203 protein-coding genes and 1 pseudogene (2 of these 204 running past the window's edge) are annotated in these 230,686 nt (G+C 60.5%); 105 read left to right on the plus strand and 99 right to left on the minus strand.

Going from position 1 to position 230,686, the window contains the following annotated elements:
* The 4 genes from IF199_RS23570 to secA form a co-directional block, all read right to left on the minus strand.
* Positions 1-112: the beginning of a Nudix family hydrolase gene (locus IF199_RS23570; protein WP_192558840.1), read on the minus strand. 833 nt of this gene lie to the left of the window's left edge; only the first 112 of its 945 coding nucleotides appear in the window; the start codon lies at positions 110-112; its stop codon lies off the left edge, out of view.
* Entirely contained in the window at positions 109-741 is a 633-nt protein-coding gene (locus IF199_RS23575) for a glutathione S-transferase family protein (RefSeq protein WP_192558841.1), read from the minus strand. The genes IF199_RS23570 and IF199_RS23575 overlap by 4 nt, the downstream gene beginning before the upstream one ends.
* Before the next feature lie 62 nt (positions 742-803).
* Positions 804-2,021 (minus strand): bifunctional glutamate N-acetyltransferase/amino-acid acetyltransferase ArgJ, encoded by a 1,218-nt coding sequence (argJ, locus tag IF199_RS23580; protein WP_096818319.1) that lies wholly within the window; start codon positions 2,019-2,021, stop codon positions 804-806.
* 122 nt (positions 2,022-2,143) lie between these two features.
* Positions 2,144-4,882: a preprotein translocase subunit SecA gene (gene secA, locus IF199_RS23585; RefSeq protein WP_096818321.1), complete on the minus strand. Its 2,739-nt coding sequence runs from the start codon at positions 4,880-4,882 to the stop codon at positions 2,144-2,146.
* Positions 4,883-5,189: 307 nt separating this feature from the next.
* On the opposite strand from secA, the gene IF199_RS23590 reads away from it, so the two are divergent.
* A complete protein-coding gene (locus IF199_RS23590; protein ID WP_192558842.1) occupies positions 5,190-5,645 on the plus strand; it encodes a DUF721 domain-containing protein in 456 nt (151 codons plus the stop codon).
* A gap of 33 nt (positions 5,646-5,678) precedes the next feature.
* On the opposite strand, the gene IF199_RS23595 is transcribed toward IF199_RS23590, so the two are convergent.
* A complete protein-coding gene (locus IF199_RS23595) occupies positions 5,679-7,166 on the minus strand; it encodes a helicase HerA-like domain-containing protein (RefSeq protein ID WP_192558843.1) in 1,488 nt (495 codons plus the stop codon).
* A gap of 188 nt (positions 7,167-7,354) precedes the next feature.
* Here IF199_RS23595 and IF199_RS30680 point away from each other — a divergent pair.
* The 3 genes and pseudogenes from IF199_RS30680 to gpgF all read left to right on the plus strand — a co-directional run.
* Positions 7,355-8,386 (plus strand): annotated as a pseudogene (locus IF199_RS30680) (HAMP domain-containing protein); the annotation flags it as partial.
* A gap of 93 nt (positions 8,387-8,479) precedes the next feature.
* The gene (locus IF199_RS30685) at positions 8,480-9,244 is read left to right on the plus strand and encodes a methyl-accepting chemotaxis protein (RefSeq protein ID WP_425220393.1); all 765 of its coding nucleotides are present in this window, start codon (positions 8,480-8,482) and stop codon (positions 9,242-9,244) included.
* 196 nt (positions 9,245-9,440) lie between these two features.
* Complete coding sequence (gene gpgF, locus IF199_RS23605; RefSeq protein ID WP_192558845.1) at positions 9,441-10,436, plus strand: glucosaminyl phosphatidylglycerol flippase; 996 nt, start codon at positions 9,441-9,443, stop codon at positions 10,434-10,436.
* Here gpgF and IF199_RS23610 read toward each other — a convergent pair.
* Positions 10,405-10,599, minus strand: coding sequence for a hypothetical protein (locus IF199_RS23610; protein WP_192558846.1), 195 nt, complete (start codon positions 10,597-10,599; stop codon positions 10,405-10,407). The two genes, gpgF and IF199_RS23610, sit on opposite strands and share 32 nt — an antisense overlap.
* Positions 10,600-10,692: 93 nt before the next feature.
* Positions 10,693-11,541, minus strand: coding sequence for a formyltetrahydrofolate deformylase (purU, locus tag IF199_RS23615; RefSeq protein WP_007912774.1), 849 nt, complete (start codon positions 11,539-11,541; stop codon positions 10,693-10,695).
* Between the two features lie 337 nt (positions 11,542-11,878).
* On the opposite strand from purU, the gene mvaT reads away from it, so the two are divergent.
* Complete coding sequence (gene mvaT, locus IF199_RS23620) at positions 11,879-12,256, plus strand: histone-like nucleoid-structuring protein MvaT (RefSeq protein WP_007933316.1); 378 nt, start codon at positions 11,879-11,881, stop codon at positions 12,254-12,256.
* Positions 12,257-12,358: 102 nt separating this feature from the next.
* On the opposite strand, the gene sbcB is transcribed toward mvaT, so the two are convergent.
* A complete protein-coding gene (gene sbcB, locus IF199_RS23625) occupies positions 12,359-13,789 on the minus strand; it encodes an exodeoxyribonuclease I (protein WP_192558847.1) in 1,431 nt (476 codons plus the stop codon).
* A 180-nt stretch (positions 13,790-13,969) separates the two neighbouring features.
* Here sbcB and IF199_RS23630 point away from each other — a divergent pair, with 180 nt between their 5' ends.
* The 8 genes from IF199_RS23630 (at position 13,970) to IF199_RS23665 (ending at position 22,075) form a co-directional block, all read left to right on the plus strand.
* Positions 13,970-14,695 carry an RDD family protein gene (locus IF199_RS23630; RefSeq protein WP_192558848.1) on the plus strand — a complete coding sequence of 242 codons (726 nt, stop codon included), beginning with the start codon at positions 13,970-13,972 and terminating at the stop codon, positions 14,693-14,695.
* Entirely contained in the window at positions 14,692-15,669 is a 978-nt protein-coding gene (locus IF199_RS23635) for a stage II sporulation protein M (RefSeq protein WP_102621264.1), read from the plus strand. The genes IF199_RS23630 and IF199_RS23635 overlap by 4 nt, the downstream gene beginning before the upstream one ends.
* Positions 15,656-17,200 (plus strand): DUF4129 domain-containing protein, encoded by a 1,545-nt coding sequence (locus tag IF199_RS23640; RefSeq protein WP_192558849.1) that lies wholly within the window; start codon positions 15,656-15,658, stop codon positions 17,198-17,200. The genes IF199_RS23635 and IF199_RS23640 overlap by 14 nt, the downstream gene beginning before the upstream one ends.
* Entirely contained in the window at positions 17,197-18,360 is a 1,164-nt protein-coding gene (locus IF199_RS23645; protein ID WP_192558850.1) for a DUF4350 domain-containing protein, read from the plus strand. Before IF199_RS23640 ends, IF199_RS23645 begins: the two co-directional genes overlap by 4 nt.
* Positions 18,357-19,358, plus strand: coding sequence for an AAA family ATPase (locus tag IF199_RS23650; protein ID WP_096818339.1), 1,002 nt, complete (start codon positions 18,357-18,359; stop codon positions 19,356-19,358). Before IF199_RS23645 ends, IF199_RS23650 begins: the two co-directional genes overlap by 4 nt.
* Positions 19,355-20,686, plus strand: a complete 1,332-nt coding sequence (locus IF199_RS23655) for a DUF58 domain-containing protein (RefSeq protein ID WP_192558851.1) — start codon at positions 19,355-19,357, stop codon at positions 20,684-20,686. Before IF199_RS23650 ends, IF199_RS23655 begins: the two co-directional genes overlap by 4 nt.
* 225 nt (positions 20,687-20,911) lie before the next feature.
* Entirely contained in the window at positions 20,912-21,127 is a 216-nt protein-coding gene (locus IF199_RS23660; protein WP_102621260.1) for a hypothetical protein, read from the plus strand.
* A 543-nt stretch (positions 21,128-21,670) separates the two neighbouring features.
* Complete coding sequence (locus tag IF199_RS23665; protein WP_102621259.1) at positions 21,671-22,075, plus strand: DUF6124 family protein; 405 nt, start codon at positions 21,671-21,673, stop codon at positions 22,073-22,075.
* 46 nt (positions 22,076-22,121) lie between these two features.
* On the opposite strand, the gene IF199_RS23670 is transcribed toward IF199_RS23665, so the two are convergent.
* The gene (locus IF199_RS23670) at positions 22,122-22,481 is read right to left on the minus strand and encodes a PilZ domain-containing protein (RefSeq protein ID WP_096818351.1); all 360 of its coding nucleotides are present in this window, start codon (positions 22,479-22,481) and stop codon (positions 22,122-22,124) included.
* 216 nt (positions 22,482-22,697) lie between these two features.
* Complete coding sequence (locus IF199_RS23675; RefSeq protein ID WP_007951249.1) at positions 22,698-23,084, minus strand: tetratricopeptide repeat protein; 387 nt, start codon at positions 23,082-23,084, stop codon at positions 22,698-22,700.
* A 172-nt stretch (positions 23,085-23,256) separates the two neighbouring features.
* On the opposite strand from IF199_RS23675, the gene pyk reads away from it, so the two are divergent.
* Complete coding sequence (gene pyk, locus IF199_RS23680) at positions 23,257-24,708, plus strand: pyruvate kinase (protein ID WP_096818355.1); 1,452 nt, start codon at positions 23,257-23,259, stop codon at positions 24,706-24,708.
* 216 nt (positions 24,709-24,924) lie between these two features.
* On the opposite strand, the gene IF199_RS23685 is transcribed toward pyk, so the two are convergent.
* The 3 genes from IF199_RS23685 to IF199_RS23695 are packed head-to-tail and all read right to left on the minus strand — an operon-like array spanning position 24,925 to position 27,738.
* The gene (locus IF199_RS23685; RefSeq protein ID WP_192558852.1) at positions 24,925-25,674 is read right to left on the minus strand and encodes an enoyl-CoA hydratase-related protein; all 750 of its coding nucleotides are present in this window, start codon (positions 25,672-25,674) and stop codon (positions 24,925-24,927) included.
* 29 nt (positions 25,675-25,703) lie between these two features.
* Positions 25,704-26,639, minus strand: a complete 936-nt coding sequence (locus tag IF199_RS23690) for an iron-sulfur-binding ferredoxin reductase (RefSeq protein WP_192558853.1) — start codon at positions 26,637-26,639, stop codon at positions 25,704-25,706.
* Entirely contained in the window at positions 26,632-27,738 is a 1,107-nt protein-coding gene (locus tag IF199_RS23695) for a GGDEF domain-containing protein (protein WP_096818361.1), read from the minus strand. The genes IF199_RS23690 and IF199_RS23695 overlap by 8 nt, the downstream gene beginning before the upstream one ends.
* A 441-nt stretch (positions 27,739-28,179) precedes the next feature.
* On the opposite strand from IF199_RS23695, the gene IF199_RS23700 reads away from it, so the two are divergent.
* The 4 genes from IF199_RS23700 (at position 28,180) to IF199_RS23715 (ending at position 34,511) form a co-directional block, all read left to right on the plus strand.
* Positions 28,180-29,703, plus strand: a complete 1,524-nt coding sequence (locus IF199_RS23700; protein ID WP_003205127.1) for a fumarate hydratase — start codon at positions 28,180-28,182, stop codon at positions 29,701-29,703.
* A 234-nt stretch (positions 29,704-29,937) separates the two neighbouring features.
* Positions 29,938-31,698 carry a sensor histidine kinase gene (locus IF199_RS23705; RefSeq protein WP_096818368.1) on the plus strand — a complete coding sequence of 587 codons (1,761 nt, stop codon included), beginning with the start codon at positions 29,938-29,940 and terminating at the stop codon, positions 31,696-31,698.
* On the plus strand, positions 31,698-33,026 hold the full coding sequence (locus IF199_RS23710; protein WP_192558854.1) for a sigma-54-dependent transcriptional regulator: 1,329 nt from the start codon (positions 31,698-31,700) through the stop codon (positions 33,024-33,026). Before IF199_RS23705 ends, IF199_RS23710 begins: the two co-directional genes overlap by 1 nt.
* Before the next feature lie 165 nt (positions 33,027-33,191).
* Positions 33,192-34,511, plus strand: a complete 1,320-nt coding sequence (locus IF199_RS23715) for an MFS transporter (protein WP_096818372.1) — start codon at positions 33,192-33,194, stop codon at positions 34,509-34,511.
* A 63-nt stretch (positions 34,512-34,574) separates the two neighbouring features.
* On the opposite strand, the gene IF199_RS23720 is transcribed toward IF199_RS23715, so the two are convergent.
* The gene (locus IF199_RS23720; RefSeq protein ID WP_192558855.1) at positions 34,575-35,333 is read right to left on the minus strand and encodes a COG4705 family protein; all 759 of its coding nucleotides are present in this window, start codon (positions 35,331-35,333) and stop codon (positions 34,575-34,577) included.
* Positions 35,334-35,681: 348 nt separating this feature from the next.
* Between IF199_RS23720 and IF199_RS23725 the strand changes: the two genes are divergently transcribed.
* Entirely contained in the window at positions 35,682-35,999 is a 318-nt protein-coding gene (locus IF199_RS23725) for a hypothetical protein (RefSeq protein WP_085730226.1), read from the plus strand.
* Positions 36,000-36,127: 128 nt separating this feature from the next.
* Complete coding sequence (locus IF199_RS23730) at positions 36,128-36,757, plus strand: flavin reductase family protein (RefSeq protein WP_085709577.1); 630 nt, start codon at positions 36,128-36,130, stop codon at positions 36,755-36,757.
* Between the two features lie 6 nt (positions 36,758-36,763).
* Here IF199_RS23730 and IF199_RS23735 read toward each other — a convergent pair whose 3' ends face one another.
* Both IF199_RS23735 and IF199_RS23740 read right to left on the minus strand, forming a co-directional pair.
* On the minus strand, positions 36,764-37,006 hold the full coding sequence (locus IF199_RS23735; protein ID WP_096818378.1) for a hypothetical protein: 243 nt from the start codon (positions 37,004-37,006) through the stop codon (positions 36,764-36,766).
* A 43-nt stretch (positions 37,007-37,049) separates the two neighbouring features.
* Positions 37,050-37,403 carry a putative quinol monooxygenase gene (locus IF199_RS23740; protein WP_085709576.1) on the minus strand — a complete coding sequence of 118 codons (354 nt, stop codon included), beginning with the start codon at positions 37,401-37,403 and terminating at the stop codon, positions 37,050-37,052.
* A gap of 335 nt (positions 37,404-37,738) precedes the next feature.
* Between IF199_RS23740 and IF199_RS23745 the strand changes: the two genes are divergently transcribed.
* Positions 37,739-38,668, plus strand: coding sequence for an AraC family transcriptional regulator (locus IF199_RS23745; RefSeq protein WP_192558856.1), 930 nt, complete (start codon positions 37,739-37,741; stop codon positions 38,666-38,668).
* Here IF199_RS23745 and IF199_RS23750 read toward each other — a convergent pair whose 3' ends face one another.
* The 6 genes from IF199_RS23750 to IF199_RS23775 form a co-directional block, all read right to left on the minus strand.
* A complete protein-coding gene (locus IF199_RS23750) occupies positions 38,669-39,724 on the minus strand; it encodes an ABC transporter ATP-binding protein (RefSeq protein WP_192558857.1) in 1,056 nt (351 codons plus the stop codon).
* A 14-nt stretch (positions 39,725-39,738) separates the two neighbouring features.
* The gene (locus tag IF199_RS23755; protein WP_192558858.1) at positions 39,739-40,587 is read right to left on the minus strand and encodes an ABC transporter permease; all 849 of its coding nucleotides are present in this window, start codon (positions 40,585-40,587) and stop codon (positions 39,739-39,741) included.
* Entirely contained in the window at positions 40,584-41,492 is a 909-nt protein-coding gene (locus IF199_RS23760) for an ABC transporter permease (RefSeq protein WP_192558859.1), read from the minus strand. Before IF199_RS23760 ends, IF199_RS23755 begins: the two co-directional genes overlap by 4 nt.
* 71 nt (positions 41,493-41,563) lie before the next feature.
* Positions 41,564-42,667, minus strand: a complete 1,104-nt coding sequence (locus IF199_RS23765) for an ABC transporter substrate-binding protein (RefSeq protein WP_011335694.1) — start codon at positions 42,665-42,667, stop codon at positions 41,564-41,566.
* 215 nt (positions 42,668-42,882) lie between these two features.
* Entirely contained in the window at positions 42,883-44,331 is a 1,449-nt protein-coding gene (locus IF199_RS23770) for an aldehyde dehydrogenase family protein (RefSeq protein WP_192560998.1), read from the minus strand.
* Positions 44,331-45,968, minus strand: coding sequence for a 5-guanidino-2-oxopentanoate decarboxylase (locus tag IF199_RS23775; protein ID WP_192558860.1), 1,638 nt, complete (start codon positions 45,966-45,968; stop codon positions 44,331-44,333). The genes IF199_RS23770 and IF199_RS23775 overlap by 1 nt, the downstream gene beginning before the upstream one ends.
* Before the next feature lie 139 nt (positions 45,969-46,107).
* Here IF199_RS23775 and IF199_RS23780 point away from each other — a divergent pair, with 139 nt between their 5' ends.
* Complete coding sequence (locus tag IF199_RS23780) at positions 46,108-46,986, plus strand: LysR substrate-binding domain-containing protein (protein WP_192558861.1); 879 nt, start codon at positions 46,108-46,110, stop codon at positions 46,984-46,986.
* A 53-nt stretch (positions 46,987-47,039) separates the two neighbouring features.
* Here the strand turns inward: IF199_RS23780 and IF199_RS23785 are convergent, their stop codons facing one another.
* Both IF199_RS23785 and IF199_RS23790 read right to left on the minus strand, forming a co-directional pair.
* Complete coding sequence (locus IF199_RS23785) at positions 47,040-47,654, minus strand: NAD(P)-dependent oxidoreductase (protein WP_096818388.1); 615 nt, start codon at positions 47,652-47,654, stop codon at positions 47,040-47,042.
* 46 nt (positions 47,655-47,700) lie between these two features.
* Entirely contained in the window at positions 47,701-48,579 is an 879-nt protein-coding gene (locus IF199_RS23790; RefSeq protein WP_096818389.1) for an MBL fold metallo-hydrolase, read from the minus strand.
* A gap of 114 nt (positions 48,580-48,693) precedes the next feature.
* Between IF199_RS23790 and IF199_RS23795 the strand changes: the two genes are divergently transcribed.
* Together IF199_RS23795 and IF199_RS23800 are read left to right on the plus strand one after the other, a co-directional pair.
* Positions 48,694-49,599: a LysR family transcriptional regulator gene (locus IF199_RS23795; RefSeq protein ID WP_208491898.1), complete on the plus strand. Its 906-nt coding sequence runs from the start codon at positions 48,694-48,696 to the stop codon at positions 49,597-49,599.
* 41 nt (positions 49,600-49,640) lie between these two features.
* Positions 49,641-49,868, plus strand: a complete 228-nt coding sequence (locus tag IF199_RS23800; protein ID WP_085730216.1) for a hypothetical protein — start codon at positions 49,641-49,643, stop codon at positions 49,866-49,868.
* A gap of 9 nt (positions 49,869-49,877) precedes the next feature.
* Here IF199_RS23800 and IF199_RS23805 read toward each other — a convergent pair whose 3' ends face one another.
* Complete coding sequence (locus IF199_RS23805) at positions 49,878-50,774, minus strand: helix-turn-helix domain-containing protein (protein ID WP_192558862.1); 897 nt, start codon at positions 50,772-50,774, stop codon at positions 49,878-49,880.
* A 187-nt stretch (positions 50,775-50,961) separates the two neighbouring features.
* Between IF199_RS23805 and pobA the strand changes: the two genes are divergently transcribed.
* Both pobA and IF199_RS23815 read left to right on the plus strand, forming a co-directional pair.
* Positions 50,962-52,146, plus strand: a complete 1,185-nt coding sequence (pobA, locus tag IF199_RS23810; RefSeq protein WP_425220394.1) for a 4-hydroxybenzoate 3-monooxygenase — start codon at positions 50,962-50,964, stop codon at positions 52,144-52,146.
* A 79-nt stretch (positions 52,147-52,225) separates the two neighbouring features.
* The gene (locus IF199_RS23815; protein ID WP_096818397.1) at positions 52,226-53,743 is read left to right on the plus strand and encodes an MDR family MFS transporter; all 1,518 of its coding nucleotides are present in this window, start codon (positions 52,226-52,228) and stop codon (positions 53,741-53,743) included.
* A 43-nt stretch (positions 53,744-53,786) separates the two neighbouring features.
* Here IF199_RS23815 and IF199_RS23820 read toward each other — a convergent pair whose 3' ends face one another.
* The 4 genes from IF199_RS23820 to IF199_RS23835 all read right to left on the minus strand — a co-directional run bounded on the left by IF199_RS23820 (position 53,787) and on the right by IF199_RS23835 (position 57,689).
* Positions 53,787-54,632 (minus strand): cache domain-containing protein, encoded by an 846-nt coding sequence (locus IF199_RS23820; protein WP_192558864.1) that lies wholly within the window; start codon positions 54,630-54,632, stop codon positions 53,787-53,789.
* A 132-nt stretch (positions 54,633-54,764) separates the two neighbouring features.
* Positions 54,765-55,643 carry an ATPase gene (locus IF199_RS23825; protein ID WP_096818401.1) on the minus strand — a complete coding sequence of 293 codons (879 nt, stop codon included), beginning with the start codon at positions 55,641-55,643 and terminating at the stop codon, positions 54,765-54,767.
* Between the two features lie 105 nt (positions 55,644-55,748).
* The gene (locus IF199_RS23830; protein ID WP_096818402.1) at positions 55,749-56,741 is read right to left on the minus strand and encodes an NAD-dependent epimerase/dehydratase family protein; all 993 of its coding nucleotides are present in this window, start codon (positions 56,739-56,741) and stop codon (positions 55,749-55,751) included.
* Between the two features lie 54 nt (positions 56,742-56,795).
* Positions 56,796-57,689, minus strand: a complete 894-nt coding sequence (locus IF199_RS23835) for a LysR family transcriptional regulator ArgP (protein WP_096818404.1) — start codon at positions 57,687-57,689, stop codon at positions 56,796-56,798.
* Between the two features lie 96 nt (positions 57,690-57,785).
* On the opposite strand from IF199_RS23835, the gene IF199_RS23840 reads away from it, so the two are divergent.
* The 10 genes from IF199_RS23840 (at position 57,786) to IF199_RS23885 (ending at position 71,636) form a co-directional block, all read left to right on the plus strand.
* Positions 57,786-58,187 carry an ACT domain-containing protein gene (locus IF199_RS23840; protein WP_192558865.1) on the plus strand — a complete coding sequence of 134 codons (402 nt, stop codon included), beginning with the start codon at positions 57,786-57,788 and terminating at the stop codon, positions 58,185-58,187.
* A 5-nt stretch (positions 58,188-58,192) separates the two neighbouring features.
* The gene (locus IF199_RS23845) at positions 58,193-58,795 is read left to right on the plus strand and encodes a LysE/ArgO family amino acid transporter (protein ID WP_085709557.1); all 603 of its coding nucleotides are present in this window, start codon (positions 58,193-58,195) and stop codon (positions 58,793-58,795) included.
* Between the two features lie 175 nt (positions 58,796-58,970).
* Complete coding sequence (locus IF199_RS23850) at positions 58,971-59,567, plus strand: superoxide dismutase (protein ID WP_003227660.1); 597 nt, start codon at positions 58,971-58,973, stop codon at positions 59,565-59,567.
* Between the two features lie 356 nt (positions 59,568-59,923).
* Complete coding sequence (locus IF199_RS23855) at positions 59,924-61,975, plus strand: putative bifunctional diguanylate cyclase/phosphodiesterase (protein WP_102620744.1); 2,052 nt, start codon at positions 59,924-59,926, stop codon at positions 61,973-61,975.
* 184 nt (positions 61,976-62,159) lie between these two features.
* Positions 62,160-63,503: an imelysin family protein gene (locus IF199_RS23860; protein ID WP_096818411.1), complete on the plus strand. Its 1,344-nt coding sequence runs from the start codon at positions 62,160-62,162 to the stop codon at positions 63,501-63,503.
* A 155-nt stretch (positions 63,504-63,658) separates the two neighbouring features.
* A complete protein-coding gene (locus IF199_RS23865; RefSeq protein ID WP_192558866.1) occupies positions 63,659-65,086 on the plus strand; it encodes a di-heme oxidoreductase family protein in 1,428 nt (475 codons plus the stop codon).
* Positions 65,087-65,112: 26 nt separating this feature from the next.
* Positions 65,113-66,177: an imelysin family protein gene (locus IF199_RS23870; RefSeq protein WP_192558867.1), complete on the plus strand. Its 1,065-nt coding sequence runs from the start codon at positions 65,113-65,115 to the stop codon at positions 66,175-66,177.
* Positions 66,178-66,191: 14 nt separating this feature from the next.
* Entirely contained in the window at positions 66,192-67,292 is a 1,101-nt protein-coding gene (locus tag IF199_RS23875; RefSeq protein ID WP_192558868.1) for a DUF1513 domain-containing protein, read from the plus strand.
* A 146-nt stretch (positions 67,293-67,438) separates the two neighbouring features.
* A complete protein-coding gene (locus IF199_RS23880; protein WP_096818418.1) occupies positions 67,439-68,587 on the plus strand; it encodes an efflux RND transporter periplasmic adaptor subunit in 1,149 nt (382 codons plus the stop codon).
* 13 nt (positions 68,588-68,600) lie between these two features.
* On the plus strand, positions 68,601-71,636 hold the full coding sequence (locus tag IF199_RS23885; protein WP_102620747.1) for a multidrug efflux RND transporter permease subunit: 3,036 nt from the start codon (positions 68,601-68,603) through the stop codon (positions 71,634-71,636).
* Positions 71,637-71,703: 67 nt separating this feature from the next.
* Here the strand turns inward: IF199_RS23885 and IF199_RS23890 are convergent, their stop codons facing one another.
* The 5 genes from IF199_RS23890 to colR all read right to left on the minus strand — a co-directional run bounded on the left by IF199_RS23890 (position 71,704) and on the right by colR (position 75,427).
* Positions 71,704-71,931 carry a hypothetical protein gene (locus IF199_RS23890; RefSeq protein WP_102620748.1) on the minus strand — a complete coding sequence of 76 codons (228 nt, stop codon included), beginning with the start codon at positions 71,929-71,931 and terminating at the stop codon, positions 71,704-71,706.
* 2 nt (positions 71,932-71,933) lie between these two features.
* Positions 71,934-72,647, minus strand: coding sequence for a lipopolysaccharide kinase InaA family protein (locus tag IF199_RS23895; RefSeq protein WP_096818422.1), 714 nt, complete (start codon positions 72,645-72,647; stop codon positions 71,934-71,936).
* Positions 72,648-72,651: 4 nt separating this feature from the next.
* Positions 72,652-73,320 carry a class I SAM-dependent methyltransferase gene (locus IF199_RS23900; RefSeq protein WP_096818423.1) on the minus strand — a complete coding sequence of 223 codons (669 nt, stop codon included), beginning with the start codon at positions 73,318-73,320 and terminating at the stop codon, positions 72,652-72,654.
* A gap of 123 nt (positions 73,321-73,443) precedes the next feature.
* Positions 73,444-74,754 carry a sensor histidine kinase gene (locus tag IF199_RS23905; protein ID WP_096818425.1) on the minus strand — a complete coding sequence of 437 codons (1,311 nt, stop codon included), beginning with the start codon at positions 74,752-74,754 and terminating at the stop codon, positions 73,444-73,446.
* On the minus strand, positions 74,744-75,427 hold the full coding sequence (colR, locus tag IF199_RS23910; RefSeq protein WP_065258608.1) for a two-component system response regulator ColR: 684 nt from the start codon (positions 75,425-75,427) through the stop codon (positions 74,744-74,746). The genes IF199_RS23905 and colR overlap by 11 nt, the downstream gene beginning before the upstream one ends.
* A 203-nt stretch (positions 75,428-75,630) precedes the next feature.
* On the opposite strand from colR, the gene IF199_RS23915 reads away from it, so the two are divergent.
* A complete protein-coding gene (locus IF199_RS23915; protein WP_192558869.1) occupies positions 75,631-77,580 on the plus strand; it encodes an LTA synthase family protein in 1,950 nt (649 codons plus the stop codon).
* Between the two features lie 52 nt (positions 77,581-77,632).
* A complete protein-coding gene (locus IF199_RS23920) occupies positions 77,633-78,376 on the plus strand; it encodes a phosphatase PAP2 family protein (protein ID WP_192558870.1) in 744 nt (247 codons plus the stop codon).
* Between the two features lie 90 nt (positions 78,377-78,466).
* On the opposite strand, the gene groL is transcribed toward IF199_RS23920, so the two are convergent.
* The 4 genes from groL to IF199_RS23940 all read right to left on the minus strand — a co-directional run bounded on the left by groL (position 78,467) and on the right by IF199_RS23940 (position 81,991).
* Positions 78,467-80,113 carry a chaperonin GroEL gene (gene groL, locus IF199_RS23925; RefSeq protein ID WP_192558871.1) on the minus strand — a complete coding sequence of 549 codons (1,647 nt, stop codon included), beginning with the start codon at positions 80,111-80,113 and terminating at the stop codon, positions 78,467-78,469.
* A 51-nt stretch (positions 80,114-80,164) separates the two neighbouring features.
* The gene (locus IF199_RS23930; protein ID WP_007916610.1) at positions 80,165-80,458 is read right to left on the minus strand and encodes a co-chaperone GroES; all 294 of its coding nucleotides are present in this window, start codon (positions 80,456-80,458) and stop codon (positions 80,165-80,167) included.
* Between the two features lie 259 nt (positions 80,459-80,717).
* Positions 80,718-81,194, minus strand: a complete 477-nt coding sequence (locus IF199_RS23935; protein ID WP_096818434.1) for an FxsA family protein — start codon at positions 81,192-81,194, stop codon at positions 80,718-80,720.
* A gap of 65 nt (positions 81,195-81,259) precedes the next feature.
* Positions 81,260-81,991, minus strand: coding sequence for a HugZ family pyridoxamine 5'-phosphate oxidase (locus tag IF199_RS23940; RefSeq protein WP_096818435.1), 732 nt, complete (start codon positions 81,989-81,991; stop codon positions 81,260-81,262).
* A 162-nt stretch (positions 81,992-82,153) separates the two neighbouring features.
* Here IF199_RS23940 and IF199_RS23945 point away from each other — a divergent pair, with 162 nt between their 5' ends.
* A complete protein-coding gene (locus tag IF199_RS23945) occupies positions 82,154-82,912 on the plus strand; it encodes an SDR family oxidoreductase (protein WP_011335726.1) in 759 nt (252 codons plus the stop codon).
* A 68-nt stretch (positions 82,913-82,980) separates the two neighbouring features.
* Here the strand turns inward: IF199_RS23945 and apbC are convergent, their stop codons facing one another.
* Positions 82,981-84,075, minus strand: coding sequence for an iron-sulfur cluster carrier protein ApbC (gene apbC / locus IF199_RS23950; protein ID WP_096818437.1), 1,095 nt, complete (start codon positions 84,073-84,075; stop codon positions 82,981-82,983).
* 155 nt (positions 84,076-84,230) lie between these two features.
* On the opposite strand from apbC, the gene metG reads away from it, so the two are divergent.
* The 8 genes from metG to IF199_RS23990 all read left to right on the plus strand — a co-directional run bounded on the left by metG (position 84,231) and on the right by IF199_RS23990 (position 91,260).
* Positions 84,231-86,282, plus strand: a complete 2,052-nt coding sequence (gene metG, locus IF199_RS23955) for a methionine--tRNA ligase (RefSeq protein WP_192558872.1) — start codon at positions 84,231-84,233, stop codon at positions 86,280-86,282.
* 131 nt (positions 86,283-86,413) lie between these two features.
* Positions 86,414-86,983 carry an electron transport complex protein RnfA gene (locus IF199_RS23960; RefSeq protein WP_192558873.1) on the plus strand — a complete coding sequence of 190 codons (570 nt, stop codon included), beginning with the start codon at positions 86,414-86,416 and terminating at the stop codon, positions 86,981-86,983.
* Positions 86,980-88,194 carry an electron transport complex subunit RsxB gene (gene rsxB, locus IF199_RS23965; protein WP_192558874.1) on the plus strand — a complete coding sequence of 405 codons (1,215 nt, stop codon included), beginning with the start codon at positions 86,980-86,982 and terminating at the stop codon, positions 88,192-88,194. Before IF199_RS23960 ends, rsxB begins: the two co-directional genes overlap by 4 nt.
* On the plus strand, positions 88,181-89,164 hold the full coding sequence (locus IF199_RS23970; RefSeq protein ID WP_192558875.1) for an RnfABCDGE type electron transport complex subunit D: 984 nt from the start codon (positions 88,181-88,183) through the stop codon (positions 89,162-89,164). Before rsxB ends, IF199_RS23970 begins: the two co-directional genes overlap by 14 nt.
* On the plus strand, positions 89,161-89,766 hold the full coding sequence (locus IF199_RS23975; protein ID WP_192558876.1) for an RnfABCDGE type electron transport complex subunit G: 606 nt from the start codon (positions 89,161-89,163) through the stop codon (positions 89,764-89,766). The genes IF199_RS23970 and IF199_RS23975 overlap by 4 nt, the downstream gene beginning before the upstream one ends.
* Positions 89,763-90,344, plus strand: coding sequence for an Rnf-Nqr domain containing protein (locus tag IF199_RS23980; protein WP_192558877.1), 582 nt, complete (start codon positions 89,763-89,765; stop codon positions 90,342-90,344). The genes IF199_RS23975 and IF199_RS23980 overlap by 4 nt, the downstream gene beginning before the upstream one ends.
* Positions 90,341-90,979: an endonuclease III gene (gene nth, locus IF199_RS23985; RefSeq protein ID WP_192558878.1), complete on the plus strand. Its 639-nt coding sequence runs from the start codon at positions 90,341-90,343 to the stop codon at positions 90,977-90,979. The genes IF199_RS23980 and nth overlap by 4 nt, the downstream gene beginning before the upstream one ends.
* A 107-nt stretch (positions 90,980-91,086) precedes the next feature.
* Positions 91,087-91,260: a PA3496 family putative envelope integrity protein gene (locus tag IF199_RS23990; protein ID WP_096818454.1), complete on the plus strand. Its 174-nt coding sequence runs from the start codon at positions 91,087-91,089 to the stop codon at positions 91,258-91,260.
* Positions 91,261-91,348: 88 nt separating this feature from the next.
* Here IF199_RS23990 and IF199_RS23995 read toward each other — a convergent pair whose 3' ends face one another.
* The gene (locus IF199_RS23995) at positions 91,349-91,975 is read right to left on the minus strand and encodes a response regulator transcription factor (RefSeq protein WP_085730184.1); all 627 of its coding nucleotides are present in this window, start codon (positions 91,973-91,975) and stop codon (positions 91,349-91,351) included.
* 395 nt (positions 91,976-92,370) lie between these two features.
* On the opposite strand from IF199_RS23995, the gene IF199_RS24000 reads away from it, so the two are divergent.
* Complete coding sequence (locus IF199_RS24000; RefSeq protein WP_192558879.1) at positions 92,371-92,955, plus strand: hypothetical protein; 585 nt, start codon at positions 92,371-92,373, stop codon at positions 92,953-92,955.
* Positions 92,956-93,116: 161 nt separating this feature from the next.
* Here the strand turns inward: IF199_RS24000 and IF199_RS24005 are convergent, their stop codons facing one another.
* Together IF199_RS24005 and IF199_RS24010 are read right to left on the minus strand one after the other, a co-directional pair.
* Positions 93,117-94,334 carry an argininosuccinate synthase gene (locus IF199_RS24005; protein WP_096818458.1) on the minus strand — a complete coding sequence of 406 codons (1,218 nt, stop codon included), beginning with the start codon at positions 94,332-94,334 and terminating at the stop codon, positions 93,117-93,119.
* Between the two features lie 129 nt (positions 94,335-94,463).
* Positions 94,464-95,372, minus strand: a complete 909-nt coding sequence (locus tag IF199_RS24010) for a flagellar protein MotY (RefSeq protein WP_096818459.1) — start codon at positions 95,370-95,372, stop codon at positions 94,464-94,466.
* Between the two features lie 159 nt (positions 95,373-95,531).
* Here IF199_RS24010 and pyrC point away from each other — a divergent pair, with 159 nt between their 5' ends.
* Together pyrC and rnt are read left to right on the plus strand one after the other, a co-directional pair.
* Entirely contained in the window at positions 95,532-96,578 is a 1,047-nt protein-coding gene (gene pyrC / locus IF199_RS24015) for a dihydroorotase (protein WP_095190451.1), read from the plus strand.
* Positions 96,575-97,249: a ribonuclease T gene (rnt, locus tag IF199_RS24020; protein WP_085709496.1), complete on the plus strand. Its 675-nt coding sequence runs from the start codon at positions 96,575-96,577 to the stop codon at positions 97,247-97,249. The genes pyrC and rnt overlap by 4 nt, the downstream gene beginning before the upstream one ends.
* A 74-nt stretch (positions 97,250-97,323) precedes the next feature.
* On the opposite strand, the gene IF199_RS24025 is transcribed toward rnt, so the two are convergent.
* A complete protein-coding gene (locus IF199_RS24025) occupies positions 97,324-97,926 on the minus strand; it encodes a peroxiredoxin (protein WP_003227723.1) in 603 nt (200 codons plus the stop codon).
* A 291-nt stretch (positions 97,927-98,217) separates the two neighbouring features.
* On the opposite strand from IF199_RS24025, the gene IF199_RS24030 reads away from it, so the two are divergent.
* Both IF199_RS24030 and bfr read left to right on the plus strand, forming a co-directional pair.
* Positions 98,218-98,436, plus strand: a complete 219-nt coding sequence (locus tag IF199_RS24030; RefSeq protein WP_003227725.1) for a bacterioferritin-associated ferredoxin — start codon at positions 98,218-98,220, stop codon at positions 98,434-98,436.
* 199 nt (positions 98,437-98,635) lie between these two features.
* Entirely contained in the window at positions 98,636-99,112 is a 477-nt protein-coding gene (gene bfr / locus IF199_RS24035; RefSeq protein ID WP_096818460.1) for a bacterioferritin, read from the plus strand.
* Between the two features lie 106 nt (positions 99,113-99,218).
* On the opposite strand, the gene grxD is transcribed toward bfr, so the two are convergent.
* The 3 genes from grxD to IF199_RS24050 form a co-directional block, all read right to left on the minus strand.
* Positions 99,219-99,560, minus strand: a complete 342-nt coding sequence (gene grxD, locus IF199_RS24040) for a Grx4 family monothiol glutaredoxin (RefSeq protein WP_003227729.1) — start codon at positions 99,558-99,560, stop codon at positions 99,219-99,221.
* Between the two features lie 97 nt (positions 99,561-99,657).
* Entirely contained in the window at positions 99,658-101,763 is a 2,106-nt protein-coding gene (locus IF199_RS24045) for a molybdopterin oxidoreductase family protein (protein ID WP_192558880.1), read from the minus strand.
* Between the two features lie 134 nt (positions 101,764-101,897).
* On the minus strand, positions 101,898-102,188 hold the full coding sequence (locus IF199_RS24050; protein ID WP_085730176.1) for a hypothetical protein: 291 nt from the start codon (positions 102,186-102,188) through the stop codon (positions 101,898-101,900).
* Between the two features lie 393 nt (positions 102,189-102,581).
* Here IF199_RS24050 and argF point away from each other — a divergent pair, with 393 nt between their 5' ends.
* On the plus strand, positions 102,582-103,502 hold the full coding sequence (gene argF, locus IF199_RS24055; RefSeq protein ID WP_096818463.1) for an ornithine carbamoyltransferase: 921 nt from the start codon (positions 102,582-102,584) through the stop codon (positions 103,500-103,502).
* Entirely contained in the window at positions 103,499-104,608 is a 1,110-nt protein-coding gene (locus IF199_RS24060) for an ABC transporter ATP-binding protein (RefSeq protein ID WP_192558881.1), read from the plus strand. The genes argF and IF199_RS24060 overlap by 4 nt, the downstream gene beginning before the upstream one ends.
* A gap of 50 nt (positions 104,609-104,658) precedes the next feature.
* Here IF199_RS24060 and IF199_RS24065 read toward each other — a convergent pair whose 3' ends face one another.
* Positions 104,659-105,441, minus strand: a complete 783-nt coding sequence (locus tag IF199_RS24065) for a PhzF family phenazine biosynthesis protein (protein ID WP_192558882.1) — start codon at positions 105,439-105,441, stop codon at positions 104,659-104,661.
* A gap of 89 nt (positions 105,442-105,530) precedes the next feature.
* Positions 105,531-106,001 carry a Cys-tRNA(Pro) deacylase gene (gene ybaK / locus IF199_RS24070; protein WP_096818466.1) on the minus strand — a complete coding sequence of 157 codons (471 nt, stop codon included), beginning with the start codon at positions 105,999-106,001 and terminating at the stop codon, positions 105,531-105,533.
* Between the two features lie 361 nt (positions 106,002-106,362).
* On the opposite strand from ybaK, the gene IF199_RS24075 reads away from it, so the two are divergent.
* The 14 genes from IF199_RS24075 (at position 106,363) to IF199_RS24140 (ending at position 120,450) form a co-directional block, all read left to right on the plus strand.
* The gene (locus IF199_RS24075; protein WP_085730171.1) at positions 106,363-107,214 is read left to right on the plus strand and encodes an MIP/aquaporin family protein; all 852 of its coding nucleotides are present in this window, start codon (positions 106,363-106,365) and stop codon (positions 107,212-107,214) included.
* Positions 107,215-107,291: 77 nt separating this feature from the next.
* Entirely contained in the window at positions 107,292-108,794 is a 1,503-nt protein-coding gene (gene glpK, locus IF199_RS24080; RefSeq protein WP_096818468.1) for a glycerol kinase GlpK, read from the plus strand.
* Positions 108,795-108,889: 95 nt separating this feature from the next.
* Complete coding sequence (locus IF199_RS24085; protein ID WP_007953179.1) at positions 108,890-109,645, plus strand: DeoR/GlpR family transcriptional regulator; 756 nt, start codon at positions 108,890-108,892, stop codon at positions 109,643-109,645.
* Positions 109,646-109,842: 197 nt separating this feature from the next.
* A complete protein-coding gene (gene glpD / locus IF199_RS24090) occupies positions 109,843-111,378 on the plus strand; it encodes a glycerol-3-phosphate dehydrogenase (protein WP_192558883.1) in 1,536 nt (511 codons plus the stop codon).
* 342 nt (positions 111,379-111,720) lie between these two features.
* A complete protein-coding gene (locus IF199_RS24095; protein WP_192558884.1) occupies positions 111,721-112,635 on the plus strand; it encodes a glutamate/aspartate ABC transporter substrate-binding protein in 915 nt (304 codons plus the stop codon).
* Between the two features lie 194 nt (positions 112,636-112,829).
* A complete protein-coding gene (locus IF199_RS24100) occupies positions 112,830-113,576 on the plus strand; it encodes an amino acid ABC transporter permease (RefSeq protein ID WP_192558885.1) in 747 nt (248 codons plus the stop codon).
* Entirely contained in the window at positions 113,576-114,247 is a 672-nt protein-coding gene (locus IF199_RS24105; protein WP_096818476.1) for an amino acid ABC transporter permease, read from the plus strand. Before IF199_RS24100 ends, IF199_RS24105 begins: the two co-directional genes overlap by 1 nt.
* Entirely contained in the window at positions 114,244-114,978 is a 735-nt protein-coding gene (locus IF199_RS24110) for an amino acid ABC transporter ATP-binding protein (protein ID WP_102620770.1), read from the plus strand. The genes IF199_RS24105 and IF199_RS24110 overlap by 4 nt, the downstream gene beginning before the upstream one ends.
* A 65-nt stretch (positions 114,979-115,043) precedes the next feature.
* Positions 115,044-116,945, plus strand: a complete 1,902-nt coding sequence (gene aauS, locus IF199_RS24115; protein WP_096818478.1) for a two-component sensor histidine kinase AauS — start codon at positions 115,044-115,046, stop codon at positions 116,943-116,945.
* Positions 116,942-118,270: a two-component response regulator AauR gene (gene aauR, locus IF199_RS24120; protein ID WP_096818480.1), complete on the plus strand. Its 1,329-nt coding sequence runs from the start codon at positions 116,942-116,944 to the stop codon at positions 118,268-118,270. Before aauS ends, aauR begins: the two co-directional genes overlap by 4 nt.
* 20 nt (positions 118,271-118,290) lie before the next feature.
* Positions 118,291-118,620 carry a GlpM family protein gene (locus IF199_RS24125; protein ID WP_173861349.1) on the plus strand — a complete coding sequence of 110 codons (330 nt, stop codon included), beginning with the start codon at positions 118,291-118,293 and terminating at the stop codon, positions 118,618-118,620.
* Positions 118,621-118,743: 123 nt separating this feature from the next.
* The gene (locus IF199_RS24130; protein WP_192558886.1) at positions 118,744-119,664 is read left to right on the plus strand and encodes an arginase family protein; all 921 of its coding nucleotides are present in this window, start codon (positions 118,744-118,746) and stop codon (positions 119,662-119,664) included.
* A complete protein-coding gene (locus tag IF199_RS24135) occupies positions 119,661-120,035 on the plus strand; it encodes a DMT family transporter (RefSeq protein WP_085730163.1) in 375 nt (124 codons plus the stop codon). The genes IF199_RS24130 and IF199_RS24135 overlap by 4 nt, the downstream gene beginning before the upstream one ends.
* 31 nt (positions 120,036-120,066) lie before the next feature.
* Positions 120,067-120,450, plus strand: a complete 384-nt coding sequence (locus IF199_RS24140; RefSeq protein WP_373874115.1) for a DMT family transporter — start codon at positions 120,067-120,069, stop codon at positions 120,448-120,450.
* Between the two features lie 45 nt (positions 120,451-120,495).
* Here IF199_RS24140 and IF199_RS24145 read toward each other — a convergent pair whose 3' ends face one another.
* Together IF199_RS24145 and IF199_RS24150 are read right to left on the minus strand one after the other, a co-directional pair.
* Positions 120,496-121,362, minus strand: a complete 867-nt coding sequence (locus tag IF199_RS24145; protein ID WP_192558887.1) for a fatty acid desaturase family protein — start codon at positions 121,360-121,362, stop codon at positions 120,496-120,498.
* Positions 121,363-121,429: 67 nt separating this feature from the next.
* Positions 121,430-122,191, minus strand: a complete 762-nt coding sequence (locus IF199_RS24150; RefSeq protein WP_192558888.1) for a MipA/OmpV family protein — start codon at positions 122,189-122,191, stop codon at positions 121,430-121,432.
* 218 nt (positions 122,192-122,409) lie between these two features.
* On the opposite strand from IF199_RS24150, the gene IF199_RS24155 reads away from it, so the two are divergent.
* Genes IF199_RS24155 through IF199_RS24180 form a run of 6 tightly spaced genes read left to right on the plus strand, consistent with a single transcriptional unit; the run spans position 122,410 to position 129,734 of the window.
* A complete protein-coding gene (locus IF199_RS24155) occupies positions 122,410-123,138 on the plus strand; it encodes an HAD-IB family phosphatase (protein WP_096818663.1) in 729 nt (242 codons plus the stop codon).
* Complete coding sequence (locus tag IF199_RS24160; protein WP_096818493.1) at positions 123,131-124,525, plus strand: aspartate aminotransferase family protein; 1,395 nt, start codon at positions 123,131-123,133, stop codon at positions 124,523-124,525. Before IF199_RS24155 ends, IF199_RS24160 begins: the two co-directional genes overlap by 8 nt.
* Positions 124,522-125,403 carry an alpha/beta hydrolase gene (locus tag IF199_RS24165; protein ID WP_096818495.1) on the plus strand — a complete coding sequence of 294 codons (882 nt, stop codon included), beginning with the start codon at positions 124,522-124,524 and terminating at the stop codon, positions 125,401-125,403. The genes IF199_RS24160 and IF199_RS24165 overlap by 4 nt, the downstream gene beginning before the upstream one ends.
* Positions 125,404-125,446: 43 nt before the next feature.
* The gene (locus tag IF199_RS24170; protein WP_192558889.1) at positions 125,447-126,574 is read left to right on the plus strand and encodes a GNAT family N-acetyltransferase; all 1,128 of its coding nucleotides are present in this window, start codon (positions 125,447-125,449) and stop codon (positions 126,572-126,574) included.
* 9 nt (positions 126,575-126,583) lie between these two features.
* Positions 126,584-128,356 carry a sensor histidine kinase gene (locus tag IF199_RS24175; protein WP_192561000.1) on the plus strand — a complete coding sequence of 591 codons (1,773 nt, stop codon included), beginning with the start codon at positions 126,584-126,586 and terminating at the stop codon, positions 128,354-128,356.
* Positions 128,346-129,734 carry a sigma-54-dependent transcriptional regulator gene (locus IF199_RS24180; protein ID WP_192558890.1) on the plus strand — a complete coding sequence of 463 codons (1,389 nt, stop codon included), beginning with the start codon at positions 128,346-128,348 and terminating at the stop codon, positions 129,732-129,734. The genes IF199_RS24175 and IF199_RS24180 overlap by 11 nt, the downstream gene beginning before the upstream one ends.
* Positions 129,735-129,772: 38 nt before the next feature.
* Here IF199_RS24180 and IF199_RS24185 read toward each other — a convergent pair whose 3' ends face one another.
* Together IF199_RS24185 and IF199_RS24190 are read right to left on the minus strand one after the other, a co-directional pair.
* Positions 129,773-130,438: a DsbA family oxidoreductase gene (locus tag IF199_RS24185; protein ID WP_192558891.1), complete on the minus strand. Its 666-nt coding sequence runs from the start codon at positions 130,436-130,438 to the stop codon at positions 129,773-129,775.
* A gap of 50 nt (positions 130,439-130,488) precedes the next feature.
* Positions 130,489-131,523: an alpha/beta fold hydrolase gene (locus tag IF199_RS24190; RefSeq protein WP_096818505.1), complete on the minus strand. Its 1,035-nt coding sequence runs from the start codon at positions 131,521-131,523 to the stop codon at positions 130,489-130,491.
* A gap of 212 nt (positions 131,524-131,735) precedes the next feature.
* On the opposite strand from IF199_RS24190, the gene IF199_RS24195 reads away from it, so the two are divergent.
* On the plus strand, positions 131,736-137,288 hold the full coding sequence (locus IF199_RS24195; RefSeq protein ID WP_192558892.1) for a dermonecrotic toxin domain-containing protein: 5,553 nt from the start codon (positions 131,736-131,738) through the stop codon (positions 137,286-137,288).
* A 39-nt stretch (positions 137,289-137,327) separates the two neighbouring features.
* Here the strand turns inward: IF199_RS24195 and metE are convergent, their stop codons facing one another.
* Entirely contained in the window at positions 137,328-139,640 is a 2,313-nt protein-coding gene (gene metE / locus IF199_RS24200; protein WP_192558893.1) for a 5-methyltetrahydropteroyltriglutamate--homocysteine S-methyltransferase, read from the minus strand.
* 111 nt (positions 139,641-139,751) lie between these two features.
* On the opposite strand from metE, the gene metR reads away from it, so the two are divergent.
* The gene (gene metR / locus IF199_RS24205) at positions 139,752-140,669 is read left to right on the plus strand and encodes a transcriptional regulator MetR (RefSeq protein ID WP_096818509.1); all 918 of its coding nucleotides are present in this window, start codon (positions 139,752-139,754) and stop codon (positions 140,667-140,669) included.
* Here the strand turns inward: metR and IF199_RS24210 are convergent.
* The 4 genes from IF199_RS24210 to nosR all read right to left on the minus strand — a co-directional run bounded on the left by IF199_RS24210 (position 140,653) and on the right by nosR (position 143,710).
* Positions 140,653-141,183, minus strand: a complete 531-nt coding sequence (locus IF199_RS24210) for a GNAT family N-acetyltransferase (RefSeq protein ID WP_192558894.1) — start codon at positions 141,181-141,183, stop codon at positions 140,653-140,655. The two genes, metR and IF199_RS24210, sit on opposite strands and share 17 nt — an antisense overlap.
* A gap of 2 nt (positions 141,184-141,185) precedes the next feature.
* Complete coding sequence (locus IF199_RS24215; protein WP_192558895.1) at positions 141,186-141,824, minus strand: LysE family translocator; 639 nt, start codon at positions 141,822-141,824, stop codon at positions 141,186-141,188.
* Between the two features lie 23 nt (positions 141,825-141,847).
* Positions 141,848-142,282 (minus strand): NUDIX hydrolase, encoded by a 435-nt coding sequence (locus IF199_RS24220; RefSeq protein WP_102620783.1) that lies wholly within the window; start codon positions 142,280-142,282, stop codon positions 141,848-141,850.
* A gap of 72 nt (positions 142,283-142,354) precedes the next feature.
* Positions 142,355-143,710: a response regulator c-di-GMP phosphodiesterase, NosR family gene (gene nosR / locus IF199_RS24225; RefSeq protein WP_096818516.1), complete on the minus strand. Its 1,356-nt coding sequence runs from the start codon at positions 143,708-143,710 to the stop codon at positions 142,355-142,357.
* Positions 143,711-143,958: 248 nt separating this feature from the next.
* On the opposite strand from nosR, the gene IF199_RS24230 reads away from it, so the two are divergent.
* Genes IF199_RS24230 through IF199_RS24250 form a run of 5 tightly spaced genes read left to right on the plus strand, consistent with a single transcriptional unit; the run spans position 143,959 to position 152,279 of the window.
* Positions 143,959-146,232 (plus strand): GGDEF/EAL domain-containing response regulator, encoded by a 2,274-nt coding sequence (locus IF199_RS24230; protein WP_192558896.1) that lies wholly within the window; start codon positions 143,959-143,961, stop codon positions 146,230-146,232.
* On the plus strand, positions 146,229-148,103 hold the full coding sequence (locus IF199_RS24235; protein WP_192558897.1) for a putative bifunctional diguanylate cyclase/phosphodiesterase: 1,875 nt from the start codon (positions 146,229-146,231) through the stop codon (positions 148,101-148,103). Before IF199_RS24230 ends, IF199_RS24235 begins: the two co-directional genes overlap by 4 nt.
* Entirely contained in the window at positions 148,100-149,068 is a 969-nt protein-coding gene (locus tag IF199_RS24240) for a cytochrome-c peroxidase (protein WP_192558898.1), read from the plus strand. The genes IF199_RS24235 and IF199_RS24240 overlap by 4 nt, the downstream gene beginning before the upstream one ends.
* Positions 149,065-150,879 (plus strand): DAHL domain-containing protein, encoded by a 1,815-nt coding sequence (locus tag IF199_RS24245; protein ID WP_102620787.1) that lies wholly within the window; start codon positions 149,065-149,067, stop codon positions 150,877-150,879. The genes IF199_RS24240 and IF199_RS24245 overlap by 4 nt, the downstream gene beginning before the upstream one ends.
* Positions 150,876-152,279 carry an ATP-binding protein gene (locus IF199_RS24250; protein WP_096818524.1) on the plus strand — a complete coding sequence of 468 codons (1,404 nt, stop codon included), beginning with the start codon at positions 150,876-150,878 and terminating at the stop codon, positions 152,277-152,279. Before IF199_RS24245 ends, IF199_RS24250 begins: the two co-directional genes overlap by 4 nt.
* 12 nt (positions 152,280-152,291) lie before the next feature.
* Here IF199_RS24250 and IF199_RS24255 read toward each other — a convergent pair whose 3' ends face one another.
* Both IF199_RS24255 and IF199_RS24260 read right to left on the minus strand, forming a co-directional pair.
* Positions 152,292-153,617, minus strand: a complete 1,326-nt coding sequence (locus IF199_RS24255; protein WP_192558899.1) for an APC family permease — start codon at positions 153,615-153,617, stop codon at positions 152,292-152,294.
* 222 nt (positions 153,618-153,839) lie between these two features.
* Positions 153,840-154,661: a carbon-nitrogen hydrolase family protein gene (locus IF199_RS24260; RefSeq protein ID WP_192558900.1), complete on the minus strand. Its 822-nt coding sequence runs from the start codon at positions 154,659-154,661 to the stop codon at positions 153,840-153,842.
* A gap of 125 nt (positions 154,662-154,786) precedes the next feature.
* Here IF199_RS24260 and IF199_RS24265 point away from each other — a divergent pair, with 125 nt between their 5' ends.
* Both IF199_RS24265 and IF199_RS24270 read left to right on the plus strand, forming a co-directional pair.
* Positions 154,787-155,587, plus strand: coding sequence for a helix-turn-helix transcriptional regulator (locus tag IF199_RS24265; RefSeq protein WP_102620791.1), 801 nt, complete (start codon positions 154,787-154,789; stop codon positions 155,585-155,587).
* A gap of 36 nt (positions 155,588-155,623) precedes the next feature.
* On the plus strand, positions 155,624-157,243 hold the full coding sequence (locus IF199_RS24270) for an FMN-binding glutamate synthase family protein (protein ID WP_192558901.1): 1,620 nt from the start codon (positions 155,624-155,626) through the stop codon (positions 157,241-157,243).
* Between the two features lie 32 nt (positions 157,244-157,275).
* On the opposite strand, the gene IF199_RS24275 is transcribed toward IF199_RS24270, so the two are convergent.
* A complete protein-coding gene (locus tag IF199_RS24275; protein WP_192558902.1) occupies positions 157,276-158,781 on the minus strand; it encodes a glucosyltransferase domain-containing protein in 1,506 nt (501 codons plus the stop codon).
* A 170-nt stretch (positions 158,782-158,951) separates the two neighbouring features.
* Positions 158,952-160,373 carry an amino acid permease gene (locus tag IF199_RS24280; RefSeq protein ID WP_102620793.1) on the minus strand — a complete coding sequence of 474 codons (1,422 nt, stop codon included), beginning with the start codon at positions 160,371-160,373 and terminating at the stop codon, positions 158,952-158,954.
* A gap of 497 nt (positions 160,374-160,870) precedes the next feature.
* Between IF199_RS24280 and IF199_RS24285 the strand changes: the two genes are divergently transcribed.
* Entirely contained in the window at positions 160,871-164,014 is a 3,144-nt protein-coding gene (locus IF199_RS24285) for a transglycosylase domain-containing protein (protein WP_192558903.1), read from the plus strand.
* A gap of 150 nt (positions 164,015-164,164) precedes the next feature.
* On the plus strand, positions 164,165-169,186 hold the full coding sequence (locus IF199_RS24290; RefSeq protein WP_192558904.1) for an NEL-type E3 ubiquitin ligase domain-containing protein: 5,022 nt from the start codon (positions 164,165-164,167) through the stop codon (positions 169,184-169,186).
* Between the two features lie 52 nt (positions 169,187-169,238).
* Here IF199_RS24290 and IF199_RS24295 read toward each other — a convergent pair whose 3' ends face one another.
* The 7 genes from IF199_RS24295 to IF199_RS24325 form a co-directional block, all read right to left on the minus strand.
* Positions 169,239-170,489, minus strand: a complete 1,251-nt coding sequence (locus tag IF199_RS24295; RefSeq protein WP_192558905.1) for a hypothetical protein — start codon at positions 170,487-170,489, stop codon at positions 169,239-169,241.
* A gap of 51 nt (positions 170,490-170,540) precedes the next feature.
* The gene (locus IF199_RS24300) at positions 170,541-171,044 is read right to left on the minus strand and encodes a CS1 type fimbrial major subunit (protein ID WP_192558906.1); all 504 of its coding nucleotides are present in this window, start codon (positions 171,042-171,044) and stop codon (positions 170,541-170,543) included.
* A 90-nt stretch (positions 171,045-171,134) separates the two neighbouring features.
* Positions 171,135-171,629: a CS1 type fimbrial major subunit gene (locus tag IF199_RS24305; RefSeq protein WP_341807642.1), complete on the minus strand. Its 495-nt coding sequence runs from the start codon at positions 171,627-171,629 to the stop codon at positions 171,135-171,137.
* 5 nt (positions 171,630-171,634) lie between these two features.
* The gene (locus tag IF199_RS24310) at positions 171,635-172,378 is read right to left on the minus strand and encodes a molecular chaperone (protein WP_192561001.1); all 744 of its coding nucleotides are present in this window, start codon (positions 172,376-172,378) and stop codon (positions 171,635-171,637) included.
* Positions 172,379-172,420: 42 nt separating this feature from the next.
* Positions 172,421-173,644 (minus strand): hypothetical protein, encoded by a 1,224-nt coding sequence (locus tag IF199_RS24315; RefSeq protein ID WP_192558908.1) that lies wholly within the window; start codon positions 173,642-173,644, stop codon positions 172,421-172,423.
* A 4-nt stretch (positions 173,645-173,648) separates the two neighbouring features.
* Entirely contained in the window at positions 173,649-176,171 is a 2,523-nt protein-coding gene (locus IF199_RS24320; protein ID WP_192558909.1) for a CS1-pili formation C-terminal domain-containing protein, read from the minus strand.
* Between the two features lie 102 nt (positions 176,172-176,273).
* Positions 176,274-176,765 carry a CS1 type fimbrial major subunit gene (locus IF199_RS24325; protein ID WP_192558910.1) on the minus strand — a complete coding sequence of 164 codons (492 nt, stop codon included), beginning with the start codon at positions 176,763-176,765 and terminating at the stop codon, positions 176,274-176,276.
* Positions 176,766-177,268: 503 nt separating this feature from the next.
* Here IF199_RS24325 and IF199_RS24330 point away from each other — a divergent pair.
* Both IF199_RS24330 and IF199_RS24335 read left to right on the plus strand, forming a co-directional pair.
* Complete coding sequence (locus IF199_RS24330) at positions 177,269-177,844, plus strand: PadR family transcriptional regulator (protein WP_102620803.1); 576 nt, start codon at positions 177,269-177,271, stop codon at positions 177,842-177,844.
* Complete coding sequence (locus IF199_RS24335) at positions 177,841-178,626, plus strand: siderophore-interacting protein (protein WP_192558911.1); 786 nt, start codon at positions 177,841-177,843, stop codon at positions 178,624-178,626. Before IF199_RS24330 ends, IF199_RS24335 begins: the two co-directional genes overlap by 4 nt.
* A gap of 18 nt (positions 178,627-178,644) precedes the next feature.
* On the opposite strand, the gene IF199_RS24340 is transcribed toward IF199_RS24335, so the two are convergent.
* Both IF199_RS24340 and IF199_RS24345 read right to left on the minus strand, forming a co-directional pair.
* Positions 178,645-179,283, minus strand: coding sequence for a Pr6Pr family membrane protein (locus IF199_RS24340; RefSeq protein WP_192558912.1), 639 nt, complete (start codon positions 179,281-179,283; stop codon positions 178,645-178,647).
* Position 179,284: 1 nt separating this feature from the next.
* Positions 179,285-179,515: a VF530 family protein gene (locus tag IF199_RS24345; RefSeq protein WP_007956650.1), complete on the minus strand. Its 231-nt coding sequence runs from the start codon at positions 179,513-179,515 to the stop codon at positions 179,285-179,287.
* A 301-nt stretch (positions 179,516-179,816) separates the two neighbouring features.
* On the opposite strand from IF199_RS24345, the gene IF199_RS24350 reads away from it, so the two are divergent.
* From IF199_RS24350 to cmoB, 9 genes are all read left to right on the plus strand, one after another.
* Complete coding sequence (locus IF199_RS24350; RefSeq protein ID WP_192558913.1) at positions 179,817-181,178, plus strand: carbohydrate porin; 1,362 nt, start codon at positions 179,817-179,819, stop codon at positions 181,176-181,178.
* A gap of 120 nt (positions 181,179-181,298) precedes the next feature.
* Entirely contained in the window at positions 181,299-183,710 is a 2,412-nt protein-coding gene (locus IF199_RS24355) for a glucose/quinate/shikimate family membrane-bound PQQ-dependent dehydrogenase (protein WP_192558914.1), read from the plus strand.
* Positions 183,711-184,085: 375 nt separating this feature from the next.
* A complete protein-coding gene (locus IF199_RS24360; RefSeq protein ID WP_192558915.1) occupies positions 184,086-184,460 on the plus strand; it encodes a DUF6124 family protein in 375 nt (124 codons plus the stop codon).
* Between the two features lie 601 nt (positions 184,461-185,061).
* Positions 185,062-187,485 (plus strand): endopeptidase La, encoded by a 2,424-nt coding sequence (gene lon / locus IF199_RS24365; RefSeq protein WP_244142412.1) that lies wholly within the window; start codon positions 185,062-185,064, stop codon positions 187,483-187,485.
* 133 nt (positions 187,486-187,618) lie between these two features.
* A complete protein-coding gene (locus tag IF199_RS24370) occupies positions 187,619-188,011 on the plus strand; it encodes a protease inhibitor I42 family protein (protein WP_096818566.1) in 393 nt (130 codons plus the stop codon).
* 2 nt (positions 188,012-188,013) lie between these two features.
* Positions 188,014-188,661 carry a lysoplasmalogenase gene (locus IF199_RS24375; protein WP_192558916.1) on the plus strand — a complete coding sequence of 216 codons (648 nt, stop codon included), beginning with the start codon at positions 188,014-188,016 and terminating at the stop codon, positions 188,659-188,661.
* A gap of 131 nt (positions 188,662-188,792) precedes the next feature.
* Positions 188,793-189,200 (plus strand): hypothetical protein, encoded by a 408-nt coding sequence (locus IF199_RS24380; protein ID WP_192558917.1) that lies wholly within the window; start codon positions 188,793-188,795, stop codon positions 189,198-189,200.
* A gap of 129 nt (positions 189,201-189,329) precedes the next feature.
* Positions 189,330-190,037, plus strand: a complete 708-nt coding sequence (cmoA, locus tag IF199_RS24385) for a carboxy-S-adenosyl-L-methionine synthase CmoA (RefSeq protein ID WP_219737186.1) — start codon at positions 189,330-189,332, stop codon at positions 190,035-190,037.
* Positions 190,034-190,990 carry a tRNA 5-methoxyuridine(34)/uridine 5-oxyacetic acid(34) synthase CmoB gene (gene cmoB, locus IF199_RS24390; protein WP_102688181.1) on the plus strand — a complete coding sequence of 319 codons (957 nt, stop codon included), beginning with the start codon at positions 190,034-190,036 and terminating at the stop codon, positions 190,988-190,990. The genes cmoA and cmoB overlap by 4 nt, the downstream gene beginning before the upstream one ends.
* 58 nt (positions 190,991-191,048) lie before the next feature.
* Here cmoB and tadA read toward each other — a convergent pair whose 3' ends face one another.
* A complete protein-coding gene (gene tadA / locus IF199_RS24395) occupies positions 191,049-191,546 on the minus strand; it encodes a tRNA adenosine(34) deaminase TadA (protein WP_096818572.1) in 498 nt (165 codons plus the stop codon).
* Positions 191,546-192,922, minus strand: a complete 1,377-nt coding sequence (locus tag IF199_RS24400) for a multicopper oxidase family protein (protein WP_192558918.1) — start codon at positions 192,920-192,922, stop codon at positions 191,546-191,548. The genes tadA and IF199_RS24400 overlap by 1 nt, the downstream gene beginning before the upstream one ends.
* Before the next feature lie 229 nt (positions 192,923-193,151).
* On the opposite strand from IF199_RS24400, the gene IF199_RS24405 reads away from it, so the two are divergent.
* The 4 genes from IF199_RS24405 (at position 193,152) to IF199_RS24420 (ending at position 199,730) form a co-directional block, all read left to right on the plus strand.
* The gene (locus tag IF199_RS24405) at positions 193,152-193,955 is read left to right on the plus strand and encodes a small ribosomal subunit Rsm22 family protein (protein ID WP_192558919.1); all 804 of its coding nucleotides are present in this window, start codon (positions 193,152-193,154) and stop codon (positions 193,953-193,955) included.
* A gap of 20 nt (positions 193,956-193,975) precedes the next feature.
* On the plus strand, positions 193,976-195,070 hold the full coding sequence (locus IF199_RS24410; RefSeq protein WP_192558920.1) for an AAA family ATPase: 1,095 nt from the start codon (positions 193,976-193,978) through the stop codon (positions 195,068-195,070).
* Between the two features lie 155 nt (positions 195,071-195,225).
* Positions 195,226-197,244: an alpha-ketoglutarate-dependent dioxygenase AlkB gene (locus tag IF199_RS24415; protein WP_192558921.1), complete on the plus strand. Its 2,019-nt coding sequence runs from the start codon at positions 195,226-195,228 to the stop codon at positions 197,242-197,244.
* A gap of 413 nt (positions 197,245-197,657) precedes the next feature.
* Positions 197,658-199,730 carry a TerD family protein gene (locus IF199_RS24420; RefSeq protein WP_192558922.1) on the plus strand — a complete coding sequence of 691 codons (2,073 nt, stop codon included), beginning with the start codon at positions 197,658-197,660 and terminating at the stop codon, positions 199,728-199,730.
* Between the two features lie 156 nt (positions 199,731-199,886).
* On the opposite strand, the gene guaA is transcribed toward IF199_RS24420, so the two are convergent.
* The 4 genes from guaA to IF199_RS24440 form a co-directional block, all read right to left on the minus strand.
* Complete coding sequence (gene guaA, locus IF199_RS24425) at positions 199,887-201,464, minus strand: glutamine-hydrolyzing GMP synthase (RefSeq protein WP_096818575.1); 1,578 nt, start codon at positions 201,462-201,464, stop codon at positions 199,887-199,889.
* Positions 201,465-201,563: 99 nt separating this feature from the next.
* The gene (guaB, locus tag IF199_RS24430; protein ID WP_085709413.1) at positions 201,564-203,033 is read right to left on the minus strand and encodes an IMP dehydrogenase; all 1,470 of its coding nucleotides are present in this window, start codon (positions 203,031-203,033) and stop codon (positions 201,564-201,566) included.
* A 115-nt stretch (positions 203,034-203,148) separates the two neighbouring features.
* Positions 203,149-203,697, minus strand: a complete 549-nt coding sequence (locus tag IF199_RS24435; RefSeq protein ID WP_192558923.1) for a sugar ABC transporter ATPase — start codon at positions 203,695-203,697, stop codon at positions 203,149-203,151.
* A 73-nt stretch (positions 203,698-203,770) separates the two neighbouring features.
* On the minus strand, positions 203,771-204,538 hold the full coding sequence (locus tag IF199_RS24440; RefSeq protein ID WP_096818578.1) for a sulfite exporter TauE/SafE family protein: 768 nt from the start codon (positions 204,536-204,538) through the stop codon (positions 203,771-203,773).
* Positions 204,539-204,638: 100 nt separating this feature from the next.
* Between IF199_RS24440 and IF199_RS24445 the strand changes: the two genes are divergently transcribed.
* The 4 genes from IF199_RS24445 (at position 204,639) to leuA (ending at position 209,764) form a co-directional block, all read left to right on the plus strand.
* Positions 204,639-205,526 (plus strand): LysR family transcriptional regulator, encoded by an 888-nt coding sequence (locus tag IF199_RS24445; RefSeq protein ID WP_096818579.1) that lies wholly within the window; start codon positions 204,639-204,641, stop codon positions 205,524-205,526.
* A gap of 10 nt (positions 205,527-205,536) precedes the next feature.
* Complete coding sequence (xseA, locus tag IF199_RS24450) at positions 205,537-206,916, plus strand: exodeoxyribonuclease VII large subunit (protein ID WP_096818581.1); 1,380 nt, start codon at positions 205,537-205,539, stop codon at positions 206,914-206,916.
* Between the two features lie 3 nt (positions 206,917-206,919).
* Positions 206,920-207,741 (plus strand): peptidoglycan DD-metalloendopeptidase family protein, encoded by an 822-nt coding sequence (locus IF199_RS24455; protein ID WP_192558924.1) that lies wholly within the window; start codon positions 206,920-206,922, stop codon positions 207,739-207,741.
* A 343-nt stretch (positions 207,742-208,084) separates the two neighbouring features.
* Positions 208,085-209,764 carry a 2-isopropylmalate synthase gene (gene leuA / locus IF199_RS24460; RefSeq protein WP_096818584.1) on the plus strand — a complete coding sequence of 560 codons (1,680 nt, stop codon included), beginning with the start codon at positions 208,085-208,087 and terminating at the stop codon, positions 209,762-209,764.
* A 68-nt stretch (positions 209,765-209,832) separates the two neighbouring features.
* Here the strand turns inward: leuA and IF199_RS24465 are convergent, their stop codons facing one another.
* The 21 genes from IF199_RS24465 to trmJ all read right to left on the minus strand — a co-directional run bounded on the left by IF199_RS24465 (position 209,833) and on the right by trmJ (position 228,731).
* Entirely contained in the window at positions 209,833-210,624 is a 792-nt protein-coding gene (locus tag IF199_RS24465) for an amidohydrolase (protein ID WP_102620820.1), read from the minus strand.
* A complete protein-coding gene (locus IF199_RS24470) occupies positions 210,612-211,760 on the minus strand; it encodes a pyridoxal phosphate-dependent aminotransferase (RefSeq protein WP_192558925.1) in 1,149 nt (382 codons plus the stop codon). The genes IF199_RS24465 and IF199_RS24470 overlap by 13 nt, the downstream gene beginning before the upstream one ends.
* A 155-nt stretch (positions 211,761-211,915) precedes the next feature.
* Positions 211,916-213,388, minus strand: coding sequence for a ribosome biogenesis GTPase Der (gene der / locus IF199_RS24475; protein WP_096818590.1), 1,473 nt, complete (start codon positions 213,386-213,388; stop codon positions 211,916-211,918).
* 260 nt (positions 213,389-213,648) lie between these two features.
* Positions 213,649-214,800, minus strand: a complete 1,152-nt coding sequence (gene bamB, locus IF199_RS24480; protein ID WP_096818592.1) for an outer membrane protein assembly factor BamB — start codon at positions 214,798-214,800, stop codon at positions 213,649-213,651.
* Positions 214,793-215,434, minus strand: coding sequence for a tetratricopeptide repeat protein (locus tag IF199_RS24485; RefSeq protein ID WP_192558926.1), 642 nt, complete (start codon positions 215,432-215,434; stop codon positions 214,793-214,795). The genes bamB and IF199_RS24485 overlap by 8 nt, the downstream gene beginning before the upstream one ends.
* A 41-nt stretch (positions 215,435-215,475) precedes the next feature.
* On the minus strand, positions 215,476-216,765 hold the full coding sequence (gene hisS / locus IF199_RS24490) for a histidine--tRNA ligase (protein WP_192558927.1): 1,290 nt from the start codon (positions 216,763-216,765) through the stop codon (positions 215,476-215,478).
* 22 nt (positions 216,766-216,787) lie between these two features.
* Positions 216,788-217,897 carry a flavodoxin-dependent (E)-4-hydroxy-3-methylbut-2-enyl-diphosphate synthase gene (gene ispG, locus IF199_RS24495; RefSeq protein ID WP_020795607.1) on the minus strand — a complete coding sequence of 370 codons (1,110 nt, stop codon included), beginning with the start codon at positions 217,895-217,897 and terminating at the stop codon, positions 216,788-216,790.
* Between the two features lie 3 nt (positions 217,898-217,900).
* A complete protein-coding gene (locus tag IF199_RS24500; RefSeq protein WP_192558928.1) occupies positions 217,901-218,950 on the minus strand; it encodes a RodZ domain-containing protein in 1,050 nt (349 codons plus the stop codon).
* A complete protein-coding gene (gene pilW, locus IF199_RS24505) occupies positions 218,950-219,708 on the minus strand; it encodes a type IV pilus biogenesis/stability protein PilW (protein ID WP_096818600.1) in 759 nt (252 codons plus the stop codon). The genes IF199_RS24500 and pilW overlap by 1 nt, the downstream gene beginning before the upstream one ends.
* Positions 219,709-219,720: 12 nt before the next feature.
* Complete coding sequence (rlmN, locus tag IF199_RS24510; protein ID WP_096818602.1) at positions 219,721-220,869, minus strand: dual-specificity RNA methyltransferase RlmN; 1,149 nt, start codon at positions 220,867-220,869, stop codon at positions 219,721-219,723.
* 29 nt (positions 220,870-220,898) lie between these two features.
* On the minus strand, positions 220,899-221,324 hold the full coding sequence (ndk, locus tag IF199_RS24515; protein ID WP_007916882.1) for a nucleoside-diphosphate kinase: 426 nt from the start codon (positions 221,322-221,324) through the stop codon (positions 220,899-220,901).
* An 88-nt stretch (positions 221,325-221,412) separates the two neighbouring features.
* Positions 221,413-221,613 carry a Fe-S cluster assembly protein IscX gene (gene iscX / locus IF199_RS24520; RefSeq protein ID WP_027619659.1) on the minus strand — a complete coding sequence of 67 codons (201 nt, stop codon included), beginning with the start codon at positions 221,611-221,613 and terminating at the stop codon, positions 221,413-221,415.
* Positions 221,614-221,627: 14 nt separating this feature from the next.
* The gene (gene fdx / locus IF199_RS24525) at positions 221,628-221,969 is read right to left on the minus strand and encodes an ISC system 2Fe-2S type ferredoxin (RefSeq protein ID WP_003227897.1); all 342 of its coding nucleotides are present in this window, start codon (positions 221,967-221,969) and stop codon (positions 221,628-221,630) included.
* Entirely contained in the window at positions 221,969-223,834 is a 1,866-nt protein-coding gene (gene hscA / locus IF199_RS24530) for a Fe-S protein assembly chaperone HscA (RefSeq protein WP_192558929.1), read from the minus strand. The genes fdx and hscA overlap by 1 nt, the downstream gene beginning before the upstream one ends.
* Positions 223,835-223,885: 51 nt before the next feature.
* Complete coding sequence (gene hscB, locus IF199_RS24535) at positions 223,886-224,407, minus strand: co-chaperone HscB (RefSeq protein ID WP_102620823.1); 522 nt, start codon at positions 224,405-224,407, stop codon at positions 223,886-223,888.
* Between the two features lie 8 nt (positions 224,408-224,415).
* Positions 224,416-224,739: an iron-sulfur cluster assembly protein IscA gene (iscA, locus tag IF199_RS24540; protein WP_003227904.1), complete on the minus strand. Its 324-nt coding sequence runs from the start codon at positions 224,737-224,739 to the stop codon at positions 224,416-224,418.
* A 28-nt stretch (positions 224,740-224,767) separates the two neighbouring features.
* Complete coding sequence (gene iscU / locus IF199_RS24545) at positions 224,768-225,154, minus strand: Fe-S cluster assembly scaffold IscU (protein ID WP_003227907.1); 387 nt, start codon at positions 225,152-225,154, stop codon at positions 224,768-224,770.
* Positions 225,155-225,255: 101 nt separating this feature from the next.
* Positions 225,256-226,470, minus strand: coding sequence for an IscS subfamily cysteine desulfurase (locus IF199_RS24550; protein WP_192558930.1), 1,215 nt, complete (start codon positions 226,468-226,470; stop codon positions 225,256-225,258).
* A gap of 50 nt (positions 226,471-226,520) precedes the next feature.
* Positions 226,521-227,012: a Fe-S cluster assembly transcriptional regulator IscR gene (gene iscR / locus IF199_RS24555; RefSeq protein ID WP_007956690.1), complete on the minus strand. Its 492-nt coding sequence runs from the start codon at positions 227,010-227,012 to the stop codon at positions 226,521-226,523.
* Positions 227,013-227,181: 169 nt separating this feature from the next.
* Complete coding sequence (gene cysE / locus IF199_RS24560; protein ID WP_007956691.1) at positions 227,182-227,958, minus strand: serine O-acetyltransferase; 777 nt, start codon at positions 227,956-227,958, stop codon at positions 227,182-227,184.
* 2 nt (positions 227,959-227,960) lie between these two features.
* Positions 227,961-228,731 carry a tRNA (cytosine(32)/uridine(32)-2'-O)-methyltransferase TrmJ gene (gene trmJ, locus IF199_RS24565; RefSeq protein ID WP_007956692.1) on the minus strand — a complete coding sequence of 257 codons (771 nt, stop codon included), beginning with the start codon at positions 228,729-228,731 and terminating at the stop codon, positions 227,961-227,963.
* Positions 228,732-228,876: 145 nt separating this feature from the next.
* Between trmJ and suhB the strand changes: the two genes are divergently transcribed.
* The gene (suhB, locus tag IF199_RS24570) at positions 228,877-229,695 is read left to right on the plus strand and encodes a type III secretion system regulator SuhB (RefSeq protein ID WP_085709393.1); all 819 of its coding nucleotides are present in this window, start codon (positions 228,877-228,879) and stop codon (positions 229,693-229,695) included.
* A 137-nt stretch (positions 229,696-229,832) separates the two neighbouring features.
* On the opposite strand, the gene IF199_RS24575 is transcribed toward suhB, so the two are convergent.
* Both IF199_RS24575 and secF read right to left on the minus strand, forming a co-directional pair.
* Complete coding sequence (locus IF199_RS24575; protein ID WP_085709392.1) at positions 229,833-230,381, minus strand: glycine zipper 2TM domain-containing protein; 549 nt, start codon at positions 230,379-230,381, stop codon at positions 229,833-229,835.
* Positions 230,382-230,512: 131 nt separating this feature from the next.
* A protein-coding gene (secF, locus tag IF199_RS24580; protein WP_096818609.1) for a protein translocase subunit SecF crosses the window boundary here: on the minus strand, positions 230,513-230,686 show its end. The gene runs 741 nt beyond the window's last position; 174 of the gene's 915 nt are visible here — the last part of the coding sequence; its start codon lies beyond the right edge, outside the window; its stop codon occupies positions 230,513-230,515.

A 230,686-nucleotide genomic window follows, 5' to 3' on the forward strand; every position in this document is an offset into this window, starting at 1 on the left:
CACCGGGAAATTCCCACAGACCGCCCTGGTGCTGGGTATCGGCCCGGCGGGCGATGAGGATTTTGCCGCTGTCGTCACGGATGACGGCAGCAGCGACGTGTACACGTTTCACGACTGCAACTCCTCCAGTCCTGCCTTTTGCCAGGCCTTGAAGGCCGGCCACTGATAAACGGTTTCAACATAGGCTTCGTCTTCGGCCGGCAGCCGCACCTGATAGGTACGCAGGCGCACGGCAATCGGCGCGAAGAACGCATCCGCCAACGACACGCGACCAAACAGGAACGGCCCCGGCTCGGTAGCCACGGCACGGCATTCGGCCCACAGCGCGAGCATGCGCTCGACATCGACCTTCACTTCCGGCGGTACCGGGTTGAGCGGCGCGTCGTGGCTCAGGTTGAACGGCATGTGATTGCGCATGGCGAAGAAGCCGCTGTGCATCTGCGCGCAGGCAGAACGCGCCTGAGCGCGGGCCGCGATATCAGTCGGCCAGAGCTGCTCGGAAGGAAACTGTTCGGCCAGGTATTCGGCAATCGCCAGAGAGTCGGCGATGGTGCCCCGTGCGGTGGTCAGCAGCGGTACCTTGCCGGTGGGCGAATGCTTGAGCAGGCGCTCGCGGGTATCGGGCTTGCCGAGCTTGATCAGCTCTTCGGTGTAGGGCGCGCCGGTCAGTTCAAGCGCCAGTGCCGCGCGCAGGGACCAGGAGGAAAGCAGTTTGTCGCCGATGATCAGGTGAAGGCTCATGTTCGGGTCCTTTCATGGGACAGAAGAAAAGGAGGCCCGCAGACCTCCCTCTTCGGCAGGGATCAGGTGCGGTATTCGGCGTTGATCTTCACGTACTCGTGGGACAGGTCGGTGGTCCAGATGGTTTCGCTGCAATCGCCGCGACCCAGTTCGATACGGATGGTGATTTCTTCCTGCTGCATCACTGCCGAGCCCTGGGCTTCAGTGTAGGTAGCAGCACGGGCGCCACGACTGGCGATGCACACTTCACCGAGGAACACGTCAATCTTGCTCACGTCCAGATCCGGCACGCCGGCACGGCCGACAGCGGCGAGGATACGGCCCCAGTTCGGGTCGGAAGCGAACAGTGCAGTCTTGATCAGCGGCGAGTGGGCCACGGTGTAGCCGACGTCCAGGCATTCCTGGTGATTGCCGCCGCCGTTGACTTCAACGGTCACGAACTTGGTCGCGCCTTCGCCGTCACGCACGATGGCCTGAGCCACGTCCATGCACACTTCGAACACGGCCTGTTTCAGCTTGGCGAACAGCTCGCCTTCGGCACGGGTGATTTCCGGCAGCGCTGCCTTACCGGTGGCGATCAGCATGCAGCAGTCGTTGGTCGAGGTGTCGCCGTCGATGGTGATGCGGTTGAACGACTTGTTGGCGCCGTCCAGCATCAGGTTGTGCAACACGTCGCGGGAGACTTTGGCGTCGGTGGCGATGTAGCCGAGCATGGTCGCCATGTTCGGACGGATCATGCCCGCGCCCTTGCTGATGCCGGTGACAGTGATGGTCACGCCGTCATGCTGGAACTGGCGGCTGGCGCCTTTTGGCAGCGTGTCGGTGGTCATGATGCCGGTGGCGGCCGCTTCCCAGTTGTTTTCCGACAGATCGTCCAGCGCAGCCTGCAAGGCGCCTTCGATCTTCTCGACCGGCAGCGGCTCGCCGATCACGCCAGTGGAGTACGGCAGGATCTGGCTGGCATCCACGCCGGTCAGTTCAGCCAGTTTCGCGGTCGTGCGCTCAGCGGCGGCCAGGCCCGGCTCGCCGGTGCCAGCGTTGGCATTGCCGGTGTTGGTCAACAGGTAGCGCACAGCGTTCTGCACGCGTTTCTTGGCCAGGATCACCGGCGCGGCGCAGAAAGCGTTCAACGTGAACACGCCCGCCACGGTGGAACCTTCGGCACAGCGCATCACGACGACATCCTTGCGCCCAGGGCGCTTGATGCCGGCCGAAGCGATACCGAGTTCAAAACCGGCAACCGGGTGCAACGTTGGCAAAGGACCAAGACCAACAGCCATGAATGCGCTCCTTACTCAATGATGTCAGCACCGCCAAGCGTAGTGACGGTGGTGTAAATGGCAAAACGCCGCGACGGCTGGTGCCGGTCGCGGCGCGGGTATATCAGCGATTGAAACGGGTTTTACTGGATCTGCCCGTGGCAATGCTTGAATTTCTTGCCCGAACCGCAGTAGCACAATTCGTTGCGGCCCAGCTTCTGCTCGTTGCGAACCGGCGCGGTGGCCAGGGCCACATCGACCTCTTCACCGACCAGTGCTTCCGGCTGCTCCAGACCTGGCGCCTCGGCGTGTTCGAACTGCATGCGCGCGGCCAGCGCTTCGGCTTCCTGACGCAGACGCGCCTCTTCCTCGGCCGGATCTTCGCGGCGAACCTGAACGTGCGACAGCACACGGATCGAGTCGCGCTTGATCGAATCCAGCAGCTCGGAGAACAGCGTGAAGGACTCGCGCTTGTATTCCTGCTTCGGGTTCTTCTGGGCGTAGCCACGCAGGTGGATGCCGTGACGCAGGTGATCCATGGTCGACAGGTGGTCTTTCCACAGGTCGTCCAGAACGCGCAGCACGATCTGCTTCTCGAAGGAGCGCAGTGCATCGGCACCGGCCTGGTCTTCTTTCTCGTTGTACGCGGCGATCAGCTCGTTCATCAGCTTCTCGCGCAGGGTTTCTTCGTACAGGTGATCGTCTTCGTCGAGCCATTGCTGGATCGGCAGTTTCACACCGAAGTCGCTGGCGATCGACGCTTCCAGACCGGCCACATCCCACTGCTCTGGCAGCGATTGCGGCGGAATGTGAGCACTGACGGTGGCGTTCAGTACGTCCTGACGGAAGTCGGCAATGGTCTCGCCGATGTTGTCCGCGGCCAGCAACGTGTTACGCATGTGATAGATCACTTTACGCTGTTCGTTGTTGACGTCGTCGAACTCGAGCAATTGCTTGCGAATGTCGAAGTTGCGGCCTTCAACCTTGCGCTGTGCCTTCTCGATGGCGTTGGTCACCATGCGGTGCTCGATCGCTTCACCGGACTGCATGCCCAGGGCTTTCATGAAGTTCTTCACCCGGTCAGAGGCGAAGATGCGCATCAGGCTGTCTTCCAGCGACAGGTAGAAGCGGCTCGAACCGGCGTCACCCTGACGGCCGGCACGGCCACGCAGCTGGTTGTCGATACGACGGGATTCGTGACGCTCGGACGCGATCACCTGCAAGCCGCCGGACTCCAGCACTTGCTGGTGACGCTTCTGCCAGTCGGCCTTGATCTGGGCGATCTGCTCAGGGGTCGGGTTTTCCAGCGACGCGACTTCAACTTCCCAGTTGCCGCCCAACAGGATGTCGGTACCACGACCGGCCATGTTGGTAGCGATGGTCAGGGCGCCCGGACGACCGGCCTGCGCGATGATCTCGGCTTCTTTTTCGTGGAACTTGGCGTTCAGAACCTTGTGTTCGATGCCTTCCTTCACGAGCAATGCGGACATGTGCTCGGAAGTTTCGATGGTGGCAGTACCCACCAGCACCGGACGACCGGCAGCCATGCTTTCCTTGATGTCATTGACGATCGCCGCGTATTTCTCTTCGGCGGTCAGGAACACCAGGTCGTTGTAGTCCTTACGGGCCAACGGCTTGTTGGTCGGGATCACGATGACCGGCAGACCATAGATCTGGTGGAATTCGAACGCTTCGGTATCGGCCGTACCGGTCATGCCGGACAGCTTGTCGTACAGACGGAAGTAGTTCTGGAACGTGGTCGATGCCAGGGTCTGGCTCTCGGCCTGGATGTTCAGGTTTTCCTTGGCTTCGATGGCCTGGTGCAGGCCTTCGGACAGACGACGGCCCGGCATGGTACGGCCGGTGTGTTCGTCGACCAGTACGACCTGACCGTCCTGCACGATGTATTCAACGTTGCGGTTGAACAGCTTGTGCGCACGCAGACCGGCGTAAACGTGAGTCAGCAGGCTCAGGTTATGCGCCGAGTACAGGCTCTCGCCTTCGGCCAGCAGACCGATGCTGGTCAGCTGGTCTTCGATGAACTGGTGACCGGCTTCGTTGAGTTCGACCTGACGGGTCTTCTCGTCAACGGTGAAATGGCCTTCCTGGGTGACGACGCCTTCGACTTCTTCGACGTGCAGCTTGAGTTTCGGGATCAGTTTGTTGATCTCGATGTACAGCTTGGAGCTGTCCTCGGCCTGACCGGAAATGATCAGCGGGGTACGCGCTTCGTCGATGAGGATGGAGTCGACTTCGTCGATCACGGCAAAGTTGAGTTCGCGCTGGAATTTCTCTTCCATGCTGAACGCCATGTTGTCGCGCAGGTAGTCGAACCCGAATTCGTTGTTGGTGCCGTAGGTAATGTCGGCGGCGTAGGCCAGACGTTTCTCTTCCGGCGGCTGGAACGGCGTCACGATGCCGACGGTCAGGCCGAGGAATTCATACAGCGGACGCATCCAGTTGGCGTCACGGCGGGCCAGGTAGTCGTTCACGGTCACAACGTGCACGCCCTTGCCGGACAGCGCGTTGAGGTAAACGCCCAGGGTACCCACCAGGGTCTTGCCTTCACCGGTACGCATTTCGGCAATCCGGCCTTCATGCAGGGTCATGCCGCCGATCAGCTGGACGTCGAAGTGACGCATGCCCATGACGCGCTTGCCGGCTTCGCGGGCGACCGCAAAAGCTTCCGGCAACAGCTTGTCGAGGGTTTCCCCTTTGGCGATGCGGTCCTTGAACTCTGCGGTCTTGGCGCGCAGTTGATCGTCCGAGAGGGCGACCATCTTCTCTTCGAAGGCATTGACGAGCTGCACCGTCTTGAGCATGCGTTTGACTTCACGCTCGTTCTTGCTTCCAAAAAGTTTCTTTAACAAAGGCGCAAACATATCGGCAGGATCTTCCACACTAAAGGGATGGAGGGCGGCCCCGTGAGTCGCCCGTGCAGCCCTCATGGCCGCATGCGAACGAGCATTCTACCCGGAAACGGTGGTGAGGAAAGTGGCGATATTCCACGATGCTGGCACTGCGCTTTGACGGGGCTCACTTAAAATAGGGGCGTTTTGCTCAACTTCAAGCCGTTGGAGGCAGAAGTTAGTCGTTGATTTAATGGGCAAAGCAGGGACAAAAGCAATGGGCGAGTGAAATGGGTGCTATCTGCTACCATGGCGCCTCTGTTACTTCAGGTGTTAGATCATGGCATTTCGCCCTCTTACAGCCAGAGCGCCCGCCGTTCTGCTTCGCGAAGCCAAGCCGCTGAAAGCCATCCTCGGCCATGCCCAACGTCTGGGCCGTCTGCAACGCCTGCTCGAAAGCCAACTGCAACCCGCCGCCCGCGAGCATTGTCATGTCGCGTCGTGGCGTGAAGGCAATCTGTTGCTGATTGTCACCGATGGCCATTGGGCCACACGCCTGCGCTACCAGCAAAAACGCCTGCAACGGCAACTGCAGATGTTCGATGAGTTCGCCAACCTGACGCGGATTCAGTTCAAGGTCCAGCCGGCAACGGTGCAGCGCGGTGCAGCCGGGCACACGATGGACTTGTCGACGGATGCGGCGGCGACCATTCAGTCGACCGCCGACGGGATCAGTGATCCGAACCTGCGTGCGGCGCTGGAGCGTCTGGCGGCGCACGCTAAAGCCAAATCCTGACCAAAAACCTGTGGGAGCACGCTCCCACGGGTGTTATCGACGTTTACTGCCACCGAGCAGAGAACCCATCAGGCCGCGCACCAACTGTTTACCCAGCGAATTCGCTGCCTGGCGCATCGCCGACTTGAGCGCCTGCCCCGCTGCCGTCCCGAGGAACTCCCCGGCCTTGTCCGCCAGGCTTGGCTCCGCGACTGCCGGTTTGCCGGGTGCCGCTTCACCTTCCGGCGCCAGCCCCTTGCGCCCCATCAGGATTTCATAGGCCGACTCTCGATCGATTGGCTTGTCATAGCGACCCTTGAACGGCGAACCGGCAATCAGCACGGTGCGTTCGGTCTCGGTCAACGGCCCGATCCGCGATTGCGGCGGCGCCACCAGCACCCGCTGGACCATTTCCGGCGTGCCTTTTTCCTGCAAGGTGCCGACCAGCGCCTCGCCAATCCCGAGTTCAGTCAACACCGACAACGTATCGAACGCCGGATTCGGCCGGAAGCCATCCGCCACCGCCCGCAGGGATTTCTGCTCCTTGGCGGTGAATGCCCGCAGACCGTGCTGGACCCGCAGGCCCAGTTGCGCCAGCACATCGTCCGGCAAATCGCCCGGCGACTGGGTGACGAAATACACACCGACGCCCTTGGAACGGATCAGTCGCACCACCTGCTCCAGACGTTCCTGCAAGGCCTTGGGCGTATCGCCGAACAACAAGTGCGCTTCGTCAAAGAACAGCGCCAGCAACGGTTTGTCGGCATCGCCTCGTTCCGGCAATTGCTCGAACAGCTCGGCGAGCAACCAGAGCAGGAACGTCGCGTAGACCTTCGGCGCTTCATGCACCAGACGACTGGCATCCAGCAAATGAATCCGCCCGCGACCGTCGGCAGCCGGTTGCAGAATGTCTTCCAGTTGCAGCGCCGGCTCGCCGAACAACGCTTCGGCGCCCTGCTGCTCAAGGATCGCCAGACGCCGCAACAGTGCCTGACTGGAACCGGTGGTAAACAGCGCCGAATCCTCTCCTAGCAGCTGCGGGTTGTCCTTGAGGTGATTGAGCAGCGCTTTCAAGTCTTTCAGGTCCAGCAACAACAGGCCTTCACGATCCGCGACCTTGAACGCCGCGTAGAGCGCCGACTGTTGGCTGTCGGTCAGTTCCAGCAAGGCACCGATCAACAATGGCCCCATTTCGCTCAGCGTGGTGCGCAGCGGATGACCGGACTCACCGTGAATGTCCCACAAGGTCACGGGATAAGCCTGAGGCTTGTAGTTGAGCCACGGCATGCCGGCGATGCGCTCGGCGACCTTGCCCTGGGGATTGCCGGCGGCGCCGAGGCCGCACAGGTCACCCTTGATGTCGGCGGCGAACACCGCGACCCCGGCGTCACTGAACGCTTCAGCCAGCCGTTGCAGGGTGACGGTCTTGCCAGTGCCGGTCGCGCCGGCCACCAGTCCATGACGGTTGGCCAGGCGCATCGCCTGGGCGATCGGTTGCCCGGCGAGATCGGCGCCGATAACGAGTTGCGAGGAGTCAGGCATTTGGTCACCCAATAGTTAATCTTTGTCGAGCATGGCCGATAGAGAGAAGTGAGAGACTGGATCAAAAGTCCGGTCCGTGATTTCCCTAAGGAGAGACGGAAATATCACTCAGCTTTCACACCTGCCCATTTTGCGCGCCTTTATAAAAGCACGCCCTGGACATTAAGACCTTAGCGGAACCCCAAGCCATGAACAAAAATCTACGCTTCAGCCATAAAATTTTGCTTGCCGCCGCCCTCATCGTCATTGCCGCCTTCGCCTCGTTCACGCTGTACAACGACTGGCTGCAGCGCAATGCAATCCGCGATGACCTGAACAATTACCTCAACGAGATGGGCGAGGTCACTGCCGACAACATCCAGACCTGGCTCAGCGGGCGCATCCTGCTGATCGAGAACGCGGCACAGAACATCGCCATCAATCCCGAGCCTGCCGCCGTTGCCAGCCTGCTGGAACAGAAAGCCCTGACCTCGACGTTCATGGCTTCCTACCTCGGCGATGCCACCGGTCACTTCACCATCCGTCCGGATGCGAAGATGCCGGACGGTTTCGATCCACGGGTTCGCCCCTGGTATAAAGGTGCCGAAAGCAGCAGCACTTCGACCCTGACCGAACCGTACATCGACGCGGCGACCGGCCAGACCATCATTTCCATCGCCACTGCCGCGAAAAAGGCCGGTCAGAGCGTCGGCGTGGTGGGCGGCGACCTGAGCCTGCAAACCCTGATCAACACCCTCAGCGCCCGGGACTTCTCTGGCATGGGCTACGCGTTCCTGGTCAGCGCCGACGGCAAGATCCTGGTGCACCCGGACAAGGCCCTGGTGATGAAATCGCTCAAGGAAGCCTACCCGCAGGACACGCCGCGCATCAGCAGCGACTTCAGTGAAATCACCGTCGACGGCAAGACCCGTATCGTCACCTTCACCCCGATCAAGGGCCTGCCGTCGGTGAACTGGTACATCGGCCTGTCGGTGGATAAGGACAAAGCCTTTTCGATGCTCAGCCAGTTCCGCACCTCGGCCGTGATTGCGACCGTGATTGCGGTGGCGATCATCATCGCCCTGCTCGGCATGCTGATCCGCATCCTGATCCAGCCGCTGCACGTCATGACCCGCGCCATGGAAGACATCGCCGACGGCGAAGGCGACCTGACCAAGCGCCTGACCATCCAGAACCAGGACGAATTCGGCGTACTCGGCACTGCCTTCAACCGCTTCGTCGAGCGGGTTCACGGTTCGATTCGCGAAGTGTCGTCGGCCACCGGGCAAGTCAACGAAGTCGCCCTGCGGGTCGTCGCCGCTTCGAACTCGTCGATGTACAACTCCGACCAGCAAGCCTCGCGCACCAACAGCGTGGCCGCCGCGATCAACCAGCTCGGTGCCGCCGCTCAGGAAATCGCCCGCAACGCCGCGCAAGCCTCGACCCAGGCCAGCGACGCCCGTGGCCTGGCCGAAGACGGCCAGCAAGTGGTGGATCGCAGCATCAAGGCAATGAATCAACTGTCGAGCATGCTCAGCGCGTCGAGCAGCAACATCGAATCGCTGAACAGCAAAACCGTGAACATCGGCCAGATTCTCGAAGTGATCACCAGCATTTCCCAGCAGACCAACCTGCTCGCGCTCAACGCCGCCATCGAAGCAGCGCGGGCCGGTGAAGCCGGGCGCGGGTTTGCGGTGGTGGCGGACGAAGTGCGCAACCTTGCCCACCGCACTCAGGAATCGGCGCAACAGGTGCAGGCCATGATCGAGGAGCTGCAAGTCGGCGCCCGCGAATCCGTCAGCACCATGAGCGACAGCCAGCGCCACAGCCAGGAGAGCGTGGACATCGCCAACCTCGCCGGCGAGCGCCTGAACAGCGTGACCCAGCGGATCGGCGAGATCGACGGCATGAACCAGTCGGTGGCCACCGCCACCGAGGAACAGACCGCCGTGGTCGAGTCGATCAACGTCGACATCACCGAGATCAATACGCTGAACCAGGAAGGCGTGGAGAACCTGCAGGCGACATTGCGCGCCTGCTCGGATCTGGAGCAACAGGCTTCGCGCCTGAAACAACTGGTCGGCAGCTTCCGCATTTAAGCTGCTCCCCCCGGATGTCTTCGCGGTTCAGTCCGCGAAGACATCTTCACCTCCCGCAAAACCTCCCCCACCCCGCCGCACATCCCGACCGAACATCTATTCTGGAGAAAGGTCAACACGGGACATCAACACACGGAGGGGCACTCACTGTGCATATCGCTGAAACCACGCTGGCGCGCCAACACGGACTTCACGCATGAGTCGCGGCATTCTGTTGCTGATCGGTCTGCTGGCGGCGGTGCTGATCCCTTCTTTACTGGGCGGCGGTGAAACCTGGACCCGGCTGCAAGCCTTTCCTCTGCACTGGCTGTCGATCCTGCTGGCCATGATTCTGCTCTGTTGGGGCATCAATACCTTGCGCCTGAGATTGCTGCTCGGCGATCAGCGTGAACGGGTCACACCGCTGAAAAGCCTCGGCGTGGTCATGGCCGCCGAATTCGCCTGGTGCGCCACACCCGGCGGCACTGGCGGGCCGCTGACGATCATGGCGCTGCTGGCCCGCAGCGGCGTGCGCCCGGCCCGGGGCAGCGCGGTGTTTGCGATGGATCAGTTGAGCGACTTGCTGTTCTTCCTGTGTGCGCTGGGCGGGATTCTGATTTATGCGCTGTTCCAGCATCTGAGCGACCGGATGGAATGGCTGCTGACTGTCAGCGCCATATCGCTGTTCGGCGGGCTGTTCAGTTGTGTGCTGGTGGCGCGTTATCACCGCACGCTGATTCGCTTGAGTGGCCGGCTGCTGGCGCGCATGAACGTGCAACCCGCTACGAGGTGGCGCTGGGCGCGCAAGCTGCTGCATTTTCTCGCGGCGTTCACCGATGCCCTGAAACTGCCGCGACAGACACTGTTCAAGGTGTTTGCCTTGACCTGCGTGCATTGGTCGCTGCGTTACAGCGTGCTGTATCTGGCGCTGCGCGGGCTGGGGGCGGACGTGCAGTGGGCCTGGACGTTCCTGATTCAGATGCTTTCGCTGGGAGCGGGACAATTCAGCCTGTTGCCGGGAGGTGCCGGGGCGGCGGAGCTGACCTCGGCGGCACTGCTGGCGCCCATGGTCGGGGCTTCGACCGCTGCGGCGGCGATTCTGATCTGGCGGGCGATGACGTTTTACTTCTACCTGCTGGTCGGCGGGCCGATTTTTATGCTGATGCTCGGGCGTCCGCTGCTCAGGAAGCTGATGAAGGTGCGGCAGGCTTAGCGTCGTCCGGTTTCTCTTCATTGAGCTGTTCCCACAACGCGGCGGCGTCGGGGAAGTCCGTGCCATCCTCCGGGCCCAGGTCATCCGGGTCATAGCGGCTCAGGCAGCCTTCACCCAAGGTGGCGGGCGCTTTGGAGGTAGCTTTGTCCAGTGGATCGCTCATGGGCATGTCCTCAAGGGCTGAAACAGGGCGAAAAAAAGGGCCTGAAGCGATTGAACGCCCAGGCCCTTTGTTTTTCAACCGTAAAGGGTTCGATCAGAACACGACGGTCTTGTTGCCGTGCACCAGCACGCGGTCTTCAAGGTGATAACGCAGGCCACGGGCCAACACCATCTTCTCGACGTCACGGCCGAAACGCACCATGTCTTCGATGCTGTCGCTGTGGCTGACACGCACCACGTCCTGCTCGATGATCGGGCCGGCGTCCAGCTCTTCGGTCACGTAGTGGCAGGTCGCACCGATCAGCTTCACGCCGCGCAGCGACGCCTGGTGATACGGCTTGGCGCCGACGAACGACGGCAGGAAGCTGTGGTGAATGTTGATGACCTTGTGCGCATATTCGCGGCACATGTCCGGCGGCAGGATCTGCATGTAGCGCGCCAGCACCACCACTTCGGCATCGTGCTGCTTGACCAGGCGCGACACTTCGTCGAAGGCCGGTTGCTTGTCCTGCGGATTGACCGGGACGTGGTAATAAGGAATGCCGTGCCACTCGACCATGCTGCGCAGGTCATCGTGGTTGGAAATCACGCAGGAGATCTCGCAATCGAGTTCATCGCTGTGCCAGCGGTGCAGCAGGTCGGCCAGGCAGTGGGACTCACGGCTGGCCATCAGCACCACGCGTTTTTTCTGCTCGGTGTCGGTGATGCGCCAGTCCATCGAGAACTCTTCGGCGATCGGTGCAAACTTCTCGCGCAACACCTCGATACCGAAAGGCAGGGAATCGGCACGGATTTCGTGACGCATGAAGAACCAGCCGACCTGATTGTCCGAGTGGTGGCTCGCTTCGGTGATCCAGCCATTGTGGGCCGCCAGAAAGTTACTGACTTTGGCAACGATGCCAACGCGGTCCGGGCAAGAAATCACCAGCCGAAAAGTGCGCATGAGGGGGAAACTCCAGAACTTCGCAAAGGCGGACATTCTAGCGACTACGCCGCAAAACTGCAGTATTGATGAGCCTTGAGCCCCGGCAGGCCTCGCTGCAGTTTTTTTGACGCGGACAACCGTCAGGATGATGGCGCAGTAATAGCCATGCACCAACGGATCTCTGTGAATATCTGTGAAGACTGCATCACATTATTTAACTGAATATTCAATTCAGGGCTTTTCAACGCAACTAATTCAAATAAAAAGCCCGGTTAAATGTTTACTTGATGAAACAGCCTGACTATTATTGCCGCACTGTCCCCTGCCATCGTGCACTCCCAATAAGGTAGTAATCATGTCCTTGATCAACGAATATCGTGCCACCGAAGAAGCAATCAAAGAGCTGCAAGCCCGTTTGAAGAACCTGTCGCAAGACGACAAACTGCAAACCGAGCTGGAATTCGAAGGCAAACTGCGCACCCTGATGGGCGAATACTCCAAATCCCTGCGTGACATCATCGCGCTGTTGGATCCAGAGTCCAAAACCAAGGCCCCACGTGGCGGCGCAGTAAAAACTACCGGCACCAAGCGTGCTCGCAAAGTTAAACAATACAAAAACCCGCACAACGGTGAAGTCATCGAAACCAAAGGTGGCAACCACAAGACTCTGAAAGAGTGGAAAGCCAAGTGGGGCGGTGACGTGGTTGAAGGCTGGGCTACCCTGCTGGGCTAAGCCGCAACCCTTGTCGCAGACCCGTCTGCGACACCAAAAGAAACGCCAGCATCCGCTGGCGTTTTTTTATGCCCGTCGTTCAAGCGACGGGCATGTTCGATTTCAAAGATTCAAACGTTTGCGCAATGCCTGGACATAATTCTGCCATTCAACCAGCACCTCGCGCTGTAATGGCGTGGCACTAAGCAGCCATTGCTCTGCGGCCTCTGTAAAAGATTGCAAGGTATTAGGAGCCCCCCATTCAGGCTCGGACAAGCGCTGCCGACAAAAGATTTGCCACCGTTCTTGCTCTTCGAAATTCAACGTATCCGGAAAGTTACGCGCTCGATATCGAAACAACAATTCAGGCAAACGTTCGTCATCGAACGGCCATTGCTCTCGCGCTAATTGAGCAGGATCTGCCGTCCTCACTTGCTCACATAGTCGCCGGTCACGATCACCGATAAATCCGTCGTACAACTGTTGTTCGGGATCTTCACTCGGGGTGAAATCTTCGCTGGCATAAATCGCCGCGACTTTATCTTTCCAAACTTGTTGTGCGTCACTTAGTCGCAATGCACGCGTCTGATACAGCGCCATGTCCAGACCCAGACGCTGCTGATCTTCAGCTCTCAGCACCGACAACGGCGCCACCACCGGGCACTTGTTGATGTGAATAAGCTTGAGCGGCACCGGCAACTCGCCTTCGGCCAGATCATCACGACGGGTATACAGGCGTTGACGCAATGTCTGCGCATCCAGATCCAGCAGGCCCTGCGGGTCCAGGTGCAGATCACAGACAATCAACGCGTTCTTGTTGCGCGGATGCCAGGCCAGTGGCAGCACCACACCGACATAACTGCGCGCCGCCGAGAAGCGTCCGGAAATGTGCACCATCGGCTGCAACAGGCGAATCTGGTCCATGACCTTCTGCTTGCTGCGCAACTGGAACAGCCAGTCATACAGTTTCGGCTGTTTCTCGCGGATCAACCGGGCCAGGGCGATGGTGGCGCGCACGTCCGACAACGCCTCGTGGGCATTGCCGTGATCGATGTTGTTGGCGGCGGTCAGGCGCTCGAGCTTGAGCGTGACCTTGCCTTCATCATCGGTCGGCCAGACCAGACCATCGGGGCGCAACGCATAAGCAGCGCGCACCACATCGATCAGATCCCAGCGACTGTTGCCGCCCTGCCATTCACGGGCATACGGATCGAAAAAGTTGCGATACAGGCTGTAGCGGGTCATCTCGTCGTCGAAGCGCAAGGTGTTGTACCCCGCACCGCAAGTGCCGGGAGCCGCTAGCTGGGCGTGAACCCGGGTCATGAAATCAGCTTCGCTCAAGCCGTGCTCGGCGAGACGGCTCGGGGTGATACCGGTGATTGCGCACGCCGCCGGGTGCGGCAGGATGTCTTCGCTGGGCTGGCAGTAAAGATTGACCGGCGCGTCGATTTCGTTGAGTTCGTGGTCGGTGCGGATCCCGGCCACCTGCAACGGACGGTCACATCGGGGATTGATGCCGGTGGTTTCGTAGTCGTACCAGAAGATGGAAGTCACGGGTGGTTCCTGAACTGAAGTTCGGCAAAGTCTAGGCGTTCGACGGCGGTCGCGGCCAGCGCGGCATCATTCAGGCACATTTGGTTGAACGATGTGTATGACATAGTTATGTCGTTTTCCCCCGAGAGACTGCTAGCATCGGACTCACTTGCATCCCGATCCGGCAACATCAGGTAGCCCATGCTCGAGACCACAGCACCGCCAAGGAAAGCAACGCTGGCCCCGCCACTGGACACGCGGTATCAGGTCGAAACGCCGGAAGGCATCGACCTGCCGCTGCGTCCCGCCGGCCTGATGGTGCGTGCCGTGGCGTTCACCATCGATCTGGGTTTGCGCGGGTTGATCATGGGGCTGCTGTTCATGCTGCTGGCGTTGCTCGGCAAACTCGGTATCGGACTGGGGTCACTGCTGCTGTTCGCGGTGAGCTGGTGGTACATGGTGTTGTTCGAAGTGCTGCGTCAGGGCCGTTCGCCGGGCAAGCAATGGATGGGCCTGCGGGTGGTGCACGACGATGGCACGCCAGTGGGCTGGTCGGCCTCCTTGTTGCGCAACCTGCTGCGTTTTGTCGACCTGATGCCGTTCGGCTATTTCCTCGGCGCCATCAGTTGCCTGCAACACCCGACCTTCAAACGCCTCGGCGACATCGCTGCCGGCACGCTGGTGATCTACAGCGAACGCCCGCTCAAGCGTCCGCAGTTGCCTGATGCTGAGCCCCGTCGCTCACCGATCCCGCTGACCCTGACTGAACAACGCGCCCTGCTCGCTTTCGCCGAGCGTCAGGGCGAACTGTCGACGGCGCGGGTCAATGAACTCGCGGCGTTGCTCGCTCAGCCACTGCACATCAGCGCACCGAAAGCCGTCGGTGAACTCAACGGCATCGCCCGCGGCCTGTTGGGTCCGACATGAAGCAAAGCCTTTTCGAAACCCGCCACAAGGCCGAATGGGAGCGCTTTACGCTCGCCCTCGAACGTCTGGAACGAGGCAAGGACACTTCGCAGGTGGCCGAATTTCCCAAGGCCTATCGCCGACTCTGCCAACATCTGGCGCTAGCGCAGGAACGTGGCTACAGCAGTTTTCTCGTCGATTCGTTGCAGCAGCTCGTGCTGCGCGGTCATCAACAACTTTACCGTCACCGCAGCCAGCTCGGCGCCAACCTGCTGGGCTTCATCCTGGCCGGATTTCCACGGTTGGTACGCGCCGAATGGCGATTCGTCCTCGCCGCCGGGTTGCTGTTCTTCGGCAGCCTGACCGGTTTCGGTTTGCTGGTGTACCTGTTCCCGGAGCTGGTCTACAACCTGATCCCCGCCGATCAAGTGCGCGAGATGCAGAGCATGTACGACCCCGCCGCCGGCCACCTCGGGCGCTCGGCCGAACGTGCGGCCAGCGAAGACTGGGTGATGTTCGGCTACTACATCATGCACAACATCGGCATCGCCTTTCAGACCTTCGCCAGCGGTTTGCTGCTGGGAGTAGGCAGTGCGTTTTTCCTGTTCTACAACGGTTTGATCATCGGCACCGTGGCCGGGCACCTGAGTGAAATCGGCTTCGGCCAGACTTTCTGGTCCTTCGTGATCGGGCACGGAGCGTTCGAACTCACGGCTATTGCATTGGCCGGGGCGGCGGGACTGAAACTGGGGTGGGCGTTGATCGCGCCGGGACGCCTGACACGCGGCGAGGCCTTGAGACACGCGGCGCGCCAGAGCGTATTGCTGATCTGCGGCGTGATGCTGTTCCTGTTGATCGCCGCGTTTATCGAGGCTTATTGGTCGTCACGCACCGGGGTCACGCCGCAGACCAAATACCTGGTCGGTGCCGGACTCTGGCTCTGCGTGGCAACCTATCTGCTGTTCGCCGGAAGGACCCGCCATGCGCCTGAGTGACGCCACCGTGGTGATCCGCCCGCGTACCACCTGGGAAGCCATGGACCTGGGCGTGCTCATGAGCCAGCAACATCGGCGCTTGCTGATGACCAGTTGGGCCATTGTCACCCTGCCGCTGTTCGTGGTGCTCAGCCTGCTTCTGTGGGATTCGCCGTCGCTGGCGGTGTTCATCTTCTGGTGGCTGAAACCGGCATATGAACGCTTGCCGTTGTACATCCTGTCCAAAGCCCTGTTCGGCGAAACGCCCACGCTGAAGCAGGCATTGCGCCAATGGCCAAAACTGCTCAAACCGCAGTTGCTGGCGAGCCTGACCTGGCGACGCCTGAGCTTCAGTCGCAGTTTCCTGATGCCGGTGGTGCAACTCGAGGGTCTGAGCGGCATCGCACGCCAGCAGCGTTTACGGGTGCTGCTGCAACGCAATGCCGGCGCGGCCCAGTGGCTGACGATCATCGGCGTCCATCTGGAAACGGCGCTGTGGATCGGCCTGATGGTGTTGTTCTATTTACTCCTGCCGCAACAGGTCGAAACCGATTGGGACTGGCAAAGCCTGATCTTCGCCGCGGATCACCAATGGCGTTGGCTGGAGCACCTGACCAATGCCTTCTATGCACTGATACTGGTGATCTGGGAACCGATCTACGTCGCCTGCGGCTTCAGCCTTTACCTGAACCGGCGCACCGCGCTCGAAGCCTGGGACATCGAACTGGTGTTCCGCCGCTTGCGCCAACGCCTGAACAGCAGCGCACTCGGTTTGCTGCTGGTGGTCTGTCTGCTGCTGCCTGGAGTCCCCTCGGCATGGGCTGCCGACCCTGCCACCGCCCCGGATGCGCCCCGACTCCTGAATCAGCCACTGACCAGTCAGGCATCCCGCGACAGCATCAAGGCCTTGCTGGAACAACCGCCGTTCAAGAACAAGGAAACCGTCACCCGTTATCGCTTTGGCGAAGACCCCGCCACCACCGAAAAACCCAAGGACGGCAAGGCGCCGCAATGGCTGAAAACCTTGCTGGGCTGGCTCAACGGCCAGCATCTGAACGGGCTGGCCAAGGCCATTGAAGTGTTGTTGTGGGCTGCCGTGATTGGGGCAGTCGGCTGGTTGATCTGGCGCTATCGCGAATTTCTGCAAACGTTCGTCAGCCGTCGCCCGCGACTGCCCGAGCGAATAAAACGCCCCGTGCCACAGCAAGCCTTCGGCCTCGACCTGAACCGGGAAACCCTGCCCGACGACATCGCCGCCAGCGCCGAGCAACTCTGGCAAACCCAACCCCGTGCGGCGCTCGGCCTGCTGTATCGGGCGTTGCTCAGTCATCTGCTGCACGATTTCAACCTGACCCTGAAACCGGCCGACACCGAAAGCGAAGTGCTGGCGCGGATCGAACATTTGCAGCGTCCGGACCTGCTCGCTTACAGCCGCAGTCTGACCGGCCACTGGCAGAACATGGCCTACGGACACCGCGTACCGGCGGCGCATCTGCAACGGGAGTTGTGTGATGGCTGGCGGTCCCTGTTCGGCCATGGAGTCGCCCGTTGAACCGGCGCGCACTCTGGCTGGTCGGCGCGCTGATCGTCGCCCTGTTGGGCGCATTGGGCGTTTATCTGTACCCCAAGGCCACGCCTTACCAGGCCGTGGTCGATCACGGCCCTTCCCCCGCCGCACAAGCCAATCCTTATCTGGCGGCGGAGATGTTTCTACGCGGTCGCGGGATAGCCGTCAGTCATGCCGAGAGTCTCGCCGTGTTACCCGAGATCGACCCTCGCCGCCACACGCTGCTGCTGTTCAACGACCGCTCGACCATGACCCCGCGTCAGGTCGACCAAGTCTTGAACTGGGCCCGGGCCGGCGGACGGCTGGTGTTCGTCGCCGAATCGATCTGGGATGAAAAGACCGGCCAGAGCAATGACCTGCTGCTCGACCGCGTGCAACTGCATCAGTCCCTAAGCAAGGATCTGAAAGACCCGCCGCCGGATGCCGACGACGATCCCTACCCCAACCTGACCAAGCTCTATCTGGAAGACGAAGACGCTCCCGCCTACGCCGGGTTCGACACCGAGTTCCACCTCGACGATCCGAAAAACCTTGCGCAAGCCTGGGCCAACAGCGCCCGCGCCACGCACATGATGCAACTGCCCTACGGCCTCGGCACGATCACCGTGGTCACCGATGCCGATCTGTGGAAAACCCCGGCGATTGCGCAGCACGACAATGCCTGGCTGCTCTGGTACCTGAGCGCCGATACCGCCGTGACCTTGCTGTACAACACCGAACATGACGGTCTGCTGACCCTGCTCTGGCGCTATTTCCCACAAGCCATCGTTGCCCTGCTGGCGTTGATCGGTCTGTGGTTGTGGCATGTCGGCGTGCGTCACGGGCCGGTGCAGGCTCCTGCCCCGAGCGGTCGTCGTCAGTTGATGGAACACCTGCGCGCCAGTGCCGATTTCATCCTGCGTCACAACGGTCAACAGACCTTGCTGCAAGCCTTGCAGCAGGACGTCCTGCGCCGCGCCCGCCATCGTCACCCCGGTTTCGACCAATTGAACGTCGCCGAACAATGGCTGGCCCTGTCACGCCTGACCCGCCAGCCGACCCGTGCCATCAGCCAGGCCCTGAGCCCGGCACCGAAGCGGCGCCTGTCCAGCGCCGAATTCTGCCGTCAGGTCGCCCACCTGCAAGCCTTGAGGAACTCGCTATGACCGAACACATCGAACCCGGCTCGCCCAGCCACGCGGCCCAGCAACGTCACCGCGCCAGTCAGTTGGCCCAAGCGGTACGAGGTGAATTGCAGAAGGCGCTGATCGGCCAGAACCCGGTGATCGACGATGTACTGACCGCGCTGATCGCCGGCGGCCACGTGTTGCTCGAAGGCGTTCCCGGCCTTGGCAAAACCCTGCTGGTACGCGCCCTGGCCAAATGCTTCGGCGGCGAGTTCGCGCGCATCCAGTTCACCCCGGACCTGATGCCCAGCGACGTCACTGGCCACGCGGTCTACGACCTGCAAACCGAACAGTTCAAACTGCGCAAAGGCCCGTTGTTCACCAACCTGCTGCTGGCGGACGAGATCAACCGCGCCCCGGCCAAAACGCAGGCCGCCCTGCTCGAAGCGATGCAGGAACGTCAGGTCACCCTCGAAGGCCGGGCCCTGCCGATTGCCCAACCGTTCATGGTGCTCGCCACGCAGAACCCGATCGAACAGGAAGGCACTTACCCGTTGCCCGAGGCCGAGCTTGATCGCTTCATGCTCAAGGTACGCATGGATTACCCCGACGCCGATCAGGAGCTGGACATGGTGCGTCAGGTCACCCGCTCGACCCGCGCCGACATGCTCGACGTGCAGCCGCTACGCACCGTGTTGCAGGCCAAGGACGTGCAAGCCCTGCAACGCATCGCCAGCGATTTGCCGCTGGACGATCAGGTGCTCGATTACGCCGTACGATTGGCGCGCAGCACCCGCACCTGGCCGGGGCTGAGCCTCGGTGCCGGCCCCCGCGCTTCCATCGCACTGGTACGCTGCGCCCGCGCCCGAGCCTTGTTGCGCGGTGGCGAGTTCGTGATTCCCGACGACATCAAGGGCTGCGCACTGGCGGTGTTGCGCCACCGCGTGCGCCTCGCACCGGAGCTGGACATCGAAGGGCTGCAAGTCGATCAAGTCCTTCAGCAACTGCTCGATCAAGTACCGGCGCCGCGCCTGTGAAACCCTCGCGCCTGCTGTTGATCTGGCTGGCGATCCTGCTGGCCATCGGCATTGTGCTGGGCGCGTTGCAGGCGCTGAACGTCGAGGTGCCTTCGAGCCTGCTGTCGATCAACTGGGGATTGTTGCTGGCGTTGTTTGCACTAAGTCTGCTGGATGCCCTGCGCCTGAAGCGCATACCCTCGCCCCGCGTGCAACGACAGATGCCCGGCAGCCTGGCACTCGGTCGCTGGAGCGAAGTGCGGCTGGAGATCGAACACGATTTCGACCAGCCACTGGCCATTCAAATTTTCGACCACGTACCCGACGGCTTGAGCTTTGAACACCTGCCGCTCAACACCGAGCTACAACCCGGCCAACGCAACCTGATCGGCTATCGCCTGCGCCCGCTCAAGCGCGGCCACTTCACCTTTGAAACCTGCGAACTCAACCTGCCGAGCCCCTTCGGCCTGTGGTCCGGCAAACGCCTGCTGAACCTCACCGACCACACCCGCGTCTACCCCGACTTCGCCCGCCTCTACGGCGGCCAGTTGCTGGCGGTCGACAACTGGCTCAGCCAACTCGGCGTACGCCAGCGTCAACGCCGTGGCCAAGGGATGGAATTTCATCAATTGCGGGAGTTTCGCGAAGGCGACAGCCTGCGCCAGATCGACTGGAAAGCCACCGCCCGCCACCGCACACCGATTGCCCGGGAGTACGAAGACGAGCGGGATCAGCAGATCATTTTCATGCTCGATTGCGGGCGGCAGATGCGCAGTCAGGATGGGGAGCTGTCGCATTTCGATCATGCGTTGAATGCGTGTTTGCTGTTGAGTTATGTGGCGTTGCGCCAGGGGGATGCGGTGGGGTTGTCTACCTTCGCCAGTGATCAGCCTCGGTTCATTACACCGATCAAAGGTACGGGGCAGCTCAAGGTGTTGCTCAACAGTGTTTACGATCTGGATAGCACGCGACGTTCTGCGGATTATCCGGCAGCGGTGAATCAGTTGCTGACCAGACAGAAGCGCCGGGCTTTGGTGGTATTAGTGACCAATGTGCGGGATGAGGCTGATGAGGAGTTGCTGAATGCCGTCAGACGCCTGAGTCAGCAGCATCGGGTACTTGTGGCCAACCTCCGCGAGAGCACGCTTGAAAATGCACGGCATTCGCGGGTGCAAACAATAGAGCAGGCCCATGAGTACTGCGCAACAGTGGACTATCTGAATGCCCGAGCGATACTCCATGAACGGTTGAGTGCTCAAGGAGTGCAAGTGATGGATATCCCCCCCAGCGAATTGAGCACGGACGTAATATCACGATATCTAAGCTGGAAGAAATCTGGAGCGCTCTGACCCCTCTCAATCTCACACTCGAGGGGATCAAATAAAATCACAATAATCAAGAGAACCTCAACGAAGTAAAAAACCTTAAGGCGCAGGCATTGATAAAACGGTGCTGCTCATCCAAGGAGTATCAAAACCTCCTCACGATCCAACTAATTTGAGTAGACATCTCTAGTCAACTCACATTTGCAAACACCGCTGCTATCCTTGGAGCTTCTCTAACGGAGTCTCAGAATGCCTGCTAAATACTCTCTATCGGACGTGCTGGAAAGGATGTATCAGAACCAACTCGGCCTGGAAGCCGCCCTGATGGAGTTGGTACTCCAGGTCGAAGCTCAGGGAATGGTGGAAACCGGAAAAAACGTCCGTGAAGCACTTTTTACAATTGGAGAAAACGCCGGTTTCATCAAACAAGGCTTGGCCAAGCTGAAAGGAGAACACCACGGCTAAATTCCGGCTTTTCAGACATATGTCCCAGAGATGTTCGATGTCTTTCGCCTATAAGTCGTGCCTTCCAAAACGAATCGTTGATTGGAAAGACTCTTACAACTTGGTTCTCAAAATCTCCTCGCTGACCACGGCTACTGTAGTCCTGTCCTGCCCGTAAAGTTTCTCTAGCTTAGGATTGAAACCGTTGCCCTTTCAGCACTTGAGGACGATTGCAAGGCGGGGGAATTGAGGCTACAGCAACTGACGCTTTTACCTACACATATGAGCGAATCCGCTGGCTTGTGCACCTTGACGTTGACCCGTAACTTGATCCCCGTCGCTACCAATCAGCGGCCGGGTTTAGTCGCCCGAGGTAAGATAGGTTTGCAAACGCGTCATCCAGTCGGGTATTCCCTATCCCTGCACTAGATGGTGGCTGTGAGCAGGGTGCCCCCGGGCACGCCGGAAAAAAGCCTTACTTCCCCGGTCGACTAACCTGCTTACAGCTGCCACCCCTCGTTTAGTCGCGAAGCGGTAACAGCCCAACTTATTAGGAAGTTAGGTATGTTCAAAGCAACACCAAATCCTCCGTCGGATATCGATCCAACGGACACGACTGATCAAACTGACCCGGTCTCCCCCTACGCTTCAATCGACTCAAAAAAACTCCACGACGCCGCCCACCGGGCCCTCGATTTCTACCTCAATCCCTCTCCCGAGAAACCGCGCAACTCCGTGGATCGCGGCATGCAGATGTTCAAGGTCGATCCCGACATTAACCCCGAAGCCATCGCCATCCAGACCTACGAAACCTTTTCGTCAGTCAGCATCCTGCTGCTCGACCTGGCGGACAGCCTGGACGACAAGCCGCGGCATCTAGCGATGGCGATCTATCAACTGAGCGAGTTAGGGTTGTTGCTGGTGGAGAAGACGCTGGATAACGAGCGGGCGATTGCGATAACCGCGTAAGAAAAAAGGGCCACAACCTGCGGCAGGTTGTGGCCCTTTTTTGTTTTCAGGCCGAAGCCGGCAACGGCTGAAAACTGAAGTACTGCTTCAACGCCTCGACCAGTTGCCCATATTCGGGCGGTGTCCGGTACAGGCTGAAGCCGGCGTCGTAGTGTTGGGGGGTCGCGTCTTCGTGGCACCACAGGCAGCAGGCCGTCAGGTCGATCACCTGCTGGCAGCCCTCGCCCAGGGGGATCTTCAGGCGCAGTTTGAATTCGGCACCGATCATCATCGGCAACTGGCTGATCAGCATCAAACCGTCTTCAGAGACGTTGCCCAGAAAGCCGATGGGTTTGTCGGTGACGCTGTTGAACACTCGCAGAAAATACGGCAACTGGTGCCGTTCGATTCGACGGTCGGTAAACATGAGCGTATCGCCATGCATGGCCCGGTAAACGGGCCGCACTGTGCTTCGGAACGAACCTGCCCTACAGGTCCGCTCTCCCCGCTTCCGGTGTGGCGCTTGCCACGTCTATCTCATGCCAGTCGCAGGTGTTGCGCCGGTACAGAGTTCATCTGCACCGGTGTCTGAGGACTATAGCTCACCTTGTACAGCCAGCCAGCTTTTGTATGACAACCGCCATCAAAAGCGAGTTGGACGCACCACGGCTGCTGCGCTACGGGTCGGGTAATGACCCAGGCTCTGCAGGGTTTCCAGACGCGCGCGGGCGCGATAGGCGTATTCGCTGTTGGGGTACGAGGCAATGATGAACTGATAGGTCTGCGCCGCATCGACAAACATTTTCTGCCGTTCCAGGCACTGGCCGCGCATCATCGACACTTCCGGCCACACGTAAGGACGGGCACGGCTGGCGCGTTCGACCTTGGACAGTTCGAGCATCACCTGCTCGCAGTTGCCCCGGTCGTAGGCGCTGTAGGCGTTGTTCAAATGATGGTTCATCGACCAACGGGTGCAGCCCGTGACGGCGAGGACGCTGAGGGCAAGGGCGGCAATGGGCACGAATCGCATGGGGTATTCTCCTGTCTTGTGATCATTATCGACCTCTGGCGAGAAATCTTCAGAGCCCTTTGCTCCGATTGTCGCGTTCAATAAAGAAAACAATAAGTAGTGCAAACGAACAATGACTACACCCAAAGAGCGTAGTAGCCTCTGCGAGCGCTTGAACCTGAGGAGTCTTTGCATGTCCGTCCGTCGTACCAAAATCGTCGCTACCCTTGGCCCGGCCAGTAACTCGCCGGAAGTTCTCGAACAGCTGATTCTGGCTGGCCTGGACGTCGCCCGTCTGAACTTCTCCCACGGCACCCCCGACGAGCACAAGGCTCGCGCGAAGCTGGTGCGTGACCTCGCTGCCAAGCACGGCCGCTTCGTCGCCCTGCTGGGTGACCTGCAAGGCCCGAAAATCCGTATCGCCAAATTCGCCAACAAGCGCATCGAGCTGAAGATCGGTGACAAGTTCACCTTCTCCACCAGCCATCCGCTGACCGAAGGCAACCAGCAGGTGGTCGGTATCGACTACCCGGACCTGGTCAAGGACTGCGGCGTGGGCGACGAGCTGCTGCTCGACGACGGCCGCGTGGTGATGCGCGTTGATACCGCGACCGCCACCGAACTGAACTGCACCGTGACCATCGGCGGTCCGCTGTCCGACCACAAAGGCATCAACCGTCGCGGTGGCGGCCTGACCGCTCCGGCCCTGACCGAGAAAGACAAGGCCGACATCAAGCTCGCCGCTGAAATGGAAGTCGACTACCTCGCCGTGTCCTTCCCGCGTGACGCCGCCGACATGAACTACGCCCGTCAACTGCGCGACGAAGCCGGCGGCACCGCTTGGCTGGTGGCGAAGATCGAACGCGCCGAAGCCGTGGCCGACGACGAAACCCTCGACGGTCTGATCAAGGCTTCCGACGCCGTGATGGTTGCCCGTGGTGACCTGGGTGTGGAAATCGGCGACGCCGAGCTGGTGGGCATCCAGAAGAAAATCATTCTGCACGCACGCCGCCACAACAAGGCTGTGATCGTGGCGACCCAGATGATGGAGTCGATGATCCAGAACCCGATGCCGACCCGCGCCGAAGTGTCCGACGTGGCCAACGCCGTGCTCGACTACACCGACGCCGTGATGCTGTCCGCCGAATCCGCTGCCGGCGCTTATCCGCTGGAAGCCGTGCAGGCGATGGCGCGCATCTGCGTCGGCGCTGAAAAGCACCCGACCAGCAAGACTTCCAGCCACCGCATCGGCAAGGAATTCGAGCGCTGCGACGAGAGCATTGCGCTGGCGACCATGTACACCGCCAACCACTTCCCGGGCGTGAAAGCGATCATCGCGCTGACCGAAAGCGGCTACACCCCGCTGATCATGTCGCGTATCCGTTCGTCGGTGCCGATCTACTGCTTCACCCCGCACCGCGAAGCCCAGGCCCGCGCAGCAATGTTCCGTGGCGTGTACACCGTTCCGTTCGACCCGGCTTCGCTGGCACCGAACGAAGTCAGCCAGAAAGCCATCGACGAGTTGGTCAAGCGCGGCGTTGTGCAGAAGGGTGACTGGGTCATCCTGACCAAGGGCGACAGCTACCACACCACCGGCGGCACCAACGGCATGAAGATCCTGCACGTGGGCGACCCGCAGGTCTGAGTGACCGGTTGCTGAAAATGAAAAGCCCCGCCATGTGAATGGCGGGGCTTTTTCATTTCAGATTGATCGTTCCCACGCTCCGCGTGGGAATGCCTCAATGGACGCTCCGCGTCCGCTTCGGCATGGGACGCGGAGCGTCCCGGGCTGCATTCCCACGCAGAGCGTGGGAACGATCGGTGCACGGAGTGCGGCGGCGGTCGGCGGTCGGCGGATATCTCAATGGCGTTTGATGAACCCGGTCAACGCCGCCAACGCCTCCGGCGACCTCAGCCGCTGGGTAAACAGCGCGCCCTCCTCCTCGATCACCTTGCGAATCAATTCGCGATCCGGCGCCCGCATCAATTTCTTGCTGATGCGCACCGCCTCGGCCGGCAGCTCATCAAACCGCAACGCCATCTCCCGCGCCTTGGCCAACGCAGCTTCGCCACTGCCCAGCGCCTCGGTCGCGATCCCCCATTGCGCCGCTTGTTCACCGGTGAAGCCTTCACCCAGCAGCAACAGTTCCGACGCTTTGGCCTGCCCGAGCAAACGCGGCAGGATCAGGCTGGAACCGAACTCCGGGCACAACCCGAGATTGACGAACGGCATGCGCAACCGTGCATCCCGCGCCACGTACACCAGATCGCAATGCAACAGCAGCGTCGTGCCAATCCCCACCGCCGCCCCGGCCACGGCGGCGATCACCGGTTTGCGGCATTCGAGGAGTTCAAGCATGAAGTGAAACACCGGGCTGTCGAGGTCGCTCGGCGGTTGCTGGATAAAGTCGGCGATGTCGTTGCCGGCGGTGAAGCACTCGGCGCTGCCGGTGATCAGCACCGCGTTGATCTCGGGGTCTTGATTGGCCTGCTTGAGCGCCTCGGCCAACTGGCTGTACATGGCGCGGGTCAGGGCGTTTTTCTTGTCGGGGCGGTTGAGGCGCAGGGTCAGCAAACCGCGTTCGCGGTGCAGCAGGATGGCTTCGGGCATGGCAGGTCTCGCGTCTGAAGGATCAGCGCTCAACCACGGCTCAGGAAGACATCGGCCAGCAGTTGATTGCGCGGCAGTCCGGCCAGGAACAGACGCTTGGCAAACGCGTCAACGCTGGCAGTCGAGCCGCAGACTAAGGCCAGCGTTTGTCGGGAGACAAGGCGCAGTTGCGCCAAAGCGGCCGGCAACTCGGCCGCCGTCCACAATTCGACGCTGAGGTTTTCCCGCTGCGCGGCCAGTGCTTCAAGGGGTTTGGCCAGGTAATGCCCGTCGGCATCATGGGCCAGATGAATGACGCGAATGGCGCCCCGATGATCCTGACGCAAGGCTTCGCGCAACACACCGAACAAGGGGCCTAGCCCGGTGCCCGCCGCCAGTAGCCACAGCGGCCGCTCGTGCCAGTCCGGGTCGTAATGCAACGCACCGCCGCGCAGTTCACCGAGGCGAATCGGGTCGCCGATCTGCAAGCGGCGCGCGGCATCGCTGAATTCACCGGGCTGGCGGCAATCGAGGTGAAATTCAAGAAAACGGTCTTCTTCCGGCAGGCTCGCCAGTGAATACGGCCGCGCAACGTGGCCGGCCCACAGCACCAGATGCTGGCCGGCGCTGTAGCGCAACGGTCGCTGGGGTGTCAGGCGCAACCTCAGCACGCTGTCGCCGAGCCAGTCCAGCGCTTCGACCGAGGCCGGGCGACCATCGGTGACGGGATCGAAGGTGTGCACCTGCAAGTCCTCGATCACCTGACACTGACAGGCCAGGCGCCAGCCCTGATCACGCTGTTCAGCGCTCAAGGCATCGGGGCGACTGTCAGCAGGCAGACCTTGCACGCATTGCACCAGACACGCATGGCAACTGCCGGCGCGGCAGCTATAAGGCACCGCCACACCGTTCTGATTGAGAGCATCGAGCAGGTTGCTGCCCGCCGCCACCGACCACTGTCGTTCACCGACCCGCAGTTCAGGCATCGACGTTCTCCCACGCGGCTGCGCAACGGTTGCGCCCGTCGCGTTTGGCCCGGTACAGCGCCTGATCGGCGCGCTGCAAGGCGTCGTCCAGATCATCGCCCAGTTCCAGCAGGGTCATGCCGGCAGACAGGCTAAGGTTTTTCACATTCAGGCCCACCAGCTCAACGTCGGTGAAGGCGATGCGCAGCCGTTCGCAACAGGCGGTCAGCCGCTCGGCGTTGCAATCGGGCAGCAGCACCACGAATTCTTCACCACCATAACGGGCCAGCACATCACCGTCACGCAGACAGGCACCGGCCACTCCGGCGAAGGCTTGCAGCACCTGATCGCCGGCCGCATGACCGTGTATATCATTGATGCGTTTGAAATGGTCGAGGTCGATCAGCGCCAGACCGTGCACCACGTCGGCTTCCATCGCGTTCAATTCGCGGGTGGCCAGGCGCAGGAAATGCCGGCGGTTGAACAGCCCGGTCAGTTCGTCGGTGGCCACCAGGTCTTCGAGCTGGCGCATCATCCCGCGCAGGGTGTCCTGATGCGCCTGCAAGGCAAACCGGCGCTGGCGCATGCGTTGCCGTGAGGTCTGGACGAAGCGTGCATAAATCACCAGCCATGCCAGCACGATCAACAGAATGCACGCCTGCAACGCGGAGAGCGCCGGATCGTGCAGGCGGAAGTGGTAACCGTCCCACAGCGTGATGGCGCAGAAACTGAAGAACACCAGCATCGCGCAGCGCACAAAGGCCCGGCGCGACAAATGGAACAGGCCGAACAGCAGGATCAGCACATAGAAGACCAGGAACTCGCCCCGCGCTTCTTCCAGATGCGCGATCAGCCACGTCTGCCAGCCGAGGCCGAGCAGCACTTGCGCTTCGGTCAGGCTCGGGTCGGAGAACCGCAGGTTGGCACCTGAGAAAAACACCGCGAACAGAGTCGCCTGGCTGATGACCACCAGGGCGCTGCCGACAGCGACGCCTGTCAGCGAATCTTCGTAGTGTCCGGTGAAATACGCCAGCCACAGCAGCAGCAAGGCCAATCCATAGGTGGCTGCAGCGAGGGCGAAGCGTTTGAGCAAAAGACGTTGAATGGCGTTATGGGTCAATCGTTGACTCACCGTGCGATAAGAGGCTGACCGAGTGTCCTACTCTACAGACCGGCTGCCACTTTAGTGGCGTAGTCGATAAATGACCATTGATTTTCGGGCCGGATAATTGGCGTCAAAAAAGCCCTTGGGCCCGCCCCTCCCGGCTTCCCGGAGCGCCCGCCAATAGCGCCGGCCGCGCGTGATTTTTTGTCGGCCTTCGCCGTCCGCAAACAGCGAACCGGACGTAGCGCTTGCAGACCACATCGACCGGCTCCTGCCATGCGACCAACGAATGACTACCGGCGCGTGTCACCACCAGGGAGGCGCGGTATACTGCCGCGCCTTTTTAGCGTCGCGCCAGCAGCCCCGGCGTGCCTTGAAAGGTGTCTGCGACCGACCGATGCACCCAAGCCGCAGGCACCTTATTGAATGTTCCCGTCTTTTAGAGGAGCGCGACTCATGACCGTGATCAAGCAAGACGACCTGATTCAGAGCGTTGCCGACGCCCTGCAATTCATTTCCTACTACCACCCCGTGGACTTCATCCAGGCGATGCACGAAGCCTACCTGCGCGAAGAATCGCCAGCGGCCCGTGACTCGATGGCGCAGATCCTGATCAACTCGCGCATGTGCGCCACCGGCCACCGGCCGATCTGCCAGGACACCGGTATCGTGACCGTGTTCGTGCGTGTGGGCATGGACGTGCGTTGGGATGGCGCGACCATGAGCCTGGACGACATGATCAACGAAGGCGTGCGCCGCGCCTACAACCTGCCGGAAAACGTCCTGCGTGCCTCGATCCTCGCCGACCCGGCGGGCGCTCGTAAAAACACCAAGGACAACACCCCGGCGGTCATCCACTACTCCATCGTCCCGGGCAACACCGTGGAAGTGGACGTGGCGGCCAAGGGCGGCGGTTCCGAGAACAAGTCGAAAATGGCCATGCTCAACCCGTCCGACTCGATCGTCGACTGGGTGCTGAAGACCGTTCCGACCATGGGCGCCGGCTGGTGCCCACCGGGCATGCTGGGCATCGGCATCGGCGGCACCGCCGAGAAAGCCGCTGTGATGGCCAAGGAAGTGTTGATGGAATCCATCGACATTCACGAGCTCAAGGCCCGTGGCCCGCAGAACCGCATCGAAGAAATGCGTCTGGAGCTGTTCGAGAAGGTCAACCAGCTGGGCATCGGCGCCCAGGGCCTCGGTGGTCTGACCACCGTGCTCGACGTGAAGATCATGGATTACCCGACCCACGCCGCCTCGCTGCCGGTGTGCATGATCCCGAACTGCGCTGCCACCCGTCACGCCCACTTCGTGCTCGACGGTTCCGGCCCGGCTTCGCTGGAAGCGCCACCGCTGGACGCCTACCCGGAAATCGTCTGGGAAGCAGGTCCGTCGGCCCGTCGTGTCAACCTCGACACCCTGACCCCGGAAGACGTGCAGAGCTGGAAGCCGGGCGAAACCGTCCTGCTCAACGGCAAGATGCTCACCGGTCGCGACGCCGCGCACAAGCGCATGGTCGAGATGCTGAACAAGGGCGAAACCCTGCCGGTGGACCTCAAAGGTCGCTTCATCTACTACGTCGGCCCGGTTGATCCGGTCGGTGACGAAGTGGTTGGCCCGGCTGGCCCGACCACCGCCACGCGGATGGACAAGTTCACCCGTCAGATCCTCGAGCAGACCGGCCTGTTGGGCATGATCGGCAAATCCGAGCGCGGCCCGACTGCGATCGAAGCGATCAAGGACAACAAGGCTGTGTACCTGATGGCCGTCGGCGGCGCCGCTTATCTGGTGGCGCAAGCGATCAAGAAGTCCAAGGTACTGGCGTTCGCCGAGCTGGGCATGGAAGCGATCTACGAGTTCGAGGTCAAGGACATGCCGGTCACCGTTGCGGTGGACAGCAAAGGTGAATCGGTCCACATCACCGGTCCTGCGATCTGGCAACAGAAGATCAGCGAGAGCCTTGCGGTGGAAGTGCAGTAAGCTATTTGCCTTATAAAAACGGCCGGCTCATCCAAGTGGATAGCCGGCCTTTTTTTTGAATGTATAAAATTCGCACAATAATGCAGGGGAGGTTTTTTCGAGCGCAATTGTCGATACCTCCAGTTCGGTATCTGCAAAAAAATACGGCACGCTCATCGCATCTATGAACAGGAACCCCGCCTACACATCTGCATGGTATCGTGCCCGCCCGTCCTGCCATCCGTTTGCCCCAGCATGCTGCCGACTTCCCGTACCCTGCGTCTGTCGTTGTATACCCTGCTGATCATCGCCGGCGCCGCCCTCGCCGCGACTCTTGCGATCCGCCACGCCGAACGTCAGGCATTGGAAGAGGACGCGGCGCGGGCCAATCAGCAGTTGGCACTGTACGCCAATTCTTTGCACACACTGATCGACCGCTACCGCGCCCTGCCCGCCGTGCTCGCACTGGACCCGCAATTGCGTGCGGCACTGGCCGGTCCGGTCGACGCCGAACAGCAAGCGGCGCTCAACCTGAAACTGGAAAAGATCAACGGCGCCGCACAATCCTCGACGCTGGAACTGCTCGATCACACCGGCCTCGCGGTGGCGGCCAGCAATTGGCGTCTGCCCAGCAGCTACGTCGGTCACAACTACGGCTTTCGCCCCTACTTCAGCCAGACCCGCACCCAGGGCACCGGGCGTTTCTACGCAGTCGGCGTGACCAGCGGGATTCCCGGTTATTTCCTGTCCAGCGCGGTGCTCGGCGACAACGGCGAGTTCCTCGGGGCGATGGTGGTCAAGCTCGAATTCCCGGAACTTGAACGCGAATGGAGCCAGGGCAGCGACACCCTGCTGGTCAGTGATGCACGCGGGATCATTTTCATCGCCAACCAGCCCGACTGGCGCTATCGCCTCCTGCACCCGCTGAGCCCGGCCGATTACAAAGAGATCAAGGCCACCCGCCAATACGACAAACAGTCGCTGGTGCCGCTGACTCATCTGTCGCTGCGTCGCTTCGACGACAACAGTGACCTGCGCCGTGTCGAAGGCCCGCAAGGCACAGCGGATTACCTGTGGGAATCGCTGCCGCTGACCGCCGAAGGCTGGACCCTGCACCTGCTGCGACGCCCGCAACTGTCCTTCGAAGACCAGCGCAATGCCGGACTCGCCGCTGCCGGGGTGTGGCTGGCGCTGGTGTTCCTGTTGTTGTTCCTCAACCAGCGCTGGCGTCTGGCGAAGATGCGCCAGCGCAGCCGCGAAGAGCTTGAGCAACTGGTCGAAGAACGTACCCGCGACTTGCGTACCGCTCAGGACGGTCTGGTGCAGTCAGCCAAACTCGCGGCACTGGGACAGATGTCGGCGGCGCTGGCCCACGAAATCAATCAGCCGCTGACCGCTCAGCGCATGCAACTGGCGACCTTGCGCCTGCTGCTCGATCATGGCCGCGTCGATGACGCCTACAAGGCGCTCAAACCGGTCGATGAAATGCTCACGCGCATGGCGGCCCTGACCGGTCATTTGAAAACCTTCGCCCGCAAGAGCCCCAGCGGTTTGCGCGAGCGGCTGGATCTGGCGACAGTGGTCGATCAGGCCCTGCAATTGCTCGACGCAAGAATGCGCGACGAACAGGTCAGCCTTGTGCTGCATCTGACCCGCCCGGCCTGGGTGCGCGGCGATGCGATCCGTCTCGAACAAGTGCTGATCAACCTGCTGCGCAACGCCCTCGACGCTATGCAAGGCAAACCTTGCAAGCGTCTGGAAATCCGTCTGGAAGCCGACGAGCAACTGTGGCGCCTGAGTGTCATCGACAACGGCGGCGGCATTGCCGAAGAGCATCTGGGCCAGGTGTTCGATCCGTTCTTCACCACAAAACCGGTGGGTGACGGCCTCGGTCTGGGGCTGGCGGTGTCGTTTGCCATCGTCCACGAATCCGGCGGGCGCCTGAGCGCCGACAATGGCGACAACGGCGCAGTGTTCAGCCTGACCCTGCCGATCGATCTGGAGGCGCACATCTGATGCTCAATGCGGTGATGGTGGTCGATGACGAAAGCAGCATTCGCAGTGCCGTCGAACAGTGGCTGAGCCTGTCCGGGTTCGAGGTGCAACTGTTCAGTCGCGCCGAGGAATGCCTGGCGGCGCTGCCCGCGCATTTTGCCGGGGTGATTGTCAGCGACGTGCGCATGCCAGGCCTCAGTGGTCTTGAACTGCTGGCCGAGGTGCAGCGCCGGGATGCCGACCTGCCGGTGATTCTGCTCACCGGCCACGGCGATGTGCCGATGGCGGTCGAAGCCATGCGCGATGGCGCTTACGACTTTCTGGAAAAACCCTTCAGCCCCGAAACCTTGCTCGGCAGCCTGCGCCGGGCGCTGGACAAGCGCCGACTGGTGCTGGAAAACCGCGCCCTGCACGAACAGGCCGACAACCGCGCCAAACTGGATGCGACGCTGCTCGGTGTGTCCCGTGGCTTACAGACCTTGCGCCGGCAGGTGCTTGATCTGGCGACCCTGCCGGTCAACGTGCTGATCCGAGGCGAGACCGGCAGCGGCAAGGAACTGGTCGCCCGTTGCCTGCACGACTTCGGTCCGCGAGCCGACAAGCCGTTCGTGGCGCTGAATTGCGCGGCGATCCCCGAGCAGTTGTTCGAAGCCGAGTTGTTCGGGCATGAAAGCGGCGCCTTCACCGGGGCCTCCGGCAAGCGTATCGGCAAGCTGGAGTACGCCGATGGCGGCACGCTGTTTCTCGATGAAATCGAAAGCATGCCGTTGGCCCAGCAGGTAAAACTGCTGCGGGTGTTGCAGGAGCAGAAGCTGGAGCGGCTGGGGTCGAACCAGAGTATTCGCGTGGACTTGCGGATCGTCGCGGCGACCAAACCCGATCTTTTGGATGAAGCGCGGGCCGGGCGTTTTCGCGAGGACCTGGCGTATCGCCTGAACGTCGCCGAATTGCGCCTGCCGCCGTTGCGTGATCGTCGGGAAGACATTCCGTTGTTGTTCGAGTCCTTCGCCCAGAGCGCCGCCCAACGCTTGGGCCGGACCTTCCCGCCGCTCAGTGGCGCGCAATTGAGCCACCTGCTGAGTCATGACTGGCCGGGTAATGTGCGGGAACTGGCGAACGTCGCCGAACGGCAGGTGCTGGGGCTGGATGAACCGGTGCAGGGCATCGATCCCGGCCAGTCACTGGCGGCGCAGCAAGAGGCGTTTGAGGCGCAGTGTCTGCGGGCGGCGTTGACCCGGCACAAGGGGGATGTGAAAGCCGTGCTTGAAGAGCTGCAACTGCCTCGTCGCACGTTTAATGAAAAGATGCAGCGCCATGGTCTGACCCGGGAAATGTTCGTACCTGAATGAGCGGAAATCCGCTCATTCATTCCTGATCATCGGCAAAAACCCGCTCAACAACTCCCCCTACCCCCTCTAAACCGGCCTTCCCCCCGTTGGCACAGCTCCTGCTATAGCCCTCGCAGGCTGCGTTTCAACGCGCTCCACAAAAACAATTAAACGAAGGATCCTTCAATGGATAACTCCAACGCCCTGCCTCTTGGGTCGGCTGCCGTGCCGGTCAAAGAACGAACCACCGCCAGTCGCATCAAGTCGATCTTCAGCGGTTCCGTCGGCAACATGGTCGAGTGGTACGACTGGTACGTCTATGCCGCCTTCTCGCTGTACTTCGCCAAGACCTTCTTCCCCGCCGGTTCCACCACCGCCCAATTGATGAACACCGCCGCGATCTTCGCCGTGGGCTTTCTGATGCGCCCGATCGGTGGCTGGCTGATGGGCCTGTACGCCGACAAGGTCGGACGTAAAAAGGCACTGATGGCCTCGGTGTACCTGATGTGCTTCGGCTCCCTGCTGATCGCCCTGAGCCCGAACTACGAAACCATCGGCATCGGCGCGCCGATCCTGCTGGTGTTCGCCCGTCTGCTGCAAGGCCTGTCGGTCGGTGGCGAGTACGGCACTTCCGCGACTTACCTGTCGGAGATGGCGACCAAGGAACGTCGCGGCTTCTTCTCAAGCTTCCAGTACGTGACCCTGATCTCGGGCCAGCTCATCGCGCTGGGCGTGTTGATCGTGCTGCAGAACATGCTGACCACTGAACAGCTGTACGCCTGGGGCTGGCGCATCCCGTTCGCCATCGGCGCGCTGTGCGCAATCGTTGCGCTGTACCTGCGTCGCGGCATGGAAGAAACCGAGTCGTTCACCAAGAAAGAGAAGTCCAAGGAAAGCGCCATGCGCACCTTGATGCGCCATCCGAAGGAACTGCTCACCGTGGTCGGCCTGACCATGGGCGGTACGCTGGCGTTCTACACCTACACCACCTACATGCAGAAATACCTGGTGAACACCGTCGGCATGAGCATCTCCGACTCCACCACCATTTCCGCAGCGACGCTGTTCCTGTTCATGTGCCTGCAACCGATCATCGGCGGCCTGTCCGACAAGATCGGTCGTCGTCCGATCCTGATCGCCTTCGGCGTGCTCGGTACGATCTTCACTGTGCCGATCCTGATGACCCTGCACACCATCCAGACCTGGTGGGGCGCGTTCTTCCTGATCATGGCGGCGCTGATCATCGTCAGCGGCTACACCTCGATCAACGCCGTGGTGAAGGCCGAGCTGTTCCCGACCGAAATCCGCGCCCTGGGCGTCGGCCTGCCGTACGCACTGACCGTGTCGATCTTCGGCGGCACCGCCGAATACATCGCGCTGTGGTTCAAGAGTATCGGCATGGAAACCGGTTACTACTGGTACGTGACTGCGTGCATCGCGGTGTCCCTGCTGGTGTACATCACCATGAAAGACACCCAGAAACATTCGCGGATCGTCACTGACTGATCGCAAAAAAAACGCGCGAAGGTGCAAGACCTTCGCGCGTTTCTTACCTGTCCGATTTCCCGATCAGGACAACTCGGCAACGCCCTGTTTGCCGCCATAGCGCTTCTGCGCATAAGACGCGCCCACGATCATCACCAACAGAATCCCCGCCAGCACCGCCGACGAACCGATGGTGCCGAAGTCCAGCCCGCCCTTCTCATGGGACTTGGTCATCAAGTCGCCCAGGGTCGCGCCAAACGGCCGGGTCAGCACGAACGCCACCCAGAACAGCGCCACCGCCGAAATCTTCGTGAAGTACTTGAGCAATACGACCACCGCAATCGCCGAGCCGATCAACAGCGCGCCACCGGCAAAGCCCAGGCCCGAATCGTCCGCCAGGTAATCGCCGAGCGCGGTGCCCAGGGTGTTGGAGAACAGGATCGCCATCCAGTAGAACATCTCGCCGCGAAAGCTCTGCACCTTGGTGACGTTGAGCGAATCGCCGCTCAGGCGCCACGCCGCGAAGATCGCCAGCAGGATCGCGATCAGGATCATGGAACCTGTGGCGTAACCCAGCTCCAGCGTGCGGTCCATGAAGTCGGACATGGTGGTGCCGGCGGTGCTGGTCGACAGGATCACGATCCAGTACAGCAGCGGCTTGTAAGTCTTGGACATCAGTTGCGTGATCAGCGTCAGGACGAACACGCTGATCAGGATCAGCGAGCTCATGGCATAGCCGACGTTCAGGGTCATCGACAGCAAATCCCCCGCGGTTTCCCCCAGGGTCGTCGCGCAGATTTTCATGACCCAGAAGGCCAGGGTGATTTGAGGCAGTTTGTTCATTGCAGGTAAAGCTCCAGTGTGTGACGGCCGGTTCTTGGTTTTCTGGCCGCCGGCAGACTGGCGTTACGAGGGTGAAAAACCGGTCGGGAATGTATGAAAAATCTGTCACACAACCCAAAAGCGGCGATTAATCACCGGTTAATGCCCCTGCCGCATTCTGCACCTACCTGATCGATGACCTGCGCGACGCTCGCTCCGACGACGAAAGCGAATTGAATGCGTCGCCCTTAATATCAAGTTAATCGATTGTTTTTAGCATTATTTTGCGCTTTTTAATCAATTTAGTTGGCGTAGCATGAACCCCATGCGAAACACATCGCCAACGAATTTCGAATCTGGAGAACGACCATGAAAACCAAACTGATCCTCGCCCTGACCTTGTCCGTACTGGCCGCCAACACCTTCGCCGCCGATGGCTCGGACAAAACCAAATCCGCCGATTTCATTTCCGGCGCCAGCGCCGCTATCGAAACCAGCCACTCGGGCGCTTACGCTGCCGACGGTTTCGATAAAACCAACGTCGGCAAAGCGGTTGCTGCCGATGGCTTCGACAAGACTGGCACTGCTGCTGCCATCGCTGCCGACGGCTTCGATAAAACCGGCACCGCCGCTGCCATCGCTGCTGACGGTTTCGATAAAACCGGTACTGCCGCAGCCATTAGCTGATCGGCGCAATGCAAACACCAAAGCCCGGCCATTGCCGGGCTTGTTCATTTCCAAAGGTCGGCATTTGATCTTCGCGGATCGGACTTGCACTATTGGCCGCTTATAAAAGCCTTCAGGAACACCCCGCCATGCCCGATGACATCCATTTCTACGAACCGGCCAACGGCCACGGCCTGCCCCACGATCCGTTCAACGCGATCGTCGGTCCGCGTCCTATCGGCTGGATTTCTTCGCAGGATGCCGAGGGCCGGTTGAACCTGGCGCCTTACAGCTTTTTCAACGCGTTCAACTACATTCCGCCGATCATCGGGTTCTCCAGCGTCGGGCGCAAAGACAGCCTGAACAACATCGAGCAGACCGGTGAGTTCGTCTGGAACCTCGCGACCCGGCCGCTGGCCGAGCAGATGAACCAGAGCTGCGCAGCCGTCGCGCCCGAGGTCAACGAGTTCGAACTGGCGGGGCTGACGCCGGTGGCGTCGAAGGTGATTGCCGTGCCGCGTGTGGCCGAAAGCCCGGTGTCCTTCGAGTGCAAGGTCACGCAGATCATTCAGTTGCAGCGGGCCGACGGCGAGACGGTGCCGAGCTGGCTGGTGCTCGGCGAAGTGGTCGCCGTGCACATCGCCAAATGGCTGTTGAAGGACGGGATCTACGACACCGCCGCCGCAGAACCGATTCTGCGGGGCGGCGGGCCGGCGGACTACTTCCAGCTGGGGCCGGAGGCATTGTTCAAGATGTGGCGCCCGGGCGCCGTCAAGTAAACGCGGTTACCAGATCAGCTCGGCGTCATCAGTGACGCCCTTGAGCTTGTCCAGCTCATTGATGGCCGCTTCATCCGCGGCAATGGCACCAGGGAAGACCTGGTCATTCAACAGTTTGTGAAAGCGTGGCGCACCGCCGTCGACCAGGGCCTTGACCGCGATTGCCGCGTGATAACCCTTGTTGCTGCCCAACTCGACGGGGACTACAGCGGAAACCGCTTCGAAGTGTTCGAACTCTTTACGTGCCATGTCGCAGGTCCTGGCTCAGTCAAATAGGCTGGCCATTAAACCCTCAACCGGCGAGTTTGTGTATCGGCGCGCAACTTTGACCCAGCGCCTGCGCCGCCGACACGTCTTTAAACGTGTGGAAATCCAGACTGTTGACCACCAGGTCCTGCACCAGCTCGGCAAAGACTTCCATCGACGGGCTGCTGAAATAGGCGGTCATCGACTGCTGGTTATTCCAGAAACCGGAAACCAGCCAAAGCTCCGGATCACACTGCGAATGCTGCAAGGAAAAGCTCAGGCAACCGGCGGCGGCACGGGACGGTTCGATCAGCGCGCTCAGGCGCATGCCGAGTTCCGCCGAGCGCCCGGCGCGCGCTCGAACGAAGGCCATATGACTGACGGGAATCTGCTTGGACATGTTCAACCCTCCCAGGGAGTCGCGTGGCAGCCGGGGACGGGCTGCGACAGGATCCAAGGTTAAGGGCCGGGCAGCGTTCGCCGTTAGTCGATTCCTGCCGTCGCGTTGCACAATCCTGCAAGACTGTCTTTCATACCTGTAACAGATCGTGAATTGCTGTCACCGTCCTGTCACACCGGTTTCGAGCAAGTTTTCCGGAATGCGCCCTGTCATGTCTGGGCAGGCAAGCAACGCCATGCAGGATCAGGCAAGCATTTCGCAGGATGTGTCTACCGCTTGCGCTTGCACAAACTTATGCTCTGCTCCCATTCCATCCCTTGCCGAGGAGGCTGTGCATGACGTCATTCGATCGTTTTCAGGCGCCGCCCGATGCCGACATGGAAAAGCAGCGCGCGGAACTGGCGGCCATCATCCGCCGCAACACATCCGAAGATGGCAGTTATGCCACCGCCGTCGGCTCGCTGTTCATGTCGCGCCACACCCAGTCCCATGACTTCGCCCCGGTGCTCGCGCAACCGGCGCTATGCATCATGGCCCAGGGTCGCAAAGAGGTACGGCTGGCGGACGAATTCTTCAATTACGATCCACTGAATTATCTGGTGGTATCGGTCTCGATGCCGTTGAGCGGTCGGGTGGTGAATGTCTCGCCTGAAGAGCCGATCCTCGCCGTGCGCCTGGACATCGATCCGGCGGAAATCACTGCGCTGATCGCCGATGCCGGTCCCATGGGCGTGCCGACCCGGCCGACCGGGCGCGGTCTGTATGTGGAAAAGATCGACAGCGCGATGCTCGATGCGGTGCTGCGTCTGGCCCGTCTGCTCGACACGCCGAAAGACATCGCCATGCTCGCGCCGCTGATTCGTCGGGAGATTCTCTATCGCCTGTTGCGCAGCCCGCAGGGCCATCGGCTGTACGAAATCGCCATCGCCAACAGCCAGAGCCATCGCATCAGCCAGGCGATCAAATGGCTCAACGGCAACTTCGAACAACCGCTGCGCATTGATGATCTGGCGAAGGAAGTGAACCTCAGCGTCTCGACCCTGCATCACCGTTTCAAGGCGATGACGGCGATGAGTCCGTTGCAGTATCAGAAGCAACTGCGCCTGCAAGAGGCGCGGCGCTTGATGCTGGCTGAAGGGCTGGAGGCATCGGCGGCCGGGTATCGCGTGGGTTATGAAAGCCCGTCGCAATTCAGCCGCGAGTACAGCCGCCTGTTCGGCGCGCCGCCGCTAAGGGATCTGGCGCGGTTGCGACTCACGGTCTGATCAGGCGCCCAACACCCGACACGCCTCACTCGGCAACGTCACCGACACCGGATGCCCGATCCCCAGCCCGATGCCCTGACACGGCGTACTCAGCGCCGTGAAGGTCACCCCGGAACATTCCACCGTGGTCTCGATGGTCGCGCCGATATCCCGCACAAACGTCACCTTGCCCAGCAGGCGATTGCCCGCCGTGGCCTGGGGCGCCGACAGTTGCAGGTCTTCAGGGCGGATCAGCATTTTCACTTTCTGCCCGACCACGATGCTGCTGCAGATCGGCACTTGCAGGGCATCACCACCCGGCAGCACGACCTTGCCATCGCCCAGCGCCGTGGCCGGGAAGATATTGCCGGAGCCGATGAAGTCCGCGACGAACTCGTTGGCCGGATGGCGGTAGATTTCGATCGGCGTACCCACCTGCTGCACGCGATGCTCGCCCAGCACCACCACGATGTCAGCCATGGTCATGGCCTCGCGTTGATCGTGGGTAACCATGATGGTAGTGATGTTCAGGCGTTGTTGCAGTTGACGGATTTCCACCTGCATCGACTCACGCAGCTTGGCATCCAGCGCCGACAGCGGTTCGTCGAGCAAAAGGATTTTCGGGTGCGAGGCAATCGCCCGGGCAATCGCCACCCGCTGACGCTGACCGCCGGAGAGTTTCGCCACCGGACGATCAATCATCGCTTGCAGCTGGATCAGTTCCAGCAACTCCACCACCCGCGCCTGTTGATCAGCCTTGCTCACGCCCCGCAGTTTCAGCGGATAGGCGATGTTCTCGCCCACGGTCATGTGCGGGAACAGCGCCAGCGACTGGAACACCATGCCGAAGTTGCGCAGGTGCGCCGGGGTGTGGCCGATGTCTTCGCCGTCCAGGCGGATCTCGCCGCCGGTGAGGGTTTCCAGCCCGGCGATCATCCGCAGCAGCGTGGTCTTGCCGCAGCCCGAAGGGCCGAGGAAACACACCAGTTTGCCCTCGGGCAAATGCAGGTTGACGTCTTTTACCGCGCAGGCCGAGCCGTAATATTTCTCGACGTTTTCCAGAATCAGACCAGACATAACTCACCTCAAAATCAGAAGGAAACGCCGCCCTCGCCCACCAGCTTCTCCAGCGCCCAGATCAGGACGAAGTCGATCAGCACGATCAGCACGGCAAACGAGAACACGGTAGGGTCGAGCGATGACACAGTGCGGCTGTACATCCAGATCGGCACGGTCATGACGTCGATGGTGTAGAGGAAATAGGTCACGGTGAATTCGTTGAACGAGACGATGAACGCCAGCAGCATCCCCGCCAGGATCCCCGATTTCATCAGCGGCACCACCACATCGACGATGGCCCGCAACGGCGAAGCGCCGAGCATCTGCGCGGCCTCTTCGACTTCGCTGCCGATGGAAAGCATGGCCGCCGTGCAGTTCTTCACCACGAATGGCAGCGCCAGAATCACGTGGGCAATCACCAGCCGCGAAGTGGTCATGTGGAACGGCAGGCTGTCGAACACCAGCAGCAAGGCCAGCCCCAGCACCACCATCGGAAACACCAGCGGCAGCGACATCAGTTGCAACGCCACGCCCTTGCCACGGAACTCGCAACGGGTCAGCGCGTAGGCCGCCGGCACCGCGATCAGCGTGGCGAAAATCATCGTCAGGCACGCCACCAGCAAACTGGTGCCCATGGCCTGGCCGAGGCTCAGCACATCGCTGGCGTCCGGCGACACAAAGGTGTGCCACGCCGCCTTGTACCATTGCAGGCTGTAGTTGCTCGGCGGGAAGTCGAGGTTCGACGCACCGCTGAACGACATCACGATCATGGTCAGGATCGGCAACACTGCCAGGAACAAAATGATCCCGGAAAGAATACCGGCGAACTTGCCGGTGTCTCCCGGCAACAGCGACTGACGCTTCTTGATCAGGGCACTCATTGCGAAGCCTCCAGCAGACGGCGACGGCGGCCGGTGATGTATTCGGACAAGGTCATGATCGCCAGTGTGGTAACGATCAGCACCACACCAGCGGCGGACGCAGCGGGCCAGTTCATCAGCGGGGCGATCTGGTCATGCACCATCACCGCGAGCATCGGCACGCGCCGACCACCCAGCAGCAGCGGCACCACGAAGCTGCTGGCGTTGTAGGCGAACACCAGCGTCGCGCCGGTGATGATCCCCGGCAGACTCATCGGCAACACCACCTGACGGAACACTTGGAAACGACTGGCGCCAAGCGTCGCGGCAGCTTCTTCGTAGCTGCGGGCGACACCGCGCATGGCGCTGGCAATCGGCAGCACAGCGAGCGGGAACGCGGTCTGCACCAGACCCATCAATACGCCGTTCTGGTTGTACAGCAACATGATCGGGCGTTTGATCAGACCGAGGCCCATCAGCGTCTGGTTGAGCATGCCGCCGGGGCCGAGAATCACCAGCCAGCCGTAGCTTTGCAGCAGCAGGTTGACCAGCAGCGGCAACAGCACCGCCGCGAGGAAGATCCGCCGCACGAACGGTGAAGTCAGGCGCGACATGGTGTAGGCCACCGGGATCGCCAGCACTACGGCGATCACCGCGCTGATCAGCGCCAGACGCAAGGTCAGCAGCAACGATTTCAGGTAGTAGGGTTCGAGCAACTGCGCGTAACTGGCCAGGCTGAAACCGGACCACTCCGCACCTTTGGTGCCAACGCTCATGCGCAGCACCAGCAGGCTGGCGGCAATCAGCACGCCGAGAAACAGCATCGACGGCGTGAGGAAAAACCACGCCCGCGCGGTTGGCGAAACACCGTGCGCCGGGCGCACGTCACCCGCGCCGACCGGTTGGGTCAGGGATTGATGTTCCATAGCAATGATCTCGTCAATGGAAAACGAATCTCCCGGGCACCCCGATCATGCGGTGCCCCGGAAGGTCGGCGTCAGGAAGAAAAGATTTCCGTGTAGCGACGAATCCACTGGTCATGCACGGTCGCCAGGAAGGCGTTGTCGTGCATGATCGCCTTCTCCGCGATCTGCTCCGGCGTGAGGATGAACGGGCTCTTGCGCGCTTCGGCGGAGATGATCGCCTTGGCGTTGACCGGGCCGTTGAAGATGTCTTCGGCCATCTTGCCCTGCACCAACGGGTCGAGGGAGTGATCGATGAAGGCGTAGGCCAGGTCGGTGTCGCCTGGACGGTTCTTCGGCATCACCGAGAGCATCAGGTCGGTATAGAAACCTTCTTTCATGCCGAACGTGGCACCGAGGCCGTAGTTCGGGTCGCGGATCTGCTTGGGGAAAAATGCCGGGGCATACAGGCCGCCCATGTCCAGGGAACCGGTGCGAAACAGCTCGGCGATCTGGTTGGGGTTTTCGCCCAGGGTCACCACGCGGTCTTTCAACTCCGCGAGTTTCTTGAAGCCCGGCTCGATGTTGTGTTCGTCACCACCGGCCAGTTTGGCGGCGATGATGATCAGGTCCATCGCCTCGGTCCAGTTCGGCGGCGGCAGGAAAATGTTCGGTGCCAGATCGGCGTCCCACAGCGCGGCGTAACTGTCCGGCGCTTCTTTCTGGGTACGGGTGCTGTAGACCAGGCTATTGCACCACAGCAGGTAACCGATGCCGTGACCGTTGGCCCCGGTGCGGTATTTTTCCGGGACATCGATCAGGTTGGGAATGCGGTTGAGATCGGGTTTTTCCAGCAGTCCGGCAGCGGCCAGACCTTCGGCGCCGACCCCGGCCAGAGTGATGATGTCGTACTGCGGACGGTCACCGCCGGCCTTGAGCTTGGCGACCATTTCCGAGGTGCTGCCGGTGCGGTCGGCAATCACTTTGGCGCCGGTCTTGGCTTCGAACGTTGCAGCGATGTTGCGCAGTGCGGCCAGACCCGTGTCATCGGACCAGGTCAGCAGGCGCAGGGTCTTGCCGGCAAAGCGGGTGTCGCTGGCACTGGCCCGGATGAAGGGCATGCTCATGGCCGCCGCAGCCACCGAGGCCACGCCGACGGTTTTGATGAATTGACGCCTGTTCAGATCGTGCTCGCCCATTTAGGACTCCCATTATTCTTGTAAGTATGAGATTGACCGCAACCCTTGCCGTGCGTGATCGGAACCGCTCAAGCCCCGATTTCAAAGGGCTTGAACGTGATCAGCGGGTTCATCCTGAGGTCGTGCAAAACACCTGACTATCGATAAAAACTCATTGGAGCCATGACGCCGGCGCATGCCTCGTTGCGAGGCATGCGCTGACCTTTTTCGGGCATTCAGAGCGCGCGGATCACGTGCTTGATTTCCTGGAATGCCGCCAGGCCCCACGGCCCCAGTTCGCGACCGATGCTGCTCTGTTTGTAGCCGCCCCACGCCGTCTGCGGGAAGATCACCTGCGGTGCGTTGAGCCACACCAGCCCCGCCTGCAAGGCGTTGGCGACCCGATCTGCGGTCTCGGCATTGCGCGTGACCACGCTGGCCACCAGACCGAACTGGCTGTCGTTGGCCAGGGCAATCGCCTCGGCTTCCGAAGCGAAACTGCGCACGCAGATCACCGGGCCGAAGATTTCTTCACACCACAGCGCACTGTCGAGGGGCACTTCGGTGAAGATCGTCGGTTGCAAGAAATATCCGCGCGGCAGATCCGCCGGGCGATTGCCGCCACAGATCAGCTTGGCACCGGCGCTCAGACCACGGTCAATGTGACCGAGCACACGCTGGTACTGCGCCTGATTGACCAGCGCGCCCATCTCGACTTCTGGATCGAACGGGTCGGCCACACGGATTTTTTCCGCGCGGGCCTTCAGACGAATCAGGAATTCATCGGCCAGTTCATCGGCGACCAGCACCCGGCTGGTGGCCGAGCACATCTGCCCGGCGTTGAAGAAACCACCGCCGCAGGCCAGCTCCACCGCCAGATCAAGGTCGGCATCTTCCAGAATCAGCAGCGAGGATTTGCCGCCCAGTTCCAGGCTCACGCCCTTCACGGTTTCCGCGGCGCGCTGCATCACCTGCACACCCACGGCGTTACTACCGGTGAAGGAAACCTTGGCGATGCGCGGGTCCGCCGACAGCGGCGCACCGACCGCCAGGCCGGTGCCGCACACCAGGTTGAACACGCCTTTGGGCAGACCGGATTCGGCGATGATCGCTGCCAGTTCCAGTTCCGGCAGCGGCGTGACTTCCGAAGGTTTGAGCACCACGCAGCAACCGGCGGCCAGGGCTGGCGCGAGTTTCCACGCGGTGGTGACCATCGGGAAATTCCACGGCACGATCAGCCCGACCACACCGCAAGGCTCGCGGCGCAGACGTGCGCTGAAATCGTCGCTCGGCAGCGGCACATCGCTGTCCTGTTTCGCATCGAGGCCTTCGGCGAGTTCGGCGTAATACTCGAAGGTGGCGATCACGTCATCGACATCGATGCCCGCTTCAAACTGCGGTTTGCCGTTGTTGCTCGACTGCAACTTCATCAAGTGATCACGACCGTTGCGCACGCCATTGGCGATGTTGCGCAGGATCGCGCCGCGCTCGGCGCCGGTGGTTTTCGACCAGTCCTTGAAGGCTACAGTCGCGGCCGTTACCGCTTGGTTGACGGCGTTTGCATCACCGCCATTGACCGTGGTCAGCAGCGCTTCGGTGGCCGGGTTGATCACGCGCAGGTGCTCGCGGCCGGCGGCCCATTGGCCGTTGATGTACAGGCCGTCGAGTGTGGTCGGGAAATTCATCATTTGGCCACCGCCGTCATCCATTGGGTCTGGTCGATTTCGATCAGGGTCGGGCCCTGACGATCGGTGGCGGCGCGCAGTGCACCGCGCAGGTGTTCGGCGGAGCTGATCGCTTCCGCTGCGCAACCCAACGCCTTGGCCACACCGATGAAGTCCGGGGTGTAGATGTCCACACCCACCGGTTCGATGGCGCGGTTGACCATGTATTTCTTGATCTCTTCGTAACCCTGGTTGTTCCACAACAGGATGATCACCGGGGTGCGTGCTTCCACGGCGCTGGCCAGTTCCGGCAGGGTAAATTGCAGACCGCCGTCGCCGATCAGGCACACCACTGGCGGACGTGCGCCGTGTTCCAGTGGGCCACCGAGCCAGGCGCCAATCGCTGCCGGCAAGGCGTAACCGAGGGTGCCGTAACCGGTGGATGAGTTGAACCAGCGGCGCGGACGCTCCGGGTTGAACGTGAGGTTGCCGGTGTACACCGGTTGCGTGGAGTCGCCGACGAACACCGCGTTCGGCAGTTCGTGCAGCACGGTTTCGAGGAAGCGGGTCTGGGCCAGGGTCGGGGCGTCCCAGGTCGCGGCCAGGTCTTCACGCAGACGGGCGGCGCGCACCTGACCCCAGTCGTTGCGGCGCTCGGCCAGCGGCTTGTGCGACAACGCGCTCAGCAATGCTTGCGCCGCGTTGCGCGAGTCCGCCACCAGCGCCACATGAGGCGGGTAGTTGCGCACGGTCTGGTCTGGATCGATATCGACGCGCAGCAGTTTGCCGGGGATCTCGAAACCACCCGCGAAGGTGACGTCGTAGTCGGTTTCCGCCAGCTCGGTGCCAATCGCCAGGATCACGTCGGCGTCGGCCACCAGGGCGCGGGTCGCCACCAGACTCTGGGTCGAACCGATCAACAGCGGATGATTGGACGGCAACATGCCTTTGGCGTTGATGGTCAGGGCCACTGGCGCGTCGAGCAGTTCGGCCAGTTCGGTGAGTTCGGCAGCGGCATCGATGGCGCCGCCACCGGCGAGGATCAGCGGACGCTGGGCGCCGGCCAGCAGTTCAGTCATGCGGCTCACGGCGGCCGGTGCAGCACCGGCGCGGTCGATGTGGACCGGCACGCTGGCCAGCAATTCGTCGGCTTCTTCAACCAGCACATCCAGCGGAATCTCGATGTGCACCGGACGCGGACGCCCGGCCTGGAACAGCGCAAATGCACGGGCCAGCACGCCCGGCAATTCGGACGCCGACATCAGCGTGTGGGAGAACGCCGCCACGCCGCCGACCAGTGCGCTCTGGTTCGGCAGTTCATGCAACTTGCCGCGACCGCCGCCCAATTGGCTGCGCGACTGCACGCTGGAGATCACCAGCATCGGGATCGAATCGGCGTAAGCCTGGCCCATGGCCGTGGTGATGTTGGTCATGCCCGGGCCGGTGATGATGAAGCACACACCCGGTTTGCCGCTGGTACGGGCGTAACCGTCGGCCATGAAACCTGCGCCCTGCTCGTGACGCGGGGTGACGTGGTTGATGCTCGAACGGGCCAGCCCGCGATACAGCTCCACGGTATGCACCCCGGGAATGCCGAACACCTGCTCGACCCCATAATCCTCGAGTAACTTGACCAGTACTTCGCCACACGTCGCCATGTCTTTGCCCTTCTTGTTCGTTGAGGCACCGGGCTTTAAAGGAACCGGTGATTGGCCTCATTGAAACGGGCGACCCGTAGCCGCAACAATCGATAAAAGCTCATACTAGCCATGTCCTCACGTCATACCTTGGATCCACATGAAACGACTGCCTCCCCTGCCCGCCCTGCACACGTTTCTGATCACCGCGCAGTGCTGCAACTTCACCCGGGCCGCCGAGCAGTTGCACATCACCCAAGGTGCGGTGAGCCGGCAGATCGCCGGGCTTGAAGAACATCTGGGCTATGAGTTGTTCATTCGCCTGGCCCGGGGCCTGGAACTGACGGCCGAAGGTCGCGAATGGCTGCCACGGGTGCAGCAGGTGTTCAGCCTGATCGGCGACTCGGTGGAGCTGATCGGCGCCAAACGCGAAACCCTGCAACTCAAGGCGCCAAGCTGCGTGATGCGCTGGTTGTTGCCGCGGCTGTTGCAATGGCAGCGCGAGCGCCCGGACGTGCCGGTGAAACTCACGGCGTCGTTGCAGCACGGGGTGGACTTTCATCGCGAACAGTTCGACGCGGCGGTGATCTACGGCACCGCGCCCCACGACTCGCCCGCGACCTTGCACCTGTTCGATGAACAACTGACGCCGGTCTGTTCACCGGGGCTGCTCAAGGGGTCGTCGGCCCTGCACACGCCGGCCGACTTGCAACAGCACTTGCTGCTGCACCCGACGCACACCGATGACGACTGGACGCTGTGGCTGGAGGCCGCCGAACTGCAATTGAACAACATCGGCAGCGGTCAGCATTTCGAAACCCTGGATCAGGCGATGTCGATGGCGTCCCACGGGACTGGGGTGGCGATCGGCGACTGGTCGTTGATCGGCGATGACTTGAACGCCGGGCGACTGGTGATGCCGTTCGATCTGAAGGTGAAGACGGGATTGGGCTATTACATCGTGGCGCCGGCGTCGGAGCCGTCGGCGAAGTTGCAGGAATTGATGGGGTGGTTGGTTGAGCAGGCTCATACGCGGTGAGCCTGTTACTGAACGTTCCCACACAAGGCGTGGGAACGTTTGATCGGGTTACATCAGTAACCGACAGTAAACCGCTGCCGCGAATGCTTCGGCGTTTCCACTTCGTCGATCAGCGCAATCGCGTAGTCGGCAAAGGTGATCGAGCTCTGGCCTTCGGCGCTCACCAGCAAGTCATCCTTGCCGACGCGGAACTTGCCGGTGCGCTCGCCTTCGACAAACAGCGCCGACGGCGACAGGAACGTCCAGTCCAGCTCCTTCTCCTGACGCAGCGCATCAAGGAACGCCGCACCAGCGCTGGCCTCAGCCTTGTACTCGGCCGGGAAACCGGCGCTGTCGATCACTCGGGTGCCGTCCGGCAGCAACAGCGAACCGGCACCGCCGACCACCAGCAGACGTTTCACCCCGGCCTGTTTCACCGGACCGATCAGCGCGCTGGCCGGTACCGTGGCGAAATGCGCGGCACTGATCACCACATCGTGACCGGCGACGGCGTCTTGCAGCGCGGCGGCATTCAAAACGTCTACGTTCTTGCTGACCACACCGGCGCGGGCGCCGATCTTCGAGGTGTCCCGAGCGATGGCGGTGACGCTGTGGCCGCGACGCAGGGCTTCTTCCAGCAATTGGCTGCCGGCACGGCCGGTGGCACCAATGATTGCGATCTTGCTCATGACATTCTCCAGTTGGCTTGAGAGTGCTGCGTTTTTCAGAATCGGGTTACCACTTCATCTCGCCCTTGGCGACTTTGGCGCTCAGCTCCAGCGAGCTTTCTTCGCCCAGTTTCGGGTAGCGTTTTTTCATCGCGGCGATCAGCGCGGCAGAGTCCTTGGCCTTGGCGGTTTCTTCGTCGAACGCCTTGATGTAGTCGGCAGTGAACTTCACGGCCGCCAGCGAGCGGGCGCTGTCACCCAGGTAGTGACCCGGCACCACGGTTTTCGGTTTCAGGGTTTCGATCGAGTGCAGGGTTTCCAGCCAGTCGGCGTGGGATTGTGCAGTCTGGGTATCGGCCATCCACACGTGGATGTTCTCGGCGACAACGACACCACCGACCACGGCTTTCAACGAAGGAATCCACACGAAGCTGCGATCCGGTTGCTTGCCTTCCAGGCCGACTACCTGCAGTTTCTGGCCTTCAAGCATCAGGCTGTCGCCCTTGAGCACGCCCGGCACGATGGTTTTGGCCGGCACGTCGGCGCCCATTTTCGGGCCCCAGAACGCCAGTTTGCCGTCGACGGTTTGCTTGATGTGATCAACGGTCGGCTGCGAAGCCAGTACCTTGGCATTCGGGAAGGCTTTGGTCAGGGTGTCGAGACCGAAGTAATAATCCGGGTCACCGTGGCTGATGTAGATCGTGGTCAGTTGCTTGCCGCTGGCGCGGATCTTTTCCACCACTTGCTCGGCCTGGGACTTGCCGAACTGGGCGTCCACCAGGATCGCGTCCTTCTCGCCGCTGACCAGCACCGAGGTCACCGGGAAGATTGCGTTGGTGCCTGGGTTGTAGACATCGAGGCTCAGATTCGCAGCAGCCGCGTGAGCAGCAAAACCGAGGGTGGCGGTGGCCAGTAAAACGCGCTTGAGAGTGGTGAAGCCGATCATGGGTTGCTCCGCTGTTCGTATGCCGTGCTTGGCGATGGGACAGAGCTTAGTTGCCAGACTCATTACAAAAAATGCGATGCTTAAACATAGTTTGTTTCTGAAAGCGGGCAAATCATGGATCGTCTCCAAGCAATGCGGGTGTTTGTCACGGTTGTGGATCTGGGCAGCCAGTCGGCGGCGGCCGATCACCTGGACCTGTCGCGGCCAGTGGTGTCGCGGTATCTGGCGGAACTGGAAGACTGGGTCGGCGCGCGCCTGATGCACCGCACCACGCGCAAACTGAGCCTGACCGCCGCCGGCAACGAGATCCTGCCGCGCTGCCGGCAGATGCTCGAACTGTCGAGCGACATGCAGGCCGCCGTCAGCGAACCCGACGATGCGCCACGGGGTTTGTTGCGGATCAGCGTCAGCACCTCGTTCGGCCAGGCGCAACTGGCCGATGCCATGGCCGCGTTCGTCAAACGCTACCCGGGCGTCAACATCGACCTGCAAATGCTCGACCGCACGGTGAATCTGGTGGACGAGCGCATCGACCTGGCGATCCGCACCAGCAACGATCTCGATCCCAACCTGATCGCCCGGCGCCTGACCGTCTGCCGCTCGGTGGTCTGCGCCGCACCTGCCTATCTGCGGGAACAGCCGCAGCCGCAGCGCGTAGAAGATCTGAGCCGACACAACTGCCTGACCCATTCCTATTTCGGCAAGAGCCTGTGGCATTTCGAAGAGGATGGCGAACCGGTGTCGGTGCCGGTGCAGGGCAACATCAGCGCCAACGAGGCCAGCACCCTGCTGCGCGCGACACTCGCCGGTGCCGGGGTGGCGATGCTGCCGACCTATCAGGCCGGCGTACATATTCACAGCGGGGAACTGGTGCGCCTGCTGCCGCACGCCGAGCCTCGGCGGATGAACATCTACGCGGTGTACGCCTCGCGCAAACACATGCCGGTGGCGCTGCGCAGCATGCTGGATTTCCTGGTACTGCGGTTTCCCGAAAACCCGCAATGGGATGTCGGCTTGTAAACCCGTTCGCCGCGCGGCTGGCAACTCCACGGCGCTGACCTATGCTGAAAGTAGTACCCAAGGGTATTCGTTCAGAGGTCAACGCCATGATCATGAGCACCAGAACAAGAAGATACCTCGCAATTTTCATCACCTGCGCGGCCACGCTGGCGCTGTACGGCACCGCGGCATGGCGCGTGGAGCAGTTGCGGCAACTGCCCCGTGAGTACGCGAGCTGCAACTTCGAGCGCTGCATCCCTCACAACGCCACCCTCAACGCCCTGCGCTGATACCGGACGTCAGGCGTCGTCGTTCTGCTCGGCCTTCAAGCGGTCGCGGAACGCCTTTGGCGAGATCCCCACCCGGCGCCGGAACAGGCGCGTGAAGTTGGTCGGATCGGAAAAACCCAACACGTCGGACATCTCGTAAATGGTCATGCTGGTGTACGTCAGCAGACGCTTGGCTTCCAGCAACTGACGTTCATGCATGATCTGCAACGCCGGCTGCCCCGCCAGTTCGCGGCAGGTGCCGTTGAGGTGCGAGACGGAAATCCCCAGGCGATGGGCCAGATCTTCGACCTTGACGTGCTGTCGGTACGTCTCCTCTACCAGTTGAATAAAGCCATTAAGGTATTCGCGCTGGCGCTGCGGGCGTTGCGTGGCGTTGTGGCGGTGGATCGCCTGGCGGCTGACCCAGACCATGATCACGCTGACCAGCGAATGCATGAGCATTTCCCGCGCCGGTTGATGACCGTTGTACTCGGCCTGCAACGCGACAAACAGACTGTTGAGGTAGTCCGCGTCCTTGCCCGCCGGGTAGCTTTCGGCCTGGGCCAAAGCCTGCACCGCGCTGCCCAGTTGCGCCTGCAAATGGTTGATCAACGGCGTGGCCAGGGTGACGACAAATCCTTCGACGTCCTCGGAAAATCGGAAACCATGCACCGATAACGGTGGCAGGATCTGGATCGCGGTTTCGTTCAGTTGCGTGCGTTGGCCTTCGATTTCAAGCTCTGCCTGACCTTTGAATACGAAGAGCAACTGGCACAAATCGGCGTGGCGGTGGGGTTTGATTTCCCATTGATGTTCGCGGCTGCGTTTGGAAATGGTTTCACAGTGCAGCAAGTCAGGGGTTGGCCAGTCCAGGCTTTCACCGTAGAGCTTGAACACCGGAATCGAAGGCAGGTCAGGCTTGTTCATCACTTCAATCCAGGCCTCGAAGGTTGCGGGCGATAATCGCACCGATTGGCAGAATGTACAGGTATCGGCTCAGTTTTCACCTTCAATTGACAGACCCGCAAGGGAAAAATGCAAGCACTCGAATCCTGAAAATCATTCACCGGCCGTTGTCGCGTGAAGCTTGCGAGTCATAAAAACAATGAAAACGCTGAAAACCCAAGTCGCCATCATTGGCGCCGGTCCGTCCGGATTATTGCTCGGCCAACTGCTGCACAACGCCGGCATCGACACCCTGATTATCGAGCGCCAGACACCTGACTATGTACTCGGCCGAATCCGCGCCGGGGTCCTTGAACAGGGCATGGTAGAGCTGTTGCGCGAGGCTGGCGTGGGTCAGCGGATGGACGCCGAAGGGCTGGTCCACGGTGGGTTCGAACTGGCCCTCGACGGGCGTCGGGTACACATCGATCTGCAGGCGCTGACCGGTGGAAAAACCGTGATGGTCTATGGCCAGACCGAGGTCACCCGCGACCTGATGGCCGCTCGTCGGGAGACCGGCGGACAGACAATCTACGAAGCCAGCCATGTCGTTCCCTGTGGCATGAAAAGCGACGAGGCCTACGTCACGTTTGAAAAGGACGGCGAAACCTGGCGCGTCGATTGCGATTACATCGCCGGTTGCGACGGTTTCCATGGCGTGGCCCGGCAGTCGATTCCCGCGGAATGCCTGAAGGTCTTCGAACGGGTTTATCCGTTCGGCTGGCTGGGGATACTCGCCGACACACCACCGATTCACGACGAACTGGTCTACGCCCGTCACGAGCGCGGCTTCGCCCTGTGCAGCATGCGGTCGGCGACCCGCACCCGCTATTACCTGCAAGTGCCGGCCGAGGAGAACGTCGACGACTGGTCGGATCAACGCTTCTGGGATGAACTGCGCAATCGTCTGCCGGCGGATCTGGCGCAGAAGCTGGTGACCGGTCCGTCGATTGAAAAGAGCATCGCGCCGCTGCGCAGTTTTGTGGTCGAGCCGATGCAGTACGGGCGGATGTTTCTGGTGGGGGATGCGGCACATATCGTTCCGCCGACCGGTGCCAAGGGTTTGAACCTGGCGGCCAGCGACGTCAGCACTCTGTTCAGGATTCTGCTGAAGGTTTACCGCGAAGGGCGCGCTGACTTGCTGGAGAAGTATTCGGAAATCTGCCTGCGTCGGGTGTGGAAAGCCGAGCGTTTCTCCTGGTGGATGACCTCGATGCTGCACCGTTTCGACGAACACGATGATTTCAGCCAGCGGATCAGTGCTTCGGAACTGGACTACTTTGTCAGTTCAGAGGCCGGTCAAAAAACCATTGCAGAAAATTACGTCGGACTTCCTTATGAGGCTATCGAATAGCCTGCTACCGACTTACACTGGCGAGCATCCACCCGCTCGCCTTGCCCCTGCGGGTCAATCACTGCCCGCAGGTTCGCCCGTGACCAATCTCAACCATCCCGAAACGCCCAAACCGGCCATTCGCAGCGTGCTGGTCGCGTTGATGATGGCGATCTTCCTTGGCGCGCTGGACCAGACCATCGTCGCCGTTTCCATGCCGGCCATCTCCGCGCAATTCAAGGACGTGAGCCTGCTGGCCTGGGTGATTTCCGGCTACATGGTGGCGATGACCGTGGCGGTGCCGATCTACGGCAAGCTCGGTGACCTGTACGGGCGGCGCAAACTGATGCTGTTCGGCATGGGCCTGTTCACCCTGGCCTCGCTGTTCTGTGGCATGGCTCAGAGCATGGAGCAACTGGTGCTGGCGCGGATCTTCCAGGGCATCGGTGCCGGCGGGATGATTTCGGTGAGCCAGGCAATCATCGGCGACATCGTCCCGCCCCGGGAGCGTGGTCGCTATCAGGGTTACTTCTCCAGCATGTACGCGGTGGCCAGCGTGGCCGGCCCGGTACTCGGCGGTTACATGACCGAGTACCTGTCATGGCGCTGGGTGTTCCTGATCAACCTGCCGCTGGGCCTCGGCGCCTACTGGGTAGCGCGACGCAATCTGATCGGCCTGCCGATTCCCCAGCGCAAACCGGTCATCGACTACCTCGGCACGCTGCTGATGATCATCGGCCTGACGGCGTTGTTGCTGGCGATCACTCAGGTCGGCCAGGGCCATGCGTGGCGCAGCAGTGAAGTGCTCGGTCTGTTCGCTTGTGCGGTGGCGGTGCTGGCGGTGTTCGTCTGGCATGAGCGGCGTGCCCGGGAGCCGTTGCTGCCGATGCACCTGTTCACCAACCGCAGCGCCCTGCTGTGCTGGTGCACGATTTTCTTTTGCAGCTTCCAGGCGATTTCGTTGATTGTGCTGATGCCGCTGCGCTTCCAGAGCGTGACTGGTGCCGGCGCCGACAGCGCTGCATTGCACTTGCTGCCGCTGGCGATGGGTTTGCCGATCGGTGCCTATTTCGCCGGTCGTCGCACGTCGATTACCGGGCGTTACAAGCCACAGATTTTCACCGGTGCGCTGCTGATGCCGATCTCGATCCTCGGCATGGCCTTCAGCCCGCCCGATGCGACGCTGATCAGTAGTGTGTTCATGTTGCTCAGCGGTATCGCCGGGGGCATGCAGTTCCCGACCTCGCTGGTCGGCACGCAGAACTCGGTCGAGCAAAAGGATATTGGCGTCGCCACCAGCACCACCAACCTGTTCCGCTCTTTGGGCGGTGCGGTGGGCGTGGCGTTGATGTCGGCACTGTTGCTGGCGTTGTTGCAGGACTCCAGTTTCGCCCACCTGACCGGCGCATCGCTGATCGGCGAAGGTCACTCCGGCAACGTGCTGCTCGATGGCCTGAACGCGGCGCCCGGTGATGCGCAGAATGCCTTGCGTGCCGAGTTGCTGGTGACGTTCCGGCATTTGCTGATGGTCAGCGCCGGGGTGTCGCTGCTCGGGCTGGCAGCGGCGCTTGCCATGCCGAACCGTTTGTTGCGCGGGCGTGAACACGGCGCCCGCTGACCGATGCCGATGGCTCCCACGCCTTGCGTGGGAGCCACTGGGATCAAGCGCTGTAATAACCGACCGCCACCAGGAAATCCCCGACCTTCTTCAGGTAGGCATGTTTGTCCTCGACCTTGCCGGTCACCGGGTTCTTCCAACGATATTCGTACTCGCCTTCATCCTGTTTGCCGATCAGCGCCAGAATCGGCTCGCCCACCGGTTTTCCTTCCGGGTCCTTGACCTTCGCGAAGTCGGTATTGATCAACCGCAGGTTGGTACCGTGGGCGACGTAGCGCTGCGTTTTCAGGTCCACCACGAACACGTAAAGGTCGTCCTGCAAGTAACCGCCCTTGAGCGAGTTGACCGCCGTCAGCGTGCCCTTCTCGTCCTTGGTCAAATCAGTGGCGGCTTTGTCGAGCAATGATTTCGCCTGTTCCGCCGATGCTCGCGGCAAGTAGTAACCGACCGCCAGAATCCGCTGGCCGATGCGCTGATAGAACACATGCTTGCGTTCGACCTTGCCGTCGGCCTGATTCTGCCAGCGATATTCGGCCTGCTGGATGCCGTTGCCTTCCGGCACTTTCAGCGCGTCCTTGAACGCTTTCTGCAAATCCGGCCCGAGCACTTCGCTCACGTCCCGGCCGATCAGCGCCGAAGACGGCCCGCCGCTGGCGAGCATCACGCCCTTGGTATCGACCACGAACACGTAGCGATCCTTGTCGACGAATTCGCCCTGGCGGCTGAAGGCCGCGAACGCCTTGTCGCCGTTGTCGTGATAGTAGGCCAGAGCCTTTTCCAGCAAGGCGATGGCGGCCTTGCTGTCGTCCTTTTCCGTGGCCGCATTGGCCTGTCCGAAACTCAACAACAGCACCGCGCCGAGCCAGGCCAGTTTTTGCACAAACCCCATGACGCATCCCTCGTTCTTGTTGGTGTTTCAAGAGCGTAGACGGCCTGACGGCAGGTATGGATATTCAGAAAGCTTCTGAATGTTGCGATGGGTGTGTGGCGAGAGCGTTCGCGCCCTCGCCACAGAAGGGGCTCACGGCCGGGCGTTGATCTGCTGTTGCAGGTTCTGGATCTGCGCCTGCAGGGTGTTGAGGTTGCGGGTCATCTGCCCACGGAACGCATCGAACTCGGCGGTGCTGGAGCCGCCCTGTGCCGAAGCCGGACGGTTATCCTGCTCGCTCTTGAGCACAACGATTTCCTGTTCCAGACGATCGATCGCGGCGTTCGACCCGCCTTGTTTTTTCAGGGCCGTGATGTCGGCGCCGAGGCTCTTGAACTGCGCATCGAAACCCTTGACCTGTGCATCGAAGCTTTTCAGCTGGGCATCGACCTTGCTGGTGTCGGCCGGCGTGCTTTTCAGCGTTGCCAGCTCTGCACTCAGGGCTTTGACCTGGGCCTGCAACTGGGTATTGGCGTTCTGCTGTTCAGTGGTCTGGGCGGTCATCTGCGCCAGACGCTTGTCCAGATCCGTCGCCTGACCCGCCACACCCTGCTGCTGTTTGCTCTGATCCTGCAGTGCGCTTTGCAACTGCTTGATCTGCAGCTTCAGGGCTTCGCTGTCGGTGTTGACGTTGGTCTGGCTGGCCACGACCTTGCCGGAAATGTCCTGCAGGCGTCCCGCCGCTTCTTCACTGATCCGCGCGAAGCTTTCCTGGGTCGCCACCAGTTGCTGCTCCATCAGCGAGATCTGCTGGAAACTCCACCAGGCCAGACCGATGAAGGCAAAGAACAATGCGCCGACCAGCGCCCACAATGGCCCGGTGCTGGCCGACTTGACCTTAACCACGGGTGGCGTGCGCGAATGCACGGAAGTGCGAGTGGTGGTAGGGAAATCGTCGTCATCGAGTGTGTCGGCGCGCAGGCTCGGAACATCGTCGAAATCGTCGTCGTGGGCATCGTTACGCATGGACATTGAGGCAACCTTTGTGAAACCCGGTAATGGCTGATTGCGGCGCAGTATAAACCCCGCAGCCGCAGGGATTGACCCCCAACCGGTGGCTGGGTTCAGCACTTCGTATCAACGAATGTCCTGGGCCTTCCACCAGCCACAGAACTCATCGAGGGCCGTCCAGAGACTGACTTTCGGATCGTAGTCCAGATAATGCCGGGCGCGACTGATGTCGAGGGTGAAATTTTTGTTCATCACCTGCATGCCCAGCCGCGACAGGGTCGGCTCGGGACGTCCCGGCCAGAGTTTGCACGCGCCTTCATTGAGCGCCGCCACACTGTAGGCCAGCCCGTAGGAACGGTACTTGGTGACCTGTGGGACTTCCATTTTGCGCATCACGTAATTGACCACATCCCACAGCGGCACCGGCGCGCCGTTGCTGATGTTGTAGGCCTTGCCCAGCGCCGAACCGGCCGCCAGAAGACTGCTCAACAACGCTTCGTTGAGGTTATGCACGCTGGTGAAGTCGACCTTGTTCAGGCCGTTGCCGATGATTGCCAGACGCCCTTTGCGCTGCATCTTCAGCAGGCGCGGAAAAATGCTCATGTCCCCGGCGCCGGTGACGAAACGCGGGCGCAGGGCCAGGGTTTCGAGGCCGAACTCCTGAGCGCCGAAGACCTTTTGCTCGGCCAGATACTTGGTCGCCGCGTAGTGGTGTTTAAAGCGCTTGGGCACTTGCTCTTCGGTCAGGCCGAGGTGGTCGCGGCCGTCAAAGTAGATCGACGGCGACGACAGATGCACCAGGCGCCGCACCCGTTGTTTGAGGCAGGCTTCGACCACGTTTTCGGTGACCTGCACATTGCCCTGATGAAAGTCCTGATAACGGCCCCACAACCCGACCGCGCCGGCGCAATGCACCACGGCTTCAACGTCGGTGCAGAGCGCACGCACCAGTTCCGGATCGCTCAGGTCGCCCTGAACGAACTCGGCACCCCGACGCACCAAATGCTCGACACCTTCGGCCCGGCGACCGTTGACCCGCACGTCCAGGCCCTGCTCCAGGGCAAAACGCGCAAAGCGTCCGCCAATGAAGCCGCTTGCGCCGGTGACCAGAATTTTCATGTAGAGCTCCGCTGTCTTTCGTTTTGCCTGATTCGTGAGTCTTGACGCTGGCCGTCAGTCCAACGGCACCAGCCATTGCGACGACGAACGCACCAATTGGTCGGTCAACAACCCCAGCAACTGGCCGCCATTGCGCCAATGATGCCAGTACAACGGCACGTCGATCGGTTTATCTGGCAACAGTTCGCGCAACACGCCGCGTTCCAGTTGCTCGCGCACCTGCAATTCCGGCACCAGTCCCCAGCCGAGCCCGGCTTCGGTCAGGCGGATAAAACCTTCGGATGACGGACACAAATGATGTTCGAAACCGCCATCGACACCGAGGGAGGCGAGATAACGGTGTTGCAGAAAGTCGTCCGGGCCAAACACCAGCGCCGGGGTGCGCGGCAGTTGTTCGGCCCGCACGCCGTCGGGAAAATGCCGCTCGATGAATGCCGGGCTGGCCAGCGCCCGATAGCGCATCGCCCCGAGCAACACACTGCGGGCGCCCGCCACCGGCCGTTCACTGGCGCAGACACAGGCCGCCACTTCACCAGCACGCATGCGCTTGAGGCCGACGGTCTGGTCTTCGACGATCAGGTCCAGCAACAGATGTTGCTCGGCGCAGAAGTCGCCCACCGCCTCGGCCCACCAGGTGGCGAGGCTGTCGGCGTTCAGCGCGATGCGCAGCCGTTCCGGCAGGCCCTCTTCGTCCAGCGCCGGCACCAGCGTCTGCAAATCCCGTTCGAGCAGGCGCACCTGCTGCACATGGTTGAGCAGACGCCGGCCAATTTCGGTGGGTGACGGCGGCGTCCCGCGCACCAGCACCGGCTGGCCGACCCGCGCTTCCAGCAGTTTGATCCGCTGGGAAATCGCCGATTGCGAAAGGCCCAGCACCTGCGCCGCCCGTTCGAATCCGGCCTGCTCGACCACGGCGGCCAGAGCGGAAAGCAATTTGTAGTCGAACATCAGTTTTCCTAATGAGCGATCAGCACTATTGGTTTTTCTTATACAGCGTCTGCCCGGAGAATAGCCAGCAAGCACTCTTTATCAAGGACCACCCCCATGGCTGGCGAAACCTCTTTGACCACCCTGCTGCGCAGCATGAGCCCGCAGCTCAATGCCGGCGAATACGTGTTCTGCACCTTGCGCGACGGTCAGTTGCCGAGCGGTCTGGAGGTCGTGGGCAATTTCCGAGAACAGGAAGGCCTGACGGTGATTCTGGAGCGCTCCCACGCCGAACGCGCCGGTTTCAGTTTCGACTACGTTGCGGCCTGGATCACCTTGAACGTGCATTCGGCGCTGGAAGCCGTCGGCCTGACCGCCGCATTCGCCACCGCACTGGGCAAGGCCGGTATCAGTTGCAACGTGATTGCCGGCTACTACCACGACCATTTGTTCGTCGGTCAGGCCGACGCCGAACGCGCCATGCAAGTGCTGCGCGATCTCGCAGCCAACGCGGAGTAATTGTCATGTGGCAAAGCTATACCAACGGTTTGCTGGTGGCGTTCGGGCTGATCATGGCGATCGGCACCCAGAATGCTTTTGTCCTGGCCCAGAGCCTGCGTCGTGAGCATCACCTGCCGGTTGCCGCGCTATGCGTCGCCTGCGATGCGCTGCTGGTGGCGGCGGGCGTGTTCGGTCTGGCCACGGTGCTGGCGCAGAACCCGACGTTGCTGGCGGTTGCCCGCTGGGGCGGTGCAGTGTTCCTGATCTGGTACGGCAGCCAGGCGTTGCGCCGGGCGTTCTCGAAACAGAGCCTGCAACAGGGTGAAAACCAGACCGTACGTTCATTGCGCGCGGTGATGCTCAGTGCACTGGCGGTGACCCTGCTCAACCCGCACGTCTATCTGGACACCGTGCTGCTGATCGGCTCCCTCGGCGCGCAACAGTCGGTGCCCGGCGCTTATGTCGTGGGCGCGGCGAGCGCTTCGCTGCTGTGGTTTTTCACTCTGGCGTTCGGCGCGGCATGGCTGGCACCGTGGCTGGCACGGCCGGGTACGTGGCGAATTCTCGATCTGTTGGTGGCGGTGATGATGTTCACGGTGGCGGGTCAGCTCATTCTGGCCTCGTGATTATTCCAAACGGCTCTGGAACCTCTATCCCACACAGTTGTTGCGTGGTTATGCCGCACCCCCGGTGCTATGATCCGAACCCTGCGCCGCAAAGAGTAAAAACTCGCCGGTGCATTTCTGGCCGCCCGTGATCGGCCTTGCGCTCACCGCAACAGACCTGATTAGGAGAATCATCATGGCTTTCGAATTGCCGCCGCTGCCTTACGCACACGATGCCCTGCAGCCGCACATTTCCAAGGAAACCCTGGAATTCCACCACGACAAGCACCACAACACCTACGTCGTGAACCTGAACAACCTGGTGCCAGGCACCGAGTTCGAAGGCAAGACCCTGGAAGAAATCGTCAAGACTTCCTCGGGTGGCATCTTCAACAACGCCGCTCAGGTCTGGAACCACACCTTCTACTGGAACTGCCTGGCGCCAAACGCCGGCGGTCAACCAACCGGCGCACTGGCTGAAGCCATCAACGCTGCTTTCGGTTCGTTCGACAAGTTCAAGGAAGAGTTCAGCAAAACCTCGATCGGCACCTTCGGTTCCGGCTGGGGCTGGCTGGTGAAAAAGGCTGACGGTTCCCTGGCCCTGGCCAGCACCATCGGCGCCGGCAACCCGCTGACCAGCGGCGACACCCCGCTGCTGACCTGCGACGTCTGGGAACACGCTTACTACATCGACTACCGTAACCTGCGTCCTAAGTACGTCGAGGCGTTCTGGAACCTGGTCAACTGGAAGTTCGTGGCCGAGCAGTTCGAAGGCAAGACCTTCACCGCTTAAGCTGCGCGCCAGACAAAAAACCCGGCTATTGCCGGGTTTTTTTATGCCTGCGAAAAACACGAAGGTGAATCTGATCGCAAACAGGGCCATTTCCCACACGCAAAGCAGCCCTTGTCCCCTTGCTCCCGAGCCACAGCGGACTAACATCAAACAGAGGAAAAAATGTCCGACGCCCCTCAAGTTGGAGGCCAAAACTACCGACACAGTACAACCAGGGCAAATACTCCAGGCAGCAGCATTTCGGCCAAGGCCACGGACAAATTTTCCGCGGCTCGATTGTCCCTTTGACTGCCAACACGGGATTGCCAATACTCATGGCAACTTGACGCTACCCGCACGGAACAAGGAATAACCCTTTGAAGCTGGAACTCAAGAACAGCTTGTCGGTGAAGTTGCTCCGGGTCGTGCTCCTGTCGGCATTGATCGTCGGCGTAGTCTTGAGCTGCGCGCAGATCGTTTTCGATGCCTATAAAACACGCCAGGCCGTCGCCGGCGATGCCGAACGCATCCTCGACATGTTCCGCGATCCTTCAACCCAGGCCGTCTACAGCCTGGACCGGGAGATGGGCATGCAGGTGATCGAAGGCCTGTTCCAGGACGACGCCGTGCGCCAGGCCTCCATCGGGCATCCCAACGAAGCGATGCTCGCGCAGAAATCCCGTGAATTGCAGCATTCCAACAGCCGCTGGCTGACCGACCTGATTCTCGGCCAGGAGCGCACGTTCACCACCCAACTGGTGGGTCGCGGCCCCTACAGCGAATATTACGGCGACCTGAGTATCACCCTCGACACCGCCACCTACGGTCAGGGTTTCATCGTCAGTTCAGTGATCATCTTCATTTCCGGCGTATTGCGCGCCCTGGCCATGGGCCTGGTGCTGTATCTGGTCTATCACTGGCTGCTGACCAAGCCGCTGTCGCGGATCATCGAGCACCTCACGGAAATCAACCCGGACCGCCCCAGCGAACACAAGATTCCACAGCTCAAGGGCCACGAGAAGAACGAACTCGGCATCTGGATCAACACCGCCAACCAGTTGCTCGAATCCATCGAACGCAACACTCATCTGCGCCACGAAGCGGAGAACAGTCTGCTGCGCATGGCCCAGTACGATTTCCTCACCGGCCTGCCGAACCGTCAGCAATTGCAGCAACAGCTGGACAAGATTCTGGTGGACGCCGGCAAGCTGCAGCGCCGGGTCGCGGTGTTGTGCGTCGGGCTGGATGACTTCAAGGGCATCAACGAACAATTCAGCTACCAGACCGGCGACCAATTGCTGTTGGCCCTCGCTGATCGCCTGCGCGCCCATAGCGGCCGTCTCGGCGCCCTCGCCCGCCTGGGCGGCGACCAGTTCGCCCTGGTACAGGCCGACATCGAACAACCTTACGAAGCGGCGGAACTGGCGCAAAGCATCCTCGATGATCTGGAAGCGGCATTCGCCCTCGACCATCAGGAAATCCGCCTGCGCGCCACCATCGGCATCACCCTGTTCCCGGAGGACGGCGACAGCACCGAGAAGCTGTTGCAGAAAGCCGAGCAGACCATGACCCTGGCCAAGACCCGCTCGCGCAACCGCTATCAGTTCTATATCGCCAGCGTCGACAGCGAGATGCGCCGTCGCCGCGAACTGGAAAAAGACCTGCGCGATGCCTTGCTCCGGGATCAGTTCTACCTCGTCTATCAGCCACAGATCAGCTACCGCGATCACCGCGTGGTCGGTGTCGAGGCCCTGATCCGCTGGCAACATCCGGAGCACGGGCTGGTGCCGCCGGACCTGTTCATTCCGCTGGCCGAACAGAACGGTACGATCATCGCCATCGGCGAGTGGGTGCTGGATCAGGCCTGCAAACAACTGCGCGAATGGCACGATCAGGGGTTCGTCGACCTGCGCATGGCGGTCAACCTGTCCACCGTGCAACTGCACCACGCCGAACTGCCCCGGGTGGTCAACAACCTGTTGCAGATGTACCGCCTGCCGCCGCGAAGCCTGGAACTGGAAGTCACCGAAACCGGCCTGATGGAAGACATCAGCACCGCCGCCCAGCACTTGCTGAGCCTGCGCCGCTCCGGCGCACTGATCGCCATCGACGACTTCGGAACCGGCTACTCCTCGCTGAGCTATCTCAAGAGTCTGCCGCTGGACAAGATCAAGATCGACAAGAGCTTCGTCCAGGATCTGCTGGATGACGACGATGACGCGACCATCGTTCGCGCCATCATTCAACTAGGCAAGAGCCTCGGCATGCAGGTGATCGCAGAAGGCGTGGAAACCGCCGAACAGGAGACCTACATCATCTCCGAAGGCTGCCATGAAGGACAGGGCTATCACTACAGCAAGCCGCTGCCGGCGCGGGAGTTGAGCGTTTATCTCAAACAGGCCCAGCGCAGCAACGCGGCGATCCTCTGAACGCTGCCGGCAAGGGCCGCCACGCGCCTTGTGCCCGGCACCGTTGATCCAGCGCAAACCCTGCGCGAATAGGAAATATTTCCAGCCACAACCCTTTACACATAATGCGAAAGATTTGCATTATGTCGCAGCTTTTGCGCACCCCCGCGCCTGTCCACTCAATTACCGAAGCAGGATGTTCGCCATGATTCGTATGCCTCTGGCTACCGCCAGTCTGCTGGCCATCGCTATTTCCCTCGCCGGTTGCGGCGAAGGCAAAGACAAGGCCGCCGCTCCAGCAGCGCCGACGCCAGCCGCCAGCACCGCCGCGCCGGCGGCTCCTGCCACTGCCGGTAAAGTCGACGAGGCCGCTGCCAAGGCTGTGGTCGCACACTACGCCGACATGGTCTTCGCCGTTTACAGCGATGCCGAATCCACCGCGAAAACCCTGCAGACCGCTATCGACGCTTTCCTCGCCAAGCCGAACGCCGACACTCTGAAGGCCGCACGTGCAGCCTGGGTTGCCGCCCGCGTTCCTTACCTGCAGAGCGAAGTGTTCCGCTTCGGCAACACCATCATCGACGACTGGGAAGGTCAGGTTAACTCCTGGCCTCTGGACGAAGGCCTGATCGACTACGTCGACAAATCCTACGAACACGCACTGGGCAACCCGGGCGCCACCGCCAACATCATCGCCAACACCGAAGTACAGGTCGGCGAAGACAAGGTCGACGTCAAGGACATCACTCCGGAAAAACTCGCCAGCCTGAACGAGCTGGGCGGTTCCGAAGCCAACGTTGCCACCGGCTACCACGCCATCGAATTCCTGCTCTGGGGCCAGGACCTGAACGGCACCGGCCCTGGCGCCGGCAACCGTCCAGCTTCGGATTACCTGGAAGGCGCTGGCGCCACCGGCGGTCACAACGATCGTCGTCGTGCCTACCTGAAAGCCGTGACCCAACTGCTGGTCAGCGACCTGGAAGAAATGGTCGGCAACTGGAAGCCGAACGTGGCCGACAACTACCGCGCCACCCTGGAAGCCGAACCGGCTGAAAGCGGCCTGCGCAAAATGCTGTTCGGCATGGGCAGCCTGTCTCTGGGCGAGCTGGCTGGCGAGCGCATGAAGGTGTCCCTGGAAGCGAACTCCCCGGAAGACGAACAGGACTGCTTCAGCGACAACACCCACAACTCGCACTTCTACGATGCCAAAGGCATTCGTAACGTTTACCTGGGCGAATACACCCGCGTCGACGGCACCAAAATGACCGGCGCCAGCCTGTCGTCGCTGGTGGCCAAGGTTGACCCGGCTGCCGACACCGCCCTGAAAGCCGATCTGGCCGCTACCGAAGCCAAGATCCAGGTCATGGTCGATCACGCCAACAAGGGTGAGCACTACGACCAGTTGATCGCCGCCGGCAACACCGCTGGCAACCAGATCGTTCGTGACGCCATCGCCTCGCTGGTCAAGCAGACCGGTTCGATCGAAACGGCGGCCGGCAAGCTGGGTATCAGCGACCTGAACCCGGACAACGCCGATCACGAGTTCTGATCAAGCGCGTCTGACTGAACAAGGCGACCTTCGGGTCGCCTTGTTCGTTTCAGCCGGCCTGACTTGTATCAAGCAAACGATAATTCCTCTTATTCAAACCCCCTCGCCCTGTTAGACTTTGCGCCTTTAAATTCGCCCCTCTTGCAGGAAGTCTGATGCCCTCGCTGCCTCTTCGCTTGTCCGCACTGTTTCTGGCCCTTGGCCTGAGTGCCTGCGATGACGCCCCGCGTTTCACCAAGGCCGAGCCCGGCGAAGCCCGCTCCGGCGGCGCCGCGACCGTACGCAAGACGGATCAGAATTCATTTTCCCTGCCCTCGGCCAACCTGCCACCTTCGCGTCGGGTGGACTTCAGCGTCGGCAACAGCTTCTTTCGCAGCCCTTGGGTGATCGCACCGTCGACCACCACCGCCCGCGATGGCCTCGGCCCGTTGTTCAACACCAACGCTTGCCAGGGCTGCCACATCAAGGACGGGCGCGGCCATCCGCCGACGCCGGATGCGCCCAACGCCGTGTCGATGCTGGTGCGCCTGTCGATTCCCGATGCGCCGCAGTACGCCAGATTGATCGAGCAGGTCGGCGTGGTGCCGGAGCCGGTCTACGGTGGGCAGTTCCAGGACATGGCCGTGCCTGGCGTTGCGCCGGAAGGCAAGGTGCGGGTCGACTACACGCCAGTGCCGGTGCGTTTCAAGGACGGCACCGAAATCGAACTGCGCAAACCGGTTCTGCAGATCACCCAACTCGGCTACGGCCCGATGCACCCCGACACACGTTTCTCCGCACGCGTTGCGCCGCCGATGATCGGCCTGGGTCTGCTTGAAGCGATCCCCGAGGAAGCAATCCTCGCCAACGCTGCCGCACAGGCCAAAGAAAACAACGGCATCAACGGCCGGCCCAACCGCGTCTGGGACGACGCGCAGCAAAAGACGGTGATGGGACGATTTGGCTGGAAAGCCGGCCAACCGAACCTCAATCAACAAAATGTTCACGCGTTTTCTGGTGATATGGGCCTCACCACGAGCCTGAGACCGTTTGATGACTGCACCGACGCGCAAATCGCCTGCAAACAGGCGCCGAATGGCAATGGCCCGGACGGCGAACCTGAAGTCAGCGACAACATCCTGCGCCTGGTGCTGTTCTACAGCCGCAACCTCGCCGTTCCTGCACGCCGTGGCGTCAACGATGCTCAGGTGCTGGCTGGCAAGAATCTGTTTTTCCAGGCTGGTTGCCAGTCCTGTCATACACCGAAATACACCACCGCCGCCAACGCGGCCGAACCTGAACTGGCCAATCAAGTGATTCGCCCGTACAGCGATCTGCTGCTGCATGACATGGGCGAAGGCCTGGCCGACAACCGCACCGAATTCCAGGCCAGCGGCCGCGACTGGCGCACCCCGCCGTTGTGGGGCATCGGCCTGACGCAGGCGGTCAGCGGGCACACACAGTTTCTGCACGACGGCCGCGCCCGCAACCTGCTCGAGGCCGTGCTCTGGCACGGCGGCGAAGCCCAAGCGGCGCAGCAACAGGTTTTGTCTTTCAATGCCGAGCAGCGTGCCGCGCTGCTGGCGTTTTTGAATTCACTTTAAACACTTAAAAGAATCGGGAGCCCGACATGTTCCGTCCCAAGCTGTTGTTCACCAGCCTTGCCGCACTGGCCCTCGGCGCGTGCTCGCCGCAGGATCCGCAAGCCGTCACCTCCGCCGCCATCGCCAAATCGGTGATCCTGCCGACTTACACCCGCTGGGTCGAAGCCGACAAGCAACTGGCTGTCAGCGCCCTCGCCTACTGCCAGGGCAAGGAAAACCTGGAAACCGCCCGCGCCGACTTCCTGCACGCGCAGAAAGCCTGGGCCGAGCTGCAACCGCTGCTGATCGGTCCACTGGCCGAGGGCAACCGCTCGTGGCAGGTGCAGTTCTGGCCGGACAAGAAAAACCTGGTCGGCCGTCAGGTCGAGCAACTGGTCACCGCCCAGCCGCAGATCGATGCCGCTGCACTGGCCAAATCCAGCGTCGTAGTCCAGGGCCTGTCGGCCTACGAGTACATCCTGTTCGACGCCAAGCCTGACGTGGCCAACGACGCGCAGAAAGCCAAGTACTGCCCGCTGCTGGTGGCTATCGGCGAGCGCCAGAAACTCCTGGCCGAAGAGATCCTCAGCAGCTGGAACAACACCGACGGCATGCTTGCGCAGATGAGCAAATTCCCGAACCAGCGCTACGCCGACTCCCACGAAGCGATCGCTGATCTGCTGCGGGTACAGGTCACCGCCCTCGACACCCTGAAGAAAAAGCTCGGCACCCCGATGGGCCGCCAGAGCAAAGGCGTGCCGCAACCGTTCCAGGCCGATGCGTGGCGCAGCCAGTCGTCGCTGACGGCGATGGAAGCCAGCCTCGCCGCTGCCAAGACCGTTTGGGAAGGCGTCGACAACAAAGGCTTGCGCGGCTTGCTGCCGGCCGAGCAGAAACCGTTGGCGGACAAGATCGACGCGGCGTACGCAGCCTCGCTCAAACTGTTCGGCAGCACTCAGCGCTCGCTGACCGAAATGCTCGAAGACGACGCCGGTCGCCAGCAACTCAACGACATCTACGACAGCCTCAACGTCGTCCATCGCCTGCACGAAGGCGAACTGGCCAAGGCGCTGGGCATCCAACTGGGCTTCAACGCCAACGACGGTGACTGATGAGGGCAAGTGCCATGCTGCGACGCCAGGCTCTGACTTTAGGTAGTTTGCTGCTGGGAGCAGTGACACTGGGCGGCTGGACGCTGTTCAAGCGCAAGGATCAGAGCCCGCTGCTGCTGTCGGCGCGGGACAACACCGACGGCAAGCACTACGCCGTCGGCTATCGACTGGACGGCACGCGAGTGTTCGCCACTGAAGTCGGCCAGCGCTGCCACGACATCATCAATCACCCGACGCTGCCGATCGCGCTGTTCGTCGCCCGGCGTCCGGGCACCGAGAGCTACCTGATCGACCTGCGCGACGGTGCGTTGTTGCAGACCGTGTCCTCGCAGCCGAACCGGCATTTTTACGGCCACGCGGTGATCCACCACAGCGGCGATTACCTGTACGCCACCGAGAACGACACCACCGATCCGGGCCGCGGCCTGCTCGGGGTGTACAAGTTCGAGGGTGAACGACTGGTGCACAGCGGCGAGATTTCCACCCATGGTCTCGGCCCGCATCAGGTGTCGTGGATGCCCGACGGTGAAACCCTGGTCGTGGCCAACGGCGGGATCCGCACCGAAGCCGAAAGCCGGGTCGACATGAACCTCGACGCCATGGAACCGAGCCTGGTGCTGATGCAACGCGACGGCACCCTGCTGAGCAAGGAAACCCTCGCTCAGTCGATGAACAGCGTGCGGCACCTGGGGATCGCCAGCGACGGCACCATCGTCGCCGGCCAGCAATTCATGGGGCCTTCCCAGGAGCGTTCCGAGTTGCTGGCGATCAAACGTCCGGGCCAGCCGTTCGTGGCGTTCCCGGTGCCGGAGCATCAGTTGCAGTCGATGGGTCATTACACCGCCAGCGTTGCCGTACACAGCGACCTGCGTCTGGTGGCGCTGACCGCACCGCGTGGCAACCGCTTCTTCATCTGGGATCTGGACAGCGGCGAAGTACGCCTCGATGCACCGTTACCCGACTGCGCCGGTGTCGGTGCGGTGAAGGACGGTTTTGTCGTGACCTCGGGGCAAGGACGTTGCCGTTATTACGATTGCCGCCAGGACGAACTGCTGGCCAAACCGCTGGATTTGCCCGCAGGGCTCTGGGACAACCATCTTCATCTGATGGCCTGAAATTCGCCGCCGACCGCCCGGTCGGCGGCACCGCTTTTCTACACCTTCCTCCATCACACCCTGTAAAAACTGGCAGTTGGAATCCCTGCCGGAGTCGGGGTAATGTGCCCGCCTGTCTCGCCTGATTTTCTCCAAGGAACTGGAATATGCTGCGTCGCCGCATGCTGATCATGTTGGGTGTTGTACTGCTGATCGTTCTGCTCCTCGCCGGTTACAAGGCCTTCTCGATCTACACGATGATCCAGGGCTTTGCCAAACCGAAGCCGCCGATCAGCGTCGCCGTGGCCACCGCCGCCGAGCGCCCGTGGCAGATGCGCCTGCCTACCGTCGGCACGCTCAAGGCGCTGCAGGGTGTCGAGCTGAGCCTGGAAGTCGCCGGCACCGTGACCGAACTCAAGTTCGAATCAGGCCAGAAGGTCAAGGCCGGGCAACCGTTGCTGCAACTCGACAGCGCCGTCGAATCCGCACTGCTGGAAACCGCCAAGGCCGACCTCGGCCTGGCGCAACTGGACTTCGGCCGTGGCAGCCAGCTGGTTGGCAGCAGTGCCATTTCCAAGGGCGAGTACGACCGACTCTCGGCGGTCCTGCAAAAGAACAAGGCCACGGTCAATCAGCTCAATGCATCGCTGGCAAAAAAACGCATTTCCGCACCGTTCAGCGGCACCATCGGCATCCGTCAGGTCGACGTCGGTGACTATCTCGCCAGCGGCACGAAAATCGCCACCCTGCAGGATCTGAGCAGCCTCTACGCCGACTTCTATGTGCCTGAGCAATCTGTGCCGAAGCTGGCCATCGGTCAGCCAGTGCAGATTTCGGTTGCCGCCTATCCCGGGCAGAACTTCCCTGGCGCGATCAGCGCGATCAACCCGATTGTCGAAAGCACCACCCGCAACATTCTGGTCCGCGCGACGCTGGCCAATCCCGACGGCAAGTTGCTGCCGGGCATGTTCGCCAGCCTTGAAGTGCTGCTGCCGGACCCGCAGAAGCACATCGTCGTGCCGGAAAGCGCGATCACCTACACCCTTTACGGCAACTCGATCTACGTGGTCGGGCAGAAGAAAGCCGAGGACGGCAGTGTCGAGAAAGACGACAAGGGCCAACCGGTACTGATCGCCGAGCGCCGTTTCATTGAAACCGGTGAGCGCCGCGAGGGGCTGGTGATGATCAACAAGGGCGTGCAGAGCGGCGAACAAGTGGTGACGGCCGGCCAGATCAAACTGGACAACGGCGCGCACATCGCCATCAGCGACGACAAGACCCTCGGCGAGCAGAACAGTCCGCGCCGCGCTGACTGATCAAGGAATCCTCATGGCCTTTACCGATCCGTTCATTCGCCGCCCGGTGCTCGCCACCGTGGTCAGCCTGCTGATTGTGCTGCTGGGCTTCCAGGCCTGGAGCAAGCTGCCGCTGCGCCAGTACCCGCAAATGGAAAACGCCCTGATCACGGTGACCACCGCCTACCCCGGGGCCAACGCCGAAACCATCCAGGGCTACATCACCCAGCCGATGCAGCAGAGCCTGGCGAGCGCCGAGGGCATCGACTACATGACCTCGGTCAGTCGGCAGAACTTCTCAGTGATTTCGATCTACGCACGCATCGGTTCCAACAGCGACCGCTTGTTCACCGAACTGCTGGCCAAGGCCAACGAGGTGAAAAACAAACTGCCACAGGATGCCGAAGACCCGGTACTGAGCAAGGAAGCCGCCGATGCCTCGGCACTGATGTACATCAGCTTCTTCAGCAAGGAACTGAGCAACCCGCAGATCACGGACTACCTGTCGCGGGTGATCCAGCCAAAACTGGCGACGCTGCCAGGCATGGCCGAAGCCGAGATTCTGGGTAACCAGGTGTTCGCCATGCGCCTGTGGATCGATCCGGTGAAGCTCGCCGGTTTCGGCCTCAGCGCCAGCGACGTGAGCAACGCGGTGCGCCAGTACAACTTCCTCTCCGCCGCCGGCGAGGTAAAAGGCGAGTACGTGGTCACCAGCATCAACGCCAACACCGAACTGAAGTCGGCCGAGGCCTTCGGCAAGATTCCGCTCAAGGTCAGTGGCGACAGCCGTGTGCTGCTCAGCGATGTGGCGCGGGTGGAAATGGGGGCGGAGAACTACAACTCCATCAGTTCCTTCGGTGGCACGCCCTCGGTGTACATCGGGATCAAGGCGACGCCCGGCGCCAACCCGCTCGACGTGATCAAGGAAGTGCGCAAGATCATGCCCGAGCTGGAGGCCCAGTTGCCGCCCAACCTCAAGAGCGAGATCGCCTACGACGCGACGCTGTTCATCCAGGCCTCCATCGACGAAGTGGTGAAAACCCTGTTCGAAGCGGTGCTGATCGTGATCGTGGTGGTGTTCCTGTTCCTCGGCGCCCTGCGTTCAGTGGTGATCCCGGTGGTGACCATTCCGCTGTCGATGATCGGCGTGATGTTCTTCATGCAGATGATGGGCTACTCGATCAATCTGCTGACCCTGCTGGCGATGGTGCTGGCCATCGGTCTGGTGGTGGACGATGCCATCGTCGTGGTGGAAAACATCCACCGGCATATCGAAGAAGGCAAGACACCGCTGGACGCCGCACTTGAGGGCGCCCGGGAAATCGCGATGCCGGTGGTCTCGATGACCATCACCCTGGCAGCGGTGTATGCGCCGATCGGTTTCCTCACCGGGCTGACCGGGGCACTCTTCAAGGAGTTTGCGTTGACTCTGGCCGGGGCCGTGGTGATTTCCGGCATCGTCGCCCTGACCCTGTCACCGATGATGTGTGCCTTTCTGTTGCGACATGAAGAAAACCCCAGCGGACTTGCCCACCGACTCGACCGGATCTTCGAAAACCTCAAGCGACGCTATCAGAGCATGCTCCACGGCACTCTCAACACCCGGCCGGTGGTGCTGGTGTTCGCAGTGATCGTGCTGTGCCTGATTCCAGTGCTGCTCAAGTTCACCAAATCGGAACTGGCGCCGGATGAAGACCAGGGCATCATTTTCATGATGGCCAACGCGCCGCAGCCGACCAACCTCGATTACCTGAACACCTACACCGACGAGTTCGTGAAGATCTTCAAGGAATTCCCGGAGTACTACTCCTCGTTCCAGATCAACGGCTACAACGGTGTACAGACCGGTATCGGCGGTTTCCTGCTCAAACCGTGGAACGAACGCAGCCGTACACAGATGCAGATTCTTCCCGAGGTGCAGGGCAAACTCGGCAACATCCCGGGGTTGCAGATCTTCGGCTTCAACCTGCCTTCCCTGCCCGGCACCGGCGAGGGTCTTCCGTTCGAATTCGTGATCAACACGGCCAATGACTACGAGCTGTTGCTGCAGGTGGCTGACCGGATCAAGAAGCGTGCGATGGAGTCGGGCAAGTTCGCGTTCGTCGACCTTGACCTGGCGTTCGACAAACCGGAGGTGGTGGTCGATATCGACCGCGCCAAGGCGGCGCAGATGGGTGTGTCGATGCAGGATCTGGGCGGCACCCTCGCCACCCTGCTTGGCGAAGCGGAGATAAACCGCTTCACCATCGAGGGTCGCAGTTACAAGGTCATCGCCCAGGTTGAACGGGCCTATCGCGACAACCCGGACTGGCTGAACAACTACTACGTGAAAAACACCCAGGGCGAGCTGTTGCCGCTGTCGACCCTGATCACCGTGACCGACCGGGCACGACCGCGACAGCTCAACCAGTTCCAGCAACTGAACGCAGCGAAGCTGTCCGGGTTCCCGCTGGTCAGCATGGGCGAGGCCATCGACAGCGTGGTGCAGATCGCCCGGGAAGAGGCACCCGCCGGTTTTGCTTTCGATTACGGCGGCGCTTCACGGCAGTTCGTACAGGAAGGCAGCGCGCTATGGGTCACCTTCGCGTTGGCGCTGGCGATCATTTTCCTGGTGCTGGCGGCGCAGTTCGAGAGTTTCCGCGACCCGCTGGTGATCCTGGTGACCGTACCGCTGTCGATTTGCGGGGCGCTGATTCCGCTGTTCCTCGGCTGGTCGAGCATGAATATCTACACCCAGGTCGGGCTGGTGACACTGATCGGCCTGATCAGTAAACACGGGATCCTGATCGTCGAATTTGCCAATCAACTGCGCAAGGAAAAGGGCCTGACGCCCCGTGAAGCGGTCGAGGAAGCGGCGGCGATTCGCTTGCGACCTGTCCTGATGACCACCGCTGCCATGGTGTTCGGCATGGTGCCGTTGATCCTCGCCAGTGGCGCGGGTGCGGTGAGCCGCTTCGATATCGGGACGGTGATTGCCACCGGGATGTCGATCGGGACGTTGTTTACGTTGTTCGTCTTGCCCTGCGTCTACACCGTGCTGGCCAAACCCGATCCCAAACCCTCCACCTGACCGCCGCTTCCACACAAGCATAAAAAAAGGCCTCGCATGTGCGAGGCCTTTGGCTCTTGTAGACGTTTCAACTCTGCGGCCTCATCCCTTGAGAAAGTCCGAACATGAACAGCAGCAAATCATGGTCGGGCTTGGTTGCCACGGAGGCTTTCGCCACCCGCGGCATCGGACAATGGGCATCATTGGTCGATGCCCCGATCACTTGCATGCGTGGCTGTTCCCAGGCCGCCACCGCCAAAGATGCAACTGCCAAGGCTCCTACCAGAAACAAACCTCGCGCAATTTCTAGTTTCATCGCTATAAACCTTTGATAGCGCTGCCAAACGCCGTCTCATAAAAATAGACGAGTTTCTTCCAGTCCGTAGGGCTGAACGACGAGTGGCGGCGCAATTGTTTCATGTCATGGGAGGCCGCGCGATGAGCGGTCAGGCGTTGACGGCACTTTTCCAGATCGATCAGGGCCACTTCGACTTTGGCTGACTCACCCTCGCCGGTGACGCGGACAAATACGTGCTTGATGTAAATGCAGCTGTGTTGCCAGCGCCCCTTGTGCATGCGAGCCAGGTTCTCCGCGAGATCCTTGAGTACACGCTCATACACCGCTTCACCGTACTGCTCGCGGCCGCCTGCCGCTTCCCACTGTTCAAGCTCCTGAAAGCCGTCCAGCGACTTGGTGACCAGCAACGCCCGCCACTTGTGCTGCGGGTCAGGCTGAGCACCGCAAAAGACAATTTCCGGCACCCGGACGCCGAGTTTCGTTACACCGGTCAGTGCATCCAGTTCACGCAAAACAGTCGGTCGCCCGAACGGGTGCAGCCAACTGCGATAGATATGGCCTGTCTGGCGCTTGGCATACAGCAGTTGACCATCGCGCCCCACCACCCGCTGTACACCACTTTCCCCACCACGACGCACGTTGGGTTCTTCCACCCATTCACCGCGCTGGTTCCAGTAGTAGTCAAAGCGATCCTGGGGAGCGACTCCCGTTTCTGCTGCAAATTGCACTGCCATCCTCTTACCTCTTGCGTAGTACGTAAACTCGCCACATGGCATAGAGCGGAATAAAGTCCAGTTGTTCCTGGATCCTGAATCCTGCCTCTTCGAATTCCTTTTCAACCGTAGCGGCCGGTAGCACAAATCGATTCTGGTAACCTTCCTGTCCGCGTTTTTTCTCGGCGCGCTTGCGTTTCCAGGCTTTGAAATTGCCATCTACCCACAACGAAATGATCACACTGTCCCGGGTAACGCGTTCGAACTCACGCAAAATCGTCTGCCGATGCTCGGCCTCGCCGATGTGGTGCAGCAGACGCATGCAGAAAATGCTGTCCACGGAGTTGTCAGGCAACGCAATGTCGAACGCCGAAGTGTGCAAGGGTTGTACCCGTTTCACCACATCCGCCGGTTGGGCCTGCATCGCCGTCTTGATCATCGACTCGGAATTGTCTGCCCCGATGATCACCCGATTGGGCTTTTCTGCCAGCAATGGCCAGAAACGCCCGGCACCGCACGGCAGATCCAGCACCAGCCCCGGCTCACCGACCAGGGTCAGTGCCTTGCGAGCCAACTGCTGATCTCGCCAGTTGGACAAACGACGCCCCAGACCATCCTGATGCTTGCGCAGGTATTTCTGCGCGTGGTTGTCGTCGTACTTTTCGGAAAAATCGAGTTTGATCGGGCCGGCCATCGTCGGGACTCCTGAATGCTGATAGCTCCACCTTAGGCACGGGAGTGTCAGCGTCAGGTCATCCCTTTGTGAAAAAAACGTCGCGTAAACCCCCGAACTATTTCAAGGTTATACAGGATTCGTTCAGGTTGGCAGCTTTTTTGTGCCATTTGGGAGGGGTTCTTGTTTGCCCAGATCTACCTCGAAACGGCAGCCATTGGGCTCCATCGTACTCAATGTGACACTCCAGCCCTGGTTCTCGCAGATGCGCTGCACCAATGACAGACCGAGCCCCAGACCCTCTCCACGCTTTTCGCTGCCCCGTACGAAGGGCTGGAACATCGCCTCGCGTTTCTCCTCGGGAATGCCCACGCCCGAGTCTTCGACCACAAAGCCGTTGTCATTGAGCGTCAGCCGAATGAAGCCATGCTCGGTGTAGTGCAACGCATTACGCAGCAGGTTGCCCATCACGGCATTGAGCAGGGTGGCGTTGTAGCGGGTATCCGGCGGGTTGCCCGGTTCGAAAATCAGATTAAGGCCCTTGGTCTCGATCGGCTCGCGCCACAGGCCCAACAGATTGTCCGCCACCTGGCCGAGACTGTGCTGGGGCGCCGCCCCCGCATCTTCGCGCTGGGCACGGGCCAGCATCAGGAAAGTCTGCACCAGTTCGCGCATTTCTTCGCTGGCACGGGCGATGCGTTCGACCTGGGCGCGGCCGCGCTGATCGATGCCCGGGTTTTCCAGCAGCAGCTCACAGGAACTGGCCAGCACCATCAGCGGTGTACGCAATTCATGGCTGACGTCACTGGTGAACAGCCGCTCACGCGTCAGCGCCTGACGCAAACGCCCCAGCGTCGCATCGAATGCCACCGCCAGTTCACCCACTTCATCGGCGGCGTAGTCCGGCGCCAGCGGCGGTGCGAGTCCCAGCAACTGATCGCGATGACGCACCTGACGCGCCAGCCGGACCACCGGCGCCATCACCTTGCGTGCCAGCACCCAGCCGAGGAAAACCGCCAGCGCCAGGCTGAGCACGAAGCCCACCAGCACCACGGCAAACAGTACGCGCTCACGCTCTTCGAAATCGCTTTGATCCTGCAGCAGCACATAGCGCCGGCCGTCGACGATTTCGACCATCGCGTGATACGACAGCTGCTCGCGGAAGACTTCGTGGAACCCGGAATCCAGATGTCGCAGATCCTTGGGCAGCTCGAAGTCACCCGGGCCGCCGCTGAAATAGAACAGTTGATCCGGCTCCGGCCGATGGCTCCAGTCCGAGACGTTGTCCATCAACAACAGGCGCTGCAAGTCGCCGCCCAGTCCTGCGGAAATCAGTTTTTCTTCCACCAGGTGCACGGTCGCGACGATGCCCATGGCGAAGGCCCCTGCCACCAGTGCGCTCATCAGCGCAAAGGCGATGATGATCCGCTGGGCAAGGCTTTGCTTAAACTCCATCGCGGCCCTCGGCCAAGCGATAACCCACGCCGTGCACGGTGTGCAGCAGTGGTTTGGCGAACGGCTTGTCGATCACCTGACGCAATTGGTGGACGTGGCTGCGCAGGCTGTCGCTGTCCGGACAGTCATCGCCCCACAGGGCTTCTTCGAGAATTTCCCGACGCAGTACATGCGGGCTCTTCTGCATCAGCACCGCGAGCAGCTTGAGGCCGACCGGGTTGAGCTTGAGCAGCTTGCCTTCGCGGGTCACTTCGAGTGTGTCGAGGTCGTAGCTCAGATCACCGACCTGCAGGGAACGGCGACCGCCGCCCTGGGTCCGGCGCATCACGGCTTCGACCCGCGCGGCCAGTTCCGACAACGCAAAGGGTTTGACCAGGTAATCGTCAGCCCCGGACTTGAAGCCCTGCAGGCGATCGTCGAGTTGGTCGCGGGCGGTGAGCATGATCACCGGCGTGTCGCGGCGCGCATCTTCGCGCAGGCGTTTGCACAGGGTATAGCCGTCGATGCCGGGCAACATGATGTCGAGCACGATCAGGTCATAGTGCTCGGTAGCCGCCAGATGCAGGCCCGACAGACCGTCCTGGGCGCAATCGACGGTATAGCCCTTCAGGCCCAGGTAATCGGCCAGGTTGGCCAGGATATCGCGGTTGTCTTCGACCAATAGAATTCGCATGGGCACCTCTTCCGTACACAGTAACGGCCGTCATGGCCCGCGCAGCTTACGGCCAACTTCGGCTCAGGGCTAGGGTTGCAGCCCCGACAGATCGATTTGCTCAACCAACATAAATCTTTAACAAAGTTTTCACTATCGGTTCACAACCTCATTACAGTGGCTTCGCGAAACTCCCGCGCCATTGATAAAAGGAAAAGAAAACAATGGGTTTCTTCAAGACAGCGCCTATGCGCTATCTGCTGCTGGTCACCGGTGCCTGGCTGGTCGTGTTTCTCCTCACCCGTATCGTACTGCTGCTGACTCATCTGGATGAGGCCGGTGGCGGTGCGCTGTCCGTGTTCGGTGTCGGTCTGGTCTACGACCTGGGCTTCCTCGCCTATGCCGCTTTGCCGATGGGTCTGTATCTGCTGCTGTGCCCGCCGGCCTTGTGGCGCCGTCGCGGTCACCGCTGGTTCCTGCAGGGACTGCTGACCGTCAGCCTGTACGCCATGCTGTTCACGGCGGTGGCCGAATGGCTGTTCTGGGATGAGTTCGGGGTGCGCTTCAACTTCATCGCCGTCGACTACCTGGTGTACTCCGACGAAGTGCTGAACAACGTGCTGGAGTCATATCCGATCGGCAAGTTGCTGAGCATCCTTGCGGTCCTGGCCGTGGGGCTGAGTCTTGTCTTGCGCAAGGCATTCAATGCAGCGCTCAACGCTCCGCTACCGCCACTGCGCAGTCGGCTGCTGAATGCCTTGGCGCTGTTGGTGGTGGCGGGCCTGAGCCTGCAACTGGTCAGTCAGGACGCACCGCGTGCCCAGGGCGGCAACGCCTATCAGAATGAACTGGCGAGCAATGGCCCGTATCAGTTCTTCGCCGCGTTCCGTAACAACGAACTGGACTACAGCCAGTTCTACAAGAGCCTGCCAGCGGACAAGGTTGCCGGTCAGATTCGTGCCGAACTGAACGAACCCAATGCCCGTTTCGTCGGCCAGGATCCGCAGGACATCCGTCGCAATATCGATAACCCCGGCGTCACCCGCAAGCCGAACATCGTGCTGGTGACCATCGAAAGCCTGAGCGCCAAATACCTGGGCAGCAATGGTGATGGCCGCAACCTGACGCCGAACCTCGACGCGTTGCGCAAGCAGAGCCTGTACTTCAACAATTTCTACGCCACCGGCACTCGCACAGACCGTGGACTGGAAGCCATCACCCTGGCCATTCCACCGACGCCGGGCCGTTCGATCGTCAAGCGCATCGGTCGCGAAAGCGGTTTCGCCAGCCTCGGCCAGCAATTGAGCGCTGTCGGCTATGACAGCGTGTTCGTGTACGGCGGGCGTGGCTACTTCGACAACATGAACGCGTTCTTCAGTGGCAACGGTTATCGCGTTGTCGATCAGAGCAGCGTCGATGAGTCTGAGATTCACTTCAAGAACGCCTGGGGCATGGCTGACGAGGATCTGTACAAACAGACCCTGAAGCTGGCGGACGCCGACTACGCCAAGCAGCAGCCTTTCCTGTTGCAGCTGATGACCACCTCCAACCATCGTCCGTACACCTATCCGGATAACCGGATCGACATCAAGTCCGGCAACGGTCGTGATGGTGCGGTGAAGTACACCGACTACGCCATCGGCCAGTTCCTGGCGCAGGCGCGTGAGAAGCCGTGGTTCGACAACACGATCTTCATCTTTGTCGCCGACCACACGGCCGGCAGCGCGGGCAAGGAAGACCTGCCGATCACCAACTACCAGATCCCGCTGTTCATCTATGCACCGAAGATGATCGAAGCACGGGAAAACGCGCAACTGGCCAGCCAGATCGACCTCGCGCCGACCCTGCTGGGGTTGCTGAACCTGGATTACCAATCGACCTTCTTCGGTCGCAATCTGCTGCAGGACAACCCGCTGCCACCTCGGGTCGTGGTGGGCAACTATCAGCATCTGGGGCTGTTCGACGGCAAGGATCTGGCGATCCTCAGCCCACGCCAGGGCCTGCGCCGGCACGACGACGCACTGACCGAAAGCCGCGAGTCCCGGGTCAACAGCGACGACCCGCTGGTGAGCCGCGCCATCACGTATTACCAAACCGCCAGTTATGGCTTCAAGCAACAGCTGCTTGGCTGGAAAGCGCCCAAGGAGGGTGCCGCGCAAGTCAGCGATCGTTAATCGAAGCGCCCCGGGCTGATGCCCCGGGGCGTTTTCCCGTTCTGGATCCCTCATGTCATCAAGCGTTGTACGCCCTGCCCCTCGCCCGCTGAACTTTTGGCTGTGTCTGGGGATACCCGCCGTCGCGGCCGCCATTCTGGTCTTGCTCGAACTGACCGATCTGGACATGAACCTGGCCCGGATGTTTTACGACCCCGCCGCCGGCGACTTCATCGGGCGCCACAGTTACTTCCTGGAAAACATCCTTCACGACCGCGCCAAACAGGTGGTGATCGCGTTTTCGGTGTTTTCCGTCATTGGTTTCATCGCGGCGTTCTTCATCGCGCGGCTCAAGCCCTTCAAGCGTGAGCTGGGTTGCCTGGTGCTGTCGCTGGGCCTGGCGACGTCATTCGTGACACCAATGAAAGCCGTGACTGCCGTGCAGTGCCCGTGGAGCCTTGAGCAGTTCGGCGGCCATGAAACCTACAGCAAACTGCTGGATCACCGCCCGCCGACCGACAAGCCCGGACGCTGCTGGCCCGGTGGCCATGCCGCAACGGGTTTCACCTTGTTTGCGCTGTTCTTCGTGCTGCGTGACCGTCGCCCGCGACTGGCGCGGCAGGCATTCATCTTTGCCTTTGCGCTGGGCTCGGTGTTCTCGATCAGCCGGATGATGCAGGGCGCGCACTTCTTTTCGCACAACGTGTGGACGGCGATTTTCTGCTGGTTGATCTGCCTGGGGTCGTATTACTGGGTGCTCTATCGCCCGACCGTCAAAGCGGAAGCGGTCACGCAGGCACAACCGGCAAACGCCTGAGTACTTGAAGCTCTGCCTATAAAATCAGGGCAATAAAAAACCCCGCCTGCTCATCGCAGGCGGGGTTTTTCGTTTCGGGGTAAGGCTGGCTTACATCATGCCGCCCATGCCACCCATGCCGCCCATGTCTGGCATACCGCCGCCAGCAGCACCGTCTTTCTTCGGTGCGTCAGCAACAGCAGCTTCGGTGGTCAGGATCAGACCGCCGATCGACGATGCAGCTTGCAGAGCGGAACGGGTTACCTTGGTTGGGTCCAGGATGCCCATTTCGATCATGTCGCCGTATTCGCCAGTCGCAGCGTTGTAACCGAAGTTACCTTTGCCGTTCTTGACTTCGTTGACCACAACGCTTGGCTCGTCGCCGCTGTTGGCAGCGATCTGACGCAGCGGTGCTTCAACGGCACGACGCAGAACAGCGATACCTACGTCCTGGTCGGCGTTGTCGCCTTTCAGGTTGATGATCGCGTTCAGAGCGCGGATCAGCGCAACGCCACCGCCAGGTACCACGCCTTCTTCAACGGCTGCGCGGGTTGCGTGCAGGGCGTCTTCAACGCGGGCTTTCTTCTCTTTCATTTCTACTTCGGAACCGGCGCCAACCTTGATCACTGCAACGCCGCCGGACAGCTTGGCCAGACGCTCTTGCAGTTTTTCACGGTCGTAGTCCGAGGAAGTCTCGGCAACCTGGGCACGGATCTGAGCGATACGCGCCTGGATGTCGCCTTCATTGCCAGCACCGTCAACGATGATGGTGTTTTCCTTGGACAGGGTCACGCGCTTGGCGCTACCCAGGTGTTCCAGGGTGGTGCTTTCCAGGCTCAGGCCGATCTCTTCGGAGATAACGGTACCGCCGGTCAGAACGGCGATGTCCTGCAGCATGGCCTTGCGACGGTCGCCGAAGCCTGGAGCCTTGACGGCTGCGACTTTAACGATGCCACGCATGTTGTTCACTACCAGAGTCGCCAGGGCTTCGCCTTCAACGTCTTCGGCAACGATCAGCAGTGGACGGCCGGCTTTGGCAACGGCTTCCAGTACTGGCAGCATTTCGCGGATGTTCGAGATCTTCTTGTCGACCAGCAGGATCAGCGCGCCTTCCAGCTCGGCAACCATGGTCTCTGGCTTGTTGACGAAGTATGGGGACAGGTAGCCACGGTCGAACTGCATGCCTTCTACAACCGACAGTTCGTTTTCCAGGCCCGAGCCTTCTTCAACGGTGATCACGCCTTCTTTACCGACTTTTTCCATGGCTTCGGCAATGATGTCGCCGATGGAGTTGTCGGAGTTGGCGGAGATGGTGCCAACCTGAGCGATCGCTTTAGTGTCGGTGCATGGTGCGGACAGCTTTTTCAGCTCGGCAACGACAGCGATGGTCGCTTTGTCGATACCGCGCTTCAGGTCCATCGGGTTCATGCCGGCAGCGACGGCTTTCAGGCCTTCGTTGACGATCGACTGAGCCAGAACGGTAGCGGTGGTAGTACCGTCACCAGCGTCATCGTTGGCACGGGAGGCAACGTCTTTGACCAGCTGCGCGCCCATGTTTTCGAAACGGTCTTCGAGTTCGATTTCCTTGGCGACGGAAACGCCGTCCTTGGTGATGGTCGGAGCGCCGAAGCTCTTCTCGAGGATCACGTTACGGCCTTTCGGGCCCAGGGTCGCTTTTACCGCGTCAGCCAGGACGTTTACGCCAACCAGCATTTTCTTGCGGGCGGAATCGCCGAATTTAACTTCTTTAGCAGCCATGATCGATATTCCTTAAATACTTTGTAGTAGCGGGAAAATGAACGGGGGTCATCAGCCTTCGATAACAGCGAGGATTTCGTTCTCGCTCATTACCAGCAGGTCTTCGCCGTCGACTTTCACAGTGTTGCTGCCGGAGTAAGGACCGAACACAACCTTGTCGCCTTCCTTAACGGACAGTGCGCGCACTTCGCCGTTTTCCAGAGCTTTGCCCGGGCCTACAGCGAGAATCACACCGTGGTTGGCTTTTTCAGCAGCCGAACCTGGCAGGACGATACCGCCAGCGGTTTTCTTTTCTTCTTCGCTGCGACGGATAACGACGCGGTCATGCAGAGGACGAAGCTTCATTGTCGATCTCTCCTAATTGTGGTTTTCATCGGCCGGTGTAGTCCCGGCGGGTTTAACGAATCCGGCCTGCGCCGGTTGCGGTTCGTCGAGCGAACCGCGGAAGTCTGTCCGACTCAAATGTCGGAAACCTTTCGGTGACCGATACATAAGGGCGCATAAGCTTATTACAAGGGCGGGGCTAAAAAAATTTCACTGCAGGTTTGATGAATCTGCCCCGCAAACGAACACGGCACCCGAAGGTGCCGTGTCGATGCAGAAGTTACTGGGTGTCGCGGTGTTCGAACTCGCCTTCGATCACATCGCCTTCGCGCCCCAGAGGCTGGCGCGGTGCGGGACCGCCGCGAGGTTGCAGGTCATCGGCGAACGCGCGCTGACGCATGGCCTGTTCTTCGGCGCGCTGGCGCATTTTGTTGGCGACCAGACGACGGCTGAATGGCAGCAACAGCACCAGACCGACCACGTCGCTGATGAAACCCGGCAGGATCAGCAGGCCACCGGCCAGGGCCAGCATCAGGCCTTCGAGCATGGTTTGCGCGGGCAGTTCGCCGCGGTTCAGGCTTTCACGGGCACGCAGGGCGGTTGCCAGTCCGGCGACGCGCAGCACGAACACGCCGAACATCGAGCCGAGAATGATCAGCAGCAGGGCCGGGAAAAATCCGATCGATCCTGCCACTTTGACGAATACGAACAGCTCCAACACCGGGAACAGCAGAAAGAGCAACAAAAAAGGGCGCATCAAAGTTTCCTCAACGCAAGAAATGCCTTGCAGTAAGCCTTAGATGACGTCGCCCTTTCGTGAATTCAAGCGTCGGCCACCGCATTTTTTGGCCAGACCTCGGCGTGAGCCAGAGAAACCAAGGCTTCGCGCACTTGTATCGGCGTATGACAAGGCGCTTGAAACGGCAGCCAGTACAGCGCCTGACCGATGCGCAGGTGCATGCCTTCGGTGTCGATCCCGGCCATTTGCGCCGGGACGGTTTTCGGCAGCCCGGCGAGGTCGACGTAATGCGCGATGGCCTTGGCGTGGTCGCTGTTCATGTGCTCGACCATGCTGATTTCGGCCTTGCCGGCGAACGGGTTGGCCAGGGTCAGGTGATCGACCCAGTGGATCGCGCCGAAACCGCCGATGTAGCGATGACGTACCGGAGTGAGCACCCAGAAGTCGAAATCGTGGGCCTTGTGGTAATTCTGCGAGTCGGGGAAATAGCGGTAGTAGCGCTCGGCGGCGGCTTCGATGGCAGCCGCATCTTCGAGCTTTTGAGCCTCGGCCAGATAGGTCAGGCGACCGACGGCTTGCACGTCATCGGCCTCGCGCTCGCCCACCAGCAGCGAACACTTCGGATCTTTCTGCAGGTTGTGGGTGTGCTGGGCGATGCGGCTGATCAGGATCAGCGGCCGGCCCTGTTCGTCCAGGCAGTAGGGAACCACGGAGCCGAACGGAAAACCGGGCATCGATTTGGAGTGGGTCGACAGCACGCCACGGTATTCCTTGAGAAGCAATTCTCGGGCATTCTTAGCCGCTTCAACGCTCAATTTATGACTCCTTAAATAGAATCCGTCGAAAAAACGGACGGGCGACACGGATAAGTATCAGTCGCCACAGGGGCAGTTCTCATGTGCAGCCGGGCTTTGTCAGGCGCAGATCGAGAGGCTCTCTAAAGGACACCACTCTGACCTGCTCTCGGGGACATGCGAATGCAACTCAACGACAAAGTAATCATTATCACTGGCGGTTGCCAAGGCCTGGGCCGCTCGATGGCCGAGTATTTCGCCGGCAAGGGCGCGAAGCTGGCACTGGTCGACCTGAACCAGGAAAAACTCGATGACGCCGTCGCGGCCTGCAAGGCCAAGGGCGTCGAGGCGCGCAGCTATCTGTGCAACGTCGCCAATGAAGAGCAAGTGACGCACATGGTTGCCCAGGTCGCCGAGGACTTCGGCGCGATTCACGGCTTGATCAACAACGCCGGGATCCTGCGCGACGGCCTGCTGCTCAAGGTCAAGGACGGCGAAATGACCAAGATGAGCCTGGCCCAATGGCAGGCGGTGATCGACGTCAACCTGACCGGCGTGTTCCTCTGCACCCGTGAAGTGGCGGCGAAAATGGTCGAGCTGAAGAACAGTGGCGCGATCATCAACATCTCGTCGATCTCCCGCGCGGGCAACGTCGGCCAGACCAACTACTCCGCCGCCAAGGCCGGTGTGGCGGCAGCGACCGTGACCTGGGCCAAGGAGCTGGCGCGCTACGGCATTCGCGTGGCCGGCATCGCGCCGGGCTTCATCGAAACCGAGATGACCCTGGGCATGAAACCGGAAGCGCTGGAGAAAATGACTTCGGGCATTCCGCTCAAGCGCATGGGCAAGCCGGAAGAGATCGCCCATTCGGCGGCGTACATCTTCGAGAACGACTACTACACCGGTCGGATTCTGGAGATGGACGGCGGGCTGCGCATCTGACCGCTGTCGCGCAATGAAAAACGCCCCGGTGCTTAAGCACCGGGGCGTTTTTGTTTAAACCACAGGCATCAATCGTCGCTGATGGTGATGTTCGGCATCGCCGGCGATGCCGCTTCCTGCAACACGATCCGCGCGCCGACGTGGCGGGCCAGTTCCTGATAGACCATGGCGATCTGGCTGTCCGGCTCGGAAATCACCGTCGGCTTGCCGCCATCGGCCTGTTCGCGGATCAGCATCGACAATGGCAGCGAAGCCAGCAGCTCGACGCCGAACTGGGTCGCCAGCTTCTCGCCACCGCCCTCACCGAACAGATGCTCGGCGTGTCCGCAGTTCGAGCAGATGTGCACGGCCATGTTTTCCACCACGCCCAGCACCGGAATGTTGACCTTGCGGAACATCTCCACGCCCTTGCGTGCGTCGAGCAGCGCCAGATCCTGCGGCGTGGTGACGATCACGGCGCCAGCCACCGGGACTTTCTGCGCCAGGGTCAGCTGGATGTCGCCGGTGCCTGGCGGCATGTCGATCACCAGATAATCCAGGTCGCCCCAGGCGGTTTGCGTCACCAGTTGCAGCAGCGCGCCGGAGACCATCGGCCCGCGCCAGACCATCGGTGTGTTGTCATCGGTCAGGAAGGCCATCGACATGACTTCCACACCATGGGCCTGCAGCGGCACGAACCACTTCTGATCCTTGACCTGCGGACGGGTGCCCTCGGGAATGCCGAACATGATGCCCTGGCTCGGGCCGTAGATATCGGCGTCGAGAATCCCGACTTTCGCGCCTTCACGGGCCAGTGCAAGTGCCAGGTTGGCGGCGGTGGTGGATTTGCCCACGCCGCCCTTGCCGGACGCCACGGCGACCACGTTCTTGACGTTGGCCAGCCCCGGGATCTGCGCCTGGGCCTTGTGCGCGGCGATCACGCTGTTGACCTCGACCTTGGCCGACACTACGCCGTCGAGGTTTTCGATGGCCAGTTGCAGCAATTGCGCCCAGCCGCTCTTGAACAGACCGGCGGCATAACCGATTTCCAGCTGCACGCTGACGCGATCACCGGTGATTTCGATGTTGCGCACGCAACCGGCGCTGACCGGATCCTGGTTCAGGTAAGGGTCGGTGTATTGGCTGAGGACGGCTTCCACCGCTGCGCGAGTGACGGCGCTCATGGGCAACTCCGATAACAAGACTGGGAAAAGATGGCGGGTATCCTACCCCTTCTGTCCTCCGGACGGCATGCCCGGCAACGATTTGCAGGGGTGAAATATCTTTCCCGGCGCTTTATAGTGGCCGACCTCCGTTTCATCAAGTAGCGAAGCCCCACATGTCCGAACCACGCAAGATTCTCGTCACCAGCGCCCTGCCCTACGCCAACGGTTCGATTCACCTTGGCCATATGCTGGAATACATCCAGACCGATATGTGGGTGCGCTTCCAGAAGCATCGCGGCAATCAGTGCATTTATGTCTGCGCCGACGACGCCCACGGTTCGGCAATCATGCTGCGCGCGGAAAAGGAAGGCATCACCCCGGAACAACTGATCGCCAATGTCCAGGCTGAACACAGCGCCGACTTTGCCGAGTTCCTGGTGGACTTCGACAACTTCCACTCCACTCACGCCGAAGAAAACCGTGAGCTGTCGAGCCAGATCTACCTGAAGCTGCGTGACGCCGGGCACATCGCCCAACGTTCGATCACCCAGTATTTCGACCCGGAAAAGAAAATGTTCCTGGCCGACCGCTTCATCAAGGGCACCTGCCCGAAATGCGGCACCGAGGACCAGTACGGCGACAACTGCGAAAAATGCGGTGCGACCTACGCGCCGACCGACCTGAAGGATCCGAAGTCGGCAATCTCCGGCGCCACCCCGGTGCTCAAGGATTCCCAGCACTTCTTCTTCAAGCTGCCGGACTTCCAGCAGATGCTGCAGACCTGGACCCGCAGCGGCACCCTGCAGGACGCCGTGGCCAACAAGATCGCCGAATGGCTGGACGCCGGCCTGCAACAGTGGGACATCTCCCGCGATGCGCCGTACTTCGGTTTCGAGATCCCGGGCGAACCAGGCAAGTATTTCTACGTGTGGCTGGACGCGCCGATCGGCTACATGGCCAGCTTCAAGAACCTGTGCAACCGCACGCCGGAGCTGGACTTCGACGCGTTCTGGGGCAAGGACTCCACCGCCGAGCTGTACCACTTCATCGGCAAGGACATCGTCAACTTCCACGCCCTGTTCTGGCCGGCGATGCTTGAAGGCGCGGGTTTCCGCAAGCCGACCGGGATCAACGTGCACGGCTACCTGACCGTCAACGGCCAGAAGATGTCCAAGTCCCGCGGCACCTTCATCAAGGCCCGGACCTACCTGGATCACCTGTCGCCGGAATACCTGCGCTACTACTACGCGGCCAAACTGGGCCGTGGCGTGGACGATCTCGACCTGAACCTCGAAGACTTCGTGCAGAAGGTCAACTCCGACCTGGTCGGCAAAGTGGTCAACATCGCCAGCCGTTGCGCCGGTTTCATCCAGAAGGGCAACGCCGGCCTGCTGGTCGACACCAACGCCGCGCCGGAACTGACCGACGCGTTCCTGGCCGCTGCGCCGAGCATCGCCGACGCCTATGAAGCCCGCGACTTCGCCCGTGCCATGCGCGAAACCATGGCTTTGGCCGACCGCGCCAACGCGTGGATCGCCGACAAGGCACCGTGGTCGCTGAACAAGCAGGAAGGCAAGCAGGATGAAGTCCAGGCGGTCTGCGCCACCGCGATCAACCTGTTCCGCCAGTTGGTGATCTTCCTCAAGCCGGTGCTGCCGTTGCTGGCTGCCGATGCCGAGGCGTTCCTCAATGTCGCCCCGCTGACCTGGAACGACCACACCACCCTGCTGGCCAACCACCAGTTGAACGAATTCAAACCGTTGATGACCCGCATCGACCCGGTAAAAGTGCAAGCCATGACCGACGCCTCGAAAGAAGACCTGACCGCCAGCCAGACCGACACTGGCGCCGCCGCGCCTGCCGGCAATGGCGAACTGACCAAGGATCCGCTGTCGCCGGAAATCGACTTCGACACCTTCGCCGCCGTCGACCTGCGCGTCGCGCTGATCGTCAAGGCCGAACACGTTGAAGGGGCGGACAAGCTGCTGCGTCTGACCCTCGACATCGGTGACGAACAACGCAACGTGTTCTCGGGGATCAAGAGCGCCTATCCGGATCCGTCGAAACTCGACGGTCGCCTGACCATGATGATCGCCAACCTCAAGCCACGGAAAATGAAGTTCGGCATCTCCGAAGGCATGGTGATGGCGGCCGGCCCTGGCGGTGAAGAAATCTACCTGCTGAGCCCGGACAGCGGCGCCAAGCCAGGTCAGCGCATCAAGTAAGGTTCTGCACTGACCGATCCCACAGGCGTACCCCGTGCGCCTGTGGGATTTTTCATATCTGGCCCACCCGTCATGGCCGCCGGATAATGCCTAATCTTAAGTGACACCCGCCCGCTCTCACCGGCAGAACCATGACCGAACTCGTGCTTACGCTCTTCAGTGCTGCGCTGATCAACAACTTCGTGTTGCACTGGCCGCTGGGCGTCGATCCGCTGCTGGCTGGCGAGCGCCGTCAGGTGCATGCGCTGGGGCTGGCGACGTTGTGTCTGATGCTGATTGTCGGTGTGGCGAGTTACGCGATCTGGCATTGGCTGCTGGTGCCGTTGCAACTGGAATTCCTGCGTCTATTCGTATTCCTGCCGCTGAGCGTCCTGCTGATCACACCGTTGCTGAAGTTGCTGGCGCGCTGGCGACCCGCCCTGCCGTTCGACGGTTTGTGGCCGTTGCTGCTGGGCAATGCCGGTGTGCTGGGGCTGACGCTGATCAACGCGCAAACGGATAAGGGCCTGTTTCATGCGACAGCGCTGAGCCTTGGCGCCGGCCTGGGTTTCTGGCTGGTGTTGAGCCTGTTCAGCGATTTGCGTGAGCGCACGGCCGACAACGATATTCCCCTGCCCTTTCGTGGCCTGCCGATCCAGTTGATCGGCGCCGGATTGATGGCCGTGGCTTTTCTCGGATTCAGTGGACTGATCAAAACATGAGTCTGATTCAACGCATCGATGCCTTGCTGCCACAGACCCAATGCGGCAAATGCGGCCATCCCGGATGCAAACCCTACGCTGAAGGCATCGCCGACGGCGAGCCGATCAACAAATGCCCGCCGGGTGGTGACGAAACCATCGCGGCGCTGGCCGAACTGCTGAAAATCCCGGTGCTGGAGCTGGACATCAGCCGTGGCGCGGCACCGCCGCAAGTGGCGTTCATCCGTGAAGCCGAATGCATCGGCTGCACCAAGTGCATACAGGCCTGCCCGATCGACGCCATCGTCGGCGCGGCGAAACTGATGCACACGGTGATCATCGACGAGTGCACCGGTTGCGATCTGTGCGTGGCGCCTTGCCCCGTCGATTGCATCGAGATGCACCCGCTGCCGCTCGGAACGCTGCCAGTGGTGGGTGGCCTGGCCAACAGCCTCGAAGAACAGCAGGCGCGTACCGCCAAGCGCGATCACGCCCGGCAACGCTTCGAACGGCGTAACGCCCGGCTGCAAAGAGAAGAGCAGCAGAAGCAGGCCGAACGCGAAGCCCGTGCGAAACGTGCGGCGCAGGTTGAAGTCGCAGCCGTTACGCTCGATCCGGTGCAAGCGGCGCTGGAACGGGTACGTGCGCAGAAAGCCGCGACAGCCGACGCCGCGCTGAAGAAGGCCAAGATCGATGTAGCGATGAGCCGCGCTCAATTGCACAAATCGTTGAAAGCCTTCGGTCATCCGCCGACCTTCGAACAACAGTCGCAATTGATCGTATTGCAACAGCAGTTCGAAGCCGCCGAACAGGCCCTGGCGAAACTGGAAAGCAGCGCCTCACCTGCGCCTGTCGTGACAGCCCCATCAAAAGACGCCGATCTGAAACGAGCGAAAATCCAGCTGGCGATGCGCCGTGCCGAGCTGAAAAAGGCGCAGACCGCAGAGGCTCCGCCGGAGCAGATTGCAGCGCTGGAACAAGCGCTGCGTGACGCCGAACAAGCGTTGCACACTGCAGAAGCGGCCAGCGATCAACCGGCCCCCGACCTTGTGCGCGTGGAGAAACGTCCGATCGACAACCAGCTTCGTCAGCTGAAAACCGAACTGGCCTTCGCTCGCGCCGACCTGAACAAACTGCAACGACGTGACGGCACGCCAGCCGAGATCCTCGACAAGGCCCGCACCCGCCTGCAAGAGGCGGAGCGGCAGGTAGAAGCCCATGTCATCCATTGAAACCAGAGACGAACGCCTGCAACAGGCAATGAAGCTGGTTTTGCTGGCGACATTGCCGGGGTTGTTGGCGTTGTTCTGGTTTTACGGATGGGGTGTGTTGATCAACCTGATCCTGTCCGTCGTCACAGCCTTGAGCGTCGAAGCCGCCGTGACTCGTCTGCGCCGGCAGCCGGTGCAAGCCACTCTCACCGATGGCAGCGCAGTGGTCAGCGCCACACTGCTGGCAATCGCCTTGCCGCCTTACTGCCCGTGGTGGCTGACGGTCACGGCGATCGGCTCGGGCCTGCTGTTGGGCAAACACTTGTACGGTGGCGTGGGCAGAAACCCTTTCAATCCGGCCATGCTCGGTTTTGCTTTCGCGATGGTGATGTTCCCGCAGCCGATGACCCATTGGCCGGCCCATGGCATGGATCTGACGACGGCCATTGAACAGGTGTTCAACCTGGGCGTGGCGCCGGACGCCTGGGTTCAGGCCACCGCACTGGACAGCCTGCGCATCAACAAAAGCCTGACCATCGATGAGTTGTTTGCCAGCAACCCGGCATTCGGCCGCTTCGGCGGGCATGGCGTGGAGTGGGTGAACCTGGCATTTCTTGCCGGTGGATTGTTCCTGTTACAGCGCCGGGTGATCGGCTGGCACGCACCGGTCGGTATGCTTGCCAGCCTGTTCGTCATCAGCCTGCTGTGCTGGAACGGTTCGGGGTCCGACGCTCATGGCTCGCCGCTGTTTCATCTGCTGAGTGGCGCGACCATGCTGGGTGCGTTCTTCATCGTCACTGAACCGGTGTCGGGGGCAAAGAGTCCGCTCGCCCGCTTGTTGTTCGGCGTGGGCGTCGGCCTGCTGACCTACCTGACTCGCACCTGGGGCGGCTATCCGGATGGCGTGGCGTTCTCAGTGTTGCTGATGAATCTGTGCGTGCCGGCGCTGGAACGCATTGCAGCCGCTCGTCAGTCGCAGGTGATGCCATGAACCGCACAAGCAGCCTGATCACCCTGGCGCTGCTGGCAACGATTGGTGTCGGCGCGACTTATGTTGTGCAACGCAGCAATGCGCCGCAGATCGCCGCCGAGCAGCGCCAGCTCGAAAGTCGCAAACTGCTGGATGTGCTCTCAGTCGACACCTACGACAATCAGCCTCTGGAACAGCCTCTGGCACTGACCGACACCCACCTGAGCCACAGCGAGTTGCTGGGCGGTTATCGGGCGACCAGGGCCGGTCAACCCGTGGCGGTGCTGCTGCGCAGCCAGACCGAGGGTTATGCGGGTCGCATCGAGTTGCTGATTGCCATCGATGCCAATGGCCGATTGCTCGGCGTGAAAACCCTTGAGCAAACTGAAACGCCGGCGCTGGGCGGGCATCTCGGTGACTGGCCAAATAGCTGGTTGCAGGCGTTTATCGGCAAATCCAGCGGCCAGCCGACCGATGCCGGATGGGCCTTGAAAAAGGATCAGGGGCAATTCGACCAGATCGCTGGCGCAACCATCACATCTCGCGCGGCCATCAACGCCATCCACGATGCCCTGCGTTACTTCGACGACCACCGGACGAGCCTGCTGGGGAGCACGCCATGAACGCATCAGCGACCCTGTCGAACTCAATGATGCTGGTGCTGTTGATCGGCGCCACTGACTCCGTGGCCGGCGCGCTGGCGATCCTGCTGATGTTCACCGTTGTGGTGAGTGCTTACGGTTTGTGCATGACACCACTGCGGACTCGACTGAGCTCCGAGAGCCTGTTGCCGGTCGGTCTGGTGCTGGCCGCAACACTGGCGGGGTGCGCCGATATTCTGCTGCAGCGCGCCGCTATGCAGTGGCAACAACTGAGTAGCCTTTACGCCGGCCTGATCGGTTTGCAGTGCGTCATTCTGGAACACAATGGATACTTTCGATTGCCAGCCCGAGGGCGTCTGACACTGGGTGGCGTGTTTGCCGCCCTGATGACCGTGCTGGCGGTGTTGCGCGAGCTGCTCGGTCAGGGCAGCATCGGCCATCACCTGTCGGATCACTGGCAAGGTTTTATTCTGTTCGGCGACGGCCTGCATTTCGCGACGCTGGCTCCCGGCGCCTTCATACTGCTGGGGCTGGTGCTCGCCGCCCGTCAGGCCTGTTCTCGCCCTGCCGCCCTACCCGAGGAAACGCATCACCCATGAATGCCGCAAAACGTCTGGAGATCTTCCGCAGGCTTCACGAGGAGAATCCCGAACCCAAGACCGAACTCGCCTACTCTTCGCCTTTCGAGTTGTTGATCGCGGTGATTCTGTCCGCACAATCGACTGACGTCGGGGTGAACAAGGCGACGGCGAAACTTTACCCGGTGGCCAACACGCCGGCTGCCATTCATGCCTTGGGCGTCGAAGGTTTGTCCGAGTACATCAAGACCATCGGCCTCTATAACAGCAAGGCCAAAAACGTGATCGAGACCTGTCGCATGCTGGTCGAGTTGCACAATGGCGAAGTCCCACAGACGCGCGAAGCGCTGGAAGCCCTGCCCGGCGTCGGCCGCAAGACCGCCAACGTCGTGCTCAACACCGCGTTCCGTCAATTGACGATGGCGGTGGACACCCACATTTTCCGGGTCAGTAACCGCACCGGTATTGCGCCGGGCAAAAACGTGGTCGAGGTGGAGAACAAACTGATGAAGTTTGTGCCCAAGCAATACCTGCTCGATTCGCATCACTGGCTCATTCTTCACGGGCGCTACGTGTGCCTGGCCCGCAAGCCGCGGTGCGGTAGCTGTCGGATCGAAGACTTGTGCGAATACAAGGACAAAACTTCGGACGATTGAGCGTCTATTAAGTTTATTGATATTGCGATTGAAAAAATCTTTTTTACGATCTGCTGGAATATCGATATAAGGAGCGCCAAAGGCAGCCTTAGCCTGGAGTTAACCTTATGAGCACCAGCAAAGAGCAAGTGGACGTAGAAGACGATTTCGTCGCGGAGTCGGACGACGAACCGGTGGTTGAGGTCGCCAAGACCAACCTGAGCAAACGCCGCACCATCGATAACATGCTTGAGGAACGCCGACTGCAGAAGCAATTGGCCGATTACGACTTTGATCTCTGACATTTGAAAGCCTCCCGCAACGGAGGCTTTTTCGTTTCTGCTGCAAGCTGATGCCGACCTGCCCAGGATCCGTCAGCGACTGAAGCGGTCAGACCAGGCCATTGCGCTGGGCCAGTTCGATCAGATCCACCAGTGAACGCGCATTGAGCTTCAGCAGCAACCGCGTCTTGTAGGTGCTGACGGTCTTGTTGCTGAGAAACATGCCATCGGCGATTTCCTTGTTGGTCTTGCCGCGTGCCAACTGCTGCAACACCATCATCTCGCGCCCGGACAAACGATCGACCATGTCGGCTTCACTGGCATTGCCCAGGCTGGTGCGTACGGTGTGCAACGCCTGATTCGGAAAATAGCTGTACCCGGACAGCACAGCCTTGATAGCGCTGAGCAGTTCGGTCAGATCCTGTTGTTTGCAAACATATCCCGCCGCTCCCGACTGCATGCAGCGCATGGAGAAATGGCCCGGGGCCTGGGACGTCAACACCAGCACCTTCAGAGGCATCGCGCTGGTTGTAAGACGCGCAATGACTTCCAGTCCATCAAGTTTCGGTATACCGATATCCAGAATGACAATATCAGGCATCTGGTCGCGAGCCAGTTGTAATGCATCCACTCCGTTATCCGTTTCTGCAATGACTTCGTAGCCATGACGTTCCATCAGCATACGCACCGCAAGACGAATGACGGGGTGATCATCCACGATCAGCACTTTATTCATGGGCAAGTCCAGTTTCGCTGTTCGAATTTTTAGAACCGGCACAATAACGTAGTCATTTCACCCATGGCATAGCGAAGTTCCCTTGCATTGGCAGCGAGAGACACTTCCTACAGGCAATAAAGATTTCTCCTACAGAAAAGACTCATAAATGTAGCGACAAGTCATCCAGACCAAGTGACCACTTGAAAATTATTTGGCCTGCGACACTCGCTTATCGAGTAACGAACCCTGACAAGAGAAACTCGATACGACAAAAAACCGAAACAACATACTTATATCCAACCGTCCACTTTTAATATAAATACCAGACATCGGGGACAAAAATATCTCCACCCCCTTACAGCAACTTAAACGACCCAACATAAAGAGAAAGACCATACTCATGAGTAAAGAACATGTTAAAGATCAACAAGAAAATCACCAACCCCATCAGTGTCATTGCCATATTCGCGTTCATCTCCGAAACGTCCGCAGCAGTGTCCCTGCCCTTCCTTGACAATGACGAACGGGAAATCTACATCTGGTTTCTGATCAGCTTTCCATTCTATTTACTGTTCCTGTTTTTCATCACCTTGAACTTCAACTACCGATCCCTTTATGCACCTTCGGACTTTGGTGACGACAAGAATTTCCTGAAAGCTTTTGAAGATAACAACGCTGATTTCCCCGGCGAATCGACTGCCCCATCAACTACCGAAATTCAGACTGTAAAACTACCAAAACCGCTGAGTACGCTGTGCATCATTGACATTCGAGGCATGAACACCGAATCAAAAATAAACACACTTCTGGAAAAAGTCCCACAACCCGCCAAGCACTCGCTCAGAATATTCCTCGTTTTAACGGATGATATGTCAGAGATTTTACCGAAAGAAAACATCGCCAAATCGCTCAAACGAGGAAGGAAAGCCATGGGGACGACGTACTGTATTATTTACGACGTTCACTCGCTGAACATCAGTGTATTGGGAAGAGTTTAAATTGAGGCGCGGAGACACGAAGTACATCAATACGATGCGCACAGTACAACAGATGAGTTCGGGATCGCTGATCCACTACGATCAGGTAAACAGAAGGGTTTTGCAGCATAGCGGTCTTGTCAGAACGACAAGACCGCTATTTCACGTCTGGTCCGAAGGACTCAGAACAGCTTGCGGCCTTTGTTGGCAGCAATGCGCATGCGCAGCGCGTTGAGCTTGATGAAGCCCGCCGCGTCGGCCTGGTTGTAGGCGCCGCCGTCTTCTTCGAAGGTCGCGATGTTGGCGTCGAACAGCGAATCGTCGGACTTGCGGCCGGTCACGATCACGTTGCCCTTGTACAGCTTCAGGCGCACGACGCCATTCACGTTGACCTGGGAGGCGTCGATCATCTGTTGCAGCATCAGACGCTCCGGGCTCCACCAGTAACCGGTGTAGATCAGGCTGGCGTACTTCGGCATCAACTCGTCTTTCAAGTGAGCGACTTCGCGGTCCAGGGTGATCGACTCGATGGCGCGGTGAGCGCGCAGCATGATGGTGCCGCCCGGGGTTTCGTAGCAGCCACGGGACTTCATGCCGACATAACGGTTCTCGACGATGTCGAGACGGCCGATGCCGTGTTGGCCACCGATCTTGTTCAGGGTCGCCAGTACGGTGGCCGGAGTCATTTCGACGCCGTCCAGAGCGACGATGTCGCCGTTGCGGTAGGTCAGTTCCAAGTATTGCGGCTTGTCGGGTGCGTTCTCCGGGGAGACGGTCCAGCGCCACATGTCTTCTTCGTGCTCGGTCCAGGTGTCTTCCAGCACGCCGCCCTCATAGGAGATGTGCAGCAGGTTGGCATCCATCGAGTACGGGGATTTCTTCTTGCCGTGGCGCTCGATCGGGATCGCGTGCTTCTCGGCGTAGTCCATCAGCTTCTCGCGGGACAGCAGGTCCCACTCGCGCCAAGGAGCAATCACTTTTACGCCTGGCTTGAGCGCGTAGGCACCCAGTTCGAAACGGACCTGGTCGTTGCCCTTGCCGGTTGCGCCGTGGGAAATGGCGTCGGCGCCGGTTTCGTTGGCGATTTCGATCAGACGCTTGGCGATCAGCGGACGCGCGATGGAAGTACCCAGCAGGTACTCGCCTTCGTAAACGGTGTTGGCACGGAACATCGGGAACACGAAGTCACGCACGAATTCTTCGCGCAGGTCGTCGATGTAGATTTCTTTGACGCCCATGGCCTGAGCCTTGGCGCGAGCCGGTTCGACCTCTTCGCCCTGACCCAGGTCAGCGGTGAAGGTCACGACTTCACAGTTATAAGTATCCTGCAGCCACTTGAGGATCACCGAAGTGTCCAGGCCGCCGGAATACGCCAGAACGACCTTGTTTACGTCCGCCATGCCATCACTCCACGGGGTTCTACGGAAAGCCGAGGAGTCTACCGCTCAAACGCGATAATTTACAGAGGCGCGACAGCTTAAGACGACAAAGCGACAGAATCTGTCGAGAGGGCGACGATGACCGGAGGGTCAGGACGTCGCCGCAGCGTTGGCCGGTGTGCTGGCCTGAGGCGCAGGAGCGGTGGTCGGTGCCACCCGCGCAAGGTGCACGTTGACCCGACGGTTCTTGGCCCGGTTGGCGGCATTGGTGTTTGGCACCAACGGGTAACGTTCACCATGGAAGCGCACGGTGATCTGCGATTCCTGGATGCCGTTGGCCTTGAAGAAATCGACCACCGCCAGGGCGCGCCGGCGCGACAGCTCGCGGTTGGTCAGGCGATTGCCGCTGTTGTCGGAGTGGCCGTCGAGCTCGATGTGGTTGACCGTCGGATCGGCCTTCATATATTCGAGCATGACTTGCAGCTTGGCCTTGGCGGCGGCGTCCAGTTCGATGCCTTCGCCGGGGAAACCGATCTGCGATTGTTTGACCTGCTCGAAATTCTGCGGGAGCAGTTTCGCCACGCAGGCCTGATAGTCGTTGAACGCCTTGCTGAACTTGACCGGCAACAGACGCACTTCCGACACACGGCCATCGCCCGATGCATGGCGCACCACGGGGCTGCGTCCGTCCATCAGGCCGCTGATCAACTGTCCGGCCTGCGCCTGAGAACTGTTGAACAGGATATTGCCACTGCCGATCCTGACCGTGCCCAGATTGATATCGCCACGGCCCGGCTGCCAGGGCGCCGCTGCCGCCATCAAGGTCGCCGAACCGCCGCCGAGCATGGCGTTGTAGGCGTTCAGGCGGAAAGTCGCCTGCTCGCCGGCCTTGCGCACGAACTGGCCCGAGCCGAAATCGGTGATCGGCTGCGTCAGGCGGCATTCGAACTTGTCGCCCTCGACCGTCCACTCAATGTTCTCCAGACGGGTCTGGTAGGTCAGCGCCATCGCCGGAAGGCTGGCAAACACACTGAGCAAGGCTAAATAACGCTGGCGCACGGGAGGCTCCATTGGCTTCTACAACAAAAAGACCGATACATACATGTTTACGGCATACCTATGGGATATCGGACGCTCGTCGCAAAACTTGATAGCGAGTGCCTGCAAGAGTCTTTTCCGGTAGCATTCGCCTCAGTTTGACCCGCCTGGAATCCCCTCATGTCCGACCGCCTGACCCTGCTGCGTCCCGACGACTGGCACATTCATCTTCGCGATGGTGCCGTGTTGACCAATACCGTTGCAGATGTTGCGCGCACCTTTGGTCGCGCGATCATCATGCCTAACCTGGTACCTCCGGTGCGCAACGCCGCTGAAGCCGACGGCTATCGCCAGCGGATTCTCGCTGCCCGCCCGGCCGGCAGTCGTTTCGAGCCGTTGATGGTGCTGTACCTCACCGACCGTACCCAGCCCGAAGAAATTCGTGAAGCCAAGGCCAGCGGTTTTGTCCACGCGGCCAAGTTGTACCCGGCCGGCGCCACCACCAACTCCGATTCCGGGGTCACCAGCATCGACAAGATCTTCCCGGCGCTGGAAGCCATGGCCGAAGTCGGCATGCCGCTGTTGATCCACGGTGAAGTCACCCGTGGCGACGTCGACGTGTTCGACCGCGAGAAAATCTTCATCGACGAGCACATGCGTCGTGTGGTCGAGCGTTTCCCGACGCTCAAGGTCGTGTTCGAACACATCACCACCGGCGACGCCGTGCAGTTCGTCAACGAGGCTTCGGCCAACGTTGGCGCGACGATCACCGCGCATCACCTGCTCTACAACCGCAACCACATGCTGGTAGGCGGAATTCGGCCGCACTTCTATTGCCTGCCGATCCTCAAGCGCAATACCCACCAGGAAGCCCTGCTCGACGCCGCCACCAGCGGCAGCGCGAAGTTCTTCCTCGGCACCGACTCGGCGCCGCACGCCCAGCACGCCAAGGAAGCCGCCTGCGGCTGCGCCGGCTGCTACACCGCGTACGCCGCCATCGAGTTGTATGCCGAAGCCTTTGAACAGCGCAATGCGCTGGACAAGCTCGAAGCCTTCGCCAGCCTCAACGGCCCGCGTTTCTACGGCCTGCCGGCGAACACCGATCGCATTACCCTGGTCCGTGAAGAATGGACCGCCCCGACCAGCCTGCCCTTCGGCGAGCTGACCGTTATCCCGCTGCGCGCCGGTGAAAAACTGCGCTGGCGCCTGCTGGAGGAACACGCGTGAGTGAAGACCATTTCGACGACGAACTGGACGGTCAAGGTGGCGGCGGTTCGCGCCATCCAATGGCAGCACGCTTTCGCGGCTACCTGCCGGTTGTCGTCGACGTAGAGACCGGTGGCTTCAACTCGGCCACCGACGCCTTGCTGGAGATTGCCGCGACCACCATCGCCATGGATGAAAAGGGTTTCGTCTACCCGGATCACACCTACTTCTTCCGTGTCGAGCCATTCGAAGGCGCCAACATCGAAGCGGCCGCGCTGGAGTTCACCGGGATCAAGCTCGATCACCCGTTGCGCATGGCGGTCAGCGAAGAGACGGCCCTGACCGATATCTTCCGTGGCGTGCGCAAGGCCTTGAAGGCCAACGGTTGCAAACGGGCGATCCTGGTCGGCCACAACAGCAGCTTCGACCTGGGCTTCCTCAATGCCGCCGTTGCGCGGCTGGACATGAAGCGCAACCCGTTCCACCCGTTCTCCAGCTTCGACACCGCAACCCTCGCGGGTCTGGCGTACGGTCAGACCGTACTGGCCAAGGCCTGTCAGGCAGCCGACATCGATTTCGATGGCCGTGAAGCGCACTCCGCGCGTTACGACACCGAAAAGACGGCCGAGCTGTTCTGCGGCATCGTCAACCGCTGGAAACAGATGGGCGGCTGGGAAGACTTCGACGACTGAGGGTCGTCGGATTAAATCCCGCGCATGAAAAAACCGGCTCAAGAGCCGGTTTTTTTGTACCTCGACGTTGCGCCTTACAGGGCAGCAGCGTTCTCGGTCAGGTAAGCCGCAACGCCTTCTGGCGAAGCGTTCATGCCTTTGTCGCCTTTTTTCCAGTTGGCAGGGCAGACTTCGCCGTGCTCTTCGTGGAATTGCAGAGCGTCGACCAGACGGATCAGCTCTTCCATGTTACGGCCCAGCGGCAGGTCGTTGATGATCTGCGAGCGGACAACGCCTTTGTCGTCGATCAGGAACGCGCCACGGAAAGCCACGCCGCCTTCGGACTCAACGTCGTAGGCCTTGGCGATGTCGTGCTTCATGTCGGCAGCCATGGTGTATTTCACCTGGCCGATGCCGCCATTGTTGACCGGGGTGTTGCGCCAGGCGTTGTGGGTGAAGTGCGAGTCGATCGACACAGCGATCACTTCTACGTTACGTGCCTTGAAGTCGGCCATGCGGTTGTCCAGAGCGATCAGTTCGGACGGGCAGACGAAGGTGAAGTCCAGCGGGTAGAAGAACACCAGGCCGTATTTGCCTTTGATGGCCGAGGACAGGGTGAAGCTGTCAACGATCTCGCCATTGCCGAGTACGGCCGGGACGGTGAAGTCAGGGGCTTGTTTGCCTACGAGTACGCTCATTGATATCTCCTGGTGTAGAAACTTGAAGTTCAGGGTTCGCGCCAGCCTGCCACCCTCAGGCGACAGCCCTGTGACACGAACCCCCTTCGCAAGGGCCGACCATCATACACTGCGTTTTTCGACTGTCCTTAACGGTTTTTCGCGAAATCCCGGCTGGCATTCAGCCATGCACCACCGTTCGTCAGTCACAGCCGTTGGCGATGAAAACCGTTGGGAAAGCACTTTGACAATCATTCTCGTTAACATTAAGATCCATCGCAATTGAGCCACAACCAGCGACGGTTCTCACTTATGTATGTTTGCCTCTGCACTGGCGTCACCGACGGACAGATCCGCGAAGCGATCTATGAAGGTTGCTGCAGCTATAAAGAAGTCCGTCAGGCCACCGGCGTAGCCAGCCAATGCGGCAAATGTGCCTGCCTGGCGAAGGAAGTGGTACGCGAAACCCTGACCAAGCTGCAAACCGCCCAGGCCGCGATCCCCTACCCTGTAGAATTTACTGCCGCGTAACTGCACCCATTTCAAAGAACCGGACTTATGTCCGGTTTTTTTATGCCTGAAAATCAATTGCTTAGCGACTAGACGCGGAACACAAACATTCTTATTCCGATTAATTTTCATATATTATTCAATAACTTAGGTTTGACACTTATAAGTACCAAGCTCAAACTCCGCCTTATATACCGCTACTTAGGGCAGGACTCCCATCATGAAAGGCGACGTAACAGTCATCCAGCATCTCAACAAGATCCTTGCCAATGAGCTGGTCGCGATCAATCAGTACTTCCTGCATGCGCGCATGTATGAAGATTGGGGCCTGAACAAGCTCGGCAAGCACGAGTACAAAGAATCCATCGACGAGATGAAGCACGCGGACAAGCTGATCAAGCGCATCCTGTTCCTCGAAGGCCTGCCGAACGTGCAGGACCTGGGCAAGCTGCACATCGGCGAGCACACCAAGGAAATGCTGGAGTGCGACCTGCGTATCGAACGCACCGGCCATGCCGATCTGAAGACCGCCATCGCTCATTGCGAATCGGTTGGTGACTTCGGCAGCCGCGAATTGCTCGAAGACATTCTCGAATCCGAAGAAGAACACATCGACTGGCTGGAAACCCAACTGGGCCTGATCGATAAAGTCGGTCTTGAGAACTATCTGCAATCGCAGATGGGCGAAGACGAGTAATTAGCGAGCGCTAAACTCGAGACACTAAAAAGCCCCGCCCTCTTTCGAGAGGCGGGGCTTTTTATTGCCCGGACTTCGGACTCGCCGAAATCCGGGCAGAAGCCAATCAGGCTTCGGACTTGGCCGCAGCAGCCTTGGCGGATGCTTCCTTGACCAGAGTCTGCAGCTCACCGTTGGCGAACATTTCAGCCATGATGTCGCTGCCGCCGACCAGTTCACCGCCCACCCACAGCTGCGGGAAAGTCGGCCAGTTGGCGTATTTCGGCAGGTTGGCACGGATTTCCGGGTTCTGCAGGATGTCGACGTAGGCGAACTTCTCGCCACAGCCCATCACAGCCTGCGCAGCTTTCGCGGAGAAGCCACACTGCGGGGCATTCGGCGAGCCTTTCATGTAAAGCAGAATGGTGTTGTTGGCAATCTGCTCTTTAATCGTTTCGATGATATCCATGGAGCACCTCGGCTGAACTTTCCGACTCATGGGTCGGCACGGTGGCGCATTGTAACGGAATCCCGAGCGCCCTGCTCGGTCTCCCCGACAGACTTGCTCAAGCCGCTGCCACGGTCACCGGCACGCCATTGAGCGCCGCGTTGCCCGAGAGCTCGTCGAGCTGACACTCATCGGTCAGGTCGTTGGCACTGGAGCCCGGCTGGCCGCTGGCAATCGCCATCTGCACGCCCGGGCGCGCATGGCCCCAACCGTGTGGCAGGCTGACCACGCCCGGCATCATGTCCGCACTGCCCAGCACTTCAACCTCGATCTGTCCGACCCGTGAGCTTACGCGCACAAGCTGGCCATCGCTGAGCCCGCGACTGGCGAGATCCTCCGGGTTCATCAGCAACTGATGACGCGGCTTGCCCTTCACCAGCCGATGATAGTTGTGCATCCACGAGTTGTTGCTGCGCACATGGCGACGGCCGATCATCAACAGCTCATCGGCAGCCGGCGCCTGCAATGCGGAAAAGCGCGCAAGGTCGGCAAGAATTTCCGGCGGTGCCGCCTGGACTCGTTGATTGGCGGTCTTCAATCGCGGTGTCAGGTTGGGTTTCAGCGCCCCCAGATCCACGCCGTGCGGATGATCGAACAGCGTCGCCAGCGACAACTTGTGTTCGGATGCATCGCCATACAGGCCCATGCGCAGCCCCATGTCGATCATCTTCGCCGGCGGCATCGTCGGCTTCAGTTCCTTGTCGGTCTTCGCCGCAAAGGCCTTGGCCAGGCCGACGAAGATCTCCCAGTCATGCAGCGCGCCCTCGGGTTTGGCGAGGATCGCCCGGTTGAAACGGGTGACGTTGCGCACTGCGAACAGGTTGAACGTGGTGTCGTAGTGATCATTTTCCAGCGCTGAGGTGGACGGCAGGATCAGGTCGGCATAACGGGTGGTTTCGTTGATATACAGGTCGACACTGACCATGAACTCCAACCCGTCCAGCGCCTGCTCCAGTTGCCGGCCGTTGGGCGTCGACAGCACCGGATTGCCGGCCACGGTGATCAGCGCACGAATCTGGCCCTCGCCTTCGGTGAGCATTTCTTCGGCCAGCGCCGAAACCGGCAACTCGCCGCCGTACTCGGGACGGCCCGAGACACGGCTCTGCCATTTGTTGAAGTGCCCGCCCGAAGTGGACGCCACCAGATCCACCGCCGGCTCGGTGCACAGTGCACCGCCCACGCGGTCGAGGTTGCCGGTCACCAGATTGATCAGTTGCACGACCCAATGGCACAGCGTGCCGAAAGCCTGGGTGGAAACCCCCATCCGGCCGTAGCAGACGGCGCTTGGCGCCGCGGCGAAGTCCCGGGCCAATTGGCGGATCTGTTCGGCAGGAACGGCGCACAGCGGGCTCATGGCCTCGGCCGTGAACGCCGCCACCGCTGCGCGCACGTCGTCCAGACCGTCCACCGGCAGATGGCTCTCCGACGTCAGTCCTTCGCTGAACAGCGTGTTGAGCACACCAAACAGCAACGCCGCATCGCCACCGGGACGCACGAACAGGTGCTGGTCGGCCATCGCCGCTGTCTCGCTGCGCCGCGGATCGACCACCACCACTTTGCCGCCCCGGGCCTGAATCGCCTTCAGACGCTTTTCCACGTCCGGCACGGTCATGATGCTGCCGTTGGAGGCCAGCGGGTTGCCACCCAGGATCAGCATGAAGTCTGTGTGATCGATATCCGGGATCGGCAGCAGCAAACCGTGGCCGTACATCAGGTAGCTGGTCAGGTGATGCGGCAATTGGTCGACCGAGGTTGCCGAATAGCGATTACGGGTTTTCAGCAGGCCGAGGAAATAATTGCTGTGAGTCATCAACCCGTAGTTATGCACGCTGGGATTGCCCTGATACACGGCAACCGAGTTCTGCCCATGACGCGCCTGAATGGCAGACAGCTTTTCAGCCACCAGCTCAAAAGCCTCTTCCCACCCGATCGGCAACCATTCACGGCCGACCCGGCGCATGGGTTGGCGCAGGCGATCCGGATCGTTCTGAATGTCTTGCAACGCCACAGCCTTGGGGCAGATGTGCCCGCGACTGAAGGTGTCCAGTGCGTCACCCTTGATCGAGGTGATCTGCACCTGGCCGTCGGTTTCAGTGGTTTCGATGCTCAGGCCGCAGATGGCTTCGCACAGGTGGCAGGCACGGTGGTGGAGAGTCTTGGTCATGGCCAGTCTCTGTCTTGTTCTGGGCAGGCAATAACGCCTGCGGGAACAAAACTATGGCGCGTGGCCGGGCGCGGCGCCAGCGACGTTCGTCTTGTGAATCGACGACCATCAGGCGAGCCGATAGCCCGACGCAATCAACTGGAGGGTAACTGGGGCGGCGCTGCCAGCTGGATTTCCTGGATGGTTTCGATCTGCTCGTGGGCGACGTGCACCCCGGTGAGTTCACCGATCAGTCGCCAGTGCTCGTCGAGCCCGGTGCTGATGGTGGCCATGCGATCGATCATGTGGCGGCCGGCCGTCTTGACCACTTCGTCTTCACTGCGCAGCAGTTCGAAGGACAATGAGGTGACCGAAGCGGTCAGATGAGTCAGTGAGCGAGCCGTGTGGCCCAGCAATTCCATTAACAGTTTTTCTTTCGATTCCATGCGGAGGCTTCCTGCGTCGCTCGTGAGTTATTTATAACCCAGCACTTTGCTTTAGCAAATGTTTCAGGTCTGACATCCGACCAGCGAATCCATGGCTGGCCGGTCGCAAACCGACCAGGTCTGCTCCATCCCCGCCCCGCCTGATTGCCAAGCCCTGCGGCGCCAGTGTACAAAGGGTTGGAAATCCGGCTTCAAACCAGCGCTTCGTGTGACCTCGTCACCCCCGCACAATCCGCAAAAATCGTAGCCTATTGGAAAAACGCGACATTTAGTGTCAATATCGCGCCTCCCCCTATTTCGTCGCCCCGTGCGGCTTACGCCGCAGGTCTCGCCCGTTGTTCCGATAAACAAGGCTTTGAGCATCTGCGGTTTGTAGCAAAAAGGTAGTCAATGATGAGCGCAAGGCACTTTCTCTCCCTGATGGATTGCACGCCCGAAGAGCTGGTCAGCGTGATCCGTCGAGGCGTTGAGCTCAAGGACCTGCGTAACCGCGGCGTACTGTTCGAGCCTCTGAAAAACCGCGTCCTGGGGATGATCTTCGAGAAATCCTCGACCCGCACCCGGATCTCCTTCGAGGCCGGCATGATCCAGCTCGGTGGCCAGGCGATCTTCCTTTCGCCCCGCGACACCCAACTGGGCCGTGGCGAGCCCATCGGCGACTGCGCCATCGTCATGTCGAGCATGCTCGATGCGGTGATGATCCGTACCTTTGCCCACAGCACCCTGACCGAATTTGCCGCCAACTCCCGCGTGCCGGTGATCAACGGCCTGTCCGATGACCTGCACCCGTGCCAGTTGCTGGCCGACATGCAGACGTTCCTCGAACACCGTGGCTCGATCCAGGGCAAGACCGTGGCCTGGATCGGCGACGGCAACAACATGTGCAACAGCTATATAGAAGCGGCGATCCAGTTCGACTTCCAGTTGCGCGTCGCCTGCCCTGAAGGCTATGAGCCAAACCCTGAATTCCTGGCCAAGGCCGGTGATCGCGTGACCATCGTCCGCGATCCGAAGGACGCCGTGCGCGGCGCGCATCTGGTGAGCACCGATGTCTGGACCTCCATGGGCCAGGAAGAGGAAACCGCCAAGCGCCTCAAGCTGTTCGCGCCGTTCCAGGTCACCCGCGCCCTGCTCGACCTGGCCGCCGAGGACGTGCTGTTCCTGCACTGCCTGCCTGCCCACCGCGGCGAAGAAATCAGCCTCGACCTGCTTGATGACCCGCGCTCCGTCGCCTGGGATCAGGCAGAAAACCGTCTCCACGCACAGAAGGCCCTGCTCGAGTTCCTCGTTGAACCGGCATATCACCACGCATGAGCCATGAATTACTGCTGAACCTGCGCAACCTCGCTTGCGGCTATCAAGATCAACGTGTGGTGCAGAACCTCAATCTGCACCTCAACGCCGGCGACATCGGTTGCCTGCTCGGCTCTTCGGGCTGCGGCAAGACCACCACCCTGCGCGCCATTGCCGGCTTCGAACCGGTGCACGAAGGGGAAATCCAGCTGGGCGGTGAAGTGATCTCCAGCGCCGGTTTCACCCTCGCCCCGGAGAAACGCCGGATCGGCATGGTGTTCCAGGACTACGCGCTGTTCCCGCACCTGAGCGTCGCGGACAACATCGCCTTCGGCATTCGCAAGCACCCGAACAAGGAGCGCGTCGTCGAAGAACTGCTGGAACTGGTCAACCTGAAGAACCTCGGCAAGCGCTTCCCGCACGAACTGTCCGGCGGGCAGCAACAACGTGTCGCCCTCGCCCGCGCCCTGGCGCCGGAGCCACAACTGCTGCTGCTCGACGAACCATTCTCCAACCTCGACGGCGAGCTGCGACGCAAGCTCAGCCATGAAGTGCGCGACATTCTCAAGGCCCGTGGCACCAGTGCGATTCTGGTAACTCACGACCAGGAAGAAGCCTTTGCCGTCAGCGATCACGTCGGTGTGTTCAAGGAAGGCCGGCTGGAGCAGTGGGATACGCCCTACAACCTCTATCACGAACCGGCGACGCCGTTTGTTGCCAGCTTCATTGGCCAGGGTTACTTCATTCGCGGCCAGCTCGGCAGCCCGGAATCGGTGCACACCGAACTCGGTGAACTGCGCGGCAATCGCGCCTACACCTGGCCGATCGGCGGTGCGGTGGATGTGTTGCTGCGTCCGGATGACATTGTTTATGCACCGGACAGCGGGTTGAAAGCACGGATCGTCGGCAAGACCTTCCTCGGCGCCTCGACCCTGTATCGCCTGCAACTGCCAACCGGCGCGCAACTGGAGTCGATCTTCCCGAGCCACGCAGACCATCAGGTCGGGGCGGATGTAGGGATTCGCGTGGCGGCGGAACATCTGGTGTTGTTCCAGGCATCCGGCAGCACGGCTGCGCAGATCCCGGCGGTGGAAAACGGTGTTCGCCGGTACAGCACCGCACACTGATCTACACAAAAACAAAGAGGGAGCCTGATGGCTCCCTCATTGTTTTGGCCTCAGCCCAGCATCAATGTGCCGCTGGCGACCAGCGTCGCATTCCCGCCGATCTTCACCCGCTCGCCTTCCAGCCGACAGAACAACTCCCCGCCCCGCGCCGAACGCTGGCACGCGGTCAGGCTCGATTTGCCCAGACGTTTTGACCAATACGGAATCAGGCTGCAATGGGTCGAGCCGGTCACCGGGTCTTCATTGATGCCGATGGCCGGAGCGAAGTAGCGCGAGACGAAATCATGCTGGTTACCCCGGGCCGTGACGATGGCGCCGAGCCAAGGCAGTTTGGCCAGGGCGACCATGTCCGGCGTGCAATCGAGTACCGCCTGCTCCGACTCCAGCACCACGAACAGTTCGTTGGAACCGAGCACGTCCACGGCTTCGACGCCCAATGCCCGCTCGACATCCAGCGTCACACCGATTTCCGACGGCACGATCGACGGAAAATCCAGCCACAAACGACCTCCCTCGCGACTGACACTCAACGGGCCGGACTTGCAGACGAAGTCCAGACGCTCGGCCGTTTCCTTGTAAATCTCGAACAATACATACGCGCTGGCCAGCGTCGCGTGACCGCACAATGGCACCTCGGTGGTCGGCGTGAACCAGCGGATATGCCAGGCCTGGCCTTCGCGCACCAGAAACGCAGTTTCCGCCAGGTTGTGTTCGGCGGCGATCTTCTGCATCAAGTCGTCCGCGAGCCAGGCGTCGAGCCGATAGACCATCGCCGGGTTGCCACTGAACGGCCGATCACTGAAGGCGTCGACCTGATGAAACTCGAGCTGCATAACGTTCTCCCTGAATTCGTCAACGGAGCATGCCGCTACGGCTCGTTCATCGCCAGTGACAGAACCGGTCAATTTTCCTCATACAGACCTCAGGAACGGCCGATGTCGGCGAATTTGGCCTGGGTGTGCTCGGCCAGAACGGCGGGCGCCAGTTCAACTTCCAGTCCACGTCGCCCGGCACTGACATAAATGGTCGCAAAAGCCTGGGCGGAATTATCGATGAAGGTACGCAGGCGCTTTTTCTGCCCCAGCGGACTGATGCCGCCCAACAGGTAACCGGTGGAACGCTGCGCAGCGGCCGGGTCGGCCATCTCCACTTTTTTCACGCCGGCGGCGTGGGCCAGCCCCTTGAGGTCAAGGCTTCCGACGACCGGCACCACCGCCACCAGCAATTCACCTTTTTCGCTGGCCGCCAGCAGCGTCTTGAACACCTGCGCCGGCTCCAGGCCCAGTTTTTCCGCGGCCTCCAGCCCGTAGGACGCCGCCTTGGGGTCATGTTCGTAACTGTGCACGCGATGTTCGGCACGAACTTTTTTCAACAAGTCCAACGCAGGGGTCATGGCAGCTCCGGGCTCGGCAGTGGCAAAAAATCCTGCGCCGGATTCTAGGCCATCGCCATACAAAAGGCTCTACCACGCGCCACGTTTCCCGGGGCTTGCAGGCCGATAACAGGATCGTCAGGCCAGTGACCCGCAGGATCATTCACACGACTGATAGTTTATTTGTGACTGACGGTTCACTTTCGACCTTTGACAGCTTTGTTTCTTGTCTATATTTTTTCGAATCTGAATAATGTAAGAATTATCGTCACCGCAGCACCCAGCAGTAAACCGGGAACAGGATGGGGATCCTGCCCCGGCGAAAATCGCGCCTTGCCCTGTCGGCAAACGCGCCAGACAACAACAAAAACCGAGGTTTTCAATGACAACTGCGTTACAGCAACCATCGCTCTCGAGCCAGTGCCTGGCCGAGTTTCTGGGTACTGCACTTCTGATCTTTTTCGGTACGGGCTGCGTCGCCGCGCTCAAGGTCGCGGGCGCGAGCTTCGGCCTGTGGGAAATCAGCATCATCTGGGGCGTCGGCGTGAGCATGGCGATCTACCTCACCGCCGGGGTTTCCGGTGCGCACCTGAACCCTGCCGTCAGTATCGCCCTGAGCATTTTCGCCGACTTCGAAAAGCGCAAACTGCCGTTCTACATCCTCGCTCAGGTCGCCGGCGCCTTCTGCGGCGCGCTGTTGGTTTACACGCTGTACAGCAACCTGTTCTTCGATTTCGAACAAACTCACCATATGGTTCGTGGCTCGGCCGCCAGCCTGGAACTGGCGTCGGTGTTCTCCACCTTCCCGAACCCTGCGCTGTCGACTGCCCAGGCGTTCCTGGTCGAGGTGATCATCACGGCGATCCTGATGGGCGTGATCATGTCCCTGACCGACGACAACAACGGCCTGCCGAAAGGCCCGCTGGCACCACTGCTGATCGGCCTGCTGATTGCCGTGATCGGCAGCTCGATGGGCCCGCTGACCGGCTTCGCGATGAACCCGGCCCGTGACTTCGGTCCGAAACTGATGACTTTCTTCGCGGGCTGGGGTGAAATTTCCTTCACCGGCGCACGTGAAATCCCGTACTTCCTGATTCCGATTTTTGCACCGATTGTCGGTGCCTGCCTCGGCGCTGCCGGGTATCGCGGGCTGATTGCCCGTCACCTGACCGGCGCCACACCTGCTACAAAGGATGCAGAACCGGCCATTGACGGCAAACCAAGAACTTCTTGAAACAGTCGGCGCAGGTTCCTGCCCATTTGAACCTGCGCCACGGCCCACTCTCCCTTATTTCGTCCAAGGCAATCGACATGACCGACATTCAGAATAAGAACTACATCATTGCCCTCGATCAGGGTACGACCAGCTCCCGCGCGATCATTTTCGACCGCGATGCGAACGTGGTCTGCACCGCGCAGCGCGAATTCGCCCAGCATTACCCGCAAGCCGGTTGGGTCGAACATGACCCGATGGAAATCTTCGCCACCCAGAGCGCCGTGATGGTCGAAGCGCTGGCCCAGGCCGGTCTGCATCACGACCAGGTGGCCGCCATCGGCATCACCAACCAGCGTGAAACCACCGTGGTCTGGGACAAGACCACCGGCCGCCCGGTCTACAACGCGATCGTCTGGCAATGCCGCCGCAGCACCGAGATCTGCCAGCAGCTCAAGCGCGACGGCCACGAAGAATATATCCGTGACACCACGGGCCTGGTCACCGACCCGTACTTCTCCGGCACCAAACTGAAGTGGATCCTCGACAACGTCGAAGGCAGCCGCGAACGTGCGCGCAACGGCGAACTGCTGTTCGGCACCGTCGACAGCTGGCTGATCTGGAAATTCACCGGCGGCAAGGTTCACGTCACCGACTACACCAACGCCTCGCGCACCATGCTCTTCAACATCCACACACTTGAGTGGGACGCGAAGATGCTGGAAATTCTCGACATCCCGCGCGAAATGCTGCCGGAAGTCAAAGCCTCCTCGGAAATCTACGGTCGTACCAAGAGCGGCATCGCCATCGGTGGTATCGCCGGCGACCAGCAGGCTGCGCTGTTCGGCCAGATGTGCGTGGAGCCCGGCCAGGCGAAAAACACCTACGGCACCGGCTGCTTCCTGCTGATGAACACCGGCGACAAAGCGGTGAAATCCCAGCACGGTATGCTCACCACCATCGCCTGTGGCCCGCGCGGCGAAGTGGCTTACGCGCTGGAAGGCGCTGTGTTCAACGGCGGTTCGACCGTGCAATGGCTGCGCGATGAACTGAAAATCATCAACGACGCTCACGACACCGAATACTTCGCCAATAAAGTGAAGGACAGCAATGGCGTTTATCTGGTGCCAGCCTTCACCGGCCTCGGTGCTCCGTACTGGGACCCGTATGCCCGTGGCGCCCTGTTCGGCCTGACTCGCGGCGTGCGTGTGGATCACATCATTCGCGCTGCGCTGGAATCGATTGCCTACCAGACCCGCGACGTCCTCGACGCCATGCAACAGGACTCCGGCGAACGCCTCAAGGCCCTGCGCGTGGACGGCGGTGCAGTGGCGAACAACTTCCTCATGCAGTTCCAGGCCGACATCCTCGGCACGCAGGTCGAACGCCCGCAAATGCGCGAAACCACAGCACTCGGGGCTGCTTACCTGGCCGGTCTGGCGTGCGGTTTCTGGGGCAGCCTGGAAGAACTGCGCGGCAAGGCAGTGATCGAACGCGAGTTCGAACCGAGCCTGGACGAAGCGGCGAAAGAGAAGCTCTATAAAGGCTGGAAAAAAGCCGTCAGCCGTACCCGTGACTGGGAACGTGAAGACGCCGAATAAGCCACGAACCGGACTCGTATCCGTATGTAACTGGTAGGGAGCGGATTCCTGCGGCATCATGGGCAAATTTTGCACGGCAGCCCAAAGGAAGCCCCATGAATCTGCCTCCCCGTCAGCAGCAAATCCTCGAACTGGTCCGCGAACGCGGCTATGTGAGCATCGAGGAAATGGCCACGCTGTTCGTTGTTACCCCGCAAACCATCCGCCGCGACATCAATCAACTGGCGGAAGCCAATCTGCTGCGTCGCTACCACGGCGGCGCAGCCTATGATTCCAGCGTCGAAAACACCGCCTATGCGATGCGCGCCGATCAGATGCGCGATGAAAAACAACGCATCGGCGAAGCCATCGCCGCACAGATTCCCGATCACGCCTCGCTGTTCATCAACATCGGCACCACCACCGAATCCATCGCCCGCGCCCTGCTCAACCACAGCCACCTGAAAATCATCACCAACAACCTGCACGTCGCCTCGATGCTCAGCGCCAAGGATGATTTCGATGTGCTGCTCACCGGCGGCAATGTCCGTCGCGACGGCGGCGTGGTGGGTCAGGCGAGCGTGGATTTCATCAATCAATTCAAGGTCGACTTTGCGCTGGTGGGCATCAGCGGCATCGATGAAGACGGCAGCCTGCTCGACTTCGATTACCAGGAAGTCCGGGTGTCCCAGGCAATCATCGCCAATGCCCGCCAGGTGATCCTCGCGGCGGACTCCAGCAAGTTCGGTCGTAACGCGATGATCCGCCTCGGCCCGATCAGCCTGATCGATTGCCTGGTCACCGACCAGCAGCCGGTGCCGGCCCTGGCGCAACTGCTGAGCCAGCACAAGATTCGCCTGGAAGTCGTTTAACCTTCCCCCGCACATGGCGCCTGCACCGGCGCCTTATGCGCATCTGATGTTCGAATATTTTCTTTTAGCCGCCCTTCGATGAGTTTTTTCAATCGAAGTCGGCTGGCTGTGCGCGTCTTTATGGGCTACCATTTTCGCAAATGAACATTCATGTTCGATTTCCAAGACAGAAAATCAAAAGAGCCCGAGGCCAGCCGATGTCCACATCTACCTTGCGTACGCCCCCTATCTCCGAGATCTACGATATCGCCGTCATCGGCGGCGGGATCAATGGCGTGGGGATCGCAGCAGATGCCGCCGGTCGCGGTCTTTCGGTGTTCCTTTGCGAAAAGGACGATTTGGCCAGCCACACCTCGTCGGCCAGCAGCAAGCTGATCCACGGTGGCCTGCGCTACCTCGAACATTACGAATTCCGTCTGGTGCGCGAAGCCCTGGCCGAACGCGAAGTGCTGCTGGCCAAGGCCCCGCACATCGTCAAGCCGATGCGTTTCGTACTGCCGCACCGTCCGCACCTGCGTCCGGCGTGGATGATCCGTGCCGGCCTGTTCCTCTATGACAACCTCGGCAAGCGCGAAAAACTCGCCGGTTCCAAGAGCCTGAAGTTCGGCGCCGACAGCGCGTTGAAAAGCGAAATCACCAAAGGCTTCGAATACTCCGACTGCTGGGTCGATGACGCCCGCCTCGTCGTATTGAACGCCATGGCTGCCCGCGAGAAAGGCGCGCATGTCCACACCCAGACCCGTTGCGTCAGCGCCCGCCGTGCCAAAGGCCTGTGGCACCTGAACCTGGAACGCGCCGATGGCAGCCTGTTTTCGATCACTGCCAAGGCATTGGTGAACGCGGCCGGCCCGTGGGTCGCCAAGTTCATCCGTGACGACCTGAAGATGGAATCGCCGTACGGCATCCGCCTGATTCAGGGCAGCCACGTCATCGTGCCGAAACTGTACGAAGGCGATCACGCGCACATCCTGCAGAACGAAGATCAGCGCATCGTTTTCACCATTCCGTACCTGAACCACTTCACCCTGATCGGCACCACCGACCGCGAATACACCGGCGATCCGGCCAAAGTGGCGATCACCGACGGCGAAACCGATTACCTGCTCAAAGTGGTCAACGCCCACTTCAAGAAGCAGATCAGTCGCGAAGACATCCTGCACAGCTACTCGGGCGTGCGCCCACTGTGCAACGACGAATCCGACAATCCTTCGGCCGTGACCCGCGACTACACCCTGGCGCTGTCCGGCAGCACCGAAGAAGCGCCACTGCTGTCGGTGTTCGGCGGCAAGCTGACCACCTACCGCAAACTCGCCGAGTCGGCGATGGCGCAACTGATGCCGTTCTTCACCCAGATGCGCCCGAGCTGGACCGCCAGCGCCACCCTGCCGGGCGGCGAAGACATGACCACGCCGCAGGCCCTGAGCGCGCTGATCCGCGACAAGTTCGACTTCGTGCCAAGCGAGATCGCCCGCCGCTGGGCCACCACCTACGGCAGCCGCACCTGGCGCATGCTGGAAGGCGTCGACACCCTCGCCGACATGGGCGAGCACATCGGCGGCGGTCTCTACACCCGTGAAGTCGATTACCTGTGCAGTGAAGAATGGGCCACCACCGCGCACGACATCCTGTGGCGCCGCAGCAAACTGGGGCTGTTCACCACCCCGGCCGAGCAGGAAAAACTCGCGGCGTACCTGAACAAGGTCGAGCAGAACCGCAAGATCGAAGCGGCCTGATCGATCCGCCCGTAAAACGAAAAGCCCCTGAATCGAGAGATCCAGGGGCTTTTTGCATCCCGGCTGAAACACGGGATGACGAATGCCGTTCGGTTTTCCGAACGCGACCTGTCAGTCGATTCGGATAACCGGATCAGAAACGCAGAAAAACACCATCACAAAACATTAATCATCAAATAAATCAACAAGTTAACTTGTAGCAACTGGTCTGGCACGAGTCATGCTCTACACTCCTTCGACGAATGCCTGTTGCGCCAACACAACAGGAGCCGTCAGGCATTCGAAGCACAAAAGGGCCCGCTCAACCGGCTCCATAAAAAAAACAATGTCGAGGAAAATTTGATGCGCATCGTTCCCCATATCCTGGGCGCAGCCATTGCTGCCGCTCTGATCAGCACACCAGTTTTCGCTGCCGAACTCACCGGCACCCTTAAGAAGATCAAAGAGTCCAACACCATCACCCTGGGGCACCGCGACGCCTCCATTCCGTTTTCCTACATCGCTGACGCCTCCGGCAAACCGGTCGGCTACTCCCACGATATCCAGCTGGCCATCGTCGAAGCGATCAAGAAAGACCTGGACCTGCCAAACCTGCAGGTCAAATACAACCTCGTGACCTCGCAGACCCGTATCCCGCTGGTGCAGAACGGCACCGTGGACGTCGAGTGCGGCTCCACCACCAACAACGTCGAGCGTCAGCAACAGGTCGACTTCTCCGTCGGCATCTTCGAGATCGGTACCCGTCTGCTGTCCAAGGCCGGTTCGCAGTACAAGGATTTCGACGATCTGAAAGGCAAGAACGTCGTGACCACCGCCGGCACCACCTCCGAGCGCATCCTCAAGGCGATGAACGCCGACAAGCAGATGGGCATGAACGTCATCTCCGCCAAGGACCACGGCGAATCCTTCCAGATGCTGGAATCGGGTCGTGCCGTTGCGTTCATGATGGACGACGCGCTGCTGGCAGGCGAAGCCGCCAAGGCCAAGAAAGCCACCGACTGGGCCGTGACCGGCACTCCGCAGTCCTATGAAATCTACGGCTGCATGGTGCGCAAGGGCGACGAGCCGTTCAAAAAGGCTGTGGATGACGCCATCGTCTCCGTCTACAAGTCGGGCGAGATCAACAAGATCTACACCAAGTGGTTCATGTCGCCGATTCCGCCAAAAGGCCTGAATCTGAACTTCCCGATGAGCGACGAGCTCAAGAAGCTGATCGCCGAACCGACCGACAAAGCGGCCGACGACAAGAAAGCCTGATTTCTGACTAACCTTGTTCCCTGAGGAGGCGCCTGCCTTCTCGGGGAATGGTCACTCCCTGCTGGCATTTTCTGGAAACACTCGAACCGGTGGCTGTCGAGCCGATCGCGTGTGCCTGACCGTCAAGATCAGGCTGGGAACGGAGCTTCCCCAGGCGGGCACTTGTACATCGATCGAATCGAGGGGAGACCCTAATGAATTACAACTGGGACTGGGGCGTGTTCTTCAAGTCCACCGGCGTGGGCAGCGAGACCTATCTCGACTGGTTCATTTCCGGTCTGGGCTGGACCATCGCCATCGCCATCGTGGCCTGGATCATCGCCCTGCTGCTGGGCTCGCTGCTGGGCATCATGCGCACCGTGCCGAACCGCATCGTATCGGGTATCGCGACCTGCTACGTCGAACTGTTCCGTAACGTACCGCTGCTGGTTCAGCTGTTCATCTGGTACTTCCTGGTACCCGACATGCTGCCGCAGAACCTGCAGGACTGGTACAAACAAGACCTGAACCCGACCACCTCGGCCTACCTGAGCGTTGTCGTGTGCCTGGGCCTGTTCACCGCCGCCCGTGTCTGCGAACAGGTTCGCACCGGTATCCAGGCGCTGCCACGTGGCCAGGAATCCGCCGCCCGCGCCATGGGTTTCAAGCTGCCGCAGATCTATTGGAACGTGCTGCTGCCCCAGGCCTACCGGATCATCATTCCGCCGCTCACCTCGGAATTTTTGAACGTGTTCAAGAACTCCTCCGTGGCGTCCCTGATCGGCCTGATGGAACTGCTGGCGCAAACCAAACAGACCGCCGAGTTCTCGGCCAACCTGTTTGAAGCCTTCACCCTGGCGACCCTGATCTATTTCACCCTGAACATGAGCCTGATGCTGCTGATGCGCGCGGTCGAGAAGAAAGTCTCCGTGCCCGGCCTGATCTCCGTAGGGGGTAAATGATGGACTTTGATTTCAGTGGCATCGTCCCGGCCATTCCCGGCCTGTGGAACGGCATGCTGATGACCCTCAAGCTGATGGCGCTGGGCGTGGTCGGCGGGATCATTCTCGGCACCCTACTCGCGCTGTGCCGCCTGTCGCATAACAAACTGCTGTCGAACCTCGCCGGCGCCTACGTCAACTATTTCCGCTCGATCCCGTTGCTGCTGGTGATCACCTGGTTCTACCTGGCGGTGCCGTTCGTACTGCGCTGGATCACCGGCGAAGACACCCCGATCGGCGCGTTCACCTCGTGCATCGTGGCCTTCATGATGTTCGAAGCGGCGTACTTCTGCGAAATCGTCCGTGCCGGCGTGCAGTCGATTCCGAAAGGCCAGATGGGTGCCGCACAGGCACTGGGCATGAGCTACGGCCAGATGATGCGCCTGATCATCCTGCCCCAGGCGTTCCGCAAGATGACCCCGCTGCTGCTGCAGCAGAGCATCATCCTGTTCCAGGACACCTCGCTGGTCTACACCGTGGGCCTGGTGGACTTCCTCAACGCCTCGCGCGCCAGTGGCGACATCATTGGCCGCTCGAATGAGTTCCTGATCTTCGCAGGTCTCGTGTACTTCACCATCAGCTTTGCCGCCTCGGTGCTGGTCAAGCGTCTGCAAAAAAGGTTCGCCGTATGATCTCTATCAAGAACATCAACAAGTGGTATGGGGACTTCCAGGTGCTGACCGATTGCAGCACCGAGGTCAAAAAGGGTGAAGTGATCGTGGTCTGCGGTCCGTCCGGTTCGGGCAAGTCGACCCTGATCAAGTGCGTCAACGCGCTGGAGCCGTTCCAGAAAGGCGACATCGTGGTCGACGGCACGTCGATTGCCGACCCGAAGACCAACCTGCCGAAACTGCGCTCGCGCGTCGGCATGGTGTTCCAGCATTTCGAACTGTTCCCGCACCTGACCATCACCGAAAACCTGACCATCGCGCAGATCAAGGTGCTGGGCCGCAGCAAGGAAGAAGCGACCAAGAAAGGTCTGCAACTGCTTGATCGCGTCGGTCTGGCTGCCCATGCCCACAAGCACCCGGGCCAACTGTCCGGCGGTCAACAACAGCGTGTGGCGATTGCCCGTGCGCTGGCGATGGACCCGATCGTCATGCTGTTCGACGAACCGACCTCGGCGCTGGACCCGGAAATGGTCAACGAAGTGCTCGACGTGATGGTGCAACTGGCCCACGAAGGCATGACCATGATGTGCGTGACCCACGAAATGGGCTTCGCCCGCAAAGTGGCCGACCGGGTGATCTTCATGGATGCCGGCAAGATCATCGAAGACTGCAAGAAAGAAGAGTTCTTCGGCGACATCAGCCAACGCTCCGAACGCGCGCAGCATTTCCTCGAGAAAATCCTGCAGCACTAAAAACCTGCCGGACTCCCCGACAGCAACTGTCGGGGAATCCGGGTGGTTGACCCAAGGCATCTGTGATGAAATGCGACCCCAATCTCTATCGCGCAACCACGCCATCACTTGCCGTGAAACCCCGTCTGATCCGCCATTTGTTCCTGCCGCCGCTGGTCATCATTTTGATGGTCGGACTGGGTTACGCCGGCTTCTGGATCAGTGAACACTTCGGCATTCGCAGCCTCAGCGAAAACGGCCAGCGTCAGCTCGAACTGAACGCCCGTGCCGTCGAAAGCGAAATCAGCAAATACACCTACCTGCCCAGCCTGCTGGAACTCGAATCGAGCGTTTCGCAGTTGCTGGACGACCCGACCCCGGAGCACCGGCAAACGGTCAACGATTACCTGGAAGGCCTGAACCGGCGCAGCCGCAGTCGGGCCATCTACGTCATGGACACCACCGGCCGCGTCATGGCCACCAGCAACTGGCGCGATGTCGACAGCTACCTCGGCGAAGACCTGTCGTTCCGCGCCTATTTCCAGCACGCCATCCGCGGCCAGCCCGGACGTTTCTACGGGATCGGCAGCACCAACGGCGAACCCGGCTATTACCTGGCCCACGGCCTGGAAGAACACGGCAAGATCATTGGCGTCGCGGTGGTCAAAGTGCGCCTGGAAGCCATGGAAGAGCGCTGGCAACGGGCGCGCCTGGAAGCCTTCGTCAGTGACGAGAACGGCATCATCATTCTCTCCAGCGATCCGGCCCGCCGCCTGAAATCCGTGGTGCCATTGAGCGACGAGACCAAGGAAAAACTCGCCCGCAGCCTCCAGTACTACTGGTTCCCGCTCAACGAACTGCAACCGCTGGCCCGGGAAACCCTGGCCGAAGGCGTGGAAAAACTGACCTTCCCGGCCAACAGCGAAGTCGATGCCGACGAGGAAAACATCAGTTACCTGGCGCAAACCCGGCCGCTGAGCGACACACCGTGGAATTTCACCCTGCTCACACCGTTGCAGGACCTGCGGCGCGAAGCGATCAATCAGGGGATTCTGGTGGCGGTCGCCTTCGCCCTCGTTGCCTTTCTGCTGATCGCCTGGAACGAGCGCCGCAAGGTCATCGCCACCCGCCTCGCCGCCCGGGAAGCCCTGCAGGAAGCCAACAATCAGCTGGAGCGTCGGATTACCGAACGCACCGCCGACCTGCGCGCCAGCAATGACCGGCTCAAGAGTCAGATCCGCGAACGCCGTCAGGCCGAAGAAACCTTGCGCCGTGCCCAGGACGAACTGGTGCAGGCCGGTAAACTCGCGGCCATCGGCCAGATGTCCACCAGCATTGCCCACGAACTGAACCAGCCACTGGCAGCGATGCGCACCTTGTCCGGCAATACGATTCGCTTTCTGGAACGTGGTCAGCTCGACGTCGCCAGCACCAACCTGAAAACCATCAATGACCTGATCGACCGCATGGGCCGGATCACCGCCAGCCTGCGCTCGTTCGCCCGGCGCGGCGACGACAAGGGTCGCGCCAGCCTCGGTAAAGCCGTGGACGCCGCGCTGCAAGTACTCGGTGCCCGTGTCGAAAAAGCCGCCCTGCAAGTGCATCGTCAGTTCATTGATGAGCAAGTGCAAATCGACCAGACACGGCTGGAGCAGATTCTGGTCAACCTGATCGGCAACGCCCTCGACGCCATGCAGGCACAACCGCTGCCGGAGCTGTGGCTGGAGGGCGAAGAATTCGACGGCAAATATCGCCTGCGAGTACGCGACAACGGCCACGGTATCGACGCCGAAGCGCGCAAGCATCTGTTCGAGCCGTTCTTCACCACCAAACCCGGCGAACAGGGTCTGGGCCTCGGCCTGACTCTCTCCGCCAGCCTGGCCGCCGCCACCGGCGGACACCTGGGTGTCGAACACCCGGCCAGCGGTGGTACCACCTTCGTCCTCAGTTTACCGTTGGTAAGCCCTACTCCTGCCGAGCCAATATGAACAACGACCTTAGTGTGCTGATCGTCGAAGACGATCCCCATGTGCTGCTCGGCTGCCAGCAGGCCCTGACCCTGGAAGACATTCCCTGCATCGGCGTCGGCAGTGCCGAAGAAGCGCTGGAGCGGGTCGGCGACAATTTCGCCGGCATCGTCATCAGTGACATTCGCCTGCCCGGCATCGATGGCCTGGAACTGTTGACCCGTCTCAAGCAACGCGACCGCAGCCTGCCGGTGGTGCTGATCACCGGTCACGGCGACATCTCCATGGCGGTCGGCGCGATGCAGAAAGGCGCCTACGACTTCATGGAAAAACCGTTCTCCCCGGAACGGCTGGTGGACGTCGCCCGGCGTGCGCTGGAGCAACGCAGCCTGGCTCGCGAAGTCACATCCCTGCGTCGGCAACTGGCCGAGCGCGACTCCCTTGAAGGACGGATCATCGGTCGCTCGCCTGCGATGCAGAACCTGCGCGAACTGATCGCCAATGTCGCCGACACCTCGGCCAACGTGTTGATCGAAGGCGAAACCGGTACTGGCAAGGAACTGGTCGCCCGTTGCCTGCACGACTTCAGTCGCCGCCACACCAAACAATTCGTCGCGCTGAACTGCGGCGGCCTGCCGGAAAACCTGTTCGAAAGCGAAATCTTCGGCCACGAGGCCAACGCCTTCACCGGCGCCGGCAAGCGGCGGATCGGCAAGATCGAACACGCCGACGGCGGCACGCTGTTCCTCGATGAAGTGGAAAGCATGCCGCTGCCACTGCAGATCAAACTGCTGCGGGTGTTGCAGGAACGCACCCTCGAACGCCTCGGTTCGAACCAGAGCGTGGCGGTGGATTGCCGGGTGATCGCGGCGACCAAGTCGGATCTCGACGAATCGAGCAAGGCCGGTGAATTCCGCAGCGACTTGTACTACCGCCTCAACGTGGTGACGCTGGAGCTGCCGCCCCTGCGCGAGCGCCGCGAAGACATTCTGCAACTGTTCGAACACTTCACCCAGCAATCGGCCCTGCGCTTCGACCGCGCGCTGCCGGAGCTGGACAACCAGACCCTGTCCAGCCTGATGAGCCACGACTGGCCGGGCAACGTGCGTGAATTGCGCAACGTCGCCGAACGCTTCGCGCTTGGTTTGCCGGCGTTCAAGAAGTCCGGTGCCGGCAGTGGCGGCCAGGGCCTGGCGTTCGCCGAAGCGGTCGAAGCGTTCGAACGCAACCTGCTCAGCGATGCCTTGCAACGCAGCGGCGGCAACCTGACCCAGGCCAGCCTCGAACTGGGCATGGCCAAGACCACGCTGTTCGACAAAGTGAAAAAATACGGCCTGAGCCATTAAGCGAGAACGATGTGGATCTGATTTTCAAGGCAATGATCGGTGCGGCGGTGGTGGTGATCCTCGCCATGCTGGCCAAGACCAAAAACTACTACATCGCCGGCCTGGTGCCGCTGTTTCCGACCTTCGCCCTGATCGCCCATTACATCGTCGGCAAGGGACGCTCGGTCGACGACCTGAAGACCACCATCGTGTTCGGCATGTGGTCGATCATTCCGTACTTCGTGTACCTGGCGACGCTGTACGTGATGGTTGACCGGATGCGTCTGGAAGCTTCACTGGCCGTGGCGGCTGTCGCGTGGCTGATGGCGGCGACGGTACTGGTCAGCGTCTGGGTACGTCTGCACGCCTGACGGCCGCCGTATGGGAGAGGGCCTGGCCCGTCCCTTGCATTTACCCCCGAAAGCCCGCCCGGCCGGCGCTCATGTTCGATGAGGCCGGTGTCTGGGAGGGTCTGCCAAGGGTGAATTGCGACCTTGAACATTTTAGATCTCGACCACAGCCTGACCGGCCAGGCGTCCATCATGCAGCTGCTCGACAGCGGCCGCGCCCAACGCCTGGACCTGCTCGACCTCGGCCCGAAACTGCGGCTCTGGTCCAGCGAACGGACCTTTCGCCGCTTTACCGAACGCCTGCGTGAGCGGCCCCGGCACAGCGGCCCTGCACCGGAAATCTTCTTCGTCGGCTCCGGCGACTATCACCATCTGACGCCGGCCTTCCTGACTGACCTGCCCGAGCCGGTAAGCCTGATCCACTTCGACAATCATCCCGACTGGGTTCACTTTGCCCCCCGTCGCCACTGCGGCTCGTGGGTCAATCAGGCCCTGAAACTGCCAAACATCGAACGTATCGTCACCCTCGGTCCGTGCAGCGACGATCTGCAAAATCCTCAGATCAAGGGCGGCAATCTCGGTGCCCTGAAACGCGGTGTGTTGCAGCTGTTCCCGTGGCAGCACCCGCCGTCGAAAGTCTGGGGCCGGGTCGGCGATGGCGCCGGTCATCAGCAACAGGAAAACCTGCTGCACTGGCACAACCTGGCCGATCAGGACTGGACGGCGTTTCTCGAGCGGATGATCGCCAGCCTTCCTACCAAAGCCGTGTGGATCACCATCGACAAGGACGTACTGGCCAGCGAAGACGCCGCGACCAATTGGGATCAGGGCCAGATGCGCCTGAGCCACTTGCTCCAGGCGATCCGCAGCCTGGCCGCCAGCAAACGCATCATCGGCATCGACATCTGTGGCGAGTTCGCCCGCCCGGCCTTCAGCAACGCGTTCAAACGCTGGGAAGCCAAGTCCGACCAGCCGCCGGCCGAGCGCTGGAGCGAAACCGATCTGCTACGCAACTCGGCGACCAATCAAGCGTTGATCGAGTTGTTCGAGGAGCTGTTCCCATGACCTTGACCGTGATTTTGCTGGTGGCGTTTTCCATCGTGCTCGACGTGATCGGCCAGCTCTGTTTCAAACTCGGCCTGGACCGTTTGCCTGAGCTTGAGGGCGGTTTTCGGCTGGGGGCGTTCTGGGGGCAGGTGTTCAACGCACCGCTGCTGTGGTGCGGGATCGGCGCCTACGTGATCGAGTTTTTCGTCTGGCTCGAAGCGCTGTCCCGGGCGCCGCTGAGCCTGTTGTTTCCCGCCGCCGCGCTGGCGTATTGCGGCGTGGTGCTGGCCGGCAAGCTGTTCCTTGGCGAGACCGTCAGCCGCCGTCGCTGGATGGGCACACTGGTGATTACGGCGGGCGTGATGCTCGTGTGTGTCGGCCATGCCTGATTCTCAACTGATACTCAAAAGGAATGGCTCGATGGATTGGCTTCACGGCCGTCTCGGCACCGTGGTGCTCTGGGCGTTGCTGATTATTCTGGAAAGTGGTGGGCAGATCGCGACCAAGGTCGGCGGCGATCAACTGGGGCAAATGGACTTCACCCTGCAATGGCTGCTCAACGTCGCTCAGGCACCCGGTGTGCTGTTGGCGATTGCCTGTTACATCGGTGCGTTCTTTGTCTGGATGCTGATTCTGCGACGCAGCAGCCTGTCCCTGGCGTTTCCACTCAGTTCGCTGGTGTTCGTCGGCGTGCTGCTGGGGTCGTGGCTGGGGCTGGGTGAGCAGATCAGCGTGCTGCACTGGGTGGGTGTGGCCGTGATCATGGGCGGCATTGCGCTGCTGGCCGAGGGCGAGGAAAACTGAGGAAGTCGACAGTGGGAGCCAGCAGGCTCCCACGTTATGTACGGTTCAATCCTTGCGATGAGCCACCAGAAACCCGAGGCCATGGGCCACCGGAATGTCCTTCACCCCCGCCTCCCGCTGCTGCTCGCCAATCTCCCGGTGAAACACCTTGACCCGGGTCCAATGCATTTTCGGCCGATAGTGATGCTCGGCGTGATAGCCGTTGTTCATCCACAACAAGTTGTAGAGCGGGCTGTAGGCGCTGACGCCCCAGGCAATCGGCGAATCCGGGTTGCCGCCAAAATGCTCGTAGTAGCCGTTGAGCGATGACAGCGCCTGACCCAGATACCAGAACGGCAACAACACCAGCACCGCCCGCCAGTCATACGCAGCCAACCCCAGGTAAAACGCCACTGTCACGCCGATCTCCACTTTGACCCAGCGCGCATCGTCGGGACGCTTGCGACGCATCTCGTCGTAGATCGGCTTGGGATCATCGCGAAAGAAACTCAAAAAGGTGTAGGCCCAGGGATTCTCGGGCTGGCCGTCCTTGCCCCGCTGGTAGATCGACAGCGGATCGATGGTCTTGCCATCCGCCCCCGGCCGGTCCGAATTACCCCGGTGATGGCGGTTGTGGATGTCGCGGTAGAGGGTCTGGGAGAAACCGATGGTCACCGACAACAGCAGGTCAAAAGCGCGGTTGAGCCACGCCGGCGTGAAGTAGGCGTTGTGGATCTGGTTGTGGGAAATGCTGTTGATGCTCCACGACAGGCTCACCGCATAGCCCAGCGCCAAAGGCAGCAACGCCCACCAGGACAGCGCATGAAAGGCTGTGACCAGCCACACGACAAAAGCGAAATGGGCCAGGCCGAGGGCGATGGGAATCAGGTCCCACAGCGAGTGAGCCAGCAGACGATAAACAGGGCGAGCCATGAAGAACATCCTGAAACAATGGGTTCGACACGGCTGTCTGCAAAGGCCAGACCAGTTCCCGCCTGGCTCACTTGAATTTATAGGCGATCGCCATCTGCACCTCGCCCTGATTGGTATCGCCGACGCTTTTGACAATGCTGCTGTCGGCCGCCGAGTTCGTCAGGTGAATCCAGCTGGCGCTGGCCACCAGCGACCATTGAGGCGCGATAGGGAACTCGAAACTCTGGGTCAGCGCAATATTCTGCAAGCCGCCGCCGGCGTTGTACGCACGGATGCCGGAGGCCAGGGCCTCCTTGTCGCTGACACCGAAGAACGTGTTGTTTTGCCGGGCATTGGCGAAATGCGCGGTCAGATTGCTGCTGCCGATCACGCCGCCGCCCAGTGGATAGCCGATCTCGCCACCGACCCGACCGAGCACGCCGCCCTGCCCGCCGCCACCGCCGATGGCCTGGCCAACGGACGCGAACACCCGCCAGAAGTCGGCCGGGGCGTACTGCACGAAACCACCGGCCTCGGCCATGTCGGGCACATCGCGCAACCCGCGCAATTCGCCGTTGGAGGTACGGCCGGGCAGGTAATTCACATACGGACCGGCGCTGAAACCGTTGGCCTTCAAGGCGCTCCAGGTCAGGCCATCGTCGGTGCTGAGGCTGACATCGCCCCAGTCCAGATCGAGATACGGTATCGGCCGGGTTTCATAACGGCTGCCGCTGGGATCATGAGGCTGATAACCCAGGCCCACGCCCGCCTCCCCGGTAATCCCCTGCGCCATTGCGCCTGCTGAAAAAGCGCTCAGCGCCACCAGTAAAAGCAGTGTCTTCCTCTTCATGAGGCCATTCCTTTAATTGAACATGCGCGCATCAATCCCCGGATGCCGCCCACCGCGCAAGCACTCATGTTGTTTGTAGCAAGCTACAAAAATTGTAGCTTCGAATCGCCAAAGCACCTCATCAGCCCCGCCAACAAGGGGGCCGAAGCACTTGGCACAGTCCCTGCTCTACCCCTCGGCAAGCGCACACAACGCGCTCTGACCAATAGGTAATGCAGATGATTGACTGGCATATCGTGTGTGATTTCGACGGGACCATCACCCGCACCGACGTGATCGACAGCATTCTCGAACGCTTCGCCGACCCGAGTTGGGAAGTGATCGAAAACCAGTGGCTGGCCGGTGAAATCGGTTCCCGTGAATGCCTCAGCCGCCAGCTCTCGCTGGTCAAGGCCACGCCCGGCCAATTGCTGGAATTCTTCGACAGCATCGAAATCGATCCGGACTTTCCCGACTTCGTCGACCACGCCATCGGCCTGGGCGCATCGTTCGAAGTGGTCAGCGACGGCATCGAACAAGGCATCGCGCGGATTCTTTCGCGCAACTACGTGACCCTGCTGCCGATCCTCGCCAACCGCCTGCGACAGCTGGATCACGAAAGCTGGCGCATCGACTTTCCGTATTCCAGCGATGCCTGCCGCGCGGCCTCCGGCAACTGCAAATGCAAATCCACGCCCGGCAACAAACGGGTGCTGGTGATCGGCGACGGCCAGTCCGACATGTGCGTGTCGTCCACCGCCGACTTCGTCTTCGCCAAGGGTCGCCTCGCCGAATACTGCGAACGCAACGCGATCCCTTACGCCCGCTTCGACAGCTTCGCTGAACTGCCGGCGCTGCTGGCCCTGCTGCCAAAGGCCAGCGCCGCCAACGCCACCTCTTTCAATGCCGAAGCTTTCAACTCGGAAACTTTCAATACAGAAACACAGGAACTCTTCCACCATGTCTGATATTCGAATTGCTACTGCGGAAGACCAGATTCTTCTGGAAAAAGAAGCCAAGTACTGCTCCTACGGCGACACCGTTCACTACATCGAACCGCCGCGCATTTTCAGCCGCTGCGAAGGCTCCTACGTCTGGGACACCGAAGACCAGGCCTACCTCGACCTGCAAATGTGGTACTCGGCGGTCAACTTCGGTTACGCCAACCCGCGCCTGAACAACGCGCTGAAACAGCAAATCGACACCCTGCCGCAGATCGCCAGCCAATACCTGCACAAAGGCAAGATCGAGCTCTCGGAAATGATCGCCGTGGACGCCAAGAAGAAGTTCGGCCTCGACGGTCGCGTGCACTTCAACGTCGGCGGTTCGCAGTCCATCGAGGACTCGCTGAAAGTCGTGCGTAACGCCAGCAACGGCAAAAGCCTGATGTTCGCCTTCGAGGGCGGTTACCACGGTCGTACCCTCGGCGCCTCGTCGATCACCTCCAGCTACCGCTATCGCCGCCGCTACGGCCACTTCGGCGAACGCGCCAACTTCATCCCGTTCCCGTACCACTTCCGCGGCCCGAAAGGCATGACCAAGGAAGAGTACGGCAGCCACTGCGTGCAGCAGTTCGCCCGTCTGTTCGAAACTGAATACAACGGTGTCTGGGACCCGAAAGTCGGCCAGAGCGAATACGCAGCGTTCTACGTCGAGCCGATCCAGGGCACCGGCGGCTACGTGATTCCACCGATGAACTTCTACAGCGAACTCAAGCATGTGCTGGACCAGCACGGCATCCTGATGGTGGTCGACGAAATCCAGATGGGCTTCTATCGCACCGGCAAGCTGTGGTCGATCGAACACTTCGACGTCAAACCGGACGTGATCGTCTTCGGCAAGGCACTGACCAACGGCCTCAACCCGCTGGGCGGCATCTGGGCCAAGGAAGAACTGATCAACCCGAAAGTCTTCCCGCCAGGCTCGACCCACTCCACCTTCGCCTCCAACCCGCTGGGCACCGCCGTGGGCCTGGAAATGTTCAAGATGACCAGCGAAGTCGACTACGGCGCGATGGTCATGGCCAAGGGCAAATACTTCCTTGAAGGCCTGCAGGACCTGCAGAAACGCTACCCGATCATCGGCGACGTCGATGGCCTGGGCCTGGCCCTGCGCTGCGAAATCTGCGGCCCGGACGGTTTCACTCCGGACAAGGCCACCCTGGACTTCATGGTCGAAGAAGGCATGAAAGGCGACATCGAGATCGACGGCCGCAAACTGGGCCTGATCCTCGACGTGGGCGGCTACTACAAGAACGTGATCACCCTCGCGCCATCGCTGGAAATCAGCTACCCGGAAATCGACCTGGGCATCGCCCTGCTCGACCGTCTGCTGGCCCGGGCGATGAAACGATGAACGCTGCCGGGATCGATCTGGGCGAAGGCGACGCCGGTTTCGTTCTCGGCACAGGGGAGGTCGCGGTGTTGTTGATCCACGGCCTCACCGGCACCCCGACGGAGTTGCGTCGGGTCGCCGTGGGACTGGCCAAGGCCGGTTGCACGGTGTACGTGCCGACCCTGGCCGGGCACTGTGGCGGCAATGCCGATTTGCAGGCCACCGGCTGGCGCGACTGGTACGAAGGCGTGCGCAAAACCTTCGTCGGCATCCGTCGCCAGCACAGCAAAGTGTTTGTCGGCGGCCTGTCGATGGGTGCGGTGATGTCGATGTACGTGGCGTCCGAGCATCCGGGCCAGGTGGCCGGGTTGCTGATGTATTCCACGACCCTGAAATACGACGGCTGGAGCATCCACAAACTGGCGTTCCTGACGCCGTTGCTGATGAAAATCCCGTTCGGCGTGCACATCTGCAAGTTCGAGGAGAAACCACCCTACGGCATCAAGAATGAACGCCTTCGGGCCATCGTCGAACGGCAGATGAAGGAAGGCCACAGCAGTGAGGCCGGCCTGCTGACCATGGAGGGCGTGACCGTGCGCGAACTGCATCGGATGAACGCCGTGGTGCGCAAACGCATGCCTTCCATCACGGTGCCGGCCCTGGTGCTGCACTCCATCGAGGACGACATCACCAGCCGCTGGAACGCCGACTACGTGGAACGCAAGCTCGGTGGCGAAGTGGTGAAGATCCTGCTGGACGACTGCTATCACATGATCACGGTCGACCTGCAGTACCGACGCGTCGTGGAACTGAGTGTGCAATTCATCCAGAACCACCGCACCGACCTGCCGCTCACCGCTCCCTCCCTGCCGGCCGAGGAATACCGGCAGCGGGCGTGAGTCGACTGCAAAAACGATACGCCTTGCCGGTTAAGGAAACGACGTGATCACGGCCCAAGCCTTTTCAACCATCGAAGCGATTGATCGCGACGCATGGAATGCCTGCTTTCCCGAGGAGCTCGAAGACTGGGCCTATTATCGCGCCGTTGAACAGGCCGGCATCGACGGCTTCCAGTGGCGCTACCTGGCGCTGTTTGAAGACAACCACCTGATTGCGGCGGTCGTGGCCTTCACGACCGCCTATTCGCTCGACACCACCCTGCAGGGCACCGGCAAACGCTTGAGCCAATGGCTGCGCAGTTGCTGGCCGGGGCTGTTCGACATCCGCCTGTACGCCCTCGGTTCGCCGGTGGCGGAGCAGTGCCACGTCGGCACCCTCCCGTCTATTGATCCGACCCGCTGGCCTGACCTGTTCGCGCGCCTGCTGAAACTGGCTCGCGAGGACGCGGACCAGGCCGGAATCGGCCTGCTGGCCGTCAAGGATGCTTCCCATCGCAACCCGCAATGGCTCCAGGCCTGTCGCGAGGCCGGGTTGCAGAGCATGCCGGGGTTGCCCGGTGCCGAGCTGCCGATCACCTTCGCATCGGTCGACGCCTACCTCGGCACCCTGGGCAAATCCACCCGCAAGGACTTGCGCCGGACCCTGCGTGGTTCGGGCCCGCGCATCGAATGGCGGCGCTCGGTCGACGACCTGCTGCCGACCATGATGCGTCTGTACGAAGCGACCCTGGCCCGCAGCGACCTGACGTTCGAGTGCCTGCCGGCTGCGTACTTTCGCCAGGTGCTGGAACACCTCGACGAACGTGCCGCCTGCGTTTTGTACTGGGTCGGCGATGAGCTGGTAGCGTTCAACCTGGTGCTGCTGGACGAGCAAAGGCTGGTGGACAAGTTTTTTGCCCACGATCTGGCCCGGACCCGCGAGCACAAACTGTACATGCGCAGCTGGCTGGCCAATGTCGGCTACTGTATTGAACACCGCATCCCGATCTACGCGTGCGGCCAGGCCGGTTATGCCAGTAAGCTGCGCCTGGGTTGCTCGTTCGTCGGCAACACCGTGTTTTTCCGCCACCGCCATCCCGTGCTCAATCAACTGCTGCGGCTGGTGAAGTTATTCATCCGCCCGGATCGTACCGACCCGGCCATGGCGACTGCGATAAGCGAACAACAATAAGCGAGCATGATGATCAACGACCGACGCGCCACCGCCCGACCCTTCGCCCTCTCCGGCTGGAGCCTGCAACGCAAACTGGTGCTGGCGTTCTGGCTGGTCAGCGTGATCCCGACCATGATCGCCGCGGAACTGGCGGCCACCACCCTGTCGCAGATTTTCGACAGCAACGTGCGGATCTGGCTGCAGGAATCGACCAAGATCGTCGAGGACGAGATTCGCGAGATCGTGCGCGACAACGCCCGCGTCGCACAGTTGTTCCTGCGCTATACCCGCCCGCCCACGGACCGGCAGTCGTCCAGACGCGACAAGCTCACCGCTGACATCGCTGACTCCATGGGCATCGACGTGGTCGCCCTGGTGCGCAATAGCGATCACAAAGTGGTATTCAGCACTGCCGCCGATGACATCGTGCGGCAAATCAGCACCGCGCCCAAAGCCGTGCTGCAGACTCTGCAGGTCGGCGGCGTGGCGACCGGCGCCGTGGTTTCAACCTTCGAAAGCGATCAGGACGGCACCGACTACAAACTGATTGTCGTGACCTATCTCGATAACAGTTTCCTCACCAGCGTCGCCGACGTGCACTCTCTGGATCTGCGCCTGTACCTGGCCAAGGACGCCGACTTCTCGGAAATCTTTTCCACTCAGCGTTTTGAAGATCACCCGGCGATCGTGCCTGCAAAAATCGAGGACCAACTGCGCAGCACCAAGTTGCCGATCGAGCAGTCGACCAACCGCTACAGCGGCATCTACCGACCGATTCTCAACGAAAACGGTGAACTGCAAGGCGTGGTATTCAGCGGTCTGCTGCGCCACACGACACTGGTCGGGCTGGTGAACCAGAGCAACCTGTTCATCCTGATCTTCATCCTCAGCTCGGCGGCTTCGCTCGCGGTGGGCTGGCTGGTATCCCAGCGCCTGACCATGCCGCTGCGCGGCCTGGCCAAAGGCGTGCAAGCGGTGATCGCCGGGGACTACCGTCAGCGCCTGCCCGTCACCGGCGGCGATGAACTGGCGGAACTGAGCAGCACCTTCAACCACATGAGCGAACGCCTCGGCGAGTTGCAACACCTGGAATCGCAACTGCGACGCCGCGACCGCTTGCATGCGCTGGGTGAAGTCGCGATGGGCCTGGCCCATGAAATCCGCAACCCGCTGGGCATCATCAAGACCGCCACGCAACTGCTGCACCGACGCGCCGACCTGCCGGAGACCGACAAGCGTCATCTGGAATACGTGGTCAGCGAGGTCAGCCGCATCAACGACCTGATCACCGAATTTCTCGACTTCGCCAAGCCCAGCGCGCCGCTACGCTCGACCCAACTGGCGCGGCCGCTGGTGGATGAGCTGGTGGGCTTCTGCGCCCCGGAACTGGCCAGCCACAATATCGATGTGCGGATCGACGACCGCGCCCCCACCGCCACCCTGTATGCCGATGCCCGGCAACTCAAACAGGCGGGCCTGAACCTGATCGTCAACGCCATCGACGCCATGCCCGACGGCGGTCGCCTGACCCTGGGCATCCACAGCGATAAGCACAATACGGTCATCAGCGTCAGCGACACGGGCCAGGGCATCGAAGCCGATATGCTCGAGCGGATCTTCACGCCGTTCGTCACCACCAAGGCGTCCGGCACCGGGCTCGGCCTGGCCAAGGTGTTCTCGATCATGGAAAGCCATGACGGGCGCATCGAATGCGTCAGCGAAAAAGATGCCGGGGCCACGTTCAGCCTGTACATTCCGGCCAACGGTGAAGATTTCGACGAGGACAGCGATGACGCATAACGTACTGGTGGTCGACGACGAGCCCAAGCTCTGCGACTTGCTGGCATCGGCCTTGAGTCAGAACGACATTGTGGTGTTCACCGCCGGCAACGGCCTGCACGCGCTCAAGGTGCTGGAAACCGAAGACATCGATCTGGTGATCAGCGACTGGCGCATGCCCGGCATGGACGGCCCGCAACTGCTGGCGGAAATCAAAAACCGTTTCCCGCAGTTGCCGGTGATCGTCATGACCGCCTACAGCACGGTGAAAAACGCCGTGCAGTCGATGCGCAACGGCGCCTTCGACTACATCGCCAAGCCCTTCGATATCGATGAGCTGGACATCACCGTCAGCAAGGCCCTGCAATTTCGCGACATCCTCAAAGACAACCAGCGCATGCGCGCCGAACTCGACGAACACCAGCAGATCGACAGCCTGGTCGGCGACAGCCCGAGCTTTCGTCGGGTACTGAGCGCGATCGACTCGGTGCGCGAAAGCAACGCCACCATCCTGCTGACCGGCGAGAGCGGCACCGGCAAGGAAATGGTCGCCCGGGCCATCCACAAGCACGGCAACCGCGCCGACAAGCCGTTTGTCGCAGTCAACTGCGCGGCAATCCCGGAAGGGCTGCTGGAGAGTGAAATGTTCGGCCACCGCAAAGGCGCGTTCACCGGTGCGGTGGCGGACCGGGTCGGGCGTTTCCAGCAGGCGGACAAGGGCACGCTGTTTCTCGACGAAATCGGCGAAATGCCGCTGGCGCTGCAAGCGAAAATCCTGCGCGCCTTGCAAGAACGCATCATCGAACCGGTGGGCGATCCGCGCGAGCGCAAGGTCGATGTGCGGGTCATCGCCGCGACCAACAAGAACCTGCTGGATGCGGTGGCCAACAAGGAGTTTCGCGAAGACCTGTATTACCGCCTCAACGTGTTCCCGATTCCGTTGCCGGCCCTGCGTGAGCGGGTCGAAGACATCGCGCCGCTGGCCCGGCATTTCGCTCACACCCTGGGCGCCGCGGCGGGCAAGCGCTTTAGCGGTTTCAGTGCCGAAGCGTTGCAGGCAATGGCCCGCTACTCGTGGCCGGGCAATATTCGTGAACTGCAGAACTGCGTCGAACGCGCGACCATCGTGGCGTCCGGCGCAGAGATTGAAGAGCAGGACTTGCCGGCCTATCTGTTTGCCTCACAGCCGACCGAGCCCGGCGCCCTGGTCGCTGAAGGCAGCGTGCCGGCCGACCTGGAAGCGGCACTGGCCGAGGTGGAAAGAGCCTACATCCTCGCCGCGCTGGCGCAGAGCAACGGCGTGCAGGCTGCGGCAGCGCAGTTGATCGGGATTTCCGAGCGCAGTTTCTGGTATCGGTTGAAGAAACTGGGGATTCACGTGGACAAGATCGTCCGCTAGCCACGGTTCCCGGACAATGCCCGGGAACCCTCGCAGCATCAGTTCACCGTGCCGCCCTTCGCCTCGCTCATGATCTGCCGGATCGCCCCGACAAAGGTCTCGACCGGCTGCCCGCCACTGACCGCGTATTGCCCGTTGAACACCACGGTCGGCACCGAGCTTACGCCGCGCGACAGCCACAATTGCTCCTCCTTGCGCACGTCGCTGGCGAATTCGTCGGATGCCAGAATCGCCTCGGCACGCTGTCGGTCCAGACCCACGCTTTCGGTAATCTGCGCCAGTTGCGAGTGATCGGACGGGTTGCCGCCATCAGTGAAATACGCCTTGAACAGCGCCTCTTTCAACGGCAACTGCAAGCCCTCCTCCCCGGCCCAGTGCAGCAGCCGATGAGCATCGAAGGTGTTGTAGATGCGGCTGTTCGAATCGGTGCGAAAACTGAAACCGACATCGGCCCCACGGGAGCGGATCACTTCACGATTCTTCTGTGACTGCTCCGGGGTCGATCCGTATTTTTCCTGGATATGCTCGCCGATGTTCTGCCCGTCCGGCCCCATCTTCGGGTTCAGCTCGAACGGCTGGAAACGGATCTCGGCCTGCACCTCGTTGCGCAAAATCTCCAGCGCCCGCAGCAAACCGTACAGACCGACGACGCACCACGGGCAGGACACGTCGCTGACAAAATCGATTTTCAGGGCAGAACTCATGACTCACCTCGCGCGTTCAATCGTGGCCAAAGACCTGCACGATACACCCGCTAGAGCAGATTGCGCTCGGTCACCGGTTCGATCTGCGCCCAGTGCGAAGTGTCTTCACGGTGTTGCTGCAAATACGGCAACACCGCCGCCAGCAACGGCGCCTTGAACGCCTCCTGGAAACGATGGGCCAGACCCGGAATCAGCTTCAACTGGCTGCCGCGAATGTGCGCCGCCAGATGCACGCCATGCATCACCGGCAGCAATGGGTCGGCCGTGCCGTGCACCACCAGCGTCGGCACCCGCAATTGATTGAGCAATGCCACGCGGCTCGGCTCGGCAAGGATCGCCATGATCTGACGCTTCACGCCTTCGGGGTTGAACGCCCGGTCATAGGACACCGCCGCCTGATGCAACAGCATCTGACGATCATCGGTGACCGTCGGGCTGCCCAGTGCCGCCAGCAGATCGGCCTGTTGTTCCAGCGCCACTTCGCGATTGGGTGCGCCGCGTCGCGACAGCAACTGCACCAACGCCGCGCTCGGTGCCGGCAGGCCTTCGGCACCGGAGCTGGTCATGATCAGCGTCAGGCTCTCGACCCGTTGCGGCGCCATGGCCGCCAGGTGCTGGGCGATCATCCCGCCCATGCTCGCGCCGAGCACGTGGAATTGCTCGACGTGCAACGCGTCCATCAGGCCCAGCGCATCCTCGGCCATGTCGGTCAGGCTGTAGGGCGCCGCCACCGGCAGACCGAGTTTGTAACGCAGCACTTCAAACGTCAGGTTGGCCTCGGCCGGCGCCTGGCGCCAGGTCGAAAGACCGACATCGCGGTTGTCATAACGAATCACCCGAAATCCCTGCTGACACAGGGCAATCACGACTTCGTCAGGCCAGTGAATCAACTGCCCGCCCAGCCCCATCACCAGCAACAACGCCGGATCCGACGCACGACCAATGCTCTGGTACGCCAGGCTCACCTGCTCCAGATCGACCCGTTCGGTCGGTACATTGACGTCGCAACGCGACGCCGCATAAGACGCCTGCCCGAAAAAAACCGCGGCCAACAACGCCGCGATTGCAAAAAATCCCTTGAACATGAAAAACACCGAAACGCAGAACCCCAGTAGAGCGCGAGTCTGATGAAGTTTGTTCAAGCGCGCTGCCACAGTTCGATGACAGTTTGATGAAGAGTGCCGAGCGGTCATTTCCAGGCGCGATAACTATGCAACACCACTGCCCCCAGGCATTTCTTTTCAATGGTTCGTTATATGGAGTGGATCTCCCGCTCCCCGTCGCGAGCCACTTGAGCATGTCCGAACACATTTTTACCGATCACCCGATGCCTGCACCGCACGTCTGGCCTGCTTCGCTGCCTTTGCCGACAAACATCGACAGCGCGCTGTTACACAGCGCCATGGATCGCTGGCGCAGTGCCAGTCATGGTTTGCGTGACCTGTTTGACGGCGTACCGTCCATCCGCGCTTCGCTGACTGACCTGCTGGAACGTGAGCTCGATCTGGGGGAGCGGGATTCAGGCTTTCTCTTTCCGGCGACTGATAAATACTCCGAGCAATTTGTCGGTTTCACGCCGCTGCTTGCCTTCATCTATCCAAAAGACCAACCGGAAACGACGCTCGCCCGCCCCTGTGCAGTAACCGGCCTCGACAGCAACCATGCGATGGCGTCCCTTACCCCCCTTCAATTGCTGGTCCGGATCACGGCGCTGGCCCCGGAAACTGAACTGAACCGGCGCTGGGAGTCGTACTGGAATGCCCGAGCGCCCGGGACGGCTTTTTCACGTCGTGAACAGGCCGGCCGGCTGTACCAGTCTCATCTGGAGGCAACCGCTCAGGTAGCGCTGGCGCAGCGCAGCCTGACCGCCGACCATTTAGAACCGTTATGGCTGCTCATGAATGCCTCGTCGTCCCCGCCACGCCTGGGTGATCAACCCGTGCATAGCGAAGGGTTGGAGCTGGTGCTCGGAAACGACTCCCGGGGCAAAATTCCCGGTACGTGGGTGATCAGCGTCGGAGACCGACAATCCGGGCGGCAACTCCTGTATTTGCCCCATCATCCGGTGCCCTTGCAGTCCTTCGACGGACGCAGCGATATGGAGGCCTGGTTGTCTGGCCTGGGACTCGTTCCGAACGGACTGCTCACAACCGGGCTGCGCTTTGAATACAGTGCCAGAGCCCTGCCATTGACCACAGGCATGACAGACGTGCTGGCCCAGATGCAACAGGCCCGGATCAATACCTTGCGTCAGGGCTCGGCCGGCAAGTCCGGACTGGCCGAGCATGGCGCTCAGGCTCTGGACCAGACAGACAGGCTGGAACGCCAACTGCGCATTGCGGGGTCGCCGGCCTCCCCTCCTGCTGTGCCGGAGTGGAGGCCGGCGACCCGGGATGAAGAGCAACCGTTGTTCGGTGCGCTGACCACCGATATTCCATGGCCAGTGCGCCAGGCTGCACTCGAGCGACAGCGCGACGCCCTGCAAATCTGGTCAACCGTTGCCAGAGATGAAGAGCGCCAGGCGTTCAAGGATCAGCTTCAGCGTCTGGAAGCTGCTGAACTGGCGGCCGATATGGCAGCTCAAGCCATGCTGTACCGCGAACGCGCACTGGATACGGTTACCCTCGATCGCGAATTCACCGCCTTGCACCAGGCGCACAAAAAAGGGCTGCTCGCCGAAGCCGGACTGCAGCACACACTCAAGCAACTGAGTGAAGAACAGTACGTGGCACTGATGTCTGTTCTGGACACCTCCGGCGACACCGATGCCGACTGGTGCGCAGCCGAGATATCGCTATCGGCGCGCGACCGGCCCAACGCCTCCCGACAGACGCTCAACGGACCGCTGGTCATCACCCACGAGGTCGCCCTGTCGGATCCCGCTGCGCCTCATGCTCTGCTGTTGTATTGGCCGGGTACTGGTGGCGGATTGCAACGGTTCGACAATCGTCGTGAACTGGAGTGCGAGGTGTTCAAGGTACAGGAGCAGGACCCGTTGCTGATGTTGCAACTGAGCCGGATCACAGGCGATCCGTTGCAGCATGTCCTGAATCAGGTGTCCGTCGAGTTCGAAGAGCAGGCAGGCGCCCTACGCCGGAACGACAGTGAAACACCCCGGTCGGCGCTACATGCCGAATATCTCGAAACCTTGCGCCGGCAGTTTGTCGCCAGACTGCAAGTGCCCGTCAGCGCCGCACGGCAACTGGCCTTGTCGCACCTTGGAGAACAAGACACCAGCGCTGCTCTGGCCTCCAGCCTGCCGGACTGGCTGAGCAATCTGTCCGGGTTCGACCGTAGCGAACTCAGGTGGCTGGTCGAGGCATACATCAAAGCCATGCAACGTAGTCAGACCCTGATGGAAACGGCCCTGCCACCGCGCGACGAATTCACCCGAAAACATTTGCAAGCCCGCCTGCGCGAGGATTTTTCGCTCAAGGGAATTTTCGATGTGCAATTGGATCTGCCCGATTCAGTCGCGATGGAACACCATGCGTTCAACGCCCCTGGCGCGCCGGGCACCCCGAAGAAACTGGTATTGGTACCCAGCAAGACACGCAGCAAGATGTCCCTTGAAACCCTCGCCCAGAGCAATATCGACAACACACCGTCGATGAGCATGGAGCCCCTGGCGCTACGCCTGGGCTTCATGAAAGTCGACGTCACCGCATCAGACGAGACCGAGCGCCAAATCCTGGCCGCCGGTATTACCAAGGCTTACCTGACCAGAACACTGCCCGACCTGGACCTGCCCAAAGCTTACGAAACCCTGATCCACCAGGTATTCATGGGATCGAACGATGACACGCCGTTCGTCAACGAACATCGTCGCGAGTGCCTGCTGGAACCGTGGCGGTTGGTACTCAGACTGCAAGGCGAATGCGCCCGGCTGCAAAAACACATCAGCGCGCAGGACCTGCAAATCCTCGACATCGCCATCGATGCCGATACCGCCCCTGCCTGGCGTGCGAATAACAGGCACATCGTCTTGCTGCCGGCCCTGCTGACTTCCGGCGGCAGGGACACACCAAACGAAGGCCCGGTGACGATCTCCGGCGTGAGCTTCATAGAGGAACAGGTCAGCGGGACAACATTGCTGTACCTGACCGACAGCCCCGATGGGCAATGTCTGCGTCGCTACGACAATCTGGAAACCGCGCGCAAGGCGCTCTTCAACCTGTGCATGCAGGAAAAATGGTCTGGTTACCTGGCCGGCCGGGCTGTGCAAGGCGACGTACGCGCCCACGAGCACCGTATAGGGCAAGCCGTGTTAAAGCGTTTCGATGCCCTGATCGGAGTGGGTGAACGCTGGCCGGCGACAACATCTTTGGCCGCGCACCTGCTCAATGCGCAAATGGGGCGACTGATCCAGGCCCATCGCAGCACTTCGCACTCCAATGCCGACCTGGCTGGTGAGCGTTACGCGTTGAGCGGCTCAAGAGTGTTTACCTACATCAAACTGGCGCTGAGTCTCGTGCCATTTGTCGGCACTGCCATTGGCCTGTACGACGCCTGGACCAGCGCCAATCAGGCCGTGTCTGCATTGCTGCGGGGTGCTGTGGGCGATGGACTGTCGGAAATCGAAGGGTTGCTGCTGGCGCTGATCGATGCGGCGATGGACATTCTGCCCACCGTAGGCGCAGGCACCGGGGCCGCAACAGTGACGCGTGGCCGGCAGTTGCGCAAATTGGCTGCCAGCCCTGCCACGTTTCACGTACCCGACAGGCGCAGCGCGCAACATCTGAGTGCGCGGTTTGCCGGCTACGAGTGCCAGCAGCCCATTTTCCTGAGCGGCATGGAACCGGCCAGCGCAGGTCTGTTTCGCAACGTCTACCGACATGCCGACGGCGATTTTGTTATCCGTCAGGGACGGATCTATCAGGTTGAACTGAGCAAGGACTCACGGGGCTGGCGCCTGGCCGGAAGTTCGCAGAAAACCTACAAGCAGCCAATCGCTCTGGATGAAGCGGGTAACTGGGACACCCATTTCGGGGTGTATGGAACGACATTCGACGGCGGCGGCGCAGGAGGCGGCAACGTATTCGGGCACCTCGCGGATGCGCTGGATCCTGTCTGGCCGATGAGCATTCGTCAACGTCTGCCACGCTGGTGGGGTGACCGGGTGTTTCGTCGCCATCACCAATTGACCCGGCAGACTGATGACCTCGCCCGGCAGATCGACGCCCGATTCGCCGAAAGCCACGCCGCCATCACCCGCTACAACGACGCCCCCCTCGATCAACGCCCGGCCTTGCGAGCGACCGCCGATGCGGCCTGCATCGGCGATATCGAAATAGCCAGCCGGCGTTACCGGTTACTGACCGATCTGTTGCCTCTGACCCATGGCAACAAGCGACGCAAGGTCATCGAATGCATGAGCCTGGACGCCTGGAAAGTGACTGATCGGGTTCAACTGCGCGTTCATCACGTCAATCACCAGGTCAGCCCGCTGCTGGACCGGATTGACCCGCTGATCGAGCGTCTGATCGACCTGCCAGCAGAGCTGCTCGATGAACACATCTCCATTCACCGGGAGATTCGCAGATTGCGCCTGGAAACGATGCAAAAAACCGAGGAGATCGAAAGCCTGATGCGCGATCTCAACCAATGGTACGAACGCATCAGCCTGCCCCGGGACAAAGCGCATCTCCGTGCCGAAGTCGAGGGTTTGAACAAGCGATTGAGCGAGAGCAACCTGCTCTATCTCAAGACCGGCAGCTTGCTGGAGATCGTCCAGCGCTACGACAACCTGAGCGAGCTGTCCTGGCACTTTCTGCAGAGTCAGGCACGAGAGTTGCGCGCCGGGATGGATCGTGCCCTCTACATCCAGTTCAGCCTGCCCGAGGCCGGCGCGACCCGAGGCCAACGCAATCAGATCCTGCAGGACTGCCTCGATACGTATGCACAGTTTCGGCGAGCCATGACCGCGTGGACGGCCAGTTACTCCCAACATTTTCACATGGAAGACGTCCCTGCCCTGCTGGCCGGCATCGAGAAAATGGCCGACCGGGCCCGCAGAACCCTTGAACTGCCGACAGTGTCCGCACCCACCGGGCGCAGCAACAAAAAGATCTTCATCACCGAAGACGATCAATTACTGATCGGTGTCGAACACTGGGAGTCGACCACCCAGACACGCCGCTATCACTTGACCGGCAAGGGCGGTGTCGATGAGGTGTGGGAACAGGGCAGCAACGGCAAATACCGTCTCTTGAACACCCCTGCCCGATCGACTTCCCCCATCGAGCGAAATCTGGACGCGTTAGTCACCGAGGCGCGCACGCGACTGGATCGCTTGCCGACTTACGAGACCAAGGTGAACAACCATGCCCGGCAAGACATGCTCCCGGTCGACCTGGAACACATGATGGTCAGTGAAGCGGACGAACTGATTCGCCGCGCACAACGTATCGAGCAGATCGATGCGCAGCACCCGATCATCGCTACCCTGCGCGGCAAAGCGACCGAAGTCCGGATTCGCGGAAGACAAATGCGCACCCGGCAGTCACTGAACAGCAAGAACCCGACCGATGGCATGCTCGACGACCTGATCGGACAGCACGCCGTGGATATTCAAAAGGTTCAGCCACTGAAAAATCTCGGCAAACGCAAGGACGGTCGTATCGATTACCTGCAGGAATACGAAGTCCGCGACAGGACACAGGCACCACCACGACTGCTGTGGTATGCCCACTTCCATTATTCCAAGGCAACCCCCGGCTTTCGCGAATTCGAAAAGGCCCATTTGAAGCTGCCCGAACACCGGTCATTGACCCACGCCGACGATCCTTCCCTGCCTTATGCCGACATCGGCAAGCGCTCGTCGGTACTGATCCATTTCGAGAACCTGTGAAAACGAACGGGGGAGCGGTCAATGCGCTCCCCCGCTTTGTCAGGCCAACTGACTGCGCAACTGCCGTGCCGCCGCAACCATGTTCACCAATGCCGCTTCAGTCTCCGGCCAGGCACGAGTCTTCAACCCGCAATCGGGGTTGACCCACAAGCGCTGCGCCGGAATACGCTTCACGGCCTTGCTCATCAACTTGACCATTTCCGCCGTGTCCGGCACCCGTGGCGAGTGGATGTCGTAGACGCCCGGGCCGATGTCGTTCGGGTAGTCGAACGCTTCGAAGGCTTCGAGCAGTTCCATGTCCGAACGCGAGGTTTCGATGGTGATCACGTCGGCGTCCATGTCGGCGATCGCCTTGATCACGTCGTTGAATTCGCTGTAGCACATGTGGGTGTGAATCTGGGTTTCATCCTTCACGCCCGAGGCCGTCAGGCGGAACGCGTCCACGGCCCAGTCGAGGTATTCCTGCCATTGCTCACGGCGCAGCGGCAGGCCTTCACGGAACGCGGCTTCGTCGATCTGGACGATCTTGATCCCGGCGTTTTCCAGATCCACCACTTCGTCACGCAGGGCCAGCGCCAGTTGCTGTGCCTGGACTTTGCGCGACACGTCTTCGCGGGGGAACGACCACATCAGCATCGTCACCGGGCCGGTCAGCATGCCTTTCATGACCTTGTCGGTCAGGCTCTGGGCGTAGGTGATCCAGTCCACGGTCATGGCGTTCGGACGGGACAGATCACCATAAATCACCGCCGGTTTGACGCAACGGGAACCGTAGCTCTGGACCCAGCCGAAACGGGTGAACAGGTAACCATCGAGCTGCTCGGCGAAGTACTCGACCATGTCGTTGCGCTCGGCTTCACCGTGCACCAGCACATCCAGGCCCAGACGTTCCTGGACTTGCACCGCATGGCGGATTTCGCTGCGCATGGCATCGTGGTAATCGTTGGCCGACAGCTTGCCCTGCTTGAACGCTTGACGGGCCAGACGGATCGAGCCGGTCTGCGGGAACGAACCGATGGTGGTGGTCGGGAACGTCGGCAATTTCAGACGCGCCTGTTGTGCGGCGATGCGTTTGGCGAACGGCGAATGGCGTTGGCTGTCGCTGGCGCTGATCGCGTTGATCCGCGCCTGCACGTCGGCCTTGTGAATGCGTGGCGAGCGGGCGCGGCTTTCTTGGATGGCGCGGCTTTCGGCCAGTGCGCTTTGCACTTTCGGCGCTTGCGGATCGTTCAGGGCATCACGCAAAACCGAGATTTCGCTGCACTTCTGCACGGCGAATGCCAGCCAGCTTTTCAGTTCCGGATCGAGCTTGTCTTCACGCTCGACATCCACCGGGCTGTGCAGCAGCGAGCAGGAACTGCTGACCCACAGGTTGTCGCCAAAACGCTCCTGGGCCGGTTGCAGTTGTGCCAGCGCCTGCTCCAGTTCGCAGCGCCAGACGTTGCGACCGTTGACCAGGCCCACCGAAAGAATCTTGTAAGTCGGCAGTCGATCCAGCACCTGACCGAGCTGATCCGGCGCACGCACCGCATCGATGTGCAGGCCTTGTACCGGCAGGCCGACGGCGAGGCCGAGGTTGTCTTGCAGACCGCTGAAATAGGTCGCCACCAGTTTCTTCAACGGCGAGTACTGAAGGATGTGATAGGCGCGTTCGAACGCACTTTTCCACGCCTGCGGCAGGTCGAGGGTCAGGATCGGTTCGTCGATCTGCACCCACTCCACGCCCTGCGCGGCGAGGCGACCGAGGATTTCGTTGTAGACCGGCAGCAGGCGCTCGAGCAGGTCGAGCTTGTCGAAATCGTTGCCTTTCGCCTTGCCCAGCCACAGGTAAGTCAGCGGGCCGATGATCACCGGTTTGACGTTGTGACCGAGGGCCTTGGCTTCTTCGACTTCATCGAACAGCTGCTCCCAGCTCAGCTTGAACGACTGGTCTGCGGTGAATTCCGGGACCAGGTAGTGGTAGTTGGTGTCGAACCACTTGGTCAGTTCTTGCGCATATTGGGTCTTGCCATGTTCGCCGCCACAGCAGGAAGCCGTGGCGCCACGGGCCATGGCGAAGAGTGTGTCGAGGGTCGGCAGGCCGCGTTCATCGCGCACGCCATCGAAGCGCTCGGGGATCACACCGAAGGTCAGCGAATGGGTCAGCACCTGGTCGTACCAGGCAAAGTCGCCGACCGGCAGCAGATCGATGCCGGCATCTTTCTGCAGTTGCCAGTGTTTGGCGCGCAGCTCACGGCCGACCTGATTCAAAGCGGCCTGATCAAGATCGCCTTTCCAGTAGGCTTCGAGGGCTTTTTTCAGTTCGCGGTCGGCGCCGATGCGCGGGAAACCAAGGGTGTGGGCCACGGCCATGTCGAGTGTTCTCCATTGCGTAAAAGATGGCGCCATTGTCGACAGCCAGGACAACATGAGACAAACTCAACCTTTTCGTGTTGATCACAAATTTTCCTCATGGAGCCTGCGGTGCTTGAGATCCGTCACCTGAAAACCCTGCACGCCCTGCGCGAAGCCGACAGCCTGGTCGATGCGGCCGACCGCCTGCACCTGACCCAGTCGGCGCTGTCCCACCAGTTCAAGGAACTGGAAGAACGCATGGGCATGCCGTTGTTCGTGCGCAAGACCAAACCCGTGCGTTTCACCAGCGCCGGCCTGCGCCTGCTGCAACTGGCGGACGCGACCCTGCCGCTGCTGCGCGGTGCCGAACGTGATATCGCGCGCCTGGCCGGTGGCACCGCCGGGCGTCTGCACATGGCGATCGAATGCCACAGCTGCTTCCAGTGGCTGATGCCGACCATCGACCAGTTCCGCGATGCGTGGCCGGAAGTCGAACTCGACCTGGCCTCGGGTTTCTCCTTCGCACCGCTGCCGGCGTTGGCCCGGGGTGACCTGGATCTGGTAGTGACGTCCGATCCGTTGGAAATTGCCGGCATCACCTACGTGCCGCTGTTCACCTACGAAGCGATGCTCGCGGTCGCCAACCAGCACGCATTGGCGAGCAAACCGTACATCGTCCCCGAAGACCTGCTGACCGAAACCCTGATCACTTATCCGGTTGAACGCGACCGGCTGGACATCTTCACCCGCTTCCTCGAACCGGCCGACATCGAACCGGCGCAGGTGCGCACGTCAGAGCTGACGGTGATGATGATGCAACTGGTGGCCAGCGGTCGTGGCGTATGCGGCATGCCGCACTGGGCGCTGCATGAATACAGCTCACGGGGTTACGTGAAGGCCAAGCGGCTGGGCGAGAAAGGTCTTTTTGCGACGCTGTATGCGGCGATCCGTGCCGACATGCTGGACGCGCCGTACATGCGCGATTTCCTGCTGACGGCCAAGGACACGTCGTTCTCGACGCTGGATGGGGTCAGCGCGGTTCGTTAAGGCTGGCGGATGGCACGAAAGGCGCGCACCACATGTGGATCTTGTCGAAGTAGTCCTCGCCGACCCGCACCGCCATCGGCTCCAGGCCGAACTGGACGAAACCGCAGCGCTGGTACAGATGGAACGCCGCCTCGTTGCCGGCAGTGACGGTCAGTTGAATGATTTTCAGTGCCGGATGCTGCTGCGCTTCCCCCAGCACGGCCTCCATCAGTTTCAGGCCCAGCCCGCGCTGACGAAACTCAGCCGACACATACATGCCGAAGACCGTTGCCTTGTGCCGGGCCTTTTCCCGAGGCTCGAACGCCAGGCCGACGATACCCGCCAGCCGGCCGTCTTCGAACGCGCCGAACACCGCATCAAGCTTGCTGGTCAGGCGTGATTCCCACCAACTCAAGGGCATCGCCGCGCGCTCGCGCACGCTGGAGGTGAAGGCCTGCGGATGCCGGTCATACGCTTCCAGCATCAATTCGCGATAGGCCAGCGCATGACTGGCGTCCAGCCGTTCGATCCACATGTTCAAGCCGCCCGGCGTTGTTCAAGCATCAGCCGTACGGCCAGACCGCCGAGCACAAACCCCATGAAATAACGCTGCGCCGCCAGCCAGGTCGGATTGCTGACGAACCACGAAGCGATGCCCGCCGCGAACAGCGCGATCAACAGGTTGACGCTGAAACTGACGCTGATCTGAGTCAGACCGAGAATGATGCTTTGAGTGAACACCGAGCCGTGTTCCAGCGAAATGAACTGCGGAAATACCGAAAGGTAGAACACTGCGATTTTCGGGTTCAGGGCGCTGGTGAGAAAGCCCATGGTGATCAGTTTGCGCGACGAATCCGCCGGCAGTTGCTGCGCCTCGAACGGCGAACGCGCGCCGGGCTTCACCGCCTGCCAGGCCAGCCACAGCAGGTACAGCGCACCGGCCCATTTCAACACTTCATAGGCCATCGGCACCGCGAGAAACACCGCGGTCAAACCGGCGGCCGCCGCGAACAGATGCACGAAGAACCCCGCCACCACGCCGAGCAGCGAGGTCACCCCGGCCTTGCGTCCCTGGCAGATCGAACGGGAGATCAGGTAGATCATGTTCGGCCCCGGCGTCAGTACCATCAGCAGTGCAGCGGCAGCAAAAATCAGCAGGTCTTGAAGCGGGATCATGACGAAGTCCTTTGTACGAATGATCAGGCGATCGCAGTCAGCGAGGCTCGATAAAACGGCAGGATCAGGTCACGTGTCAATGGGGCGAGAACGACATCGCCGTCGGTGGCCGGATCGATCCAGATCACCTCTTCGATCTCGGCGGCCGGGGAGACGTCGGCGTCGATGGTCAGTTGAAAGATCTCGGCCTGCACGACAAACCCCGGCTCGTTGGCAGCCGGTGCCGAGAACTGGCCGAGAAAAGTCGCCTGCGCCGTATCGATCACCAGCCCCAGTTCTTCCTCCAGCTCACGGGCCAGCGCATGCACCGGCAGCTCATGGGCCTCGATCTTGCCGCCGGGCTGCATGAACGCCGTGGTGTCGCGCTTGCGCACCAGCAGGGTCTGGCCGTCGGGGTTGAGCAGCAGCGCGGCGGCAATACGAATGATGCGGGGGGAAACAGCGGATACAGAGGTCATGGGACAGCCACCGGCCTTGAGAAAAACCGCAAGGATCCCATGCCGGCGGCGCCAGCGTCACCTCATACGGTCTCAAGACTGGGCCAGAAGCGCCGCCTCGCCCTCCTCCGGCACTTTTACGAATACCTTGTATTTGCCACCTTCCATGGCTTCGAAACTGATCAGTTTGTCCACCAGCAGTGCACTCAGCACCTTGCCGGCATTGAGCAGCAACATACCGTTGTCGGCATTGAGGTTGCGCGCCAGCATCATCCCCGCCGCCAGTTCCCGGGTGCCCAGCACCTTGACGCTCGGATCGGTCAGGGTGATATCGCTGACCATCGCGCACACCTTGATGAAATCCTCGATCAGCTCGGGATCATAGAGTTTGCCCGCGTACTGACGCAGGTACAGCAACGCTTCATCGCTGTTCATCTGCCGTTCGAGAATCAACCCGCGCTGCAATTCGACAAAATCCACCGCCAGTTTCAACAGCCGCGAGCCCAGGGGAATTGCCTCACCCTTGAGCCGGTCGGGAAACCCGCTGCCGTCCCAGTGCTCCTGATGGTGCAGGATCAGCCGCGCGGCATCCTTCATCGGGTCCAGGGTCATCAGCAGCGATTCACTCTGCTTCGGATAACCCCGATAGCGGTCGCGTTCGGTGCTGTGCAGCAGGTCCGAGGGGGTGGTCATCATGCTGTCGGTCCAGCTCAGCTTGCCGATGTTGTACAGCGCGGCGGCCATGGTCAGGTCACGGCTGGCGGCTTCGTCCAGCCGGTGCACCTTGCAGTAGCCGCGCACCAGTTCAATGATCTGCCGGTTGGTCTGCTTGGCCGGCGGCAGGCGCAGGTTGGCGAGCAACGAGAACACTTCGGTGCCGGTCACATAGCTGTGCTTGAGCTCCTCGTAGGCCAGGTCGAGCATGTCGGCGGTCTGTTGCAGCTCGGCGGTACGGGCGCTGACATGTTTTTCCAGGGTGCTGTTGAGCAACTTCAACTGGTCGTTCTGCACCCGGGTCAATTGCTCCAGACGCTCGCGCTCCCGGGCCAGATGTTGATGTTCCAGCGCCTGGCGCAGGATCAGGAGCATTTCTTCGTCGTTCCAGGGTTTGCTGATATAGCGGTCGATCTGCCCTTCGTTGATGGCCTTGATGATCGCCGAAGGGTCGGCATACCCCGTCAACATGATCCGCGTGGTCGCCGGATACAGCTGGTGAACGTTGGCCAGCAAGGTGGCGCCGTCCATGTTGGGCATCCGCGCGTCACTCATCACCAGATCGACCGGGCGTTGCGCCATCATTTCCAGTGCCTGGGTACCGCTGGTGGCGAGCAACACGTCATAGGGCTGGCCACGCAGCAGGCGGCGCAGGCTGTTGAGGATCGACTCCTCGTCATCGACCAGCAACACGGTGGGCCGGTGGGTCAAAGTCGGGGCGGATTGCTCTTCCATGGCGAGGCCTCACGGGAAACGGTGGACATGACAGGCGTCTCGGCAGACCTCCTCGCTTGCCCGCGCCTCAGTGACAGGCTAGATGATTTTTTCGCGCAGACCGCACAAATCATCGGGTAAGGCGAAGTGCCGAAGGGGCAACTATGCTCAAGTCGCTGGACGACACCATCGGCCTGCGCGCAGGCGTGTGATGAGGGGAAAAGGATGCTCCCGATGACGAACGTGCGTGAACTTGCGGGTATTGCGCCATGAGTGTGCAACCCGGGCAAATCAATCGTCGCGTACTGATCGTCGACGATACGGCGTCGATCCACGGCGATTTCGAGAAAATCCTCAAACCCGCCACGATTGAAGACGACAGCCTGGACGAAACCGAAAGCCTGCTGTTCGGCACCCCGTCCACCGCGTCTACCACGCAAAAAGAACATTTCGAGCTGGATTCGGCCTTTCAGGGGCGCGAAGCCCTGGACAAGGTCGAGGCCGCCCTGGCCGCTGGTCGTCCTTACGCCATGGCCTTCATCGACATGCGCATGCCACCGGGCTGGGACGGCCTGGAAACCATCGAACGGCTCTGGCAGGTCGATCCCAAGCTGCAAGTGGCCCTGTGCACCGCCTACTCCGACTACTCCTGGGAAGACATCGACGAGCGGTTGCCGCTGAACGATCGCCTGCTGATCCTGAAAAAACCCTTCGATGCGATCGAAATCCGCCAGATGGCCAGCGCTCTGACCGTCAAATGGCAAATGACCGAAGACGCCGCGCTGAAGATGAACCTGCTGGAACAAGCCGTGCAGGACCGCACGCGGGAGCTGTCCGACGCCAACATCATCGTGCAGAACAGCCCGACCATCCTTTACCGGTTGCGCGGCGAGCCATCGTTTCCGCTGATGTACATCTCCCACAACATCACCCGCTACGGGCATGTCGCGGCCGATCTGGTGGGGGCGGCCAACTGGGCGCAGGTGCTGATCCATCCGGACGATCAGGCCAATGTCGATGCCGCCATGGCGCGGGTGCTGGACCGGCATGCCCTGGGCGCTTCGATCGAGTTTCGCCTGCGCACCGGTCAGGGCACCTGGCGCTGGGTGGAGAACCGCTACATCCCGGTGCGCGACCACGACGGCCGGCTGCTGGAAGTGGAAGGCATCATCCTCGACATCACCGAACGCCGGGTAGCCGAGGAGAAAATGGCCCAGCTGGCCCGTACGGACGGCCTCACCGGGCTGGCCAATCGCGCCACACTGATCGAACGCCTGCATCAAGCCTTTGCCGCCGCACGTCGGGGGGCGGCGCCATTCGCGGTGTTTTACCTGGACCTGGATCACTTCAAGCGAATCAACGACACCCTCGGTCATCCGGTCGGCGACCTGCTGTTGCAGCAAGTGGCACAACGGATCAAATCCGGCGTTCGGGAAAACGATGTAGTGGCGCGTCTGGGTGGCGATGAATTCGCGATCCTGCAACTGGACGTCAGCGAACCGACCCAATCCGCCGCCATGGCCACCAAGATCCTTGAGGCTCTGCAGGCGCCCTATCAACTGGCCGGCAACGCCGTGCGCATTTCGGTCAGCATCGGCATCAGCAGCTATAGCCCCGCCAGCTTCGATGCCGACAGCCTGTTGGGACAGGCCGACATGGCGCTGTACCGCGCCAAGGAATCCGGACGCAATCAGTATCACTTCCACTCCGAGGAAATCACCCGGGAGGTGGCCGAACGCATGGTCCTTGCCGAAGAGTTGACGACGGCCCTCACCCAGGGAGGGCTGAAGCTCGATTACATGCCGGAAGTGGACCTGCACAGCGGCAAGATTCTCGGCATGGCCGCGCAGGTCAGTTGGCAACATCCCAGGCTTGGCCTGCTGCCGGCGTCGGCCTTCGTACCGGCGGCGGAAAAGACCGGCGCAATCATTCCACTCGGACGCTGGATCCTCGATCACGCCTGCTGGCAGATGCGTCAGTGGCAAAACGAGGGAGTGGCGCCACCGGTGATGGCGATCAAGATTTCCCTGGCACAGCTCAAGTCCGGTCCCGAACTGATCTACGACGTGTTGCGCACCACGGCCCGCTGGGAGCTGGCGCCATGGGATCTGCGATTCGATGTCACCGAAGCCACACTGGCCCAGACCCAATGGACACACAACGATGCGTTGCCGCGCCTGCGCGAGTTGGGTGTGACCATCGCCATCGATGATTTCGGCACCGAATACTCATCGTTCGATTACCTGAAAACCTACCGGGTCAATCACCTCAAACTCGCCCAGTCCCTGATCGACAATGCGGCTCAGGATGAAGACGGCGCCAATCGGCTGCGGGCGATCGTCAATTTCGCCCGGGACCTGGCAATCGACATCAGCGCCGAAGGCGTCACGCCTGAGGATCAGGGCAGTGCCCTGGTGTCCTGCGCACCGTTGAAAAACGTGCAGGGCTTCAGCTTGAGCGAAGCGGTCAGCCCTGAACAGGCAGCCCGACTGCTGAAGGACTGGAGTGCGGCCGCCACGCTGCCCAAGGAGGATGAAGGATGAAAACGCCTTTTCCCCAGACCAACCGGCGGATTCTGATCGTCGACGATACGCCGGCGATCCATGCCGATTTCCGCAAGATCCTCGCCCCCGAGAGCGGTGGCGAAGCGGATCTGAGTGGTCTTGAACAAACGCTGTTCGGTACCCGCCAGTCGCCGCACCTGACCTTCCAGCTCGACTCTGCCTACCAGGGCCAGGAAGCCTTGAAACTGGTGCAACACGCGCTGGACGAAGGCCGTCCCTATGCCCTCGCCTTCACCGACATGCGGATGCCGCCCGGCTGGGATGGTCTGGAAACCATTGAAAAACTGTGGGAGGTCGATCCCAACCTGCAAATCGCGCTGTGCACCGCCTACTCCGACTACAGCTGGGAAGCCATGGCCGAGCGCCTGGAGTTCGGCGATCAGTTACTGATCCTGAAAAAACCGTTCGACACCCTGGAAATCCGGCAGATGGCCAATGCCCTGACCTGGAAATGGCAACTGGCCCAGGACGCGGCGCTGAAGATGCTCAGCCTCGAACAAACCATCGAGGCGCGCGTGCACGAGTTGCTCAAGGTCTCGCACCTGTTGCAATACGACAGCCTCACGGGCCTGCCCAACAGCACCTTGCTCGGCGACCGTCTGACCCAGTCACTGGCCGCTTGCCGGCGCCATGACAAACAACTGGTGGTGATGTTTCTCGGCCTGGATCGCTTCAAGCGCATCAACAATGCCCTGGGCCATCCGGCGGGCGACGAGATGCTCAAACGGGTCGGCCAGCAACTGCTGGCCTGCGTGCGCGAATCGGACTCGGTCTTTCGCTATGGCTCCGACGAGTTCGTGGTGATGCTCAGCGACATCAACCACCCGCAGCAGACGCGCAGCATCGCCGAAAAACTGCTGGCGGCCATCCGTGAGCCACAGACGATTGTCGGTCACGACGTCAGTGTCACCGCCAGCGTGGGCATCAGTATTTATCCGGACGACGGACTGGAAGCCATCGACCTGATCAAAAAAGCCGAAACGGCCATGCGCAATGCCAAGGAAAGCGGCCCGAACGAGATCGGTTTCTTCATCGAGGCCATGAACCAGCGCGCCCGGGAACAGCAAGGCATCGAATCGGGCATCCGCCAGGCCCTGCAGCGGCACGAATTCGTCCTGCACTACCAGCCGAAAATCGATCTGGGCAGCGGCCGGGTGGTGGGCGCCGAAGCGCTGGTGCGCTGGCAAAAACCGGGACATGGCTGGGTGTATCCATCGGAGTTCATCCCGGTGGCCGAAGACAGCGGCCTGATCGTGCCTCTGAGCAAATGGGTGCTGGGCGAAGCTTGTCGTCAGACGCGAGACTGGCAAAAAGCCAGGCTGCCGCCGATCCGCATGTCGGTCAACACCTCGGCCATCGACTTTCGCCAGCGCCTCTTTGTCGAGGGCATCGAACAGGTGCTGGAAGAGACCGGGCTGGATCCCGTGCTGCTGGAACTGGAGATCACCGAGGGCGTGCTGATGCAGAACGTCGACGCGACCATGAGCGCGTTGAACCGCTTGAAAGCGTTGGGGGTCAAGCTGGCCATCGATGATTTCGGGACCGGGTATTCCAGCCTGAGTTACCTGCGGCGGTTCCCCATCGATGTGCTGAAAATCGATCAGTCGTTCATTCGCGGCCTGAGCCATGACAGCAGCGATGCCGCGCTGGTCGGCGCGATCATCAGCCTGGGCAAGAGCCTGAACCTGAACGTCATCGCCGAAGGGGTGGAGACCGCGCAACAGTTGGCTTTTCTCAGGTCCCACCACTGCGAGGAAGGCCAGGGCTACTACTTCAGCAAGGCCCTGCCGGCGGACGCCTTCGCCCGCCTGCTGATGACCGGGTTGCCGGGGCCATGGAGCGCATCATGAACACGCCGCCGACGTGCCCGTCCCGCAGCGTTCTGTTCCTGCTGCTGTTCGTTCCCTGCGCCAATACCGTTGCCGCGCCGCTGGACGAGCCGCTGAAACCCTTGCCCGAGATTCCGAAACAGGACCCGAAGCGCGTCGAACTGGGTCGCCAGCTTTTCCACGATCCACGGCTATCGGTCAACAACACCCTGTCCTGCGCCAGTTGCCATCAACTGGACAAGAACGGGGCCGACAGCCGAGCCTTTTCCCCGGGCTTCGATGGACAACCGGTAGCGGTGAACACGCCGACCGTGCTCAACGCCAGCCTCAATTTCCGCCAGTTCTGGGACGGTCGCGTCGAAACGCTGGAAGAGCAGACCAATGTCGTCATCACCAGCCCCCACGAAATGGGCAGCGACTGGAACACCGTTGTGCAACGGATCGCCGACGAACCCGACTATCGCCAGTCTTTCAGCGCTGCCTACCCGGATGCCGTGACGAAAGCCAATATCCAGAACGCCCTGGCGGCCTACGAACGCACGCTGCTGACACCCGACTCACGCTTCGATCAGTACCTTTTGGGCAACACGGACATCCTGACCCTGGATGAAAAATACGGCTATCAGCGTTTCAAGGACTACGGCTGTATCGCCTGCCATCAGGGGGTGAACATCGGCGGCAACATGTTCCAGAAGTTCGGGGTGTTCGGCGACTACATCGCCGATCGCGGCAACCCGACGCTGGCCGACCAGGGCCGGTTCAACGTGACCGGCGACGAAGACGATCGCGCCGTGTTCAAGGTGCCGAGCCTGCGCAACGTCGCGCTGACCGCGCCGTACTTCCATGACGGCTCGGCGCCCACCCTCGAACGGGCCGTGGACGTGATGTTCCAGTATCAGTTGGGCCGCATGCCGAGCGAGGAAGACAAGGCGCTGATCATCGAGTTTCTCAAGACCCTGACCGGGCACTGGGAGGGCAAGCCATGATGAAGATGTCACGCCGGGTCAGCCTGATATTGCTCGGGCTCGTCGCCGTGCTGCTGGCCTCGACCCTGGTTTTTCTGTACCTCAAGTCCAGCTCCGAGCAGACCACGACCTACACCGAATCCCGGGACCTGATCCGCCAGATCAAGCAACAGGACGCCCTGTGGGAAAGCGAAATCCTCAAGGCCCGGGTGGCGATCTCGCACAATTACGACCCGCTGGTTTCACCGATGAACGAGATGAACCGCCTGTGGGCACGCTTCGACACCATGGAGTCCGGGCACGGGCGCAACGACTCCACGCAATGGGATGAGGCCCACGAAGGGTTCCTGAAAGCCATGCAGGAAAAGACCCGTCTGGTCGAACAGTTCAAGTCACACAACGCGTTGTTGCGCAACTCCCTGGCGTTTCTGCCGACCGCCGAGGATGACATTCAGGCGCAGCTGACCAATCTGTCCGACCTCGACAAGATTCAATTGCAGAACATCGTCACCGACACCTATGACCTGCTGCTCAGCGCACTGGAATTCGCCCAGGTCGCCTCCGACGACAAGGCGGCCGATATCGAGCTGGGTTTGAACAAACTCACGGTGAACGCGCAACGCTTGCCCCGGGACTTCCAGACGCCGATCAGGATCCTGAGCAATCACATCACCCTGATCCTGCGCGAGCAGCCGATCGTCAACCGCCTGCTCGACCAGATCGAAGCCATTCCCGTGGCCGAGCGCCTGGACACCATCACCAACATGCTCGATCAGGATCAGCAGCGGGTCGAAAAGATCGACCAGAAATACCATTTCTACCTGCTACTGTTTTCCGTCCTGCTGATGTTGTCACTGCTGTGGCTGGCCATCCGGCTGATCCGCAGCTTCGCCGAGATCAACCGGGTCAACGCGGCCCTGCAGACCGCCAACGATGTGCTGGAACAAAGGGTCGATGAACGGACCCGCGAGCTCAAGAACGTCCAGAGCGAATTGCTCGACGCCGCGCGCCAGGCCGGCATGGCCGAAATCGCGACCAACGTGTTGCACAACGTCGGCAACGTGCTCAACAGCGTGAACATTTCCTCCGACCTGATCTCGCGAAAACTGCGCAGCAGCAAGGCCCTGGGATTGGGCAAGGCAATGCAACTGATCAACGAACACCCGGACGACCTCGGGCCATTCCTGACCGAGGACGCCAAGGGCAAGTTGCTGCCCGGCTACCTCAACCAACTGGTAGGCGCCATCGCCCAGGAACAGCAGGAAATGGCCGACGAACTGGCCCAGATGAACAAGAGCGTCGATCACATCAAGGACATCGTCGCCACCCAGCAATCCTATGCCGGGGCCAACAGCATGACCGAGCCGCTGTACATCAACGAACTGCTCGAAGACGCCCTGCGCATGAATGCCGGCGCACTCACCCGGCACCATGTCACGGTGGTCAAGGAATACGGCGACGTGCCTCAGGTGATGGGCGACAAACACCGTTTGCTGCTGATCCTGATCAACCTCATCAGCAACGCCAAGTACGCAATGTCCGACCTCAGCAACCGCCCACGGACCATGACCCTGGGCGTGAAGATCGTCGACGAGAGTTTTCTGGAAATCAGCGTCAGGGACGATGGCGAAGGCATCGCCCCGGAAAACATGACACGGATCTTTGCCCACGGCTTCACGACCCGCAAGGAGGGTCATGGCTTCGGCCTGCACAGCTGCGCCCTGGCGGCCATCGAGATGAACGGCCATCTCACCGCCCACAGTGACGGGCCGGGGCTGGGCGCCATGTTCACCCTGCAGATTCCGCTGATCACCGTAACGGAGAACGCATGAGCGAACTGTCGAACCGCCGCATTCTGTTGATCGACGACATGCCGTCGATCCACGAAGACTTTCGCAAGATCCTCGCCCCGACCCAGGCGCAGTCAGCGGAACTGGACGAGATGGAAGCGGCCCTGTTCGGCGCACCTGCCAAGCCCCGGCGAGCAACGTTCGAACTGGACTCGGCCTATGGCGGTGAGGAAGGCCTGGCCAAACTCAACCTGGCGTTGCAGGAGCAGTGCCCGTACGCCCTGGCCTTTGTCGACATGCGCATGCCCGACGGTTGGGACGGGGCGAAAACCATCGAGCATCTCTGGCAACAGGATCCGCAATTACAGGTGGTGGTGTGCACCGCTTATTCCGACTATTCCTGGGACGAACTGCTGGATCGCCTGCACGCCCATGACCGGTTGCTGATCCTGAAAAAGCCGTTCGATAACATCGAGGTCCAGCAGATGGCCAACACCCTGCTGACCAAATGGCAGATGACCGAACGCGCGTCGCTGCAAATGCATCACCTGGAACATTTGGTTGACCAGCGCACCGCCCAGTTCAAGCAGGCCAGCGAAGCCTTGCAGCGAGAGATCGACGAACGCAAGCAACTGGAAGGCCAGTTGGTGCAGTCGGAAAAACTCGCCTCGCTGGGGCAACTGGCGGCCGGGGTTGCCCATGAAATCAACAACCCGATCGGGTTCATCTCCTCCAACCTCGGCACGCTCGACGGTTACTTCCAGCAGTTGCTGGCCATGCTCGGCGCCTATCACGCCGCCGGGCAGACCCTGGCCGCCGAGCCCGCTGCGCAGTTGCAGCAACTGCGCGAACACCTCGAAGTGGATTTTCTGCTCGAAGACATTCCGGTGCTGATCCGCGAATCCAAGGAAGGCATCGGCCGGGTCGGGCAGATCGTCAAGGACCTCAAGGACTTCTCCCGGGTCGATACCCAGCAGCAATGGCAGTGGGCGAACCTGCAACAGGGCATCGACTCGACCCTGAACATCGTCGCCAGCGAACTCAAGTACAAGGCCGATGTGGTCAAGGAGTATCAGGACCTTCCGGACATCGAATGCCTGCCCTCGCAGATCAATCAGGTCATCATGAACCTGGTGGTCAACGCGGCGCAGGCCATGGGGGCGGAACGCGGCACCATTACCCTGCGCACCGCTGTGCAGGGGGAGTCGGCGATCATCGAAGTGGCCGACAACGGCTCGGGCATTGCGCCCGAGACCCTGCAGAAAATCTTCGACCCGTTTTTCACGACCAAACCGGTCGGCCAGGGGACAGGGCTGGGGTTGTCCCTGTCCTATGGCATCGTGAAGAAACACGGCGGGGACATTTCCGTCAGCAGCACGCCGGGGACCGGCACAACGTTTCGCGTGCAACTGCCATTGCGCCAGACCCGGCCTGCGGCCTGATGTCAGGTCAGATCAGGTCGCTTCCTGGAAATCCATTTCCGGTGGCTGGCGACGGAAGCCGCCGGTCAGCACCGCCAGATACACCACGCCAATCGCCAGCCAGCTCAGGCCCAGGTACACCGCCAGGTGATCGAGGCTGACCATCAGCCACAAGTCCGCCACCAGGCCGATGAACGGGAAGACCAGAAACAGCACCAGCTCGCGCAAGCCTTTCTTCTCGCCGCCAATCCAGTAATGGAAGATCACCGACAGGTTGACCAGACTGAAGGCCAGGAACGCGCCGAAGTTGATGAACGAAGTCGACGTGGTCACATCGAGTTTCAGCGCCAGCAAGGCCACCACCGCGCAGAGCAGGATGCTGTTGACCGGCGTGCCGAAGCGCTCGTGCAAGGTGCCGAAGAACGACTTGGGCAACACACCGTCACGGCCCATCGCGAACAACAACCGCGAACCACTGGCCTGGGCGGACAGACCCGAAGCGAACTGACCGACGATCAGGCCGATGAGGAAGATCGAGACGAACAGGTCACCACCGATGTTGCGTGCAATTTCGTAGGCCGCCGAGTCGACGTTGTCGAACTGGAACGACGGATGCGCGATCTGCACGAAGTACGACACACCGACGAAGATCAGCCCGCCGATCAGGGTGATCAGCATGATTGCCCGAGGGATGGTGCGGCGCGGGTCGCGGGTTTCTTCGGTGAGGGTGCTGACCGCATCGAAACCGAGGAACGAGTAGCAGGCGATAGCCGCGCCACTCATGATCAGCGGCATCTGCATGTCGCCGTTGAAGAACGGTTTGATCGACCACAGCGGTGTGCTGGCATCGCCGCCGATGTAATGCACGCACAGGGCGACGAAGGCAATCAGCACCAGGAACTGCACCAGCATCAGCAAGGCGTTGATGCCGTTGGCCAGCTTCAGGCCGATGATGTTGATCGCGCTGGTAATGCCGATGAACGCCAGCACCCAGATCCACTGCGGGATCGACGGGAAGGCCGAAGCGAGGTACGCGGCGCCGATCAGCCAGATCGCCATCGGCAGAAACAGGTAATCGAGCAGCACCGCCCAACCGGCGATGAAACCGAGTTTCGGGCTGATGGCCTTGCGCACATAGCTGTAGGCCGAACCGGCCACCGGAAACGCGGCGGCCATGTGGCCGTAACTCATGGCGGTGAAGAACATCGCCACCAGTGCCGCCAGATACGCGGCCGGCACCATGCCGGCGGTGGATTGGGCGAGGATGCCGAACGTGCCGAGGACAATGATCGGCGTCATGTAGGCGATGCCGAACAGCACCACCGACCCCAGCGAAAGGGTGCGTTGCAAACGAGCCATGGGCGACTTACTCCGGATTTTATTGGATTTATGGCAGAGGCCGAGTTCGGCGAATGTTTCGGGTGTTGCTTTGTTGTTTTGGGTACAACTCAAAGGTTTGATCGTTCCCACGCTACGCGTGGGAATGCCTCCATGGACGCTCCGCGTCCGCTCTTTGGACGCAGAGCGTCCCGGGCTGCATGCCCACGCAGAGCGTGGGCACGATCGGATATCTTCTGTTCTTTAGCGCGAAGGGATCAGCAGCTCTCGTACTCCCGAGGCGTGTTCAACCACCTCCCCCGGCAACCTCAACCGCTGATCATCCAGATAGCGATAATCCTTGCGCGCCAGTTCCAACTGGCCGAAATCCAGTTCAACGCTGAACCGTCCTTCCTCACGCCCGGCCTCGAACAGCACCGTGCCCAGCGGATCCACCAGCGCACTGCCGCCGGCAAACATCAACCCGTCATCCCCGGCTTCCACACGGTTGACCATCAGCGCAAACGCCTGGTTTTCCTGGGCCCGGGCCATGATCGCGGTGCGGTGAGTCGGCCCGTACGGATCCATGTTGCCGTTGGTGACGATCAGCAAGTCGGCGCCCAGTTGCGCCAGGGCGCGGGCCGATTCCGGGAACTCGATGTCGTAGCAGATCAACAGGCCGACCCGCACGCCGTACCACAGGCAGGTGGCGTAACGGTCGCCGGCCTCGAACACACCGCGATCCGACGCCCAGAGGTGGGTCTTGCGGTATTTCAGGGCGATGCCTTCGGGGGTGATCAGCAGCGTGGTGTTGTAGAAACGGCCGTTGTCGTTTTCGGCCATGCCGATCACCACGGCGATGTTGCGTTCGCGAGCCGCGGCCTGCACCGCGCTGACGGTCGGGCCGTCTACCGCTTCGGCGATCTGCGCCACGGTGTCAGCGGTCGGAAAGCCCATCAGATGGGTCTCGGGGAACACGACCAGTTGCGTGTCAGCCGGGCACGCGGCTATCGCCGCCAGGGCGCGCTCGAGGTTGTACGCCGTGTCTTTGTCACGGCCCGCCAGTTGGGCGAGTTCGACTTTCATGGGGAGTCCTTGTTATGAGCGCCGGGCGCCGAAAGATTGCCCGGCGGCTGTCTGTGGGCCAGTATGCTTCGCATTCGACTGGCCAGGGAATTACGCGGCCGGGGTAACCCGATAGGGGTAGAGGCATGACTCTTTCGTTTGACGACATCACCTGGCACCGCGCCGTCGGGCAGTTGATCGACGCCCTCGACAAGCCGAATTTCTGGGCACAACTGGTGCGCCTGCTCGACCAGTACGTGCCGTTCGATAGCTGGGTGGCGCTGCTGTTCAGCGCCGACCGTCACCCTCAGGTGTTCGCCGAATGCCCGGGCGAAGACGGCAGTCCCGACCAGTTGTTCCAGGATTATCTGCGCGGGTTGTACCTGCTCGACCCGTTCTACATCGCCTGTCGCGAGCAATCGCGCACCGGGTTGTATCGCCTGTCGGAGGTCGCGCCGGAGCATTTCGAGCTGACCGAGTATTACCAGCGATACTTTCGTCTGAATGTGGTGGCCGACGAAATCCAGTTCAATTGCCAGCTCGAAGGCGACCGCACGCTGTGCCTGTCACTGGGCAGCAAGCAGCGTTTCAGTGGCGAGCAGATTGCCCTGCTGTCGCTGATCCAGCCGTGGGTGCTTGGCCTGCTGCGCCAGCGCCTGCCCTACGAAATCAATGAAATCGTCGCCCTCGCCCCGTCGCCGGCGCAACCGGACTGGCGGGTGCAACTCGAAGCGTCGGTGCAGCAACTCAAGGGCGCGCAACTGACCGCCCGGGAACTGGATGTCGGGCGTTTGATGCTCAGCGGTTGCTCCAGTAAAGAAATCGCCCGTAAGCTGGAAATCTCTGTTGAAACCGTGAAAGTCCATAAGAAACACATGTACAGCAAGCTGGGGATCAAGTCCCAGTCGGAGCTGTTTTCGATCTTTCTGCAGGCGCAGAACGCCTGACTGCCGCAAAAAAACCGTCCGAACCAAGGAAACCGTATGAGCCTGTCACTCCTGAGCCGCTACGCCTTCTTTGCCGTCTGCGTGATTTTCACCCTCGCCAGCCTGCCCTTTCTCGACCATGACTGGTTGTGGCCGATCACCGCCGTCACCGGGGTGCTGAGCCTGATCGGTCTGTTCGACCTGATGCAGAGCCCCCACGCGGTACGCCGCAACTACCCGATCCTGGGCAACATCCGTTATCTGGTCGAGGGTATTCGCCCGGAAATCCGTCAGTACCTGCTGGAATCCGACAGCGACGCCCTGCCCTTTTCCCGCGCCCAGCGTTCGCTGGTGTACTCGCGGGCCAAGAACGAAAGCGCCGACAAACCGTTCGGCACCCTGATCGATGTGTATCAGTCGGGTTTCGAGTTCATCGGTCACTCGATGCGCCCGGCGCCGTTGAGCGACCCGAACAGCTTTCGCGTGACCGTTGGCGGCCCGCAATGCACCCAGCCGTACTCGGCGTCGGTGTTCAACATTTCGGCCATGAGTTTTGGCTCCCTCAGCGCCAACGCGATCCGCGCGTTGAACCAGGGTGCGAAACTCGGCAACTTCGCCCACGACACCGGTGAAGGCAGCATCAGCCCCTATCACCGCGAACACGGCGGCGACCTGACCTGGGAACTGGGCAGCGGCTACTTCGGCTGCCGCACCAGCGACGGTCGTTTCGACCCGGAACGTTTCGCCGCCCAGGCGCAGACCCCGCAAGTGCGAATGATCGAAATCAAGATGAGCCAGGGCGCCAAACCCGGCCACGGCGGGATTCTGCCCAAGCACAAAGTGACCCAGGAAATCGCCGACACCCGCGGCATTTCCATGGGCGAAGACTGCATCTCGCCGTCCCGCCACAGTGCGTTCTCCACGCCGATCGAGATGATGCATTTCATCCAGCAATTGCGTGAACTGTCCGGCGGCAAACCGGTGGGCTTCAAGTTCTGCCTCGGCCATCCGTGGGAGTTCATGGGCATCGCCAAGGCCATGCTGGAAACCGGCATCCTGCCGGACTTCATCGTGGTCGACGGCAAGGAAGGCGGCACTGGCGCCGCGCCGGTGGAGTTCACCGACCACATTGGCGTGCCGATGCGCGAAGGTCTGCTGTTCGTGCACAACACACTGGTCGGCCTGAATCTGCGGGACAAGATCAAACTCGGTGCCAGCGGCAAGATCGTCAGTGCGTTCGACATCGCCAGCGTGCTGGCCATCGGCGCCGACTGGGCCAACTCGGCGCGCGGCTTCATGTTCGCCATCGGCTGCATCCAGTCGCAAAGCTGCCACACCAACAAATGCCCGACCGGCGTCGCCACCCAGGACAATCTGCGCCAGCGCGCACTGGTGGTGCCGGACAAGGCGCAGCGGGTCTACAACTTCCACCGCAATACGTTGAAGGCGCTGGCAGAAATGCTCGCCGCCGCCGGCCTCGAACATCCATCGCAACTGTCGGCCAAGCATCTGGTTCGGCGCATGTCGGCGACCGAGATCAAACTGTTCTCGCAGCTGCACGTGTTCCTGAAACCGGGGGAGTTGCTCACCGGGGAAGTGAACGGCGAGTTCTATTCGCGGATGTGGCAGATGGCGCGGGCGGACAGTTTCGAGCCGCAGGAGATCGCGGCCGCCTAGCGGTAACGCTCAGGGCATAGCACTTCGGATACTCACCAACTCAAGAGCCGACCATGGGGCGGCTCTTTCATGACGATGAAACCGTAATCGCCGATCAGATAGATGCGGTAATAGAGGCGATCCACCAGGGCTGGAAAACCCTGATAGCCGACGCGGGTGGCGTTGCGCCGTTCGCGTTCCGCGACCACGTTGGTGATACCGGCCGACGGCAGGTTTTCCGCGAGCATGAAGTAGTCGATGTTCAGCAAGTAGCGCAGCACCGGCAGTTGTTTGAACGTGCCTTCCGCACCCGCCAGCCAGCGATCGGAGTAAGTCACTGACAGATAAATCCGTTTGGCTTCGCGCAGTTCGCGATGGGAGGAAATGTCCTGGCTGAGGCTGTACAGGGCGCTATTGGCGAAGGTTTTTTCCATCATCAGCACCCGCCCGTAAGCGAAGGACAGCGACAACGTTGCCAGAAACGGAATTGCCAACAACAGGGGCAGCCGCGAGTGCAGCGACGTCAACCCGACATAGGCCAGATAGAACAGCAAGATCAGCAGCACGCCGAACCCCATCAGGGTGCGTGCGCCTTCGTTGAAGTCGCGAAACAGCAGCGTCATGCCCGGCACCAGCAGCACAATCAACGGCAGCGTCAGCAGGCAGATAAATCCCAGGAGCAAACCTTGTGCGGTGGGCTCATTGCGCAGGCGAATCTGCCGTCCCAACCGCACACCACCGATCAGTGCACACAGCACCAACACAATAAACACCGTTGTGTAGCCGCCGTGAAACAGCAGCGCAACTTTCTCCATCACCCGACCGATATTGATGCCGATCTGCAACAGCGGATCAGCGCTACCGTTGAGCAACTCCGTGCGCCCGGATTCCGTGAACGGATAGGCCGTGACCGCATAGATCAGCACCGCCAGCACCAGTTGCGCCAGCCTCCATCCCGACAGGTGCCAGAACTCCGCCCACGGCACTCGCCGATGAACATTCCTCAGCAACTCCACACAACACAGCCCGAGAAACACATTGAGACTGACCTGATACAACCCGATCGCCAGCGCCAGTAACACCGACGGCACCAGCCATCGCGGTATCCGGGAAGTGCCGCAAAAAGTGATCGCATAAATCACCGCCACCAGACTCAGGGCCATGCCGGCCCCGTCGTATTGATAGGACAGGTTCTGCAACAGGAACGGGTTGTACCAGAGCGGCAACGGCACCAGGCAACAGGCCAGGGTCGGTTCGGGGAAATAGTGAAAGGTCAGTCGGGTCAGGGCCAATGACATGGCCAGCGTGGCGAGCAACAACGGCAAAGGAAAGATGTTCGGCGCAGCGCCGGTGAACGTCAGCGCCTGATACAGCCAGTCCATGAACAACCGCCCCTGCCCGGCCCAGACATTGCCGGCAGCCAGGGTGCGCCAGTTGTCGTCGATGTAGGGGAAGTCGGCGAGGATCAGCGGCAGGATGTACAGCGTCGTGGCGAGCAGGAAAAACAGCACGACCTGACGGCGGCCGAGTTCTCGTACGAGAAAATCGCTCATCCTCATTTCAGTGCCTCTGTTCACCGCTGTGCTGATTTCGACAGTGATAAAGCTTGGAACATGACAAGGGATCAGAAGTCGTTTTCACCGGTCTTTCAGACCAGCGGTTTTAAACCTGCACCAACGAAAAAGCCCCGGCCAATCGACCGGGGCTTTCGCGTTTCAGCACTGGCGTTTTACGACGCCGAACGCACCGCGCCCCGGGACGCATCGCTCGGTTGCAGCTTGAACACGTAGAACAACACGGTCAGCAGCACCAGGAACGCCGGGCCGACATACAGCGCCACGCGAGTGTCCGGGAAGTACGCCATCAGGCCTACCACCAGCACCAGGAACGCCAGCGCCAGATAGGAGCTGACCGGGAACAGCCACATCTTGTACTTCAGGCCGGCACGTTCGCTGGCGCTCAGGCCTTTGCGGAATTTCAGCTGAGCCAGCAGGATCATCACCCAGGTCCAGATCGCACCGAAGGTGGCGATCGAGGTGACCCAGACGAAGACTTTTTCCGGCACCAGATAATTCAGCAGCACACCCAGCAGCAGGGCGAAAATCGACAGCAGCAATGCCCGACGCGGTACGCCGTTGCTCGACGTGCGGGCGAAACCGGCCGGCGCCTGGCCGTTCTGCGCCAGGCTGTAGAGCATGCGCCCGGTGCTGAAGATGCCGCCGTTGCACGACGACAGTGCGGCGGTGATCACCACGAAGTTGATGATGCCGGCAGCGGTCTTGATGCCCAGACGCTCGAAGGTCATCACGAACGGACTGCCCTGAGTGCCGATTTCATTCCACGGGTAGATCGACAGGATCACGAACAGCGCGCCGACGTAGAACAACAGAATCCGCCAGAACACCGAGCCGATCGCATTGGGAATGGTCTTCTGCGGGTTCTTCGCTTCACCGGCGGTCAGGCCGATCATCTCCACACCCAGATAGGCGAACATCACCATCTGCAGGGACATCAGCACGCCCGTCACGCCGTTGGGCATGAAGCCGCCGTGGGCCCACAGGTTGGAAATCCCCAGCGCCACACCGTCGTTGCCGAAACCGAAGGCAATGATGCCGATGCCGCCGAGCACCATGGCGATAATGGTGACGATCTTGATCAGGGCGAACCAGAACTCGAACTCACCGAAGGCCTTCACCGCGATCAGGTTGATCGAGCCCATGCTGATCAACGCCGCCAGCGCCCAGATCCAGCGCGGCACATCGGGGAACCAGATGCCCATGTACACCGCCACCGCGGTGATTTCCGCGACGCAGGTCACCAGCCACAGGAACCAGTAGTTCCAGCCAGTCAGAAAGCCCGCCAGTGGGCCGAGATAATCCTGTGCGTAACGGCTGAAGGAGCCGGCGACCGGGTTGTGCACGGCCATCTCGCCGAGGGCGCGCATGATCACCAGGATCGCCAGACCACCGATGATGTAAGACAGCATGATCGCCGGGCCGGCCATTTCGATGGCCTTGGCCGAACCGAGAAACAGACCGACACCGATACAGGCGCCGAGCGCCATCAGGCGAATGTGCCGTTCGCCGAGTTCGCGTTTGAGCGGGCCGCCTTGAGCGGTCTCGCCATGAGGCAGGTGATTGCCTGTTGGCATTTGGGGACATCCTCGTCTTGTTATTGGATAGACCACCGTGTGTCGAAGCGTCGGCCGGTAGGCCTTGGCTTCCCGACACCGCGCCTGCCTCGTGGGCAGATGCGTCCTGCAGGGCCAGACCTGGAGGATCAGCGGGCTGGCAGTATAAAAAGCTTCCAGCAGGAAATTTCACTCTAAAAGACGCGATATTCAGCGACATAATTCGCCAATCATCGGACTTTCGAGATAAACACTCCTGAAAAAACCGGATTATTCACTGCCGAAATGGGCGCCGAGTATTGCACAGCAATGGTGCAGCGTCATGCCCCTACCCAAGTCGTATTTACCCGCGCACTGCTCTAATCCGGCCCTGTCAGGCTTGCAGTCCAGCATTGCGAAGTGACTGCCCGGTTTGCAGATTTGTTCAGGCTCGCCCCTTCACAATTTTTTCACCCGCGCCAACCACCGACTAAGCTTCAGACAAGTCCGATCAATCTGCGTGAATGGATCAATCGACTATGGGCGCTTTGTGGCAAACCGATTCGAGTGAAAAAGTGGTTCCGACTGAACGTGTGGATGAAGCGCCTGCACCTGAGAAACCCCGTCGTAACCGGCATGGGTGGAAGGCTTTCTGGCTATTGCTGTTGATCATTGCAATTGTGGTGGGCCTGGCCGCGACCAAGGAAATGCGCACCTCGCGTTTTCAATCCCGCGAGGTCAGCCAGTACGCCGCCAGACTGACCTATGAACTGCAACCGGGCCCCAGCGAAGCCATTCGTTATCCGGGCAACGGGCCGTTCGACCTGCGTCTGGGCTACAGCTCGCTGGACGAATTTCTGCCTCGGTTGCTCAAGCGCAATTATGTGATCACCGAACAGACGCGCTTCTCGCCAGCACTGCTCGGCTATACCGACAAGGGCCTGTTCGTGCCCTACTCCGAGAAAATCCAGGCCGGGCTGTCGATCACCGATTGCCGCGCCGCGCCGCTGTATCAGTACAACTATCCGCAACAGCTGTATTCGAGTTTCGAGTCGATTCCGCCGGTGGTGGTCAACAGCCTGCTGTTCATCGAAAACCGTTTCCTGCTGGATCCCAAACAGCCGATGGCCAACCCGGCGGTGGACTGGCCGCGCTTCGGCATGGCCGCGTGGTCGCAAGTCGCCAAGCTTCTGCACCTGCCCGGGCAGTCGGCCGGCGGCAGCACCCTGGCCACGCAACTGGAAAAGTATCGTCACTCGCCTGACGGACTGACGGTGAACGGTGCCGAGAAAATCCGCCAGATGATTTCCGCCAGCGTGCGCGCCTATCAGGCCGGTCCGGATACCTTGCCGGCGCGGCGCAACATCATTCGTGACTACCTCAACAGCGTGCCGTTGTCGGCGGTGCCGGGGCATGGCGAAGTCCACGGCATGGCCGAGGGTTTGCGGGTCTGGTACGGCGCGGACTTCAATGAAGCCAACGCAAAACTGGCAAGCACTGCGACTGATCCGAAGACCCTGGCGGACAAAGGCCTGGCCCTGCGCGAAATGCTCTCGCTGATGATCGCCCAACGCCGCCCTTCGCATTACCTGACCAAGGGCCGTGAAGAACTGGCCGATCTCACTGACAGCCACTTGCGTCTGCTCAAACAGAATGGCGTGATCGACACCGCGCTGGCCGATGCGTCCCTGGCCAGCAAGGTCACCTACCGCGACTGGCAGACCCAGCCGACCATCCAGCCGATCGAGACCAACAAAGGCATCAGCGTCGCGCGCAGCCGTCTGGCCTCGATGCTCAATCGTCCGCTGTACGACCTCGACCGCCTCGACCTCTCGGCCACCAGCACCCTGCAAGGCGAGCTGCAAACCCAGGCCACCGCCTACCTGAAAAAACTCGCCGACCCGGCCTATGCAACCGAAGTCGGGCTGATGGGCGAACGCCTGCTGACGCCCACCAGCACCACTCAGGTGCGCTACAGCTTCACCCTGTTCGAGCTGACTCCGGACGGTTCGCGAGTGCGGGTGCAGACCGACAGTACCGACCAGCCGTTCGACATCAACGAGGGCAGCAAACTGGAACTGGGCTCCACGGCGAAGATGCGGGTGCTGACCACCTACCTGCAAATCATCTCGGAGCTGCATGACAAGTACGGCGCCATGACCGTGCCGGAACTGAAGAAAGTCGACGTGCCGGATCAGGACCGCCTGACCCAGTGGGTGATCGATTACCTGATCCAGAACAAGGATCACGATCTGTCGAAAATGCTCGGCGCCGCCCTCGACCGCAAATATTCCGCCAGCCCCGGCGAAGCGTTTTTCACCGGTGGCGGCCTGCACGTGTTCCACAACTTCCGCAAGGAAGACAACGGCCGCATGCCGACCTTGCGCGATGCCCTGCGCGAGTCGATCAACCTGCCGTTCATTCGCCTGATGCGCGATCTGGTGCGTTACACCACCTATTCCGGCCCCAACAACAGCGCCGAATTGCTCAAGGACGACCGCGACCCGCGTCGTCAGGAATACCTCGCTTCGTTCGCCGACCGCGAAGGCACCTCGTTCCTGCTCAAGTTCTGGAAGAAGTACAAGAACAAGGACACCCAGGCCCGGCTCGATACGTTCCTCGACAGCATGCGCCCGACGCCGATCCGCATGGCCGCCGTGCACCGCTATCTGCTGCCCAACGCCAGCCAAGAAGACTTCAACACCTTCGTGCGCTCGCACCTCAAGGGCGTGAAAATCACCGAAAAGCTCACCGACGAGCGCCTGGAACGCCTCTACCTCGCCTACGGCCCCGGCACCTATGATTTGCCGGACCAGGGCTTCATCGCCAAGGTCCACCCGCTGGACCTGTGGCTGATCGGCTACCTGCTCAATCACCCGGACGCGACCTGGGGCCAGATCGTCAAGGCCAGTCAGTTCGAGCGTCAGGAAGTCTACAGCTGGCTGTTCAAGAGCAAGCACAAGGGCGCCCGTGACAGCCGCATCCGCACCATGCTGGAGATCGAAGCGTTCCTCGACATCCATCAGCGCTGGCAGAAAGTCGGCTATCCGTTCGATCACCTGGTGCCGTCGCTGGCCACGGCCATCGGCAGCTCCGGCGACCGCCCCGCCGCGCTGGCCGAGTTGATCGGCACCATCCTCAACGACGGTGTGCGCATGCCGACCCTGCGCATCGACAGCCTGCATTTTGCTGCCGGCACGCCTTACGAAACCAAACTAGTCAACGACCCTCATGTCGGCAAACGGGTGATGCCGTCGGAAGTGGCCACTGCAATGCGCGAGGCACTGTCGCAAGTAGTGGACTCGGGGACGGCCAAACGTGTTTCCGGCAGTTTCAAACTGAACGATGGAACACCGCTGACCATGGGCGGTAAAACCGGCACCGGCGACAACCGTATCGAAGCCATCGGTTCTGGCGGACGCATTTTGAGTTCCAAGTCGATCAACCGTACGGCGACCTTCGTGTTCTACATCGGCGACCACCATTTCGGCACACTCACTGCGTTCGTTCCGGGACGCTCGGCGGAGAACTTCAAGTTCACCTCGGCCCTGCCAGTGCAGGTGCTCAAGGGCATGGCGCCGATTTTGATGCCGTATCTGCAGCCGGGCAGTGATTCGCAATGCCGCCCCCCGCAGGTTCCCCAGGTGGCCCTGATGAACCTGCCATCGCTTAACCCCGATTGAAGTTGTGGAGGCAATAACTAATTATTTTATGCATTCCAATATTCAATGTTTTGCCTGCCAGGTTCGCACTCGAACAGCAGGCTTTTGAACTAATTCTCTGCACTCTTGAACGTTAGGCTGAACCTTCCTGACTTATTCAAGGCTGTACCCATGACCGCAACAACTGAATACAAAGGGCAACATTACGAATTAATCAAATCGCGGATCGATCCGGTATTTATCGATATGCAGCCGCAACACGGCGAAGCGTTGAGAAAGATCAAACCTCGTCGTGAATCGTGGATGACGCCGCAACTGGCCAGGGTCAATAAAAACGCCTGGGCAACCCGTAACAGCGCCGACAAGGCACTGACCCGACTGAAAGACATTCACTCGTTTGCCGAACCGCTGCTCAAGGCCCGTTTACGGGAAAAAACCGGCATTGATGTCGACACCGGAAATACGTTTCTGATGCTGTATCGCAAAGCCACATCGCCTTGGTACGTGATAGGGACATTAGGGGGTTCAACTACAAGAAAAGTGTCATTGCTCGAAGCCGCGTTGAACAACTTTTCCTATAACGAAACTTACGCATCGAATTCCGCGTTTCTCGTCAAAAGAGAACATGCGGATGATCAGTACGATATTTCGCCACTTGATCGACTGATGACCGTTGCCCAGTTCCAGACGCTGTGTCGGGAACTGGATATCGGCAGGCTCTATCAAGCGCACCTGCAGGAAATGCTGTTGAACGACGAGCCGGTGGCGCGCAGTTATGTGCAGTCACGGGTTGTGCAGAGTCACAAGGCCACGCTGCAGGCCGCCGCGCACATGGCGTTGGCGAAAAAAGAGATCAGCCGCGAAGGTTTTCAACTGATTCGCGCCCTGCTCGATGGTCGCGTGGCACTCAAGCTTGGCCAGCAGCCGATGCAGGCGTGCGAACTGAACATCATGGATCTGAAGATGACCGGCATCCTGATCCTGCGTCCCGATCCCGCTCAGCCGCTGCACTCCTCGCGAGTCATCGTCTACGTCCCACACGACCCCGAACATCCGCTGAAAGAGTATGACTCCCACCTCGACGCTCTCAAGGAGCTGACCCGTCAGTTGCAGAAGAACGAAACCCTGGCCTCCACCGGTGGCAATTACTGGCAGTTCTTCAGCCAGTTCGTCGATCACCATGAGCGCGGGCACTTCTTTGCCGATCTCAAACAGCGTCTGACGCATGTGAAATGGTATCCACACGAACGCGGAGACTCGCGTCCGTCCTGGCGCGAAACACCGATCAGCAACCCGAACCTGCAATACGGCACAACAGCCATCACCGGACCATTGTGGGAATCTATCTATCAGCGGCAGCTCGACAAGATCCTCAACGATGCACGCAACATTGCCGTGCCTACCGCCGATGCGGACAAGAGCGCGCGCGCAGACTGGTGGGCGAACGTCTTCAAGATTGTCCAGGACATCCTGAACGTGGCGGTGATGGTGGCTGCGCCCTTCGTGCCTGTCGTCGGCCTCGCAATGCTCGGCTACACCGCCTGGCAATTGACCAATGAAGTCATCGAAGGTGTGGTGGATCTGACGCTGGCCCATTGGGAAGAAGCCGCGGAGCATGTGGTGGGGGTGGTCAACGATGTTCTGCAACTGGCGGCTTTTGCCATTGGCGGCGTCATCGCCGAGCCGTTGCTGCTGAAGCTGTCTCCGTTGATTGAAAACATGAAAGCGGTGCGTTCGTTCGATGGCAGCACGCGTTTGTGGCACCCGGATCTCACACCGTACGAGCAGTCGCGATTGACGCCGCCGGGTGGTTCCAGACCGGACGCCCAGGGTCTGCACCAACACGCCGGCAAGTCTGTACTGCCGCTGGAGGGCAGGCACTATGCGGTCAGGCTTGATCGCAACAGCGGCCACTATCGTGTCGAGCACCCTTCCCGACCGCAGGCTTATTCACCACGACTGCAGCACAACGGCCGGGGGGCCTGGACTCACGAGGCCGAGTCCCCCCATGAGTGGGAAGGCGCGCGCCTGATGCGCCGCATGGGTCACTCGGTCGACGGTTTGAGTGACGCCGAGCTGGAACGCATACGCCGCATCAGTGGCACGCCGTTCGACTCGCTGCGCCGGATGCACGTGGAAAACACCCCGCCACCGCCGTTGCTGGACGATACGCTCACCCGCTTCAAGACCTGGCAGGAAGCCAAAAATGTCGGCGAACTCATTCGTACCGGACAGCCGCTCTATCCAGAGTCGCACTGGTTTGACCGGATGGTTCCCGACATGCCGGGCTGGCCTGCCGACAAGGCCCTGAAGGTCTGGCAAAACAACGATCTGACCGGTGCTTACAGGCAATACGGCAACCCTCGGGCATCTTCCCGTCAGACATTGTCCATCGGCATTGCCGATGTAATGGACAACAAACTCCCTGAGCGGCTGGTGGACTTTCTCGACGACGTCGACATGCAATCCCTGCTCGGCGGGAACTACCCGAAAGCCCAACGGGTGCAAGTGTTGCGCAACCAGTTGGCCGAGCTCGCGGTTACCCGGCGAATGGAGATTTTCGACTATCAGTACCGCTTCAAGAATCGCACGCCCGATACCAGTGCTCAGTTGATCCAACGCCAGTTCCCGCAGTTACCCGCAAGACTCGCCGAATCGGTGGCAGGCGAGGCGACAGCTGCCGAACACAGCATCATGACCGAGCAGCAACGCATCCCGCTGCGCCTGAAGAGTCAGGCTCGCGAAATCGAATTCGAGGTTCTGGCGACCCGGGCCAATGAGGGCATGCATGATCCGGCACTGCTGATACCCGACACCGAACGCCTCGCCCTGAATGCCTTGAAGGTCCACACCGACACTTACCAGGACTGGCGCATCGAGGTGCGCGAAGGCACGGACGACGGCCAACTGCGCTGCAGCGCGGGCCCTAATGCTGCCACCATGGTGCGCAGGCTGATCAGGGACGAACACGGCCGCTATGAGGTCCATGACGCAGCTCACAACAAACTGCACGAGGCTGCAAATTTCTACGACGCCGTACTGTCAGCCATCCCCGCAACCAAGCTCAGGGCGCTGGGCTATCGCATCGGTGAAGGGCGAATGTTCAGGCAATGGGTGATGCTCATGAGCGAGACGCCGGCCGAACGCAGGACATTGCTGGCCCGCCCCTCCGTCCACCCATTCATCCCGCTGGAAACGGAACTGCTGTTGCGCGGCCCGAGGCTGTCCAAGGCGCCGCTGACCGTGGAAGAGAAAGTCAGAAATCTCTACCCGCATTTCAGCGAAACAGAAGTGACGGCGTTCACCCGGTCATTGCACTCCACGGGAGATGCACACTGGAAAATCGCGCGGTTTGAAAGTGAACTCAAGACGTTGAAGGAAAAACTGGAAGCCTGGAGACAGAGCTACCTGAGCAGTTGGGACGCCGACAACCCTGATGCCAACCTGCCCCGTGCCTATCATGACTATCAGCACAAAGGCGGGCGATTCATCGCCGACCGCCTGCTGAAGTGTTTCGAACGCCGATCCGAGGTGTTCCAGGAGCGCAGCACCAGCCTTGAGAGCGGGTACGCGCTGGACCTGTCGAAAGAGATGCTGCCCCATGACCTTCAGCATTGGTGGAGGCAGTTGCCCGAAGGCCTCAAACCCTGGCTCGATCAGATCACGACACTGAACCTGGACGGTCAGGGGTTCTCTTCGGCCTCCAACGGGTTGTTGAAGGATTTCCCTCAGCTGCGTCAACTGAGCGCCAGACACTGCGGTCTCAAGACCCTGCCGGCCAGCGTCGGTCAGATGCAACGTCTGGAAACCCTGCGTCTGAACGACAACCAGCTGCAACTGACACCCACCAATGCGCAGCAATTGAACACGCTGACACGCCTGGAAATCCTGAGACTGGACAACAATCCCGTCAGCATGCCCCTGTCGGTCGGGCGCATGCCGAGGTTGCGAATCCTGAGCCTGATCAATACGCAGATCGACGCATGGCCGCTGGGCCTGTTCGATGTTCCCCGCCCCCCAGGATTCTTCCTCGATCTGGGCAACAATCCGCTCAGGTACATCCCCGAAGTCGCGCCCGGTTCCAATGAAGCACGACTGATCGCCCGCACTCGCGTCCATCTGGATCAACTCACCAGACGAGCCCGCTCCACCTACGAGCAATATCGAAGGTCAGTGGGTATGCGCCCTTCGCAAAGCTACGCGACCATTGCCGAAGACTTGCTGGAGCAATGGCCGGTTTCCGTGGACACCGAACTGGCTGATGAAACACCCGGCATCGGGGCTCTTCGCCCCGAGGCGTGGCACGAACTGGCAAGCGAGCCTGGTTCCGATGGTTTTTTCAAAGTTCTGCACAAGCTGACCCGTTCTGCCGACTACCAACAGGGTGGCGAGGCGCTGGATCAGTTGACCGACCGTGTCTGGCGAATGGTCGACGCCATGGACATCGACACCCGGTTGCGCGAAGAGCTGTTCCTGATGTCGACCGATCCCGAAGGTTGCGAAGATGCCGGGGCCCAGTTGTTCAACAGCATGGGAATACGTGTACTGGAGTCGGAGGCACGCATCTTTTCCAGCTCTCCCGAGGAGCTTGAGCGCCGATTGGTGACACTGGCCAAAGGCGCTGCACGACTCAAGCAAGTGAACGAGATCGCCCGAGCCGATATCGCGGCCCGAGAAGGCGAACCTGACGAGGTTGAAGTCCATCTGGCCTATGAAACCGGCCTGGCCAGACGCCTTGAACTGCCCTGGCAGTCCGAAGCCATGAAATTCCGTCAGGTTGCCGGGGTCAGCGATGAAACCATTGATGCCGCCTACGACAAGATTATCGATGATGAAGCCGGTGACGGTCTGATCGACCAGATGCTCGACCAATCCTTCTGGGATCAGTATCTGCGTGAGACCTGGCCGGGAGAAATCGTAGCCAACACCCGTGCGCATCAGGAAAAGGCCGATCTGCTGATCGATTTGCGGGCAGCCCAGGCGAGTTGGGTAGAATCCGCTGATCGTTCACCGCCACTCAGGCGGGCACTCGCCGAACTGGCGCGCAAACTCTCCATACCGGACGCAGTGGTCTTCACGCCGGAAAAAATGAGCCAGAAAACTTACGACGAATTGCTTATAGGTATTGGCCAGCAGGAGAAAACGCTGAAACGAAGACTGACTCGCGAGGCCATGGCCCGCGCAAGGATCTGACCCGACCGGAGTCACCTGAAGGCAACCGGCCCGGTTGCCTTCAAGGCGGGCGTCAGACTTCCGAATCCCAGATCACCGTGACATTGCCGGCGTATCGTCTGGCCTGGCCGGGCTGCAGCATCTGTTCGACGTAGTCCCTGGGTATTTCGAAATGCAACGTGCCCGCGGTCCGGTCCAGAAACCGGTCCGGTTGAAAGCCCGGAGCATTCGGGCTGGAGGTCAGCGGTCGATGGCGCACCGGCTGGCCTGCATCGTCGGTGATACTGTCGGGCAGGCTGACGCTCACGAAAACCTGGGCATCGGCTCCGCCACCCTCCGTATCCCGCAACCCGCAGGACTGCGCGCCGCCGTGCTGGCATTCGACAAACATCTTGAACCGCGACGACGACGAAATGTTGAAGGTCTGGTCGCGAAACAATCGCACCGGTTTACGCCCCTGTTGCAGCCAGGCCTGCCAGCCGCCTTGCGGCACCAGCGCGATTCTGTTGCCGCCGGGTGGAATGTCGACCTTGAGCACATGTTGAACGTCGAGAAGAACCCTGAAGGTCAGGCTGGAAGTGTCGGGCAACAGGTTGTTGCCGGCATCAATGTCCTGACCCGGCCCCAGGCCATAGGTGAGTTCACCGGCATAAATCCCTGCCGACATGCCGAGCGGGTTGGGTGTGCGTAGCTCATAACCCACATCCAGGTAATCGTAGGACATCCACGGGATCACAAACGCCGACTGTTTGCTGCACACAGCCTCAGCCGGCGTAAACCAAAAGAACCGGTAGAAGTCCGCGCCATAAGAGGCCATGGCACCGGGCTCGCAAGGCCTGGGTGGCGAGTTCCACCCCGCTCTGACCCAGAGGGCATGATGTGCTTCGTAATCGCCCGAGACACCCGTGAGATTGCTCGCCGTATCGCTGAGCACATAACGCGTACCAAATCCGCCAATACGCATCTCCACTGTTTCTGCTTCACCGGTGACGATATTGCGCACCGTCAGGCTGCGCCATTGCGCCGGCATCTTGAACATTGCGCCGTCGCGTTCAGCGCTCTCAGGCCGGATTGCCTGTACCGAAGTGAAGCGCAACGGTAACGAGACCCCCATCAGGTTGTGGCGTCGGCAATCGTTGGGATAGGTGCCGCAATACCCGCTCTGCGGTGTCTGGTTGATGAATTTGTTGCTCTGCGGGTTAGCCGGGTCGGGAACGTAAGTAGCACGAATTTCCTGAGTGATGGCAAACGCAGACGCGGAAAAAATACTCCCGCAAAAGCAGAACACGCTGATTCTTGAGCACTTGCGTACAGCTGAAACCATTGGCTATTTCCTTGCCCCTTGGGTCGGTTGTCCTTGTCCTGTATGTGCTGTTCAACCTGCCGGCGCTGCCACGTTGAACACGATATTGACGGTGCCGTTGTACTCGCCCGGCTTGTAGCCGCCGGCCTGCTCACGCGGCACGATCTCCAGTTGCACACGACGGCCTGCCGTCGCTTCCTCGACGGACACCACTTGCCGGGGCGTCGGATCCTGGGCGAGCTCCTTGCCGTTGAAACTGACGCGTAACACGATGTTGTCGCGCGAATCGCCGCCAGCCGTCAGATAGGGGAAGTTCTCGAGCCGCGCTTCAATGGCACTGCCGTCTGTTTTCACATCGAAACTCTTGCGCAGCCCGAGCAAGGTCGAGGTGTGGATATCCCACGGCAAGGTCTGTTCGCGATGAATCCAGTCGGCTTCGCTGGGGATCACGTAAAAGCCCAGTGTCGGAATGTCCACCGAAACTTCAAAGATGTGTTTCTCCTGCGCCGCGAAAACGCCTCCGGACATCGGCGTCGAAACGCCCACGGATACGGCAATGACCGCTTGCTTGATCATGTCACTTCCTTTTGCATCGATAAAAAAGCCGCCTCCCTGGCGGCTTCGTTTCCGGGCGGTGACCCCGTCAAGCAGGATCGCCGATACCTTTCATTCCCCTGGAGATTTGGCGTTGAACACCAGATTGACCGTGCCAGAGTAGTCGCCGGGTTTGTATACCCCTCCTATCTTGACGGGTTTGATTTCCAGCAACACCCGGGCTCCCCCGGCGGCCATTTCCCGGGATACAACTTCACGGGAAGGAATACTCGCCGGCACTTGCACACCGTTGAAAAAGACAAGCAACTGAATCAGTTCATCCTCCTTGCCGGTTGACAGGTAAGGTGACCCCTCTAGGCGTGCTTCGATGGCGCTGGTGTCATTACGTACATCGAAATGCTTGCGCAAACTGCCCAGCGTCGAGCTCACAGGATCCCAGTCAAGTCTCTGAGGACGGTGAATCCAGTCCGACTCCGACGGAATAACGTAAAAAGGTCGGCTTGGGACCGACAATGCCACCTGGAAAGTATGCTCTTCACGGGCAGCCCGGCTCTCCTCGCTGCCCCAGAGCGCCATCAATGCAATCCCCATCCACAGCTTGTTCATGGCCATTACCCGCCCGCCACTTTCAGGTTCTTGCGTTGCTCACCCTCAATCAATTTGAAGCGGTACTCACGGCCTGCCTCTTTGTCGAAAGCAAACGTTCTGCCGGACAGGACATGGTGCTTGGTGGTCGCGCCACATTCGCTTTCCCGAGCCTGCGAGCAGTTCTTGAACTCATCGACGACCAAAACCGTATTGCCGTTGTTACGCAACTCATAACGTTTCGGGGTTTCGTTGATCACCGTGTCGTAACGACTGTCCTTTGGGCGCACAAAAAACACAATGCCAAAACCAGTCATCACATTGACACCCGCCGACAAGGCTTTCTTGTAGTCCTCGCGCTCCTCGCTGGACACCACGAAGTTGTCTTCCTTCTCCGGTACCACCGGCACGAAGCGCACCCGGAAATAGCGCTCGCGGTCGCGGTCGCCCATATACAGCAGACGCGTGCCCTGCATCCCCTTCGCTGGAATGATCAACCGCGCCGGGCTGGCCATCAGACCATTGCGGGAGGCGCCGTCGGCGGAGGCCTCAACCGGAATTTCCCGGGGCTTGCCATCAGGGTCGTAGACAATTTCCAGTACGTTGACCTTGACGAAGGCCGTGCTGTCACCGCTGTTGAACACGCGTTTCAGATAGGTACTCTTACTGCCATCCAGATAGTCGTATACGGTGCCGACATTGATCTGCGGTCCGGCATTCACGGCTCCGCAGAGCAGTCCCAGCGCACTCGACAAAAACAGACGTTTCATCGTCTTCCACTCCATGAAAAAAATGACGGCCAGCTCGGGCGCTCAAGCTTCCGAGTCCCAGATGACGGTGATGTAGCCGATGAAAGTGTCGTTCAAGCCGGGTTTGAGCAGCAGATAAATGCTGCTCGCCGGCATCTCGAAGCGTAGCGAGCCCGCTTTTCGATCGACGTAATGTCCAGGCTGAAACGGACCCGCCCATTCCCCGTGTTGCAAAGGAAGAAAGGAAACGGTCCCCCCTCCGCCAGGACCTGCGATACCAGGAGGCAAACTGAGTTGTACACTCGTGTCCGTGCGCTGCCCCGTCGTTGGGCTGCGCAAGTTGCATAGACTGGGGACATACGATTCACCGCACTGCATCATCACTTTGAAGCGCGACGAAGCGGAGAGGAAAAACGGTTGATCGCGATAAATCCTGGTTGGCCTGTGCCCACCCTCGATCCAGCGCTGCCAGCCACCTTCCGGCTCCAGAGAGACTTTGTCACCGTGCGGTGGCAGGTCGACCTTGAGGGTGTGCTGCACGTCCAGTACGAAGTCCAGGGTCAGATTGTTGTCATCCGGATACATCTGCGTACCAAGGTCGAAGTCGCCACCAGGTCCAAGGGTGTAAGTCAACGAGCCGGTATACAGCCCGGTCGACATACCCAGCGGGTTGGGTGTGCGCAACTCGTAGGCAAAATCCATTGTTCTGAAAGCCATTCCTGGAATGATGTACGCCACTACCTTGGTGCAGGCAGCCTCGACCGGCGTTTTCCAGAAAAACCGATAGGTCGAAGGTGTGTAGGAACCCACGCCGCTGTACTGACAGGGTGACGGCGCGTAAACCCAACTACTGCTGGTCCAGAGTTTTTGATGACCTTCGAGAATGTCCGATACCCCGACCAGATTGGCCGCCGTGTCGCTCAGCTCGAAATTGGAGCCGATGCCGGTGATCCGCACTTCGACGGTTTCGGTTTCCTGGGTGTCCGGGTTGGTGACCGTCAGTTGTCTCCAGTTGGCCGGCACTTTCAATGAAAGCGGGAAGCCAGCCGACATGAAACGGCTGGAAGAGAATCGAACCGGCAACTCGATACTGAACATTTGGTTGTCAGCGCATTGATCGGGCCATAGGGCGCAATAGCCACTGTTCGGGGTTTTGTTGACGAAGACGTTCTTGTTCGGTTTGGAGGGATCCGGCTGGAACAATGCCCTGATTTCCTGATTGATGGCCTCGGCCGATGGCAGGCTCAGCGCTGCCAGCAGGCCCAGCCAGTACGGAGATCTTTTCATGGTCTCAACCCGCCTTCTGTTCGGTGGACGTGAGATCGGCCAGGGTGTCCGGCGTGCAACGCAGGTCGCCGATCATCAGCACGTTGTTTTCACTTCGGTGGTCTTTTTCGTTAAGGCGGAACTGGCACAGCAGGTTGTTATCGCGGCGCACTTCCAGGGTCGGGGAGCCGGCGTTCATTTCCATCGAGAAGAACCCGTCGACTTCCGTGACCCCGCGACTGGCGTGATTGATCACGTGATGGCCCTTGAGCGGCCGGCCCTGTTCATCGATCAGGCGGCCGAGCACGGTCAGGGTTTTCATCACCCGAATCTGCCGGTAATCCACGCCGCCCTTGTTCAGGTGATAACGGGTACGCGGCGGGTCGATGGTCGCGGCGGGCACATGGTTGCCCTCGAAGTCGAAACTCACGGAGCTGTTCTGGTACGCGGTCAACGGGATGAAGTTGCGCCCCGGCTTCAAGGCCGCACCGCCACCACTGAGGTCATCGGCCCGCAGGACAATGCCGTCGATGTCCGACTCCACGTCGACGATCATGCCGGCGCCGCGCATCTCGTATTCGCTGGTCATCAGCATCTTTTGTCCGCCGACCACCAGGGTGCTGTCGAGGTTGAGGCCACCGGTAAAATTGTTGTTGTAGGACGAACGCTGAACGAAACCGTCGCCATTGACCGTGTCGGTGCGGAAATTGGCCTGGCTCGACAGGCCCATGCCGTAGGTGTCGCTCAACGCGGTGACCGAGACGTTTTGCAGCACGTGATCCTTGAAGTCCTTGCGCCAGCCGATCGAGGCATTGTTGTCACGTCCGCCGTCGCGATCGGTACGGGAGCCGATGCTGCCGGTCAACTGCTGGCCCGGTGCGCCGATGGCCAGGTTCAGGCTCAGATCGACACCACGGTTGCGATCATTACCGCTGCTGAAACTGCCGGGCCGGTCGAACAGCGACAGGCGCCAGTTGGCATCGTTGCCGAACAGCACCGCGCGCCGGTTCCAGCCCAGATCCACGCCGACTCCTTCGACGTTACCTTCGCTGTGAGAAACCCGGGCGTTGAGGGAGTTGCGCTGATCGAGCCGATGGTTGATCGCCAGTGACGAGTTGCTGGTCTGGCCGACAAATACGTTGCGTTGTCGCACACGGGTGCCGTCAGGCAGGGTGTCGTACAGGTTGGTAGTGTCCAGCCAGCTTCGGTTGTGGCTGAGGATCAGGCTGCCGGCGCCATAGTTATAGAGGCTTTGCAGATCCAGTCCCGTGCCGTAATCCCGGGTCTGGTAGACGTTGGCATACAGACTGAGGTGATTGGCCAGGGTCCAGTCGATGGACGTGCCGTATTGCAGTTTTTCCCGGATCTGTCTTGCCGACAATCCGAGAATCACCCGGGGATGCGCCAGATAGTTGATCGACGCTCCGGCCGTAGGACTGCCGCTGGCCTGTTGGTCCCAGTTGCTGAGCAGTTTGCTTTCTTCGCCGGCGAACAGGTTGTAGCGCCAGCGCTCGTCGAGGTTGCGCCAGTTGTTCGGCTTGTAGACCAGTTCCTGGGTAGTGGAGGTGATCTGGCCGTCTTCGATCAGCCGCACTTCCACTTCATAGATGCCGCCGGGCAGTGGCCGGGTATCCAGGGTCTGCAACCCGGCGGGCACCGACTGGGTGTTGATCAGCAGGCCGTCGCGATAGAACTCCACCGAACCCTGACGGTTGGCGGTGACATAAATCGGGTAAACGCTGGGCATTGCATTGTTGATGGCCAGACTGTCGGAACTGCCGTACATCACACCGACAGCCGTGTCAGGGCTGGTGCCGAATGTACGCGGCTGACGGGTCAGACCTTCGGAGTTGGGGGTGAAATAGCCCAGGCGAAAGAAGCTGCCTTGCAGCTCGCGCTGGGTGTATAGCTCATGCACGGCGTGGTAAAGCTTGTCGTCGGGGCCGCCCATGCGTGCCAGTTGCATGTTGAACGTCTGGCTCCAGTTGCCCAGGCTGCCACTGGCCTCCAGGCCATAGCGCCCGCCCAGATCCTGATCCTGGCCGCCATTCAGGTTGAGCTGGTTGCGCACCATCAGGCCGCTGCTGCCTTCCACAGGCTGATCGTGATAACGCTTGGCCTCGAGGTCGCGCTCGGCATTGCCGGTGAGGATCGAGACCAGGGAGTTTTCCAGGTTGTAGTGCACCGCCAGCACATCATCCGGACAAGATCCGGAGCAATCGCCCAGCGGCACACCTGGCTTGAGGAAAGCAGCCCATTTTTCCCGCTCGGCGGGGCCGTAGCGGTTCTCGCTGGTATCGGTGAATTCAAGCAGGGTGATGCGATCATCGCGCGACAGCACCACCAGGGCCTCGCCCAGCGGTTGCTGGTCAAGTTCGACCCGCACCGCCAGGGGTACGTCGAAGAAGTGCTCCTCGAAATCCGCCGGCAAACCTTTGGCTTGCGCCAGCAGACTGCGAGGTGTCGTACCCGCAGGAGCAGGGGCCGCCATCGCACCCGCACAAAACAGCAGTGCAAGCGCGACCGCGATGGGTGTCATCGGGAACATGAACTCTTACTCTGATATCGAACAAGTTGAAGTCCGGCGGGACAATCGGGGAGTGGTTGTCCCGCCGGGAAACGCTACCGGGCAGTCAGCGCAGAGACTTGATCAACGCCCAGCCACCGGCGGCACGGCGTCGAAGGTCATCGCGACAGTACCGGTGTAATCACCCGGATTGAACGTGGTGCCCTTGGCGCTGATTTTCAGCGGAGCACGATAGTTCACATCGGACTCGGATTCGCCCACGACCATTTGCGGAGTCTGGGTCAGTACCTTGTTGTTGAATGCCACTTCCAGAGGAATGACTTCATTTCCGTAGATCAACTGCGGAACACTTTCCAGGCTGGCATGAACCGAACCGTTATTGTTGCGTACATCGAAGAAACCATTGATTTCGCGCATCTTGCCGGTGCTTGGCTGGAAGCTCATGTCCTGGTCCTTGTTGACCAGATCTGCATCGGTCGGCACCACGTAGAAACCGTTGGTAGGTACGTGGGCGATTAGGCTGATGGAGTGGCGCGCTTCACCGGCGGCGAAGGTCACGGACGAGCTCAGGGCCAGGGCGGCGAGAGAAGCGGTGATTGCGATTTTCTTGAACATCGGTCAGTACCTGTTTTCTTTTAAGGAATCGAAACATTGAAGTTCATGTCATACCGGCCGATAAGAACCGAAACATGGAAGTTCAACGCCGGGGCATGATCGACTCTTGGCTCAAGAATGTAAGCAGGCAACTTCCCACGAGTTCGTAGCTCAACAACCTCGCGACACGAAAGAAAAAACATCAAAATATCAAAATATATAAAAGCGACTGTAAGCAATACCCTACCTACAGTTAAAAAGAAAAAACATTACAACATTTAGAGCACGGCGAGACGGCACTTTCTATTGTTTTTAGAATATAAGCTCAAGCATTAATAGAGTGTGAGCTTTAACCTTCTGGTTATTCTTTTCTGGATGAACAAGTAACCCATATTCGTCCGGCTGCGCTCCTTTTGCACCTGCTGACCACTCGTCAGCTGCCATTTCCTCTCAGGCAAAAAGGCCTTGCCCAGTCGTAAAGATATATCTTAAGTTGTATCTAAACACGACGAGAGAAGACTGAAATGAGAGACCATCATTCCCCCCACCGCGACCACGGTGACAGCCGTGACGGCTTCGAAAAACGCCACGGCCGTGAACGCGGTGGGCGCGGCCCCCGGGTATTCGCACCAGGCGACCTGAAATTGCTGTTGCTGGCATTGATCGCCGAACAGCCCTGCCACGGCTACGACCTGATCCGCCAGATCGAAACCATGTTCGACGGCGCCTACAGCCCGAGCCCCGGTGTGATCTACCCGACCCTGACGTTTCTCGAAGAAAGCGAAATGATCACCGGCGATGCCGAGGGCGGCAAAAAGCGTTACGCGGTCACCGATGCCGGTCGCCAATCCCTCAGCGAACAAGCAGTGGCACTGGACGGCGTGCGCATGCGCATCGATGTCAGCAAACGTTCGTTGCGCGGCCACGACCGGCCGCCGGAAATCCATGAAGCGGTGCACAACCTGCGCCACGCCTTGCAGATGCACCACGGGCGCTGGAGCCCGGAAGAAATCCTGCGGGTGCGCGACCTGCTCAACGACACCGCCAAAGCCATCGTCGACGGCCCCGCCGTTCAACCTGCTCCGGAGAAAGCCGAATGACTGAAGTCCAGACCCAAGGCATCCACCGCGTAATGCATGAAATCAAACGCCGCCGACTCGAGGTTTTGCGAGTGGTCGATCTGACCCCGCGCATGCGCCGCATCACCCTCGGCGGGCCGGAACTGGCCGGGTTCATCAGCCTGGGCACCGACGATCACGTCAAACTGCTGTTCCCGCAGAACGCCGAACAGGCCGCTGCGCTGGAAACCCTGGTGCTCGGCGCCGGCAAGAGCGACGTACCGATGCCGGAAATGCGCGACTACACCCCGCGTCGCTATGACCTCGACAAGCTTGAGCTAGAGATCGACTTTGTCCTCCACGGAGACGGCCCTGCCTCGACCTGGGCCGAACAGGCCAAGCCGGGGCAGTTCCTGCACATCGGCGGCCCGCGTGGCTCGATGATCGTGCCGGACATCTTCGACAGCTACCTGCTGATCGGCGACGAAACCGCCCTGCCCGCCATCGCTCGCCGCCTCGAAGGGCTGGCGGCCAATCGCAAGGCGCTGGTGGTGATCGAGGTGGAAAACGGCAAGGAGCAGCAAACGCTGGAAAGCGCGGCGCAGGTCAACGTGATCTGGGTGTTGCGCGGAGATAACAAGGACAGCCTGCTGACCACCGTCAAGCAGTTGCAGGTGCCCAAAGGCAATCTGTATGCGTGGGTGGCAACGGAAACCAAAGTCTCGCGGCAGATTCGCCGGGTGCTGCTCGATGAGCATGGGCTGGACGAGCAGTTCATCAAAGCCGTCGGTTACTGGCGCGTCGAAGGCTCCGAAGAGGAGTGAATACGAGCGGCGGCGCTGTTAAAGGCGCCGCCCTTGCCAGCGATCAATGCCGATCACCAACAGCGCAATCAGCACAAACCCCAACAGAATCCCTCCAGCATTGACGAACACCTGTGGATAACCCAGCAGCGCCACGTCAATGAACGGATAGGCGTAAGCCCCCAGCAGATGCCCGCGCAACAGCGCATAGGCGAAGTACACCAGCGGATAGATCAGCCACAGCGGCAGGTGCTTCAGACGCAAGCTGCCCTTCGGCATGCAAAACCACCAGTAAGCCAGGAACAGCAGCGGCATCACGTCGTGGAGCAATTCGTCGGCGATAAACTGCCAGCCCTGCGGATGCCACAGATGCCGCAGCAAAAGGCTGTAGGCCAGGCCCACCACGGCAATGCTCACGGCAATCCCGCTGCTGACCCAGGGTTGCAGAAACCAGCGGCGCGCAGCGGATTCGCGATCCGTCACCGCGCAGGTCAGCACCACCGCCACCAGGGTGTTGGTGATCACGGTGAAGTAACTGAAGAAACTCACCAGCCCGCCCAGCAGACTGGCGCCGACGCTCAGACGGGCGAAGAAAATCAGGTACAGCTGAATTCCCAACCCGGCCCAGCCCAGCACCGCGGCCGAAGTGATGAGGCGTCGCCGCCGCACGGCGTTCATCTCAGAGCGGGCGCTTGGTGCGCATCAGCTTCACGTACAGGCGTTCGACTTTTTCCCGTGCCCATGGCGTCTTGCGCAAAAAGGTCAGGCTCGACTTGATGGTCGGATCGCTCTTGAAGCAACGGATGTCGATGCGCTCGGCCAGGCCCGACCATTCGTAGTGGGTCACCAGTGCATTGAGGATCTGTTCGAGGGTTACGCCGTGCAGCGGATCGGGGTTGTGGTCGTTCATGCCGGGCCTTTGGGCGAAGTGAAAATGCAGAAGCCGCGCACCTTAGCCGAGGGGCTGTGCCGGTGGAAGGCCTTCCTTCAAATGTAGGTGAACCGTGCAAGATCGCAGGCTCGATCAACCCCGGCAATGTGATCGATTGCCGCACTGTTACCGAATCCGAAAGGGTTCATGTCTGCAAAAGCACTTTGTGTTTTTGTAACGGGACATTATCCTGCCGCCCTTCTGCTGAATCGCTTCACTGCCTGCGTCAAATCGTAGCGGTCAGCCCATCCCCCCAAAAAGATCAAGAAAGACCCATTTCATGCCTGATTTTCCGTTCTCCCGAGACAGCGCTATCTCAACCCTGCGCCTGATCGGCGGCTGCACCGCCCTTGGCCTCGTCACCTGCACCCAGGCCGCTCCGGCCTTCGACAGTGAATCACCGTATATGCTCGGTGACTGGAACGGCACCCGCAGCGAACTCTCGGCCAAAGGCATCGACTTCAAGCTCGACTACACCGGCGAAATGGGCAGCAACCTGCACGGCGGCTATGACCACGACCGCACCGCACGCTACAGCGATCAATGGGGTCTGGGTACGCATCTGGACCTGCAAAAACTGCTCGGCTGGAGTGACGCCGAATTCCAGTTGACCGTGACCAAGCGCAGCGGCAACAACATCAGCAACGACCGCATCAACGACCCGCGCGTCGGTGGGTTCACTTCCGCCCAGGAAGTCTGGGGCCGTGGCCAGACCACCCGCCTGACGCAGATGTGGTACCAGCAGAAATTCTTCGACCAGAAGCTCGACATCAAGGTCGGCCGCTTCGGTGAAGGCGAAGACTTCAACAGCTTCCCGTGCGACTTCCAGAACCTGGCGTTCTGCGGCTCGCAGGTCGGCAACTGGGTCGGTGGCATCTGGTACAACTGGCCGGTCAGCCAATGGGCACTGCGCGTCAAATATCACCTGACGCCAGAGCTGTACGCACAGGTCGGCGCCTACGAGCAGAACCCGTCGAACCTCGATCGCGGCAACGGCTTCAAACTCAGCGGCAGCGGCACCCAGGGCGCGATCCTGCCGGTCGAACTGGTGTGGACGCCGAAACTGAACGGCCTGCCGGGCGAATACCGCGCCGGTTACTACTACAGCAACGCCAAGGCCACTGACGCCTATAAAGACAGCAACGGCCAGCCGGCGGCCCTGAGCGGCGAGGCCTATCGCAGCGCCTCGAGCAAACACGGCGTGTGGCTCGGCGTGCAGCAGCAGATCACCAGCGTCGCCAGCGACAACTCCCGCGGCTTGAGCGTGTTTGCCAACGGCACGATGCACGACAAGAAGACCAACGCCGTCGACAACTACGTTCAGGCGGGCGTGGTCTACAAAGGCCTGTTCGACGCCCGCGCCAAGGACGACATCGGCTTTGCCCTGGCCCGCGTCCACGTCAACCCGGCCTACCGCAAGAACGCCGAAGCGACCAACCAGGCCCGCGCCGTCTACGACTACGACGATCCGTCCTACCTGCCGCCGCAGGACACCGAATACAGCGCCGAACTCTATTACGGCGTGCACGTCACCCACTGGCTGACCGTGCGCCCGAACCTGCAATACATCCGCCATCCGGGTGGTGTGGACAAGGTCGATGACGCGCTGATCGGCGGGATCAAGATCCAGTCGTCGTTCTGACCGGTACCCGCAGAAGATTCACTTAGCTGAACAAGTTTTATATGAACCATGCCCGCGCCCAATCGTCATCTACAGTGACTACAGCGCGGGACTACTTGAAACGTCACGGAGAACCACACTATGAGCACCGAAAGTGCTTCGAGTCGAGGCCGTCTGCTTCCGAGCCTGCTCGGCATTCTGCTTCTACTGATGGGCCTGGCCATGCTGGCCGGGGGAATCAAGCTGAGCACGCTCGGCGGCTCGCTGTACTACCTGCTGGCCGGTATCGGCATCACGCTGACCGGCATTCTGATGCTGATGCGTCGCCGCGCAGCACTGGGCCTGTACGCCATCGTGCTGTTCGCCAGCACCGTATGGGCGCTGTGGGAAGTCGGTCTGGACTGGTGGCAACTGGTGCCGCGTCTGGCACTGTGGTTTGTCCTCGGCTTCGTGATGCTGCTGCCGTGGTTCCGTCGTCCGCTGCTGCTCAACGGTCCTGCACCGATGGGCACCGGCGGCCTGACCGTGGCCGTGATTCTGGCCGGCGTCACCGCTCTGGCCAGCCTGTTCACCCACCCGGGCGAAACCTTTGGCGAACTGGGTCGCGACACCGCCGACACCACCAGCACCGCGCCAGCCATGCCCGATGGCGACTGGCAGGCCTATGGCCGCAGCGAATTCGGTGACCGTTACTCGCCACTGAAGCAGATCACCCCGGCCAACGTCGGCAAGCTGCAGGAAGCCTGGCGCATCCAGACCGGCGACCTGCCGACTGCTGATGACCCGGTCGAGCTCACCAACGAAAACACCCCGCTGAAAGCCAACGGCATGCTCTATGCCTGCACCGCTCACAGCAAAGTGCTGGCGCTGGACCCGGACACCGGCAAGGAACTGTGGCGCTTCGACCCGCAGATCAAAAGCCCGGTCGGCTTCAAGGGCTTCGCCCACATGACCTGCCGTGGCGTGTCGTACTACGACGAAGCCGCGTACGCCAAGTCTGCAACCGCCGCCTCCGCCGTCATCTCCGAGGCCGGCAAAGCCGTCGCTCAGGCGTGCCCGCGTCGCCTGTACCTGCCGACTGCCGATGCCCGCCTGATCGCACTGAACGCCGACACCGGCAAGATCTGCGAAGGCTTCGGCAACAAAGGCGTGGTTGACCTGACCCAGGGCATCGGCCCGTTCACCCCGGGTGGCTACTACTCCACCTCGCCAGCCGCGATCACTCGTGATCTGGTGATCATGGGTGGCCACGTGACCGACAACGAATCGACCAACGAGCCGTCCGGCGTGATCCGCGCCTACGACGTGCGCGACGGTCATCTGGTATGGAACTGGGACAGCAACAACCCGGACGCCACCGAACCGTTGGCCCCGGGCCAGATCTACAGCCGCAACTCGGCGAACATGTGGTCGCTGGCCAGTGTTGATGAAAAACTCAACATGGTTTACCTGCCACTGGGCAACCAGACTCCAGACCAGTGGGGCGCCGACCGCACCCCGGGCGCCGAGAAATTCAGCGCCGGCGTCGTCGCCCTGGACCTGAGCACCGGTAAAGTGCGCTGGAACTACCAGTTCACCCACCACGACCTGTGGGACATGGACGTTGGCAGCCAGCCAACCCTGCTGGACATGAAAACCGCCGACGGCATCAAGCCTGCGCTGATCGCCCCGACCAAACAGGGCAGCCTGTACGTCCTCGACCGTCGTGACGGCACGCCGATCATCCCGATCAAGGAAATCCCGGTTCCGCAAGGCGCCGTGAAAGGCGACCACACCGCACCGACCCAGGCCCGTTCGGACCTGAACCTGCTGGCCCCGGAATTGACCGAAAAAGCCATGTGGGGCGCCAGCCCGTTCGACCAGATGCTGTGCCGCATCCAGTTCAAGGAACTGCGCTACGAAGGCCAATACACGCCTCCGTCGGAACAGGGCAGCCTGATCTATCCGGGTAACGTCGGCGTGTTCAACTGGGGCGGTGTTTCTGTCGACCCGGTTCGCCAGATGCTGTTCACCAGCCCGAACTACATGGCCTTCGTCTCGAAAATGGTGCCACGCGAAAAAGTCGCGGCCGGCAGCAAACGCGAGAGCGAAACCGCTGGCGTGCAACCAAACACCGGCGCGCCTTATGCGGTGATCATGCACCCGTTCATGTCGCCACTCGGCGTACCGTGCCAGGCCCCGGCCTGGGGCTACGTCGCCGGTATCGACCTGACCACCGGCAAAGTCGTCTGGAAACGCAAGAACGGCACCAGCCGCGACAGCTCGCCAATCCCGATCGGCTTCACCCTGGGTGTGCCAAGCATGGGCGGCTCGATCGTCACCGCTGGCGGCGTCGGCTTCCTCAGCGGCACCCTCGACCAGTACCTGCGTGCTTACGACGTGAACTCTGGTAAAGAACTGTGGAAATCGCGTCTGCCTGCGGGCGGCCAAGCGACCCCGATGACCTACACCGGCAAGGACGGCAAGCAATACGTCCTGCTCGTGGTGGGTGGTCACGGCTCGCTGGGCACCAAGATGGGTGACTATGTGATTGCGTACAAACTGCCGGAATAAGTTGTAACGGCAGTAAAGAAAAAGGCGATGCCCTGTGAGGGGTGTCGCCTTTTTTTGTGGGCTGCGTTTTTACACGGGGTGTGTATGTCCTACAGACAGGGTGTTTGGTGGGGATGTTTCTGACATGTTGCGTCGGTTGTCGCTCGGAAATGGGGTGGATAGGCTTTCGAGGTCGCTGCAAATTCAGCGAACGGGCTTGGTCGTCCGGGTTTAGAATGGCGCACGTTTCAGCATGCTTAATGGCGAACTGTGCGTGGGAGGGCTAACGGCCCTGCCGGGTATCCATTCCCTGGTCGACCAACCTGCGTACGGTTCGCCACCCTATTGCTTGGTCGCAATGCGCGGCGAACTCCACATTTTGAATGGAGTTCCACCATGAAAAAGCCAACACCCAATCCCCCCGAATCAAACGACGCATCGCCCTACGAATCGCCAGACTCAAAAAAACTCCACGACGCTGCCGAGCGCGCGCTCGACCACTACCTGAAACCCAACACCACCACCCTGCGCTTCCATAAACCCAGCACCATGTTCCAGGTCGCACCCGATCAGGACAGTGAAAGCCTGCTGGTCCACGCCTGCGAATCACTGGCACAGGCCAGCCTCATGACCAGTGACATCGCCTCACACATCGACCTCCCGCAGCGGCGGACAATCCTGGCCATTCAGCAAATCATCATGCTGGCTGAGCTGGCGGTGAATCGGGTGCTGGATAACGTCGAAGTACATCGTTACCCAACACACAGCTAAGCTGCCCTGACGAAACCGACCTGCCAGCGACAGACTGCATTCGCTGGCAGATCGATTGGGACGCAGAGCGTCCCGGGCTGCATTCCCACGCAGAGCGTGGGAACGATCAAAGCAAAAGCAATCCGCTTTTCGCCACTCACCACGATGAGCGTTAGCTCAAGTACCGCTTTTGACTTGCCGGCCCCTTCGGCAGGCTGAGTGGAGGGATTTATCCGGGGGAGGGAGCGCAGCGACCGTTCGACGAAGTCGAACACATCGAGAGGAGGTGCAGCGAAGCAAACCGGAGGCGATGCCCCCGGATGAATGCCGGAACGAAGGAACCCCGAGCCTCAGCGAGGGGCCGAACGCCGGGGCCCAGACCTTTGGTTCCTTTGGGGCGTTTGCCAAAGGGACTCGCCGTAAGGGCGAAACCGCCAGCCGCAGCACCCGAAGCAACGGATATTCACCCAAAACACCCAGAGCATGGTCGGCCCAAAGGCCGCCAAGCCCAAAGCCCAATCCCTGTCAAAACCCTGAACACACAACCAGAAACACCCACCCCCATTGAAACCACCAAAACCCTGCCCCATCTAACACCCATACCCCATTGCGCAGGTGCCCCATGAGCGACCAGCAAGAATTCCCCGAGAACCCCGACGACATCACCGAAACCGACGCCGAACACATCGAACACCACGTCCCCGGCAAAGGCCTCGCCCTGCCCGGCCAGAACCTGCCGGACAAGGTCTACATCATCCCGATCCACAACCGCCCGTTCTTCCCGGCCCAGGTCCTGCCGGTCATCGTCAACGAAGAACCCTGGGCCGAAACCCTCGAACTGGTCAGCAAATCCGACCACCACTCCCTGGCCCTGTTCTTCATGGACACGCCCCAGGAAGATCCGCGCCACTTCGACACCAAGGCGTTGCCGCAATACGGCACCCTGGTCAAGGTGCACCACGCCAGCCGTGAAAACGGCAAACTGCAATTCGTCGCCCAGGGCCTGAGCCGCGTCCGCATCAAGACCTGGCTCAAACACCATCGCCCGCCGTATCTGGTGGAAGTCGAATACCCGCACCAGCCCACCGAGCCGACCGACGAGGTCAAGGCCTATGGCATGGCGCTGATCAACGCGATCAAGGAACTGCTGCCGCTCAACCCGCTGTACAGCGAAGAGCTGAAGAACTACCTCAACCGCTTCAGCCCCAACGACCCGTCGCCGCTGACCGACTTCGCCGCCGCCCTCACTTCGGCCACCGGCCCTGAATTGCAGGAAGTGCTCGACTGCGTGCCGATGCTCAAACGCATGGAAAAAGTCCTGCCGATGCTGCGCAAGGAAGTCGAAGTCGCGCGCCTGCAAAAAGAAATCTCCGCCGAAGTGAACCGCAAGATCGGCGAGCACCAGCGCGAGTTCTTCCTTAAAGAACAGCTCAAGGTCATCCAGCAGGAGCTCGGCCTGACCAAGGACGACCGCAGCGCCGACCTCGAACAGTTCGAGCAGCGCCTGGAGGGCAAGGTCCTGCCAACGCAGGTGCAGAAGCGCCTCGAAGAAGAGATGAACAAACTGTCGATCCTCGAAACCGGATCGCCGGAGTACGCGGTCACCCGCAACTACCTCGACTGGGCGACCTCGGTGCCGTGGGGCGTGTACGGCGAGGACAAACTCGACCTCAAGCACGCGCGCAAGGTGCTGGACAAACACCACGCCGGCCTCGACGACATCAAGGACCGCATCCTCGAATTCCTCGCGGTCGGAGCCTATAAAGGCGAGATCAGCGGTTCCATCGTGCTGCTGGTCGGCCCGCCAGGCGTGGGTAAAACCAGCGTCGGCAAGTCCATTGCCGAATCCCTCGGCCGGCCGTTCTACCGCTTCAGCCTCGGCGGCATGCGCGACGAAGCCGAGATCAAGGGCCATCGCCGCACCTACATCGGCGCGCAGCCGGGCAAACTCGTCCAGGCGTTGAAAGACGTCGAAGTGATGAACCCGGTGATCATGCTCGACGAGATCGACAAGATGGGCCAGAGCTACCAGGGCGACCCGGCCTCGGCGCTGCTGGAAACCCTCGACCCGGAACAGAACGTCGAATTCCTCGACCACTACCTCGATCTGCGGATGGACCTGTCGAAAGTCCTGTTCGTCTGCACCGCCAACACCCTGGATTCGATTCCCGGCCCGTTGCTGGACCGGATGGAAGTGATTCGCCTGTCGGGCTACATCACCGAAGAAAAAGTCGCCATCGCCAAGCGCCACCTGTGGCCGAAACTGCTGGAAAAGGCCGGCGTGTCCAAGGGCAGCCTGAGCATCAGCGACACGGCGCTCAAGGCCTTGATCGACGGCTACGCCCGTGAAGCCGGCGTGCGCCAGCTGGAAAAACAGATGGGCAAACTGGTGCGCAAAGCGGTGATGAAGCTGATTGATGACCCGAAAGCGGTGATCAAGATCGGGCCGAAAGACCTCGAAGCGTCCCTCGGCCATCCGGTGTTCCGCAACGAGCAGGTGCTGTCCGGCACCGGCGTGATCACCGGCCTCGCCTGGACCAGCATGGGCGGCGCGACCTTGCCTATCGAGGCCACGCGGATTCATACCCTGAACCGAGGTTTCAAGCTCACCGGACAACTGGGCGATGTGATGAAGGAGTCGGCGGAGATCGCCTACAGCTACGTCAGTTCGCACCTCAAATCCTTCGGTGGCGATCCGAAATTCTTCGACGAGGCTTTCGTCCACCTGCACGTGCCGGAAGGCGCAACACCGAAGGACGGCCCGAGCGCCGGCGTGACCATGGCCAGTGCCCTGCTCTCGCTCGCCCGTAATCAGCCGCCGAAAAAAGGCGTGGCCATGACCGGTGAACTGACGCTGACCGGGCATGTACTGCCGATTGGCGGGGTACGTGAGAAGGTGATTGCGGCGCGGCGGCAGAAGATTTTCGAGCTGATTCTGCCGGAGCCGAATAGGGGTAACTTTGAGGAACTGCCGGATTACCTGAAGGAAGGGATCACCGTGCATTTCGCCAAGAAGTTTGCGGATGTGGCGAAGGTGCTTTTCTAACTTTCCCCTGCTGATCGTTCCCACGCTCTGCGTGGGAACGATCACAGAATGACGCCAAGCTTGGCGTTGTCACACTTTGTCTCATCTTCAGTTATGCTCGCCGTTCGTCGCCAACGCCGGAGCCGCTGAGCCTATGTCCCCCACTCGCCTGTTTGTCCCTCTGTCCCTCGCCCTGCTGGCCGCCTGCGCCACGCAACCGAAAACCAACGTGACCGTGGAAAAACAGAGCGAATGCCCGGTGCGGCTGACCAACGGCCAGAACCTGACCGTCATGCTCCCGAGCAACCCCACTACCGGTTACCGCTGGGCCATTCAAGACTCGGCCGGCGGCGTGCTGCATGCGCTAAGCCCTGAGGTTTACAGCAGTCCAAAAGATTCCGGCATGGTCGGCGCGGGCGGTTTCTCCACCTGGCGATTCCAGGCCTTTGCTCCCGGCACCGGGCGCTTGCGCCTGACGTCGCAGCAACCCTGGGAGCCTGAAGTCGAGCCGGTGGAAACCTTTGACTGCGCGATCTCGGTGAACTGATCGTGGGCTGGCTGATCCTCGCGCTGATGGGCGCAGCGACCTTTCTCTATGGCGTCAGCACCCACGCGGCGCTGCTTTGCCTGCTGGTCAAACCGTTGCCGGTACTGGCCCTGCTCGGCTGGCTGCACGATGCGCCGCCCAGCGACTATCGCCGCTGGATCAGCCTCGGCCTGATTTTCTCTTTGCTCGGTGATGTGCTGCTGGCGTGGCCAGGAGATCTGTTCGTGTTTGGCTTGGGGGCGTTTCTGGTCGCGCATCTGGCGTATCTCAAGGCTTACCTCAGCGATTGCCGGCGTCTGGCCCTGCTCCCGTTGATTCTGGCACTCAGCGTCGGCGCCGTACTGTTGGGCATCCTGATTTCCAGCGGACTCGGTCCGTTGACCGTGCCGGTGATCGTTTACGGCACAGCCATCAGCGCCATGCTCTGGCGCGCACTGGCCCGACTCGGCAGCGGCGTACCGCAACGTTCGGCATTACTGGCGGCCGGCGGTGCGGTGGCGTTCGTCTTCTCCGACAGCGTGATCGGCATCAATCGGTTTGTCTCACCGTTCAATGCGGCGCCCTACATCATCATCCTCAGTTACTGGCTGGGGCAGTGGGGGATAGCGGCGTCGGCGTTTCACGTGGGAAAAACCGAAAAAACGCTATAACCGTTTCGAGATTGATTGCCAAATCGAATCAATGACTGTCATTTCTGACAGTTAGATTGCCCGTCCGAAGAACATACAGTTGCTCGAAGCGGCATGCCATGGTGGCTTGTCGCATTATCGAGATACTCAACATGAATAACGCAAATCCTAAGTCCGCCGGCACCTTCAGCCTGGCCGTTGATGACAACAGTCCTGTCGACTTCCAACTCGTCTCTGCGTTCGAAGAATCGGACCACATCAGAATCACGGGAGAACGGGAAGAATGGGAAGAACAAGTCAAACGCATGGAATTCCATCTCGCGAAGACCATCACCGGCGGCCGCTATGAGTTGAATTCGCCGGAAGTGAAGCTCGTGGAAGCCGTATCGGACTGGGTAAATACCAGATACCTGGTGAAATCACTGACTCTCGTCATCAATGCGGATCACGCGAGCCGCCACATTGTTGGTGAGTACCAATTCACGGCAGATGAAATTGATTCCAACGGCTCCGGTATCGGCATCACGGGCAAGGGAAATTTCAATATCAACTACTCCTGAGTCCACCCGCCCACGGTTTATCAGACAACCCGCGCATCTGCGCGCCAGTTTGGCTAAAATGCCGGCCTTTTCATCGACACCGCCGGAACCGCCGTGAGCAAAGAACCCGATCGCATTTTCGCCCAGCCGATGGCCCAGGTGCCTGACTTCGCCTTCAACGAAGACGTGGTGCGGGTGTTCCCGGACATGATCAAGCGCTCGGTGCCGGGTTACCCGACCATCGTCGAGAACCTCGGCGTGCTGGCGGCGCAGTTCGCTCAGCCGAACAGCGTGCTCTACGACCTCGGCGCTTCGCTGGGTGCCGTGACTCAGGCCTTGCGCCGACATGTGCGCACCGACGGTTGCCGGGTGATCGCGGTGGATAACTCGGCGGCGATGGTCGAGCGCTGCCGCGAGTACCTCAACGGTCAGGATTCGATGTTCCAGGAGTTGCTGCCGGTCGAGGTGATTGAAGGCGATATCCTCGCCCTCGACTTCAAACCGGCTTCGGTGGTGGCGCTGAACTTCACCCTGCAATTCATCGCCCCGGAGCAGCGTACGGCGTTGCTGTCGCGCATTCGCCAATCGTTGCTGCCGGGCGGCGCGCTGATCCTGTCGGAGAAGCTGCGCTTCAACGATGCCGAAGAACACGCGCTGCTGACCGACCTGCACGTCGCGTTCAAACGCGCCAACGGCTACAGCGAACTGGAAATCGCCCAGAAGCGCAGCGCCATCGAAAACGTCATGAAACCCGACAGCCTCGAAGAACACCGCGAGCGCCTGCTGGCCGCCGGGTTCTCGAAAGTCGTGCCGTGGTTCCAGTGTCTTAACTTTGCCTCGTTGATTGCCTTGCCATGATTGATCTGTCCCCCCTCGCCCGCCGTCTGGCCGGCACGCCGCTGGCCGAATGGGCCAACACCCTGCAAGCGCAGCTCGACAAGAAAATGGAGAAAGGTCACGGCGATCTGGAGCGCTGGCAAAGTGCGCTGGACGCCTTGCCGAAGATCCAGCCGACCGAAGTCGACCTGCTCGATGGCCTGAAGCTGGACACCGATTGCGACGACGAAACCCGCGCGCAGATGCGCACCGCGCTGATGGGCCTGTCGCCGTGGCGCAAGGGGCCGTTCGATCTGTTCGGCGTGCACGTCGACACCGAATGGCGTTCGGACTGGAAGTGGTCGCGGGTCTCTCCGCATCTGGATCTGAAGGGCAAACGCATCCTCGATGTCGGTTGCGGTAACGGCTATTACATGTGGCGCATGCTCGGTGCCGGCGCCGACAGCGTGATCGGCGTCGATCCGAATTGGCTGTTCTTCTGCCAGTTCCAGGCGGTGCAGCGTTATCTGTCAGAGCCGAATGCCTGGCACTTGCCGTTCCCGTTTGAAGACCTGCCACCGAACCTTGAAGGCTTCGACACGGTGTTTTCCATGGGCGTGTTCTATCACCGTCGTTCGCCGATCGAGCATTTGCTGGCGCTGAAGGATTGCCTGGTCAAGGGTGGCGAGCTGGTGCTGGAAACGCTGGTGGTCGAAGGCGACAAGCATCAGGTGCTGGTGCCGGAAGACCGTTATGCGCAGATGCGCAACGTGTGGTTCCTGCCGTCGGTGCCGGCGCTGGAATTGTGGCTGCGTCGTGCCGGGTTTACGGATGTGAAATGCGTGGACGTGAGCACCACCACTGTTGAAGAGCAGCGCGGGACCGAATGGATGAAGTATCAGTCGCTGAGCGATTTCCTTGATCCGGAAGATCACAGCAAGACGATCGAAGGGTTGCCGGCGCCGATGCGGGCGGTGATTGTCGCGAAGAAGTAAATCTTCCGAACACTAAAAAACTGTGGGAGTGGGCATGCTCGCTCCCACAGGTGTTTTTTCAGTCTGCCGGTTTCGCGCGTCGCGCCCTGAAGAACTCGGTCAGCACGGCGCCACACTCTTCCGCCAACACCCCGCCTTCATACAGCACTCGATGGTTGAGAAAGCCCTGAGTGAAGAACTGCCCCTGGCTCTGCACAATCCCGGCCTTGGGCTCCAGCGCGCCGTACACCACCCGCGCAATCCGCGAATGCACGATCAACCCGGCGCACATGCTGCACGGCTCCAGGGTCACATAAAGAGTGCTGCCCGGCAGGCGATAGTTGCTGACTGCCTGAGCGGCGGCACGGATAGCAACCATCTCCGCATGCGCGCTCGGATCGCTCCCCGTGATCGGGCAGTTGAAGCCGCGACCGATGATCTCGCCGTCCTGCACCAGCACCGCGCCCACCGGCACTTCGCCGAGGGCCGCGCCTTGTGCCGCCAACGCCAATGCTTCACGCATGAAGTCGCGGTCACGGCTGCGGTCGATGATCGCCGCGGGGCGAATCTGGCGCATCACTTCACCTCGATGGCGGCCATCAGGCCGGTTTCCATGTGGTCGATCACGTGGCAGTGGAACATCCATACCCCCGGGTTATCCGCCACCAGCGCCACTTGCGCGCGCTCGTTCTTGCCCAGCAGATAAGTGTCGGTGAAGTACGGCACGATCTTGTGTCGGTTCGACGCAATCACCTTGAAGCTCATGCCGTGCAGGTGGATCGGGTGCTGGTACTGGGTCATGTTCTTCAATTCGAAAATATAGCTCTGGCCCAGTTTCAGGCTGGCAATCGGCCGGTCGGCGCAAGTCTTGTCGGTGATGTCCCAGGCCTTGCCGTTGATCTGCCACAGGCTCGGCGGCTTACCGTTGTCGACATTCACCGACACCGAACCGACCCATTCGAAATTGAAGTTGAGTTTCTCGGCATTGGCCAGGTCCGGCTCGGCGACCGGGTTGGCGGGTAATGCCTTCGGCCATTCGGTCGGCGCGTCATTGTTGACTACCGAACGCAGAGTGCCCAGACGCACCGGGCCGTTGCGCAGCGACAATTCCTCGCCGGCCGGCGGCGCCTTGATCGCCAGGCAAATGCGCATGCCCGGGCCGAGCCAGTATTCCTTGCCCAACGGCCGCGGCTCGACCGGGTTGCCGTCCAGCGCATAGATCTGCGCTTCGACACCGGGAATATTGATGCGATAAGTCAGGGTGTTGTCGAGATTGAGCAGGCGCACGCGGGTGATCTGCCCGGCCGGCAGCTCGATGACCGGCGCAGGCACACCGTTGATGGTCGACAGTCGCCCCGCCGTACCGCCACGGGCCGCTTCGCGAGGAATGCTGAACTCGACAAAGTTGCCCTCGTCGTCGATGTGCCAGTTTTTCAGGCTCAGGGTTTTTTCGTATTTGAATCCGGTCGGCTCGCGCTCCTCGACGATCAACGGCCCGACCAGCCCGCGACCGAGTTCTTCGCTGCTGCTGACGTGCGGGTGATACCAGTAGCTGCCAGCATCCGGCACACGGAATTTGTAATCGAAGTATTCACCCGGCAGCACCGGCAATTGCGAAACGTACGGCACGCCGTCCATCTCCAGCGGCAGGCGGATGCCGTGCCAGTGAATGGTGGTCGCCACCGGCAGATGGTTGATGAAGCGCACCCGCAACCACTCGCCCTGACGCACGCGCAACTCGGTGCCCGGCGCCGACGGGCCGAACGCCCAGGCTTCGGTCTTGTGCCCTGGCACCAGCTCGACGTCCAGTGGCGCAGCGATCAGCTCATAGTCATGCCCCGCGTCGGCATCGGCCATCTTGCCCAGCCAGTAACGCGACGCTCCCCCCGCTCCAACGCCAACGACAACAAGACCGGCCAGGCCACCGAGGATTTGGCGACGGGTAAAGGACATGAACTCAACTACCTCACGTATCTGCGGCGGGCCCGCAGGCCAGTAAAGGGCGAATACGATACACCTGCAATTGCGAAACAGTAAGGGTGACCCGGGGCCGCACCGGGCGAAAAATCACTTGCGGAGCGAACTGGCAATGCTCCGATAGGGGGGGTTGAAGTACGTACAAAATAGTGGCACTTTGACCACAACCCTTCATTGGATCCAAATAAAAACACAAGGACTGTGCATGCCTGCATACCCGGGATGGCTCGACAGGGTAATCGACCAAGTGGTCAACGACCCAATTAACGACGACTGTCGAACCACAGCCAATACGTATTTGGGATGGCCGCGAGACACGGTTTTTTTTGAAGTCATTAAGGGTGGGCAAGCTGACTTCGATGCTCCTCAAAAAGAACTCGCAGGCCCGGACAAAGCTCTTTTGTATGCAAAGTACAACCAAAGTCGACATCTGGATGAACTCAGATCCGCTTTCGACCAGCTCTTCAAAACCTCGGTTTTAAGCAACCGCCCGACGGTAGTCGATCTCGGCTGCGGCCCATTTACTGCGGGCCTATCTCTGGCTTCAGTGCTGGGACCAGAAAAGATGTTCCGTTATTACGGCGTGGATCGGTATGAATCCATGCTCTCGCTGGGAAACCAGATGGCAGAGGCCACAAAGGCCCAAGGCGCCCTGCACCCTCAAACGTACCTTCAGTTCACCGACAATCTGTCGAATATCGACTTCGGAGCCGTGCGAGGTGAACTCACTATCTTCGTTGCGTCGTACCTGCTTGCCAGCCCAACTCTGGATCCGGAGGAATTGGTTGCTGACATCCTTGCCGCTCACAAGCGCGTAGGTCCTGGTCCATGCGCGGTGCTCTATACCAACAGCTCAAGCCCAAAAGCCCGAGAAAAATTCCCTGCCTTCAATGACTCCCTGATCGCTGGAGGTTTTCAGTCCTTTAGCGAGAAAGTCGAGCGGTTTGAGCTCACGCGTAACCCTAAAGATCTTCATTACGCCCTCTTTTTCAAGAGTGCGACACACTAAACATGCAGAGATAAACGTTCATGAAACTCCCGCTGTTAGATGATTTGATCGACGAACAGATGCAGATTTACGATGCGCCGCCGGATAAAAACCTGTTCGTCCTGGGGCCTCCGGGTTCGGGAAAAACCACGATGGCCGTTCACCGCACTCAATATTTGAGAACTTTGAAACGCCGTGCGGTGTTGATTACCAAAAACAGGATGCTCGCTGCGCTTGCTGCCCAGCTAGGTAGCGGATCGACTACCAGCACAATGAATACGTTTTTTACCAGAGACTTCTTCAATCGATTCAATTTCCGCGCCCCCCAACCGGTCAAACGATTTCACTACGACTGGCCGGCGGTGATGGAGCAATACGAAGCTGCGAAGGTCGAGCCGACACTTGACCACCTGATCATTGACGAAGGCCAAAATCTGCCTGCTGATTTCTATGCATGGGCCGTGCGCTATGGCGCAAAGAACGTCACTGTTTTTGCCGACGAAGATCAGACTACGGACAATCAGCGAGCCTCTATTCAAGATATTCGCAATGCACCCATGCCTGAGCCGATCCGACTGAAGGAGAACCATCGCAACACCGAAGAAATCGCCTGGGTCGCTGAGCATTTCCATCATCGCGCCAATACATTGCCACCTGGCATTATCCGTCGCGGGCGAGGTGGTTCAGTGCCGCGCCTCGAACCCATTTCCAATTGGGCAGATGCGGTAAATCTGATCGCCAATGGCTACCGCAACCGAGGTGGCACAATTGGTGTGATCGTACATAAAGTCAGGGACGCGCAAGAACTGCAATCGCAACTACGTGCCTCCTTGCCCCCCGATACAAGGATCGATGTATATACCCACGAATCGCCCAAAGGCAGCGAGCATCAAATCAAGTTGATGGCGCCCGGAATCACTGTTCTGACGAGCCTCGCAGTGATTGGCCTTGAATTCGACACCGTCTACTTGCAAGATCTCTTTCGCTCAACTCCGGAAAGAACCACCGATGAGCAAAGACGCCTGTACATGCTCTGTGCACGAGCACGGGATCACCTCACCATTTTCAACGGTCTGCCTCCTTTGACTCAGCAGCAACTATCCCGATTACCCGCTCCGAACCTTCTGAACAGATGATTGCGAAGCCGCAGGCGCCAATGACAACGATGCCATTGTTCCTTGAAAGCGAGCAGGACGACGCTTGCCCTGTTGAAAGTCAGCCTCCCAGAAAAGGATTCGCTCTCTCGCTCGACCACCGGGCCTGGCTGAGTTTTCTGGCCGACGAATGGTGCATGCCTGCAAACGAAAAAGCCCTGTATCTGGGTGTAAACCAACCATTGGAGCTCAAGCTTCCAGAGGACCGAATCGCCGTTACCGCCTGGTTCGATCCAGATCGGCTTCCCCAGATAAAGGTATTGAGATACCGCAATAGATCCTGGGCCAACGGTTCATTCGATCTGAAGATAGACAAGAAAATCTGTTGGCCCAGCGCTCTGCCTTTGTTCGCAGTCAGTCAATTTAGCGTGAAGTCTGAATCAGACAGAGAACGCTTGATTGCTATGGTGCATAGCTTCTCGAACCTTGCGTTGCCAAAACAGCCGATTTTCGTTGTGGACGAAGTCACCCAGGCTTTTAATCCTCCCAAGAAATCACCAAGCACGCCTGTATTCCCACCAGATCGATGGAATGCATTACGAGGCGCCGCAACAATGGCGGTTTGGGCTATTCCCACCATAGAGCCGTGGCTGGATATTCTCTGCAGCTCATTGTCAGAACAACAGCCCTCTGAACTTCTTGGTTTCCTTGATGCACCATGGCTCGCTTATTTACCATGGCATCAGCCTTCTGAGCCAACAGTTACGACACCGGCAATCGCCTTGTGGCGCGCCATGGTTGAGACATTTTCCGAAGTCAATGTACGAGAGGCATGGCGCCCTTCGGAACTGCTCGAAACCATATGCGACAAAGCCCGATGCGCAGCCATTGAACCTGGCGCGCTGGACGAACTGCTTCTGCAAACGAGCGCGATTCTGGAAGACAAACAGATCGTGCAAAAAGAAAGAGGCGACTACGATCCGGTAGGCTTGGTGCTACAGCTGATTCTGTTGCGCCCAAAACCTGACCAGTTCATCACCTGGAAAAACGATATGCCCGCCTTACCCCCTGCTATCTGGTGGTCGGGTGCCATACTGAGCGGGCTGGTCACAGGTTATCGAAATCTTGAGCTGCGTTTCAGAGGACTTACTGAATCAAGTCGACTTCTAGCCTTGATCACGTGGCAACTGAGATCTACCCAAAAGGCTCCTGCTCCTCAATGGCCTGGGAATCCGCTCGGTGCACTGAGTTGGAAAAATGCTCAGGGTCAAATCGAATTCTTGAACTGCGATATAACCTGGGCTGAACGTCCGTTAGGCAAGCGTGGAACCTGGTTTAACGCAAGCTTCGAAAACCCTGCGGTTCTGGAAAAAGCTATCGAGATTGCTCGAAGTCTCTTACCCAGCGCCATTCGCCCTACTTTGCGAATCCGAAATAGCACTATTCAACTATCGGGTCCTGGGACCATTGAAATTGATCAAAGCGCCCGTCAACTCAATGTAACGGGCGATCTCTATTTCGATCTGGCCGAGGGTGCCGAACAAGTCGATCGATTTGACTCAGGCATTTTCAAAAAATGGTTGGCAACTGGAAGTATTGCGCAAAAGCTTCCTCCCCCACCACGCGAAATGGTTGCCCCAGAGATAGTGACCGAGCCACTCGCACCGAAAGGTCTTAAGGTTATGCGTGATTTCATAACCAAAGAAGAAGAAATTCGCTTGCTGGAGTGGGTTGAGCTGGGTGATTGGTTATCTGACTTGAAACGTAGAGTCCAGCACTATGGATGGAAATATAATTACAAGCTCCGCAAGGTTGACTCTGCCTCATACCTAGGGCCTTTACCAACGTGGGCACAAACTTTGGGGCAGCGCTTATTCGACCTCGGCATGGTGAAAGAATTACCCGATCAAGTGATCGTTAATGAGTACGTAGGAAACCAGGGAATTAGTAAACACATTGATTGCCCCGACTGTTTTCGCGGTCCTATTGTGACCATCAGTCTATGCGAAACATGGCAAATGATTTTCAGATCAGGCAACGATAAATTTGAGACTCGTCTTGCTCAACGAAGTGCAGTTTCAATGGATGGACCAGCCCGATATGAATGGTCACATGAAATACCACAGCGCAAAAACGAGCAGGACAGCGTACGAGGACGCCGAATTTCGTTAACGTTCAGAAAAGTTAATAGAGAACCACCAACCAACGTTAACTAACTCGACAAACATTCACTTTAAAAACCTCCTGATCTTTTGATCTGGAGGTTTTTTATTAACGAAGGCTTTAGAAAATCAAGCCTCGATAGGGATCAGGCACTTCACCGCCTTTGTAGGCACACTTGGCCAATAACTCTGCCAATCGTCAGGGCCATGGACGAGCGTTTTGTCTCTCATCAGTCCCTATTTCTCTAGTGAAGCAGCTTGTTACCGTTGGAGTGCGAAGCAACCTGACAAAAAGCGAAAACCTTACGTAGAATGCCGGCGTGGCTATGGAACACCTTCCTTCTAAACCCTATGAACTAGGGGTTCCGCTCTCCACACCGCGCCTGCTCCCAGCAGGCGTTTTCATATCAGCTGTAGGCACGATGCTGCAGCTCGCTCATGACGGCGACACAGGGAGAAAATCAAGCATGAATCAGGAGCTGTTCCTGCGTCGCCGTAGCAAAGTTCACGTCCCGATGGGCACTGGCGGTGCCACGCGCGCTCAGGTCGCGTCGGCTGTCCGGGAAATCGCGGCGTTCCGGTGCGTACTGTCAGAGCCTCTGATTGAACAAATCGGCCTGTTGTCAGCGAAAGAACTCAAGCTCTGGTTGCGTGACATTGTCGGAGTTCTTCGGCGCAGGAGTGGCGCTCACGTGCACCACCGGCCGTTTTATCCTGACTTTCCAGAACAGGTTCTGACGGCCTCGGAGGCCGAGTTGTACCTTAACGCCGTCATGCATTACCTCACGCTTCGACGCTTACCAGCGACTGAAGAATCCCGGCCTCCATTGCTTGAAGGCAAGTTAGTACCTTGGGTTATCGAACCGGGAAGCATCCCTGAGTTCGAGTCACTGTTCGAGCCGCTGGTTTCATCACGCACATCGCTTTCCGAAGAAGAAGCTGCCGATGTCATCTGGTTTATCCGCCAGTACAAAAGTGATGTGTTCCGCCTGCTGCCTGAGGTCGTCCCCTTCCGGGAGATCCGGGCACAGGTTGGCGGCGCACTGCTCTTGCATGTCGCTGGCGATGTACGGGTGGATGCATTCCTGGAGCAAAACGTCGAAACGGCGACTGACGTATTGCGACTCGCGGTCGCGTTGAACGGAGGAGACGTGTCACTGGCGACTGCTACTACACGTTTCAAAGCGATGAAGCGCTCGATGCGTCGTCTGCTGTTGAGTCTGCTCGATCGAATACCCAACGCTACAGAAGACGTGATGCGGCAAGCCGAGCGGTGGAAACGCCTGGCTGAAGTACTACATCCGGGCGACTACGCCGATAAGTACCCAAGTGCGCTGGCCGCCATCACGGCGGCGCGTCGCAACGAAGCGCCTGACTCATTTGGTTCTCGTGTCGAAACACTGTTTGCCCTGCGTGATATTGCCGAGCTTGTGCCCGTGCTACAGAGCCGTCCCGGTGAGTTCGCACGACGGCTGGACGCAATGCTACGACGCGCTACGGAAACAGAGTCGGTCCTTGACGCATTCGAGGCTGTTGCGGCACAAGTGTCCTCACCTGTCCTGCTGCAGTTGCTGGCCCAGTCACGTGCACCGCGCCCCCTGCCCCTTAGGGCGTTCACACCGAAAGGTTCATTCGCGAAAGTCTATGGCATCAAGGATGACCGAGAGCCTATCGCACCCGAGGTGCTGGCTCGTGCAGCCCGAATCTGCGAGGACGCTCTAGTAACGCGTTTTGCGACACTACCGCCATTGGGTCGCTGTTACATCGATCCGGAATTGCGCGAATACAGGGTACCGTTGGCACAACGCGCTTCATCGAAGTCGCTACGTACACTGGTGCGGGGCAGTCGCCTGCCTATGCCTGACACCCGTTTCATTCGCCTTTTCCTGTGGTGGAAAAACGGTCGCTCACGCACGGACATCGATTTGTCCGCCGCATTTTTCGATGCCAACTTCGTGTTCAGAGAAACGGTTGCGTACTACAACCTGAGAGATTACGGCGGCTGCCACAGCGGCGACATCGTCGACGCGCCCGAAGGGGCTTCGGAGTTCATCGACCTCGACCTTGACGTCCTCGTCGAGAAGGGGATCCGTTATGTCGTCACGTCCATCAACTCGTACACCCAGCAGCCGTACTGCGATCTTCCAGAATGCTTCGCTGGCTGGATGGCTCGCGCCGATACGGCATCGGGTGAAGTATTCGAGCCGCGAACCGTGTTCGATCGTATCGATATCGCATCCGACACACAGATCTGTCTGCCATTTGTGATGGATTTGCAGGAGCGACGGGTGATCTGGGCCGACCTGGGACTGACCGCAGCTCCTCGATGGAACAATGTCGGGAACAACCTCAGTGGGGTATCGTTGATGCTACGGGCTTTGGTGCATACACCGCGACCTGATCTGGAGACACTGTTCGATTTGCATGTACGAGCACGAGGCGAACGAGTGGCTTCGCCGCTGCAGGCACAGGCGGTGTTTGCGCCTGATCGAGGGATAACGCCGTTCGATACGGATTTGATTCGGTCACAGTTTCTCTAATACCTGCGCCTGCCTTTGCGTTCATTGAGAAACTCTGCCTCGGCACTTTCCGCCCAAAAACAAAAATGCCAGTCAGCTTAACTGACTGGCATTTTCTATAACCCCTTTTGCGCCTCTGCGAATCCAACCTTGAATTCTAGAGGGCGCAGCGCGGGATCACTCCCACTCAATGGTCGCCGGCGGCTTGCTCGACACGTCATAAGTAACGCGCGAAATGCCTTCGATTTCATTGATGATGCGGCCGGAAACGGTTTCCAGCAGTTCGTAAGGCAGGTGTGCCCAACGCGCGGTCATGAAGTCGATGGTTTCCACGGCACGCAGGGCCACGACCCAGGCGTAACGACGGCCGTCACCGACAACACCAACCGACTTGACCGGCTGGAACACTACGAACGCCTGGCTGACCTTGTGGTACCAGTCGGCCTTGCGCAGTTCTTCGATGAAGATGTGGTCGGCGCGACGCAGCAGGTCGGCGTATTCCTTCTTCACTTCACCGAGGATCCGCACGCCCAGGCCCGGGCCCGGGAACGGGTGACGATAGACCATGTCGTACGGCAGGCCCAGTTCCAGGCCCAGACGACGCACTTCGTCCTTGAACAGTTCGCGCAGTGGCTCGACCAGTTTCAGGTTCATCTCTTCCGGCAGGCCGCCCACGTTGTGGTGCGACTTGATCACGTGAGCCTTGCCGCTTTTCGCGCCAGCCGACTCGATCACGTCCGGGTAGATGGTGCCCTGGGCCAGGTACTTGATGTTGTCCAGCTTGCAGGATTCGGCATCGAACACGTCGATGAAGGTACGGCCGATGATCTTGCGCTTCTTCTCTGGATCGGCTTCGCCGGCCAGGTTGTTCAGGAACTGGTCTTCAGCGTTGGCGCGGATCACCTTGACGCCCATGTTCTCGGCAAACATGGCCATCACTTGCTCGCCTTCATGCAGACGCAGCAGGCCGTTGTCGACGAATACGCAAGTCAGTTGATCGCCGATGGCCTTGTGCAGCAGCGCCGCAACCACCGAAGAGTCCACACCGCCGGACAGACCCAGCAGCACGTTGTCGGTACCGACCTGTGCGCGGATGTTGGCGATGGCGTCTTCGGCAATCTTCGACGGGGTCCACAGCGCTTCGCAACCGCAGATGTCGAGGATGAAGCGCGACAGGATGCGACCGCCCTGCTTGGTGTGGGTCACTTCCGGGTGGAACTGCACGCCGTAATAAGCGCGCTCGTCGTTGAACATGCCGGCGATCGGGCAGCTCGGGGTGCTGGCCAGGATGTGGAAGTCTTCCGGCATCTTGGTGACCTTGTCACCGTGGCTCATCCACACGTCGAGGCCGAACAGGCCGTCGGCGTCGATGTGGTCTTCGATGCCGTCGAGCAGGCGGCTCTTGCCGACCACGTCAACGCGGGCATAACCGAACTCACGCAGCTCGGAACCTTCAACCTTGCCACCCAGTTGCTCGGCCATGGTCTGCATGCCGTAGCAGATACCGAAGACCGGTACGCCCAGGTCGAACACCGCTTGCGGGCAGCGCGGGCTGTTGGCTTCGTGCACGGACTCGGGGCCGCCGGCGAGGATCACGCCTTTTGGCGCGAATTGGCGAATGGCTTCCTCGTCCATGTCGAACGGATGCAGTTCGCAGTACACGCCGATCTCGCGCACGCGGCGGGCGATCAGTTGGGTGTACTGCGAACCGAAGTCGAGGATCAGGATGCGGTGAGCGTGAATGTCGAGGGCCATGATTCAGTCTCGTCTAAGTAATTCAGAAACAGTCTTGATTCAGAAACGACTCGGGGCTGAATAAAACAGCCCCGGTCATTTAACGTTTTGCTTGAAGCCTCAACCTACACGGTAGTTTGGCGCTTCTTTGGTGATCTGCACGTCGTGAACGTGGGATTCGGCCATGCCGGCACCGGTGATCCGCACGAACTCAGGCTTGGTGCGCATTTCTTCGATGTTGGCGCTGCCGGTGTAACCCATCGAGGAACGCAGACCGCCCATCAACTGGTGAATGATCGCGCTCAGGGTGCCCTTGTAAGGAACACGGCCTTCGATGCCTTCCGGAACAAGTTTCTCGGCGCCTGCCGAGGAGTCCTGGAAGTAACGGTCGGAAGAGCCTTGAGCCTGGGACATGGCGCCCAGCGAACCCATGCCGCGATAAGCCTTGTACGAACGGCCCTGGAACAGTTCGATCTCGCCCGGCGCTTCTTCGGTACCGGCGAACATCGAGCCCATCATCACGCAGGAAGCACCGGCAACGATGGCCTTGGACAGGTCACCGGAGAAACGGATGCCGCCGTCGGCGATCAACGGAACGCCAGTGCCTTCGAGGGCAGCGGCAACGTTGGCGATGGCACTGATTTGCGGAACGCCGACACCGGCGACGATACGGGTGGTGCAGATCGAGCCAGGGCCGATACCGACCTTGACGGCGTCGGCGCCGGCTTCGGCCAGGGCCTTGGCGGCTGCGCCGGTGGCGATGTTGCCGCCGATCACCTGCACTTCAGGGAAATTCTCCTTGACCCAGCGAACGCGGTCGATCACGCCTTTGGAGTGACCGTGAGCGGTGTCGACCACCACTACGTCCACACCGGCATTGACCAGCGCGGCAACGCGGTCACCGGTGTCTTTACCGGTACCGACCGCAGCGCCGACACGCAGACGACCTTGATCGTCCTTGCTGGCCAGCGGGTAAGCCTTGGCTTTTTCGATGTCTTTGACGGTCATCATGCCTTTGAGGGCAAACTTGTCGTCGACGATCAGGACTTTTTCCAGACGGTGCTTGTGCAGCAACTCGCGGACTTCGTTCTTGTTGGCGCCTTCGCGAACAGTGACCAGACGCTCTTTCGGCGTCATCACTTCACGAACGGTGGCTTCCAGACGGGTTTCGAAACGCACGTCACGGGAAGTGACGATGCCGACCAGGTCGCCATCGTGCAGCACCGGAACGCCGGAAATGTTGTGCATGCGGGTCAGTTCGAACAGATCACGTACCGTGGCGTCAGCCTCGATGGTGATTGGGTCCTTGACCACACCGGCTTCGAACTTCTTGACCTTGCGGACTTCGGCAGCTTGCTGCTCGATGGTCATGTTCTTGTGGATAATGCCGATGCCACCTTCCTGAGCCATGGCGATTGCCAGACGGGCTTCAGTAACGGTGTCCATGGCGGCAGAAACCAGAGGAATATTCAGTTCGATGCCACGGGTGAGGCGGGTCTTGAGACTGACTTCGTTAGGAAGCACCTCGGAATAACCAGGCACTAAAAGAATGTCGTCGAAGGTCAGAGCTTCTTGGCTGATACGCAGCATCGCGGGGGCTCCCGAGCGGGAAAATGGAAGCGCGCCATTATAGTCAGACACCCCTTCGGGTTCAATGTAAAACTTGTCTTATATCAATGTTGCTGATGTACGGGAAAAGCGGCCCCTACAACTCGACCTTGACCCAGCTCACCGGTTGATCAAGCCAGTCGGCGAATTCGTCGATGAAACTCTGCTTGAACCCCGCCTCCAGCCAGTTGTTGAAGATGAAACCGAGGTTGGAAAACCCGCACTCCTGCAAATACAGAAAACCGTTGATGTCATCTTCATGCCCGCATTCAGGGCAGGTGAAATTGTCGGTACGGCCCGGCATCCAGTCTTCCAGGCTTTCGAACAGCGCTTCGCCGATTTCCTGGCGACACTCGGCACAACCGGCTTCTTCGAGAAAGCCCTTGGCCGGGGTGTAGATGCAGCGCTTGGTGACGACCTCCAGACCATTGATCGGCTCACCGAACGGCAGCGCCTCGGGGTGCAGCACCACCGCGCGGGCGCCATCGGCGATGGCGTAGGCCATGCGATTGCCGGTGCGCCCACAGGTGCTCAGTTCTTCCTTGACGATATTCTTGCGCACCAGCCAGCGCAGGATCGCCCGGGCCCGGGGTTCGTGCACCGGCAGGTTGGAGATTTTCGGGACGATGATGCTTTGGGAATTCATGGTGCAAGCCTGCTGCGTCAAAGGATGTTCTGCGACGAACGCGGCCGGCAGCTTAATCCCTGAGACAATCCGGTCAAGTGCTTAAATAGCGGCCGATCAGCGCCAGACCGCTCGCCAGCACCAACCAGGTCACCAGTCGCACGAAGGCCTCGCGGGACAAGCGCATGGTCAGCCGCCGTCCAATCCACAGTCCCAGCGCCATGGCCGGCAACAGACACAACGCGAGCATCAACAAGGGTAGCTCGGCATACACCCCGGCGATGGCGAACAGGCTCAAACGCACCACCGTGCTGCAACTGATCAGCGCACTTTGCGTGGCCCGGGCCGCGTCCTTGGGCAGTCGGCTGTTGAGGTAGATCGCATAAAGAAAGCCGCCACTGCCGAACAACGCCCCGAACAGCCCGCCCACCGTGCCCATCGGCAACGCCCACATCGCGGACAATTGCGCCGGCCGGGCCTTGATCCACAAGCTGTAAACCGCGTAGGCACTGATGAACAGCCCCATCAACAGCAACAACAGGTCGGACTTGAGGTTAAGCAGGAAAATCACCCCCAGCGTGCACCCCACCGCCATGCACGGCAGCAGCCGCAGCAATTCCGGTTTCGCCACATCACGCCGCGACGGCAGCAGATTGCCGAACGCAGCGACGAAATCCAGCAGCACCAGCAACGGCACGATCTTCGACAACGGCATGAACAGAATCAGGATCGGCCCCGCCACCAGCGCCGTGCCGAAACCGGCAATGCCGAACACGATGTAGGCCAGCGCGATCGCCAGTCCGATCACCACCCACCCCTGCACGCCCCACGACCATTCGCTCAACAACCCCGCCACACTCATTCGCTCGCTTCCTATATAAGCCTGCGATGACTTTAGCCAGCGCCGAGGGTTGCGACTAATATCATCGAAACCGCCAAGCCATCTCGAAAAGGCATGTCTCGTGCTTTCAACCCGTCAATTGCGTTACTTCGTCGAAATCGCCGAGAGCGGCAGCTTCAGTGCCGCAGCCGAACGCCTGTTCATCGCCCAGTCGGCACTGAGCCGGCAGATCAAGGACATGGAAACCCGCCTGCAGACGCCGCTGTTCGAACGCACGGCGCGCCAGCCCCGGCTCACCGCCGCCGGCGAAGCGTTCTTGCCCCGGGCGAGAAACCTGCTCAACGAATTGAACAAGGCCAGCACCCTGGCCACGGAAATCGGCCAGGGCCAGCGCGGCACCTTGCGCCTGTCTCACTCCAGCACCGTACCGATCAGCGGCCGACTGTTGCGCGACATGAGCACTTACCTGGAGCAACAGCCCGGGGTTTCGCTGGACATCGGCACGTTGTCTTCGGAGGCACAGCTTGAAGAACTGGCCGAGGGCCGGCTCGACATCGGACTGTTGCGTCTGCCGGTTCTGCGCCAGCGCGAGGGCGTTCAGGTTGTGCCGCTCTACACCGAGCGCTTGCTGCTTGCCGTACCGGCGGAGCATCGACTGGCTTTGGCGGAGGCAGTCGATCTGGCGCAATTGAAGGACGAAGCGTTCATCTCCATCCCCCATCCGCAACGGGGCGGGCTGAGCTATTTGTGCGCGGACCTGTGCATGCGTCACGGCTTCTTCCCTCAGGCTGCGCGAGTGATGTCGCGCAAGACCACACAGTTGCAATTGATCCAGGCGGGATTTGGCATTGCTCTGCTGCCGGAATCGATGCAGGACATCGCGCCCGCCGGTGTGAGATTTCTGCCACTGACCGGCGATTGCCAGAGCACCGTCGCCCTCGCCTTTCGGCAGAATCCCACACCTTTGGTGCAACACTTCCTCCAGACATTCACCGGCGAAAGCCTTTAAACTGCGCCCCATGATTAAAGATCCCTTTGCAAGACTCGGCCTCGACCGCGAAGTCCTGACCGTCAGCCAGCTCAACGGCCGCGCGCGGGTGTTGCTCGAAGACGTGTTCAGCAACATCTGGGTCGAAGGCGAAATCTCCAACCTCGCCCGCCCGGCGTCCGGCCACGTGTACTTCACGCTCAAGGACAGCGGCGCCCAGGTGCGTTGTGCGCTGTTCCGCCAGAATGCTGCTCGCGTGCGTCAGGCGCTGAAGGATGGCCTGGCGGTCAAGGTGCGTGGCAAGGTCTCTCTGTTCGAAGGACGTGGCGACTATCAACTGATCCTCGACACGGTAGAGCCTGCCGGCGACGGTGCGCTGCGTCTGGCCTTCGATGCCTTGAAGGAAAAACTCAGCGCCGAAGGTTTGTTCAGTGCCGAACGAAAAGTCCCGCTGCCAGCCCATCCGCAACACGTCGGCATCATCAGTTCGCCGACCGGCGCGGTGATCCGCGACATCATCAGCGTGTTCCGCCGCCGTGCGCCGCAGGTCAGACTGACGCTGATCCCCACCGCTGTTCAGGGCCGCGAAGCCACGGCGCAGATCGTCCGCGCTCTTAAACTCGCGGACGCCCGGGGTTTCGATGCGCTGATCCTGGCTCGCGGCGGTGGCTCGCTGGAAGATCTCTGGTGCTTCAACGAAGAGGCCGTGGCCCGGGCAGTGGATGCCTGTGTGACACCGATCGTCAGCGCGGTCGGTCATGAAACCGATGTGTCGATCAGCGACTTTGTGGCTGACGTTCGCGCACCGACGCCCTCTGCGGCGGCCGAATTGCTCGCCCCGGATTCCAGCCACCTGATCCGTCAGGTCGAAAGCCTGCATCGCCGGCTGGTGATGCGCATGCGCGATCGATTGATGCGTGATCGTCTGCGTCTTGAGGGCATGGCCCGTCGTCTGCGCCATCCCGGTGAGCGACTGCGCCAGCAGGCACAACGCCTGGATGACCTGGACATGCGCATGCGCCGGGCGTTCGAGCGCCAGCTCAACACCCGTCGCGAACGCCTGATCCGCCTGGAAACCCGCCTCGCCGGGCAACACCCGGGACGGCAACTGGCCCTGTTGCGCCAGCGTCTCGACAGCCTCGCCGAGCGCCTGCCACGCGCCATGAACGAAGGCCTGAAACGGCGCCGTTTACAGTTGCAAAGCCAGATGCAGACCCTGCATGTGGTCAGCCCGCTGGCGACCCTTGGCCGTGGCTACAGCATTCTGCTCGACGAACGTGGCAACGCGATCCGCGACGCGGCGCAAACCCACACCGGCCAGCGCCTGAAGGCCAGACTGGGCGAAGGCGAACTGCAAGTGCGCGTCGAGGACAATCACCTGACGCCCGTCACCCTCTCTTTACTGGACTGATCCATGCCGCGTTTTCTCGCTCCGCTGTTGTTGCTGTGCCTGACCTTCAACGCCCACGCCGACAGCTACATCACCCGGCTGCTGAACAAACCGGTGCCGGGCGGCGTTGCTGTCGTCGATCTGGGCACTGCCGCGCAAGCGCCGAAAGCCACGTATCAGGGCAAACCGGTGCTGGTGGTCAAGGAACAGAACAACTGGCTGGCGATTGTCGGCGTTCCGTTGACCGTCAAACCCGGCACCCAGCAGATCACCAGTGGCGGCAAGAATCTGAACTTCACCGTCGGCAACAAGAAGTACCCGGAACAGCACATCACCCTGAAGAACACTCAGCAGGTCAATCCAAACCCGGCGAACCTGAAGCGCATCGAGGGCGAACTGGCCGAGCAGATCAAGGCCTACCGCAGTTTCAGCCCGAACACGCCGAGCAACCTGTTGCTGGACAAACCCGTCAACGGGCCGCTGTCGAGCAAGTTTGGCGTGCGCCGTTTCTTCAACGGTGAAGAGCGCAACCCTCACGCCGGCCTCGACTTCGCGGTGCCGGCCGGCACACCGATCAAGACCCCGGCGGCGGGCAAGGTGATCCTGATCGGCAATTACTTCTTCAATGGCAACACCGTGTTCGTCGACCACGGCCAGGGCTTCATCAGCATGTTCTGCCACATGTCGAAGATCGATGTGCAGAACGGTCAGCAACTGGCGCGCGGTGCGGTAGTCGGCAAGGTGGGTGCCACAGGTCGGGCGACAGGGCCGCACATGCACTGGAACGTCAGCCTGAACGACGCGCGGGTTGATCCGGCGATTTTCATTGGTGCATTCCAGCCTTGATTCCGGGCTGAGCCTCCTTCAGCAGGGATTGCGCACGACGAATGGTCTGCGCAATCCCTGCCAACAATTACCGCCATATCAAGAATAAAATCTCGGAAAAAACCGCTTTCCGGGTATTCCTCTCAATTTTTTTCGACTGCTTGCCATCCTCATCCCCCGCGGTTAGGGTTGAAGGCATGAAAACCTCTCACACCCTTATTCAGCTTCGCCAGCACCGCAGCCTGTGCCTCGTCAGCGCACGACTGCCGGGCTGAATCGCTGCGCCTCGTCCCAAGCTTCTCCCCGAACATTCGTTCCACCGGCAGGCCGCCTCTTTTCGGCCCAGACAATAAGGAATTTCCCGATGAGCATGCTCAAAGACCCGTCTTCGAAATACCGCGCGTTTCCTGTGATCAACCTGCCGGATCGCACCTGGCCGTCGAAAACCATCGATGCCGCGCCGATCTGGTGCAGCTCCGACCTGCGTGACGGCAACCAGTCGTTGATCGAGCCGATGGACGCGGTGAAAAAGCTGCGCTTCTGGAAAACCCTGGTGCAAGTGGGTGTGAAGGAAATCGAAGCCTCGTTCCCGGCCGCTTCGCAAACCGACTTCGACTTCGTGCGTACCCTGATCGAAGAAGGCCACATCCCGGACGACACCACCATCCAGGTGCTGACCCAGGGCCGTGAAGACCTGATCGAGCGCACCTTCGAATCCCTGCGCGGGGCGAAGAAAGCCATCGTTCACCTGTACAACGCCACCTCCCCTTCTTTCCGTCGCATCGTGTTCAACCAGGACAAGGACGGGATCAAGGCCATCGCCGTGAACGCCGCCAAGCTGTTCGTCAAATACGCAGCCATGCAGCCGGACACCGAGTGGACCTTCGAATACTCGCCGGAAACCTTCAGCGCCACCGAGCTGGAATTCGCCAAGGAAGTCTGTGACGCCGTGATCGAGGTCTGGAACCCGACGCCTGAGCACAAGATCATCCTCAACCTGCCGGCCACCGTTGAATGCGCGACCCCGAACGTCTACGCCGACCAGATCGAGTGGTTCCACCGCAACATCAACCGTCGTGACAGCGTGATCATCAGCCTGCACACCCACAACGACCGTGGCACTGGCGTGGCCGCCACCGAGTTGGGCCTGATGGCTGGCGCCGACCGTGTCGAAGGCTGCCTGTTCGGCAACGGCGAGCGTACCGGTAACGTCGACCTCGTCACCGTGGCACTGAACATGTACACCCAGGGCCTCGACCCGCAACTGGACTTCTCCGACATCGACGGCGTGCGCAAAGTCGTCGAAGAGTGCAACCAGATTCAGGTTCACCCACGTCATCCGTACGTTGGCGACCTGGTACACACCGCGTTCTCCGGCTCCCACCAGGATGCGATCCGCAAGGGCTTCGCCCAGCAGAAATCCGACGCACTGTGGGAAGTACCGTACCTGCCGATCGACCCGGCCGACATCGGTCGCAGCTACGAGGCGGTGATCCGCGTCAACAGCCAGTCGGGCAAGGGCGGCATCGCCTACCTGCTGGAACAGGAATACGGCATCAGCCTGCCACGTCGCATGCAGATCGAATTCAGCCAGGTCGTGCAGCGTGAAACCGATCGCCTGGGCCTGGAGATGACTGCCAAGCAGATTCACTCGCTGTTGATCAGCGAATACCTGCAAGCCAACACTCCGTACGCGCTGGTCAGCCATCGCCTGCAGGAAGAAAACGGTAACAGCGCCGTCGAAGTCGAAGTCGCGAGCAAGGGTCAGGGCGAAACCAACCTGCACTGGCGCGGCAAGGGCAACGGCGCGCTGGAAGCGCTGGTGGCCGGTCTGCCGATTCCGGTGGAGATCATGGACTACAACGAACACGCCATCGGCGCGGGCACCAACGCCAAGGCTGCGGCGTACATCGAACTGCGTGTGAACGGCGAGCGTGCGGTGCACGGCGTGGGCATCGATGAAAACATCACCACGGCCAGCTTCAAGGCTCTGTTCAGCGCGCTGAACCGCTCGCTGAGCCAGCCGGAAGCGAAAGCGGCGTAACTGATCGCTGAAATACAAAAGGCCCCGGGGTTTGCACCTCGGGGCCTTTTTCGTTCTGATCGCGATTATCAGGTGAATTCGAAGGTATCTGCATCCAGATTCGCCGGGAACCGCTCTCGGTAAGCGGCCAGCGATGCTGCTTCCAAAACTACCTTGAACACCCCGTCCGCCTCCCCCGCCGCCAGCAACGTTTCGCCCTGGAAATCCAGCACCTGACTGTCGCCGGTATAGGCAAAGCCTTTGCCGTCAGTACCGACCCGGTTGACCGCCGCTACATAGCACAGGTTTTCAATGGCCCGGGCTGGCAACAGCCGGTTCCAGTGCTGACGCCGCGCACCCGGCCAGTTGGCGGTGTACAGCAGCAGGTCGGTGTCTTGCGCATCACGGCTCCACACCGGGAAGCGCAAGTCGTAGCAGATCAGCGGACGCACCCGCCAGCCCTTGAGCTCGAACTGCACCTGGCGTTCGCCGGGGGTGTAGTGGTTGTGCTCGCCGGCCATGCGAAACAGATGGCGCTTGTCGTAATGCAGCACTTCGCCGTCCGGTCGCGCCCACAGCAAGCGGTTGCGGTGGCTGCCGTCGGCGGCCTGGATGATCACACTGCCAGTGACCACGGCATCCAGTTTCGCCGCCTGGGCCCGCAGCCATTTGCTGGTCGGGCCGTTTTCGGCTTCGGCCAGGGTTTCGGACTCCATGGAGAATCCGGTGGTGAACATTTCCGGCAGGATAATCAGATCCGCACCCCGCGCCTGCTCCAGCAAAGCGTCGAAATGCTCAAGGTTGGCCTGACGATCATGCCAGGCCAGGCTGGTCTGGATCAGCGCCAGATTGAGATCGGGTAAAGCACTCAGATCACGCATAGTTTTGCCGCCGCTTCCCGCAGCGTCTCCTCGCGTTTGGCAAAGCACAGACGCACCAGGCGCTGGCCTTCGGGTGGATTCTGGTAGAACACCGATACCGGGATACTGGCTACGCCATGCTCGCGGGTCATCCACATCGCCATCTCGACATCGTTCAAGTCAGGACGGATCTGCGAGTAATCGACCAGTTGGAAATAGGTGCCGGTGACCCGGGTGAAGCTGAATCGCGAAGGCTCCAGCAAATCGCAGAACAGATCACGCTTGGCCTGATAGAAACCCGGCAGCTCCTCGACGTGTTCCGGATGCTCGGCCATGTAATCGGCCAGGGCGTACTGCAGCGGTGTCACACCACAGAAGCTCACATACTGGTGCACTTTGCGCAGCTCGGCCGTCAGGGCCGGAGGTGCCACGACGTAGCCGGTTTTCCAGCCAGTGACGTGATAGGTCTTGCCGAACGAACTGACCACGAACGCGCGCTGATACAGCTCTTCATGAGCCAGCACACTGACGTGCGGCACACCGTCGAACACCAGGTGTTCGTACACTTCGTCGCTGATCACATAGATGTCGCGGTCGCGGATCAACGCCGCCAACTGGTCGAGCTCGGCGCGACTGATCAGCGCGCCGCTCGGGTTGTGCGGGGTGTTGAGGATGATCATCCGCGTGCGCGGGCTCAGGGCTGCACTGAGTTTGTCGAAGTCGATGGAGAAATCATTCAGGCCCAACTGCACATGCACGCAGCGCCCGCCGGCCAGTTCCACCGACGGCTCATAGCTGTCATAAGCCGGGTCGAACACGATGACTTCGTCGCCGCTGTGGATAACCGCCTGGATCGCACAGAAGATCGCCTGGGTCGCACCAGGGGTCACGGTCACTTCAATGTCGGCATCGACGTTGGCGCCATAGCTGCGAGCGATTTTGGCCGCGATCTGCTGACGCAACGCCGGCAGGCCGGTCATCGGCGAATACTGGTTATGGCCACTGGCAATGTGCCGACCGACCGCATCGCGCAGCGACTGCGGGCCGTCGAAATCGGGAAATCCCTGGGACAGGTTGATGGCTCCGGTCTGTGCCGCGAGCTGAGACATCTGCGTGAAAATAGTGATGCCGACATTCGGCAGCTTGCTGGTAATCATCGGGGTTCCCTGCTCTGCCCCGGCACTGACGACGGCGCGGGAGAGCCCGAGGATAGCCCATCCGGCGCCCATAAAAAAAGGGCGCCAACCGGCGCCCCTTCTCTCTCGATGATCGTTTCTGTGCTGTGCATGGAAACGATCAACGGGCAGCGACCTTACTTCTTGTCGCGGCGCTTCTTGCTGGCCTTCTTGTTGTGCGACATCAAACGACGCTTCTTGTTGACCTGGCGGTCGGTCAGCGTGTTCTTGTTGCCTTCGTACGGGTTCTCGCCACCCTTGAACTCGATACGGATCGGCGTACCGACCAGTTTGAGCACACGGCGGTAGGTGTTTTCCAGATAGCGCACGTAGGACTTCGGCACTTTCTCGATCTGGTTACCGTGGATCACGATGATCGGCGGGTTCGCGCCACCCAGGTGAGCGTAACGCAGCTTGATCCGGCGGCTGTTGACCATCGGCGGCTGGTGCTCGCTGACCGCGTCTTCGAGGATCTGGGTCAGGCGGCTGGTCGGCCAGCGGGTGACCGCGGACTTGAACGAGTTCTGCACCGAAGCGTAGAGGTTGCCCACGCCGGTACCGTGCAGTGCCGAGATGAAGTGGATGTCGGCGAACTCGACGAAGAACAGGCGACGTTGCAGCTCGATCTTCACGAAGTCGCGCTCGCTCGGCGTCATGCCGTCCCACTTGTTGATCGCGATGACCAGCGCACGACCGGCTTCAAGGGCGAAGCCCAGCAGGTTGAGGTCGTGATCGACCACGCCTTCGCGGGCGTCCATCACGAAGATCACCACGTTGGCGTCTTTGATCGCCTGCAGGGTTTTGACCACGGAGAACTTTTCGACTTCTTCGTGGATCTTGCCGCGCTTGCGCACACCGGCGGTGTCGATCAGCGTGTACTTCTCGTCGTTACGCTCGAACGGGATGTAGATACTGTCGCGGGTGGTGCCGGGCTGGTCATAGACGATCACCCGGTCTTCACCGAGCATGCGGTTGACCAGCGTCGACTTGCCAACGTTAGGACGACCGATGATGGCGATCTTGATGCCGTCTTTTTCGCTCGGGCCAGGAATGCGCTTGGCTTCCTCACCTTCGGCAACGATCTCTTCCTCTTCGCCTTCCGCCGGTTCGTCATCATCGCGCGGGAAATCGCTCAGGGCGGCTTCCAGCAATTGAGTGATGCCGCGACCGTGGGCGCCAGCGATCGGGATCGCGTGGCCCATGCCCAGCGGGGCGAATTCGGCGCGGGCCATTTCCGGGTCGATGTTGTCGACCTTGTTGGCGACCACGTGGGAACGTTTGTTACGTTTGCGCAAGTGTTCGGCGATCATCTGGTCGGCGGCGGTGAAACCGGCCTTGGCATCTACCAGGAACAGAACGACATCCGCTTCTTCAATGGCCAGCAGCGACTGCTCGGCCATTTTTTCGTCCATACCATGTTCGTCACCGGAGATACCGCCGGTGTCGATCAGAATGTAGGAACGCCCTTGCCACTTGGCCTCACCGTACTGGCGATCACGGGTCAGACCGGACAAGTCGCCGACGATGGCGTCGCGAGTCCTGGTCAGGCGGTTGAACAAGGTGGACTTGCCGACGTTCGGTCGGCCCACCAGGGCGATTACGGGAACCATGCGGCTCTCCACTTCGTTATTTCAGAAAATACAAAAGCCGCTGCGAGGCAGCGGCTGGTGCTCGGGGCAACGCCAGAAAGCGCTGCAAGCCCCGAAAATCCGGGGCCGCCTGGGGGGTTAACCCCAAGCATAGCTAAAGGGCCTGCGCTCGATCATGCGGCGTTAAAAATCAGCTCGGGATGCTCATTGACTAAAGTCAACTCCGCTCCCTCGCTGATTTTTGCCTTGCCTGATCTTCGCTCGGCTCCTTTAGTGAATTGTTACTTGATGGTCAGGGCTTCCAGTTTGCCGCTGTTGCCATACACATAAATCGTGTCACCCACCACCAGCGGACGGGCACGCAGGCCGTCGCTGTCGATGCGCTCGCGGCCGACGAAACGACCGTCCACCTGACTCAGCAGATGCAGGTAACCTTCCAGGTCACCGACTGCAACGTAGCTGGAGAACACTTCCGGTGCCGACAGTTGACGACGGGCCAGCGAATCGTTGGTCCACAGTGCAGTGGTCGAACGCTCGTCGACGCCTTCAACGGTGCCCGAAGACAGGCTCACGTAGACGTTGCCGAAACCCTGGGCGATACCGGCGTAGCTCGACGCGTCGCGCTGCCACAGTTGACGACCGCTTTCCAGGTCCAGTGCCGCAACGCGACCCTGATAGCTGGCAACGTACAGCGTGCCGCCGGACAGCAGCAGACCGCCGTCGATATCGACCACGCGCTCCAGTTCCGAACGACCTTGTGGAATCGCGATCCGTTGTTCCCAGACCGGCACGCCGTTGGAAATGTCCAGAGCAATCACTTTACCGGTCGACAGGCCAGCCACCGCGAGGCGGTTGGTCACGAGCGGTGCACTGGTGCCTCGCAGAGTCAGCACGGCTGGCGTGCTGTCATATACCCAACGCTGTTGACCGGTGGAGGCATCCAGACCGATCAGACGATCGTCCTGGGTCTGCACGACCACGATGTCACCGTTGTTGGCAGGTGGCGCCAGCACTTCACTGGTCACGCGAGCACGCCATTTCTCTTCACCGTTGATGGTGTCGAGTGCAATGACTTCGCCTCGCAGCGTGCCGACCAGCACCAGACCGTAACCCACGCCAACGGCGCCGGAGACAGGCAGGTCAAGTTCCTTTTTCCACTTCACGTCGCCGTTGCTGCGATCCATGGCCATCACGATGCCGGTAACGTCGGCCGCGTAGATGGTGTCACCATCGATTGCCGGCACCAGCATGTTGTAGGTTTCGCCCTGACCGTCACCGATCGAGCGGCTCCACTGCTTGTGCAGAACCACTTCTTCCTTGAAATCGGTCAGTTCGGCCGGTGGCAGTTCTTTTTTGCTGTTGCTGCTGCAACCCGCGGCCAGAAGGGCCAGAGCCAGCAATGCTGCATGCTTCCAACGGATCACGTCACGCATCCCCTTTGGCCAGGTCGTCCAGCTTGATTTGAAGGCCACCGACCGCCGCTTCATCCGACAGTGCCGCCTTGGCTTTTTGATACGCCGTGTTCGCTTCATCAATGCGGCCCAGCTGTACCAGCAGGTCACCCTTGAGTTCTTCGCGAGTGGCCAGGAACGACTTGTCGGCATCGCCTTCAAGCAGTTTCAGAGCCTCATCAGCTTTGTTCTGTGCTCCCAGCACCTGCGCCAGACGCTGACGGGCGATTTCGCCCAGTGCGGCGTTGGCCGGTTTGGCAACGATGGTTTTCAGCTCGGTCGCCGCGTCGTCCAGCTTGCCGCTGTCGACCGCTACCTTGGCCACGAACAGGCTGCCGTACTGCGCGTAGGCAGTCCCGCCGAATTCGCTGTTGAGCTTGCCGGCCAGATCCGCAACGCGCGCGGCATCAGGCTTGCCATCCGGGGTCAGCGTGGTTTCCAGCAATTGCTGATAGAGCACCGAGGCGCCTTGCGACTGGTTGCTCTGATACTTGTGAAAAGCCTGCCAGCCGAACACGATGACCAGCGCCAACAGGCCGCCAGTGACCAGAGGTTTGCCGTTGCGTGTCCACCAGTCCTTCAAATCCGCCAACTGTTCGTCTTCGGTACTCGACACCCCAATACTCCTTAATCGCTAAATCGGCTGTTTAGACAGCTTCAACCCTGCACGACGCAGGTGGCCAGGTGTGCAGCGAGCGCATCCCAGGCAATGCTTTGTTGTTCGCCCTGGCCACGCAGGGGTTTGAAACCTACCACTTGCTGGGCCATTTCGTCGTCACCGAGGATCAGTGCGTACAGCGCACCGCTCTTGTCGGCTTTCTTGAACTGGCTCTTGAAGCTGCCGGCGCCGGCATTGACTTGCAGGCGCAGGTTGGGCAGTTGGTCGCGTACACGCTCGGCCAGAGCCAGACCGGCCAACTCTGCTTCTTCGCCGAAGGCGCAGAGATAGACGTCCACCTGACGGGAGATTTCTTCCGGAATCTGCTCCAGGGTTTCCAGCAGCAGCACCAGACGCTCGATCCCCATGGCGAAACCGACGCCCGGGGTTGGCTTGCCGCCCATCTGCTCGACCAGACCGTCATAACGGCCGCCCGCGCACACGGTGCCCTGGGCGCCGAGCTTGTCGGTGACCCATTCGAATACGGTTTTGCTGTAGTAATCGAGGCCGCGTACCAGTTTCGGGTTGAGCACGTAAGGAATGCCGACGGCATCCAGACGGGCCTTCAGGCCTTCGAAGTGGGCACGGGATTCATCATCCAGGTAGTCGGCCATCTTCGGCGCATCGACCAGTACCGCCTGCGTGTCGGCGTTCTTGGTGTCGAGCACGCGCAGTGGGTTGGTCTTCAGGCGACGCTGGCTGTCTTCGTCCAGTTTGTCGTGGTGCGCCGAGAGATACTCGACCAGCGCTTCACGATAACGGCCACGGGACTCGCTGGTGCCCAGGCTGTTGAGTTCAAGCTTGACCGCATCGCGGATACCCAGCTCGCCCCACAGGCGCCAGGTCAGCACGATCAGTTCGGCGTCGATGTCCGGACCGTCGAGATTGAAGACTTCCAGACCGATCTGGTGGAACTGGCGATAACGGCCTTTCTGCGGACGCTCGTGACGGAACATCGGGCCGATGTACCAGAGTTTCTGCACCTGGCCACCGCCGGTGATGCCGTGCTCGAGCACTGCACGCACGCACGCTGCCGTGCCTTCCGGACGCAGGGTCAGGGAGTCGCCGTTGCGGTCGTCGAAGGTGTACATCTCTTTTTCGACGATGTCGGTCACTTCACCGATGGAGCGCTTGAACAGCTCGGTGAACTCGACGATCGGCATGCGGATCTGCTTGTAACCGTAGTTATCCAGCAAACGCGAAACAGTACCTTCGAAGTAGCGCCATACCGGCGTCTGTTCCGGCAGGATGTCGTTCATGCCACGAATGGCTTGCAGAGACTTGCTCACAGAAATTCCTTAATTCGTTCGATCAGCCGCGCGCGATAACCGCTGCGTCAGCTTCGACCTTCTCGGCCGCTTTCTCGCGGATCAGCCTTTCGAGCTCGTCCACCAGATTGTCATTCGTCAGTTTCTGCGACGGCTTGCCGTCGATGTAAATCAGGTTTGGCGTGCCGCCAGTCAAGCCGATATGGGCTTCCTTGGCTTCGCCGGGGCCGTTGACCACGCAACCGATCACCGCGACATCCAGCGGCACCAGCAGGTCTTCAAGGCGCCCTTCCAGCTCGTTCATGGTCTTGACCACATCGAAGTTCTGCCGCGAGCAGCTCGGGCAGGCGATGAAGTTGATGCCACGGGAACGCAGATGCAAAGACTTGAGAATGTCGTAACCGACCTTCACTTCCTCGACCGGATCGGCCGCCAGCGAGATGCGGATAGTATCGCCAATCCCCTCGGCGAGCAGCATACCTAGGCCCACGGCGGATTTCACTGTACCGGAGCGCAATCCACCGGCTTCAGTGATGCCCAGGTGCAGCGGCTGGACGATTTCCTTGGCCAGCAAACGATAGGCTTCGACGGCCATGAACACGTCGGAAGCCTTCACGCTGACCTTGAAGTCCTGGAAATTCAGGCGTTCGAGGTGCTCGACGTGACGCAGTGCCGACTCGACCAGCGCGGCCGGGGTCGGTTCGCCGTATTTCTTTTGCAGGTCCTTTTCCAGGGAACCGGCGTTGACGCCGATGCGGATCGGAATCCCGCGGTCACGGGCGGCATCGACCACCGCACGCACACGGTCTTCACGACCGATGTTGCCCGGGTTGATCCGCAGGCAATCGACACCCAACTCAGCCACGCGCAAAGCGATGCGATAGTCAAAGTGGATGTCGGCAACCAACGGCACCTTGACCAGTTGCTTGATCTTGCCGAATGCCTCGGCCGCGTCCATGTCCGGCACCGAAACCCGCACGATGTCGACACCGGCGGCTTCAAGGCGATTGATCTGGGCGACGGTGGCAGCGACGTCATTGGTGTCGCTGTTGGTCATGCTCTGCACAGCGATAGGCGCATCGCCGCCGACAGGCACGTTACCGACCCAGATCTTGCGGGATTCGCGACGTTTGATTGGAGATTCGCCGTGCATGACTTATTGACCCAACTTCAGGCGAGCAGTCTCGCCACTGGTGAACGGAGCGATATCGACCGGTTGGCCGTTGTAGCTGACCTGCGCGGCCCGGGCAACGCCCAGACGAACAGCCAGCGGTGGCTTGCCAGCCACGGAGACGCTGTCGCCCTTGTGCTTGAGACCGCTGAACAACACTTTGCCGCTGCCGTCAGTGACCTGAGCCCAGCAATCGGCGGTGAATTGCAGTTGAACCTGGCCCTGGCCGGCAACCGGAGCTGCCGGGGCAACTGGCGCGGGTGCTGGAACAACAGCGGTCGGAGCGACAGGAGCCGTGACGACAGGTGCTGGTGTAGCCGGAACGTTTGGCGCAGGTGTGGCCGGAGCAGCCACCACCGGAGCCGGTGTGTGAACCGGAGCAGCGGCGGGCACGGCTGGAGCAGGCGTCACCGGAGCTGTTGCTGGAGCAGCAGCCTCGGCACCCGTCGACTCAGCGGCGGTTTCCGCTTGTGGCAGTGCCAGGGCGGTTGAGCCCTCGGCTTCGCCTTCCGCGACGGCCTGGTCTTCCGGCTCGTCCAGCGGGTGAATCTGGGTAGTGCCGTCAGCGCCTTCTACTTCGACGTGCTCAGGCGCCAGCGTGGTCAGATCCTTGGTCCGCAGCGAGGTCTGATCCTGCCACCAGACGAAACCGCCGCCGATGACCGCAATCAGCAGCAACAGGCTGACGATCCGCAAAATGGTGTGGGAAACCCGGACCGGCTCTTCGATCCGACCCAGGGCGTGGACGTTGCTGCCCTGGGAGTCGGTGCCGGTGGACTGGTCGAACTGCTGGACCAGGACCGCCTGATCCATGCCGAGCAATTTGGCATAGGCGCGAATGTAACCGCGAGCGAAGGTATGCCCCGGCAGCTTGTCGAACGCACCGGCTTCGAGGTTGGTCAGGGAAGTCACGGTGAGGTTGAGCTTGAGGGCCACTTCGGCCAGCGACCAGCCATTGCTTTCGCGGGCCTGGCGCAAGGTCTCACCGGGGTTAACGCGATTCGCTGCTACAACTTCGGGATGCGCCGCTTTCATCATTGCTCCGACAGGTATTGCTGATATTCCGGCGTACCGGGATAGAGTCGTTTTAATTGCAGGCCCGCACTGGCGGCCTTGTCGCGATCTTCAAACACTTTTGCCAACCGAACCGCGAGCAACAGACTACGTGCATTTTGCTCGGACAGCTGGCTGAAACGATCGTAATAGTCACGCGCGGGCACATAATGCCTGTCTTCGAATGACAACTCAGCCATTTCCAGCAATGCCCGTGGTTGCTGACGGTTCAAACGCAATGCTTTTTCCAGTTGCTGCTGGGCCAGATCACGCTGACCAAGCTTGGACGCCGTCATGCCGAGGTTCTCGAACACGCGCGAACGCTCAGGATACAGGGTATCGGCGGCGGCCTGTTCAAAACGCTCGTAGGCTTCCTTGTAACGCTTTTCTTCGTAGAGAAAACTGCCGTAATTGTTGAGGATGCGGGCATCGGCGGGACGGGAGGACAGCGCCTTGCGAAAGTGCTCATCCGCCAGTGCAGGCTCCATCTCGGACTGGAAAACCAGCCCGAGGGCCGCGTTGGCGTCAGGATCCGAACTGTCCAGCTCGAGGGCCTTTTTCAACGGCACCTTGGCCCGTTCGGTCATGCCTTGCTGCAAGTATCCCAGTCCCAGCTGCACGTAGGCAGCCCGCGCTTCATCGCGGCCCTTGCTGGTCTTCATCGGGTTGTAATCGCCCGACAGGACACAGCCAGCACACAGGCTGGCCAACAGCAACAGCAGCGCAAAGCGCAGGGACATAGAGATCCTCTCTTAGTTAGTGTTCGCGGCGTTCTGTGCCAGATCGCTGTCGGCGCTCAATTCGCGCACGGCGATGTAACGTTCGCTGCGACGGGTGCGATCCAGCACCTGCCCTACCAATTGACCGCAAGCCGCGTCGATGTCTTCACCACGGGTGGTGCGCACGGTCACGTTATAGCCTGCCTGGTGAAGCTGATCCTGGAACCGGCGGATGGCGTTGTTGCTCGGCCGCTCGTACCCGGAATGCGGGAACGGGTTGAACGGAATCAGGTTGATCTTGCAGGGAATATCCTTGAGCAGCTCGATCATTTCCACGGCGTGCTCAAGCTTGTCGTTGACGTCCTTGAGCAAGGTGTACTCGATGGTCAGCACGCGCTTCTCGCCCAGTTCGGACATGTAGCGCTGGCACGACTCGAGCAGCATCTTAAGCGGATATTTCTTGTTGATCGGCACCAATTGGTTACGCAATGCGTCATTCGGTGCGTGCAGGGACAACGCCAGGGATACGTCGATGTGCTTGGCCAGCTCATCGATCATCGGCACCACACCCGACGTGGACAGGGTCACGCGGCGCTTGGAGATCCCGTAGCCCAGGTCATCCATCATCAGATGCATGGCGGCCACGACGTTGTCGAAGTTCAGCAGCGGTTCGCCCATGCCCATCATCACCACGTTGGTGATGGCGCGGTCGATGGTAGCCGGAACACTGCCGAAGGATTTGTTGGCAATCCACACCTGACCGATGACTTCGGCGGCGGTGAGGTTGCTGTTGAAGCCTTGCTTGCCGGTGGAGCAGAAACTGCAGTCCAGGGCACAGCCTGCCTGGGACGAAACGCACAGAGTGCCGCGTTTGCCCTGGGGAATGTAAACGGTCTCGACACAGCTGCCGGACGCCACGCGCACCACCCACTTACGGGTGCCGTCGCTGGAGATGTCCTCGCTGACCACTTCGGGACCACGGACTTCAGCAATAGCCTTGAGCTTGTCGCGCAAGGCCTTGCTGACGTTCGTCATGGCGTCGAAATCATCCACGCCAAAGTGGTGAATCCATTTCATTACCTGACCGGCACGGAAACGCTTCTCCCCGATTGAGTCGAAGAATTTTTCCATTTCCGGCTGGGTCAGACCCAGCAGGTTGGTTTTAACAGTCGATGTAGTCATGGATTCACCTTCACTCTTTAAGCCAATGCTTAGCGAGTGGTTACTTCAGTAGCTGCGAAGAAGTACGAGATTTCACGAGCAGCAGCGGCTTCGGAGTCCGAACCGTGTACAGCGTTGGCGTCGATGGAATCAGCGAAGTCAGCACGGATGGTGCCGGCAGCAGCTTCTTTAGGGTTGGTAGCGCCCATCAGCTCACGGTTCAGAGCGATAGCGTTTTCGCCTTCCAGAACCTGAACAACAACAGGACCGGAGATCATGAAGGCAACCAGGTCGCCGAAGAAACCACGAGCGCTGTGCTCAGCGTAGAAGCCTTCAGCTTCGGCTTTGGACAGTTGCTTCAGTTTCGAAGCTACAACGCGCAGGCCTGCTTTTTCGAAACGAGTGGTGATCTCGCCGATGACGTTTTTTGCAACAGCGTCAGGCTTGATGATGGAGAAAGTACGTTGAACAGCCATGGTGTAACTCCAGAAACAGTAATTTGCGAAAAATTAAACCCGCGAATTATACGCGGGTTCTTGGGTATTGCCTAACCTGCAAGGACGATCAGTCTACTTCTTCGATCCAGAGGGCCTGGACCGCTTCCAACACCTTCTCGCCGACACGGCCAGAGGTGTTGTCGAAATCAGGCAGTTCCATGATCCATCGTTGCAGGTCGACGAAATTGACAGAGAGCGGATCGACATCCGGTTTGGCTTCGGCCAGCTCTTCTGCAATACGTTGAACATCATTCCAACCGTAGCTCATGACAGTCTTACCAGTCAGTGCGGCGCTTCGGCCGCATGGTTAAGCGAATATTTCGGGATTTCGACGGTGATGTCTTCTTCACCCACGATAGCCTGACAGGCCAGACGCGACTGCGCCTCCAGACCCCACGCACGATCAAGGAAATCTTCCTCCAACTCGTCGGCTTCTTCCAGCGAGTCGAACCCCTCGCGGATGATGCAGTGACAAGTGGTGCAAGCGCAGACGCCGCCGCAGGCGCTTTCCATCTCGATATGGTGTTCGTGGGCCAGATCGAGAATCGATGTGCCGGGCTCAGCCTCGACAACCATGCCTTCAGGGCAGAACTTCTCGTGTGGCAGAAAAATGACCTGCGGCATCAGATATCCTCGATTTCATTCAGGTTGCGCCCCGACAGAGCGGCTTTCACCGTCTGATCCATACGGCGAGCAGCAAAAGCATCGGTCACTTGCGACAGACGCTTGGTCTGCTGCTCGATGGCGTAACCATCGGTACCTTTCATCAGTTCGGCCAGTTCCTGCACCTGCAGATCGATGACCAGGCGCTCTTCGGCGTCGAGCAAACGCTCGCCATCCGCCTCCAGAGCGCCCTGCACCGCTTCGATCAGGCGCTGGGCATCAACTTGCTGCTCGCGCAGAACGCGGGCGACCTTGTCGTCATTGGCGTGCTGGAACGAATCTTTCAGCATCTTGGCAATTTCGCCGTCGGTCAAACCATAGGACGGCTTGACCTGGATGCTGGCCTCAACGCCCGAGCCCAGCTCGCGGGCGGAAACGCTGAGCAGACCGTCGGCATCGACCTGAAAGGTCACGCGAATTTTCGCCGCGCCTGCGACCATTGCCGGAATGCCGCGCAACTCAAAGCGTGCCAGGGAGCGGCAATCACTGATCAATTCGCGCTCGCCCTGCAACACGTGGATCGCCATGGCCGACTGGCCGTCTTTATAAGTGGTGAAGTCCTGGGCGCGAGCGACGGGAATGGTGGTGTTGCGCGGAATCACCTTCTCCATCAGGCCGCCCATGGTTTCCAGCCCCAGGGACAGTGGAATCACGTCGAGCAGCAGCAATTCGCCGCCATCGCGCTTGTTGCCAGCCAATGTATCCGCCTGGATCGCGGCCCCGATGGCCACCACTTGATCCGGGTCGATTTCAGTCAGTGGCTGACGACCGAAGGCTTCGGCGACGGCTTCGCGAACACGTGGAACGCGAGTCGAACCACCCACCATGACCACGGCGTGCACGTCTTCCAGCTCGACGCCGGAATCGCGGACGGCGCGGCGGCAGGCTTTCAGGCTGCGAGCGACCATTGGTTCGATCAGTGCATCGAAGGCTTCGCGGGTCAGTTGCGCTTTCCAGTTGCCGTAAGCAACTTCAACACTGTCGGCATCCGTCAGGGCTTCTTTGGCGGCGCAAGCGGTTTGCAGCAGGCTGCGCTGTGCGCCCGGATCGAGGTCGGCGGACAAACCGGCGCTCTCGATGATCCAGCCGGCAATCGCGTGATCGAAGTCATCGCCACCCAGCGCGCTGTCGCCGCCGGTTGCCAGGACTTCGAAGACACCGCCGGTCAGACGCAGAATCGAAATATCGAAAGTGCCGCCACCCAGGTCATAAATCGCGACCAGGCCTTCGGCATGCTGGTCCAGACCGTACGCCACCGCCGCCGCCGTCGGCTCGTTGAGCAGACGCAGCACGTTCAGACCGGCGAGCTTCGCCGCATCCTTGGTAGCCTGGCGCTGAGCATCGTCGAAATACGCCGGAACGGTGATCACCGCACCCACCAGCTCACCACCAAGGGTCGCCTCGGCGCGCTGACGCAACACCTTGAGGATATCGGCGGACACTTCGACCGGGCTTTTCGGACCCTGCACGGTGTCGATGAACGGCATGTGCGATTCGCCGCCGACAAAGCGGTACGGCAGTTGATCGCCCAGTTGCTTGACGTCGGACAGACCACGACCCATCAGGCGCTTGACCGACAGCACGGTATTCAGGGGATCGGAGGACGCGGCCAGCTTGGCCGACTCGCCGACTTCGACGCGGTCGGCGTGATAGCGCACGGCAGAAGGCAGGATGACCCGCCCTTCGGCGTCGGCCAGCGGCTCGGAAAGACCACTGCGCAACGCAGCGACCAGCGAATTGGTAGTGCCCAAGTCGATCCCCACAGCCAGACGACGCTGGTGCGGTTGAGGACTTTGGCCGGGTTCGGCGATCTGCAGTAGGGCCATCGTGATCAGGACTTATCTGTATATCAGGCGTGCGACCGGAGCGGCACTGGGTTAATCGTCGAGGCGCTCTTCTAACTGGCGCACTTCGTAGGTGAGCTTGTCGAGGAACTGCATGCGTCGCATCAGGCGTTCGGCCTGTTCGCGTTGCGCTGCATCATCCCAACAGGCTGCGAAGCTTTCGTTCAGCTCGTCCTGGGCGGTTTTCAGGCGACGCTTGAAGGTCGCGACACCGTCCAGGTCGGCACTGTCCTGCAGATCTTCGAGTTCTTCGCGCCATTGCATCTGCTGCAGAAGAAACTCGGGATCATGGACCGTGACTTCCATCGGCACTTCATGCCCGCTGATGGTCAGCAGGTAACGTGCGCGCTGGGCCGGACTCTTGAGCGTCTGGTAGGCGTCGTTGAGCCGCGCGGACTGCTCAAGAGCGGAGCGCTGCTCGCGCTCGGAAGCGTCGGCGAAGCGGTCAGGGTGAACGCCGCGCGCCAGCTCGCGATAGCGCGTGGCCAACTGTTCGAGATCCAGACGAAAGCCCGGTTGCAGCTCGAATAAAGCGAAATGACAAGGAATACCCACGACAAGCCTCAGATGTTGAAGCTTTCGCCGCAGCCACATTCACCGCGCACGTTGGGGTTGTTGAACTTGAAGCCTTCGTTCAACCCTTCCTTGACGAAATCGAGCTCGGTGCCGTCGAGGTAAGCCAGGCTTTTCGGGTCGATAATCACCTTTTCGCCGTGACTTTCGAACACCTGATCTTCTGCAACCACCTCGTCGACAAACTCCAGCACGTAGGCAAGGCCGGAACAGCCCGTGGTGCGAACACCCAGACGAATCCCTTCACCCTTGCCGCGCCCGTCGAGGGAGCGTCGCACGTGTCGAGCAGCCGCTTCTGTCATGCTGATAGCCATCGTTGACTCCTTACTCGTCGCCCAATGCTTAGATCAAGCCTTTCTTCTGCTTGTAATCGCGAACAGCCGCCTTGATGGCGTCTTCAGCGAGTACCGAGCAGTGGATTTTCACTGGCGGCAGGGCCAGTTCTTCGGCCAGCTGGGTGTTCTTGATGGTTTCAGCTTCGTCCAGGGTCTTGCCCTTCATCCACTCGGTGGCGAGGGAGCTGGAGGCGATAGCCGAACCGCAGCCGTAAGTCTTGAACTTGGCGTCTTCGATAACGCCCTGATCGTTGACCTTGATCTGCAGACGCATCACGTCGCCGCATGCCGGAGCGCCGACCATGCCGGTGCCGACATCCGGGTCTTCGGCATTCATCTTGCCGACGTTACGCGGGTTTTCGTAGTGGTCGATGACCTTTTCGCTGTAAGCCATGATTCTCAATCCTCACTCATCAGGGCCGCTCTTGAGACCCTGCAACTGCGCTGCGTAAACCGCCGCGTCGCTACAGGATCTGTATCCGGCGGCTTCTATATTTAGTGTGCCGCCCACTCGATCTTCGAGATATCGACGCCGTCTTTGTACATGTCCCACAGCGGCGACAGAGCGCGCAGCTTGGTAACGGCCTCGCAGACTTTCTGCGCGGCGTAGTCGATTTCTTCTTCGGTGGTGAAGCGGCCGAAGGTGAAACGGATCGAGCTGTGTGCCAGTTCGTCGTTGCGGCCCAGGGCGCGCAGTACGTACGAAGGCTCAAGCGACGCCGAGGTGCAGGCCGAACCGGACGACACCGCCAGATCCTTGAGCGCCATGATCAGCGACTCGCCTTCAACGTAGTTGAAGCTCAGGTTCAGGTTGTGCGGAACGCGGGCGGTCAGGCTGCCGTTGACGTACAGCTCTTCCAGGTGCTCGATCTGCTTGTAGAAGCGGTCGCTCAACGCCTTGATGCGGACGTTTTCGGCAGCCATGTCTTCCTTGGCCACACGGAACGCTTCGCCCATGCCGACGATCTGGTGGGTCGCCAGGGTGCCGGAACGCATGCCACGTTCGTGACCGCCACCGTGCATGGTCGCTTCGATGCGCACACGCGGCTTGCGGCTCACGTACAGCGCGCCGATGCCTTTAGGGCCGTAGGTCTTGTGGGCAGAGAACGACATCATGTCGACTTTCAGCTTCTGCAGGTCGATCTCGACCTTGCCGGTGGACTGAGCGGCGTCGACGTGGAACAGGATGCCTTTCGAACGAAGCAGTTCGCCGATGGCGGCGATGTCGTTGACGGTGCCGATTTCGTTGTTCACGTGCATTACCGACACCAGGATGGTGTCTTCACGCAGTGCAGCTTCGATCATGGCAGGCGTGATCAGACCGTCTTCGGTCGGATCGAGGTAGGTCACTTCGAAACCTTCACGCTCCAGTTGGCGCATGGTGTCGAGGACAGCCTTGTGCTCGATCTTGGAGGTGATCAGGTGCTTGCCCTTGGAGGCGTAGAAATGTGCCGCACCCTTGATTGCCAGGTTGTCGGACTCGGTGGCACCGGAGGTCCAGACGATTTCGCGTGGGTCGGCGTTGACCAGATCGGCCACCTGACGACGGGCGTTTTCGACGGACTCTTCGGCCTTCCAGCCGAACACGTGGGAACGGGACGCCGGGTTACCGAAGTTTCCGTCGACCAGCAGGCATTCACTCATTTTTTGCGCAACGCGCGGATCGACCGGGGTGGTCGCAGAGTAATCAAGGTAAATCGGCAATTTCATGGACTATCTCCTAAATCAGGCTGGCTGGCGTGCCGCTAGCTCTCTGGCTGTCATTCGACGGCGGACGCTTCAATCTTGTCCAGGCGCGGCGCCTTGCCATTGCAACGACGCTGATCCTGACGCTGGGCCACTTCCTGCACCTCACGGCGAGTTACGAGGTCGGCCAAGCTGATACCGCTGAGAAATTCGTGAATCTGCAGGCTCAGGTCGCACCACAGGTGATGGGTCAGGCAGGTGTCGCCGGAATGGCAATCGCCCTGGCCCTGGCATTTTGTTGCATCGACCGATTCGTTCACCGCATCGATCACCTGAGCGACCTGGATGCCCTGCATGTCGCGGGACAACTGGTAGCCACCGCCCGGACCGCGAACACTGGAAACCAGGTTACTGCGGCGCAGCTTGGCGAACAGCTGTTCGAGATAGGACAGGGAGATGCCTTGGCGCTCGGAGATATCGGCCAGGGACACCGGCCCGTGCTGCGCGTGCAACGCCAGGTCAAGCATGGCGGTCACGGCGTATCGGCCTTTTGTAGTCAGTCGCATGGACAATTACCACGGAGTTCGGAATGGGCGGGAGTATGCAATTCCCGAGCATTTAAGTCAACTATAAGACCTAGTGCTTTAGTCGGGTTTACCCGCAAAAGAGCGCGCGAATGATAGCAGGGTCTGCGGCTTAATGGCACACCGGTCAGCAGCAGCCCCTGCCGGGGCGTCAGTGGAGCTTGGATTCGTCCTTACCCTTGACGCAGGCGAAGTCTTCTTCACGCAGTTCAGGCAGATCTTTCGCACAATAATTGCTGCCCAGATCCTTCAACGCACCGCACATCCCTTCCAGACGGCCATCGACCGCCTGCAGGTGATCGAGTAGCTGACCAATGGCACGTGCCACCGGGTCCGGCATGTCTTCGCTCACACCGTAAGCATCAAAACCGATCTTCTCGGCCATCGCTTTACGCTTGGCGTCGGCTTCATCATCGGACTTGACGATGATCCGGCCAGGGATGCCCACCACCGTGGCACCTGGCGGCACTTCCTTGGTCACTACGGCATTGGAGCCGACCTTGGCACCGGCACCGACAGTGAACGGGCCGAGCACCTTCGCGCCAGCCCCCACGACTACGCCATCACCCAGCGTCGGGTGACGCTTGCCCTTGTTCCAACTGGTACCGCCAAGGGTCACGCCTTGATAGATGGTGACGTCATCGCCGATTTCAGCGGTTTCGCCAATCACGATGCCCATGCCATGGTCGATGAAGAAGCGACGACCGACCTTGGCGCCCGGATGAATCTCGATACCGGTCAACCAGCGACCGAAGTTCGACACCAGCCGCGCCAGCCATTTCAGATCGTTGCGCCAGAGCATGCCGGCCAGTCGATGAATCCAGATTGCATGCATGCCGGGGTAGCAGGTCAGGACTTCAAAAGCGTTACGCGCCGCCGGGTCTCGGTGGAATACGCTCTGGATATCTTCACGCAAACGCTCGAACATCATTAATCCTTCCGTTTAAGGAGCTCGCCACGGGCCGCTTTCTGGGTTTCCGTGAGGATGCCACGCAAAATATTCATTTCCGCCCGGCTGACCGAGCTGCGTCCGTACAACCGGCGCAGGCGCGCCATCAAGTGCCGCGGTTTTTCCGGATCGAGGAATTCGATGGCCACCAGGGTCTGTTCCAGGTGCTCGTAGAATCGCTCCAGCTCATCCATGGTCGCCAGCTCGGCGCTTTTCACGGAGGCCACTTCTTCCTTCTCGATCTTGGTTGGCTGACCTTGTGCGGCCAGCCAGGCCATGCGCACTTCATAACTCAACACCTGCACCGCCGCCCCGAGGTTCAGCGAGCTGAATTCAGGATCGGAGGGGATGTGCACGTGATAGTGACATCGCTGCAGCTCGTCATTGGTCAGGCCGGAATCTTCACGACCGAACACCAGCGCGATTTCTGCGCCCTGCCCGGCCTCCTCGACCACTTTGGTTCCGCACTCGCGCGGGTCCAGCAACGGCCAGGGAATGCGCCGGTCGCGGGCACTGGTGCCGAGCACCAGATTGCAGCCGACCAGGGCGTCTTCCAAGGTGGCGACGACTTGGGCGTTTTCAAGGATGTCCCCAGCACCCGAAGCGCGAGCGTCGGCTTCGTGATGCGGGAAGACTCGCGGGTCAACCAGCACCAACCGCGACAGGCCCATGTTTTTCATGGCGCGCGCGGTCCCGCCGATGTTTCCCGGATGGCTGGTATTGACCAGGACGACACGAATATTTTGCAGCACGGCGGGCGCTCTCGGACTCGGCAAAGGGGTGCAAATCTTACAGAACAGCCTACCGTTAAGCTATGAAAGCGAACAGCGACCTTCACCTGAAGAAAAGTTCTGATAGAATGCGCGGCTTTCTTTAACAACCTTAGGTGACACATCCATGCAGCCCATGCTGAATATCGCGCTGCGCGCCGCCCGCAGCGCCAGTGAACTGATCTTCCGCTCCATCGAGCGCCTGGATACCATCAAGGTCGACGAAAAAGACGCCAAGGATTATGTATCCGAGGTCGATCGCGCCGCCGAACAGAAAATCATCGATGCTCTGCGCAAGGCTTACCCGAATCACTCGATCATGGGTGAAGAGACCGGCATGCACGCCGGTAGCGGTATCGAAGGCGAAGAATACCTGTGGATCATCGACCCACTGGACGGCACCACCAACTTCCTGCGCGGCATTCCTCACTTCGCTGTCAGCATTGCCTGCAAATACCGTGGTCGCCTGGAACACGCCGTTGTTCTGGATCCGGTTCGCCAGGAAGAATTCACCGCCAGCCGTGGTCGCGGCGCTCAACTGAACGGTCGTCGCCTGCGTGTCAGCGGTCGTACCAGCCTGGACGGCGCTCTGCTCGGCACCGGTTTCCCGTTCCGTGACGACCAGATGGACAACCTCGACAACTACCTGGGCATGTTCCGCGCCCTGGTTGGCCAGACTGCCGGCATCCGCCGCGCCGGTTCGGCGAGCCTGGACCTGGCTTACGTGGCCGCCGGTCGTTTCGACGCGTTCTGGGAGTCGGGCCTGTCCGAGTGGGACATGGCTGCTGGCGCCCTGCTGATTCAGGAAGCAGGTGGCCTGGTGAGCGACTTCACCGGCGGTCACGACTTCCTTGAAAAAGGCCACGTCGTTGCTGGCAACACCAAATGCTTCAAGGCAGTTCTGACGGCGATCCAGCCGCACCTGCCGGCTTCGCTGAAGCGCTAAGCTTTTCGCGAGACCCAAAAAAGCACCCTTCGGGGTGCTTTTTTTATGCATCCAATTCGATCCCCCTGCATTTCTCGCTCAAATCGCAGACATAAAAAAGCACCCCGAAGGGTGCTTTCTTATCAGCTTTCAGCAGATCACTGCCCCGGCTGCGCCTGAGACAGGATCAGCTTGCCTTCCTTGTCGACCGGAATCTGGTTGCCCGGATCACGGTCCATTCGAACTTTGCCTTCCTTGCCGTCCAGCGAGTAACGGACGTCATAGCCTACGACCTTGTCGCTGATGTCATTCACCGTATTACAGCGAGTCTGGGTGGTGGTGTAGGTATCGCGATTCTGCATGCCTTCCTGCACCTTGTTGCCGGCATAACCGCCACCGACCGCACCGGCCACCGTGGCAATCTTCTTGCCGGTGCCGCCGCCGATCTGGTTACCCAGCAAACCACCCGCCACGGCACCGATGGCGGTACCGAGAATCTGGTGTTGATCCTTGACCGGCGCCTGCCGGGTCACAGCGACATCCTTGCACACTTCACGTGGAGTCTTGATCTGTGTCTTGACCGGTTCAACGGCCAACACTTGCGCATACTCAGGGCCGCTTTTAACCAGGCTGTAGGTGGCAACAGCACCCCCGGCAGTCACACCGACAGCACCCAATACCGCACCAACCAGTAACGACTTGTTCACATGAACCTCCTGACCATCACATGCGGGACAAGCCCGCGCTTCTCCCAGCCTTGGAGCAAAAAAAAAGACGCGAGTTCAACTCGCGTCTTTTTTGTCTTGTACCACCGGGAGAATGCTATGGAAGCAGGGCCTCAAGGACGGTCATCGACTTCCTTCTCGGTGTTGGCCGGAGGAATCAGGTCTTCGGTGGACAGATTCAGCCAGATCAGCACCACGTTGGCGATGTAGATCGACGAATAGGTACCCGCCAGAACACCCACCAGCAGCGCCAGGGAGAAGCCGTGCAGGTTGTCACCACCGAAGAA

The organism is Pseudomonas allokribbensis, assembly GCF_014863605.1.
Lineage (GTDB): Bacteria > Pseudomonadota > Gammaproteobacteria > Pseudomonadales > Pseudomonadaceae > Aquipseudomonas > Aquipseudomonas allokribbensis.

Bases quoted from the DNA above. Each gene is read 5' to 3' on its own strand.
- der (WP_096818590.1), bottom strand. From the start codon at position 213,388: ATGGTTCCCGTAATCGCCCTGGTGGGCCGACCGAACGTCGGCAAGTCC.
- IF199_RS24245 (WP_102620787.1), top strand. From the start codon at position 149,065: ATGATGAAGATGTCACGCCGGGTCAGCCTGATATTGCTCGGGCTCGTC.
- IF199_RS24455 (WP_192558924.1), top strand. From the start codon at position 206,920: ATGCCGCGTTTTCTCGCTCCGCTGTTGTTGCTGTGCCTGACCTTCAAC.
- metE (WP_192558893.1), bottom strand. From the start codon at position 139,640: ATGGCCGTGGCCCACACCCTTGGTTTCCCGCGCATCGGCGCCGACCGC.
- IF199_RS24465 (WP_102620820.1), bottom strand. From the start codon at position 210,624: ATGCGTGATCTGAGTGCTTTACCCGATCTCAATCTGGCGCTGATCCAG.
- pilW (WP_096818600.1), bottom strand. From the start codon at position 219,708: ATGTCCCTGCGCTTTGCGCTGCTGTTGCTGTTGGCCAGCCTGTGTGCT.
- IF199_RS23575 (WP_192558841.1), bottom strand. From the start codon at position 741: ATGAGCCTTCACCTGATCATCGGCGACAAACTGCTTTCCTCCTGGTCC.
- IF199_RS24345 (WP_007956650.1), bottom strand. From the start codon at position 179,515: ATGAACGACCACAACCCCGATCCGCTGCACGGCGTAACCCTCGAACAG.
- aauR (WP_096818480.1), top strand. From the start codon at position 116,942: ATGAACAACGACCTTAGTGTGCTGATCGTCGAAGACGATCCCCATGTG.
- glpK (WP_096818468.1), top strand. From the start codon at position 107,292: ATGACCGACATTCAGAATAAGAACTACATCATTGCCCTCGATCAGGGT.
- IF199_RS30685 (WP_425220393.1), top strand. From the start codon at position 8,480: ATGTACAACTCCGACCAGCAAGCCTCGCGCACCAACAGCGTGGCCGCC.
- cmoA (WP_219737186.1), top strand. From the start codon at position 189,330: ATGGCCCAGGTGCCTGACTTCGCCTTCAACGAAGACGTGGTGCGGGTG.
- IF199_RS23725 (WP_085730226.1), top strand. From the start codon at position 35,682: ATGAAAACCAAACTGATCCTCGCCCTGACCTTGTCCGTACTGGCCGCC.
- IF199_RS23740 (WP_085709576.1), bottom strand. From the start codon at position 37,403: ATGTCCAAGCAGATTCCCGTCAGTCATATGGCCTTCGTTCGAGCGCGC.
- IF199_RS23830 (WP_096818402.1), bottom strand. From the start codon at position 56,741: ATGAAAATTCTGGTCACCGGCGCAAGCGGCTTCATTGGCGGACGCTTT.
- IF199_RS23835 (WP_096818404.1), bottom strand. From the start codon at position 57,689: ATGTTCGACTACAAATTGCTTTCCGCTCTGGCCGCCGTGGTCGAGCAG.
- IF199_RS23710 (WP_192558854.1), top strand. From the start codon at position 31,698: ATGCTCAATGCGGTGATGGTGGTCGATGACGAAAGCAGCATTCGCAGT.
- IF199_RS24140 (WP_373874115.1), top strand. From the start codon at position 120,067: ATGGATTGGCTTCACGGCCGTCTCGGCACCGTGGTGCTCTGGGCGTTG.
- guaB (WP_085709413.1), bottom strand. From the start codon at position 203,033: ATGCTGCGTATCAGCCAAGAAGCTCTGACCTTCGACGACATTCTTTTA.
- IF199_RS23860 (WP_096818411.1), top strand. From the start codon at position 62,160: ATGATTCGTATGCCTCTGGCTACCGCCAGTCTGCTGGCCATCGCTATT.
- IF199_RS24240 (WP_192558898.1), top strand. From the start codon at position 148,100: ATGAACACGCCGCCGACGTGCCCGTCCCGCAGCGTTCTGTTCCTGCTG.
- IF199_RS23825 (WP_096818401.1), bottom strand. From the start codon at position 55,643: ATGTCCATGCGTAACGATGCCCACGACGACGATTTCGACGATGTTCCG.
- IF199_RS23805 (WP_192558862.1), bottom strand. From the start codon at position 50,774: ATGAACAAGCCTGACCTGCCTTCGATTCCGGTGTTCAAGCTCTACGGT.
- IF199_RS24235 (WP_192558897.1), top strand. From the start codon at position 146,229: ATGAAAACGCCTTTTCCCCAGACCAACCGGCGGATTCTGATCGTCGAC.
- IF199_RS23790 (WP_096818389.1), bottom strand. From the start codon at position 48,579: ATGATCGGCTTCACCACTCTCAAGCGCGTTTTACTGGCCACCGCCACC.
- IF199_RS24060 (WP_192558881.1), top strand. From the start codon at position 103,499: ATGAGCCATGAATTACTGCTGAACCTGCGCAACCTCGCTTGCGGCTAT.
- IF199_RS23845 (WP_085709557.1), top strand. From the start codon at position 58,193: ATGTGGCAAAGCTATACCAACGGTTTGCTGGTGGCGTTCGGGCTGATC.
- rsxB (WP_192558874.1), top strand. From the start codon at position 86,980: ATGAGTCTGATTCAACGCATCGATGCCTTGCTGCCACAGACCCAATGC.
- IF199_RS23885 (WP_102620747.1), top strand. From the start codon at position 68,601: ATGGCCTTTACCGATCCGTTCATTCGCCGCCCGGTGCTCGCCACCGTG.
- pyk (WP_096818355.1), top strand. From the start codon at position 23,257: ATGTCCGTCCGTCGTACCAAAATCGTCGCTACCCTTGGCCCGGCCAGT.
- IF199_RS23920 (WP_192558870.1), top strand. From the start codon at position 77,633: ATGTCATCAAGCGTTGTACGCCCTGCCCCTCGCCCGCTGAACTTTTGG.
- IF199_RS23590 (WP_192558842.1), top strand. From the start codon at position 5,190: ATGGCATTTCGCCCTCTTACAGCCAGAGCGCCCGCCGTTCTGCTTCGC.
- IF199_RS23800 (WP_085730216.1), top strand. From the start codon at position 49,641: ATGCTGAAAGTAGTACCCAAGGGTATTCGTTCAGAGGTCAACGCCATG.
- iscR (WP_007956690.1), bottom strand. From the start codon at position 227,012: ATGCGACTGACTACAAAAGGCCGATACGCCGTGACCGCCATGCTTGAC.
- IF199_RS23700 (WP_003205127.1), top strand. From the start codon at position 28,180: ATGACCGTGATCAAGCAAGACGACCTGATTCAGAGCGTTGCCGACGCC.
- leuA (WP_096818584.1), top strand. From the start codon at position 208,085: ATGAGCATGCTCAAAGACCCGTCTTCGAAATACCGCGCGTTTCCTGTG.
- suhB (WP_085709393.1), top strand. From the start codon at position 228,877: ATGCAGCCCATGCTGAATATCGCGCTGCGCGCCGCCCGCAGCGCCAGT.
- IF199_RS23765 (WP_011335694.1), bottom strand. From the start codon at position 42,667: ATGGGCGAGCACGATCTGAACAGGCGTCAATTCATCAAAACCGTCGGC.
- IF199_RS24295 (WP_192558905.1), bottom strand. From the start codon at position 170,489: ATGGTTTCAGCTGTACGCAAGTGCTCAAGAATCAGCGTGTTCTGCTTT.
- IF199_RS24260 (WP_192558900.1), bottom strand. From the start codon at position 154,661: ATGAAAGTCGAACTCGCCCAACTGGCGGGCCGTGACAAAGACACGGCG.
- secA (WP_096818321.1), bottom strand. From the start codon at position 4,882: ATGTTTGCGCCTTTGTTAAAGAAACTTTTTGGAAGCAAGAACGAGCGT.
- IF199_RS24185 (WP_192558891.1), bottom strand. From the start codon at position 130,438: ATGAGTTCTGCCCTGAAAATCGATTTTGTCAGCGACGTGTCCTGCCCG.
- IF199_RS24280 (WP_102620793.1), bottom strand. From the start codon at position 160,373: ATGCCAACAGGCAATCACCTGCCTCATGGCGAGACCGCTCAAGGCGGC.
- IF199_RS23755 (WP_192558858.1), bottom strand. From the start codon at position 40,587: ATGAGTGCCCTGATCAAGAAGCGTCAGTCGCTGTTGCCGGGAGACACC.
- IF199_RS23660 (WP_102621260.1), top strand. From the start codon at position 20,912: ATGCCTGCTAAATACTCTCTATCGGACGTGCTGGAAAGGATGTATCAG.
- IF199_RS23685 (WP_192558852.1), bottom strand. From the start codon at position 25,674: ATGCCCGAAGCCATCCTGCTGCACCGCGAACGCGGTTTGCTGACCCTG.
- argJ (WP_096818319.1), bottom strand. From the start codon at position 2,021: ATGGCTGTTGGTCTTGGTCCTTTGCCAACGTTGCACCCGGTTGCCGGT.
- IF199_RS23730 (WP_085709577.1), top strand. From the start codon at position 36,128: ATGCCCGATGACATCCATTTCTACGAACCGGCCAACGGCCACGGCCTG.
- IF199_RS23760 (WP_192558859.1), bottom strand. From the start codon at position 41,492: ATGGAACATCAATCCCTGACCCAACCGGTCGGCGCGGGTGACGTGCGC.
- IF199_RS24435 (WP_192558923.1), bottom strand. From the start codon at position 203,697: ATGAATTCCCAAAGCATCATCGTCCCGAAAATCTCCAACCTGCCGGTG.
- IF199_RS23775 (WP_192558860.1), bottom strand. From the start codon at position 45,968: ATGGCGACGTGTGGCGAAGTACTGGTCAAGTTACTCGAGGATTATGGG.
- IF199_RS24410 (WP_192558920.1), top strand. From the start codon at position 193,976: ATGAAACTCCCGCTGTTAGATGATTTGATCGACGAACAGATGCAGATT.
- IF199_RS24380 (WP_192558917.1), top strand. From the start codon at position 188,793: ATGAATAACGCAAATCCTAAGTCCGCCGGCACCTTCAGCCTGGCCGTT.
- bfr (WP_096818460.1), top strand. From the start codon at position 98,636: ATGAAAGGCGACGTAACAGTCATCCAGCATCTCAACAAGATCCTTGCC.
- guaA (WP_096818575.1), bottom strand. From the start codon at position 201,464: ATGGCCCTCGACATTCACGCTCACCGCATCCTGATCCTCGACTTCGGT.
- cysE (WP_007956691.1), bottom strand. From the start codon at position 227,958: ATGTTCGAGCGTTTGCGTGAAGATATCCAGAGCGTATTCCACCGAGAC.
- IF199_RS23610 (WP_192558846.1), bottom strand. From the start codon at position 10,599: ATGAGCGATCCACTGGACAAAGCTACCTCCAAAGCGCCCGCCACCTTG.
- IF199_RS24350 (WP_192558913.1), top strand. From the start codon at position 179,817: ATGCCTGATTTTCCGTTCTCCCGAGACAGCGCTATCTCAACCCTGCGC.
- IF199_RS23650 (WP_096818339.1), top strand. From the start codon at position 18,357: ATGACCGAACACATCGAACCCGGCTCGCCCAGCCACGCGGCCCAGCAA.
- IF199_RS23875 (WP_192558868.1), top strand. From the start codon at position 66,192: ATGCTGCGACGCCAGGCTCTGACTTTAGGTAGTTTGCTGCTGGGAGCA.
- tadA (WP_096818572.1), bottom strand. From the start codon at position 191,546: ATGCGCCAGATTCGCCCCGCGGCGATCATCGACCGCAGCCGTGACCGC.
- bamB (WP_096818592.1), bottom strand. From the start codon at position 214,800: ATGCGTGACGTGATCCGTTGGAAGCATGCAGCATTGCTGGCTCTGGCC.
- ispG (WP_020795607.1), bottom strand. From the start codon at position 217,897: ATGCACGGCGAATCTCCAATCAAACGTCGCGAATCCCGCAAGATCTGG.
- IF199_RS24310 (WP_192561001.1), bottom strand. From the start codon at position 172,378: ATGAAACGTCTGTTTTTGTCGAGTGCGCTGGGACTGCTCTGCGGAGCC.
- IF199_RS24335 (WP_192558911.1), top strand. From the start codon at position 177,841: ATGACTGAAGTCCAGACCCAAGGCATCCACCGCGTAATGCATGAAATC.
- IF199_RS24175 (WP_192561000.1), top strand. From the start codon at position 126,584: ATGATCAACGACCGACGCGCCACCGCCCGACCCTTCGCCCTCTCCGGC.
- IF199_RS24075 (WP_085730171.1), top strand. From the start codon at position 106,363: ATGACAACTGCGTTACAGCAACCATCGCTCTCGAGCCAGTGCCTGGCC.
- IF199_RS23770 (WP_192560998.1), bottom strand. From the start codon at position 44,331: ATGAATTTCCCGACCACACTCGACGGCCTGTACATCAACGGCCAATGG.
- IF199_RS24320 (WP_192558909.1), bottom strand. From the start codon at position 176,171: ATGTTCCCGATGACACCCATCGCGGTCGCGCTTGCACTGCTGTTTTGT.
- IF199_RS24285 (WP_192558903.1), top strand. From the start codon at position 160,871: ATGGGCGCTTTGTGGCAAACCGATTCGAGTGAAAAAGTGGTTCCGACT.
- IF199_RS24095 (WP_192558884.1), top strand. From the start codon at position 111,721: ATGCGCATCGTTCCCCATATCCTGGGCGCAGCCATTGCTGCCGCTCTG.
- IF199_RS24165 (WP_096818495.1), top strand. From the start codon at position 124,522: ATGAACGCTGCCGGGATCGATCTGGGCGAAGGCGACGCCGGTTTCGTT.
- IF199_RS23945 (WP_011335726.1), top strand. From the start codon at position 82,154: ATGCAACTCAACGACAAAGTAATCATTATCACTGGCGGTTGCCAAGGC.
- IF199_RS23630 (WP_192558848.1), top strand. From the start codon at position 13,970: ATGCTCGAGACCACAGCACCGCCAAGGAAAGCAACGCTGGCCCCGCCA.
- IF199_RS24290 (WP_192558904.1), top strand. From the start codon at position 164,165: ATGACCGCAACAACTGAATACAAAGGGCAACATTACGAATTAATCAAA.
- IF199_RS23780 (WP_192558861.1), top strand. From the start codon at position 46,108: ATGAAACGACTGCCTCCCCTGCCCGCCCTGCACACGTTTCTGATCACC.
- IF199_RS23595 (WP_192558843.1), bottom strand. From the start codon at position 7,166: ATGCCTGACTCCTCGCAACTCGTTATCGGCGCCGATCTCGCCGGGCAA.
- IF199_RS23975 (WP_192558876.1), top strand. From the start codon at position 89,161: ATGAACCGCACAAGCAGCCTGATCACCCTGGCGCTGCTGGCAACGATT.
- IF199_RS24215 (WP_192558895.1), bottom strand. From the start codon at position 141,824: ATGATCCCGCTTCAAGACCTGCTGATTTTTGCTGCCGCTGCACTGCTG.
- IF199_RS24105 (WP_096818476.1), top strand. From the start codon at position 113,576: ATGGACTTTGATTTCAGTGGCATCGTCCCGGCCATTCCCGGCCTGTGG.
- IF199_RS24370 (WP_096818566.1), top strand. From the start codon at position 187,619: ATGTCCCCCACTCGCCTGTTTGTCCCTCTGTCCCTCGCCCTGCTGGCC.
- IF199_RS24230 (WP_192558896.1), top strand. From the start codon at position 143,959: ATGAGTGTGCAACCCGGGCAAATCAATCGTCGCGTACTGATCGTCGAC.
- grxD (WP_003227729.1), bottom strand. From the start codon at position 99,560: ATGGATATCATCGAAACGATTAAAGAGCAGATTGCCAACAACACCATT.
- IF199_RS23895 (WP_096818422.1), bottom strand. From the start codon at position 72,647: ATGGCAGTGCAATTTGCAGCAGAAACGGGAGTCGCTCCCCAGGATCGC.
- IF199_RS24470 (WP_192558925.1), bottom strand. From the start codon at position 211,760: ATGATTACCAGCAAGCTGCCGAATGTCGGCATCACTATTTTCACGCAG.
- IF199_RS24145 (WP_192558887.1), bottom strand. From the start codon at position 121,362: ATGGCTCGCCCTGTTTATCGTCTGCTGGCTCACTCGCTGTGGGACCTG.
- IF199_RS24110 (WP_102620770.1), top strand. From the start codon at position 114,244: ATGATCTCTATCAAGAACATCAACAAGTGGTATGGGGACTTCCAGGTG.
- mvaT (WP_007933316.1), top strand. From the start codon at position 11,879: ATGTCCTTGATCAACGAATATCGTGCCACCGAAGAAGCAATCAAAGAG.
- IF199_RS23795 (WP_208491898.1), top strand. From the start codon at position 48,694: ATGGATCGTCTCCAAGCAATGCGGGTGTTTGTCACGGTTGTGGATCTG.
- IF199_RS23675 (WP_007951249.1), bottom strand. From the start codon at position 23,084: ATGCGATTCGTGCCCATTGCCGCCCTTGCCCTCAGCGTCCTCGCCGTC.
- IF199_RS24325 (WP_192558910.1), bottom strand. From the start codon at position 176,765: ATGTTCAAGAAAATCGCAATCACCGCTTCTCTCGCCGCCCTGGCCCTG.
- IF199_RS24220 (WP_102620783.1), bottom strand. From the start codon at position 142,282: ATGACCTCTGTATCCGCTGTTTCCCCCCGCATCATTCGTATTGCCGCC.
- IF199_RS23980 (WP_192558877.1), top strand. From the start codon at position 89,763: ATGAACGCATCAGCGACCCTGTCGAACTCAATGATGCTGGTGCTGTTG.
- cmoB (WP_102688181.1), top strand. From the start codon at position 190,034: ATGATTGATCTGTCCCCCCTCGCCCGCCGTCTGGCCGGCACGCCGCTG.
- fdx (WP_003227897.1), bottom strand. From the start codon at position 221,969: ATGCCGCAGGTCATTTTTCTGCCACACGAGAAGTTCTGCCCTGAAGGC.
- IF199_RS23785 (WP_096818388.1), bottom strand. From the start codon at position 47,654: ATGAGCAAGATCGCAATCATTGGTGCCACCGGCCGTGCCGGCAGCCAA.
- apbC (WP_096818437.1), bottom strand. From the start codon at position 84,075: ATGAGCGCCGTCACTCGCGCAGCGGTGGAAGCCGTCCTCAGCCAATAC.
- colR (WP_065258608.1), bottom strand. From the start codon at position 75,427: ATGCGAATTCTATTGGTCGAAGACAACCGCGATATCCTGGCCAACCTG.
- IF199_RS24340 (WP_192558912.1), bottom strand. From the start codon at position 179,283: ATGAACGCCGTGCGGCGGCGACGCCTCATCACTTCGGCCGCGGTGCTG.
- purU (WP_007912774.1), bottom strand. From the start codon at position 11,541: ATGCGCACTTTTCGGCTGGTGATTTCTTGCCCGGACCGCGTTGGCATC.
- iscA (WP_003227904.1), bottom strand. From the start codon at position 224,739: ATGGCTATCAGCATGACAGAAGCGGCTGCTCGACACGTGCGACGCTCC.
- IF199_RS24355 (WP_192558914.1), top strand. From the start codon at position 181,299: ATGAGCACCGAAAGTGCTTCGAGTCGAGGCCGTCTGCTTCCGAGCCTG.
- IF199_RS24085 (WP_007953179.1), top strand. From the start codon at position 108,890: ATGAATCTGCCTCCCCGTCAGCAGCAAATCCTCGAACTGGTCCGCGAA.
- IF199_RS23665 (WP_102621259.1), top strand. From the start codon at position 21,671: ATGTTCAAAGCAACACCAAATCCTCCGTCGGATATCGATCCAACGGAC.
- nth (WP_192558878.1), top strand. From the start codon at position 90,341: ATGAATGCCGCAAAACGTCTGGAGATCTTCCGCAGGCTTCACGAGGAG.
- IF199_RS24005 (WP_096818458.1), bottom strand. From the start codon at position 94,334: ATGGCGGACGTAAACAAGGTCGTTCTGGCGTATTCCGGCGGCCTGGAC.
- IF199_RS23720 (WP_192558855.1), bottom strand. From the start codon at position 35,333: ATGAACAAACTGCCTCAAATCACCCTGGCCTTCTGGGTCATGAAAATC.
- IF199_RS24180 (WP_192558890.1), top strand. From the start codon at position 128,346: ATGACGCATAACGTACTGGTGGTCGACGACGAGCCCAAGCTCTGCGAC.
- lon (WP_244142412.1), top strand. From the start codon at position 185,062: ATGAGCGACCAGCAAGAATTCCCCGAGAACCCCGACGACATCACCGAA.
- IF199_RS24305 (WP_341807642.1), bottom strand. From the start codon at position 171,629: ATGAACAAGCTGTGGATGGGGATTGCATTGATGGCGCTCTGGGGCAGC.
- IF199_RS24275 (WP_192558902.1), bottom strand. From the start codon at position 158,781: ATGAGGATGAGCGATTTTCTCGTACGAGAACTCGGCCGCCGTCAGGTC.
- IF199_RS24210 (WP_192558894.1), bottom strand. From the start codon at position 141,183: ATGTGGATCGAACGGCTGGACGCCAGTCATGCGCTGGCCTATCGCGAA.
- IF199_RS24045 (WP_192558880.1), bottom strand. From the start codon at position 101,763: ATGACCAAGACTCTCCACCACCGTGCCTGCCACCTGTGCGAAGCCATC.
- gpgF (WP_192558845.1), top strand. From the start codon at position 9,441: ATGAGTCGCGGCATTCTGTTGCTGATCGGTCTGCTGGCGGCGGTGCTG.
- IF199_RS24155 (WP_096818663.1), top strand. From the start codon at position 122,410: ATGATTGACTGGCATATCGTGTGTGATTTCGACGGGACCATCACCCGC.
- IF199_RS24030 (WP_003227725.1), top strand. From the start codon at position 98,218: ATGTATGTTTGCCTCTGCACTGGCGTCACCGACGGACAGATCCGCGAA.
- nosR (WP_096818516.1), bottom strand. From the start codon at position 143,710: ATGGAAGAGCAATCCGCCCCGACTTTGACCCACCGGCCCACCGTGTTG.
- IF199_RS23990 (WP_096818454.1), top strand. From the start codon at position 91,087: ATGAGCACCAGCAAAGAGCAAGTGGACGTAGAAGACGATTTCGTCGCG.
- IF199_RS24330 (WP_102620803.1), top strand. From the start codon at position 177,269: ATGAGAGACCATCATTCCCCCCACCGCGACCACGGTGACAGCCGTGAC.
- IF199_RS24025 (WP_003227723.1), bottom strand. From the start codon at position 97,926: ATGAGCGTACTCGTAGGCAAACAAGCCCCTGACTTCACCGTCCCGGCC.
- IF199_RS23735 (WP_096818378.1), bottom strand. From the start codon at position 37,006: ATGGCACGTAAAGAGTTCGAACACTTCGAAGCGGTTTCCGCTGTAGTC.
- IF199_RS24300 (WP_192558906.1), bottom strand. From the start codon at position 171,044: ATGATCAAGCAAGCGGTCATTGCCGTATCCGTGGGCGTTTCGACGCCG.
- groL (WP_192558871.1), bottom strand. From the start codon at position 80,113: ATGGCTGCTAAAGAAGTTAAATTCGGCGATTCCGCCCGCAAGAAAATG.
- IF199_RS24405 (WP_192558919.1), top strand. From the start codon at position 193,152: ATGCCTGCATACCCGGGATGGCTCGACAGGGTAATCGACCAAGTGGTC.
- IF199_RS23690 (WP_192558853.1), bottom strand. From the start codon at position 26,639: ATGCCTGAACTGCGGGTCGGTGAACGACAGTGGTCGGTGGCGGCGGGC.
- pyrC (WP_095190451.1), top strand. From the start codon at position 95,532: ATGTCCGACCGCCTGACCCTGCTGCGTCCCGACGACTGGCACATTCAT.
- IF199_RS24440 (WP_096818578.1), bottom strand. From the start codon at position 204,538: ATGAGTGTGGCGGGGTTGTTGAGCGAATGGTCGTGGGGCGTGCAGGGG.
- IF199_RS23880 (WP_096818418.1), top strand. From the start codon at position 67,439: ATGCTGCGTCGCCGCATGCTGATCATGTTGGGTGTTGTACTGCTGATC.
- IF199_RS24315 (WP_192558908.1), bottom strand. From the start codon at position 173,644: ATGAAAAGATCTCCGTACTGGCTGGGCCTGCTGGCAGCGCTGAGCCTG.
- IF199_RS24160 (WP_096818493.1), top strand. From the start codon at position 123,131: ATGTCTGATATTCGAATTGCTACTGCGGAAGACCAGATTCTTCTGGAA.
- IF199_RS23930 (WP_007916610.1), bottom strand. From the start codon at position 80,458: ATGAAGCTTCGTCCTCTGCATGACCGCGTCGTTATCCGTCGCAGCGAA.
- iscX (WP_027619659.1), bottom strand. From the start codon at position 221,613: ATGAGCTACGGTTGGAATGATGTTCAACGTATTGCAGAAGAGCTGGCC.
- IF199_RS24195 (WP_192558892.1), top strand. From the start codon at position 131,736: ATGTCCGAACACATTTTTACCGATCACCCGATGCCTGCACCGCACGTC.
- IF199_RS24415 (WP_192558921.1), top strand. From the start codon at position 195,226: ATGCCTGCAAACGAAAAAGCCCTGTATCTGGGTGTAAACCAACCATTG.
- IF199_RS24100 (WP_192558885.1), top strand. From the start codon at position 112,830: ATGAATTACAACTGGGACTGGGGCGTGTTCTTCAAGTCCACCGGCGTG.
- ybaK (WP_096818466.1), bottom strand. From the start codon at position 106,001: ATGACCCCTGCGTTGGACTTGTTGAAAAAAGTTCGTGCCGAACATCGC.
- IF199_RS23635 (WP_102621264.1), top strand. From the start codon at position 14,692: ATGAAGCAAAGCCTTTTCGAAACCCGCCACAAGGCCGAATGGGAGCGC.
- IF199_RS23890 (WP_102620748.1), bottom strand. From the start codon at position 71,931: ATGAAACTAGAAATTGCGCGAGGTTTGTTTCTGGTAGGAGCCTTGGCA.
- IF199_RS24360 (WP_192558915.1), top strand. From the start codon at position 184,086: ATGAAAAAGCCAACACCCAATCCCCCCGAATCAAACGACGCATCGCCC.
- IF199_RS23705 (WP_096818368.1), top strand. From the start codon at position 29,938: ATGCTGCCGACTTCCCGTACCCTGCGTCTGTCGTTGTATACCCTGCTG.
- aauS (WP_096818478.1), top strand. From the start codon at position 115,044: ATGAAATGCGACCCCAATCTCTATCGCGCAACCACGCCATCACTTGCC.
- IF199_RS24190 (WP_096818505.1), bottom strand. From the start codon at position 131,523: ATGTTCAAGGGATTTTTTGCAATCGCGGCGTTGTTGGCCGCGGTTTTT.
- IF199_RS23715 (WP_096818372.1), top strand. From the start codon at position 33,192: ATGGATAACTCCAACGCCCTGCCTCTTGGGTCGGCTGCCGTGCCGGTC.
- IF199_RS24270 (WP_192558901.1), top strand. From the start codon at position 155,624: ATGAGCCTGTCACTCCTGAGCCGCTACGCCTTCTTTGCCGTCTGCGTG.
- ndk (WP_007916882.1), bottom strand. From the start codon at position 221,324: ATGGCTGTTCAACGTACTTTCTCCATCATCAAGCCTGACGCTGTTGCA.
- metG (WP_192558872.1), top strand. From the start codon at position 84,231: ATGTCCGAACCACGCAAGATTCTCGTCACCAGCGCCCTGCCCTACGCC.
- IF199_RS24420 (WP_192558922.1), top strand. From the start codon at position 197,658: ATGAATCAGGAGCTGTTCCTGCGTCGCCGTAGCAAAGTTCACGTCCCG.
- xseA (WP_096818581.1), top strand. From the start codon at position 205,537: ATGATTAAAGATCCCTTTGCAAGACTCGGCCTCGACCGCGAAGTCCTG.
- IF199_RS24050 (WP_085730176.1), bottom strand. From the start codon at position 102,188: ATGGAATCGAAAGAAAAACTGTTAATGGAATTGCTGGGCCACACGGCT.
- IF199_RS24500 (WP_192558928.1), bottom strand. From the start codon at position 218,950: ATGAAAGCGGCGCATCCCGAAGTTGTAGCAGCGAATCGCGTTAACCCC.
- IF199_RS23905 (WP_096818425.1), bottom strand. From the start codon at position 74,754: ATGGAGTTTAAGCAAAGCCTTGCCCAGCGGATCATCATCGCCTTTGCG.
- IF199_RS24000 (WP_192558879.1), top strand. From the start codon at position 92,371: ATGTTAAAGATCAACAAGAAAATCACCAACCCCATCAGTGTCATTGCC.
- IF199_RS23870 (WP_192558867.1), top strand. From the start codon at position 65,113: ATGTTCCGTCCCAAGCTGTTGTTCACCAGCCTTGCCGCACTGGCCCTC.
- IF199_RS23915 (WP_192558869.1), top strand. From the start codon at position 75,631: ATGGGTTTCTTCAAGACAGCGCCTATGCGCTATCTGCTGCTGGTCACC.
- IF199_RS23670 (WP_096818351.1), bottom strand. From the start codon at position 22,481: ATGTTTACCGACCGTCGAATCGAACGGCACCAGTTGCCGTATTTTCTG.
- IF199_RS23935 (WP_096818434.1), bottom strand. From the start codon at position 81,194: ATGCGCCCTTTTTTGTTGCTCTTTCTGCTGTTCCCGGTGTTGGAGCTG.
- IF199_RS23745 (WP_192558856.1), top strand. From the start codon at position 37,739: ATGACGTCATTCGATCGTTTTCAGGCGCCGCCCGATGCCGACATGGAA.
- IF199_RS23820 (WP_192558864.1), bottom strand. From the start codon at position 54,632: ATGGGGTTTGTGCAAAAACTGGCCTGGCTCGGCGCGGTGCTGTTGTTG.
- IF199_RS23850 (WP_003227660.1), top strand. From the start codon at position 58,971: ATGGCTTTCGAATTGCCGCCGCTGCCTTACGCACACGATGCCCTGCAG.
- iscU (WP_003227907.1), bottom strand. From the start codon at position 225,154: ATGGCTTACAGCGAAAAGGTCATCGACCACTACGAAAACCCGCGTAAC.
- IF199_RS24250 (WP_096818524.1), top strand. From the start codon at position 150,876: ATGAGCGAACTGTCGAACCGCCGCATTCTGTTGATCGACGACATGCCG.
- IF199_RS24150 (WP_192558888.1), bottom strand. From the start codon at position 122,191: ATGAAGAGGAAGACACTGCTTTTACTGGTGGCGCTGAGCGCTTTTTCA.
- IF199_RS24265 (WP_102620791.1), top strand. From the start codon at position 154,787: ATGACTCTTTCGTTTGACGACATCACCTGGCACCGCGCCGTCGGGCAG.
- IF199_RS23840 (WP_192558865.1), top strand. From the start codon at position 57,786: ATGGCTGGCGAAACCTCTTTGACCACCCTGCTGCGCAGCATGAGCCCG.
- argF (WP_096818463.1), top strand. From the start codon at position 102,582: ATGAGCGCAAGGCACTTTCTCTCCCTGATGGATTGCACGCCCGAAGAG.
- rlmN (WP_096818602.1), bottom strand. From the start codon at position 220,869: ATGACTACATCGACTGTTAAAACCAACCTGCTGGGTCTGACCCAGCCG.
- IF199_RS23970 (WP_192558875.1), top strand. From the start codon at position 88,181: ATGTCATCCATTGAAACCAGAGACGAACGCCTGCAACAGGCAATGAAG.
- IF199_RS23995 (WP_085730184.1), bottom strand. From the start codon at position 91,975: ATGAATAAAGTGCTGATCGTGGATGATCACCCCGTCATTCGTCTTGCG.
- IF199_RS23640 (WP_192558849.1), top strand. From the start codon at position 15,656: ATGCGCCTGAGTGACGCCACCGTGGTGATCCGCCCGCGTACCACCTGG.
- IF199_RS23960 (WP_192558873.1), top strand. From the start codon at position 86,414: ATGACCGAACTCGTGCTTACGCTCTTCAGTGCTGCGCTGATCAACAAC.
- IF199_RS24400 (WP_192558918.1), bottom strand. From the start codon at position 192,922: ATGTCCTTTACCCGTCGCCAAATCCTCGGTGGCCTGGCCGGTCTTGTT.
- IF199_RS24135 (WP_085730163.1), top strand. From the start codon at position 119,661: ATGACCTTGACCGTGATTTTGCTGGTGGCGTTTTCCATCGTGCTCGAC.
- IF199_RS23900 (WP_096818423.1), bottom strand. From the start codon at position 73,320: ATGGCCGGCCCGATCAAACTCGATTTTTCCGAAAAGTACGACGACAAC.
- glpD (WP_192558883.1), top strand. From the start codon at position 109,843: ATGTCCACATCTACCTTGCGTACGCCCCCTATCTCCGAGATCTACGAT.
- IF199_RS24550 (WP_192558930.1), bottom strand. From the start codon at position 226,470: ATGAAATTGCCGATTTACCTTGATTACTCTGCGACCACCCCGGTCGAT.
- hscA (WP_192558929.1), bottom strand. From the start codon at position 223,834: ATGGCCCTACTGCAGATCGCCGAACCCGGCCAAAGTCCTCAACCGCAC.
- IF199_RS24255 (WP_192558899.1), bottom strand. From the start codon at position 153,617: ATGGCTCGTTTGCAACGCACCCTTTCGCTGGGGTCGGTGGTGCTGTTC.
- IF199_RS24065 (WP_192558882.1), bottom strand. From the start codon at position 105,441: ATGCAGCTCGAGTTTCATCAGGTCGACGCCTTCAGTGATCGGCCGTTC.
- IF199_RS23750 (WP_192558857.1), bottom strand. From the start codon at position 39,724: ATGTCTGGTCTGATTCTGGAAAACGTCGAGAAATATTACGGCTCGGCC.
- IF199_RS23865 (WP_192558866.1), top strand. From the start codon at position 63,659: ATGCCCTCGCTGCCTCTTCGCTTGTCCGCACTGTTTCTGGCCCTTGGC.